Below are 227,647 nucleotides of genomic sequence, written 5' to 3' on the forward strand. Positions count from 1 at the left end.
GCCGCGGATGACGGCGCAGAAGTGCCGGATCTGGAGCTGGAGCGGGTCTTCCGGAACGAAGGGGATGCGCTCCCGCCGCAGCGGCTCCCACCAGCCGCGCTTATCGGAATGGCTCCACAGTTCCAGCTGCGGGATCGTCAGCGATCCATGGGTGCCGCCGATCTGGTAGCAGGACTGGTCCTGCCGCGGATAGGCCGGGTTCTCGCCGGTCGTCAGCTCCCAGCTCCAGGGTGAAACCACCGTATCGGAAGCGCTGACCGCCCCGAGCGCGCCATTGGCGAAGCGCAGCAGGGCCACGGCGGTTTCCTCGGCCGGATTGCCGCGCACGGCATTGGAACTCTGCGCCTGTACGCCGGTGATCTCGCCGCAGAGATAGCGGAAGAGGTCGATATCGTGGATCAGGTTGATCAGGATCGGCCCCGCGCCCTCCTGCCGGCGCCAGTCGACGTCGAAATAGTCGTCGGGCTTCACCAGCCAGAACTGTCCGGTCAGGGTCAGGATACGGCCGAGTCTTCCGGCATCGATCGCCTCGCGTGCCTTGCGGATCATCGGGTTGTGGCGCCGGTGGTGCCCGACGAGGAGCGGCACGCCCGCCGCTTCCGCCGCCATGACCAGCTTGCGTGCGCCGTCCACACTGTCCGCGATCGGCTTTTCGACCAGCATCGGAATGCCGGCGGCGGCCAATTCCAGCCCGTTGGCGACATGGAGCTGGTTCGGCGTCGCGACGATGACGCCATCGGGCCTCTCGGCGACAGGAAAGCCGTCGAAGGCCGGATACCACGCCACGCCGATTTCGTCGGCGAAGGCCCGGCCCGTCGGAGCCGGATCGATGATCGCGGACAGGGTCGCGCCGGGCTCAGCCATGACATGTGCGGCATGGCGCTTGCCGATAAGCCCCGCGCCCATCACCGCGATCTTCACCGGAGGCATCGGATTGATCCTCATGCAGCCTTGTCGTCGATGAGCTTGGCGACACGCCGGAGCGCGAGCTGGTAGCCCTGCGTACCGAAGCCGGCGATGACGCCATCGGAGCGCATCGAGACATAGGAATGGTGCCGGAAGGCCTCGCGCTTATGCACCTGCGAGATATGGCACTCGATCACAGGCCCCTCGAAGGTGTTGAGCGCATCGAGCAGCGCGACCGAAGTATGGGTGAAGGCGGCCGGGTTGATGACGATGCCGCCGGCTTCCTCGCGCGCCTCATGAATCCAGTCGATGAGCTCGTATTCGCGGTTCGACTGGTGCAAGCGCAGCGTCAGTCCGAGTTCCCCGGCGAGCGCGTGGCAGTCGCGCTCGACATCGGCCAGGGTCTCATGCCCGTAGATGTCAGGCTGGCGCTTGCCGAGCAGGTTGAGGTTCGGGCCGTTGAGGACATAGACGAGGCGTGACATCGATAGCGTTTCCGTTGGCACTCGGGCCGGTTCGGTTCAGTGCTTGTGCAGGATCTCGCCGAGAAACTTCCGCGTCCGCTCCTGGCGCGGATTGCGGAAGAACTCTTCCGGCGGGGCTTCCTCGACGATGGCGCCGCTGGCCATGAAGATGACGCGATTGGCCACCTGCCGGGCGAAGCCCATCTCGTGGGTGACGCAGATCATGGTCATGCCTTCGTCGGCCAGCGCGATCATGGTGTCGAGCACCTCCTTGACCATCTCGGGGTCGAGCGCCGAGGTCGGCTCGTCGAACAGCATCACCTTGGGCTTCATGCAGAGCGCACGCGCGATCGCGACGCGCTGCTGCTGGCCGCCCGAGAGCTGGGCCGGGTATTTGTCTGCCTGCTCGAGGATCTTGACCCGGCCGAGCAGCTTTCGCGCCGTGGCCTCTGCCTCCGCCTTGCTGGCACCGAGCGAGCGCATCGGCGCCAGCATGCAGTTCTGCAGCACCGTCATGTGCGGGAACAGGTTGAAGTGCTGGAAGACCATGCCGACCTCGCGGCGCACCGCGTCGATGGTCCTGGCATCGTCTCCGAGCTTCGTGCCGCCGACCCGGATCTCACCCTTCTGGTATGCCTCCAGACGATTGATGCACCGGATCAACGTCGATTTGCCGGAGCCCGACGGCCCGCACAGGACGATGCGCTCGCCCTTGCGGACCGTGAGGTTGATGTCGGCCAGGGCCTGGAAGTCGCCATACCATTTCTCGACATCCATCATGGCGATCATGGCATCCGCCGAAGCGGCGCTCTGGGGGGCAGGCTGGTTCATGGCCCTGGCTCCGGTCGTTTACGCGCTCAGCTCGCGGTGAAGGTGATGCCTTCCAGGCTGTCCGGGAACTTGTGCACCGGCACCTTCATCCACTTGTCGTAGACCTTCTGCAGCTCGCCATTGGCCTTGATCTTGTCGACGAAGGTGTTGATCGCGGCGTTGATCTCCTTCTCGCCGAGGCGGGTACAGGCGCCGTTGTAGAGGTTCTGGAATTCGAGCTTGTTCTCGAACTCGCCGGGCCGCCCCTGCTCGATGCGCTGCATGTAGAAGATGTTGCCGCCCAGCGCCTGGACCTGGCCGGAGACCAGCGCCTGGATCGAGGGGGCGTCGCCGTCATAGCGGCGGATCGTGGTGTTGGCCGGCGCGTTCTTGGTCACCTGCGTGTCCTGAGCGGCGCCCTTGGCGACGCCGATCGTGTAGCGCGCCATGTCCTCGTTGGTCTTGATCGAGTCCTTCTTGGGGCCGATCAGCACGATGGTGTTGGCGACGTAGGGCTTCGAGAACTGCACCGCCTTGGCGCGCTCCGGCAGCATGGCCATGGTGGCGAACAGCACGTCGACGCGCCCGGTCGTCAGCGCCGGAATGCGGTTGTTGACTTCGAGCGGCACGAACTCGACCTGCACGCCGAGCTCCTTGGCGAAGAGCGTCGCGATATCGGCGTCGAGACCGTCCTGCTTGCCGGCGCTGGTGACGAAGCCCCAGGGCGGGTTGTCGCCCTGGATGCCGACGACCAGCTTGCCCTTGGCCTTGATCTCGGCCGGGGTGATGGCGAGGGCAGGGGTGCCGAGCAAGGCCGGCAGGGCAAGAGCGGCGGCACCGGCGATCAGCAGGCTGCGGCGGGTGGACTTCATCTTCGTCATGTTTCTCTCCCTTTTTTGGTTGGTGGTTGGACTAGGTGGTGAACCGTTCGCTTATCGCGATGCGATGGCCAGGCGACGCTCCAGATGCGAGCCGTAAAGCGAGAGCGGCCAGCAGAGCAGGAAGTAGAGGATGCCGACGATCCCGAAGACGAGGAGCGGCTGGAAGATCTGGTTGGAGACGATGTTGCCGGCGCGCGTCAGCTCGGTGAAGCCGACGATGGCCGCGAGCGAGGTGCCCTTGATCAGCTGGACGAGGAAGCCGATCGTCGCCGGCAGCGAGATGCGGATCGCCTGCGGCAGGATCACGTCCCGCGTCCGCGATACGTAGCCGAGGCTCAGTGCCTTAGCGGCCTCGGTCTGCCCCTTCGGCACAGCCTCGATCGAACCGCGCCAGATCTCGCCGAGATAGGCGCTGGCATGCAGGGTGAAGCCGATCGCGACCGCGACCCAGGCGTCAAGTCTCAGCCCGACCAGCGCCAATCCATAATAGACGACGAAGAGCTGCATCAGCAGCGGCGTGCCCTGGAAGAGCGCGATGTAGCCGGCAGTTACGCGTTCCAGCGCGGAAATGCCGGAGGTGCGCGCCAGCGCGACGCCGAGGCCTGAGACCGAGCCGAAAACGAAGCCGATCGCAGACAGCGCGATGGTCCATTTCAGGCCGGTGAGAAGGAAGAGGAATTCGTTCCAGCCCATGGCGCCCTCACTTCACCGGATAGCTGAAGTAGCGGGCGGAGACCTGCGCGAAGAAGCGCATCATCACCCAGGAAATCACGAGGTAGAACAGCGTGATCGTGCCGTAGACCTCGAAGGAGCGGAAACTGTTGGACTCGATCCGCTGCGCCACCGAGGTCAGCTCATAGGCCGAGATCGCCGAGGCGACCGAGGTGGTCAGCGTCAGCAGCACGAACTGGCTGGTGAGCGAGGGAAAGATCGCGCGCAGCGCCGGCTTCAGCACGATCAGCCGGAAGACCTGCGCCCTGTGCAGGCCGAGCGCGAGGCCGGCCTCGATCTGCCCCTTGCTGATCGACTGCACGCCGCCGCGGATGATCTCGATGGCGTAGGCCCCGCCATTGATGCCGAGCGCGATGATCGCGGTCGGTGTCGGGTCGAGCCGCAGGCCCGCCAGCGGCAGCGCGAAATAGATGAAGAAGATCTGCACCAGGAAGGGTGTGTTGCGGATCACCTCGACGAAGGCCTTCACCAGCCAGCGTACCGGGGCGAAGCGCGAGTCGCGCAGGATCACGCCGCCGATGCCGATGACGATGGCGAGAGCCATGCCGCAGAGCGCGAGCAGGAAGGTGCCGAGGCAGCCCATCAGCAGATCGGGCAACCCCTCGATCACCGGGGCGAAGTCGAGCTTGTAGTTCATGGCGCTTCCCTGAGCGGCCGACCTTCTCGATGGGGTCGATCCGGGTCCCGTCTGTCGTCACGGCCCTTCTTGTCGAGGGCCTTGTCTGCAACGCACCAGCTTGCGCGGTGCCCACATCATGCTAAATGTACCAGTTAGTTCATTTGGTCAAGCGAAATTAACCGGCCTGTCCAATTGGGCATCGTCGCCGGCAAGTGGGGCCGCATGGGCTCTGGTGGAATATGAGCAAAGCAGCGACCACACCTCAGAAGCCGAGCCGCAAGGCGGCGTCCTGGACCCAGGACCCGGAAGGCGTGCGCCGAAGCATCCTCGAAGCGGCGCGAGTGGAGTTCGTCGAGAACGGGCTCAGCGGCGCGCGCGTCGACGAGATCGCGGCCAAGACCGCCACCAGCAAGCGGATGATCTACTACTATTTCGGCGACAAGGAGGGGCTCTATCGCGCCGTCCTCGAGGAGATGTACGAGCGCATTCGGCGCTTCGAACGCAGCCTCGACCTTGCCAATCTGGGGCCGGAGGAGGCGATCGCCCTGCTCACCGGCTTCACCTTCGACTACCACGCCGAGAACCCGGATTTCGTCCGGATGGTGATGATCGAGAACATCCATCACGCGCGGCACCTCGCCACCTCCGACCGGATCTCCACGCTCAACCTCTCGGCGATCGACATGATCCGCGAGGCTTACAAGCGTGGCGTATCGGACGGCACGTTCCGGGCCGGGATCGAGGCGATCGACATCCATCTGACGATCAGCGCGCTCGCCTTCTACAACGTCTCGAACCGGGCCAGCATCCAGCAGGTCTTTGGACACGACATGGGCGCGCCCGAGGCGCTGGCGCGCCGAAGGGCCGCGGCGATCGACACAGTGCTGCGCACGCTGCGCCGCTGAGAGCCGCCGCCCCATGCCGGCGATCCGGCTGTCGGCGGCTGATGTCATCATCAGCCTTCCACCATGCCGGCCATCGCCTGGATCGCGATCTCGTAGCCGGCGGCGCCGAGCCCGATGATGATCCCGGTCGCGGTCCGTGAGACCAGCGAGTTGTGGTAGATGCTCTCCCGCGCATGCACGTTCGAGATGTGCAGCTCGATCTTGGGGCGCTCGAACATCTTGAGCGCATCGAGCAGGGCAACCGAGGTGAAGCTGTAGCCGGCCGGGTTGATGATGATCCCGCAGGCCTCCTGGCGCGCCTGGTGCACGCTCTCGACCAGTTCGCCCTCGAAATTGGTCTGGCGAAAATCCACCGTGAAGCCGAGCGCCTTCGCCTTCGCTTCACAGCGCTCGCCGATCTGCGCCAGCGTAGTGGTGCCATAGACCGCCGGCTCGCGCTGCCCGAGCAGGTTCAGGTTCGGCCCGTTCAGGATGTAGATGCAGCCGCGCCCACGCTGTTCGCCAGCGTGTCCGGCCGGCTTCTCGCTTGCCGACATCGCGTCCTCCCGGGACTGATCTGGAACGGAACTCATGGCCCCGATCCACTTCTTATGCGGCCGATCTTATCGAGGCCCGATCGCAGATCAACTGATAATTTTTGAATCATCAGCTAATTCATGAAAGACCAGCTTTTCTTGTTGGTCGGCGCGGCAGGGCGGCCTATCTTCAACCAGACAAGGCGATGCGAGGCGGAATGACGGAAGCAGCACTCGATATCGGCGGCGATGACGTCGCCGCGCTCTCGACGGGCGAGCAGGCCTATGAGCGGATCCGGCAGGATATCGTGTTCGGCCGCCTGCAGCCGGGCCAGAGGCTGACGCTGGACAAGCTGCGCTCCGTCTATGGTGTCGGCATCAGCACCTTGCGCGAGATCTTGAACCGCCTGACTCCGGAGGGGCTCGTTATCGCCGAAGGGCAGCGTGGCTTTCAGGTCGCGCCATGCTCGGCCAGCGACCTCAAGGAGCTTGCCGATCTCCGCCTGCTGATCGAGAGCCATGCCCTCGCGCAATCCTTCGCGGCGGGCGACATGGAGTGGGAAGGGCGCGTCGTCGCCGCCCATCACAAGCTCGCCCGCATGGAGGAACGGCTGCTCGCGGGCGACGATTCCGGCACGCAGCAATGGAAGCGCTACGATTTCGAATTCCATCAGGCGCTGGTGTCCGCCTGCGGCTCGAAGGCGCTGCTCGATCTCCATGCCGGGATCTACGAGCGCTATCTGCGCTATCAGATGGTTTTCTTCATCTTCTGGGGGCCAGCCTCGATCGGCGAGCACCGCGCCTTGCTCGACTGCGCGTTGCGCCGCGACGCCACCGAGGGACAGCGGCTCCTGCACGGCCATATCCATGGCTGCATCGACGTCGCCTTCGAGCGAGGCCTTCTGGATTGACGGGCCGGCCAAGCGGTGCCCGAATGGAGACTTCTTCATCGAGCGAGTTGACCCGGGCCACATGGCTCCGTATGTGAGCGCCTCGGTGAGGGCGGGTAGCTCAGTGGTAGAGCACGTGACTTTTAATCATGTGGTCGAGGGTTCGATCCCCTCCCCGCTCACCACCAAATCCGACAATATTCCAATGACTTCGCCCAGTCCGAGGGTCGACGGCTTAGCGTCTGGGCAGGTTTCAGGCCCCAATTTGGCCCCATCGACGATTCGCGTCGCGCTGTTTGTGTCGGCCAGCGCACGATGTGGGGGACCCTGCCGGGCGGGCTCACACGAGCCACTGAACGGAGTTCTGCGGTTTTACCCGAGTCGCAAGAGACCGCGCGTGTCTTGACCGCATAAACGACGCAGGCCGCATCGATTTGTCTGGCCGACGTTTTCTTCCGCGTTCGGCGAGAGGGGCGTCGCGATACGTCCGCAGTGCTTACGCCTCTCACCGGAAGCATCGACGACCGCCGCTTTAGCATATCTCGATAGGCGCCCGTTCATCATGTTGGTTTGGGCGATCCGCAGCGGGGCCCCATCGGGCGGAAATGGCCACCCGGTACCCCACCCCGGCCGGCTCTGTTTGAGGGGTTTCCAGGTGTCGGCCCGGTTCCGGAATTAACGGACCATTCCGGAACCGAAACGATTGCGCTATACTCCTTGCATGGCCCGACCCTGCTCCGTCTGCACCCATCCGCAAACCGTCGCCATCAACACGGCGCTGGCCAACGGCGTACCCGCCAAAAGGGTCGCAGCGCAGTTCGGCCTGAGCAACACTTCGACGTTCCGGCATCGAACGAACTGCTTGAATGGCGTCGGGGCGAGCAGGGCCATCGTCCGCCAAGCCTCCCACGCGGCGGTTGCTCTGGCGAGCTTGCCCAGTGCCGACGAAGTCGGCCAAGCCTATTCCAGCATCGGGCGGCGGCTGGACGGGATCATCGCGAGGTGCGAGGCGGAGGGCAGCACAGCGACGGCGATCCTGGGTTTGAAGGAACTGCGCGGCGTCGTCACGGCACAGGCGCACCTCGCCGGCCACCTCGGCAACGGTGGCCCGACCGTGGCGATCCAGAACAACGTGAGCATCGATGTGGGCAGCGTCGTGCGGGAGCTGCTTGGCGCAATAGGCCCGATGGCATCCACGAAGACGCTGGCGCGCCTGGAGCGCCTCGTCGATGGTGAGTGACCTCGCCCGCACTGCCGCTAGGAGGGCGCTCTACACGCTGTCGCCGTCGACGTGGTCCCGCCGTGAACTTGGTCTCGATCTCGACCCGTGGCAGCGCGCGATGACGGACGCTCCTGCCGGCAGCCGCGTCATCGCGTTGACCCATCGCCAAGCGGGCAAGACTTCTGCCGCGTCGGTCGGCGTTGCCCACACCATGATTTGGCGGGGTCCGGGTACCACGAACCTCATTCTCGCGCCGACGCAGCGGCAAAGCGCGGAACTGATCAGGCGTTTGCGCGGTCGCCTCATCGACAGCGGCGAGAAGCTGGACGTCGACAATGCGTTCTCGGTGGAGTTGCAGAACGGGTCTCGCTGTCTCGGTCTCCCTGGCGCGGACGATGCAGCAATCCGTGGGTTGAGCATCGACGGCGACCTTGTCATCGACGAAGCCGCCCGCGTCTCAGACGCGCTCTATGATGCCGCTCGTCCGATGATGATCCGGCACTCGGCAGTAGCCCGCCTCATCCTGCTGTCCACGGCATGGGCGAAAATGGGCTTCTTCTACCGTGTCTGGACGGAAGGAGACCCGCACGACTGGCTGAAGATCGAGGCGAGGGTTGCAGACTGCCGCCACATCAGCGCCGCGGACCTCGAGAAGGAACGCCGCGCCATGTCGGCGAGCACGTTCGCCCGCGAATACCAGAACCACTTCGACAGCATGGAGAGCCGGTTTTTCGATGCGGACGCCATCGCAGCCGCGTTCAGCGGCGGCTTCGGGCCGACCCCGCAAATCGAAGAGGATCCGGTCGTCTCCGTCGGCAGTGTGTTTGGAAAGGTCTTCCCGTGAGCTACAGCGAAGCAAACCCCGCGACCTGGTCGCGCTCGGCGGCATCGACGATGTGGATTGCCGTGGATGTCGGGCTGATGCAGGACCATTCCGCCTTCGTCGTCGCTGGCGTGTGGCCACAAGCTGGTTCGGCGATCGGTGTCATCGATATCAAACAGTTCCCGCTTGGGTATCCGCTCGAGGACGTTGCCGAGGAGGTCGCGGCGGCCGCGCGACTGCACCAGGCGAAGGTGATCGTCGATGCCACCAACAACAGCGCATTCGTCGGAATGCTGGCGCAGCGGCTACCCGCACCTGCGGCGAACCACCTCGTCGGCGCTGCCATAACGTCCGCGATCGGCCACGCCGCCCAGCCGGCGCCGATGGCGATTTCGCTCGGCGGGCTCAGAAGCGCCGTGCCGCGCTGGTCGCTGTCCAAAAGCGAACTCGTGCAGAACGTGAAAGCTGAACTGACGAACAAAAGCCTACGCCTGGCTAAGGTCGGCGACTGGGAGGCGCTGCAGGCCGAGCTGTTGGGAATGGAGCAGACTGTCCGCGCCAGTGGCACGTCCGCTTACGCCGCTCCGTCCGGTCAGCACGACGACCTCGCGATGGCATTGGCGCTGGCGGTGTTCGCGTGCCGATCGGTCGGTGGTGTCGTGCGGCACCGTTTGACACCACACCGGGGCGCGCGAGTTTCGTCGGCAGCTTGGACCTGATCAGAGCTGTCCCGATGGCGCGCGCGAACGACCGCTCGTGGTTGAGGACCCTTACCTCAAGCGACGGCCAAGATTCACTCGCTATCGGGCAGACGCTTGCTAGATTCGAGCGTCCAACGCTCCCGGGCCCGCCAACGTGTACGCCCCTCGCGCCACGAAAAAGGGTGCGCGTCCCTTCCGGGGTGCCAATATAACCCATTGAAATCGTTCGAATATCCTTCTGAGGCCAACGCCCCCGGCGATGGCGAGGCCGACACTTGGACAGGATTCGGACAGCATTGATCGCGGGATTGAGTCGTTTGCGTCTGCTGGCGTCGGCTTCGACCGCGCCGCGGAAGTCCGATACCCTGTACGACATGCCATGACGATGAAGGCATGAAGCAACAAAGGCGATACCGATTCCAAAACGATGAACGTCGCTGTGGTTGGGTGACTACGCCCGCCCCACGACATGCTTTTTCGGAGCCAGGACGTGCATCCCCGCCGATGACGGCCAGTAGACCGTGAACCGCTGGTCCGGGATGCCGTCGCCGCGGCAGACCAGTTCAACGACCTTGTCCCGGGTGAGCTTAATGCCGTTTGCCTTCGCCTGATCCATCAGGAACGCGGCCAGTTCCGGAGGCGCCTCCGACATCGCGAGCTCCGCGAGCGGATAGACTTCCTCCCTGAAGGGATAGGACCCGGCTGGCAGCGTTGGGACTGTGGTCATCGATATTCGCCGGCGGCTCGGGAGGGCTACGATACACGACCTGCGCGAATGAGCGAAGGGGGTTCGCGCGGCGCGTCGACCGGAACCGATGGTTAACGGTGTGCTGCTACCTTCGCGCGAATCGCGGGGGATCTGAGATGCCGCTTAAGGACAAGCCGACCGTCATCGAGCATCTTTTCAAGGCGCGGTACGATGAGGCGACTAAGACATTCTCCGACGAAGTCGTCGACGCTGATGCTCTCAAGGCCGCTATGGAGTACTGCAATCAGAACCTCGGCACTGGTCTAAGCACCAACAATCCTGCGAATTTTCTGAAGGACTATCTGCGTTCCCCGCGTCGGAACGCCGATTGGCCTCCTCTACTTCACAGCCATAGAGTCACTGCCCGGCAGAAATATCGGAACAAGCGGGTTTTCGCCTTTGCGCCTTATGAAACAGGCGTGAACGAGCCGTTCCCCGACGAGTTCGTGATTGCCACCGAGGAGGAGCCGCACACGATCGAAGCGGTCTCGTTGCCGTCGGATGCTCGCGCACTCGGAAGGAAAGACGAGGCTTGGCTCATCCAGGTTTGCGTGCACCAACGCATCCTACAGACGCACTTCGCGCTCTACTCGAAGCTGAAGGTCGTGGACATATTTCACCTCCAGAACAGCCTCAAGGCTACCCCGGAGATAGATGCTGTCTTCCTCATGACGCTCCAGGATGGCGGTAAGCGAGTCAAGGCGTTGGTGACCATGGAGGCAAAACGCGAAGACCCTATCCTGAAGGATCAGGTGCGCTCGCAGGTCGCGTACATGGCCAGCCAATGCCAGAAGAAAGCGGAGCTCAACGACATCAAGTTCATCATCCCGGTCGCCGCTCGGAGCGGGAGACGGGGTACCGAGCGGGTTGTCAACGTCTTTGAGATGTCGAAGATCGCGGTCGATGTAGGTGCTGCCAGCTTCGATGCCGAGGAGGAACATCTCATCGCGCTGAAGACGGAGAGCAGCGTTTCCTATCGCTTCAAGCCAACCATCATCGGCATCTAGCCTAGCTGGGGCTCCAGGGCGGCGAGGCGAGCCGCCTCGGTCTCTGTCTGGGTCCGCTTCTTCGCGCCGCTCTTCATGTCGCGCTTGCCGCTCGGTGCTTCGACGCCGAAGTGCCGGGCAGCCGACTTCATCTCCATATACAGCAACGCCTCGTCGCCGAGCTTCATGACGCCGGCAGGCCGGGTCGGGGTGTAGCCCAGTGCCGAGATGACCTGCGCGGCGACGGCGCGGCCGAGCGGCGGCGGGACGGCGTTCCCGATCTGCCGGGCGCCATGCCACTTGGTCGAGTGCATCCGGAACCAATCCGGGAAGCCATGCAGGCGGGCCATTTCGCGGACGGTGACGCATCGCGCCAGCTCATAGTGGATCGGGCGCGGGCTGGTGAACGCCCCGCGTGCGCCATCCGTGCCGGCGCGCAGCGTGTTCGAAAGGCCTTCAGGATTGAGCCGATAGAATCGGGAGATCGGCTCGGTCGTGCCGGGCAAGGTCGCGGCGAAGCGGCGACGCGATATCTCCGTGTGCTCGGTCTGCCAGGACGACGTCAGGATGCTGGGGTCCCACTCGCGGACGTGCCCGAAGTGCCAGCTGTCGTTGGTCTGGCAGCGCATTTCGGTGGCATAGGCGCTGGGCTTGCGATGCTTCGCGCCGCGAACCTTGTCGGTGTTCGCGAGGAGCGTGAACTTGTCCGCGTCCGGCAGGTCTCCAAGGGCCTCGCGGGCGGTCGGTCCCATCGGCAGGCCCGTAACGTTCCGCTTCGCATCCGCTGGCGTCGTGATCGGGGTCGGATAGACCGGCAGCTTGGAACCCTTCTTCACGCCCACGAGGATCAGGCGCTGACGATGCTGAGGGACACCGAAGTCGGCGGCGTCGACGACGCGCCATGGTAGGCGCACGTCATAGCCGGCCTTGTCGAAGGCCTCGACGAGTTCCTCAAGAAAGGCGCGATGGCGGCCAACAGTCAGGCCTTTCACGTTTTCGAAAACGAACGAGCGGGCGTCCAGTTCCGAGACGATGCGGACGAATTCGAGCACGAGCTTGTTGCGGGGGTCATCGAGCACTCGGTGCCCGATCATCGAAAAACCCTGGCAAGGAGGGCCGCCAAACACACAATCTACGGCCTTGTTGCCAATGCCCGCCGCTTGTCTGATCTCCAACGCACTTACGACGGCGACAGAGCGCGGGATGATAGCGCAGTCGGGGAAATTGAACTTGTGGACAGCGCAGTGGATCGGATCGATTTCGACGGCGGCGCGCACGTCGAAGCCCGCCTGCTCGAAGCCCAGGCTCAGGCCGCCAGCTCCGGAGAACAATTCGATTCCGATGGGGCGCGTCATACCTAAACTTTCACGATTCTTCGTTAACCAACGGCGAACTGCCTTTACCGAGCGGTCCGAGAAACGTCATAAGCCTGCTTGCCAAATCAGCGCCAGAGTGAATCTGGCACTGCCACAGTGTCAACGCCTCCCAGCCGTTGTCTGCTAAAGCTTTTTCTGCCGAGGCATCGCGGGCGCGGTTCGCCTCGATTTTCGGCCCCCAATACTCCAGCCGGCTTTTTGGCAGCCCACCCTTTTTACAGTCATGGCCATGCCAGAAGCACCCGTGCACGAAAATGACCTTCTTCCTCCCTGGGAAAACGAGATCAGGAGATCCCGGCATATTTCTCAAATGCAACCGATAGCGGTAGCCCAGCGAATGAGCCATGCGGCGAACCGTCATCTCAGGCCCAGTGTGCTTCTGGCCGACACTTTGCATGATGCGTCGGCGTTGCTCTGGTGATCGGGGGTCTGTCATCGGCGGTACGTTACGTCCTGCGAGACACTCAGATTTGATCCAACAGACGTTGGACCTGAACAGCCGACGATTTCCCGTCCCCAATGGCCTTGATGTCTCTAGAGCTCAATGCGACTGCGATGTCTCGCAGCGATGTGCCGCCACCGCTTTCGATCTCGGCAATTATTGGATGAAGATCGACCGCCTTGCGGGCTGCCCTCTCCCGACGCGCTTTGAGGCTGGCCGCACACGCCTTTGAAGGCACCGCAGGCAGGTTGCCCCTACTGCCGCCCAACTTGACGCAGCGAGCCTTAGCGGCCGCCAGCGCCTTCCCTGTTCGTTCAGAGATTGGTCCGGCATCCAACTCAGTAACCGCTAGCAACTGCCGCATCATGAACGTTCCAGCCGGACCTTCGTTTTGCGGGAGGTCACAAAACCGCCAGCTTCGTCATAAAGTTAGGATTTCGGGTAAGACGGCTGACGTTCGCGACGACGAGTTCGCTCCCATTACGCGGCATCGGACTAGGGCCTTTTCGAGTTCGGGCCGGTTGTCGTCCTTGGCCCTTCCGCTATCGACCTCGACAAACTGGCCGACGATCTGGGTCCATTGGCCGAGCTTGGTCAAGCGCCCTTCAGCTTGTCGCCGCCGTACCCACCATCGGCGAAGACATGACGCAGCCAGGGATAGCGGTGGCGGATCGAGGCCAGGACACCGACGGCCCCGTCTCGATCCTGAATATCAGCGCCGTGGACGACGAGCCCGACCAGATGGCCAAATGTGTCGGTGCCGATGTGGCGCTTGCGACCCTTGATCCTCTTGCCGGCGTCGAAGCCGCGAACACCGCCGCTTTCGGTGGTCTTGACGCTAGGCTGTCGATGACGCCGGCCGTCGGGCTCGCCTCCCGGCCTTCGACTTCACGCGCCGCCGTGACCAGGTGGCTGATCGTCTTCAGAACCCCCCGGTCGCGCCAATCGTAAAAGTAGCGCTGGACGGTCGTGAAGGGCGGGAAATCCCTGGGCAGCAGCGACCACGCGCAGCCGCTCGACGCCAGATACAAGAGCGCGTTCACGACCTCGCGAAGGTCCGTCGTCCGGGGACGACCAAGGGCCCTCGGCTCGGGCAGGAAGGGCGAAATCAGCGCCCACTCCCGATCGGTCAGATCGCTTGAATAGCGCAGCCCTCGGCGTGCATGATCACGCCGAGCGGTTTCGGTCCAGGACATCGTGGCCTCCATCACGTCGCAACCTGACGGAATCACAACCTGCTGAAACCGCTCAACTCTTTTCGGGTTGGGGTTGTAAGGAGGCGGCGTTGGAATCTAACCTTCAGCAACTCGCAGAAGCAGTTCTCGCTAAATTTCGAAATGGTGAACTCGCCTGGGGCGAATTCACTGGCTGTCGGTTCGCGCGGCGGAAAGGCGTGATTGAAGGTAATTTTGAGAGCTGGCTCGAAGAGTTAATTGATATTAATGGTGATGTTATAGCTGAAATTAAAGCTCTTAAGATGGGATGGAGTGACGAGAAGATTGCATTGATTGCCGCTGGAAAGATAAAGCCAAATGAGCAGGAGCTAGATGAGCGGGGGTTATTCTGCGGAGAAGATGAAGATGTAGAGGTAATCGTTTATGTTCCGCTCGAATGTGACGGAGTGATTATCGGTTGGGCTGGCATCGCAGAGTCTGGTCCTGCATTCCATCATAAATATCGGTTGGTAGCAGTATCTGAACAAGAGGAGGAAATAGATACGTATATAAATGCTAATTATTTACTGTGAATGTGATTTTCATCTATATATTGCAATTCGTCGGCGTGGATCCGATAATTGATAGGCCGCCGAGCCGGGCGTGGCGGATATATCAGCGCTCGCGCGATGTGCTCGATTGCGATATGGATCGCACTGACGGAAGCTTGGAGTGGCCTGCTGGGTCTCGACGCGGTACTTAAATTGGAGGATCGCCCAATGGGACATATCATTTGCCCTAAACCCGGCCTGTGGCATGAAATTCATAAGCGCCTTGTCGCCACGATGCGTGATGGCGATCACAGCTCACCGCCACCCATTCCCCTGATCCTTGCCGGATGGGCGCACAGCAGCGACCGCGAAAAGCGGTTACGATGGCAACAGACGATTGCGTGGGCAGAGAGCCATTCTTGCTCAGAACTCGTGCGGGATCTAGAGCCTGATTTGATGTACGTGGCTGCGAAAATCCCCGACTAGCGACTAGCGCTTTGCTAGCCGCCTAAGCAGTTGCAACGCCTCGGTACGTCGAGCGCCTCGGGCCGCAGCGGACCGTCGACCCACATCGCCAGCAACGCGTCAGGGGATGCGATCTCGCGAACTGGCAGCGCCTTGATCGCCCCAATGTCCATGACGCCGTAGTGCTGGCTCGGGCTCTTGCCCTGCCCCTTCAGGGGGGGGCGCACTCCACTTGGGCTTTACTGGCCGGACGTTGGACTGGATGCGTAGACATAGGCGACGTTCAGTGCAGCCGGCGCGCGGTTTCCGCGTCCTCGCAACAGTTCAGAAATCCCGATAACCACTCGATGTCGGCGTCGTCCAGGCGATGCCAGAGCAATTTCGCCTGCGCCGGCATCAACTGATGAAGCAGTTCGAACACCTTCTTGAGCACCGTCGGCACGCGCGCGTCGTGAAATGCCGCACTCAGCGCTGCCAGCTCCGCTATGGGATCACCTTCTACGCCCTCCACTGGCCCGCTCCACCTGAGAAGCTCAGCGGCCTCCGCACCCGCCTCGAAGGCGAGCTCGTGCAGTTCGCCTTCAGACACCTCATGCTTCTTCTGCGTAATCGAAGTCATCACTCTTTTACTCCCGTGTTTTGGGGGCTCGTGATTTTGAGCCTCTTCTTCCACACACCCCGGACACCCCGGACACCCCGGACACCCCGGACATCCAATGTTTTCCTGGCATTTCACCCCGGACAACCACCCCGGACCTCCCTAACGCCACCCCGGACAGTCCGGGGTCGATGTCCGGGGTGAAACTTGCGGCTACGCCTCGATGTCCGGGGTGTCCGGGGTGTCCGGGGTGTCGAAGAAGGGGACGTTTTTCGTCACGGATTACTCTCGAAGAACGCGGCGTTGATCCGGTAGACGTTCGCCATTCCGCCATCACCACGGCGGCGGAACGTCAACTCGCTGTGCTTGGACCGAACAAGCAGACCCTTTGCCGCGATAGCGCGGATGGCACGGCGGACTTGCGTGTCCGACCAGCCCAGCTTTTGGCGCAGCGCCGACGGCAGGCAGTCGACGTTCAGCAAGACCTCGTTGCCATCCCTGACTGCCCACCCCAACCGGTCTGGGATGGAGGTGGCGTGGTCTTTGTCGACACCGGCCCCACCGTAGGTGCTGGACTGAAACCGACCGGGGCTCATGTGAAAGAAACCGATCAGGTCCCGCAGCAACGCGGACTCTTCCGTGCTTGACGTGGCTCCATACTCCGTAATCCACGCGGCCAGGATTTCTGAGAAGGCCCAGAGCATGGCGCGGGCGGCGGGACCAGCCTTGGCTCCGCCATCGCTAAGGGAGGCATTCAGCGCGTCGTCCCCAGCACCCGCGCTCCACGGTACGCCCACCACATCGGCGGCAAGGGCGGCGCAGATGGCGATAGACCCGAGCCGGGATGCCACTCGGCCCGCCTGCGCCGCAGCCCCCGCGGGGAGCTTGGCGGCGCTCACCTGACCCCAGGCCAGGTGGAGCAGACGCAGCCGTTCGCGCGCTTCGTCGCCGTGCTCGGCCAGCCATGCCACGAAGGCGGGACCGGCATGTCCGTAGGAGCGCGTCGAGGCGTCGGCGAGTTGTTCTGAGAAGGACTTGGCATCGGGCGCGCCGTGGAGCTCGCGAAAGATATCCGCCGCGCCGATGTTGATGACGCGGACATCGACGCCGGCGTCCTGCACCTGGCGGTGCCGTGCCTGCCCCTCATCCGCAAGGTCAGCGAGCGTGCGCTCGCCCGACGACAAGGCGAACAGCTCCCAAACGACTTCCGGCCGCAGCATGCCGTCGGCGGTCATGCGAGCCTTTGCCCGACCGTTGGCGAAGTCGTAAGCGAAGGACGACGCCGCCTTTCTGTCGAACGACTTCAACTCATCGAAGGCGATGCCAACATGGTTGTGGGCGGCGAGCAGGTTCTCGGACGCGTTCGCCGTCGTGCGCCACGGATGAAGGAACGAGGTAGGTGCGCTCGTGGGCAGACCCGCGCCCCACACGCTGCCGCCTGCTCGCAAGCTCGTCGTCTTGCCGCCGGTGGACGGCCCGATGATGTGGATCATCGTGTTCACTTCGGCATGGCCGCCAAGGAATTCGATGGCAGGCCCCGCCAGCATCGTACCGACGGCAACCATCGGGATCGGGTTTCCGTCGCAAGGCGCGGCGACCTCGCTCATCCACTTTTCGAGGGTGCCCTCCATGCCAGCACGGCAGCGGTCTCCGACATCCGCGACGAGGACCTCTCCGTCGGGCATTTTCCCGATGATCCTGCCTGGCAAAGCGAAGACAGCGCCGCGCATCTGCCAGCCCGACGCCGCCGAAAAGCGGGCTAGCGGGACGGCTGCATCGGAGATAGCTCCCGCGACGACACGAGGGGGCACGAAAGTGCGGAGGCCGGCCTCGGACAGTTTCTGCACGACAGCGCGGGGGTCGGTCTGCAGCATCCCATTCGAAATGCGGACAGGGTGATCGTGCCCCCGTCTGTCCCGAACCGCGACGTCCGTCGCCCAGCCCAACCCGTTCATGTCGCTGACATGGTACAGCGCCCGCATGTGCGAGCAGACGGGGTAGGCGACAACCGTTCCGTCATCTTGCTCCCGCAAAACCTCAACGGCCCCGTCGGTGCTAAAGGCATACCCATTGGACAGCCCGGGGGCAGATTGCGAGAAACGCTCCGACGTATCTCCTGCCGGACCTGTTTTCCGCTTGTTCTTGCCAAGCGCTACGCCGATCAGCTTCTCCGTGAGGCCTTGGGCGTGCAGTTGCGCCTTGACGGCATCCAGATCCCAACCATCCGCCATGGCGGCCCTCACCGCGGCGCGGATGTCCTTGGCGGAACTGTTCTTACTGATGCCATCCAGATGTTCGACCAGCGAAATCCGGTTCTCGGTATCGACTTCGGGCGTTTCGGTGCTCACGCAGCAACTCCTTCGGCGACCTTTGTGATCGCCCATTTGGCAAGCATCTGTGCTTCGTCGTGCTGCTGCGCGCAGATGACGGCGGCGTCGGTGATCTCGGCTGCGCCCCAGCCGTCGCGGGCCAGCAGCCACGCCAGCGTGAAGACGAGCCGTCCCGCGATGAGCGGATCCAGCCCGGTTCTGACCCGCTTGCGAATGAAGTGGACGGCGTCCCCGCGACTGCGGTCGCGCTCGATGCGCTTGCCGTTGTCGTAGGCGGCGCGCAGTCCATCCTTCAGCTCGGCGAGTTCGGCTTCCTGCACGATGTTGAGGATCGGGTTCGGAACGAAAGTCGTCGCCGTCGCTCCTGCGGCAGGCGGCTTCCAGCCGTGATCCATCGCCAGCCTGAACACGGAGCCTGGACCGATGATGGCATCCCCGCGCTGATCCTTCCGCAACGTGCTGGCGCAGGCGTCCTTAAGACGCCGCAGGTTCGCTGCCGCATCGCGCCCGAGCACCAGAACGATTTCGTCATAGAGCGCCAGGACGGCGTCTGAGTGCCCGACCACCGTGATGATGTAGGCGCAGGCCATCACAAAAACCTTCCAGCCGTCATACCCGTCACCGCCGTCGGCGCTCAGCCCCCAGGGGGACGGTGCGAGCGCGGCAACGTGGCGCGATGCCCCGGCGAAGTCCTCCATGCAGAAATTCGCCGCAGCGATCCCACCCGACAACTCGGCGTTCTGCGAATTGGCACTGCCTCGGGAGGACACCGACGCCGTCACGACATAGGGCGCGAGTTTCGCCGCCAACCACTCCACCGGGTAATCGTTGCCGACGATGGCGCTGACCAGCAGGACGTCGCGGGGCGGGTCGTATTTGAAGTTCTTCGTGCCGGGCACGCGCAGGACGCGGGCGGCGTCGGTGGAAACGCCGGGGTCAATCACGAAGCCGTGGTGCTTCGCCGCCTGGGCAAGGGCCACCGCCAGAGGACGCCATTCGTCCACCCCCAACGCACGGTCAAGCACCCAATGAGCATGGAACCCACCCCCGCCACTGCCGACGAGGAGCGTCGGAGGGGGGAGCGTCGTGGCCCGCAGAAACGCCTTGAGCGCATCAGCCGCCTCCGCCGTCGTGGCATAGGCTCCGGGCTTCACATCGACGTCGATGAAGAGCGACTTCAGCGCAAAGGCGCCATAGGCGCTGCGATGGACGTCGTGGATGGTGAAACCGTCGGCGCCGACGATCTTCGCCGTGGCCTCACGCTGGCTGCTCATGCAAACGTAAATGTTGCGGGTGTTGGGCTGGCGAGTGAGCCGCGCCATCGTCCTATCGGCTTCGTCCAGCGTTCGCACACCGCACGAACGCCAGCGCTCCACGCCATCCCGACAGGCGACGGTGTAGGTGATGCAGACGAACGCTTCGCCCGCGATGGGCAAGGCCATCGTGCGAGCGAGAAAGGTGCGGGCAGCCGTTGGAGAAAAAGCCATCACTGGAACCCTTCGAGACAGGAGCCCGCTACGGGAGGAGGCGAGCGTCGCGCGCGGCGCGGCGGTCGGTGATCCACGTCTCGACTTCCGTCAGGCACCACGCGACGGACACGACGCCGTCGATCTTGATCGGCTGCGGAAACTGGCCTTCGGCGACGAGCCTGTAGATGGTCGACCGGCCCAAGCCGGTCAGCGCGATGACGCTGTCGATGCGCAGCAGCGCCTCACAGATGCGGTCGGCGAGGATAAGCTCGCCGGGCTTGGTCATGCCAAGCTGCCGAGCGACTTCGTCGGCGACGGTCATCCTGACTGCAGAAGTAATGTCCACGTCGGACCTCCTTTGGGGATTAGGTCCGATCTCATGCCATCCGCGCCGGGGGCAGGTAATGTCGGCAGCTAGCTCACTGCATGGATTTCGGCACGCCACGCTGTCTGTTTATCGCAGCGATGTCCGCTCTCACCGTCCGCTCTCCCGCACCCAGGCCAGCGCACGCCAGCCGCTTCATAAGTGCCTCGACGGCTGCTGCGCCTGACGGCGTGCTGCGCAGCCGTTCCGGAATGTCGCTGGCCGGATCGAACAGCCAGAACTCAACCATGATCCGCCTGATCGCCTGCTGGGTTTGCCGCTCGCGTGCCCGTTTCTGCCCGCCCGCGCGCTGCCCTGCAGTTCCCCTGACTCCGGCTTCTGCCAGCCGTTCGGCCAAGCGCCGTTCGGCCCGCTCCTCGTCACTGATGTCCAGTGCGCGGCTCCGCCCGGCGATGGCGAGAAGGTCATCGTCCTTCATGCCGACCTCGCCATCGGGAGGATGTTGTCCAACTTGCCAGTGGCCAGCATGTCCAACCGGTCGGCGAGCCGCTGCAGTGCTTGGGCGTGCTCGGCCTTGTAGCGCGCCTTGTTGTATCCGGCGACCAGCGAGCCCCCGACCGCGCTGTGGCCCAGAATTACCTCAACGACGTGGGGTGGCTCGCCCAGCTCGCCAGCCAGCGTGGCGGCGGTTCTGCGCAGGGCATGAGGCGACAGGTTCCGCACTCCCGCCGTGGTCATCTTCGCACGGCACCAGCGCGGCCAGTTCTGCACCAGCGCGCCACCGTCGACACCAGCGACCACGAGTTGGTTAGGCTCGCCGCGGCTGATAATCCGCAGCACCTCGACCATCTGCCGGGGAAGCGCAATCACGAAGTCGGGCAAGACGCCGTGCCCGCGCGTGTTCTTCCGCCTCAGCCCCGGAATCGTCCAGATCCCGCGCTCGACGTCGACCTCCGACCAGGTCATGCCAGCAACTTCCCCGCGCCGACATGCTGTCCAGAGCATGATCCGAGCTGCGAGGCCATATCCTGTCCCGCCCGCGATCTTCAGGAACTTGCCGACGTCCTCCGGCGTCATCGTCTTCTGGAGCGGCGGTGAGCGGCGTTTCGGCGCGCGCAGTCCGTCCGTGCCCGCTTGCACCAGCCCAAGCGCGAGCGACCAGCGCATCACCGGACGCATGTAGGCGGCAGCGAGTTGCGCGCCACGGATGCTGCGAGCCGACCAGGCCACGACGGCGGCCTGCAGGTCGGTTGGCTTGACGTCGAACGCAGGCCGAATGAGCAGCCCAGCGAAGACGGTTTTCAGGTGTTCGATCTGCGCAGATTTCGACCGCAGTTCTCGTCCGTCACCGACTTCGAAATAGCCGTCGATTACCGTTTCCAGCGTGCCAGCTCCGGTTCGCGCGGCCTTGGCGCGGCCGACTTGCGCTTTCTTCTCAGCCATCGGGTCGACACCGGTCCGGATCTGCTGCCGCATCTCCCTGGCACGGTCTCGGGCCTTGGTGAGGGAGAGGTTCTCCCCGACCGCAAGTCGGCGCTGCACACCGTGCACTCGCACTGCGAGGGACCAGTAGACATCACCCGCCGTACCGCGCCGGGCACGAAGGCCTTGGACCTCGCCATCGATGATCTGACCACTACCGGTCCCCGACTTCCACACATCGAACTGTCGAGAGTTCAGCGCGGGTACCTTCTTTGCCATGTCGACATCTCCATTGGCCCCACTGAGGCCCCATCGTCTGTGAGATTTGCACGGACGAACGTTGATGGCTATGGGCAACAGATAGGCGAATTAACGCGATAATTCAACGTATTCCGGGATACGTGTGGACAAATACGAACATCTGCGGATGACCTGACAACCAGACTTTTAATCATGTGGTCGTGGGTTCGATCCCCACCCCGCTCACCAGTGCAGCAGGCGTCTCGCTTCGCGCCGCGCGTTAACCGGTCGGAAACCAAGCCTCCGTAGCGTGGTGCCATGGTTATCCGCCGCGGCCTCCGCTCCATCTTCGTGACATTGGCGCTCTATCTCGTGTCGGGAGCGGCCGTCGCCTATTTCATGTTCCATGCGCAGCATGGCGCTCGTGGTCTCGAGGCACGAGGCGCCGTCAGGGAATCGCTGCGCGACATGGAGGCCGAGCTCGCCGCGCTTGTGACCGAGCGCAAGTCCTGGGAGCATCGGCTCGCCCTCGTGCGGGACGAGGCCGTGGACCGCGACCTGCTGGAAGAGAACGCGCGCAGCACCCTCGGCCGCACTCATAAGAACGACGTAGTCATCATGGGCCGCTGAGCTCTAACGATACGGCACATAGTCCCAGACGTATCGATTAACTGAAAACAAGTTACGCATGGAGTTTCTCGTTTTTTCAACGAGTTAGATCATGCTGCATTGCGAGATAGCGTCCTCGCCAAGGTTTTTGCGATCCTCTACAACAAAGGTCGAACGATCTTGGAGGGCCGCCTGATGGCTGTTGCTGCGCGTAAGTCGAAAGCTCCCGCTCAACCGAAAGCCGCCGCGAAGCCGGCAAAGGCAAGAGCCGCCAAGGAAGGAGCGGGAAAGACCTCCGCCCTCAGCAACGCGCCGACCTTCACCAAGGAAGAAGACCTCCACGCCTATCGCGAGATGCTGCTGATCCGGCGCTTCGAGGAAAAAGCCGGCCAGATGTACGGCATGGGGCTGATCGGCGGCTTCTGCCATCTCTATATCGGCCAGGAAGCCGTCGTCATCGGCATGCAGATGGCCTCCAAGGACGGCGACCAGGTCATCACCGGCTATCGTGACCACGGCCACATGCTGGCCTGCGGCATGGAATCGCGCGGCGTGATGGCGGAGCTGACCGGCCGACGCGGCGGCTATTCGCGCGGCAAGGGCGGCTCCATGCACATGTTCTCGCGTGAGAAGAACTTCTACGGCGGCCACGGCATCGTCGGCGCGCAGGTCTCCCTCGGCACGGGCCTGGCCTTCGCCGACTGGTACCGTGGCGACAACACGGTATCGATGACCTATTTCGGCGACGGCGCCGCCAATCAGGGCCAGGTCTACGAGAGCTTCAACATGGCCCAGCTCTGGAAGCTGCCGGTCATCTTCATCATCGAGAACAACCGCTATGCCATGGGCACCGCGGTGAGCCGCGCCTCGGCCCAGACGGATTTCTCCCGCCGCGGCGTCTCCTTCGGCATCCCCGGCGAGCAGGTCGACGGCATGGACGTACGCGCCGTGCGCGAGGCAGGACAGCGTGCGATCGAGCACGCCCGCTCCGGCAAGGGGCCCTACATCCTGGAGATGCAGACCTATCGCTATCGCGGCCACTCGATGTCGGACCCGGCGAAATACCGCTCCAAGGACGAGGTCCAGCGCATGCGCGAGGAGCATGATCCGATCGAGCAGGTGAGGGCGCGCCTCGTCCGCGATTTCCAGATCGGCGAGGACGAGCTGAAGGCGGTGGATGCGAAGGTCCGCGAGATCGTCAACGACGCGGCCGAGTTCGCGACGCATGATCCCGAGCCCGATCCGTCGGAGCTCTACACCGACATCCTGCTGGAGCCGGCGCAGGGCTGAGCCCGCGCCCGCCTCGTCCTTTCCCCGCGTCTCAGAATCCGGGTGCGTTCATGCCGATCGACATTCTCATGCCTGCCCTTTCCCCCACCATGGAGGAAGGAAAACTGGCCAAGTGGCTGAAAAAAGAGGGCGATCAGGTCAAGTCCGGTGACATCATCGCCGAGATCGAGACCGACAAGGCGACCATGGAGGTCGAGGCGGTCGATGAGGGCATCCTCGCCAAGATCCTCGTCGCCGACGGCACCGAGAACGTCGCGGTCAACACGCCGATCGGCGTGATCGCGGCCGAGGGCGAAGATGTCAGCGCGGCTGCGAGCGGCGGCGGCAAGGCCGCGGCTCCCGAGAAGGCGCCGGAGCCCAAGGCGGAAGCCAAGCCCGAGGCGAAGACAGAGGATGTGCCGGCGGCCAGCAAGCCCGACACGGTGCCGGCCCAGGCCAAGGCCTATGATGCCTCTTCCGAATTCCCGGCAGGCGCCGAGATCGTCAGCCAGACGGTCCGAGAGGCGCTGCGCGACGCGATGGCCGAGGAGATGCGCCGTGACGGCGATGTCTTCGTGATGGGCGAGGAGGTCGCGGAATATCAGGGCGCCTACAAGGTAACCCAGGGCCTGCTGCAGGAGTTCGGGGCTAAGCGCGTCATCGATACGCCGATCACCGAGCATGGCTTCGCCGGCATCGGCGTCGGCGCCGCGTTGTCCGGTCTGAGGCCGATCGTCGAGTTCATGACCTTCAACTTCGCCATGCAGGCGATCGACCACATCATCAACTCCGCCGCCAAGACGCTCTACATGTCCGGCGGCCAGATGGGCGCACCGATCGTGTTCCGCGGACCGAACGGCGCGGCGGCACGCGTCGGCGCCCAGCACAGCCACGACTATGCCGCCTGGTATTCGAACGTACCCGGTCTCAAGGTCGTAGTGCCCTACAGCGCCTCCGACGCGAAGGGCCTGCTGAAGAGCGCGATCCGCGACCCCAACCCGGTGATCTTCCTCGAAAACGAGATCATGTACGGCAAGTCCTTCGACGTGCCGAAGGGCGACGACTTCCTGATCCCGATCGGCAAGGCCAAGGTGGTGCGCTCCGGCACGGACGTGACCATCGTCTCCTTCGGCATCGGCATGACCTATGCGCTCGGTGCCGCCGAGGCGCTGGCCAAGGAAGGCATCGAGGCCGAGGTCATCGATCTCCGCACCATCCGCCCGATGGATATCGAGACGGTCGTCGCATCCGTGCAGAAGACCAATCGCTGCGTCGCGGTGGAGGAGGGCTTCCCGCAGTCCGGCGTCACCGCCGAGATCGGCATGAAGATCATGGAGGCGGCCTTCGACTATCTCGACGCGCCCGTCATCCGCGTCACCGGCAAGGACGTGCCGATGCCTTACGCGGCGAACCTCGAGAAGCTCGCGCTTCCGAACATCGGCGAGGTCGTCGCGGCGGCCAAGGCCGTCTGCTATCGCTGAGAGAGGGCTGACCGATGCCGACGAACATCCTGATGCCCGCGCTCTCTCCCACGATGGAGAAGGGCAATCTCGCCAAGTGGCTGAAGAAGGAAGGCGACACGATCAAGTCCGGCGACATCATCGCCGAGATCGAGACCGACAAGGCCACCATGGAGGTCGAGGCGGTCGACGAGGGCATCCTCGCCAGGATCGTGGTGCCGGAGGGCACGGCCGATGTCGCCGTCAATGAGATCATCGGCGTGATCGCCGGCGAGGGCGAGGACGCCAAGAGCGTCTCGGCCCCCGCCAAGGGCGACGCTCCGAAGGCGGAGGCCCCCAAGGCCGAGCCTGCGAAGGCTGAAGCCCCCTCGGCCGCACCCGCTCCCGCCAAGGCGGCCGACGCGCCCACCGCATCCGCGCCGGCGAAATCCGACGGCAGCCGCTCCTTCGCCTCGCCGCTGGCACGCCGCATCGCCAAGGACGCAGGGCTCGACCTCGCCGCCATCGCCGGCTCCGGCCCGCATGGCCGCATCGTCGAGAAGGACGTCGAGGCTGCAAAGAAGGGCGGCGGAGCTAAGGCTGCAAGCACACCTGTCCCCCAGACAAGTGCGCCATCCGCCCAGAAGCCTGCTGCCGCGCCCCTTGCGGCCGGCCCCTCCGACGAGCAGGTCAAGAAGCTGTTCGCGCCGGGCTCCTATGAGGAGATCCCGCATGACGGCATGCGCAAGACCATCGCGCGCCGCCTGACCGAAGCCAAGCAGACCGTTCCGCATTTCTACGTCACGGTCGATTGCGAACTGGACGCGCTGCTGAAGCTGCGCGCCGAGCTCAACGCCGCCGCGCCGGAGAAGGACGGCAAGCCGGCCTACAAGCTCTCGGTCAACGACATGGTGATCAAGGCGCTGGCGCTGGCGCTCAAGGCCGTGCCGGACGCGAACGTGTCCTGGACCGACAACACCATGCTCAAGCACAAGCACGCCGATGTCGGCGTCGCGGTCTCGATCCCCGGCGGCCTGATCACGCCGATCATCCGCGACGCCTGCCACAAGACGCTGAGCCAGATCTCCAACGAGATGAAGGACATGGCGGCGCGGGCCAAAGCCCGCAAGCTGAAGCCCGAGGAGTATCAGGGCGGCACCACGGCGGTCTCGAACCTCGGCATGTTCGGCGTCAAGGACTTCGCCGCCATCGTCAATCCGCCGCATGCGACGATCCTCGCGGTCGGAGCCGGCGAGCAGCGCGTCGTCGTGAAGGGCGGCCAGCCCGCCGTCGCGACGGTGATGTCGGTGACGCTCTCGACCGATCACCGCGCGGTCGACGGCGCGCTCGGCGCGGAGCTTCTTGCGGCGTTCAAGGGCTATATCGAGAAGCCCATGGCGATGCTGGTCTGAGCGGCGGGAGACACACCATGTCCGACTACGACGTCATCATCATCGGCTCCGGCCCCGGCGGTTATATCGCCGCGATCCGCGCCGCGCAGCTCGGCTTCAGGACCGCGATCGTCGAGCGCGAGCATCTTGCCGGCATCTGCTCGAACTGGGGCTGCATCCCGACCAAAGCGCTGCTGCGCTCGGCCGAGATCCTGCACTACGGCCAGCACGCCAAGGATTACGGGCTCGTGCTGGAAGGCTCGTTCAAGGCCGATCTCGATGCCGTCGTGAAGCGCTCTCGCGGCATCGCCGTGCGGATGAACAACGGCGTCCAGTTCCTGATGAAGAAGAACAAGGTCGATGTGATCTGGGGCGAGGCCAAGTTGACCAAGCCCGGCACCATCGCCGTCGCCCCGACCAAGAAGCCGGCGATGCAGCCGCAAGGGCCGGTGCCGAAGGGCGCCAAGGGCGAGGGCACCTACACCGCCGACCACATCATCGTCGCGACCGGCGCCCGGCCGCGCGCGCTGCCCGGCCTCGAGCCGGACGGCAAGCTGATCTGGACCTATTTCGAGTCGATGGTCCCGGCCAAGATGCCGAAGTCGCTGCTGGTGATGGGCTCCGGCGCCATCGGCATCGAGTTCGCCTCCTTCTACCGGACGATGGGCGTCGAGGTGACGGTGGTCGAGGTGCTGCCGCAGGTCGTTCCCGTGGAGGATGCCGAGATCGGCGCCTTCGCACGAAAGGCCTTCGAGAAGCAGGGCATGAAAATCCTGACCGGCGCGAAGGTCACCAAGGTCGAGAAGGGTGCCGACTCCGTCACCGCCCATATCGAGGACGAGAAGGGCGGCAAGCAGACCATCACCGCCGATCGCATGATCTCGGCCGTCGGCGTCGTCGGCAATATCGAGAACATCGGTTTGGAAGCGCTCGGCGTGAAGACCGATCGCGGCTGCATCGTCATCGACGATGTCTGCCGGACAAACGTCAAGGGCATCTACGCCATCGGCGACGTCGCCGGCCCGCCGATGCTGGCCCACAAGGCCGAGCACGAGGCGGTGATCTGCGTCGAGGCGATCAAGGGTTTGCACCCGCACCCGATGGACAAGCTGATGATCCCGGGCTGCACCTATTGCCACCCGCAGATCGCCAGCGTCGGCCTGACCGAGGCGAAGGCCAAGGCCGCCGGTCACGAGATCAAGGTCGGTCGCTTCAACTTCGTCGCCAACGGCAAGGCCGTTGCGCTGGGCGAGGATTCAGGCCTGGCGAAGACGATCTTCGACGCCAAGACCGGCAAGCTCCTCGGCGCGCATCTGGTGGGCCCGGAAGTCACCGAGCTGATCCAGGGCTTCGTCGTCGCGATGAACCTCGAGACGACCGAGGAAGAGCTGATGCACACCATCTTCCCGCATCCGACCCTGTCGGAAGTGATGAAGGAAAGCGTGCTGGACGCCTACGGCAAGGTGCTGAACGCCTGAGGCTCTGCTCTCCCCGCGGCGCGGCTGTCGCCTTGGGCAATAGCGTGTCATGCTGGGGCTTGCCCCGAGGATCTCGTGACGAGATGGCGGCTGAGCCTCCTTCTGCAAGAGATTCTCGGGTCTGCGCTTCGCTCCGCCCGAGAATGACGGCCTATGTTCCAGTCGCTGGAGCTTGGCGGGCGGCTCGCCCGGTCTCATATTGCGCCCATGCCGCCACGCACCCGCAAATCGCCCAAGCCCGACCGTGTCGTCCGCGAGGAGGAGGTCGAGATTCTCCCGCCGCGTCGTGACCTCGCGCTCGACTGGCGCGTCATCGTCCCCACCGTCGCGTTCGGCACCGTCACCGGCTTCGTCGCCAGCCTGATCGTGGGCGGGGGCGGGCTGGTCCGGCATGCGGTCGTGGGCATCCTCGGCATGCTGGTGGGGCAGGGTATCGCACGGCTGACCGGCTGGCGGCTGAGAACCGGCTACGGCTTCCTCGACGATGCCGGCATGGCGGTGCTCGGCGCGATCCTCGTCATCCTGCTGGCCCGCTTCATCGCCTAGCCGGAACCTGCTGCAATCGTTACGGTATGAAGGCGCGCATCTGCGCATGGCCAGGGGGATGTCTTCTATGGAAAGCTTTGCCGCCACCATGGCCCAGCCGGGCTACGGCTTCTTCATGACGCTCTTCATCGCCTTCTCGCCGGCTGGATCGCCGAGCGCCTGACCTCATCCGACCACGGGCTTTTCACCAACATGCTCGTCGGCGTCGCCGGCTCCTTCGTGGGCGCCAAGGTGGCGGAACTCATGGAAATTCCGGTCTTCGGCTTCTGGCGCACGCTGACCGCCGCGGTGGCCGGCGCCATCATCGTCATCGTGATCTGGAATGCGGCCCGCCGCCGCGGTTGAGGCCGCCCTGCGCAGCCCGGCAGTTGCGGGAGCGCTCTTTGAAGATTAGCTAGGAGGGAGCCGGTTCTGCCGGCTCCTGCTGTCGAAGCCCGGACCCCGATATGGCGCTTGTACTCGATCTGCTGAACCGCGATCCCCGGCCCAACGCCGGCAATCCGAAGGCCGAGACACGCCAGCTTGCGGCCGAGGTGCGCCATCCGGAGAAGCAGAAGCGCCCGGAGAACCCGGTCCTGCGCAAGCCGGACTGGATTCGCGTGAAGGCTCCCGGCTCGCCCAAATGGGCCGAGACCAAGGCCATCGTGAAGGCCGAGAAGCTGGTAACGGTCTGCGAGGAGGCCGGCTGCCCCAATATCGGCGAGTGCTGGGAGAAGAAGCACGCCACCTTCATGATCATGGGCGACACCTGCACGCGCGCCTGTGCGTTCTGCAACGTCAAGACCGGCGTGCCGCAGCCGCTCGATCTGGAGGAGCCGCGCAAGGTCGCGGATGCCGTCGCCAAGCTCGGTCTCGAGCATGTCGTGATCACCTCGGTCGACCGCGACGACCTCAAGGACGGCGGCGCCGAGCATTTCGCCCAGGTGATCCGCGCTATCCGCAAGGCCTCGCCCGGCACGACCATCGAGATCCTGACGCCGGACTTCCTGCGCAAGCCGGGCGCTCTCGAAGTCGTCGTCGCGGCCAAGCCCGACGTCTTCAACCACAACCTCGAAACCGTGCCGGGCAAGTACCTGAAGGTGCGGCCGGGCGCGCGTTATTTCCATTCGCTGCGGCTGCTGCAGCGGGTGAAGGAGCTCGACCCCACCATCTTCACCAAGTCCGGCATCATGGTCGGCCTCGGCGAGGAGCGGAACGAGGTTCTCCAGCTGATGGACGACCTGCGCTCGGCAGAGGTCGACTTCATGACCATCGGCCAGTATCTGGCGCCGTCGCGCAAGCACCATGCGGTAATCCGCTTCGTCACGCCCGACGAGTTCAAGAGCTTCGAGACCATCGCGTTCGCGAAGGGCTTCCTGATGGTCTCCTCGACGCCGCTGACCCGCTCCTCGCACCATGCCGGCGAGGATTTCGCACGGCTGCGCGCGGCCCGCGCAGCGCGGCTGGGCCAGTAGCGGCCCCCGCTCAATGCCGATGTTCAACAGCACCCGCCGGGTGAGGCACTCGCCCGAGCAGATGTTCGCGCTCGTCGCCGATGTCGAAAAATACCCCCAGTTCCTGCCGCTCTGCGAAGGGCTGACCGTGCGGCGCCGTACGCCGCGCGAAGGCGGCGGCGAGGTGCTGCTGGCCGATATGAGCGTCGGCTACAAGGCGATCCGCGAGACCTTCACCAGCCGCGTCACGCTCGATCCGGCGAACCTCAAGATCCTCGTCGAATATGTCGATGGGCCGTTCCGCCATCTGGAGAACCGCTGGGCCTTCAAGCCGCATGACGCCGGCTGCGAGGTCGGCTTCTTCATTTCCTACGAGTTCGCCAGCCGCATGCTCGGCATCCTGATGGGCGCGATGTTCGACAAGGCCTTCCGCAAATTCTCGGAAGCCTTCGAGAAGCGCGCCGATCTCGTCTACGGCCGAACCGACGCAAAAGCGGTGACAGGGCTTTAGAGCCTGCTGCCTTGAGACGGAAGCGCGCTGTCATTCCGGGGCGGCCTGAAAGGCCGAGCCCGGAACCCAGAACCGATACCGTCCGTCATGAAGCGGTCTCTTCCCCGCAGTTTTCACGATCGAGCGCATCGGTTCTGGGTTCCGGGCTCATCGCTGACGCGATGCCCCGGAATGACAGCGTGTCACTACACGCCCCATGGCGTAGTGACGATGCCGACATCGTCAGCGCGATCTGGCGTCGGCTCTCCCGCTGAATGCGATCAAGCTGCGGCGTTTCGCAGCATTTCGAGCGCGACGACCACGGAAAGCCGCCGGATGTCGTCGCGCGACAGGTTGCCGAACCGCATCTCGCGATGCGCGGTGCCGGTTGCGGAGGCGCAAGCGAAATGGACGAGGCCGACCGGCTTGCGTGCTGTCCCGCCGCCCGGGCCCGCCACGCCGGTGATGGCCACCGCGAGATCGGCCGAGAGCCTGGCTCGCCCGCCTTCCGCCATTGCGCGTGCCACGGGTTCACTGACGGCGCCATGGGCGTCGATGAGTTCGGCCGCCACGTTGGCGAGTGCCGCCTTGGCCGCATTGGAATAGGTGACCAATCCGCCATTCACGACATCGGAAGAGCCGGGAATCGCGGTGAGCGCCCCCGCGACAAGACCTCCGGTGCAGGACTCGATGGTTCCGATCCTGAGCCGCGCTTCGCGGCACATTGCCAGCACGGCTTCCGACAGCGTGGTGATCTCGGCGTCGAACATCGCGCTACTCCGCTTCGGGCAATCGAATGGTCGCCGTCGCCAGCGCCGCAAGCCCCTCGCGCCGGCCGGTAAAGCCCATGCGCTCCGACGTCGTGGCCTTGATCGCGACCTTCTCCACCGGGATGCCGGCCGCAGTTGCGATCGCCACGCGGATGGCATCGCGGTGCGGCCCGACCTTGGGGGCCTCGCAAACGATCGTGAGGTCGAGATGGTCGATGCGCCCTCCGCGCTCGCGCACGCGGCTCGCCGCGAAGGCGAGGAACTGCGCGGACGCCGCGCCGCGCCATTGCGGATCGCTCGGCGGGAAATGCGTGCCGATATCGCCATCGGCGAGCGCGCCGAGCAAGGCGTCGGTCAAGGCATGAATCACCACGTCGCCATCGGAATGAGCGACGACACCCTGGTCATGGGCGATCCTGACGCCGCCCAGCCAGACATGGTCGCCGGGGCCGAAGGCATGAACGTCGTAGCCGGTGCCGACCCGGGTCACCAGAACCTCGCCCGGCCGGGCATTGGCGCGGCGGAAATCCTCGGCATGGGTCAGCTTGATGTTCGCCGGATCACCCGTGAAGGTCGCTACGGGGTGGCCGGCCCATTCCATCAGGGCCGCATCATCGGTGAAGCCATGCAGCGCGGCCGCCTCCGCCGCCTCATGCGCTTCCAGGAGAGGCTTGAAGCGAAAAGCCTGTGGCGTCTGGACGGTGACGAGCTGATCGCGCGGCGGGGTCTCGGCGACATGGCCGCTGTCGTCCGTGCGCTTGACCGTGTCCGTCACCGGCAGCGCCGGAATGGCGGCCATGCCCACGTCACCCAGCTTTCTAATCGCCGCGCCGATCAGCGCCAGAGATACGAAGGGGCGGGCGGCGTCATGGACCAGCACGATGCCGTCGAAGCCGTCGCGTGCGAGCGCGCGTAATCCGCGCCGAACCGAATCCTGCCGTGTCGTGCCGCCCGGGGTCGGCGCCGCGAGCCGGGCGTCGTCGATACCTGCGACGGCATCGGCATAGAGCACGTCGTCGCCTTCTCCGATCACCACCACCACGCGGCTGATCGCCGGCTCGGCCAGGAACGGGGCAAGGGCGCGGGCCAGGACAGGATGGCCATCGACGAGCCGATATTGCTTCGGCGCGCCTCTACCCGCGCGCAGCCCGCGTCCGGCCGCGACGAGCAAAGCGGCCACCGGAGCGGGCGAGTGAGCGGGCTCTGGCAAGGAGCGAGGTTCGGCGTAGTGGCTGTTCATGCGGCAGCCATAGCCAATTCCAGCGGCTGAGGGCAGGGGGTGTATTTTCGCTGCATTGCACCATTAAGCTGTAAGCACTTGCGCTCCTGCAGCATTGTCCAATAAATATGCATAATCTCGATTGCCTCAAAAGCAGGCTGAACAGTTTGAACATCGCTGGAATTCCCATTGAATCCCGCGCCTTCCTGGCGCCGATGTCCGGCGTGACCGACATCGTCATGCGCCGACTCGCCGCACGCCGCCATGCCGGGATCGTGGTTTCGGAAATGGTGGCGTCGGACGAATTCGTGCGCGGCAGCGAGGAAGCGCGCATCCGCGCCGAGGGCGCAGGCGTCTCGCCGCATGTCGTCCAGCTTGCCGGCTGCGATCCGCATTGGCTGGGCGAGGCGGCCCGGCTCGCCGAGGCCAATGGCGCTGATATCGTCGACATCAACATGGGCTGCCCGGCGAAGAAGGTGACGGGCGGCTGGGCCGGTTCGGCGCTGATGCGCGACCTCGATCACGCGGTGACGCTGGTCGAGGCCGCGGTCTCGGCCGTGAAGGTGCCGGTGACGGTGAAGATGCGGCTGGGCTGGGACGATGCGTCACGCAACGCGCCGGAACTCGCGCGCCGCGCCGTCGTTGCCGGCGCGCGGATGATCACGGTCCACGGCCGGACCCGCCAGCAGTTCTACAAGGGCAAGGCGGATTGGCGGGCGATTGCATCCGTGCGCGCTGCCAGAGATTTTCCGCTGGTGGCCAATGGCGATATTCACGACGCGGCCGATGCCAAAGCCTGCCTGGCGCAATCAGGTGCCGATTTCGTGATGATCGGGCGAGCGGCACTCGGCCGGCCCTGGCTGGTCGGCGAGATCGGCGCCGCACTCGATGATCGCACGCTCGCACCGCTCTCATTGGCGGAGAAGCTCGCCGTGGCATGCGAGCACTATGAGGGCCTGCTGGCCTTGATGGGACCGGCCCATGGCGTGCGCCATGCCCGCAAGCACCTCGCCGCCTATGCCGACGAGGCTATGGCAGAGGGCTGCGCGCCCGATCCCGAGCGGCGGCGCACGCTGCTCACCTCGGACGACCCCCGTCAGGTCCTCGGGGCGCTGACGGGGTTGTTTTCGACCGAACGCAGCCGCGAAGCGGCCTGAGATGGAAAGGAAGAGCCGATGACGGCGATGTTTGCCGACAAGGGGCTCGGGAGCATGAGCACCTACCTCCTCGATCCCATCGAGGTTCAGGCGCTGAATGTTCTGCCCATGCCGGTCCTGGTGATCGGCGAAGGCCATATCGTGATTTACGCGAACACGGCGGCCGAGGATTTCTTCCAGTCGAGCGCGGCCGTCCTGAAGCGACAACGCATCGACGATCTCATCGCCTTCGGCTCTCCCGTGCTGGGGCTGATCGAGGATGTGCAGCGCCGCGGCGCCAGCGTCAGCGAGTACCGCCTCGACCTCGGCTCGCCCCGCCTCGGTATTGATCGCATCGTCGATGTTTTTGCCTCTCCATTGCCCAGCCAGGGCGACGCGGTCGTACTGATGCTGCAAGAACGGACAATTGCTGAAAAAATGGACAGGCAATTGACGCATCGAGGAGCAGCCCGCTCGATCACGGCGCTCGGCGCCATGTTGGCCCATGAGATCAAGAACCCGCTCTCGGGCATTCGAGGGGCGGCGCAGCTGCTCGAAGGCTCGATCTCGGATTCGGACCGGATGCTGACCCAGCTCATCTGCGACGAGACCGATCGCATCGTAAAGCTGGTCGAACGCGTCGAGCTTTTCGGCGACGAGCGCCCCAGCGAGCGCGACCCTGTCAACGTCCACGACGTGCTCGATCACGTGAAGCGCCTGGCGCAATCGGGCTTCGCCCGGCACATCCGCTTCTCGGAGGTCTATGATCCGTCGCTGCCGCCGGTAGCCGGCAATCGCGACCAACTCGTCCAGGTTCTGCTCAATCTGGTGAAGAATGCCGCCGAAGCCATTGGCGAATATGCGATCGATGGCGAGATCACGCTGACGACCGCCTATCGCCCAGGCATTCGCATGCAGGTTCCGGGATCGACCGAACGGATCGCGCTGCCGCTCGAAATCGTCATCCGCGACAACGGTTCCGGCGTGCCGCCGGACCTCGTCCAGCACCTGTTCGATCCCTTCGTGACCACCAAGGCACAGGGAAGTGGCCTTGGACTTGCACTCGTTGCCAAGGTGATCGGCGATCACGGCGGAATCGTCGAATGCGAGTCCGTCCCTCGTCGTACGCAATTCAGGATCCTTCTGCCGCTGCACCAGCTGGGTCACGGCAGTCAACGCAAGGCCTAATCGAACACATGCCGACCGGGAACATCCTCGTCGCCGACGACGACGCCGCGATCCGCACCGTCCTGAATCAGGCGCTCGCCAGGGCCGGCTATGAAGTCCGCACAACCGGGCAGGCGGCGACATTGTGGACCTGGGCCGCCCAAGGGCTGGGCGACCTGATCATCACCGATGTCGTGATGCCGGACGGCAATGCCTTCGACTTGCTGCCGCGCATCAAGCGCGTGCGGCCCGAGCTGCCGATCATCGTCATGAGCGCGCAGAACACCTTCATGACCGCGATCAAGGCTTCCGAGCGCGGCGCCTACGAATATCTGCCGAAGCCTTTCGATCTGAAGGAGCTCGTCGCCATCGTCGGCCGCGCCTTGTCGCGTCCGCGCGGCGAGGCCGCCCGCAGCCACGCCGCCGAGCCCGAGGACATTCCGCTGATCGGCCGCTCGCCGGCGATGCAGGATGTCTATCGCGCGCTGGCCCGGCTGATGCCGATCGACCTGACCGTGATGATCAACGGCGAGTCGGGCACCGGCAAGGAGCTTGTGGCTCGGGCGCTCCACGATTACGGCAAGCGCAAGAACGGCCCCTTCGTCGCGATCAACATGGCCGCGATCCCGAAGGACCTGATTGAATCGGAACTCTTCGGCCATGAGAAGGGTGCCTTCACCGGCGCCCTGACGCGCTCTTCCGGCCGCTTCGAGCAGGCGGAGGGCGGTACGCTCTTCCTCGACGAGATCGGCGACATGCCGATGGAGGCACAGACCCGGCTGCTGCGTGTTCTGCAGCAGGGCGAGTACACGACCGTCGGTGGGCGCACGCCGATCAAGACCAATGTCCGCATCATCGCCGCGACCAACAAGGATCTGCGGATCTCGATCGCGCAGGGCCTGTTCCGCGAGGATCTGTTCTTCCGGCTCAACGTCGTGCCGATCCGCCTGCCGCCGCTGCGCGAGCGGGTAGAGGACATTCCGGATCTGGTTCGCCACTTCTTCTCGCTCGTCGAGAAGGAGGGGCTGCCGCGCAAGCAGGTCGATTCGGAAGCGATGGACGTGATGCGGCGCTATCGCTGGCCCGGCAACGTCCGCGAGCTGGAGAACCTGGTCCGCCGCCTGGCAGCGCTTTATCCCCAGGAGACGATCACTGCCCCGATCGTCGAGGCCGAGCTGCAGCCGGCCGCCTCCGGATCGGGCTACGCCGGCAGCCCGGCCGCTCCCGAGCGCGCCGAGACGCTGTCGGGCTCGGTCGAGCGCCATCTCGGCCAGTATTTCGGCGGGTTCGGTGACAATATCCCGCCGCCCGGCCTGTATCACCGCATTCTCCGCGAGATCGAGCCACCGCTGATCGCCGCCGCGCTGGCTGCGACCCGCGGCAATCAGATCAGGGCGGCCGAATTGCTGGGCCTCAACCGCAATACGCTCCGTAAGAAGATTCGGGAGCTCGACATGCAGGTGGTCCGCTCGCCGCGTTGAGCCGCGGCCCCGCCTTGCCCATGTCATATTTTGACAACACCGTTGCGGCGGCGCATCAGTTGCGCCCGTAGGCGCTGCCATGTTTCGGCGGCGCCGCATCGGAGTTGTCAGAACAAGTGTCCGCTTCCGTCACTGAAGCCAGAATGATGCCGCGCGGTGAGGAGAAATCCCGCCGCGTTTCCGGCTGGATCGGCGGGATCGTCGTCCTGCTGGCGCTGGTCTCGGCGTTGCTCACCTTCCTCGTCCTCTCGGGCGCCACGCCGATCGCGCCGGTCCACGAAGTCGTCATCGCGGTCTTCGTTCTCAATGCGCTGTTGATTCTGGCGTTGATGGTGATCGTCGCCTTCGAAGCGGCTGTCCTGATCCGCGCGCGAAAGGCAGGGGCCGCGGCCGCCGGGCTGCATGTGCGGATCGTCGGCCTGTTCAGCATCATCGCCGCGCTCCCGGCCGTCCTCGTCGCCATTATCGCGACCTTCACCATCGAGCGCGGCCTGGAGCCCTGGTTCTCGGACCGGATGCGCGACGCGATCTTCAAATCGGTCGAGGTCGCCGACGCCTACGCTGCCAGCCAGTGCCGCTCGCTGGGCCGCGAAATCCGCGTGCTCGCCGATGATCTGACGCGCGCCAAGCCAGCCTTCGATGTCGACCGCAAGTGGTTCGAGACGTTTCTGACGTCACGCGCCACCGCGCTCGGCGTCCCCGTCGCCGCGATCATGCAGCCGCCGGACAAGGTGATCGTACGCGCGAATATCGACGTGCTGCGCGACGCGCCCAAACCCGATCAGGCCGCCTTCGACGATGCCCAGTCGGCCCCCGAGCCGATCTGCGTGATACCTCGCGCCGGGCGGGTCTTCGGTGCGGTGATGAAGCTGCCGGCCTACGAGAACAGCTTCCTGCACATCGCGCGCGAGGTCGATCCGCTGGCCGTCGAGTTTCCGGCCGTCGCGCGCGGCGCGGCCGTCGAGTATCTCTCGATCGACGCCCGCCGAAAAGGTGTCCAGGTCGCATTCGCCTCGATGTACGGCCTGATCGCGCTGATCCTGCTGCTCTCGGCGATCTGGCTGGGCCTGAGCTTCGCCAACGGCCTCGTCGCTCCGATCCGGCGGATGATTCACGCGACCGATCAGGTCTCCAGTGGCAATTTCTACGTCCAGGTCCCGATCCGAAGATCCGAGGGCGATCTCGCCCATCTCGGCGAGACCTTCAATAAGATGACGGCGGAGCTCCGTCGCCAGCGCGACAGCCTGGTGACGGCGAGCGAGGTCATCGACAAGCGACGGCGCTTCACCGAGACGGTGCTGTCCGGCGTCTCGTCAGGCGTGCTCAGCCTCGACGGCGATGGCCATGTCACGACGATCAACCGCTCGGCCGAGACCTTGCTCGGCACCGGCGGCCGCCTGCTCGGCAAGCCGATCGCGGAGATCGCTCCGGAAGTGGCGTCCTTCGTTGCCGAGGCGCTGCAGGGTCGGCAGCGGCAGATTTCCGGGCAAGCCACGCTCACGCGCGGCGGCCAGGACCGCATGGTCAACATTCGCGCCGCCCGCGAAGGCGAGGGGAGCGGCGCGGGACTCGTCGTCACGCTCGACGACATCACCGACCTGGTCTCCGCGCAGCGCACGGCCGCCTGGGCCGACGTCGCCCGGCGCATCGCCCATGAGATCAAGAACCCGCTGACCCCGATCCAGCTCTCGGCCGAGCGCATCAAGCGCCGGTTCGGCCGCGTCATCACCGAGGGCAAGGACGTGTTCGACCAGTGCACCGACACGATCGTGCGCCAGGTCGAGGATATCCGGCGCATGGTCGACGAATTCTCCTCCTTCGCCCGCATGCCCAAACCCTCGTTGACGCGCGAAGACATCGTCGAAACCGTCAGGCAGATCGTCTTCCTCTGGCGGGTCGGCAATCCGGAAATGACGATCGAGGAAAGCCTGCCGGCAGAGGCGGTTCCGGCGCAGTTCGACCGCCGCCTGCTCTCGCAGGCGCTGACCAACGTCATCAAGAACGCGACGGAGGCGATCGAAGCCGTGCCGGCCGAGGAACGCGGCCGGGGGCATATCGATGTCCGGCTGGAACGGCGCGATGACGGGCGGATCGTCATCGAGGTCATCGACAACGGCAAGGGGCTGCCCGCCGACCAGCGTCAGAAGCTGCTGGAGCCCTACATGACGACGCGCGAGGGCGGGACCGGTCTCGGCCTCGCCATCGTCGGCAAGATTCTGGAGGACCATGGCGGCGGCATCGAACTGCTCGACCGTCCGGATGCCTCCAGCGGAACGAGGGGCGCCCGCATTCGCCTCTGGTTCCCTGAAACGGGCCCTTCCGAGGCCGATGGCGGCGATGAGGCCGCCCAGCCGGGCTCCGGCCCGGTCGCTCCTGATTCGAATGATGGGATACGCTTATGAGCGCTGACATCCTGGTAGTGGACGACGAAGTCGATATCCGCGATCTGGTCGCCGGCCTTCTCGAGGATGAAGGCTACCGCACCCGCAAGGCGGGCTCCGCCGACGAGGCGCTCGCCGCGATCGCGGCGCGCCGGCCGAATCTCGTCTTCCTGGACATCTGGCTGCAGGGCAGCCGCCTCGACGGCCTGCAAGTGCTGGAGTTGATCAAGGAGGGCCACCCGGACCTCGCCGTGGTGATGATCTCCGGCCACGGCAACATCGAGACCGCAGTCTCCGCGATCAAGAGCGGCGCCTATGACTTCATCGAAAAGCCGTTCAAGGCCGACCGGCTCGTTCTCGTCGCCGAGCGGGCACTCGAAGCATCGCGGCTGCGCCGCGAGGTGAGGGACCTCAAGACGCGCTCGGTCCAGGCCAACCGCATCGTCGGGCGCACGACGGTGGTGAACCAGCTTCGCCAGACCATCGAACGCGTCGCGCCGACCAATGCCCGCGTCCTCATCACCGGCGAGCCCGGCTGTGGCAAGGAACTGACGGCGCGGACGCTGCACGAGGCTTCGATGCGTACGAGCGGGCCCTTCGTCGTCATCAACGCGGCGACGATCACCCCCGAGACGATGGAGGAGGAGCTTTTCGGCGTCGAGGGCGGCGATGGCCGTTCGCGCCGGATCGGCGCGCTCGAGGAAGCGCATGGCGGCTCGCTCTATATCGACGAAATCGGCGACATGCCGCGCGAGACGCAGAACCGCATCTTGCGCGTGCTGGTCGACCAGAACTTCCAGCGTGTCGGCGGCGCGACGCGGGTCCATGTCGACGTCCGCATCATCTCCTCGTCGAGCCGTGACCTGGCGCAGCTCATCAGCGACGGGCATTTCCGCGAGGATCTCTATCATCGCCTCAGCGTCGTGCCGATCCGGGTGCCGCCGCTCTCGGAGCGACGCGAGGACGTGCCGGAGCTGATCGAGTTCTTCATGGACCAGATTTCCATCGCCAGCGGCCTGCCCAAGCGCCGGATCGGCTCGGACGCGATGGCGGTGCTGCAATCGCATGAATGGCCGGGCAACGTCCGTGAGCTGCGCAACAACGTCGAGCGGCTGATGATCCTGACCAAGGGCGACCCCAACTCGGAGGTGACGGTCGAGATGCTGCCGGCCGAGGTCGGCGCGATGGTGCCGACGACGCCTTCCGGCTCGGGCGGCGAGAGGCTGATGAGCCTGCCGCTGCGCGACGCGCGCGAGATCTTCGAACGCGAATACCTCATCGCGCAGATCGCCCGGTTCTCCGGCAACATCTCGCGGACGGCCGAGTTCATCGGCATGGAGCGCTCGGCGCTGCACCGGAAGCTCAAATCCCTCGGTGTCGGCTGAGCCATTCTCGTAGGGTGCATCTGCACACCACGCAGACGCACCTGCGAAAAAACGCGGCATTGCTGCACTTGCGTTGCAGGCGAACTCGACGATCTAATGGAGCATCGGTGTTCCGAGGTTGGTGGAATGCGCCGCCGGCACGAACGGAACGAACTGGATCGCGGGCGTAAACCGATCGACGATCCCAACAACAGGGACTACCCATGGCCGCAGAGCGGGCACAGAACCTTCAGGACACCTTCCTCAACCACGTGCGCAAGCAGAAGATTCCGCTGACGATTTTCCTCGTCAACGGCGTAAAGCTGCAGGGCGTTGTCACCTGGTTCGATAATTTCTGCGTGCTACTGCGGCGTGACGGTCATTCGCAGCTCGTCTACAAGCATGCGATCTCGACGATCATGCCCGGCCATCCGGTGCAACTGTTCGAGCCCGAGGAAACGGACAAGAACTGATTTGGCTGCAAGCCACGACCACGACAAGGAGCGGGCGGCCCCGAAGCCGCTCGACGAGATCGAACGCGACATCGCGGCGAATACGCGCGCCTATGTCGTGGGACCCTATTTGCAGAAGCGCGGCATCGCCACCGACGCCAACCAGCGCTCCTTCGCAGCGCGGCTGGACGAGGCGGTAGGGCTGGCAGCTGCGATCGACCTGACCGTCGTCGAGCCTGTGCAGGTGCTGCTGACCGCACTGAGGCCGGCGACCTATATCGGCAAGGGCAAGGTCGAGGAGCTGGCCGAACGCATCAAGATCGAGGAAATCGGCCTCGTCGTGATGGACTGCGCCCTGTCGCCGGTCCAGCAGCGCAATCTCGAAAAGGTCTTCGGCTGCAAGGTCATCGACCGCACCGGCCTCATTCTCGAGATCTTCGGGCGGCGTGCCCGCACCAAGGAAGGTGCGCTTCAGGTCGAGCTCGCCCATCTGAACTATCAGAAGAGCCGGCTCGTGCGGTCCTGGACCCACCTAGAGCGCCAGCGCGGCGGCTTCGGCTTCCTCGGCGGCCCCGGCGAGACCCAGATCGAGGCGGACCGCCGCATCATCCAGGAACGGATGACCAAGATCGAGCGCGATCTGGAGAGCGTAAAACGCACCCGATCATTGCATCGCGCCAGCCGGAAACGCGTGCCTTATCCGATCGTTGCGCTCGTCGGTTACACCAATGCCGGAAAATCCACGCTCTTCAACCGGCTGACCTCGGCCGAGGTGCTGGCGCAGGACATGCTCTTCGCCACGCTCGACCCGACGGCGCGCGCGATCAAGCTGCCCCATGGAGCGCGGATCATGCTGTCCGATACCGTCGGCTTCATTTCCGACCTGCCGACGCAGCTCGTCGCCGCCTTCCGCGCCACGCTGGAGGACGCGATCGAGGCAGATGTGCTGCTGCATGTCCGCGACGTCGCCCATGACGACACGCAAGCGCAGGCCGCCGACGTACAGGCGATCCTGCGCGATCTCGGCATCAACCCGGATGACGGCCAGCGCGTCATCGAGGTCTGGAACAAGGCCGATCTACTCGACCCGGCAGAACGCGAACGCCAGCTCGGCATCGCTTCGCTCCGGGCGTCGGAGGTACGGCCGGTCCTGGTATCGGCGCTGACCGGCGAGGGGATCGAGCGCCTGACGCAGGCCATCGAAACCCGCATCGCCCATAGCAGGCCGGTCTATGGGCTCAATCTCGCTCCCGGCGACGGCAAGTCGCTCGCCTGGCTTCACGCCAATGGTGAAATCCTCGAGCGCGATGATGCGGAGGATGGCGAGCTGAAGCTCATCGTCCGGCTGCCGCCCGAGCGGGAAGGGGCGTTCACCGCCCGGTTTCCGCAAGCCGAGCGGCGCCGATAGCGCAAGGCCCAGAAGCGGGTCGTCATGCTCGGGCTTGACCCGAGCATTTCTCGCCGGAAGAGGCTCCGGTCAGGCGCCCTCGTGTCCGAAGATTCTTGAGACTGCACTTCGCTCCGCCGGGAATGACGGCCTTGGCGCTCCCGTCAGCCGCCCGCGCTCTCAGCCCTCTTCACCGCCTGCCAGAGCGCCTCCAGCTCTTCGAGCGTCGCGTCCTTGGCGTTTCGCCCCTCAGCTTCGAGCGCCTCCTCGATACCCTTGAAGCGACGCTCGAACTTGGCGTTGGCGGCGTTGAGGCAGCCCTCCGGGTCGGCATCGACATGGCGCGCGAGGTTGGCGATGACGAAGAGCAGATCGCCGATCTCCTCCTGGATCGCGGCCTTGTCGCCACCGGCGAGCGCCTCGTCGATCTCCAGCGTCTCCTCGCGGATCTTGTCGAGCACGAGCCGCGCGTCGTTCCAGTCGAAGCCGACCGTCGAGGCCCGGGCCTGCAGCTTCCAGGCACGGGAGAGGGCCGGCAGGGTGTGCGGCACCCCGGCTAGGATGCTCTTGTCCTCCTCTTGCGGCGACAGGCCGGCGGCTTCGCGTGCCGCCGCCTTGGCCGCCTTCTCCTCGGCCTTGATCCGGTGCCAGAGCAGCTTCACCTCAGCCGGCGAGAGGTCACGCGCATCGCCGAAGACATGCGGGTGCCGGCGGATTAGCTTGCTGGTGATCGCCTCCACCACATCCGGAAAGGCGAAGGAACCTTCCTCCTCGGCCATGCGTGAATGGAAGACGACCTGAAGCAGCAAATCTCCGAGCTCGTCCTTGAGATCGAGCTTGTCGCCACGCTGGATCGCATCGGCGACCTCATAGGCTTCCTCGATGGTATAGGGCGCGATCGAGCTGAAATCCTGCTCCAGGTCCCAGGGGCAGCCGGTCCCGGGCGTGCGCAGCGCCGCCATGATCTCGATGAGCCGGGCAATGTCGCGAGAGGGCTTCAACGCTGCATGTCTCCGTGAATTGAAGGAGAGCGTCGAGCGAAAAGCGAAACCCTGCCTTTCGCTGCAGCCATGCTCTCGACTTTGAGAATCGATCACGTTTTTTTCGCATTCGGATGTTTCCATCCGAGTGCGCCGTGATCTAGCGTCCTCCCATGATTCAAGTCACCCCGTCCATTGCGATCGACGAGAGCGAGATCGAGGAAAGCTTCGTGCGCGCCTCGGGGCCGGGCGGCCAGCACGTCAACAAGGTCTCGAGCGCGGTGCAGATCCGCTTCGACGTGCGCCAGTCGCCCAATTTGCCCAACGATGTCGCGATCCGCTTGATGAAGCTCGCCGGCAGCCGGCTGACGCAGGACGGCGTCATCATCATCGTCGCGCAGGCGCAGCGCAGCCAGAAGCGCAATCGCGAAGAGGCAGTCGAGCGCCTGCTGGAGCTGATCCGCGCCGCCGCAGTTCGCCCGACCGTTAGGCGCGCGACGAAGCCCACCAAGGCCTCGAAGGAGCGCAGGCTCGCCTCCAAGGAGCGCCGCTCCGGTGTCAAGGCCGGCCGATCGAAGCCGATGTCCGACTAGCATGCCTGAAATCGCCGACAGGCCAGGGCAGGGGCCTCGCCCTGCCCGCATCCCACGGCGCATCACCGCCGATTATCTGCAGCGGGCGGCAATGCATTATCTCGAACGCTATGCCGCGCCCGCGGCGCAGCTGCGCCGGGTGCTGGCACGCAAGATCGCCATGAGCTGCCGCCACCATGGCGAGGACCCGGCGGCTCATGCGGAAGCGCTCGATACGGTGATCGCGCGCTGCGTTTCGACGGGTTTGATCGACGATCGCCGCTTCGCCGAGGCGAGGGCAGCCACCTTGCGGCGCAAGGGCCAGTCGAGCCGCGCTGTTGCAGCCCGGTTGACCGCGAAAGGAGTTGGCCGCGAGTTGGTGGGTGAACTCGCAGCCACGAATGCGGACGACGAGATCGCGGCCGCGCGCATCGCCGCGACACGCCGCCGGCTCGGTCCCTGGCGCAGGAGCGACCGCGCAGCGTTCCGGCAGAAGGACCTGGCCACGCTGGCGCGCCTCGGCTTCGGCTATGCCACCGCGCGCGCCGTCATCGACGGCGATGTGGAAGGCGAGGCCTAGGAGGCGGTTCGTCGCAAGCCGCAGCTCGGGCTCTTCTCACTCCAGCTTGACCTGCGCCTCCTTGACGACCTTGCCCCAGCGGTCGACCTCCGCCGATACGAAGCGCCCGAAAGCCTCGCCGCTCAGGGTCGGAATCGGCGAGCCGCTTTTCTTCCAGACCGCGTCGATGGTCGGCGTCTTCAAGGCCTTCTCGACCTCCGTCCGCATGCGGGTCACGATCTCGGCCGGCGTGCCTTTCGGTGCCCAGAGCGCATACCAGGTCGAGACCTCGTAACCGTCGAGGCCGGCCTCCTTGGCCGTCGGCACATCGGGCACGGCTTCGGAACGGGTGGGCGCTGCGACCGCAAGCGCGCGCAAGGCGCCGCTCTGGATCTGCGCGGCCGACGAGCCGAGACCGTCGAAGAGGATGTCGACCTGTCCCGCGACAGTGTCCTGCAGGGCCGGGCCGGCACCGCGATAGGGGACATGGGTCAGCTTCGTCCCGGTCGATATCTGGAAGAGCTCGCCAGCGAGATGATGCGTCGTGCCGTTGCCGGCCGAGGCATAGTTGAGCTTCTCCGGGTTCTTCTTGGCGTAGTCGACGAGCTCGGCCACGGTCTTTGCCTGGACCTTGCCGGGATGGACGACGATGACCTGCGGCGGCAGGGCGATGACGGCGATCGGAATGAAATCGGTCTGGATGTTGTAGTCGAGCTTGGGATAGAGCGCCGGCGCGATGGCATGGTGCGCGGCCCCGACGAAGAAGGTGTAGCCATCGGGCTTGGCCTTGGACGCAGCCGACGCGCCGACCGTGCCGCCCGCTCCGCCGCGATTCTCGATGACGATGCGCTGGCCCAGTTGCTGATCGAGCTGCGCGGCGAGCGGTCTCGCGAAGGTATCGGTGCCGCCACCCGCCGGGAAAGGCACGATGAAGGTGATCGGCCGCGCCGGCCAGGTTTCGGCCGAAGCAGGAGTCTGCAGTGCGACAACGGACGCGGCGACAGCCGCAGCGATGAGATATCGCTTCGAAATCATCAACTTCTCTCCCTGGAAAAGGCTCTTGCCGGCCTTCGATACGCATCTGATGAAGCGCACTTCTCGGTCGATTAGGCCATCGCATCGTTCGATTTGGCAAGCGCGCGCTGATGGGATCGTCGTTGGCATCGCGGCCCCGGCCGCTCATAGTGACGGACGACATTGGGTGCATGATCATGAGCCGGCTCGACAGCTTCATCCGTCGCCTTCAGGCTCAGCGCAGCATGCTGGACTGGGCAGCGGATCGCATCGAAGGGCAGGAAGGGCTGGTCCTGGAATTGGGGCTCGGCAACGGCCGCACCTACGATCATCTGCGCGAGCGGCTGCCCGGCCGCGAGATCCATGTGTTCGAGCGCAATCCCAGCCCCAACCCCCGATCGATGCCGCCCCGCCATCTTCTCGTCGTCGGGGAGATGGAGGAGACGCTGCCGGCCTTCGCCGCCCGGCACGCAGGGGCAGCCGCCCTGATCCATGTCGACGTCACGACCGGCGTGCCTGACCGGGACCACCTGGCCTTCGCGTGGCTGCCGGATCACGTCGCAGCGCTGGCCAAGCCGGGCGGCCTGGTCGTCACAGGCTGGCAGCTCGACCACCCGGCCTTCGAGGCGGTGCCACTTCCTGACGATGTGCCGGACGGCCGCTACTTCGCGTACCGGCGTCGCTAGCCGTCCCCAGAGAGAGTGCAACGATCCCGCGCCATGCCGATTGAATTTATAGCCGCAGAATATGCAGCTGAGGACAATCTCTGTTCCTGCCTTTGGCCCGTTGACCGCGATGAAGTCAGAACGAACAGCAATTCAAACGGAGTTGTTCTGCAGCCATTCGATCAAAAACGTATAGCTGACTCCGAGCAGGACCGGCCCTACGAACAAACCTAGAAGCCCATCGACAATCACGCCACCAAGAACACCAATAAGAATGATTGGCATGGGGACTTCGAGACCCCTTCCGAGGAACAACGGACGGAGAACATTGTCGCTGAGGCCGACAACGATATTCCAGATCAGAAAGATGATCGCGGGCTGCGTTGCCTCGGAATAAAAGACGTAGCCGACGACGGGCAGGGTCAGCAGAATCAACGGCACCTGCATGATACCCAGCAGCAGCGCCACGAGCATCAAGGGACCGGCCGCCGGGAGTCCGATGGCGAAGAAGCCGCAGCCCAACAGCAGTGACTGGATGAGCGCCACGCCGACCACGCCGAGCCCCACGCCGCGGATCGTGGCCGCGGTCAAGGTAACCAGGCGCACGGCGCGTTCCTCGCTGCCCGTGATGCGTTCGAGCGTGCGGCGAGCAAACTGGCCCGCAGCTGGACCATGGACAACGAGCACCGCGGCGATCGCGAATGAAGCGACGAACGACAATTCGCCGATGGCGAGGTCGCCGGCGGAGGAGGCGAGCCAAGCCAAGGGGCCGCTCACCAGATGACCGTATTTTGTCAGCGCTGCCGGCAGGTTGGAAGCGACGAGAGACCAGATCTCCGTCAGCTTCTTGCCGACAAGCGGAGTGCCATCGAGCCATAGCGGCGGCTGCGGCACCGTCAGACCCTGACTCTGCAAAGTCGAGATACCCGAATAGAGCGACGTCGCCAGCGACGTCACCAGCATCACCATCGGTCCGAGCATCAGCGCGACGCCGATCAGGCCGATCAGCAGCGCCGATCCCCGCTGGCCAAGCCGCGGCGCCAGACGCAAATGAAGCGGATACAAAATCACCGCCAGGATGGCCGACCAGATCAAAAGGAACGCGAAGGGCAGGACAATCCGGGCGCAGGCATAGACGAGCAGACCGATGAGCCCGATGCGAATCGCGCTGTCGATCAAGGTCGAATGCTCGATCGAGTCGTGGCGCTTTGGCGCCTTCCTATCCATCGTTCCGATCCTGACTCAAAATGTCGCGCAAGCTCGCGCGCCCGGGGCAGTCACCAGCCCAACCGCGGTAGGGCCGGCAATTCCAGGGGCGTCGGCGCAGCTCCGCCGGACAGAGCGGAACAGAGGCTTTCAGCGCCTGCCCGCCCGATTGACCGGGTCCCTCGATTCATCGGCGTTCCAGCCCGCACGCCCACGCCTGGTGCCCCGACACCCGGTGTCACCGCGGCACGCGCGACCGGCCTCGGCCGGAGCACGACGCCACATAGTTACCTCCATCAACCATTTTTCAGGGATAGGCACTACGAGTCGGCGGCATAGAGCGGGTAAGGGCGTCGGGATCGACCGTTTGACGGACACGCCCATGAAGGCTCGATCAGATTGTCATCAGCGCAATCAGGACGGGCCCCCAAGCCGTTAGCAGGATGTTGCCGATGGCATAGGGAACCGTATAGCCGAGAGCCGGTATGCTGCTTTGGGCCTCGTCCTGGATCGCCCTGAGCGCGGCGGTGATCGTACCGGCGCCAGCGCAGGCGCCCAGCACAATGAGCGGATCCATCCTCAGGACGTAACGCCCGAACAGAATCCCGATGGTGTGCGGGAGCAGGGACGAGACCAGCCCGACTGCAACGAGGCTGACGCCGGTCGCTTTCAGGCCGGCGACGAAACTCGGCCCGGCGCCCAGTCCGACGATGCCGATGAACATGCAAAGCCCGACCGTATCGAAAATCCAGATCGCCGGCTCCGGAATGCGGCCGAAGAACGGATAGGCGGAGCGCAGCCAGCCGAAAAGCAAGCCCATGAACAAGGCGCCACCGCTGGCGGTCAATGTCAGCGGCACACCCCAGACGGCGACCGACAGCAGGCCGAACAGGCCCCCCAGGAAGATTCCGAACCCCACGAAGACCATGTCGGTCGCGGGCGTCCGTCTGTCGGAATAGCCGATCACGGCCGCAGCGCGTTCGACCTCCGTCAGCGGCCCCACAAGGGAGAGGACGTCGCCGCGATTGAGACGCGTCGTCGGGATCACCGGCATGGCGATGCCCGAACGTGTCAGCTTGGCGAGAAACACCCCGCGCGCGAACTCACCCTCGGCCAGCTCGGCCAGTGATGTGTCGTCGAGCTTGCGGCTTGTCACGATCACGTCGAGCGCCTCGATCGGAATGTCCAGCAGATCGGGGTCGCTCACCTCCGGGCCGATGACATCGCCGCGCGCCGCGTGGACTTCGAAGCGCGCCATGACAGCGATGATGTCGCCGGCCCGGACGCGATGCTCAGAGGCATGATCGAACAGGGTATCGCCGCTGCGGCCACGCAGAACGAAGATGCGAGACTTCTTCGGCAGGGCTTCCAGCTCTGCAATCGTCTTGCCAAGCAACTGCGCATTCTCGACGCGATAGGCGCGCACATCGAACAGGCGGGCGGCCGATGTGATGCCATCGACCTCGCCGGCCGATCCCGACTTGTCCGAATGCAATGCTGCCGTGGCTGCGCGCGCGGCCTCGCGCAGGTCAATTCCCATCAGCTTGGGGCCAATCTTGGGCAGGAACCAGACGAGCGCGGTCGTCCCGACCAGATAGGTGACGGCGTAGGCGACCGGGATATTGTTCACGAGCGCCCGGCGCTCGGCCTCGGGAAGGTCGAGCCGCTGGATCGCTTCTCCGGCTGTTCCGATGACCGTCGATTCAGAGAAAGCGCCGGCCAGGAGGCCCGCCGCCGTGCCCATGTCGTAACCAAGCAGCTTCGCAAAGGTCAGCGCGATCAAAAGGCACGACACGCACAGGACGACCGTAAGCGCCATCTGCGGAAACGCATCTTTCTTCAGGGCCCGGAAGAATTGAGGGCCGACCTTGTAGCCGGTCGTGAAAAGGAAGAGGTCGAAGAAGACCGATTTGACCGTCGCCGGGATCTTGATGTCGAGCTGCCCGACGAGCACTCCCGCAAGCAGGCAGCCGACGACGACGCCGAGGCTGAAGCTCCCGAATTTCAGCCGGCCGATCAGAAAGCCGAGCGCGACCGTCAGGAAGATGGCGAGCTCGGGGTTGTTCCGTAGGGCTTCCACCACGAAACTCATGCCGGTCCTCTCTGCAAAAAGGCCTGGCAATCGACCGGCGCGACGACCGATCGACTGCCCGGCGATGCTGCTGCGTGCAGCGCAGCTTCAGCTTACTTCGCTTTGGCAGGCGCCGCGCCGCCGGGCGATTTCGTCTTGTTGAGGGCGAGATTGTAAGCGTCGAAGGCTTGCCGGTAGCCGCGGGCGACCGCGCGCGTGGCACGTCCGATCTGGCTGTAGACCTCGTCGTCGAGATTGGCGAAGGAGACGCGGACCGACCAGTCGGGCGCGTGGAAGCCGCCGCCGTTGAGCAGCACGATGCCGTGGTCCTCGGCGAGCCGGAACACGATGTCGAGCGGGTGAACGTGTTCCTTCATATAGGCCACGACCTCGGGACCGACATATTTGTTGGCCCAGAATTCGAAGTCGATCAGGCCGTAATAGCGATCATGCAGCAGGTTCTCGGGCACCTCGATGCCCAGCCCCTCGATCATCCGCTCGGCTCTCGCCCTGACGATCCCCATGCATGTCTTCTGGTAAAGCTTGTCCTCGTCCATCAACTCGGACAGCGAGAACATCGACATCATCACCTGCTGCGGCAAGGAGAGACCGGCAGTGTGATTGAGTGCGATGTCGCGGCTATCGGCGACGATACGGTCGATCAGCTTCATCTCGCGGGGCTTGAGCGTCAGCGGCCCGTAACGGGAATCGAGCGCCGCCGATATCTTCTCCGGGTGGGCGGCGATGGCCTTGTCGAAGATGTTCTCGCGGTGGATGGCGATGACGCCGAGCCGCCAGCCGGTACAGCCGAAGTACTTCGAATAGGAGTAGACGCCGATCGTGTTGCGGGGCAGGGCGCCGAGCAGGCCGCGGAAGCCCTTCACGAAGGTTCCGTAGACGTCGTCGGTCAGCAGCAGGAGATCGGGGCGCTTCGTCTCGACCAGCTTGACGATCTTGGCGATCGTCTCCTCGCTCAGGGCGACCGCATAGGGGTTGCCCGGATTGACGACGAAGAACGCCTTGACCTTGGGGTCCTCGAGCTTCTTCAGCTCCTCGTCGGTGAACTGGAAGCGGTTCTCCTGCGGGGCTGCCACCGTGACGATGTTGAGCCCGTAATCCTCGAGATGCGGCATTTCGAGGTAGGGCGTGAAGATCGGCGTCGCCAGGGCGATGGTATCGCCGGCATTCAGCAGCCTGTTGGCCTTCAGCGACTTGAAGATGTAGCACATCGCCGCCGTGCCACCCTCCACGGCGTAGAGGTCGAACTGACCGGAGGGACGCGGATCGCCGCACATCGCCCACATCAGGTATTCGTGCACGATCCGCTCGTTGTGGACGAGCATGCGATCTGGCACCGGGTAGTTGTCGCCGATGATCGAGTCGACGAGTTCATGGACGAAGGCGTCGGGCTTGAAGTCGAACTTCTTGACCGCGAACGCGACCATGTCCCGCAGGAAGGTGGCGCCGGGCGCGTCCTTGTGCTCCCCCAGCCAGTCCTCGAGGCGTTTCGCGATCCCGTCTGCCTTGGGCATGCCGCCGATCCCGGCCGGCTTGTTCATCACCCGCCGGCTCTCCGTGATCGCGAATTGCCCGAGCAGGAAGAAGCCCTCCCTCGGCGTCATCGCCACCCAGTTCGGGTTGCCACGGCCGGCATTGAGAAGCGCGATCGAGGATTCTTGCGAGGTCAGCTTGGCGAGACGGATCAGCTCGTCCTTGATCTCGAAGGGGCTGAGCTTCTCGAAGGTCCGCAGAGTGACAGGATCCATGACGTTCTCCCGGTAAGGCTGGAAATCGGGGCGGAGCCGCTCCGCTAGGTCAGCAGCATGATGATCACCATGCCCCAGATGGTCAGAAGCGTGTTTCCGACGGCATAGGTCACGGTGTAGCCGAGCGCCGGAACCTGGCTGCCTGCGGTTTCGCAGACCATGCCTAGCGCCGCCGTCGTGGTACGTGCGCCTGCGCACGCCCCGAGCAGGATGGCCGGATCGAAGCGGAAAATGTACTTGCCGGCGAACATCGCCAGGATCAGCGGAACCGTCGTCGCCAGGGCGCCCCAGAGGAACAGTCCGACGCCTTGGGTCTGCAATCCCTTGACGAAGCCCGGGCCTGCCGAGATTCCGACCACGGCGATGAAGATGTTGAGGCCGACGGAATTCATGAACCACACGGTCGAGCTCGGAATGCGGCCGAAGACGGGACGTACCGAACGCAGCCAACCGAAGACCAGGCCCGAAATCAGTGCGCCGCCTGCCGTGGAGAGCGTCAGCGGGACGCCCCCGACCTTAAAGACGATCGCGCCGATCAACGCACCAAGCGTGATGGCAGCACCGATGAAGGCGACATCGGCGACGTCGCTCGGGCGGTCGGCATGGCCGACGACCTTTGCGACCGCGGCGATGTCCTGTGTCCGGCCGACGACGGTGAGAATGTCGCCGCGATGGATCACCGTGTCACGCAGGACGGGGATGCTGACGGCGGTGGCACCGCGAACGATCTTTCGAAGGAAAACGCCGCGTGCCGCAGGCATCTGGGAGAGTTCGGCGAGCGTCTTGCCGTCGGCGTCCTTGCTGGTGACGTAGACATCGACGCCTTCGGCTTGCACATCGAGAAGTTCCGGGTCCTCGACCTCATCGGCGTTCTGGCCGATCAGGTTGACGAGCACATCCCGCGGCCCTGCGATGGCGATGATGTCGCCCTCCTGCAGGATCGTGTCGGTTGTGGCGTCCTCGATGATGCCATTGCGCCGCAGGCGCTCGACGAAGACGCGTGCATCCGGCACGAGCGCTTCGGCGTCCGCCGCGCGCATGCCGATGACCTTGGCGCCGCTTCGTACCCTAAAGGCGCGCAACTCGAAGCGCCGCCACACGGAACCAGGGCCGCCGAGTTCCTTGCCGCCGCCAAGCCTTGCCTCGTAATCCTTGCAGGCTTGGACGAGATCGATGCCGAGGAGTTTCGGTCCCAACATCGCCAGGACCATGGCGGAGCCGACGGTGCCGAAGATATAGGTCACCGCATAGGCCACCGGCATCGCGTCGAGATATTCCTTGGTCTGTTCAGGAGACAGCCCCAGGCGGTTGATCGCGTCGGTCGCCAGGCCCATCGAGGCCGAGATCGTCTGCGAGCCGGCATAGAGGCCGGCTGCATATCCCGGATGGTAACCGGCGAATTTTGCGATGATGACTGGGATCGCGAGGCAGAACACCGTGACCACGACCGCAAAGATCGCTTGGGGTGCGCCGTCCTTGGCGATGCCTCGTACAAACTGGGGTCCGACGCCGTAGCCGACCGCGAACAGGAACATCAGGAAGAACGTCGACTTCACATGAGGCGAGATCGTGATGCCGAGTTGCCCGATCACGACCGCGGCGATGAGCGTCGAGGTCACCGCGCCGAGGCTGAAGCCCTTATAGGCGAAGCCGCCGACATAATAGCCGATCGCCAGCGAAAGAAAGAGCGCGATCTCGGGGTAGCTGCGAAGCGTACTAGCGAACCAGTCGAACATTCCGATCCCCTGTTTCTGGAATTCGAAGCCCGCCGAATTTCCGGCCAGCCCTTCAGAATTCGGGCTTGCCCCGCATTCTCATTTCTTCTTGCTCATGAGGACGTCCGGCTTCAGCAATTTGAGGCCTTTTGCTTTCTCGTAGCCGTGGATCTCCTTCACATCGAGCTTTCGCATGAAGGTGATCGTCTCGTGCGTCACGACCTGGCCCGGCACGAGGATGGGGAAACCGGGCGGATAGGGGATGACGAAGTTGGCCGAGATCAGTGCCGGGCCTTTGTCGATGCGGCGGTCGCATTCCGGGCTGTCTATGCGCAGATACTCGCACTTCTCCTCCTTATAGGCAGAGAAGAAGGCGGTGCGGATATCACCTTCCGGGGTCGCTTTTCCGGCGTCCATGCGGAACGCATCGTGGAACCGGCTGAAATTCGGAAGGTCGGGCACCTCGTTCATCAGGCTGTGCACGCGAGCGTCAAAGGCCTTGCGCTCATCCTCGCCGCCCTGGCGCAGGCGCAGCTCGATCTCGTTGCTGATCTTGAGCAGGACCCCGATCAGGAGCGCGACGTCGCTGCGGGTGTTGTTGATGTTCGACTGCAGCAGCACCGAATTGCGCGAGGTCTTGTTGACCTGGATGTTGTATTGCGCGGCAAGCAGGCCCTTGAACGACGTGCCGTCGAAACCCGCCGTTCCGCAAACCAGCGTCATGCGGGTCGGATCGAGGCAGAACTCGTCTTCCCGCATGCTGCGCAACTGATCGTCCCAGCGCGTGTCCGGCGCAAGGAAATCGATGAATCCGCTGGTTCGGTACTCTTGCGGCACCATTCCGTCGGCACCGACGACCCTGAAGTATTTCGAGATGACCGGATGGACGGCGATCTCGCGCCTGATGTCGAGCGCGACCTCGATGGCGTTCATCACCAGCCCGTAACCCTCCAGCTCCATCTGCCGGCGCGCGACGTCGAGGCTGGCGATGAGCTGCTGGTTCGGGCTGGTCGAGGCATGGGTGAAGACGGCCTCGTGAAACTGCGCCTCGACCTTGTGGAAATCGACATCCTTGACCAGCACCATCGAGCCCTGGCGGATCGCCGACATCGATTTGTGCGTGGAATTGGTCTGGTAGACCCGCAGCCTGATGGCGTCCGGGTCGGGCACCAGGCGCGTATCGAGGAGCTTCTCGGCTGAAGGGTTAGCGCCGAGCGCTGTCCGCTGTTTCTTGTGCTGCGCGGCCGCGTCGGGATCCTGCATCCAGGCCTCGATGTCGGCCGCGGCGCCCATCGCGGTCCGTGGCCGCAGGAAGGGCGACCAATGCGCGAAGCCGAACCAGGCCTCGTCCCACAGAAAGATCAGGTCCGGCTTGATGGCGAGGCACTCCTCCATCACGCGCCGCGTGTTGTAGATGTGCCCGTCGAAGGTGCAGTTGGTCAGGTCGACCATCTTGACACGGTCGAGGCGTCCTTCGGCCTTGAGATCCAGCAGGGCCTTCTTGATGGTCCGCAGCGGCACCGCCCCGTACATCGAGAACTCCGGCATGGGGAAGGCTTCGACGTAGAAGGGCTGCGCGCCGCACAGCACCAAACCGTAATGGTGCGACTTGTGGCAGTTGCGGTCGAGGATGACGATGTCGCCGGGCCCGATCAGCGCCTGCAGCACCATTTTGTTGGAGGTGCTCGTCCCGTTGGTAACGAAAAAGACTTCGTCGGCGCCGAAGGCCCGCGCAGCCATCTCCTGCGCCCGCTTGATGTTGCCGGTCGGCTCGAGAAGGCTGTCGAGACCGCCGGTCGTGGCGCTGCTCTCCGCCAGGAAGAGGTTGATGCCGTAGAACTGCCCCATGTCGCGGATCCAGGGCGAGCGGAACACCGATTTGCCGCGTGCGATCGGGAGCGCGTGGAAGGTGCCGACAGGCCGCTGCGCATAGCGCTTGAGATTGTCGAAGAACGGCGTTTCGTAGCGCGCCGCGATGCCCTCCTGCACCGAAAGATGGAGTTCGAGCGGCTCCTCGATCTGGTACATGACGCGCCTGATTATGGCGGCCCGCGGATCGCCGGCGAGCTTCTCGACGCGCCGGTCCGACAACAGGTAGATGTCGAGCTCGGGCCTGATCGCTTTCAGGCCGGCCGCGAGTCGCAGCGCCAGATCGGCTTCGTCTGCCTTGTCGAGATAGGGCTGCTGCGCCGCGAGCACGCTGCGCAGCACCGGCGCGTCGTGCCGCGACTTCAACGCGAAGCCTTCATAGATGACGACGGCAGCGATGTTCGGGTTGAGCACGGCCGCACAGACTGCATCCTCCAGGCTGCCGACCAGGACCGTCTCGTAAACGAAGGCGTCCTCGGCGCGCCGCAGGCGGCGGAATTCGGCGGCCATATGCGGCCAGCGCGCCATCGGCGCCGGCGTCACGGCCAGCATCTCGAAATAGGGCCTATAGACCGGCGACTCTCCCAACGAGGACGGGAGCATGTCGGCGGGCTCCGCCAGCGACAGGTCGGCCGCCTGCCATTCCTTTGAGTCGTGCTTGTAATTGCCTGTGATGATCGCCACCGAGATCCGCTTGGCGAGCGAGAGGAAGCCGCTGGCGTCGTCGTTCTGGAGGAAGCCTCGGAGCACCGCGATAAGGTCGGCTCCCGGGAATGCGTGAAACTCCTCGATGACACCCAGCTCGTCGAGCGCGGCCTCGACCGCGCTGCGGCTCTTGCTGCCCGTCGACCAGGAACGCGCCACCGCGTGAAGGTCGCGCCAACGGTCGGTGCGACCGGACGGGGCGGAGAAAAAGTGATCGATGCTGCGCGATTCCTGAACGGGAGAAGCCATCCTGTTTCCTTCCCTCTCGCAGGTCGCACTGTATTGGGGCTGATGGTCAGCCAAGCTCAGCACATCCCGGGCTGATCGCGTATTGTCCCTAGGGACAGGTTTCCGCTCTTGCGGATGTGCTAATGATTGATCGAGCGACGGTTTCTGGTTGCTGAAATTGCAATCCAGTGTTGGCGCAGATTGAGCCGACCTTGAGCTTAAAGCTGCCAGAAACTTTTGCGCCCGACTGTGATTTGTTGTCGCGGAGCTAATCGGATGAACAAGATTTCATTGATCGGCGTGATCTCAGCGATATTCGCTGCCGCAGTATTCTCGTCCATCTGCCCGCGCCCGGCCGCTGCGTGCAATCGTATAAATGGATGCACGATGGATGTTCTGCTCGAAGGGCATGACATGATGCACGACGGCCGCATGAACGAAAACATGCGCGAGGGCCAGGAGAACATTCAGGCCTTCCGCCGCCAGCAAGCCGCGGATCAAGCTGCAGGTCGCACTGCTCCGCCGAGCAGATAAGCATCACTGCGGCAAGAGGCGCGCTGCCAGTGCGAGGTAGGACCATGCATCTGCGAATTGTGTTCGCCAGCGTCATCGTCAGCGGGCTCGCCTCTCAGGCATACGGGCAGGCGACCGCGCCACCTTCACAACCGCAGGCACCCGTGGCGCCCCAGGCAGGGCAGGGCGAAGAGGTTCTCTCCAGCGCCCAGCTCGATGCGCTCGTCGCGCCGATCGCGCTCTACCCCGACGCCTTGCTCGCACAGGTGCTGATGGCTTCGACCTATCCGCTGGAGGTGGTGCAGGCGGATCGATGGTTCGCAGCCAACAAGAAGCTGAAGGGCGACCCGCTGAAGGCAGCCGTCGACAAGCAAACCTGGGATGCGAGCGTGAAATCGCTCGTCGCGACTCCTTCGGTCCTGGAGATGATGAGCAAGAATCTCGACTGGACCCAGAAACTCGGCGATGCCGTCCTGGCCCAGCAGCCCGACGTCATGGACGGTGTCCAGAGGATGAGGGCGCGAGCCTACGACGCCAAGAAACTGTCTTCCGGCTCGCAGCAGAACGTCACGGTCCGGCAGGACAGCGGCAAGCAGATGATCCTGATCGAGCCGACCCGGCCGGATACGGTCTACGTGCCTTATTACGATCCGGGTGTGGTTTACGGCACCTGGCCCTATCCCGCCTATCCACCCTATTACTTCCCTGCACCGGGTTATGTCGCGGCCGGGGTTGTCGCGACGGGCATCGCATTCGGCGCCGGCTATGCGCTCGGGCGGTGGACGTCGGGCGGATACTGGGGCGGAAACGTCAACTGGGTTGGCGGGAACATCAATGTCAACCGCGATCGCGTGACGCATTGGGAGCACAACCCCCAGCACCGCCACGGCGTCCAATACCGCAACAACGCCGTCCAGCAGAAATTCGCGAACAACAACCTGCGTGCCGGCAGCGAAGGCAGGATGGATTTCCGTGGACGCAGCGGCGACGAGGTGCTTCGGCCGGGCGGCGACCGAGGCAATGCGGGGGCGGGTGCCCGTCCCGAGCAAAGGCCCGCCGACCGCGCGAATGCGGCCAATCGACCGGATCGCGGGCCTGGCGATCGGGCCGGAGCCGGCAACCGGCCGGATCGGCCCGGTGGAGATGGCGCGCGGCCTGGCGGGGAGGGCGGGCGCGGCGCGGGGGCGCCACGAGCCTCGACCCAACCGAGGCGCCCAGACGCGGGAGCAGGGCGTCCCGGGCCGACACGCGACAGCGCGTTCGGCGACATGCAGCCGGGCCGGGCCGCGAACCTCCAGTCACAGCGCGGGCATGCGAGCATGGCACGCGCGCCGGGCGGAGGCGGCCGTGCGATGCATGCCGGCGGTGGCGCCATGCGCGGCGGCGGTGCCCAGATGTCGCGCGGCGGAGGCGGAGGTCGAGGGGGCGGCGGTGGTGGCGGTGGCGGTGGGCGCCGATCCGACATCCAGCTCAAGAACCATGTGGTGCTGCTCGGGCACACGGACAGCGGGCTCGGCTTCTATCGTTTCGAGTATGGCGGCTCCAGGATGACCTATGTCGGCGTGATCGCGCAGGAAGTTCAGCGTGTGGCACCGTCAGCCGTATGGCGCGCCGCCGATGGCTATCTGCGGGTCGATTACCGGCAGATCGGCATCCCGTTCCAAACCCTCGGCCAGTGGAAAGCTTCGGGTTCGCGGATTCCCGCCGGGAAGAGCGGGGAGTGAAGCCCTCCGCGGCTTTCTCCAGGCGCATATAACAGGATGCAGTGCCATGATCAGAGGGCTGATAGCCTTGCATCTCCTCTCGCGGCTGCTTTGCGGGGGCGCGGCAGGACTCGTTGCAATCACTTCGCCTGCAAGGGCGCAGGAAGTTTTCGTGTCGCCAACCGAAGCCGCCGCGGCGCTGGTGACGGCGTTGCGTGAGAGCAAAGCGACGCGCTTGTATTCAATTCTTGGCCTGTATGGTCGGGATATCGTCACCTCCGGTGACCCGGTGCGCGATTCGAATGATCGTGAACGTTTCGTCGCAGCCTACGATGCCCGGCATTCGATCGTTGAGACCGGCCGGACGGCAACGCTTCTGGTCGGGCCGGACTCGTTTCCATTCCCGATCCCGATGGTCGAGACACGCGGCGGCTGGACGTTCCTGGTCGAAGCAGGGCGCCGTGAAATGGTTGCGCGGCGCATCGGTCAGAACGAGCTTGCCGCCATGCAGACCTCCCTTGCGGTTCTCGACGCCCAATATGAATACGCATCCCAAAGCCATGACGGCCAACCCGTCGGCACCTATGCGCAACGGATCGTCAGCCAACCGGAAACCCATGACGGCCTTTACTGGCCCACTGCATCGGGAGAGGCGCCGAGCCCGCTGGGCGAACTCGCCGGCCGGGCGGCAGCCGAAGGCTATGTAGCCGCGCAGACGCGGCAACCCTTCCATGGCTACTATTTCAAGATCTTGAAGAGCCAGGGCCCTGCCGCTCCCGGAGGAGCGGTCGACTACATTGCGGGAGGCAAGATGATCGGCGGGTTCGGCCTGCTGGCCTATCCGGCCGAGTATGCGCGCTCAGGGTTGACGAGCTTCATGATCAGCCACGCCGGAACGCTGTATCAGAAGGATCTCGGCCCCGACACGCGGAGCATTGCGGCCCGCATGCGGAGCTTCGACCCAGGCAAGGGCTGGGAGAAGGTGACGCCCGAAAAGCCGTAGGAACCCATGGCAGCCCCGCGCGACAAGCGCGAGAAGCCAACTGCGGCATGCCACGGGTCCTTGTCGAGCTTTCCCGCGCCGCTTGCGGACACCGGCCCGGAGAGATGCCGATGATTGACGGGCTCCCGGTTCCGAGCGGCCTGCGGGGATACAGCCTGCAATGGCTGCGCTTCGACATCACGGCGGGTCTTGCCGTGGCGGCTGTCGCCATTCCCAGTGCCGTCGCGTACCCCGCGATTGCCGGCCTCCCCGCGGAGACCGGCGTCTATGCGAGCATCCTGCCGCTGGTGGGCTATGCGCTGTTCGGGCCGTCTCGTAAGATAGTCGTAGGGCCAGACGCGCCGACCATGACGGTGCTGGCCGCCACACTTGCGAACCTCCCGCTGGACAACCCGACGGATCGCGTCGCCGCCGCGGCCGCGCTCGCACTGATGGTCGGCGTACTGTGCGTCCTCGGCAGCAAGCTCAGCCTCGGCCCCGTGGCGTCGTTCCTCTCACGCCCGATCCTGATCGGCTTCATCTGCGGCATCTCGGTCTCCATCCTCATCGGCCAGATCGGGCGATTGACCGGCGTACGCATCGAAGCCGACGGGCTCGTGCTCCCGCTGCTCGAGATCGTCAAGAAAGCGGGCCTGATCCATTGGCCGTCGGTTGTGTTCGCCGGTGCGATGTTCCTGTTGCTCGCGCTGTCGGCGCGCTTTCGTTCGCCAGTGCCTGGGCCTCTGCTCGTGGTCGTCGTTGCGGGGCTGATATCCGCGTTGTTCGATCTCGCGGGCCGCGGCATGAAGGTGATCGGAGCGCTGCCGAGCACGATGCCGGCGCTATCCCTTCCCGATGTGACCGGGCTGCCCGTCAAGGATCTCCTGCTTGGAGCCGGGGCGATCTGGCTGGTCGGGGTCAGCTCGGGTCTTGTCGCAGCGCGCAGTTTCGGGGCGAAGGACAAGTTCGAGGTCGATGCCGACCGGGAGCTGGCGGGGCTGGGTGCCGCCAACATCTTCTCCGGCCTGTTCAGCGGGTTTCCGATCACGGTGTCGGATTCGCGCACGGCAATAAATATCTCCGCCGGCGCCCGGTCGCAGCTTTCCGGGCTGGTGGCGGCCTTAGCTTTGACGGTACTGCTGCTCTACTTCAACGATGCGCTGCGCCTTCTGCCAAATCCCGCGCTGGGCGCGATCCTGGCCTTCGCCGCCCTGAACCTGATCGATGTCTCGGGTCTTCGGGAAATCTGGCGGGTCAGCCGCATGGAGTTCGCCTTCGCCCTCATCAGCATGTGGGGCGCCATCAGCCTGGGCGTGCTCAACGGCGTCGTCATCGCCATTGCCGGCACCCTGCTCCATGTCCTTCTCAAGGAGATGCGTCCGCGTGATGCATTGCTCGGCCGCATCCCTGGCCGGCCAGGGTTCTACAAACTTCATCGGACGGCGAATGCCGTGCCTCTACCCGGGCTCATGCTGTTCATGGTCCAGGGCAGCGTTCTGTTCTTCAATGCGGATCATGTCCGCTCCCGTTTCGAGAGCATCGCGGAGAATGCTCCGCCGGACACGAGGTGGCTGGTACTCGATGCGAGCGCGATCGCGCAGATCGACTCGACGGCTGCCGCCATGCTCGGGGGCCTGCGGCCGAGTCTGGCCGCGAAGGGCCTTAAGCTCGCTTTGGCGGAACTGCACAACGAGCCCCGGGAGATCCTGAGGCGCGCAGGTTTCTTTGAAGGGCCGGAGGGGACGCCAGTGTTCGAGGATCTCGAGGATGCGGTCCGCGCGCTCGCAGGGGAAAGATCCCGCCGTCCCAAGCCGGAGCAAATACTCTAGCCGAGTGTTTCACCCGTTCGCCCTTGTGGCGGAGCCGGCCGGAGACGCCCCGGTCTAGATACTACTGGGCTTGAGGAGGCCGAGCCGTTCGGCACAGGATACGAGTTCGACCACCGAGCGGAGCTGCATCTTCTCCATGAGGTTGTGACGGTGGGCTTTCACCGTTCGCTCGGTCGTGCCGAGCTCGAAGGCGACCTGCTTGTTCATCTTGGCGCGCACGACAAGGTCGAAGACCTGGCGCTCGCGCCGGGTCAACATCTTGAGCCGCGCCATCGCGTCCTGAAGCCAGCTGTCCTGCTCGTTGGTCAGACGATGCCGCGCGATCGCGCGAGCGATGGCTCCGATGAATTCCTCACACGGTACCGGCTTCGTGAAAAAATCCTCGGCGCCGGCCTTGATCGCCCGCACGCCGGCCCGAACGTCACTATGCTCGGCGAGGAAAATGACGGGCAGGTTCGATCCAGCCTTGCTCAGGCGGTCGAAGAGATCGGGCGCCGCGTTGTCGCGACGCTGCACGTCGATGACGATGCAGCCTGCGCTGTCCCGCTCCGGCATCTGCTCGAGAATCTCGTCCGTGCTGCCATAGGCCTTTGTCCGATAGCCGCAGGCCCGGAGCAGGTCGTCGATCCCGCTGTGAGATTCCGTGTCACCGTCCACGACATAGATGAGATCTGACATTGGTATTCCCCCGAATTCCATGCCGGCGCCCGCAATCGGCGGAGCCGCCGGAGAGTGGTTGCGATTCTAGGGCGATTTCAAAGCGTCCCGATTGCAAAGGCGGTATCTCGACGTGATGCCGCCATCCACGGCGTTGAAACGATAAAGGCCGCCATCGTTAGAGGGAGCGAGTATGACGCGGGCAGAGTCTGTTGCGATCGAAGTCGTGCAGCTGAGCCGAACGATCTTTCGCTCTCCGCTCGGGATGACGCCGACGACCCGGCAGTTCGCCAGGGGAGTCGAGAGACGCCGAGGCGCGATGATGAAAGCCGGTGCGAAGGCGCTTGCAGGCCGCTTGAAGTCAACCGCATTCTTGGTAGGCACGAAAACGCTGGCACAGGGCGTCCCTTCCTCGATCCAGGCTCCCTGGATGCCGCTCGTTTGCGACCGCGCAATCTGCAACGGAGCTGCCGCCATGATCAGGGCGAACAGGCAAAGGCGACGGTTCACTACGATCATAAAGGCCTCCGCATCTTGCGTGAGCTCGGCTTGGCAGTCGGTGCGTTCCGTTCCGAACGCCCTTGTCGAGACGACCAGAACCGGTAGGCCGTGAGCCGCGCTGGCTCAGGCGTTCTCGTCGATGAGGGGGGCATGTCTGGCTACCCGCGCAGTTCCCTTGGGGGATCAATCAATGCCGCAAACGGCCTCGCGGGTAGTAAGTTACAGTTGGCTACGTGCGCAGCGCGCTGGTTGCCACTGCCGGTAGCGGCAGATTTCGACCGCTACTTGGTTTCTGCGACGAGGCTCGATCGCACCGGAAAGCCGGCCTGAATTGCGCCGCGCCGCAGGATGGCGCGATCGCGCGCATTGAAGTTGCGCGCATCGAGTTCCGCGTCGAAATCTTTGAAGAAATCCGGCCGCTGCTTCAGGAATTCGGCCCGGTATTGGCCGGTCTCCGCCTGGAGTCCCAGGCGCGAGAAGATGAGGGCAGCGACGAAATGATAGATCGAGAACTGGCGCAGGTTGGCGCGCCGGATCAGATCGGCGGCTCGTATATCGTCTCCTTCCATATAGGCGGCCAGAGCCAGGAGCCCGGTATAATAGCCGGAATGACCGGGGTTCTTTGACAACGCCTCCTCGATGAGAGCCGCGCCACGCGGCCAGTCCCCGGCCTGTGCCACCCGGCTGCCGAACTCCGCGAGCAGTTCCGTGTCGTTGGGATTGAGCTGCAGCGCCCGGGTGCCGATCCGGAGAGCCTCGGCCGGCTGCTTGCTGAAGTAGAGGACGGCCATCAAGGCCTGTAGCGCCCGGACATTCTCCGGATCGATGCGCACGGCGCGCTCCGCGGCCTCTCGCGCCCGTTCGGTGGGGCTTGGCGGACCCGGCCGCCGGTTCAGCTGGAAGCGATCCTCGTCGAGATAGATATAGGACAACATGGCCCAGCTGGTTGCGTGCTCGGGATAGCGCGCCGTGATCTGCTCGAGGCAGTCGCGCGTCTGAGCATGCGCGCTCGGATCGAGCACGGTGCGATAAAGATAGAAGCGGTATAAACACTGATATGTTTCAAGGCTTTGCACACCTCGTAGCTGCGTCGGTCGTGGCGGTGTGCTGAAGATGATGCCGTAGGGTTGTGCGACCGCCGTAGCGACTTTCGAGGCTATCATCGCTTCGATGTCGACGAGGTTATTGGCCTGTGGATCGGCATCGTAAGAACCAGACCAGACGATGGCGGACGTCTCGCCGTCGAGAACGCGGCTGGTCACCCTGAGCTTGCCCTCGAACAAGCGGACGCCGCCTTCCAGGACAAAGCGGCTGCCGAACCGTTGCCAGATCTCTGCCGCCGAGGCCGTCGGCGAGATCGTGTCCGCGGTCTCCCGCCCGAACACCGTCAGTTCCTTGAAGCGCGCAAGCTGGGACAACAGCTCCTCACCAAGCCCTGCCACGTAAAAATCGAGTTCGGGATTTCTCGACAGGTTGGCGAAGGGCCTGACGACCAGGGACGGTCCCTCGGGCTGGGCAGCCCGTGTCCCGGAAAGCTCGGGCGTCGAGGATGTCGGCATGCGGATCAGCAAGACGGCGACGATCGCTGCCATTGCAGCCACGCAACCTGCCAACCACGAACGGTTCAGCCACGCGACCATGGACGGGCTGGATTCGCTCTGTCCGGGAGGTGGGCGTTGCGGCTCATGTTCCTGGTTTTCCAGCGGCTTCGGTCGCCAATGGAAGTGGGGCACATAGCCACCCTTCGGAATTTCGATCACGACCGGGTCGGCGCTTCCGCTGAGGAGGTAATGACGCTCCAGGGCCCGTCGTAACCGGCCGGCCTCAATGCGAACGACCGGATCGTTCCGAATATCGAAGTTTTCGCTGCGGCCGAAGACTTCCACGGCGATCGAATACGCTTTGATGCGATCCCCACGTCCTTGGAGCGTCTCGTTGGTCACATAGATCAGGAATTGCCGTACCCGCTCCGGTACGCTGAACTGAGCGCTGGCTAAAATTCGCTCCAATTCTGCGCGGACGTCGATTTCGCTTGGCTCCAGCGCGTTTTGAACGCGCGAGCCATCAATATCCGGGCAGATGGACGGTGGCAGTTCCATGGAATTGGCCCCCCTGACCAAGAATCCACGCTCGAACCAAGTCGCAAACAGCAGCCATATCTGTGTAATCTCCCGTTAGTTACTCCCATTCCGCGGTGGCGACCAGCTAATTGTGGGCATTCGCAGGGGGAGCTCGCCCCAATGGACCCAGGCGTTCAGGCAGCTATCCGACGGTTGCCGAGGCACAAGAAGGCCATCGAGGAATTGGTGCTGTTCAGCGAAAGCTTCCGCGGTTTGTGCGGAGATCTCGCCGAGGCGGAGGCCACTCTACGGCTTTGGCAAGAGTCAGAAGAGTCCGGGGCCGCCGCTCGCTGTCTCGAATACACGCATATCATCGACGGGCTGGAAGCGGAACTTCGGCAAGTGCTTCACGAGCGCGAGGCCCCGTCGAGAGAACCCCGCCAAAACTGAACGCGCCTGGCTTTTGAAACGTGGAGAATTCCAATGTCCAAGCACATGAACTGGATCTTCGCCGTCTCGCTGGCGGCAGTGGTCGCGGGGTGCGCCACCTATCCCACGGTGACCAGCCAAACCGTGATCGTTGCCGGCGTCGGGCCGGTCGAGGTCGAACAGCTCAATGTGGAGGTCGTCGACGTCATGCCGGCCGAACGCATGGTGGTTGTCCGGCAGGGCAGCCGCAGCTGGGCTGTGCTGGTGCCGGAACTCTTCGGCGACCTGCAGAACATCCGTGCCGGTGACCGGGTCGAAATCCGACGCGTCGAAGGCGTGGTCCTTAGCGCGAGACGCGCCAGGAAGGGGGCCAAGCCAGGCATAGTCTATACCGAAGCGGTCAGCGGCCCGCCCTTCCAGAACCTGCCCGACAAATATGTCGTCCGCTCGCTGACGCTCACTGCGCGCTTCGAGAGTTTCGATCCGGCAACCGGGATCGTGAACTATGTCGGCCCGGCGGGGCCGCGGACCCATCAGGTCGTCGACCCCGATATCAAAATGGATCTCAGGCGCCTGAAGCGCGGCGACATGGTCGAGCTGACCTTCGCCGAAGGCTTCCATTTCCAGAAAAACTGAGCCCGTCGGCTCTGCCGCGCGCGAAGCACGAGGCGGTCGACCTCAGGCAAGAGCAGCGATCAGGAGAGGAGTTCTCAGCGATGTCGATCGCACACGAAAACCTGAAGGCCGACACGCTGGCCGACGAGAGCTTCATGTCCGCCGATGATCTGCGGGCCTACATGACCGACCTCGAAATGGCCAAGGCCTCCAAGATGGTCGGCGCCATGGACAAGGCCGAGGAGGCGCGCCGGAAGCTGGTCGCCACCTTGCAGAAGGAGATCGCCGTAACGCCCGAGAAGATCGCCGAGGTCAAGCAGAGCCTGGCGAACAAGACCCGCATGGCAGCCGGGCGAGGGGAGACGGAGGTTCTCGTCATGCGCTTTCCGAGCGCGCTCTGCACGGATAAGGGCCGGTCGATCAACAATGCCGAACCCGATTGGCCGACGACGCTGACGGGAAGGCCGCGGCAAGCCTATGAGTTCTGGAAGGAACATTTGCAGCCTGCCAATTACAAGCTTCGCGCGATCATCATCGACTGGCCGGGCGGCTTGCCCGGCGATGTCGCTTTCTATCTCAGTTGGTCCTAGCGCAGACGGAGGCCGGCCATGAAAGCCGATGCTGGCGAGCCCCTGAAAAGAAAGCCTTATGAACGCAGGCTGCGTGACCTGCACGAGGAGTTGGTCAAGCTCCAGGAATGGGCGCAGCATGCCGGCGGCAAGGTCTGCATCGTCTTCGAGGGGCGCGATGGTGCCGGCAAGGGTGGTGTGATCAAGGCCATCACGGAGCGGGTCAGCCCACGGGTCTTCCGGGTCGTCGCCCTGCCGCCCCCGACCGAGCGTGAGCGCTCGCAAATGTATGTCCAGCGATACCTGCCCTATCTGCCGGCAGCGGGCGAAATCGTGATCTTCGATCGCAGCTGGTACAACCGTGCGGGCGTCGAGCGGGTTATGGGCTTCTGTACGGAAGACCAGGCCAAGGGGTTTCTTCAGAGCGTATCCGGCGTCGAGAAGGCCATCGTCGATTCCGGCACGATTCTTCTGAAGTACTGGCTCGAAGTCGGTCAGGATGAGCAGACGCGCCGCATGCAGGAGCGCATCAATGACCCCAGGAAGATATGGAAGCTTTCTCCGATGGACCTGAAGTCATACTCGCGCTGGTCTGATTACTCGCGCGCGCGCGACGAGATGTTCCGCGCCAGCGATACGTCGTGGGCGCCGTGGTACGCCGTCCACTCCGACGACAAGCGCCAGGCGCGGCTCAATGTCATCTCTCATATTCTCGGCTCCATTCCGTATGAGGCGCCGCGCCGACACAAGGTAAAACTCCCGAAACGGCAGAAATCGAACGGCCCCGAGGAGCTCGATTTCGCACGGAACTGGATCGGTTAGAGTTAGAATTCTGTTGTTTTGCGATCGCGTAGAATTGCAGAATGGTTTCGGCGAAACCTTTTGCGAAGATCGCCGTCGTACGACGTTTTGCCTGCATTGGGGATTTCGCATGGCAGCTGGCCTCCACCCTTTGGCGCCGCACCATCTGCCGGCTTTCATCACCGCGCCGGGCGAGACCGACACGCTGATGATCGTCACAGGAGTGTTTCTGCTCTTGGCGGTGCTAGGCGTGGGCCTGCTTTTCCTGCGCTTGCACACCCTTCCCGAGCGGATGGCGCATAAATCCCAGAAGCTGCAGTTCGAGATCGTGGCCGTGCTAGGCCTGCTCGCCCTCTTCACCCACGTGCATCTGTTCTGGGTGGCGGGCTTGTTGCTCGCCTTGATCGAAATCCCGGATTTTTCGGGGCTGTTCGGCAGAATGGCGCACGCGCTCGAACGTATCGCCGGGGTGGCGCCGCGTTCGACGGGAGGGGACGATGCTGCCGCCCAAGCGCAGCCTGACCCCAGACCCATCGAGAAGGTGGGCTCCACCGCCCATGAAGGAGGGCAGGGGCATGCTTGAACTTCTGGTCTGCTCGCTGCTGACGATCGTCCCCGATTACCTCTACCGGCGGTATGGGCAGGGTAAGCGCCTCGGCAAGGAAATCACCTTCTATTCGGTCTGGTTCGAACTGCGATGGGGCATCACAGCCTGCCTGATGCTCACGATCGGCCTGATCACGGTGATCTTCTACAACCACCCGTCCACGACCAACGCCACCCTGTTCTTCCGGACCGTCCCCATCGTTCCTGAGACGAACGGACGCGTCGCGGAGATCAATGTCGGCATCACCGGCACCGTCGCAAAGGGAGATCCGATCTTCCGGCTCGACAGCAGCAGGCAGCAGGCGGCCCTCGAGGTGGCGCGGCGCAAGATTGTGGAGACCGAGGCAGCGATCACTGTCGCCAAGGCCGAGATTCTGGCTGACGAGAGCAAGATCCTCGAGGCCAGGAGCGCCTACAAGCAGGCGCTCGATGAACTTGAGACCAAGCAGGAACTCCGGCGTCGCAACGATGACATCGTCGCCAGGCGCGAGATCGAACGGCTCGAGAATCTGACGGCCGGCCGCGAGGCTGCCCTCGCGGCCGTCGTCGCGGCAAAGGAGACGGCGCAAGCCCGGATCACGACCCTGCTGCCGGCCGAGAAGGCGAGCGCCGAAGCCGCTCTCGCACAGGCGCAGACGGATCTCGACAGGACGATCGTCAGGGCCGGGGTGAACGGACGCATCGAGCAGTTCACGCTGCGCGTCGGCGACGTCGTCAATCCCCTGTTGCGGCCAGCTGGCGTGCTGATCCCCGAGGAGGCCGGACGCGTCGCCTTGCAGGCCGGCTTCTCGCAGATCGAGGCACAGGTCATGAAGGTCGGCATGGTCGCCGAAGTGACCTGTATGTCAAAGCCCTGGGTCGTCATCCCGATGGTGGTGACGCATGTGCAGGATTTCATTGCCGCGGGCCAGTTGCGCGCTGGCGAGCAACTGGTCGACGCGCAGCAGATCTCGAAGCCAGGCACCCTGCTGGCCTTCCTTGAGCCACTTTATGCCGATGGGCTGGATGGCGTCACGCCGGGCAGCACCTGCATAGCCAACGCCTATTCCAGCAACCACGAATTGATCGTTTCCGGAAAGCTCTCGACGACGCGAAAGATCGTGCTCCACGCCGTCGACGCAGTGGGCCTTGTTCACGCGCTTCTGCTGCGCATTCAAGCGCTCATACTGCCGATCCAGTCGCTGGTGTTTGGCGGCCATTAAATCGACCGGCGCGAATCCTGGGTTTAATTGTGTCTGGCAGATGGCCGGTCGGATCATCCATTCCTATCCGGTCGCGAGGGCGATCCGCGAAGGGGGCGCGAAGCGCCTCAAGGCAGTCGTCCTCAAGCCTCGCACACTGCGCTGCCCCGCTCAGTCGGTATCAGACGCGCAGCGATGTGACATGCGCCTCGTGGACCACGATCAGGCGAGGGGTCGATCGATTCGGCGCGACCGCCGGCTTTTGCAGACGCTGTGAACTTGGCTGGCCGGCGGAGACCGATCCAGGCTCCGCCGGCCGGCCCCAAAGACGGCGTCAAATGTGCTCGGCTTCATCGTTAGGCCATTCGAGAATGTCCGCGCTGTTGTGCCACGCGCTCTCGCCGAACAGGACCTGCAAGGCGGCCGGATAATTCGGAAATAGTAGAGTCCGTGCCGCGTCACGAGGCGCCCAGGCATCTCATCTCCGCCCCGGTGTAGCGCCCCGGTGCTGTAGCTTCGGGCTTTTCTCTGAGATTTTCTACACTTACAGAAAAACCCACGCCATGGCGGAAGGGGTGTCCGCCATACCTGTGTCCACACAGCACCATCTTCGTCGCAATCGGCGTTGAAAAACAACAATAATTTGGACGCTGTCTCCGTATCAGTCCTATGCTCTCCTATGCAATCGCCGCGCATTGTTGGGGTAGAAGTTAGGGTAGAGAGATGGCGGGTAGGCAGATAAACCGGTTGTCGGCGCGCAAGGTCGAGACCATCGAGAAGCCCGGAAGGCATGCCGACGGCGGTGGCCTCTATCTTGTCGTCGACAAGTCGGGCGCTCGGCGCTGGGTGTTCCTGTTTCGACAGGCGGGCAGGTTGCGGGAGATGGGCCTGGGCTCGTGCCGGGGCGTATCCCTGGCGCGCGCCCGAGAACTCGCAGCGAAGGCCCGCGCGGCGCAGGCCGCGGGCGAGGACCCACTTGAGAAGCGCTCCGTCGAGCGCGCCGTTCCGAACTTCGGCGCGATGGCCGACGACGTCGTCACCGCCATGTCGCCAGCCTGGAAGAATGCCAAGCATCGCGCCCAGTGGGTGATGACGCTCACCACCTATGCAGCAGCTATCCGCGCGACGCTCGTCGACAGGGTAGACACGGCAGCCGTGCTAAAGGTGCTGCAGCCGATCTGGGTCCTGAAGCCCGAGACCGCGAGCCGCCTGCGGGGGCGCATCGAGAAGGTTCTCGACGCGGCGAAGGCCAAGGGCTTTCGGTCCGGCGAAAACCCGGCACGCTGGCGCGGCCACCTCGACCACCTCCTGCCAAAGCGGCAGGTTCTGAGCCGTGGTCATCATGCCGCGATGTCGATCGATGAGACGCCATCGTTCCTCGCCGAGGTGCGCAAGCGCGACACGGTTGCGGCCTGGGCACTTGAGTTCTGCATTCTGACAGCCGCCCGATCGGGTGAGGTCCTTGGTGCGACCTGGGACGAGATCGATATCCCCGGGCGGATGTGGATCGTGCCACGGGAACGCATGAAGGCCAGCCGGGAGCATCGGGTTCCGCTGTCCGGGAGCGCACTCGCCCTCCTTGAGCGGGCGGCCGCGCTGCGAAGCCATCTGAGCCCATACGTGTTTCCGGGCCGGAAGACTGGCCGACCGCTCAGCGTCATGGCGATGGAGATGCTTTTGCGGCGGATGAACCGTGAAGACGTGACGGTGCACGGTTTCCGATCGACATTCCGTGACTGGGCATCGGAGCGCACCGGCTTTTCTCACGAAGTCTGCGAGATGGCACTGGCGCATGTAGTCTCGAACAAGGTCGAGGCGGCTTACCGGCGAGGCGACCTGCTCGAGCGGCGCCGGGAGTTGATGGAAGCCTGGGCAACGTTCTTGCGGGGCTGAGGGCTGGAGACGCCAATGCGGTGCTCAGATCGAACTGACTTACCTATCCCGAGCGGCCACATTGGGCTCAGAGACGCATTCGACCAAACCCTCGCGGCGTTGGAGAACGTCAAGCAGCTCGCAAAGGACCTTGCTGCCGAAGCGTGGACCACTATCGAGCGATCTGCCTTTCACCGGGAGAGCTAGATCCTGACGTTCACCAATTCGAACGAGTGACGGTCCGAGACCGGGCAAGAGGGATCGCGGTCGTTCGTCGAAGTGGCGAACTGAAGACCGGAGACGGGAGAGCCACCACTCTAAGAAGGGCTAGCTGGGAAGCGCTTGAGAGAGATGAGGATGCGAGACGTCGCGTTGACCAGGTTATGCGAAAGGCTTTGATGGACGGGCTTCTCCGAGCCTTCGCTTATCACCCAGACGGGTCGCATTTTGGTGAGATCGCCGACCGGAACTCCTGGCTGACTTCGGGTTGGTTCCCCGGCCTCGAAACTTTTGTCGATCCTGACTCCAGCCCTGGCCCCTCAGTCGGTGGAAGCCCGATCTTCCTGGAAAAGAAGGCTTTTAGGGGGTGGCTGTTAGCAGAAGCCTCCCGTCAAAGGGACGTCCGCTTGCGAACGGGTAAAAGAGGCCGCCCGACGGCGATCCCTCTCATCCTCGAAGAACATCAGCGGCGAAAATTCGAAGGAAACGCAAAAGCAAGTGTGCCGGAGGAAGCCGTCGCACTTCGCGCATGGTTCGAGGCCTGCCATCCGACAGCACCGGCACCGGCACTCAAGACCATACGGGACAATTTGCGCCGCCGATTTTAAAGCTGTTTTTCGGACTGTCGCGAGACGCCAGCATGCACAGCAGTCCACGAGAGTGCATGCCAATGTCCATCGCAGCCAGCTTGCAGACCAAGCCTCGAGCCCCGGTTCAGTGCAGCCTCTGGCCCGCCACGGGCTTCGTGACTGCCAATCAGATACTCGGCCGAAATGGCGGCCCGATCCCCGTCAGCGCGAGCCGGTGGTGGGCCGGCGTTCGAGCCGGCGAGTTCCCCAAGCCCGTCAAGCTGGGCGGGCGGACCGTCTGGCGCGTCAGCGACATCGACGCGCTTATCGAGGCAGCCGGCGAAGGGGCCGTCGCCCGACAACAGCCCGGGCACAGGACCAGATAGTCCGCAACCGCTGCGCCCCCTTTTGGGCCTCGCAGCGGACCACACCCTTGGTGCAACCACCCGCCTGAGCGCGGCTTTCCTCAGGAGAGCCCCATGGACGAACTTTGGGACCAGGAGCGCGCCAAGCTCCTGAAGGTCTGCTCGCGCCTTGAGAGCCCCTACGAGGGCGAGGTCATGGCAGCGGTGAGAGTGCTCCGCCAGGCCGCGGCAAAGCGAAGCTGGTCAATCAACGAATTGTTATTCGGCATCATTGGAATAGAGCCGCAAGGCAGCTCACCTGGCACGACGTCTTCGGCTCGGCGCCAAGGCAATTCCCGAGGCTCGTCAGCCAAGCCCTCCGGTTTACCCAATGACTGGCGACGACTGCTAGGTCGCGCGATCCACGAAGAGCCCTTTTGGCGAATGCTGTCTTCGCATGAGATGGGCTTCGTAGCGCGTATCCTGACCGAGGAAACCAAGGTCCTCAGCCCAAAGCAGGTCGACCAGGTCAAGCGTATTCTCGCCCGGGTGGGATTGTGGCCGGCATGAGCGCCGAGATCACATTTCTTCAAGGCACTGACCAGCGACCCCGGTCAAAGACCTACCTGTGGACCGACGGAGTGTTTGTTCAGACGGGCGACTTGAGGCCGGGCCGCATGTTCACCATGCGGACGCAACCGGTCGACGGGCTTCGATCGCTCGGAGAGGCGCTCAGGGACGCCGCACCGAACGAGTTTGCCATCCTGGGCGAGCCGATCGATCAAACACCCGGAATACCGCAACGTCGGTTGTCGAGCGCGGCCCACGGGTCCCGGAGGACGATCCGTGATGTCCCCCGTCCCATGATCATCCTCGACCGTGACACACTACCGTCTCTGGGACCGATCGATGCGGCTCAATTTCCGGTCGAGGACCTGCATCGGCATGCCACAGCCGATTTGCCCGAAGTCTTTCGCAAAGCCGACTGCCTGATGTTTCTCTCGGCGAGTTTTGCGACGGCACCCGGGAAAGTCAGGGTGCATCTCTGGTTCTGGCTCGACAGCGAAATCGGCGCCGCGCATCGCACAGATTGGATCAAATCCCTGTCAGCGGAAGCCGGCCGGACCATCGTTGACCCGAGCGTCGCCCAGATAGCCCAGCCGATCTACATTGCCGCGCCGATGTTTATCGGCGCACCAGATCCCGTCGCGAAGCAAGGCGTCGGACGATGGCATTTCATCCGGGGGGCGTGGCGGTCGATAGCGGTCCCGTCCCATGCCTCCCTCAATCCCGGGAGCGGGCGCTGGCGGCAGGGCGATCGGGCGGGCGGCAGCAGCAAAGCGCCCTCGGCCTGGCGAGACTGCCTCGAAAGAATGGGCGGCGCCGCGGGCTATTTTCTCCTGACGAAGAGCGCAGTTGGACACTACGTCCACCAGAACGGACCGGATTGCGACCCGGCACCGTTCTTCAGCGAATACGATCGGCTGATCGACGAGCGCGCCGAGATCGAGCGAGGCCAGCAATACGCAGAGCTTCGCAAGAGTGACGCACGGACGCTGTTCGCCTGGGTAGTCCGGGAGGAGCGGCGCAAGACGCGACCCGAGAATGGCGTCAGCGCGAGGGAACGACGCAAAAAACCGACCCTTGCCGCAGCCGAAGCTATGCTCACGCGCGAACTCGAGGCCATCGTCGACGTAGCGATAGCACGGGCTTTCGATCAAAGTATCCTGCGGGCGGCCAACGCGGCCAGCGCCGACCCGAAAGTCGATCCCCGCTTCCTCGCCGGCCTGAGAATACCGACAGAGACCAATGTCGCTGAGGCCGGCGCTACGGCTTTGCCCATTGGGCTGGCGGTCGGCAAGACGGAACAGGCCCTGAGGCAGATTGCGAGAGGGGTCGCGAGTGGTTTGAGGGTGGCCTACTTCGCGCCTACTCATCGACTTCTGGCCGGTGTGAAAGACCGGTTGGCCGTGATCGCGCCCGACGGCAAATGCGAGATCTGGTACGGCGAAGCTGCGTCAGTGCCAGCGGACGCGGCGGCCGGGCGCCCCGTGGGACCGGCCTGTCCCCGCCATCTTGAGCGGGCCAAATTACGTCTGGCCGGCATCGGCAGCGGCGATATCCTCTGTGGCGGACCGAGGCGAGGCTATTGTCCTTGGCACGAAAAGGGAAACGGCCCCGTTCGGTGCCGGTATCGGGCGCAGCGGAGAGACGTGTCGCAGGCCGATGTGGTGCTTTTCTCAGGTGGTTCCCTGCTGGGAAGAGCCGTGCCCAGGCACGCGCGCGGCAGGCGAAGGGCGCACATTCCCTTGCTTGACCCGGAAACCGGAGAACTGACGGGCCTTGTCGTCGCTGGCGGGAGTGAAAAGGGTTCTATGGGTCTGCCGCCCTTCGACCTCGTCATCATCGACGAACCCGCCTGGCTGTCTCTTGTCCATGGGCTCGAGGAACCACTGACCGAGGTAAGCGAAGGAGACGTGCAGTGGCTCGGCAAGCAGCTTGCGTCGCGGACCCTGCCCAAGGCTGGCACTCCGTTGAGTGACTCCGAGGAATTCAGACGCCGTCATTCCGCCAAAGACTTTCTAGCTTTTGCGAGAGCCCTCATAGGCCTCCCCCTGGGGCTGGTCCGCTACGGTGATCTCGAAACAGTGCTCGAAAAGGTCAGAGCCAGGTTGGCGTCGAAGCCGATGTTTGCCCATCTGGCGATCCACACGCCCGCGTCTTTGAAGAAGGCAGCGTGGCAACTCGTCATCCGCGTCACCATCGATCCGGGTGAGGAGCAACTTGAGGTCATCGACCGCCCCGAGCTTCGCGACATCGTGCGATGGAACCGCATGATGATCGCACTGGCGAGGGCGGCCGGGGGGATAGAAGCCGCCCTGCGGCGCGGCGCTGACGCGCCTCCAGAGCGGCAAAGCGGGTATCTGAAGGTGGTTCTCACGGACGCCACGGAAGAAGCGGTAGAGGACGCGACGGCCTGTCGTAGACGCGTGCAAATTCGTTGGATCGCAGAACTGGATCCCTCGTGGCGGGGAGCCCCCATCGTTGTCCTTGACGCGACACATCGTCAGCGCGTTGCCGTGCATTTTCTGCCCAAGCTCGCGGCCAGGCGCCGCATCGACCCGGGTCCCGCGCCCGGATCCTGCCAGGTGAGGCAAGTCTGGGACCGATCATTTTCCTATCACTACCTGAAGCGGGCACTGGACGATGGCGGTGGCGAGCGGCTGCTCCGTCGCCTGGCACGGTGGGCCGAAATTGGCCTTGCATTGACGCGGAAGGACGGGAAAACGCCCAAGGGGCTGCTTGTCGGGCCAAAATTCCTTGTAGAGCGACTGGAAAACTGGTGGGCGGCGCATGGGGGACGGCCCGACGGCCTCGAGCTGATCCATTTCAATGCCCTTCGCGGCATTGATACGTGGAAGGACGTTAGCTGGCTTGGCACCGTCAGCCGGCCCCTGCCGGGGGCGGCCCCGTTGCGGGAACTCGCCATGATCATCGACGGCCAGCCGCCCCCTGGAGACGCGAACTACGTCTTGCTCGAGGCCGAGTGGCTGGATGCCAGCAATCCAGCACGGTCATGGACGATGAAGGAGGCCGTGCCCGGCCGCACCGATCCGCTGGAGCAGGACCTGCTCGGCATGATCACAGATGACGAGCTGGTTCAAGCTGTCGGGAGGGCCCGGCTCGCACGACGGCCTGGGGCCGGGGTGAGGGTCGATGTGCTGACGTCGTATCCCATACCCGGGCTTGAAGTCGATGAACTGCTAACGCTTGAGGCCATCGAGAGCGGTCTCGACGCTTTTGCCCAGGCCGCCGCGCGGGGCGTCGCCGTCGACCCAGGCTGCAAGGGTGCGTGGACGGTTCTCGAACACGTCACGGGCGAGAGCGCCGCCGCGTTGAAGAAAGCCGCCGCGCGGCGCTCCTCAAACAACGCCGGGGAGGGGGATAAATCGGCGTCAACGAAGACATCTCCTTATGAGGGCTCCCCCTTCTCTTCTTTAGGAGATGTCCCGGTTGAGCCGTCTTTTTCTGAGCCCCCGCCCGGCGACCCCGAAATGGCGCGGGGGCAGCGCGCTCCTGGCGAGCCCAGTTTGTACGAACGTCTTCTGGCGGTCGGTGCCTGGACAGCCTACCGGCTCAAGTTACCAGGCGAGCGCTACGCCGTGCGAATATGGCTGCGGGCGTCCACTCCGATGGAAGCTGAGAACATTGCGCTCAGATACTTCCCCGCCGGCTTCCAGTTGAAGCGCGAGACCCCAGCCCGCCGCAGAGGTCGTCCCCGGAAATGCGGGACAGCTGTCGTGGTCTGGCACGGGAACTCGGGGTGTATGGTGGATGGCGCGCGCCAAACGAGTTAAACTTCGTCCCTCGCGCGCGTCGCGCGCAGGCGCGGGAGAGAGCCGCCATGCAGCGAAGGAACCTGCTCAACGCCCGGGATCGCCTCGGCGCCTCGATCATCGAACTCGTCGCCGCCGACGTCGCGGAGCACGGCCCCGAGGTGATTGCGAAACTGCGGCAACAAAACGTACCCGCCTATGCCCGCCTTATCAGCGACCTGGTGCATTTCAGGAAGCTGACGACGGAGCGGAACACGCAGACCCGACGCAAACCGCGCGCGCTGCGGATGAAGGATGTCCTCAAGGCGATGGACGACAAGCCGATCGACGTGAACAACCCGCTTCTGCCGCCGAAACATCAAGAGCGCTGGCGGAAAGGCATCGCGGCGCTCGAGCCGAGACGGCCCGACGAACTGACGCCTGCCGAACTCGCCGAGGTTTGGGGAGCCGATCTGGCGGCCTGGTACGAGCGGAACATCGGACGGCTGACTAGCATTCCGTCGTTCGGACGACGACGCTGTTGGCGCTGGGAAACCCCGCACCCGACGCTGCGCGCACCGGCCGGATCGGTGCGAGGCTCACCGGCGTTCAAGCGAGATGAAGATCGGCGGGTTCATGGGCTCGACAAGCCCCGATAATGCGATCAGGGTTCTGGATGCCGGAGCCGAGGGCGATGTCCTGAGAAGGCAGTGCCGGCTTAAGAACCTTCGGGCCCCGCAGCATGGCGATATCTATGTCACGCCCGGCTTCGCGACGAAGGTGATCGGTGCCATCCATACTGGCCTTCTCTTGCGACCTCGTCCCTGAAACCATCGAGGCTGATCACTTGAAACCCGGGAACGTGATCGACTTTGCCCAGGCCCGTACAGTCCGAGCTGATCCTCAGGCGTATGGCCGCAGGCTCGGCCGAATCTGGCGGCCCCAGGTTTCGGTCCGGGATATCACCTCGATCAGGGCACTCATGCGAGAACCAGCGGGCCGGGCTGCGGCTGTAGAGGCCACCAGCGAACTCATCCTCGCCCATCTCACGTGCGGCGTCGGCGGTGTACCCGCGCTGCCCGATGATGCAACGGGCGAAGACTTGTACCTGATACTCGAAGGCGTGATGTTGGCGCTTGTAGAGCCGGCTCCCGTGGGAGCGAGCGCATGAGCCATGGGCGGCAAGAGCCCCCATGCAACCAAAGCTGGAGTGCTCGGCGGTTCCGGGGAAGAACAGTAGACCGCGCGCTATAGTCCCCACTTTGCCAGCACTGCCTCTGCCTCCGCGGGATCATCCTTCATCCGGTAGATCGCCTGCCGGGACAGACCGGTCGTCCTGGCGATGACGCTGACACCTGCATCCTGCGCCAGCAGGTCCCGAACGGTTTCCATTTGCGCTCGGGTAAAGCTCGGCTTGCGGCCCCTGTAGGCGCTGCCATTGCTCGCCTTCGCGTGCTCGATGCCAGCCGCCTGTGCCGCCTTTGTAGCTTCCGCCTGCGCCTGCGCCGAGGCTGCCATGAAGGCAATAAGGGCATCCCTGACGGCTTGCTGCATCGGGTCTGCCGTGGCCCCGTCGAAGGTCATGCGGTTGATGATGGTCTTGATGACCACACCCCGTCGCATGAACTCCCGGATCGTTTCGGTGACGTCGGCGTAGTTGCGCCCGAGCCGGTCGACCCAGCGCACGACCAACACGTCCCCGGCCCGGAGCAGGTCGAACAGGCGCTGGCCCTCTGGCCGCTCGGCAAGCCGGGTACTGACGCCGGAGACGCCATTATCGGCGACCACGCGGTCAATCGCGAAGCCGGCGTCCCGCGCCTGCCGCTCTTGATGGGCAATGGTTTGATCGGCGGTTGAGACGCGAGCATAGAACACGATCTGCATGGGCGCATTTTCCGTCCGTAGAGATATTGTCCGCAGAAATGCATGTCCGTAGGATCGCGTCAAGCCTTACGGACACCGTTTTGCGCCACCTGTGATGTGTCCGCTACGGTATACCCTATCAGACACGACGCCAAAGGAGAGCCGATTGTAAATGGGCGCTTACCTCATCGAGCCAATCATTTGCGATTAGCGGACAATAGGTGAGGCTCGGCGGCACCCGCTGCCAGGGCGCCTCTGCCTCGGCGAGACCGTAGTGGAGCAGTTTCTCGGCTTCCCGAACCGCATCCGATTGGGACACAATCCGCTTGCAAACCGTGCCTGAGTAAATAGCCGCTGCTGTGAGCCGCACTTGGTCCTGTGTGAACCCTGTCGTGGCGCGGAGCGCCTAGTTCAACCTGTGGTTCTCGGAAAATACTATCGCGGCCGACGCTGTCGTTAGGATTAGGCTGCTGGCCAAGACAATTGTGATCATCCAGGTGCCCCTGTTTTTTAGGTCTCGTCTGGTCTGCTTCCACTGGCACATCGGGCCGCCACCCAGATCGCGCTCCCGTATACTCTGCAGCTCCGACAGCCGCTTGCTATCCTCGGACAAAATGTTGCGCGCTCCCGCACATCTGGCATGTTGGACCACCTTAGACCTGAGCAAGGCCGTCGGACCTTTGCCATGGCATCTGAGGTGCTGACAATCGAATATCTCGCCTCAACAGCTCGCTAGGCGACGCTTTGCAATCGGGCAAACATTGCGCGACCTTTACCGCCTCGCTTCGCAGCATAAAGGGCCTCGTCCACCGCTCGGCAAAGCGTCTCGGAGTAATACCTGTCACCGGCGGCAACGGTTTTAATTCCGACCGAGGTGGCAGCCAGTGCCGTAGATCCTAGAACGATATAAGGCAGGCTGGCCCTTGCCACGATACGCTCGGCCAGGCTCCTGGCGGCGCCCGCGTCGGCGCCATACGCGATGATGGCGAACTCGTCGCCACCCACTCGGGCGATCAGGTCTCCAGCCCGGGAGATCGTGCCCAGCCTGCCGGCGAACTGGCGCAAGAGGTCGTCGCCGGCGGCATGCCCCAGCCGATCGTTGACCGCCTTGAACCCGTCGAGGTCGAGCAGAAGAAGTGAGAAACACTTGCCCGAAGTCGCCGCCCCCGCCAGGGCCTCATCGAAAGCGCGGCGGTTCGCAACGCCGGTTAGAGCGTCTTTCCGCGCGGCGAAGTCGAGTTCGCGCTCGCGGATCAGCGCGGCCTCGATCCGGCCGACGTTTCGCGCCGCCGCCTCCAATATGCTGAAAAGGTAAAGGCCGAGCAGGAATGCCATAGACTGGACTAGGGCGTCGCCGGTGAAGGCCATGGCCGCGATTAAGACGCCGACTGCAAGTGTGGAAATCGCGCAGCAGATCCAGAACCTCACGACCTGTGAGCTGACCCCGGAGCTGATGCCCATCGTCAACCCGATGGTGAGGATGTAGCCATCCTTATACTCGGTCTGGAATATGCGCAGCGTCAACGCCACGATGACTATCGTGAACGCCAGTGCGGCCGCCGCATAAAGGTTCTCCCAGTGTCGTGCCTGGAGGAGGGTGAGTTCCTTGCTTGAGCGGCGTTTGAAGGCCAAGACGCCGAGAACGCGCAGCCCCGCCGTCACCACCGCGGCGGCGACGATCCCACACAGCACCGGATCGCCGGTACGGATGGCCATGATCGACGCCCCTAGAATCAGGCAGGCACCGATGCAAAGGAACTGCGTTACCGACTCGCAGAGACGGCTGATGAGTTCGATCTCGATAGATGGCGGCAGGCCGTCAGTACAGTTTCTGCGTATGAGCATAGTGACCTCCAAGGAGGCACACGACTTATGTTTCGGTTCCTCGAATACGACGAACGCAGTCGAAGCGGCTTGTCAGGGAAGGCCTGGTAATGGGCGGGCATCCGAAAGCTGCCGGTGTCTCAAGCCATTAAATACGTTGTTCCCGCATCTACCGCTTGTTATTCGACGCCAAGAGCTTGTTCACGCGAGCCAGGCGTGAGGGGGCCTCGTAGATACACGGAGTTGCCGGCCTTGCGTCGAGACAGGGTTCCGTTGCCGACAACCCGCGCGGGCATCACTCGCCTTACGATCGCGCGCCTTGTCAGGGCTGGGGTGGGTTGCGCCCATCTTAAGCGGTGTTGGCTTGAACGAAGAGATGGTCGCGGAGAGCGGACATAGCGTGCCGGCTCGGCGGCAGGTCGCTCTCCTGGATCGAGCCGCGACTGCATTGGGGGATGACTGCCTGGGCTTCACCCTTGCCCAGGACTTCGATCCCCGGGAACTCGGGCTGCTGTTCTACGTGATGGCGTCGTCGCGAACGCTCGGCGACGCGATCCAGCGAATTGCCCGTTACAGCGCGATCACTAACGATTCGCTGGTCTTCAGCGTTCCCGAGAGCGGAGCGATGGCACTGCGCCTGACCTACGTCGGCGTTCCCCGCCATTCCGATCGGCATCAAGCTGAGTTTTGCATCTTTGGCGCAATTCGCCTCTGTCGCCTCCTGACCGGAGCGACGCTCGTCCCACAGCGCGTCTCGATCGCGCATCATCGCTCGGGCGATATCTCGGCGATGTCACGCTTTGCTGGGACCACCGTCGAGTTCGGCGCGCATAGCGACGAACTGGTCCTGCCAGCCGAGGCGCGCGAGCGCCCAGTCGTCAATGCCGACCCTTACCTGAACGATCTCATGCTGAGCTACTGCGAGGCGGCATTGTCGTCCCGCGCAAGCAATGCGAGCCCGCTTCGTGTGATCGTCGAGAATGCCATCGCTCCGCTGCTGCCGCCCTGTGCACTGGCGCGGCCCGGCGGTGTCCCGTGGCCCTGCGCTGGCTAGCGGCTGTGCGGGCCGCTGCCGCGCCTCGCCGGTGTGTCGCGGTGACGATAGTCCGACGAGCCCGTCTATTTAGAGAGAGCGTCGAACCACGCTTTCCATTGCGGCGCAGCGCTGGCGAAGGTGCCTCGATGTGTCGTCTGGCCCGTGGAGATGGCCTCGACCTTGTCGTTTCCACTGCCCACCGCGCGTTGGTAGTGCATCGGCAGCTTCGCAAGGCCGGTGCTGACGACCTCATCCGCCTCGCCATAGTAGTTGCGCAACGGCGTCTTGAAGACCCAGTGATATGCGTTCGTGCTTGCCACGAGGCGGCCATAGGTCGAGTTGGCAAAGAACAGCGGATCAAAATACTCGGCCCGAACGAGCTTGTGCAGGTCCCCGGGGATTTCAGCCGGGTCAAGCGGCTCCCGTTCGTAGGCCTTGCGCGCAAGCTCATAGGCCTCGTCGGTAATCACCGAGCGAGCCAGTCCCGGCACGCCGTAGTAGTTCTCGAACGAGAACGCCGTCAGGATGAAGAGTATGGCGAGCCAAGGTGCGTCGATCTTTCGTGGGAACTGTAATGCGCCCCTCATCATGGCAACGCCATCTGCCGGAGCGCTTGCCGTGGCGGCCGCGACAACCGGTACTCCCAAACCCTCAAGCTTTTCGAGAAAGGCCATGGTCACGAAGCCACCCTCAGACCAACCGGTCAGAAACAGCTTGTTGGTCTCGATCTTCATCTGATCTAGCACGGCTCGGCTCGCGGCCGTGCTGGTACGAGATCACAGGAAAGGACGTACCCGAAATGTCGGGGATCGCCAGCAGGCCAGTGGCCACAATCGGTTTGTTGTCGCGTTCCGGGATCACGGAAGGATAGGTCACACGGTAAAGGCGCACAGCGTTGGTGGCCGGGCTGTAGGTGACCGGAATGCCAGCGAACGTCGGCGTATCGACCTTGAGGATGTGGTTTAGGCGGTCGACGTCCCACCGGTCGATGAGCTGATACTGCACCCCGGATGTCACAGGAACCAGTTGACTTTCCTGCGCCGTCGAAGCCGTCGGGGCAGCAACCGATCCGCACAGTAATGCAATTCCAGCAAGCAACCGAACGAGGGTCAACATTATCTGCTCCCTTTCCATGCCAGAGTTCTGACAGGCTGAAGACCTGCCGTGGGTAGCGGGGTCAAGACCCACGGCGACATTGTAGCCGCTTCGGTGGCCCGAGCTAACGCGACTGGAAGAAATCTGGGCTATGTCCAGCGCTTAGTATTTGGCGCGATGGAAGTCGAAAAACTGGTCAAAGGAAAATCCCCCTATATCTCGACCCACGACGACACGGAATTGGAGCAGCTGAAAGCAACAACGAAGCACTCTTTATCGCGCAGCCGGAGGATGTTTCGCCCGCCGCAACTTCCTACCACGGTCAACGGTGATCGACGTGGAGCAAGCCACCTCACGTGCAACGGGCGACCGTTGATCCGTGAGGTGGTGGACCCTCAGGGGCGCACGAGGCATCGGACAGCAGCGCCGCCTGGCGGCCAGCCCGATCCCGGCGCGGTGCCGGTGTGGACCCGACCGTCTCGGCCACGGCCCGGACCTCAACACCCGACGCGCACACATCAACGCAAGTCCACCACCCGGCAGCGACAGCCGCCCTACTGCGAATTTAGGTTCTGTTCGTGGACGTCGTCGGCCTCGTCGGCAACGGGATCATGCTCGACGACTTCGAACTTGTGGTGAAAATCTGACGCTTGGTACCCCCGCGAATGGCAAGAGACGACCCTAGGCCGAAGTTGAACGCCGCGCCGATGGGTACCCGTGACACAACTCAGACATATTGAGGGTAAACTTTGATTGGCCGAAACTTCCCGTTACGTCAGACTGGCCACGGCTCACCGGGGCGGCCTGTCGACCTGTTGCTCCTGGTGCAATTTTACGCGGCCAGTCCGCCGCTTGATCGGCTGAGTAAGATTGTCTGCAAACTCGAGAAAGTAACGCGTCATCAGGCGATAACTGGGAGGACGACTACATGAACAGGAACGTGGTTGCGGTATCCCTGAGCCTTATTCTAGGCCCAGCACTGACCCAAGGGGCGATTGCTCAAGGCGCCCAACCCGCGCTGACTGAAGCGGAGGCCCAAGCCATCGGCGTTGATGCCTACATCTACTTCTACCCAATGATCTCGATGGACATAACGCGGAAGCAATCGACGAACATCGAAGCTGGGAAAGAGTTCGGCAAAGGCCCGATGAACACGTTCGTGAATGTCCCAGCATTTCCACCCGCCGATTTGAAGATAGTCGTGCGGGTCAACTTCGATACGCTCTATTCTATTGCGTGGCTCGATCTCACCAAGGAACCGCTGGTTGTCTCCGCACCAGAAACCAGCGGGCGCTACTATCTCCTGCCAATGCTCGACATGTGGACAGACGTTTTTGCCTCCCCCGGATGGCGCACGACCGGGACGCAGCCCGGCAATTTTCTGGTCACGCCTCCGGGATGGAGCGGTACCGTTCCCGAGGAGATGACGCGCATCAGCGCGCCGACGCCGTATGTCTGGACTATCGGCCGGACCAAGACGGACGGGCCGCCCGACTATGACGCGGTTCACAAAATCCAGGCTGGCTACAAGGTCACGGCGCTATCGGACTGGGGCAAGACGCCGATACCGGTCGAGGTCAAGATCGATCCGAGCGTCGACATGAAGACCGCGCCGAAGGTTCAATCCGATACCATGCCGGCGGCCAAGTACTTCGCCTACGCGGCCGAGCTGATGAAGCTCCATCCACCTCACCTCACAGACGAGCCGATCGTCGCGCAGATGAAGCGCATCGGCATTGTGCCGGGACAGAGCTTCGACTTCGAGAAGCTCCCGCCAGCCGTGCAGAAGGCCCTCGAAGCTGCGCCGGAAGTCGGGCAGAAGCTGATGGAATGGAAGCTCCCGACGCTCGCTCGGGTCGCCAACCATTGGTCGATGAACACCGACACCATGGGCGTCTATGGGAATTACTATCTGAAGCGCGCCATCGTTACGCAGCAGGGCCTCGGCGCGAACCTGCCCGAGGATGCGATCTACCCGCTTAATCTCGGTGACGACGCCGGCAGGCCGCTCGATGGCGCCAATAGGTATACGCTGCATTTCGAAAAGGGGGCCACGCCGCCGGTGAATGCCTTCTGGTCGATTACGCTCTATGACCCTGAGGGTTTCCAGGTTGGGAACAGTCTCAATCGCTTCGCGGTGAGCAGCTGGATGCCCTTCAAATACAATTCCGACGGATCGCTCGACCTCTATTTCCAGAACGAGAACCCGGGCAAGAACAAGGAGGCCAACTGGCTACCGGCGCCAAAAGGCGGCTTCAACTTGACGATGCGGCTTTACGGCCCGAAGTCCGAAGCGCTCACGGGTAGATGGACCCCGCCGCCTGTCACGAAAGTACAGGGGCTTCCGCTCGTGGTCGGGCAGTAATCTTTCAAAGAAAGCGCCGGCGCGGATCAGCGTCGGCGCATCGACCGACCGCATCGCGGTCGCGGATGGGCGTTCATGGCACAACCTCGCTTCGGCACGGTGTGCGTTAAGATGACCGCTTTCCACCCGTAGCGGCTGCTGCCGGCGGGTACCAAGCGTCAGATTTTCACGCCGGTGGCGCAGCGCCCATAAGACAGGCGCTGCAGACTGTCTCAACTCTCCTCGCTCCGGTCTTCAAGCGCGCCAGTGAGCCCGAGCCTCTCAAGTTCGGCTTCGACCTGCTCAAGTGTTATGCGCTCGACTGGCACAAGCACGGTGTCGGCTTCGATCGACTGCCGCGGCAGGCCCCAGCCCCGGTTGAGCAAGGCGGTTGGCCGCCGCGCCTTTCACGGCGTCGGGCAAACCGTTCCGCATCAGTTCCGCCAGCGTCAGGATCGCCTCCTCGGTGTGCTCCCGCGCCAGCGCCTCCACCGGCCCCTTGATCGAGGGCCGCCCCTTCGGATTACCGCTCTGGCCCGGTTGCCAGAGACCCTTTCCGTTCCGCATCTGATATGCCCGTGTTAGCAGACCACTGGCCCAACAAGGTAGGACGGCAATGCGGCTGCTTTTGGGACCAGCCGACCGGACCGGCGACTGGATGTTCGACGTGCTACCGTTGAAATTCAGGCTCCTGGGTCGCGAAGACTTTAGCTTCCGCTTCCAATGAAGCTATGATTTCTCGGTATTCTGTAATCATCGCGCCGCTTTTTGGTGCGTCCGACCTGATCCAGTGTTCAAGCGCAACATTCGCCAACTCGTACGCCTCGCAGAGATCGAGAAAGAATTCGCCTGAGCCCAGATCAAAACGGGCCCTGCAATCAGGAAACCGCAGTTTTAGGCGTGCGCGACCGCGCTCTTCGATCCTGGTCATGTTGCGACTTCGGTATGTGAGGGCGTTCCATTTGCTCCTCACCCTCGTCGATCATGGGCTTGGCGCAGTGATCCATCAATTGACCCTAAGGACATCTGAGGCCCCTCTAAATAGATTGGCGATGCGATCGCCGCTTGTTATTCTCGGCCAAGTTGTTGCTCGTCCCCGACATGAGCAATGGAGTTCGATGGCTTTGCCTCTCGACCTGAATGCGTTACCGACGACCCGAGCGGGTATCACGCGTCTGGCCGTCGCGCGCCTTGCCCGCGCCGGCGTGGCGGCTGCGCCGCTCCTGAAAGCCGTTGGCTTGAGCGAAGAGATGCTCGCCGATCATGATCAGAGAGTGCCTGCTCGGCGTCAGGTCGCATTGTTGGACCGGGCCGCGACGGCACTGGGGGATGACTGGCTTGGCTTCAACCTTTCGCAGGAATTCGACCCGCGCGCTCTCGGCCTGCTGTTCTACGTTATGGCGTCGTCGCAAACGCTCGGCGAGGCACTGCAACGCATTGCCCGGTACAGTTCGATCACCAATGAAGCGCTGGTCTTCCGTGTTGCCGACGGAGGCGAGGTCACCGTCAAGCTGAACTATGCCGGGCTCCCCCGCCATTCCGACAGGCATCAGGCTGAGTTCTGCATTTTTGGAGCAATCCGGCTCTGCCGCCTCCTGACGGGATCGAACCTCGTTCCGCAACGCGTCTCCTTCGCGCACCACCGATCGGGCGATACCGGTGCGATGTCACGGTTTGCCGGAACCCAAGTGGAGTTCGGCGCAGATATCGATGCTTTCGTTCTGCGGGCTGACACGCGTGAACGCGCACTCGTGAATGCCGATCCCTACCTTAATGAGCTTATGCTGACTGATTGCGAGGCGGCATTGTCGTCCCGGGCGAGCAATGCGAGCCCGCTTCGGGTCAGTGTCGAGAATGCGATCGCTCCGCTGCTGCCGCACGGCAAAGTTCGCGCCGAAGTCATCGCCCGCCAGCTTGGCATGAGTGAACGGACGCTTTGCCGAAAGCTCGCCGACGAGGGCCTGAATTTCTCGGAAATCCTTCAGCAGCTCCGGCGCGACCTGGCTATGCGCTACCTCAGTGATGGCGGTCACCATGTCTCCAAGATTGCCTGGCTATTGGGGTTCCATGAGGTCAGCGCGTTCTCGCACGCCTTCAAGCAATGGACCGGGCTGGCGCCGAGCCAGGTACGGTTGGCCGGCGTCGTAGCTGATTGAAGTCGGTTTGCCAGTCCGACTAATGCACACTCAGGGGGGGGCGCGAATCTGCGTTGACCGTCCCCCTCGGGACAAGAAGGCGCACGGTTCCGGGGCCTGTTGGCAGCGCGCCCGGCGGGCGCGGATCCAGCGCGGGCGTCCGCCCCTGAAATGCAACGTCTGCGGGACGTACTTCTCCCCAGGCGTCGCGCAGACGCGAATTACTGCTCCAATCTCTGTCGTCAACTCGCCTACTGGGTGCAGCTCAAGTGACGCCCTGCGCTTGGCAGGGGCACGCAAACCTTTGGCGGAGAATGACAAGCGGCGGACGCAGCGGCTCTGTATTTTTAGGACGTCCCATCCGGGGACGTCGAGGCCGATCTGCGATGACTGTAAAACCTTCACCTGGCTGCTGCGCTTACCCTTTGTTGCTGCGTGCACGGGCAACGAAGCTGCGCTGGACAGGCCGTCTCCACGCGCTTTTCGTGCTCCTTCGGCTTCAATTTCGACGGGGCCGGCATCGCTAAATAGTAAGAGCGCTGTTCCGACAGCACCTTTTCGCAGCGCGTTGAGCGCCCACTCTGACGATCCTGATTTGGAGGATCGTTTTGTGTCTAGGCTTGACCATCGACTTGAGCCTGAGGGCGAGGTGCGCCGCTTCGAGGTGATCACCGGCGCGATAGGCCGGCGGCGCTGGAGTGCCGACGACCGTGCGCGGATTCTTGAAGAGACGCTGTTTCCCGGAGCGGTCGTCTCCGACTATCCTACCGTGGCAGGCTCAGATCGCACCATTCCCGTGACAGTGCCTCTCAGCCTGCATCTACGGCCACAACCCCTGGGAATTCGGCGGCGAGATAATCTACGAGCGCTCGGACTGCCGGTAAGAGACCATGCCGATAAGGCATGAGAGCAGTGATTCTTGAGTCCGATGCGATCCACCCAGGAAGCACATGCACCAAGTCTCCTGTCAGCACTTCGGGCCAGCATACGTATCCGGGCAGGGCCACGATTCCCAAGCCTGTGGAAGCCGCTTGCTTGAGAGCCACCATATCGTTGCTCACAAACCGTGGCTCTATCGGGATCGTTACACCCTTGGCCCGGGCCCGTTGAAGCTGCCAATTCGCCGCACTGGCGTACCCTAGGGCGATTGCATCGTGCCCGATCAAGTCGTCGGGCCTCGCCGGTGTACCTGCGCGGTCGACATAATTACGTCCCGCGAAAAGAAGCCACGGGACATCCGCAATCTTTCTTTGAACAAGCGTCGAATTCGGCAATGGACCCGAATGTCCCCGAAGAGCCAAGTCGAAGCCCTCTGCCAAAATATCAATCTGGATATCGGTCGCATATTGAATCACGCGAACCTTTGGGTACCGGGCCAAGAAAACCGGCAACAGGTCACGCAAGGCGAATTGCGCAATTGCAACCGGTGTGGTGAGCCGAACAACTCCACTGGGCTCGATCAGTCGTTGACGCATGGAATCCTCGGCGATTTCCGCTTTCTGCAGCGTCGCCACAGCATGGTCGTAGAATACGCGACCTGACTCGGTCACTTCGAACCTCCTGGATGTTCGATTGACGAGGCGAACACCGAGCGAAGACTCAAGCTGTTGTACGCGATGGCTCAACGTTGACTTCGGAATGCGTAAGCCCCGCCCTGCGGCGGTAAACCCGCCTCGGTCGACGACTTGTACGAAATAAAGCAAGTCCTTCAGATCCAGCATTCCCAGCTTCCGAATTTTTCAGACGATAAGTCCGAAAAATAAGGACTTCTGCGACGACAGTCGAGCGCCTAGCCTAGTTCTATGCAGAACGCCGCAGGATATTCACATGGTGAAGCGTGCCCTTAGCAGCGGACAGCCACACGAACCTCGCGAGCCAGAGTTCGCCCTGTGCACCGCCGTGCTCTGCGTGTCGCCGTGCGGTTGTACTGATCTCTCCATCTGATCGAGATGGTGCGTGGTCAGTTGGCCGGAGTGATTGATGATGCCGACGAGTTCCAGCAGTGGCTCAGTTTCGTGCGTTGTTCCTGGGATCTCTGAAGACGATATTCGTGCCCAACTGGGTCGCATTTTAGCAAGTGACGACTTTAAGGTGCCCGGGCGGGTGCGCCGGTTTCTTTCCTACGTGGTTGAAGAAGCGCTCGCTGGCCGGGCAGACCGCATCAAGGCCTATGCGATCGCAGTCGAAGTCTTCGGCCGGCGTCCAGATTTCGACGTCATGAACGACCCCGTCGTTCGCATCGAGGCGGGGCGGCTCAGGCGCGGATTGGAGCGGTATTACCTGCTCGAAGGCAGTACCGACCCGCTTGTGATCGAGATTGCCAAGGGGGGCTATGTGCCCAGCTTCCGCTGGCAATTGAACGATCAGATCGACCCTGCGCCGCTTTCACCATCCGATCCCGCGCCCGACGAACCACCCCGCCCGCAAATGGGCGCGCGGTTGAGGCGCCCTTGGCTCGTCGGCGCCACTTCAGCGCTCGCGATCAGCTCGTTGGTGGCCTTCGTGACGATGGCGAACCGACCGGTCCCGGCTGCGCCAGTGAGCCCGGCACGGCTGTCACTCGTCGTGAAGCCATTCGTCAACCTCACTGAGAAAGCCGAATTCGAGGTTTTCGCGGCAGGACTTGCCGACGATGTCATCTCGCAGCTCGTTCCGAACGAAGAGCTAACGATCTTTCGCAGTCAGACTTCAGCTGCCTTGGGATCTTCCGCGTCCGCCGCACAAATCGATCGCCAGGTTGGCCGGCGGCATATCCTGGAGGGCGTCATCCGTGCAGGCGACGGCAAGCTCAGGATCACAAGCCGCCTGCTGGATGGGCAAACGACCGCGATCATCTGGTCGGGCATCTATGAAGCGGACCAAAATGCTGGCAGCGGCTTCGATCTCGAGACAAACATAGCGGCCAAGATCGCCGCATCCGTGAGCCTGCGCTTACGACCGCCGGCGAAGATGCAGTAGGCGCATTTGCGGATTTCCCATGGGTCGGTCAATGCCCGGCTCACACTAAAGCCTTTGAAAACACGGAGCAGCACAGCATCAGTGAAAGCGGTCTCCGTACGGTATCGACGCAATCGGGTGCCCAAATTGAGGGTTTCCCTAGGTGATCAAAATGTCACTGAAAGATGTTTTTCGCCTGAAAATGACGATCATTCGCTTCTCGGCAATGAATTCACGTGCAACCGTTGACGCCCTGACTGTGCATGGAGGAGGATCACATGCGTCTAAGCCTTGTATCCACTGCTGCCCTAGCAGCGTGCCTGACAACTTCGACCTTCGCGGCTGATTTGCCGAGCCGCGCACCTCCGGTCGCCCCGATCATCTATGCACCGGTATTCACGTGGGCCGGATTGTATGTCGGTCTCAACGCCGGCGTGGGCTGGGCTGACTCGGGCGAGATCGTCGTCAACGGACCGACGGCCGCCTCTTCCGGCGTCCTGAGCGGTGTCGGCGGTGGTGACGGCAGGTTCGTCGGCGGCGCCCAGATCGGCTACAACTGGCAGTCCGGCGCGATCGTCTACGGCCTCGAGACCGACATCCAGTATGTCGATGCAGGCGGTAGCGTGGCCTGGGGCCGCTATTCCTGGTGGGATGGCCGCGGGGGCGGTGACGGCGCCTATTTCGGCACTGTGCGTGCTCGCATCGGCTATGCCTTCGACCGAACCCTGGTCTACGTCACCGGCGGCCTGGCCTATGGCGGCCTGAACACCAACCCGCTGACCGGCAACACGACGAGCAATGCCGGCTGGACGGTCGGCGGCGGTGTCGAATACGCCTTCACCAACAACTGGACGGCCAAGATCGAAGGCCTCTACGTCGATACCGGCGAGGGCCGGCGCGCCCGATCCTTCGACAATGCGGCGGGCGGCGTGCTCCCGGCCGGAACCTATACCGCAGTCAGCAATGGCGGCGGCGGTGCCGGGCTCCTGCGCGTCGGCGTGAACTACAAGTTCTGAAGCGACAGCTTTTGACCTGCGAGCAGCCCGGCGCCTTGCGCCGGGCTGTTTTTGTTAGCCCAACAGTGTTGGCTCGCTGGTTTGCCGGTCACCGGACCGGAGGCGGGGCGCCAGGGATCGTGTGAACCGTCTCAGGCCTGCCTCCTCGGAGACTGGCTTCATCCTCCCGCGTAGCGATCCTGAGCGGATGCAGGCGGGCCCCGCTTCACCAAGAGGGAGGTGTCGGCGGCACTGGCTGTCGAAACTCCGAGGATGATGTGGGCGCTGAGTCCGGCCCAGGCGCCTTGGCGATGGCGCCCGGATCCGGCACGGCCTTCGACATTGCGATGGCGTCGCGCTCGATCGCGGCCGCCAGCAGGCGATAATCGTCCAAGCGAAACATCGCGCAGTGTTCTCCTGCGACCAGCTGCTGATCACCTCCCAGACGAGGTCGTACTCCTCGCAGACGCCGCCAAACCTTCCGCCCCCCAGTCGCGCGAAGCCCTGGCGGAACTCGCCCGGATGGAGGAGGAGGACTGCCAGGGCGAACGTGCCTTCTATCTGGAGGCGTATAACGGCGATGGCTCGTTCACCTTCGAACATCCTGTTGCTATTGTGGCGGTCCTGAATCGGAGGGTGGCGTGCTGCTCGCCATCGGCATCGCGCCCGAACAGGTCTGGCTGCACGACGGCTGCTGGTCCGCGGGCACGCTGACCGCATAACACAGGCCGAAGCCTTCCTCTCAACCACATCAACAGGAGGGCGCAGTCATGAACCGCAAGCAATGCCGCACCCAGCAGGCCACGCCTACATCATCATATCGAGCGAACTAGCGATCAACTGGGCAGGTGAGATGCGCCTGATCTGTATGGATAACGCTTCGCGATAATCGGCCCAGGTGCCGACACTCGCCCCGCAGCGGAGGCAGAAGACACGCGCCCCATCGTGGACGTCCGCCATCACCCCGACAGCGGGCGAGCCACACGCACTGCAACTAAAACGGCTCTCCGGCGGACATTGTGCGGTCACGGGGATTTTGTCATAAGCACAGGCGTCGCAACCAGGGCGGCCACCAGCAGCACCGACCCGATTCTCAACCACACGCCAAGAGACTGCTGACTGAAAAACAACATCACGCCACCTTGTTACGAAAGGTGAGCTAGCTCTCCGCTCTCCATACAGAGCGCCGGCTCGATCTTGAAGGAGTGGGCTCGGGCACTCCCCGGGATTGGTAATCGAACATCGGAAATTACTCTGGGTCAACCAGCCTCGCTCCGGGTGGCATTTTCCTGTCTGGAGCATTGTCATTGTGGCCTTCAAGGACGCTTGGAAGCGCCTTGACGATGCCGACTTGCCTCGCGTTGGCTCATGGGGCGCGAGATGCGCTACCGGGAGCAGATGATGGCCGAGGCGCAGGCCATGCTGGACGATTTCTCCCCACGAACGCGATCAGGCCGAGCCAAAGAGATTGTCGCGGCGCGTTCTGCAGTGAGGACACGTCGGCCAATGCGGCGATCCGATCGATATGCAGGTCACATTAGCCTCGACGGCGGACCTCCTTGGCGATTGAGCACCACGAAGAATACAATAACAACAAAGCTCTCTTTGTTCAGCGAGAGGCCCCAAAGCGCGCGCTTACCAGCGGCAAGGCGGGCAGGCATGGCATGCGCGGATTGGGAACGCTCGGCAGGACGGAGACCCGATGAACCGATTTATAGCGATCACGTTGAGCGCAGTAGCTTTCAGTCTGGCCGCCTCTGCAGCGAAGGCTCAGCCCGATATTGCGACCGACAATGAGCTTCTTGCCGCGTACTGCTTGGGAGCGGCAAACGTTGAAGTCCGGGAAGGCGGCCTCGGGGAAATCGACAGCGCCGTCGAGCAAAGCCGCCAGGAAAGAAAAATCCGGACTCACGCCTACTTAGCCGCCAAAGGCTACCTTCCTAGTAACATCCGATCATCGGCGGCGACACAAGGCATCACGCTTCATGTCAAGCGCGGCGAAACCGACGAAAAACAGTGCAAAGCTAATATTGACGCTTGCTTAATAGGCTGCAAGGGCGGAACCGATACCGAAACGATTTACGAATGCCTGGGAAAGTGTTGGAAACTCGATCCCTGCCCAAGCCTTCTTCACTGTGCCCCTGAAAAACTGCCCTTTTGATCCGAACCGAGCAAGGTGGGTAACGGCTACGTCGCCCATGTTTGTGGCATCTGGACACGCCGACTGGTCCATCGTCGTTCTTCTGGCGCTAATCCTCGTCGCGATCCTGTTCAAGAACCAGCGCGCCTCGACCTCCGCCCGGCACCGGCAGGCGCGTCGAGATCGCAGCACGGCGCATCGGTGCACAAGCCTCGCATCGACCCGAAACCAAGGTGCTCAAGCCAAACACCAGAAGCCGCCCCGTGGGGTTCGAACGCCAAGCCCGTGCGGATGAATTCGTATCCTGCGGTACGATCCACCGCGCCTACGCCTTGACCGGCGTGAGGTCGGGTAAAGCAGGACCAGTTCGTCGCGCAGTCGCGCCTGCGCCACCGGAAGCAGCATCGGGGCGTCGGTGAAGCATTCCTACGCGTCGTGCACGGCGCTGAAGTCCGGTAATGGCTGATCATGGCCGCCCTCTGGCGCTATCAATGCGTTGATCTGGCGGATGCGTACCTCGTCTGGGAGCACAGCCCACGCGTTGTCACGCGCGGCGTGGTATCCAAAGGCGCGGCGGGCCTGCTCGACATCTCCGGTATTATTGCAGAGCGACGGCCAGAGCAGGGTAATATCGTTCTGGCGCTGGCGGACCTGCCAGCACCCCATCATCAAGGTCTTCACGTCTTGGCTTCCTTGGGCAGGCTGATCTTGCGGCCGGCGTTCATGACCCTGGTGAAGGGCGGATGAGCACGTAGTCGTTCGTGCGCCACCACCCCGCTGAACGCCGTTCCATACTGTCCGAATGCCCACCTGCGCAAGCTGGGGAGCTTACCGCCGTCAGCGACGGTAAGTTGATCAGTGATCTGGAGCAGCAGTTCCCCTGCGCGACGTTTGGCGCGGCTTCGCCTTCTCCTTCGATCTTTCGTCGTGCGCCTTGGCGTTGGGGGCGAGTTCCGGCAGCCTTGTCTGCCCCACAATGACAATTAGGCAAATGTTAACCACGCCGGGCGCCTACTGGCATGGTCCATCGGGGTCTTGGGGGGCTCGAGGGGGGACCGTGGCCATGCACGACTTGCACTTGGATCACGCTGCCGTGGAGCAGCTTGTCGGCCTGACTTTCGCCGAAGTCGAACGCGATCTAATCCTGGCGACGCTGCACGAGACCGGCGGCAACCGCACCCATGCCGCGAACATGCTTGGCATCTCCATCCGCACCCTGCGCAACAAGATCAGCGCCTATCGCGGAAAAGGGAACGATGTGCCTCAGTCGGCGGCGCAGTAGGCACGGCCATGCCAATGCAAGCGCCCGACGCAGTGACGGCCAGCAATCTGGTGTCATCAGTGACCATGGCCGGCCTGTTGCGCTGCCTGGTGCAGAAAGGCGTGCTAGCTCCGGGCGATATTCGCGAGATCTATGAGACGGCCCTCATGCTGCTTGAGCTGCAACAGGCCAGCGTGCCTGCGAGGCAGGAGGCCTTTGTTGCCGCTCGGGCGGCTCTCGAGAACAGCCTTCAATCGCGCAATCGAAATGCCAATTAAAGGCCAGCGGATTGTCCCGGTGACAAGTCATCGCAGCTGGCTAACCCTGACGCTGAAGTGATTCGACGCGGCGTCGGGTGACCGATCCAATCTTCAGCGCGCATCGCGCGCACTTATCGGGCGGGTTGGACTCCCGCCGCCGCACCAACCACCTTCGATCCAACGCCAAGGCAAGCCCCCCGGCGATCGAGATTACGCTCCCGGTTTTCTCTCGACGGGTCGCGTTGAAAAAAGCACGACGTTCGAAGGCCGCGCATCCCGTTCAGTGCGCGCCACCGCCTCGAGCAGAAGCACGATGGCGCGGCACAGCCGCTCGTCTTCGATACTATCGCTATCAAGTGTGAGGAACGCCTCCATCAAAAAGGCGCGGCATTTACGATAATTGCCCATGGCGAGCATGCTGATGCCAACAGGTGAACGCTCGACAAAATAATTGAGAGCAATTCGACCCACCGACGGCTCACTCTTACTCCACCATGTCGGCCGTCTCTCGCATGCTCCGCACGAGCGGCGCCTCGCGCCGTTAGCGGGTTTCTGGTTCACGGCAGAACAGCTCCTGCCATCCAGCTTCCGTCATCGGGCTCTGGCCTGCCGCCTCGTCGAACTCGAAAGCCACTCCATCCTTGATGGCCTCCCTTTCCGCATCGCTCAGCGGGTGGGCGCTTATATCGTGGCGCACGCTATTGCTGGCGCGTGTCTCCAGTTTCGCGATGCGCTGTGACAATCGCGTCATGGCGCCGGCCTCGCTGCGCTCGCGATGAAGGCGGCACTCAACGCGGCGTCGGACATCAGCCGCACAGCGCGGCTGCCCCGCGTTTGATCGAGCCGATCACAAGGCTCGGCACCTGACACGAGCGCCGCCAGTTCCGTGTCGGAAAGCCCCGGCACATCGCTCCACCGCGCTTCCGGCAACTCAGCAGGCCCGGGCATCGCGCCCATGATGATCGGATCGCCCCGCCTTACGGCTCCAGCCGCGAGTGCGTGCTCGTAGGCTTGCTGGAGGGCTTCCGGCAGCATCACCCTCATTTCTCCCCGCTTGTTCCGTCCGCCGAACTGGCCGCGATGGGATGTTCGGCAGTCGCAATCGCCCGCGTCCCCGCTTCCGGCCAGATCTTCGCGCTAGCGCTTCCGACCCTGCCCCTTCCCTCGGGCGGCTGCAATGACGGCCGGCTCCGCTGTCAGCGCCGCCCGGCGTTCGGCCTTCTCAGTCTTCGTGGCACGGGTGTCAGCGAGCACACCACCGAGGGAGGCGCGCCAATGAGCGAGCAGCCCGATCCTGTCTTCGCCGCGATCGAGCGCTGGCTGCCGCTATGGGCATTCCTTACCGCCGCTGGCGATATCGAGGTCTTCACGGTTCGCTTGAAAAGTCAGGATTGCTGCCAGCTTGTCCCGCTTGCGGCTGGTCGCGTTTATCGTCATTGCGAACCCAGTCCGGGTTGTTCGGGCGACCAAACCCTCGATGCGGCCGACTTCGTCGATGTAGGCAACAATGCGCTCACCCGGACGAACTTGGACGGACGTTTCAAGGCTAAGGCCGCCTGGGCTCATATCGACTGCGCGGCAGGTTGCCTCCTGGCGCGTGGTCAGCATCAGGCGGCCAGCCAAGCTCACAGGCACGCGACCATGGCGGCGCTTATCTGGGGATCTGTCGCTCGGCCTCATTGCTGAACGGTGCCAACCGCGAGTTACCGTTAGGTAAACTCGCCTTCGCTACCCGCTCGCGCTGGGGCCTTCTTGCCCGTGAAAGTGCGTTAACCCGACCATTCCCGTGTTGAGGGAGTGCCTATAGCGGATTAGGCTCCGGGACTTCGTCTCGGGCGAAGGTCGCGCCCATCGCGGCATGGGATCGCCGGTCAAGCTGGCCCGGGCTCGCTTCGGCGGGCAGGGCCTTTTTTCGGGTCGGTCTTGCGCGGGAGATGCAGGTCAGCGACGACGGGAGAACCAGGTGGGCGCCAGCACCCCCGCCGTCGCTTCCGACGAACCCGCCTTGCAGGGCGGTCTCGCCGCCGTGAGAACCGCGCCCGTGCGACCTCACCCTTACACTTTGCACGGGAGTCTCCCGGAGGACTATTCAATTCTTGACGGGCGGGAACTCCGCTGAGGCTACCTCGTTGTGGCAGCGCAGCCGTTGTGTGTCCAAGCGACGGGGGTGATGGTTCTCTGCCAAGATGACCACCGAAGGGAGCCGGCATACACCCCCCGCTGGCTCCCTTCTTTCTACCGCCGATCAGGAAGCGAGCCGCGGATGTACTGGCAGCGCCCGATCGGCCGGTAGCCATCGAATTCAGAAGCGGCCGTTCGCCCGCGCGCGACGACGGTCACAGGCCCGGCACTCCGAAAGGAGGCCGGGTCTTTTTCGTTTAAGTTCCGCCTCAATGCGGTTGAGCGCTCGATCTCGGCGCGCAATCGAACGACCGCAGCGTCGCCCCGAATGCTCTTCATGTGAGTCTTCAGTCTATGAACTGGAAAGCCCAGGGGGCGACAGAGCGATGGTGCCGCATTCGCCTGCATTCTTCAGTTCCGAAGACTTAGCCTGATCGCGGTTCTCTATCGAAGGAACGATTCTTCGGAGCTGCGGTTCTCGACTCCGTTGAGTTGGAGTTGCGTCATGTGTGCCCAGCGAATGTTTCGAGCTGGCCTATCCTCGGACACCGTCAGCAGCCGGCCAATGCCGCGGGATGACGAGCGCCAGGGTGTTCTCGATCTCCGCGTTCTCCCAACCTATCGCGCCTACAGCGCGACCCGAGGCTGGGTCGACAAGGTCGATGAAGTCGCGATGCTCGCCAGCGCGTTTGCGGATCGGCTCGAGGATGTGAAGAGCATCCGAAACACCGGTGAACTGGACCAGGCAGACGCGGCCAGCGTCAACGCGAACATCGCTTCCGTCGCGAACGCTGCCGACGACCTCATCACGGCTCTGATCGAGAATGCCGAAGCTCGCGGTCTCCAAGCGACCGGCCGCTGGATCGATATCCCGCTGGTCGAGTGCCGAGAGTTCGAGATCAAGGAGCGCGATCCCGTCGAGGAACAGGCAGACGACGCGTACGACAGGATGAAGATGTAGCTGGCGCCTGCCGCCGGAGTGGAGTTGCGTTCATGTGTGCTCGTCGGGTTCTCAGAGCCGGGCTCGGCGTCGATACGGTCAAAGGGCCGGTCACGCGGCGACAGAAGATCGAGCGCAACTTATTCAGCGATCCAATGCCGGAGCGCGTCGAGCCCTGCCTCGCTCTTCTGCAAAGCAGACCACCGACCGGCGACGATTGGGCTTTCGAGGTGAAGTGGGACGGCTATCGGCTCGCCGTCCATATCGGCCCCGGCAAAAAGGTTCGGGTCATCACCCGCGGCGGCCACGATTGGACCAGCCGGTTCCCAACGATAGCCCACGACGCGCTTGAATTCGGCATAGACAGCGCAATCCTCGATGGCGAGGCCGTCGTGCTCGATGAGCGTGGGGCTTCCGACTTCGGCGCCCTGCAGAAGGCGCTTGGCGGGCGAGGCGGCAAGCGATCGGCTGCGAGCGCGATGCTCTACGCGTTCGATCTGCTCTTTCTCAACGGCCAGGATCTGCGCGGGCTGCCCCTGACGGAACGGCGGGAGATGCTAGAGGATGTGCTCGCCCGCCAGCCGCATGGGTCAATTCGGTTGAGCGATGAGATCAATTCGGAAGGCGCGCCATTCCTGAAGCTCGCCTGCGAGCTGGGCCTCGAGGGCATCATCGCCAAACGCCGATCGGCCCCGTATCGATCGGGGCGGGGCGGCGACTGGCTCAAGATCAAGTGCGTCCAGTCCGAAGGTTTTGTCATCATCGGGTATGAGCCGCCGACTGCGGCGCTCGGCGGGATTGGCCGGCTGGTACTGGCCGCTCGCAAAGCCGGCAAGCTGGTCTATGCCGGCAGCGTCGGTTCCGGCTTCAGTCACGCCAGTGCGACCGCGCTGCGCAAGCAGATGGACGAACTCGTTATCCTAAAGCCGGCGGTCAGCCTGAGTGGGCGCCGGCAGGCCTATCGCTGGTTAAAGCCGGCCCTGGTCGCTGAGGTCGAGTACCGAGCATGGACCGACGACCGCAAGCTGCGGCATGCGTCATTCAAGGGGCTGCGTGAGGAAGCCGACGAGGCCTCAGTCTACGAGTTACCATCCGCGGAAGAGTGATCGGCCGCGACCCCCTTCACCATAGCGAGCGTATCCTCAAAGACCGCCCGCTGAGCCGGTGCCGATCGACAGCGGTTGGACGAGGCGTGAGGGACGGTAGACTCAGATCTGGCCGCCATTCTCAACGCACCGGTCGATGGCCTTTCGGGACACCTTGGCGTCCTTGCCTTGCCCCGTGCTCTTCTGGATAGCTTCGCGGCAGATCCGGCGAGGGTCATTGGCATCGCGCTTTGCGGCCAGGGCGACGTTCGTGGCGCCGAATAGGATCGCGACAGACAAGGCAGAGGCCAGCATTTGCATGAAACGATCCTAGCGATTGGCATGTCTGACGATAGGGAAGCAGGGATTCGAACGATGTGCAATCTCTACAGCCTGACCAAGGGCCCGGCCGCGATCGTGGAGATGGCGCGGGCCATGCGCGACACGACCGGAAACCTCCCCCTTCCCGGACTATCCCGCACCGATCGTGCGCAACGACCGGCCGCGACAATGCAGAGGAGCGGGCGAGGATCGCCGCCCTGCGGGCATGGCGCCGGGCGTTGACCGCTCACGGCCGAGGCGCACTGTCAGCCGCAGCGTGGATCGCCGCAGCTGCTATCGTCCTAAGGACGCTCAGAGCCATCTAAGCGGGCTCTCCTGACACAGAGGCCCGGCGCAATTGCTGCCTGGCCGCACGCCCTCCACCGGCATCAAGATGATTTGGCATAATCAGATGGTTTTCCTGCCATTCGATCGCGAGCAATACTTCAGCCATATATCGTTCGTCATCGAACTGGCTGAGGTTATTTTTGCGCTGGAGTCATAATATTTAACTCTCTTGCTGGTGCAATAAAGCGTCGGCGGAGCGCTGGCAGTTTCGGGGGGCGATAATCCGCCAAGTGCGGGAAAGAATCCGGCGATAAGCACTGCAAATTCCAACATGACTGAAACTCCAGTTGCGTCAACGGAACGTTAACCGGGAATTTCCGTAAGGTCGCTGGAAATCTTGGGTATATAACAGCTTAGGGACGGCCTTGAGGTGAAGGCATCCCACTCCACGCAATGACACCGTGATGGAGAGCTGGCGCAGGCGTCCTTGTCAGACGGAACCCTTCCCGGCGAGGCGCGTAGTCGCCACATGCCGCTGCATTGGTTCACCCCTCCGGTCTATGTCGTGTCGACTAAAGTTGGCGAGCGCTACGCCGTGAGCAGCGTAGAGCGTGCGGCTGAGTTCCTGCTGTCCTGGCGGGAGCAATCTGGCTCAGAAACGTGGCGTTTTGCGATCGCAACATGCATGGCGGCGCTCAAAGGCGAAGTGCCGGCAGTGCACGCGAGGAAAGCGTTTGAGGTCGCCGCGCGCGATTGCGGCAAGCTCGTTTGACGAACCAAGCTTCGCCTGGCGTATTTCTGCTGGACGTGGGGCCTGAAGATCGGTTGGGCTTTGGCGAGTCTCTGGGATCGACCTGGCCGGACTTCAGGTGACGCTCTGTGTCGGCATGGTAGAGGTCGAAGAAGTAGAATATTGCCACGATGATAGAGGCGATAATCGCCGCAGCGCCGAAGCCTATCATCGCTCAAGTCTATTAGCGTACGGTCCCGCCGATAGGCAGGCCCAACCGCAAGCGACGCGATCATCGCAAGGCGATTCGTCCCGGAGGGCCAAACCCGAGTTTTGAGGTGCATCAAAACGCGGCATGTTACGACGTGCCAAACCGTCGCAATTCATTAGGGTAAATATCGGGGTAGAGCGAATCGGACTCTAATAAATTCAGATTTTTCAGACACTTATATGGGAATAGTGGCGGAAGGGGTGGGATTCGAACCCACGGTGGGCTTGCACCCACGGCGGTTTTCAAGACCGCTGCCTTAAACCACTCGGCCACCCTTCCGGTGAGCGTTCAATGCCGCCCCGACATTCGATTTGCAAGAGGGCTTGCGTTTCCCGCTGCATTTTGCGGGCGAAAGGGCGCCAAGGACGCCGTCAAGCGGCTGGAAACACATGTTGGCGGACCGTGGCCTCCAAGCCACTCGCGGTGGAAAAATGGCGAAGTTCTGTTCATCGGGTTGACAGGGGCCGCTTTTCGAACACCTTTGTGCCCGCTCAAGGCAGGGACGTCCTGTTCGGCGAGGCCTCGAACGCAGGTCATTCGCTATTTAACGGTCCCTTAAAGGAATTGGCCGAAAACTCGGTCAAGCCGTGCATGCGGCTTGGGCGAAGCCGTGGTTTTTGGCGCAGAAAGCGGAACGAGCAGAATGATGCGAGACGCCAGCTCTTCGTCCAAGGCGATTTCCAGCTCAGCCGGGCCGAATGCAGCGTCTCCTCCTGTCCCTTCCATTGCGCGTTTGGGCTGCGTCGTCCTGGCCGGGCTATTCGTCGCGAACTGCGCCGGCAATCAGGTCGCCGGTCGCCGGTCGAAGGAGATCGGCGCTTTCCCGCAATCGAAATACGGTCCCGCCAGCCCGCGCGTCATCGCTGAGGGCGAAGACGTGCCGAAGGGCGGCGGCCGCCAACTCGTCGGCAAAGCCTATTCCGTCGCCGGAAAGCGCTACGTGCCCTATGAGAAGCCAACGGGCTTTACGGCCGTCGGCACCGCGTCCTGGTACGGCGAGGCCTTCCATGGCCGGCGCACCGCCAATGGCGAGGTCTACGACCGCAACAGCATCTCGGCGGCGCACCCGACAATGCCGCTGCCTGCCTATGCGCGCGTCACGAACCTGATGAACAACCGCTCGATCATCGTGCGGGTCAACGATCGCGGCCCCTATCACGGCGGCCGTCTGATGGACGTCTCCCAGAAGACCGCCGATGCGCTGGCCTTCCGCCATCTGGGCACGGCGCGCATCAAGATGGAATATCTCGGCCAGGCCTCGCTCGCCGGCTCCGACGACAACCTCCTGATCGCGACGTTGCGGACCGATGGCAGCCCGGCCCCGATCCCAGGCACCAGCGCACGGACCATGGTCGCCAGCGCGGAACCCGTGGCCACGGCCCGTTCGCGCAGCGCCGATCTCGATACCCAGGCCCCGTCCGAGCCCGAGCCGCTTCCCGTCGCGAGCCAGCCTGTCGCTCAGGCCTATGCGCCTCCGGTGACGCGTACCATCGCGCCTTCGGCGCCTATGATGGCCACGCTGGCTTCGACAAGCTCCACGCCCGTGGAGGCCACGCCTGTCCGTGCCGCGCCGCTCCCGCCGAGCCGGCCTTTCGATCTGGACACCATCGCTAACGCCGGGAAGCCGGTCGCGGTTCCCGCGACGCTTCGATCGACCTTGCCGCCGCAGCGCGGGACTTCCGCGAGCCTGCTGAACACGCCCGGGAACGGCCTCGCCAAGGGCCAGTCGGTCAACAGGCTTGCTTTCCAGGCCGTCCTGCCGCCGACGCGGAACTGACGCCAATTCCCTTGACCTGATACCGGGCGCTCTGCTTCACATCGAGGCATGAGCGCCTTGTGTTATGCGAAGCTGTCTGCTGCGGCTCTGTCGCCGGGTCGGCGGCTGGGCAACGGCTTGCTCGTCCTGCTCGTCTGGCTGGGTCTCTCAGTCGCCGCACACGCACAGAGCTTCCAGTCGCAGGCTCCGTTCGCTGTCCTGCTCGATTCGGATACCGGCGCCGTCCTCTACGAAAAGGCGGCCGACGAGCTGATGGTCCCGGCCAGCATGGCCAAGCTGGCGACGGTGCTCGTCGCCTTCCAGGATATCGGCGCCGGGCGCCTGTCGCTGGATGGCGAAATCGGCATTTCCGAAAACGCCTGGCGCAAGGGCGGTGCTCCCTCGGGCGGCTCGGCGATGTTCGCAATCGTCAACAGCCGGATCAAGCTTTCCGACATTCTGCAGGGCATCATCGTGCAGTCCGGCAACGATGCCTCGATCGCCCTGGCCGAAGCCATCGCCGGCGACGAGCCGACCTTCGGGCGCATCATGACTGAACGGGTGAGGGCGCTCGGCCTGACGAAGTCGGTGTTCCGCAACGCGACCGGCATGGCCGACCCGCAGCAGCGGGTCACGGCGCGCGAGCTCGCGCTCCTCGCGGAGCACATCATCAAGACCTATCCCGAGTTCTACAAGATCTTCGGCCAGCGCGAATTCACCTGGAACAAGATCCGGCAGCAGAATCGCAACCCGCTGCTGGCGATGGATATCGGCGCTGACGGGCTGAAGACCGGAAATATCGATGAGTCCGGCTTCGGTCTTGTCGGCTCGGCCGTGCAGAACGGGCAGCGCCTGATCGTCGTGGTGAATGGCCTGAAGACGGGGCGGGACCGCGCGAGCGAAGCCCGCAAGCTGCTCGAATGGGGCTTTCGCGCCTTCGAGCGCCGTCAACTCTTCGCGGATGGCGAGACCGTCGGCGAGGCCAGCGTCTACGGTGGCGAGAAAGGCCGCGTCGCCCTGCGAAGCAAGGGAGCCGTCAGCCTGCTGATGCCGCGGGGCAGCACGGAACGCCTGGCGGCGCGCATCGTCTATCGCGGCCCCTTGACGGTCCCGGTTCAGGAAGGCGCAGAGGTGGCGCGTCTCCTGGTCACGCGCGGGGACACCAAGACATTGGATGTTCCGCTGTACGCGGCCGAGACGGTGAAGGCCGGATCGCTGCAGAGCCGCGCGCTCGACGCTCTGTTCGAGGCGACGACGGGCTGGGTCCGCAAAGCGTTCGGCCGGAGCTGAGCGGATCACATGAGCAGAGGATATTTCATCACGCTCGAAGGCGGGGAGGGCGCCGGCAAGTCGACGCTGGCGCGCGCGCTTGCCACGCGCCTCGGCGAGGCCGGCTTCACCGCCAGGACGACGCGCGAACCCGGCGGCTCGCCGAAGGCGGAAGCCATTCGCGAGCTGATCCTCGCCGGGCAGGTCAAGGACTACGGCACCTTCGCCGAGGCGCTGATGTTCTCGGCAGCCCGGATCGACCATATCGACAGCCTGATCCGCCCGACGCTGGATCGCGGCGAATGGGTGATCTGCGACCGCTTCATCGATTCGACCCGCGTCTATCAGGGCGCGCTCGGCAAGATCGATCCGACGCTGCTGGCCGAGCTGGAAGCGGTGACCATCGCCGGGTTGATGCCCGATCTCACCCTGATCCTGGACCTCGACCCCGAAATCGGCCTTGCGCGAGCCGCCAGGCGTCGCCGGCCGGGAGAGGCGGTCGATCGCTTCGAAGGCGAGGCGCTCGCCTTCCATCGCAATCTCCGGCAAGCCTATCTCGACATTGCAGACAGGGAGCCGCAGCGCTGCGTCGTGCTGGATGCGACGCTCCCGGCCGAAGAGCTTGCCGAAACCGCCTGGGAAGCCGTAGGTCGGCACCTGCCCATCGAAGCGGAAACGTGATGCGAGAGACCAGCGACGAACCCGACCGGCTGCCGATTGCGCCGCATCCGCGCGAGACGCTGGGCCTGATCGGCCACGAGGCTCAGGAACGGGCTTTCCTCGATGCCGTCACATCGGGCCGCATGCATCATGCCTGGCTGCTGGGCGGGCCGGAGGGCATCGGCAAGGCGAGCTTCGCCTATCGCGCCGCCCGCTTCATGCTCGCGGCCGGCGATCCTCCCGCGCGCGCCGCGGGCAAGACCGATCTCGCCATGCCGGAAACCGATCCGGCGACGCGGCGCATCATGGCGCGATCGCATCCCGATCTGCATGTGCTGCGGCGCATCCCGAAGCCCGACGGCAAGAGCTATACGAGCAACATCCCCGTCGATGCGGTGCGGCGGGTGATCGATCGGTTTGGGGCGAGTGCCGCCGAGGGCGGCTGGCGCGTCTGCATCGTCGATTCCGCCGAAGACATGGACCGCTCGGCCGCCAATGCGCTGCTAAAGCTGCTGGAGGAGCCGCCGCCGCGGGCGCTGTTCCTGATCGTCGCGCATGCGCCGGGGCGGATGCTGCCGACGATCCGCTCGCGCTGCCGGCTGCTGAGCTTCGCTCCGCTGGGAGAGGCGGGCGTGATCGAGGCCGGCCGTCTTGCGCTCGAGCGGATGGAGTCGCCCTTCGACGATTCGGCGCTGCTGCGCGCGGCGAAGCTCGCCGAAGGCTCGGTCAGGCGGGCGCTGACCTATGTCGATCCCGAGACGCTGGCGCTGGTCGAGGCGGTGAGGGCGAGGCTCGATGCGCTGCCGCAGGTCGACATTCCGGCCCTGCTGGCTCTGGCCGAGGATGTCGCCGGCAAGGCCGGCGAACGCGACTTCGCCGTGATGATCGAGACGGTGCAGGGCTGGATCTCGGACCACCTCCACGCGCATGCTGCAGCGCAACCGGCGCGCCTTGCACCGCTGGCGGAGGTATGGGACAAGTTGGGCCAGGCGGCGCGCGAGGTCGAGACCTATAATCTCGACCGCCGGCCGCTGGTGATGACCCTGTTTCATGATCTGTCGGCTGCGGTTTCCCGTTCGCGCGCAGCGTGAAGCGAAGCTCTCGGACAGATGATGGCCACGGCCCCGAAATTCTACCTGACGACCGCGATCCACTACACCAACGGGCCGCCGCATATCGGCCACGCCTATGAGATGGTGGCGTCGGATGCGATCGCGCGTTTCAAGCGGCTCGATGGCTACGACGTCTTCGCCATGACCGGCACCGACGAGCACGGCCAGAAGGTGCAGCGCACGGCGGCGCAGAACGGCCTTTCGCCGAAGGAATTCGTCGACAAGATCGCGGCGCGCTTCCAGGAGATGGAGCAGGCTCTCGGCTGCTCCTTCGACCGCTTCATCAGGACCACGGACCCCGACCACAAGGTCTCGACCGACGAGCTCTGGCGGCGGATGGAGGCCAATGGCGACATCTATCTCGCCAAGTATTCCGGTTGGTACTCTGTGCGCGACGAGGCCTTCTACGGCGAGGAGGAAACGACGCTCCAGCCCGACGGTACGCGGCTGGGCGGGCAGGGCACTCCGGTTGAGTGGGTCGAGGAGGAAAGCTATTTCTTCCGCCTCGCCTCCTATCAGGACCGGCTGCTGAAGCTCTACGAGGACGTCCCGGACTTCATCTCGCCGGAGACGCGCAAGAACGAGATCGTCTCCTTCGTGAAGGGCGGGCTCGAGGATCTCTCGATCAGCCGCACGACCTTCGACTGGGGCCTGGCCGTGCCGGGCAATCCCAAGCACGTGATGTATGTCTGGGTCGATGCGCTCAACAACTACCTGACCGGGACGGGCTTCCCCGATCCGGAAAGCCCGCGCGCGCATTACTGGCCGGCCGACGTACACATCATCGGCAAGGACATCGTGCGCTTCCACACGGTGTACTGGCCGGCCTTCCTGATGTCGGCGGGGCTGCCGCTGCCGAAGCGCGTCTTCGGCCACGGCTTCCTGCTCAACAAGGGCACGAAGATGTCGAAGTCGCTCGGCAACGTCGTCGATCCCTTCGACCTTGCCGCGACCTATGGCGTCGACCAATTGCGCTATTTCTTCCTGCGCGAGGTCTCCTTCGGCCAGGACGGCAACTATAGCCACGACGCGATCATCGGCCGGATCAATGCCGATCTCGCCAACGACCTCGGCAACCTCGCGCAGCGCTCGCTTTCGATGATCGCGAAGAACTGCGAGGGCAGGGTGCCGCCATGCGGAACGCTGACGGAGGCCGACGAAGCCATGCTCGCCATGGCCGATGGCGCGCTCGCGAAGGCGCGCGAGGCCATGACGGACTTCGCTCTTCATAGCCTGCTGGCCGATCTCTGGGCCGTGGTGGCGGAAGCGAACCGCTATTTCGCCGCCAACGAACCCTGGCGCCTGACCAAGACCGATCCGGCGCGGCGCGACACCGTGCTCTACGTCACGATCGAGGTGCTGCGCGAGGTCGCGATCCTGGTGCAGCCGGTGATGCCGGAGGCGGCGGGCAAGCTGCTCGACCTGCTCGGCGTCGCGGCCGATGCACGCAGCTTCGCGTCGATCGGAGCCGGACACCGCCTTGCCAGCGGCACGCCGCTGCCGGCGCCGAGCGCGATCTTCCCGCGCTATGTCGAGCCCGAGGACGGGCAGGCAGCCAAGAGCCTCTAACAAAACCCGGCGGGGTCTCGATGAGCTTTGGAGGAGTCGCATGCCAGGAGGAGCGCGCAGCCGATACCCGTCGGTATCGGCAAGTCGTTCCGACGCCGCAGGCGGCCCTCCAAAGCTCACCTTCGGCGCCGGGAATTCGGCCGCCCGCCGTGTCGCGGCGCTTGCCGATACCAATGGTATCGGCTTCACCCCGCTCCTGGCGGAGCGGTCGAATTGCCGGCGTCGAGACCCCGCCGGATTTTGTTAGAGGCTCTCGATGCTGATCGACACGCATTGCCATCTCGACTTCCCGGACTTCGCCGAGGAACTGCCGGCCTATGTCGGCCGGGCGGAAGCCGCGGGCGTCGGGCGGATGGTGACGATCTCGACACGCGTGGTGCGCTTCGCCGACTATGCCGCCATCGCCGAACGGTTCGCGTCGGTCTGGTTCTCGGTCGGCACGCATCCCCACAACGCCCATGAGGAGCTCGACGTCACGGCCGAGCGCCTCGCGGAGCTGTCGCGCCATCCGCGCTGTGTCGCCATCGGCGAAGCCGGACTCGACTACCACTACGATTCGAGCCCGCGCGAGGCGCAGGCGCAAGGCCTTCGCACTCACATCGCGGCTGCACGGATGACGCAGTTGCCGCTCGTCATCCATTCGCGCGAGGCCGATGACGACATGATCGCGATCCTGCGGGAGGAGACGGGGAAGGGCGCCTTCCCTGCGATTCTGCATTGCTTCACGGCCGGCGAGGCCCTCGCCATGGCAGGTGTCGAGCTCGGGCTCTACGTCTCCTTCTCGGGAATACTCACCTTCAAGACCTCGGAAAATCTGCGCCGTATCGCCCGGATGGTGCCGCGCGAGCGCCTGCTGGTCGAAACGGATGCGCCCTATCTGGCCCCTGTCCCGTTCAGAGGCAAACGCAACCAGCCGTCCTATGTGGTTGAAACAGCGAAGGTTCTCGCGGAAACCATCGGGGTTTCCTTCGACGAGATCGCCCGGATCACCAGCGAAAATGCCCGCCGCTGCTACTGGAAGATGGATCATGCCGCGCCCGTCGTGCAGGTCGCCTGATCGCACGCCATGACGCTGACGGTGACGATCCTCGGTTGCGGTTCTTCGGGTGGCGTGCCGCGGCCGGGTTCCGGCTGGGGCGCCTGCGACCCGGCCGATCCGAAGAACCGCCGGCGCCGCTGTTCGATCCTGGTAACGCGCTCAGGACCGGACGGCACGACGCGGGTCCTCGTCGACACATCGCCGGATCTGCGCGAGCAGCTTCTCTCGGCCGATGTGCCGGCGCTCGACGGCGTGCTGATGACGCATGACCATGCCGACCACACCCACGGCATCGACGACCTGCGCGGCCTTGTCCTGCATACGCGTCAGCGCATCCGAATCTACGCGGACACGACGACGGAAGCCTCGCTGCGTTCGCGCTTCGGCTATCTCTTCGAGACGCCGGCCGGCAGCTATTATCCGCCGATCCTCGATCTCGACCAGATCACGGCCGGACGAAGCCAGATCATCGACGGTGCCGGCGGGCCGATCACGGCATTGCCGTTCCGGGTCGAGCACGGGCCCAATTACGAGGCGCTCGGCTTCCGCTTCGGCGACCTGGCTTATCTGCCGGATGTCAGCCTCATCCCGCCGGCCGCGATGGGAGCCATGGCTGGCCTCAACGTCCTCATTATCGACTGCCTGCGCGAGACGCCGCATCCGAGCCATTTCCACCTGGAGCAGTCACTCGAGGCGATCGCGACACTGAAACCGCGACGCGCGATCCTGACCAACCTCCACATCGATCTGGATTATGCGAGCCTGTCCAGTCGCTTGGCGGACAATATCGATATGGCGTTTGATGGAATGACGGTGGCGGCCGCCGCATAGGCCAAGGGAACCAGCCGCCTCTCCGGGCAGCAAGATAGTTCCATAATATGTCTTATGCGAATCCAGGCTACCCCCTGCGCTGACCAGTCCGGTACCGGGTCATAACTACCGGCAAGCCCCGTCAGCCGCCTTTCGGGCCGCTGACGGAGATTGTCTTCAAGCTGGAGAACTCCAGCTCCTGCCCTCACTCCCAGCTGAGCGCGCCGCCGTTCTGATATTCGATGACGCGGGTCTCGAAGAAGTTCTTCTCCTTCTTGAGGTCCATCGCCTCGGACATCCACGGAAAGCCGCGCGGCATCGTGTCCCGGCCATAGGCCGCTTCAAGCTCGGCCGCATCGCGGATCATGCCACGCACCTCCTTCTGGAAGGCCCTGGTCCAGAGATGCGGGTTCTCGATCTTGATCTGGTTGATCACGTCGATACCGAAGTTCAAATGGATCGACTCGTCGCGCAGGATGTACTGGTACTGCTCGGCGATGCCGACCATCTTGTTGCGCCGGCCGAGCGAGAGGATCTGCGCGAAGCCGGTGTAGAACCACATACCCTCGAAGATCGCGTAGAAGGTGATCAGGTCGCGCAGCAGCGCCTGGTCGTTCTCGGGTGTCCCCGTGCTGAAATCGGGGTCCTCGATGCTCTGCGTATGCTTCAGCGCCCAGGCCGCCTTGTCGGTGATCGAAGGCACCTCGCGATACATGTTGAACAGCTCGCCCTCGTCGAGGCCGAGACTCTCGACGATGTACTGGAAGGTGTGCGTGTGGATCGCCTCCTCGAAGGCCTGACGCAGCAGATATTGCTGGCATTCGGGATTGGTCAGGTGGCGATAGATCGCGAGCACGATGTTGTTTGCGACGAGGCTCTCCGAGGCGGCGAAGAAGCCGAGATTGCGCTTGAGCATGCGCCGCTCGTCCTCGGTCAGCCCATCCCTCGACTTCCACAGCGCGATGTCGGCCTGCATCGAGACCTCGGTCGGCATCCAGTGGTTGTTGCAGCCGGCGAGATACTTCTCCCAAGCCCATTTGTACTTGAGCGGCAGAAGCTGATTCACGTCGGCGCGGCAGTTGATCATCCGCTTCTCGTCGACGCTGACGCGCCCGCCGGAGCGATCGATCTCGCCCAGCCCGGTGGCGTCGGCCGTGGGAACCGGGTTGGTCAGGATGGCGGGGTTGGCTGGGGTCGCGGGCTTGGTTTCGGACCAGTCGAGCATGGAAAAATTCCGTTCGTGAAATGAAGGGCGTCATGCTCGGGCATGACCCGAGCATCTCCGGCCGAAGGAGGGGTCCAGCGCCCTCTTCCGATCGAGATTCTCGGGTCTGCGCTTCGCTTCGCCCGAGAATGACGCGCGAGGTGGGATGACGGCGGCCGTTACTGGCAGGCCTCGCAGGTCGGATCGTCGATCGAGCAGGCGTTGGGCACCGCCATGCCGTTATCGAGCGGGATATCGACGAGGATCGGCGCGGCCGCGAGAGCTGCCTTAGCCGCGACTGGCACAGTTGCGGAGACCGCGTTGAGCTTGCCGTCCGTCCCCTTCAGCGTCGATTTCTCGACGTGGGTCGCCGAGAGCGCGCGCAGGTAATAGATCGTCTTCAGGCCCAGCCGCCACGCCAGCCGATAGGCCTCGTCGAGCTTCCGGCCCGAGGGCTGCGCCATATAGAGGTTGAGCGACTGGCCCTGGTCGATCCATTTCTGCCGGCGCGCCGCGGCGCGGATGAGCCAGCTCGTCTCGATCTCGAAGGAGGTCGCGTAGAGCGCCTTGAAGTCCTCCGGAACGCGGTCGATCCCGCTGACCTTGCCGTCATAGTATTTCAGGTCGGAGACCATCACCTCGTCCCAAAGCCCCCTCGCCTTCAGGTCGTGCACGAGCCCGGCATTCACCACCGTGAAGTCGCCGGACATGTTGGCCTTGACGTAGAGCTGGCTGTAGGACGGCTCGATCGACTGCGAGACGCCGACGATGTTGGAGATCGTCGCGGTCGGCGCGATCGCCATCGTATTGGAATTGCGCATGCCGATGGTCTTCACTCGCTCGCGCAGCGGCTCCCAATCCAGCGTCGCCGAGCGGTCGAGCTCGACATCGCCGTCGCGGGCTTCCGAGAGGATATCGAGCGAGTCGATCGGCAGGATGCCCTTCGACCAAAGCGAGCCCTCGAAGCTCGGATAGCGGCCGCGCTCGGCGGCTAGATCGACCGAGGCCGAAATCGCATGGAAGCTGATAGCCTCCATGGAGCTGTCGGCGAAGGCGACCGCGCCTTCCGAAGCCGCCGGCAGGCGCAGGGTCTGCAGCGCCGAGGCCCACCGGGCGATGGCGCAGGTTGGAACGGCGCGCCTCCGGGATCGTGTAGAAATTGATGTCGACGACATTGTCGAGCATCCGCATGGCGGTCTTCACCGTCTTCGCCAACCGGGCCTGGTCGAGCCCCTCCGCCGTCACATGGGCAAAGAGGTTGACCGAGCCGAGATTGCAGACCGCGACCTCATCGGCCGAGGTGTTGAGCGTGATCTCGGTGCAGAGATTGGACGAATGCACGACGCCGGCATGCTGCTGAGGCGAGCGCAGATTGCAGGCATCCTTGAAGGTGATCCAGGGATGGCCGGTCTCGAACAGCATGGTCAGCATCTTGCGCCAGAGATCGAGCGCTGCCACGCGCTTGGACACCTTGAGCTCGCCGCGGTCGGCCTTGGCCTCATAGGCTTCATAGGCCGCCTTGAACGGCTTGCCGTAGAGGCCGTGCAGGTCCGGCGTCTCGTCGGGCGAGAACAGCGTCCACTGGCCGCCGGCCGCGACGCGCTGCATGAACAGGTCGGGAATCCAGTTCGCCGTGTTCATGTCATGGGTGCGGCGGCGGTCGTCGCCGGTGTTCTTGCGCAGATCGAGGAACTCCTCGATGTCGACATGCCAGGTCTCGAGATAGGCGCAGACCGCGCCCTTTCGCTTGCCGCCCTGGTTGACCGCGATCGCCGTGTCGTTGGCGACCTTCAGGAACGGCACGATGCCCTGGCTCTCGCCATTGGTGCCCTTGATATGGGCGCCCAATCCGCGCACCGGCGTCCAGTCGTTGCCGAGGCCGCCGGAATACTTGGCGAGCAGCGCATTGTCCTTCACCGCCTTGAAGATGCCGTCGAGATCGTCGGCAACGGTGGTCAGGAAGCAGGAGGACAGCTGCGGGCGGAGCGTGCCCGAATTGAACAGCGTCGGCGTCGAGGCCATGAAATCGAAGGACGACAGCAGGTCAAGCACATAGGCGCGTGCGACCTTGTGATGCTCGGAGCGCATCAGGGCGAGTTCGACCTGGTCCTGCACGTCCTCGATATGGAAGGTGCGGCCGGCATCGGCGCGGCGCGTCAGGCCCGCGACGATCTGCGTGGTGAGGTCGGCGACGATGTCGTGGATGCGGCGCGAGGCGGCGGCGCTCGAACCCTCGACCGCCAGGAACGCCTTGGTCAGGGCCACTGCGATCTTGGAGGCATCGAAGGGCGTGACCGCGCCGTTGCGGCGGATCACCTGGAAGCCCGGTTCGCTCGCGACGGCGCGCGGCTGCGAGACGGTTTCGGCACTGTACGGCGCCGGCGCAGGCCGTTCGGCTTCAACGGAAAGAGACATCGGCTCCAAACCCCAAGATCAAGATGTTGGGGGCGAAGGCCAAGGCGGACGCGTGGAAAGGGCGCGCGACGACGAGAGGCCGCGACCTGCCAGCGCACCACCGGGACACCCCGCCCGAGGACGTTAACTAGGGTCGCGGCAGGTCTCCTGGCTCGCGGGTCGTCGTTCTCGCCCGTCTTCCCAAGGCCTTGCGGCCTCAGTGACTTAATGCTGGATGAGAACTCACCGCTAACAGTTGCGGGGGCAGCGCCGGCTTCGCACCGGCTTCCCTCTTAGCTCTCGATCTTGCGATTCGAGAGACCGTGACCACTACATTTAGCGGTCTTTTCCATTCATCCGTCAATTGCTCGTATGTGCTGGATACAAACCGTCGTGGAAAGCGAGGATGAACGGCCTGGCAGCTGCCATCGAATGCCCGCCGTAAGCGCCGGCATCCACGCTGAAACACGGCCCGGTCGGTCGCTCCATCTGAGCCAACTCAGGCGAACTGAACGTCGATCTCAGGGCCAGCCTTGCGCACCACATGCACGAAACGCGAGAAATTATCGGCCTCGATCGCGAGCTTGAAACGGCCGGGCACGCCGGCCGAATCGATTACGGCAAGGCTGGCGCCCTCGTCGGAAAGCCGTTTGACGGTGCAGTCGATCACCGAGCGGCCGCCGTTGAACACGATGCTGCCGGCCTTGAGCACGCGCCGACCGAAGGGCGAGTTGCTCGCAGCGCCTGCATGGGCCGCGATGCAGCGATTGCGACCCGCGGTCTTGGCGGCATAGAGCGCCTCGTCAGCCTGCTGAAGCACGGCTTCGAGATCCGATGCGGCGGTTGAAAGCGCCGCGATGCCGAAGCTCGCGGTCACGGCGAACGGTCCGCCGACGCCTTCGAAGCGCTGGGCGGCGATGCTTTCCCGTAGCTTCTGCGCGACGCTGAGAGCGGCCTGCAGCCCCGTATGCGGCAGCAGAATCGCGAACTCCTCGCCCCCGAGGCGCCCGATCAGGTCGCTCTGGCGCAGCAGGTCGCGGCAGGCGGCCACGGTGCCGGTCAGCACGGTGTCCCCGCCGGCATGGCCCTGCGTATCGTTGACGGTTTTGAAGTGGTCGAGGTCGAAGGCGATACAGCTCGTCTCATGGCGATGGCGCAACGCGAGTGCGATCGCCTTGCCGGCTTCATTGCGGAAGGCGCGGCGCGAGAGTGCCCCGGTCAGGACATCGGTGGACACGAGCAGACGCAACCTGAGCTCGTCCATCACGATCGCGGCGAGATCGGCGAGGATCGCAACGTCCTCTCCATCGAAGGCGCGGGGCGCGGTGTCCATGGCGCAGAGCGTGCCGATATTGTGACCGCCCTCGCCTCGCAGCGGTATGCCGGCATAGAAGCGCAGATGCGGCGCGCCGGTGACGAGCGGATTGTCGGTGAAGCGCGGATCGGCACGGGTATCGGGCACGATCAACGGCTCGCCGCGGCGGATCGTGACGTCGCAGAGCGCGCTACGCCGATCTCCTTCGCAGTCGGACAAGCCCTCGCGCGACTTGAACCACTGCCGGTGGCCATCGAGGAAAGTCACGGTCGCCATCGGCACCTTCAATGTGCGGCGAACGAGGCGCGTGATCCGGTCGAAGGATTCCTCACCCGGCGTATCGAGGATGTCATACTGCGCCAGCTCGTCCAGGCGGGCCTGCTCGCTCGCGGCGGCGGGGACGGACATGGTTGCTCCCGATTCGATCTTATGCTTATGGCGCGAAGCTCAACGCGTCGGCGTAAAAGAGACGTAAACGGCAGCGTCGTCAGATGCTCTTGCCGTCAGGCCGCCGGAGTTAGAGGCCCTTAATATGTCAGCGCCTACGATGTCGACAGCCAGCCCGGCTCCCCGGAGCAAGGTCGTCCAGTCCAACGCGAAGCGGCCATGAGCGAGAGCGTCCAGGGCTCGATCACCAACCAGCCGGCACGATCAGGCTCAACCGCGCGCATTGCCGGCACGGGCTCGCTCGGCAACGTTCTCGCCGGCTTCGGCCTGTTCGTGCTGATGATGTCGCTCCAGCCCTTCGCCGGGCCGCCCGAGGCGACTGCGCCAGGCGAATCCACCGGTAATATCGTCAACCAGATCGGCTATTTCGTCCTTGGCCTCGCATTTTTGGTCGCGATGCTGAGCTTGACGCAGCGAGCAGTTCTGGCTCGGCTCGGCAGCGGCAGCTGGGCGATCATCTTCGGCATCGCAGCGCTTTCAGCCGCCCAGTCGCTCGATCCGACCGCGTCTTTGCGCGGACTTCTGCTCGCGGCGATCGTGATGACCATCATTGCCGGCGTGCTTGTCCTGCCGCGCGACGAACGAAGCTTCGCGACCGCCGCAGCCAATGCCTGCCTCTTGCTGCTGGCGCTGGTCTACGGGGCGCTACTGCTCGCGCCGCATCTCGCCGTCCACAGCTCGGAAGGCGCCGAAGGGGTCCATGCCGGCGACTGGCGCGGCCACCTCAGCCACAAGAACTTCGCGGCACCGGTCTTCTCGATCATGGCGATGTTCGGCATCTACGCCTGGCGCAGCGGGTTACGCTGGCGCGGCGGCCTGATCGTGGCGCTCGGCGTGCTCTTCGTGCTCAACAGCGGCTCCAAGACGACACTGGGCTTCCTGCCGCTGACGATCGGCCTCGTATTCCTGAGCCGCATCACCGGACGGCCCGGCCTGACGATCCTGCTGCACCTCGTCCTGGTCGCGACCATCGCCGCCCTGACCGTCGGCTCCGTCATCTGGCCGCAGCTCCACGCGCTCAGCGCGGCGCTGATCTCCGATCCGACCTTCACTGGCCGCGACGAGATCTGGAAATTCGCGCTCCGGCACATCGCCGAGCGGCCCTGGCTCGGCTACGGCTACGCCAGCTTCTGGCAGACGCCGATCGTCACCGGCCTCGAGGAGAACTTCGAGGCAAGCTGGGATGTGCGCGGCATCGGTTCCGGCCACAACAGCTATCTTGACGCGGCGCTGGCCTTCGGCGTCCCGGGTGCGGCGGTGATGATCTATCTGCTGATGGGCAAGCCGCTGCTGAACTATCTCGCGAGTTGGCGTGCGCCGGCCAATCGCAGGCTGGCGGATCTCTTCGTCATGATCGTGATCTTCATGACCTATGTCGGCATGCTGGAAGCGTTCCTGCTCAATCGCGCCGACCCGCTCTGGGTGCTGTTCGCGCTGGCGGTGATGGGGCTTTCGCTGACGGCTCGGATGCGGACCGTCGCGACACCGACTTGATCCGGCAGCTAAAGCGGCTTCCGTCCGACCATCGCGGCATGCCATGCAGGGCGCGGCAATTCCATCAACCGCCTGCTCGAGACCTCACATGCCCCAGACCTCAATCTCCTTCGGCCTGATCGGCGCCGGTATCATGGGCGAGCGCATGCTGCGCGCAGCGCTCGACCAGCCGGCCGCGGCCCTGCAGGTCTCCGGCATCTGGGACCCCTCCTCCGCGGCCATGGAACGGATCGCGACCGCCCTGCCCGCGGTCCCGCACCAGCCCGACGCCGCTGCCCTGATCGCCGCCAGCGACTGCGTCTACATCGCCTCCCCGCCCACCTCCCATCTCGCCCATGCCCGGGCGGCGCTTGCCGCCGGCAAGGCCGTGTTCTGCGAGAAGCCGCTGGCGGTCGATCTCGCCGATGCACGCGCCTTCGTCTCCGAAGCGAAGGAGCGCGGCGCCGTGAACTTCCCCTTCGCCTCCTCCCCGGCCGTCGTACGGCTGCAGGAATGGATCGCCTCGGGCGTCGTCGGCACGCCCCGGCGCATCTCGATCGAGGTCGCCTTCGCGACCTGGCCGCGCTCCTGGCAGGCCGATGCGGCCGGCTGGCTCGACGGGCCGGTGCAGGGCGGTTTCACCCGCGAGGTCGTCTCGCATTTCCTGTTCCTGACACGTCGTATCGCGGGGCCTTTCGCCGGCCTCGCTGGCAAGGCTGTCTATCCCGAGCCCGGCAAGAGCGAGCGCCGCATCGAGGCGACGCTGACGGCAGGCGCCCTGCCTGCCACCCTCACCGGCAGCGTCGGCACCACCGCGAAGGACGACCACAACGTCTGGACGCTCGAAGGCGACAAGGGCGCGGTACGCCTCTGCGACTGGTCGCAGGCCGAGCGGCGTCTGGCTGACGGCTCCTGGGAGCGCGATCCGGAGGCTCTCTCGCAGAACGAAGCGCGCCCCCTGGCCCTGCGCCGCCAGCTCGAAGGTGTCGCAAAGCTGACGCGTGGCGAGCCACATCATCTCGCGACGTTGAGCGAGGCGCTGGACGTCCAGGAGATCGTCGAGGCGATCCTCAAGAGCGCCTGACGACGGTCGAACCGAGGCGGCGTCCTCTCTCCGTGCCGGACGCTGCCGAGATGGCAAAATTTTGCGACGGATCGGCCCAAAACTCCTTCTTCAGGATAATTCTACTCTACAGAGTCGATAATACGAAAAAACCGACTACCTGATGTGAATTGAGCCATACCCCGCCTGTAGCGTAAAATCCTGTTCGGAAGACCGAACGGGGATGGGCGTTATCGTGGCAATTCTGAACGTCGTCGATCGACAGGGCCGGAGTCATGCACTGGAAGCCGTAGAAGGCTGGCGGGTCATGGCGCGCGACGGGCTGACGCTGACCTTGGCGGGGGCCGCATAATGGCCGCTGTGACGAAACGCGTGCCGCTGCCGGCGATCCTGCTCGCCAATGACTTGCTCGACGGCGACGTGGTGTTCGCGAGCAATGACGGCGCCGACGCTCTGGCCTGGACGCGCGATCCGGCGCTGGCTTTGGTCGCTGCAGACGACCCGGCAGCCGACCGGCTCGAAGCCTTCGCCGCCGCCGAGCTTCGCGGAAACAGGGTCGTCGACGCCTATCTCGTCGATGTGGCGGTCGAAACCGGCCGCCCGATTCCACGCCATTTTCGCGAGCGCTTCAAGACGCTCGGCCCCAGCAACCGACCCGATCTCGGCAAGCAGGCCGGTGAAGGCATCGCCTCCGGGCCGAAGGGCTGATCCATGTATCGTTATGACGAATTCGACGAGCGTTTCGTGCGGGAGCGGGTGGCACAGTTCACCGATCAGGTCTCGCGCCGGCTCGACGGCTCGCTGACCGAGGACGAGTTCAAGCCGCTCCGGCTGAAGAATGGCGTCTATCTCCAGCTTCACGCCTATATGCTGCGGATCGCCGTCCCCTATGGCACGCTGAACTCCCGGCAGTTGCGGCAGCTCGCGCTGATCGGCGAGCGCTATGACCGCGGCTACGGCCATTTCACCACGCGCCAGAACCTGCAGTTCAACTGGCCGAAGCTGCGCGATATTCCGGAAATCCTCGGGCTGCTCGCCGATGTCGAGATGCATTGCATCCAGACCTCGGGGAATTGCATCCGCAACGTCACGGCCGATCATTTCGCCGGTGTCGCGCAGGACGAGATCGAGGACCCCCGCCCCACCGCCGAATTGATCCGGCAATGGTCCTCGGCCCATCCCGAGTTCAGCTACCTGCCGCGCAAGTTCAAGATCGCGGTGACCGGTGCCGAGCACGACCGCGCCGTGACCAGGGCGCACGACATCGGCCTGCGCCTGCGGCGCCATCCTGACACGCATGAGGTCTGCTACGAGGTCAGCGTCGGAGGCGGGCTCGGCCGCACGCCGATGATCGGCAAGGTCGTGCGCGACTACCTGCCGAACAATGACCTGCTCGCCTATCTCGAGGCGATCATGCGCGTCTACAATCTCGAAGGCCGGCGCGACAACAAGTACAAGGCGCGCGTCAAGATCCTGGTCCACGAGACCGGCGCCGAGGAGTTCACCCGCCGCGTCGAGGCCGAGTTCGCGCAGCTCGACGGCCCGTCGATCAATGCCGATCCCGAAGAGGTGGCGCGCATCGCCGCCTATTTCGCGCCGCCGGCTTACGAGACGCTGCCGGCCGTGAGCAACACGCTGGAAGCGGCCAAGGCGACCAATCCGGCCTTCGCCCGCTGGGTCGAGGTCAATACGACGCCGCACAAATTGGCGGGCTACACCGCGCTGACGATCTCGCTGAAGCCGCTCGGCCAGGCGCCGGGCGACGCGACCAGCGAGCAGATGCGCCTCGTCGCCGATCTGGCCGAGCGCTATTCCTTCGACGAGTTGCGCGTCACCCATGCGCAGAACCTCGTGCTGCCGCATGTGCGCCAGCGCGATCTCCTGGCAATCTGGCAGAAGCTCGGCGAGGCCGGGTTAGCCGCCGCCAATATCGGCCTCGTCACCGACATCATCGCCTGCCCCGGCCTGGATTACTGCGCGCTGGCGACGGCCCGCTCGATCCCGATCGCTCAGGCGATCCAGCAGCGTTTCGCCGACGATGCCCGCCAACGCGAGATCGGGCCACTCGGCATCAAGATCTCCGGCTGCATCAACGCCTGCGGCCACCACCATGTCGGCCATATCGGCATTCTCGGCCTGGAAAAGCGCGGCATCGAATCCTACCAGATCACGCTTGGGGGCGACGCCACCGAGAACGCCGCGATCGGCGAGATCCTAGGGCCGGGTCTGGCGGCAGAGGATGTGCCGGATGCGATCGAACGGATCGTCTCCGTCTATCTGGCGGAGCGCACCGACGGCGAGAGCTTCATCGACAACGTCCGTCGCATCGGCCTCGGGCCATTCAAGACAGCATTCCAGGAGACCGCCCGTGCCGCTGCTTGATCGCAATGGAAGCCGGGACGATCGCTGGACCCGCAGCGATGGTGCCGCGATCGGCAACATCCCGGCGGCGCTCGTGCCCTGGGAGGCTTTGACGGAAGCGCTTGCGGCACAAACTCCGGATCAGGAGATCGGTGTGATCCTGCCGAACTCCGTCCCGTTCGCCGAACTCGCGCCCTTCCTGGCGCGGCTCGCGCTCGTCGCCATCGCCTTCCCGGCCTATTCGGACGGGCGCGGTTTCAGCCTCGCCCGGCAGGTCCGCCGGGCCGGCTTCCAGGGCGAGGTTCGCGCCAATGGCCCGCTGATCGCCGACCAGTTCGCCTATGCCCTGTCCAGCGGTTTCGACACGATCGAGCTGCCGGAGGCGAGCGCGGCGCGCCAGCCGGTTCCGCAATGGCTGCACGCGCGCGAATCCTTCAGCGCCACTTATCAGCGCGGCTATGACGGCGCCGAGCGCAATATTCTCGACCGTCGCAAGGCGGCGCGGGCCGCATCCGGGATCGCGGCCGAATGAGCACGGCATCGACCACAAGCAGGCGCGGCGACACAGGCCGGGCGAGCCCCATCAATATCGCGGAGGACAGCATGCACGCGGAGATCGAGGCGCTGCTTCCGGCACGGCCGGCGACCGAGGCGCGCGGGCGCTGGTTCGATCTTTGCTTTCGCCTTATCATCCTGGCACTGGCCGCGCTGTGGCTGCTGACGCCACCCGCGGGCGGCGAGCCCGGCGCGACGAACGAGAAGGCCGTGGCGACGACGCGATGACCGAAAGACAGCCGACGACGACCCCGGGGCGAATCGAGCCGCTGGCCACGCTGCCGCTCTTCCACAAGCTGGACGGGCGTAAGGTCGTTCTGGCCGGCGCGACCGAAGGCGCGGTGTGGAAGGCCGAGTTGCTCGCTGCCACGGGCGCCGAGCTGCATGTCTTCGCCGAAAGCGAGACTGCGCTGTTCGCCGATCTGTCGAATGGCGAAATCAATAACCGCGTGCATGTCCACGGCCGGGGCTGGCAAGCCAGCGATCTCGATGGCGCGGCGCTCGCCGTTGCCGATCTCGATGATTCCGACGCGATCCGCGCCTTCGTCGCCGCCGCGCGGCAGGCCGGCGTGCCGGTCAATATCGTCGACAAGCCGGACTACTGCGATTTCGCCTTCGGTGCGCTGGTCAACCGCTCGCCGCTGATCGTCGCCGTCTCGACGGACGGTGCCGCCCCGGTCTTCGGCCAGGCGATCCGCACCAAGATCGAGGCGCTGCTCCCGGCCGGCCTCAAGAACTGGGCACAGGCTGCGGCCGATTGGCGCCCGGCGGTCCAGGCCCGCGAACTACCCTTCACGCTCCGCCGCGCCTTCTGGGAGCTCTTCGCCGCCAGGGCGATGGCCGAGCCCGAGCGCAAGCCCGGCCCGCAGGACGAAGCGGAGCTTTTCGCACGGCTCGCGCAGATCGAGGCGGTGCATGACGGCAAGGGCCGCGTCACGCTGGTCGGCGCCGGCCCCGGCGATCCGGAACTGCTGACGCTGAAGGCGATCCGCGCGCTCCAGAGCGCCGACATCATCCTCTATGACGACCTCGTCTCGCCCGGCGTGCTCGAACTGGCGCGGCGCGAGGCCAAGCGCATGCTCGTCGGCAAGACCGGCTACGGCCCCTCGGTGAAACAGGGCGACATCAACGCGCTGATCGTCTCGCTCGCCGCCTCAGGCAAGCATGTGGTGCGGCTGAAAGGCGGCGACCCCGGCATCTTCGGCCGCGCCGGCGAGGAGATCGATGCGTGCCATGCCGCCGGCATCCCGGTCGCGATCGTGCCCGGCATCTCGGCTGCGCAGGGCGCGGCCGCCTCGCTCGGGCTGTCGCTGACCCATCGCGACCATGCAAGGCGCCTGCAATTCGTCACCGGTCATTCGCGCAAGGGCGAGCTGCCTGAGGATCTGGACTGGCGCTCGATGGCCGACCCGGCCGCCTCCACGGTGATCTACATGGCACGGGCCACCCTGCCCGGCTTCCGCGAGCGCGCGATTGCTGCCGGGCTCGATCCGCTCACTCCGGCCGTCGCCGTGCTGTCGGCGACGCGGCCCGACGAGGCGCGTGTCGCCGCGACCATCGCGACCCTGCCGGAAAAGCTCTCGGAACTGCCGGCGAGCGGGCCGGTGCTCGTCCTGCTCGGCCATGCCTTCGGTTCGCTTCTGGCCGTGGCGAATCCAGCCGAGGATCGCCGCCGGGCCTGAGAGCCGCCGATGGTTTGGGCGACGGCGGGAACGCCATCGCGGTAGATGCGTTTTCTCTTCCAGCGCTGCAATTTGGAAGGGCCATACTGCCCTAAATCATTGAGAATAGGCCGTAAATTCAGTACGTTTCGTTTGTTATTCAGAACGGATAGAAGATCGCCCTTGCGACTTCGTCGTGCACACAACGGAGCCCTGACATGACGCGACCCGTATTTCGCCGCCTTCTTAGGGCCGGGCTGGTTCTGGGAGCGTTCACGCTCTGCTTCGGCGTCGTCGCCGGCGCGCGCGCCCAGACCGAACTCCTGAACGTGTCCTACGATCCGACCCGCGAGCTCTATCGCGACCTCAACGCGGCTTTCCTCGAAGAATGGAACGCCAAGAATCCCGATAAAAAGATCAGCACGATCCGCCAGTCGCATGGCGGCTCGGGCGCCCAGGCCCGCACCGTCATCGATGGCCTCAACGCCGACGTGGTGACGCTGGCGCTGGCCGGCGACATCGACGCCATAGCCGAGCGCTCGAAGAAGCTGCCGCTCGACTGGCAAAAGCGCCTGCCGCACAACTCCTCGCCCTATACTTCGACGATCGTCTTCCTCGTCCGCAAGGGCAATCCGAAGGCGATCAAGGACTGGGGCGACCTCGTGAAGCCGGGCGTGCAGATCATCACGCCGAACCCGAAGACCTCGGGCGGGGCGCGCTGGAACTACCTTGCCGCCTGGGCCTATGCCGAGAAGGCGTTCAACAAGGACGACGCGAAGGTGCGCGATTACATCGGCAAGCTCCTCGCCAATGTTCCCGTGCTCGACACCGGCGCGCGCGGCGCCACCACCACCTTCACCCAGCGCGGCATCGGAGACGTCTTCCTGTCCTGGGAGAACGAGGCCTTCCTGGCGCTGAAGGAATTCGGCGCCGACAAGTTCGACATCGTCGTCCCCAGCCTGTCGATCCTCGCGGAGCCGCCGGTTTCGCTCGTCGACGCCAATGTCGACGCCAAGAAGACCCGCGAGCCGGCGCAGGCCTATCTCGATTTCCTCTACACGCCGAAGGCGCAGGCGATCATCGCCCGGAACTTCTATCGCCCGCGCAACCCCGAAGCAGCCGACGCGAAGGACGTCGCCAATTTCCCGAAGGTCGAACTCGTGACGATCGATGGGGCCTTCGGCGGATGGGCAAAGGCGCAGCCGACCCATTTCGGCGATGGCGGCACCTTCGACCAACTCTACAAGCCGGCTCGTTGACCCCATGACGGCGGCGACGACGACCTTCCGCTGGCGCGAGCCCAGCATCCTGCCCGGCTTCGGGCTGGCGCTCGGCATCACGGTGACGGCGCTGTCGCTGATCGTTCTGATACCGCTGGCGGCTCTGTTCCTGAAGGCGGCCAGCGCCGGCCCCGCCGACATCTGGGCGGTGGCCACCTCGCCGCGCACGCTGGCCGCGCTCAGGCTCTCCTTCACCGGAGCGCTGTTCGCCGCGCTGGTCAACGCCGTGTTCGGGCTGATCCTGGCCTGGGTGCTGGTGCGTTACGAGTTTCCCGGCCGGCGCTTGATCGATGCGGCGGTGGACCTGCCCTTCGCTCTGCCGACGGCGGTGGCCGGCATCTCGCTCGCGGCGATCTACGCGCCGAACGGTTGGGTCGGCTCGCTGCTGGCGCCGCTCGCCTTCCGCCTCACCATCCCCTTCACCGATCTTTCCTTCGGCTTCGACGGCAAGGTCGCCTATACGCCCCTCGGCGTGATGGTGGCGCTGATCTTCATCGGCCTGCCCTTCGTGGTACGCACCGTGCAGCCTGTGCTGGAAGAGCTGCAAAGCGATGTCGAGGAAGCCGCCGCACTGCTCGGCGCCAGCCGCGTCCGGACGATCTTCCGGGTCATCCTGCCGCCGGTCCTGCCGGCGCTTATGACCGGTTTCGTGCTCGCCTTCGCGCGGGCCGTCGGCGAATACGGCTCGGTGATCTTCATCGCCGGCAACGTCCCGATGGTCTCGGAGATCGCTCCGCTGCTGATCGTGATCCGGCTTGAGCAGTTCGACTATGCCGGCGCGGCCGTGGTGGCGACGATGATGCTGCTGATCTCGTTCGCGCTGATCCTTGCGGGCAACCTGATCCAGGCACGCGCCCGCCGGAGGTTCGGCGATGTCTGACGCGACGCTGCCCTCGGCCGCCAGGCCAGCCACCCGCAGGGCGCACGGCGAAAGCTTGGGTGTGCAGATCGCCCTGATCGCGATCTCGCTCGCCTTCCTGCTGCTGTTCCTGCTGCTGCCGCTCGTCACCGTCTTCGTCGAGGCCGGTGCCAAGGGCTGGGCGGCCTATCGCGCCGCGATCATCGAGCCCGACGCATTGGCGGCGATCCGGCTGACGCTGCTCGTCGCGGCGATCGCTGTCCCGTTCAATATCGTCGTCGGCATCGCGGCAGCCTGGGCGGTCGCCAAGTTCGAGTTCCGCGGCAAGAATCTGCTGATCAGCCTGATCGACCTGCCCTTCTCGGTCTCGCCGGTGATCTCCGGCCTCGTCTTCGTGCTGCTCTTCGGGGCGCAAGGTTATTTCGGACCGTGGCTGCAAGCCAACAACCTCAAGATCGTCTTCGCGTTGCCGGGGCTGATCCTGGCGACGGTCTTCGTCACCTTCCCCTTCGTGGCTCGCGAACTGATCCCGCATATGCAGTCGCTCGGCTCGTCCGACGAGGAGGCGGCGCTGACGCTTGGCGCCTCGCCCTGGCGCGTCTTCTTCTCGGTGACGCTGCCGAACGTGAAGTGGAGCCTGTTCTACGGCGTTCTGCTCTGCAACGCCCGCGCGATGGGCGAATTCGGCGCCGTCGCCGTCGTCTCCGGCAAGATCCGCGGCCTGACCAACACCATGCCGCTGCACATCGAGATCCTCTACAACGAGTACATGGGCGCGGCGGCCTTCGCGGTTGCCTCGCTGCTGGCGGGGCTCGCCCTCGTCACCCTCGTGCTCAAGACCCTGCTGGAATGGCACTACGGCGACGTGATCGCCGCCAGCCGCCGTCACTGACCCACAGACGAAGGATTTCTCGCCATGTCGGTCGCCGTCACCATCGAAACCATCGAGAAACGCTTCGATACCTTCCCGGCGCTGCGGGGGGTCTCGCTCGATATCCAGCCGGGAGAGCTCGTTGCGCTGCTCGGCCCATCGGGGTCGGGCAAGACCACGCTGCTGCGCCTGATCGCCGGGCTGGAAGAGGCCGATCGCGGCCGCGTGCTGTTCGGGGAGACCGATACGCGCGATCTCTCGCTGCGCGATCGCCGCATCGGCTTCGTCTTCCAGCAATATGCGCTGTTCAAGACGATGAACGTCGCCGAGAACATCGCCTTCGGGCTGAAGTCCCGGCCCCGCCACGAGCGCCCCGACTCCGCGGAAATCCGCAAGCGCGTCGGCGACCTGCTTGAACTCGTTCAGTTGCCCGGCCTCGAAAAGCGCTATCCGAGCCAGCTCTCAGGCGGCCAGCGGCAGCGCGTCGCGCTCGCCCGCGCGCTTGCGATCGAGCCGCGCGTGCTGCTGCTCGACGAGCCTTTCGGCGCGCTCGACGCCAAGGTGCGCAAGGATCTGCGAGCCTGGCTGCGCGAACTGCACGGGCGTACCGGCCACACCACCGTCTTCGTCACCCATGACCAGGAAGAGGCGCTGGAACTCGCCGACCGCGTCGCGATCCTGAACGAGGGGCGCATCGAGCAGGTCGGCTCGGCCGACGACGTCTACGACCATCCGGCGACGCCGTTCATCTGCGAGTTCCTCGGCGAGGTGAATAAGCTCCCCGTGAAGGTCGTCGGCAGCCAGGCCTTCTTCGGCGACCGGCCGGTGCTGGGCGGCATCACGCAGAACCAGGGCGGTTCGGCCTCGCTCTATGTCCGCCCGCAGCATCTGCGCATCGTCGACGAGACGCCGCTGGCCCTGCCCGGCGTAGTCGAGCATCTGCGTCGCAACGGCCCGCTGCGCCGGGCGGAGGTGGCGATCGACGGGCTCAAGAAACGGCTCGAGGTCGATCTCGCCAGCCAGGTCGCTCCGGCGATCGGTGAGCGCATCCGGCTGCGCATCACCCATGGCAACCTGTTCGCTGCCGCTTGATCGACCCGATTGTTCGGCATCGGTGATCTGGAAAAGCGGATTCCCCTTTTCGGCTCGATGCCCTAGCCTCCGCTGCGAATCCAGCCGGCCACCGCGCCGGCCGGGCCACGATCCGGATGGGAGATCGCGATGAAAGCACGCGCGAAATGGGTGGAAGGCATGGCCTTCATGGGCGAGTCCGGCAGCGGACACGCCATGATCATGGACGGCGCGCCTGAATATGGCGGGCGCAATCTGGGTATCCGGCCGATGGAGATGCTGCTGATCGGGCTCGCCGGCTGCACGGCTTTCGATGTGGTCGGCATGCTCAAGAAGGGCCGTGAATCGGTCACCGGCTGCGATGTCGAGGTCGAGGCCGAACGCGCCACCACCGATCCCAAGGTCTTCACCAAGATCCACCTCGTCTACCGCATCACCGGCAAGGGCCTTTCGCAGGCCAAGGCGGAACGCGCCGTCACATTGTCGAAGGAAAAATACTGTTCGGCTTCGATCATGCTCGGGGCGACGGCCGAGATGACCTACAGCCTCGAAGTGATCGACGAACTGCACAAGGAGGCCGCTGCATGAGCCAGGTTGAGTTCGCAGGACTGATCTCGCCGGAGGCGCTCGCCGCCCGGCTTGGCGACGAGAAACTCGTCGTCATCGACATTCGCACCGCCGCCGATGGTGGCAAGGACGCCTTCGGGTCCGGGCATATTCCCGGCGCTGTTCATTCCGACTATGCGGCCGATGGCTGGCGCGCCAAGATCGGCAATGCGCCGGGCCTGCTGCCCCCGCTCGACCATGTCGCCGCGCTGGTCGGACGGCTCGGCATCAAGCCGCATGACGATGTCGTCATCGTCCCGGCAGGCACGGCCGCGACTGATTTCGCTGCGGCGGCGCGGGTCTACTGGACGTTGAAATTCATCGGTCACGGCCAGCAGGCAGTGCTCGACGGCGGCTTCAAGGCTTGGGCTGCCGATCCGAAGCGACCCGTCGAGACCGGCGCATCGGCACCGAAGGGGGCGGATCCCTATCCCATCATTGCCCAGCAACGCCTGCGCAGCACGACGGACGCCACACTCGTCGCCTCGCGCAGCAAGCAGGCGAGCCTCGTCGACGCGCGCGGGCCGAGCTATTTCGACGGGCGCGAGAAGGCGGCGGAGGCAACGCGCGCTGGCCATATCCCTGGCGCCATCCCTCGCGACTACGCCGAGGCCTTCGAGCCCGGTAGCGGCAAGCTCAAGGCGCCCGGAGAGCTGGAAAAGCTCTACGCAACGGTGCCGAACGGCCCGGTCGTGTCCTATTGCAACACCGGTCATTCGGCCGCCGCGAACTGGTTCGTGCTTTCCGAAGTGCTCGGCCGCGACGAGATCGCGCTCTACGACGGCTCGATGACCGACTGGACGCAGGATCCGGAGCGGCCGGTCGCGACCGGCAAGGCGGCCTGACGCGCTTTCGATTGCAAAACAGGTTGAAAAGGTTCAAAGGAAGCGCCGATCGCGTGCCGTGACGCGCGGCGCTTCCTGACATTTTGACCGAGCCAGCAGCCGATGAACGCCGTCGCGCCGAAAATCTCCTTCGTTTCGCTGGGCTGCCCCAAGGCGCTCGTCGATTCCGAGCGGATCATCACCTCCTTGCGCTCGGAGGGCTATGAGCTCTCGAAGAGCCATGCGGGCGCCGACCTCGTCATCGTCAACACCTGCGGCTTCCTCGATTCGGCCAAGGCGGAGTCGCTGGAGGCGATCGGCTCGGCCATGGCCGAGAACGGCAAGGTCATCGTCACCGGCTGCATGGGCGCCGAGCCCGAGCAGATCCGCGACGTCTTCCCGAACGTGCTCGCGATCACCGGGCCGCAGGCCTATGAGAGCGTGGTCTCGGCCGTGCATCAGGCGGTGCCGCCCCGGCATGACCCCTTCGTCGACCTCGTGCCCGATCAGGGCATCAAGCTGACACCGCGGCACTACGCCTATCTGAAGATTTCAGAGGGTTGCAACAACCGCTGCACCTTCTGCATCATCCCGAAGCTGCGTGGCGACCTCGTCTCGCGACCGATCGGCGACGTGCTGCGCGAGGCCGAGAAGCTGGCCAAGGCGGGCGTTAGGGAACTGCTGGTGATCTCGCAGGATACCAGCGCCTACGGCCTCGACATCAAATACGCGCCGTCGATGTGGAAGGACCGCGAGGTTCGCACGCGTTTCTTCGAGCTTGCCCGCGAACTCGGGCAGATGGGGATGTGGGTGCGCCTGCACTACGTCTACCCCTACCCGCATGTCGACGAGGTCATCCCGCTGATGCAGGAAGGGCTGGTGCTGCCCTATCTCGACATCCCCTTCCAGCACGCCTCGCCCTCCGTCCTGAAGGCGATGAAGCGCCCGGCCCATCAGGACCGCACGCTCGACCGCATCCGAAAATGGCGCGACATCTGCCCAGACCTCGCCATCCGCTCGACCTTCATCGTCGGCTTCCCCGGCGAGACGGAGGAGGATGTGCAGTTCCTGCTCGATTGGCTGAAGGAAGCGAAACTGGAGCGCGTCGGCTGCTTCAAATACGAGCCGGTGAAGGGCGCCCCCGCCAACGACCTCGGACTTACCCTCGTTCCCGAGGAGGAGAAGGAGGCGCGCTGGCATCGCTTCATGAAGGCGCAGGCCGAGATCTCCACCCGCATCGTCAAGGCCCGAGTCGGCAAGCGCATCCCGGTGATCATCGACGAAGCCGGCCCGACCGTCGCCAAGGGCCGCTCGAAATGGGACGCGCCGGAGATCGACGGCAATGTCTATGTGGCAAGCCGGCGTCCCTTGCGTCCCGGCGACATCGTCACCGTCAAGATCGAGCGTGCCGACGCCTACGATCTGCACGGCGTCGCCGTTTGAGCGCAACCACGATCAGTTGGTGAACTCGCAGACCCGGCGGACGGCGCGTCCGTTGCGGTCCCGCGCGATCCTGAGATCGCCGCCGCAATTGTCGACGAGATGCACGACCGGCTCGCCCCGCTTCGGCGGCTCGTTGCAGGCATGGGTGATGCAGTTCGCACCGGCAACCTCGGTGCTCGTACGGACCGGGCGGGGAACCCGCAAGCGCTCCTGATCCTTCAGCCGGACCGCAATGACCGAGGTGTCGCCGCCGCCGGCATCGCCACCCGCGCCGCCACCCGCTCCGCCGCCCTGCTGGGCCATCGCCACGCCGGAAAGGGTCAAGGTCGCGAAAAGGAAGCCGGTGATCTGAAGCTTGCTGGGCATCGTCCTGGTCCCGAATGGCTGTCAGCGTGTCCCGCTGATGCCGATTTGTCGCGGCGCCGGCCCTTCGGGTTCATGGATGCCAAAACAAAAATGCGCCCGGCTGGCGGGCGCCGATTTTACACGCGAATCCGCCGTCATTCCGGGGCTTCGCGTCAGCGAAGAGCCCGGAACCCATGAACACAGGGTCGGACGAGAAGGCTTGTCGGGATCGGCGCGCTTTTGGATGGGCCGTGGTGTTCATGGGTTCCGGGCTCGGGCCTGCGGCCCGCCCCGGAATGACGGCGCGGTTCGGTCAAACCGGCGAGCGGAAGCACGGGATTGCGGTGGTGCGGCATTCTCGCGCGGAGGCGAGAGCAGACCCGAGAAAACCGGGTCGTCCTTCAATGCCCGGGGTTCCTTCCGGCCCGAGATGCCCGGGTCAAGCCCGGGCATGACGTTGCCGGATCAGGGGATCAGGACCGTCGAGCCCGTGGTGCCCCGCGACTCCAGCAGGCGGTGGGCGTCGGCCGCATCCTTCAGCGGGAAGGTCGCGTTGACCGGCACCTTGACCTTGCCGCTCGTCACCGCCTCGAACAGGTTCTTCGCCATCGCGATCATGGTCTCGCGCTTGGCGGTGTGGGTGTTCAGCGTCGGGCGCGTGACATAGAGCGAGCCCTTCGCGGAGAGGATGCCGAGGTTGAAGGCCTCGACGGCGCCAGACGCGTTGCCGAAGGACGCCATCAGGCCGAAGGGCTTCAGCGTGTCGAGCGACTTCATGAAGGTGTCCTTACCGACGCCGTCATAGACCACGTCGCAGAGCTTCCCGCCGGTGATCTCCTTCACGCGCGCCGCGAAATCCTCTTCGCGATAGTTGATGACGTGGTCGGCGCCATGCGCCTTGGCGAGCTCCGCCTTCTCCTTCGAGCCGACGGTGCCGATTACAGTCGCGCCCAGCGCCTTGCCCCATTGGCAGAGGATGAGGCCGGTGGCCCCGGCCGCCGCATGGACGAGGATGGTGTCGCCCGGCTTCACCTTGTAGGTCCGGTGCAGCAGGTATTCGGCCGTCAGCCCCTTCAGCATCATGCTGGCGGCGGCCTCATAGGAAATGCCGTCCGGCAGCGGGACGACGGAGGCTGCGGGCACGATGCGCTCCTCGGCATAGGCGCCGAGGGTCGAAACCACCGAGACGCGATCGCCGACCTTGAATTCCGTGACGTTCGCCCCGACGGCCAGAACATCGCCGGCGCTCTCGTTGCCGAGGACGAAGGGCAGCTGCGGCGCCGGATAGAGGCCCGAACGGAAATAGGTGTCGATGAAGTTGAGGCCGATCGCCCGGTTCCGCATCAGAACCTCGCCGGGTCCCGGCTGCGGCAACGTGATGTCTTCGAGCTGGAGGACTTCCGGCCCACCGGTTTTGTGCGCGCGAATGGCTTTGACCATGAAAGGCGTCTCCCTTGGGTTTGATGCCCGACCTTAGTGGATCATGCGCGAAAGCAGCAGCTTGCAGAACGCAGAACGCACCTTGCGACTTTGCGGCCCGTGGCCAAAACGCGGTTCATCGGATAGCCAGTTATCATGAGCACGCACACCGCCGATCCGGTCGATATCGCCATCGTGGGCGCCGGCGCCGTCGGCCTCGCGGCCGCGCTGGCGCTCAGCCGCGAAGGCAGCAGTGTCGCCCTGCTCGGCCCGGTCGCGACACCGCGCGACGGACGCACCGTCGCTCTGCTCGACGGCTCCTGGCGACTTCTGGCCGATCTCGACGTGCAGGGCGCCCTGCTCGACAAGGCCGCGCCGCTCACCGTCATGCGCCTCGTCGACGACAGTGGCAGCCTGTTTCGCCAGCCGCCCGTCGAGTTCCGCGCATCCGAGATCGGTCTCGAGGCCTTCGGCTGGAACATCGAGAATGCCGATCTGACGGCGATCCTGGCGGAGAAGGCCGGCGCGGTACCCGGCCTGCGGATGATACCGGGCCTGGTCCGTGCCATCGAGCCGCAAGCCGATAGCATCCGGCTGTCCGGCGAGGGCTTCGCGCCGATGAGCGCCCGGCTGGTGGTCGGTGCCGACGGCCGCAACTCGCAGATTCGCAGCGCTGCGGGAATCGAGAGCCGCGACTGGCGTTATCCGCAGGTGGCGCTGACCGCGATCTTCGAGCACCGCCGCGATCATCGCGAGATCTCGACCGAGTTCCATACGCGACAGGGACCCTGCACCCTGGTGCCTTTGCCCGGACGACGCTCCTCGCTGGTCTGGCTGCTCGATCCGCAGGAAGCGGAAGCCGTCGCGGCGCTCGACGATGCCGCCTTCGCACTGCGCGCCGAGAGGCAGGTGCAGTCGCTGGTCGGCGCGATGACGGTGGTAGGCCCGCGCGGGAAGGTGCCGATGAGCGGGCTTTCGGTCGAGCGCTTTGGCGCCGGCCGTATGGCGCTGATCGGCGAGGCCGCGCATGTCTTCCCGCCGATCGGCGCGCAGGGGCTCAATCTCGGCCTGCGCGATGTCGCGGCACTGCGCGATGCGCTCGCAGGCGCCTCGGACACAGGCAGCGAGACGGTGATCGCGGCTTACGACGCCGCTCGCCGGACCGATGTCCGGCTGCGGACCGGCGCGGTCGATGCGCTCAACCGCACGCTGCTGACCGACCTGCTGCCGGCCGATCTCCTGCGCGGCGCGGCACTGCTCGCCCTGTCGCGGATCGGCCCGCTGCGCCGCTTCGTGATGCGGCAGGGGCTCGCGGGCGGGGCGGCTTCCTGACGGACGGTCGTCATGCTCGGGCCTGACCCGAGCATCTCATGCCGAAGCGGGCTCATGTGTTTCTTCCGGCAAGAGATTCTCGGGTCTGCACGGAGTTTATCCTTGGGCCGAGAAGGCTCCGCCCGAGAACGACGGCGGAGTCAGGTCAGGCTTCGCCCAATGTCTTCCGCGTATCGGCGCCGCTCGCCGCGACGCGCCGGAGCCCCTCCGCCTGCTCTCGGAATACGGGTGCCAATGGCAGCGGCGTCGAGACAAGCCGCCGGCCGCCGGGTTCCTCGACCTGCGTATCGAGCAGGCCGCGCGCGGTCATCTGCGGATCGGAGACCGCCTCTTCCAGCGTCCGCACCACAGTGCAGCAGCAATCCAGCGGCTCGATCACCGCGCGCCAGTGGCTGGCGCTTTCGCCTGCGATGATGCGCGCGATCTCGATGCGGGTCGCCTCGGGATCGCGGCGGTCGTCGCGCAGCTTGGTGTCAAGGCCGATGCCGTCGCAGAAGCCCTGCCAGAACTTGGGCTCTAGCGCTCCGACCGCGAGGAACCAGCCATCGGCGGTGGCATAGAGGCCATAGCGCGGGCTCGCCCCGGTCAGCATGCCTTCGCCGCCATCGGGAAAGGAGCCCGTCACCTGGCCTTGCGCCAGCCCGTACCAGGCGAAGGTCGGCATCGCATCGGCCATGGCGATATCGAGATGGCAACCCTGCCCGCTGCGGTCGCGCTGGCGCAGCGCCAGCAGGATGTTGAGGACGGCCGGCATCGTGCCGCCGGCGATGTCTGCGACGAGCGGCGGTGGCAGGGGCGGCGCGTCGCCGCGCTTGAGCGACTGCCCGAGCAGCCCGCCCAGCGCCTGATAGTTGATGTCGTGTCCGGCCTCCTGCGCGCGCGGCCCATGCTGGCCGTAGCCGCTGATCGAGCAGTAGATCAGCCGTGGATTGAGCGCCTTCAGCGCCTCGTAGCCGAAGCCGAGCCGCCCCATCACGCCCGGCCGGAACTGCTCGATCAGGATATCGGCCTTCGCGATCAGGGGGCTGAGCCGCGCCAGCGCATCCGGCGCCTTGAGGTCGACCTCGACGCTCTCCTTGCCGCGGTTGAGCACGGCGAAAGGCGCTGACGTCTCGCCGAAACGGGGCGGAAAGCCGCGCATGTCCTCGCCACCCGGCCGCTCGATCTTGACGACGCGCGCGCCGGCCTCGCTCAGGAAGAGGCTCGCCAGCGGCCCGGGCAGGAGCGTCGAGAAATCGAGGACCAGCAGGTCGTCCAGCGGCAGCATCGGCGTCCTTAGATTCTTTGCTTCATCGCATTTTCTTCACGCGAACCGGCGTCCACTTCGCTCGGAAATGCTCTAGTGAAAGAGATCGGCCGTTATCCTGCCCGTCTTCACCAGCCACAGGAAGCCCGGCAGCGTGACCATCGACACGATCGTGCCGACGAGGATGCAGGCGGAGGCGCGCTCGACGCCGACACGATACTGGGTCGAGATCACGAAGATGTTCAGGGCCGGCGGCAGGGCCGCCATGATGATCGCGGCATAGATCCAGTGGGTCGGGATACCGCCGAGCGCCGAGAGCAGAACCCAGACCAGCAGCGGATGCAGCAGGAGCTTGATCACGACCAGCGCCGGAACCTCGCCGGGCATCGTCTTCATCGGCCTGAGCGCAACGGTGACGCCGAGCAGGAAGAGCGCGCAGGGCGCGGCGGCCTGCGACAGCCAGAGCACCATCCGGTCGAGCGCCACCGGCAGTTCGAACTTCAGATAGCTCGCCAGCACGCCGGCAAGCGTCGCGACGTTGAACGGATGCGTCAGAACCCGCCAGACCACCTCGCGCGCCGTGGCGAGCACGCTTTTCTTCTCGACGCCCGCCACGGCCATGAGCAGGGGAACGAGCGAGAACAGCAGGACGCTGTCGAAGACGAAGATGAGCACGACCGGCGCACTGGCCTCCGGCCCCAGCGCGGCCAGGATCAACGGCGGCCCCATATAGCCGATGTTGGAATAGGCCCCGGCGACGCCCTGCATCACCGCCTGCGGCATGTCGCCCTTGGCGTGTCTCAGCCCGATCGCGAAAGACAGGCAGAAGGCGCAGAACGTCGCCGTGGTCGTGCCGGCGATGAACTTCCAGTTTGCGAGCTCGCTCAGCGGCTTGTCGGCGATCAGCCTGTAGAACAGCGGCGGCAGCGCCACATAGATCAGGAAGAACTGCAGCCAGGCGAGCCCGGCCTCCGGCAGCTGCTTGTAACGGCCGATGGCAAAGCCGAGCAGGATCAGCCCAAAGAACGGCGCGACCAGATTGAAGATATTGAGAAGGTCGGCCATCGGTGCGTCAGTCCTGCGGTCAAGGCGCCCGCTCCGGGCCCGAACCCCATCGCGGCCATCTGCATCTAGCGCATGACGCAGGCCCGGCAAGGCCATTCGGACCATGGCGCCCTGCCATCAACGCAACGGATGGACTCTAAACCTAGGCTTAAATGCCCATGCAATCCGACAGGAAAATAAACCCAGGTATATAGGCCTACTACTTTGTCGAAAGGCCGATGGACGCGTGCCGCCGGCTCATCCACATTCGCTGCGTTGCAGCACGGAGCGCCCGATGACGACCAAGACGCCGCGCCAGTTCTTTCGTCCGCTCGCGATCGGCGCGCCGGAGCCCTATCGCGAGCTGCCGCTGCGGCTCGAGCGCATGATCCATTTCGTGCCGCCGCATCTGGAGAAGGTGCGGGCGAAGGTCGGAGAGCTCGCGCCCCAGGTCGACATCGTGCTCGGCAACCTCGAGGACGCGATCCCGGTCGAAGCCAAGCAGGCCGCTCGCGACGGCTTCATCGCCATGGGCAAGGCGGTGGATTTCGGCAAGACCGGGCTGTGGACCCGCGTCAATGCGCTGAACTCGCCCTGGTTCCTCGACGATATCAGCGCGATCACCGCGGAGATCGGCGGCAAGCTCGACGTGGTGATGGTCCCGAAGGTCGAAGGTCCCTGGGACATCCATTACGTCGACCAGCTCCTCGCCCAGTTTGAGGCACGCCATGCCCTGCCGAAGCCGATCCTGATCCACGCCATCCTCGAGACGGCCGAGGGTGTGAAGAACGTCGATGCGATCGCCACGGCTTCCCCGCGCATGCACGGCATGAGCCTCGGCCCCGCCGACCTCGCCGCTTCGCGTGCGATGAAGACCACGCGCGTCGGCGGCGGCCATCCCGAGTACAAGGTGATCGCGGACCCCTCCCCCGATGGCGGGCCCCGTGCCATCGCACAGCAGGATCTCTGGCACTATACGCTGGCCAAGATGGTCGATGCCTGTGCGGCCGCGGGGATCAAGCCATTCTATGGCCCCTTCGGCGATTTCGCCGATACGGACGCCTGCGAGGCGCAGTTCCGCAACGCCTTCCTGCTCGGCTGCGCCGGCGCCTGGACGCTGCATCCCTCGCAGATCGGGATCGCCAAGCGGGTCTTCAGCCCCGACCCGGCCGAGGTCGCCTTCGCCAAGCGCATCATCGAGGCGATGCCGGACGGCTCCGGCGCCGTGATGATCGACGGCAAGATGCAGGACGACGCCACCTGGAAGCAGGCGAAGGTGATCGTCGACCTTGCTCGCCAGGTCGCGGCACGCGACCCCGATCTCGCGGAACGCTACGGAATGTGATGGGACAAACGGCCTAATCCATTGATCTCGACGCATTTAGGACGCATTGCTCTCGCAAGGGCGGCGAGGACGTAAGCCGGCGGCGGATCGGCCGGTTCAGTATGGATCAACTATGGAAGCGCGTTCGGCCAAATTCCGGATCGGGCAAGTGGTCAAGCACCGCGTCTACCCGTTCCGTGGCGTGATCTTCGACGTCGACCCGGTTTTCTCCAACACCGAGGAATGGTGGATGGCGATTCCGGAGAACATGCGCCCGTCGAAGGACCAGCCCTTTTACCACCTCTTCGCGGAGAACGAGGAGACGGAATACGTCGCCTATGTCTCGGAGCAGAATCTCGTCAGCGACGATTCCGGAGAACCGGTCCGCCATCCGCGCGCCAAGGAATTCTTCCGGCGAGACCGCAAGGGCCGGTATCGGATCGACCGGACCGAATTGAACTGAAGAAAGCGCCTTCAGCCAAGCAAGTTGAGCATTTCGGTATACGGAAAACAAAAAGGCCGGCTCTTGGAGCCGGCCTTTTCTATTCTTGGCTTCCGCCGGCCGATCAGGGCTTGGGCGGGGTGGCCGGGGCAGCGCCCGGAACCGGAAGAGCGCCCGGCGCGGGAGCGGCACCCGGAGCCGCGTTGGCGCCGCCGGCGCCGAGACGCTGGCGCAGCTCTTCCTGGCGCTTCGCCAGCTCGTCCTGAAGCTGCTTCTGCTGGTCCTCGAGGACCTTGGGATCGATCGGCGCGCCGTCGAAGCCCTTGGCGAAATCGGCCAGCGGAATCGCGAAGGTCACCTCACGGGCGCCCTGGTTCTGGACGCTGATGTTCAGGGTGGTGCCCTTCTTCATCGCATTGATGAAGTCGTCCTTGACCTGCGCCTCGGCGAAGCAGCCGTTCGGGAAGCAGATCGCGTAGCGGCCGCCGACCGGCTGGGCGTTGTCGACGCCGAAGCGGATGCCGGGCTGCAGCAGCAGGCCGAGCGGCATCAGGAAGCGGACGATCTTGTTCGGGTCGCCCTTGACGTCATAGATCGCGGCCGCGAGCACCGGCTGGCCCTGATCCGAAACGAAGTCGCGGGTCGTGTAGCAGATTTCCTTGTTGGCGCCCTGATCCTTGCCGCAGACCTTGGTCCAGCTGGTCTGCGAAGGCTCCGGCTTGACCTGGACGACGGTCGGGCCGGTCGCCGCGGCGCCCGGCTGCTGGGCCGGGGCGGCGGGCTGCTGAGCCGGGGCTGCCGGCCGCGCCGGGGTCGCCGGCCGCGGGGCCTGCGCGAAAGCGGCGACGGGCGAGAAGGCGACCGCCGCGCTGAGGGCGAGCCCTAGGGCAGACGATGACAGGCGAAACGAAGCGGACATTCCTTGGCTTTCCTTATCAGGCGAATTCGGGGATCACGACTTCGCAAGCCGCGCGCGTCACCGCCGACGGCTCAATCGCATGGCGGCGCCAGCCTTTTCAAGCCGTGCACATCAAGGGCGATTGAGGCGTTTGAATGACACCCTGTCCCGCCTTTAGCGAGTTCGCGCGCCAGATTCCAGCCCGAATAGCTGCGTGACGACCTGCAGCCCATGCTATTCTGACGTAGGGAATCAGGTCGGACGATGGATTTTATGCGATTGCCCTCGGTGGCGAGCCGCCGCAGGGTCAACTTGATGCTTGCCTTGAGCCCGTTCGCCCTGCTGGCGCGCGGCAGATCGGCATTGGCCGATTCGGTATCGGTGCAGCACGCCATCGCGATGCACGGCCGGCCGGCGCTCCCTCCCGGCTTCGCTCACCTGCCCTATGCCGACCCCAAGGCTCCGCGTGGCGGGCGTATCGTATTCGGCATCCAGGGCACGTTCGACAGCCTCAATCCGCTGGTCGTGCTCGGCGTCGCGCCCGACGCCGTGCCGAAATACGTCCAGCAGAGCCTGCTCTTCCGTTCGGCGGACGAGCCTTTCACCGCTTATGGCCTGCTCGCCTTGCGCGTGGAGCTCGACGCAGACCGCAGGAAACTCGCCTTCGATCTCGATCCGCGCGCGACGTTCTCCGACGGCACCCCGGTGACAGCCGACGACGTGCTCTTCACCGTCGAGATGCTGAAGACGAAGGGCAAGCCGTTCCACCGTTCCAGCCTGGCGCGGATCACGAAGGCCACGGCCCCCTCGCAGCGCCGGGTGGAGTTCGAGCTGGGCGACGGCTCCAACCGCGAATTGCCGCTGGTGATCGGGTCCCTGCCGATCTTCGCAAGGCACGCGACGAATGCGGAGAGCTTCGGCGAGACCAGCTTCAAGCCTGCCCTCGGCTCCGGTCCCTATGCGGTCAGCGAGGTCAGGCCGGGCGAAGCGCTGACGATGAAGCGGCGCAAGGATTTCTGGGCCGAGGATCACCCGCTGACGCAGGGTCTCTTCAACGCGGACGAGATTCGCTACGATTTCTACCGGGACTCGAACGCGTTGTTCGAGGCGTTCAAGGCCGGGCTCTACGATGTCCGCCTGGAGGGCGACCCGACCCGCTGGATGACGGGCTACGACGTGCCGGCGGTGCATGACGGCCGCATCGTCAGGCAGACGCTGCATTTCGACACGCCAAAGGGCATGACCGGGCTGGTCTTCAACACGCGCCGGCCGGTGTTCTCCGACATCCGCGTGCGTGAGGCGCTCGGGCTGCTGTTCGACTTCGAATGGGTCAACCGCAACCTGTTCCACGGCGTCTATCGGCGCGCCGGCAGCTTCTTCTCCGATTCGGAACTATCCGCCCTCGGCGTGCCCGCCGACACGCGCGAGAAGGCGCTGCTCGCAGCCTTTCCCGGTGCCGCGCGCGACGACATCCTGGCCGGGGCCTGGAAACCGTCCGAGACCGACGGCTCCGGCCGCGACCGCGAGCAGGCGCGCAAGGCGCTCGACCTGCTCAAGGCCGCCGGCTACGCGCTGCAGGACGGCGTGCTGCGCAACGGCAAGGGCGAGCCCTTCGCCTTCGAGATCACCGTCACCAGCCGCCCGCAGGAACGGCTCGCGCTGAACTACGCGCAGTCGATCGGGCGTCTCGGCATCGCGGCCAGCGTCCGCCTGATCGACGACGTGCAGTACTGGCGGCGTCTCTCGGCCTTCGACTTCGACATGATCCAATGGACCTGGCCTGCCTCGGCCTCGCCCGGCAACGAGCAGATCGGCCGCTGGGGTGCCGCGAATGCCGAGCGCAAGGGCTCGCTCAACTATGCCGGGGTGAAATCGCCCGCCATCGACGCCGTGCTCCAGGCCCTGCTTGGCGCCCGCGAGCGCGAGGATTTCGTCGCGGCGGTGCGCACGCTCGACCGGCTGCTGCTGTCCGGCTTCTACGTCGTGCCGCTCTATTACCTGCCCGACACCTGGCTCGCTTTGGCGCGCAACGTCGTGATGGCGGGGCGCCAACCGGGCTATTTCCTTTCCAACGAAATGCTGGCGCGCCTCCCGGCCGCGCCGGCGCCGGCGAACTGAAGGGCCGTCGATGCGGGCTGAACAGGACGAAGCTTCCGCCCTGCTCGACGGGCTCGATATCGACACGCTGCTCAAGGCGCTGATCCGCGGACGCGGCTATGAGGCGGCCTTGCGCGACCCGCCGGGGCGACGCGGCTGGAGCGACGTCAGCCCGGCCTCGATCAATTTTCTCCAGCTCGACCAGCGCATCGACCGGCTGGCGCGGCTCCTGACCGTCAACAAGGGACAGCCGGGGGCAAGCGTGGCGATCCTGGCGCCGCTCGGGCCGGAGGCGATTGTCTCCGTGCTGGCCTGCCTGCGCGCCGGCCTCTCGCCGCTGATGCTGCCGCTGCACGGCAATGAGCTCGAGATGTTGCGCCTTATCGAGGCTTCGGGCGCCGTCATGGCGCTCGGCGTCAGCAGGGTCGGACCGTTGCGGCCGCTGCTGATGCTGCGCAACCTCGCGATGCGCGCCTTCGGCACCCGGTTCGTCGGCGGCTTCGGCCCCGATGTGCCGGATGGCGTCGCCCCGCTCGACGCGCTGATGGCCAATGCGAGCCTGCATCCCCTCCCCGGCCTTGTGGAGCGGCCCTGGCTGCAGGTCGCCGATGCCATCTCGTTCGAAGGACCACAGCGGATCTCCGAACGGGAGCTTCTGGGCAAGGCGCTCGAGATCTCGCGAGCCCTCAAGCCGATGACCTCGTCGCGGATCGTCACCACCCTGGTCGGCGGCGACCTCGCCTCGCTCGCTAGCGGGCCGGGCATGGCGATGCTGACGGGTGTCGAGCTATTGCCGCTCGGCCTGTTCAACCTCGGAGACCTGCAGGCCTGCGTCGAGGGCGGGCGCAGCGTCCATCTCGTCCTGCCGGGCGAGATGGAGCCAGCATTGGCGCATTCGCGGCTGGCGGGGCATCCGGCTCTGGCCAGCCTCGTCTTCGCGCAAAGGATGTCTGGCAAACCGTCCTATCCGGCAATTGATCGCCCCGATCTCGCCATCGTCGATATCGCGGTGCATACTGCGTCCGATATCACCGTGACCCGGCGCCAGTCGCCCGTCGGTTGATCGGCGCGGGAACGGTGTCGGGGCGCATTCCGCGGAGTGTCCACCATGCTTGCCTTCGGCGTTGTTCTGCTTTCCCTCTCAGCCAGCCCGGTCACTCTCGTTGCCGACGGGGTGCCGCGTTTCGATATCGCCGCCTCCTGCGAAGCCGCAGGGAAATCCTCCACAGGGATCGGCCGCCCTGTCGCCGCCTGCCGCGACGATGAGGAAAAGGCCCGCGGCGCCCTCGAGATGCGCTGGTCGGAATTCCCAGTGCAGGCCCGTACGACCTGTACCGAAGGTGCGAGCCTCGGCGGACCGCCGAGCTACGTCCAGCTCATCACCTGTCTGGAAATGACGAAGCAGTGATGCTCGCCCTGCCCGCCGGCAGCACCGCGGCGCGCAGCAGCGTGTAGAGCACCACCGCGTTCAGCAGGTGCCAGAGCCAATGGGTGCCCAGCGACAGGGCTCCGCAAAGCGGCCCGTCGATACTGCGCATCGTCAGCGAAACGGCGAACGCCGCGCTGGCCAGAGCCAGTAGGTTTCTTTGGCGATGCAAGGCCGGCCTGCCCAATAGGGCGAGCGCCATGCCGCCAAACCCGAGCAGGAACGCCGCATAACCCGCCGAGCCTGCCATCGTCGGCGGCAGGAGCGCCCGCCCCGCCCAGGACAGCGCGAGGGCCAGGCAGAAGAATGCGAGCGTCCCCGCGGCCGTGACCAGCCTCGACGCGCCGAAGAATCGCCGAAGCGCAAAGGCGAAATAGCCGAAGGCGAAGAGCTGGATCGGCAGGACATCGGCCGCCACCGTCCAGCGATTCGGCATGGTGTGGAACAGGAAGGACCCGACCCCGATCGCGAAGACCATGAGGATCAGCGCGAGCACGCTCCGGTCACGGACGCCCTGCCGGCGCCAAAGCCAGAAAGCCGCCAGCGCCGCGGCAAGAAACGCCGCATTGGTCGCCGCGTTGAAAGGCTCGGCCCAGAAGCTGCCGTCCAGTCTTTCGCAATAGCCGAACCGCATCCGATCGCCCATTTCCAACCCGACACGGTCCAGCCAAGCCCGCGTGTTGCGACATTATCGTGTCGCGGCCGAGGCTTGTCTCGGCGGCTGCGCTCCGCGAAGTTCGCTCCCTGACCATCAGGAACGACCATCATGCGCAGCCTTCGCCTTTCGCTCTCCGGAGTCTTCCTGCTCGCCGTGGGAGCTGCGAGCCCTGCTTCGGCCGACCCGGCAACGTGCGCCGGCCTCTGGACGGCCCGCAACGAGATATACAAGGCGCAGGGCTACTGCTTCCGCACGCAGCGCGCGATCGCGGCCTTCGGCAATGCCGGCTGCCAGTACGACGATATCGAGGACGTGCCGCTCTCCGCCAACGACCGGCGCGCCGTTGCCGACATCGTCAGGCAGGAGCGGGCGCTGCGCTGCTCGCGCTGACGGCGATTGCCTGTGGAATGCATCGCAGCCCTGCGCCCCGCGAGGGCGAGCCCGTGCTAGAAGCGCCGGCCGTGCCTCTGCGCGCGACCAATCAAGGCGATTCACGACCCGCATGACGACAGCGATCGAGATGGGAACGACACGGACCGGCGAGCCCGGTCTCATCGATCTCGCCGAATTGCTGGCGACGCGGCTGCTCGTGCAGGGCAATTCCGGCTCGGGCAAGTCGCATCTGCTGCGCCGCCTGCTGGAGCAGAGCGCGCCGCTCGTCCAGCAGGCGATCATCGATCCGGAGGGCGATTTCGTCTCGCTCGCCGACCAGTTCGGCCATGTCGTGGTCGATGCCGAATGCGGCGAGGCCGAATTGCAGCGCGTCGCGCTGCGCGTGCGCCAGCACCGCGTCTCGGTCGTGCTCAATCTCGAGAACCTCGAGGCCGACGAGCAGTTGCGCGCCACGGCCGCCTTCCTCGGCGGGCTCTTCGACGTCGACCGCTCGCTCTGGTTCCCGATGCTGATCGTGGTCGACGAAGCCCAGCTCTTCGCGCCGGTGATGGCGGGCGAGGCTTCAGACGAGGCCCGCCGGCTCTCGCTGGGTGCCATGACCAATCTGATGTGCCGCGGCCGCAAGCGCGGCCTTGCCGGGGTGATCGCGACCCAGCGCCTCGCCAAGCTCGCCAAGAATGTCGCGGCCGAGGCCTCCAACTTCCTGATGGGCCGCACCTTCCTCGACATCGACATGGCCCGCGCCGCCGATCTGCTCGGCATGGACCGCAGGCAGGCCGAGATGTTCCGCGACCTCGAACGCGGGCAGTTCGTCGCGCTCGGCCCCGCCTTGTCCAAGCGGCCGCTGCCGATCCGGATCGGCACGGTCTCCTCGGTCGACCGCGGCAGCGCGCCGGGGCTGATGCCCTTACCGGAACAGGCCCCCGAAGACGCCGGCAAGCTGATCTTCACGCCGGGCGAGGACGAGCCGCCGCCGATGGCGCGCCCGGTCCGACCCGCGCCCCGGCCGCGCCCGGCCGCCAGCGACGTGCTGAGGCAGATCGAGAACTACCGCCCTGCCCCGCAGGCCGAGCCCGAGCCCGAGATCGAGCTGGAACCGGGCGAGCGCGAGGCGATCATGGTCGAGATCCTGCGCGAGCTGATGGCCGATCCGGAGGCGCGCTCGCGACAGGTCGCGGTGCTCTATCAGGATTTCACCGTGCGCTGCCGGATGCGCCGGCTAGGCCGCACGCATCTGAGCCTGGAGGAGTTCCGCCGCAGGCTCGCCGTCGCGCGGGCCGGCGTCAGCGACAGCATCGCGACCAGCGATGGCTGGCGGACGGCGGTCGAAGCCTCGGGCAGCTTGCCGGAGGATCTGCAGGGGCTCTTCCTGTTCATTGCCCGAACCGCGATCGAGGGCGCGCCCTGCCCGAGCGATGCCGAGCTGGCACGGGTCTATGGCAGCCATTCGCCGAGCCGGGCGCGGCGGCTCCTCGGCTATATCGAGGAGCGCGGCCTCATCGTCTGCCATGTCGATTTTCGCGGGCTACGGACGCTGGCGCTCCCGACGCTCGGCGTCGAGACCGCGCCGGGGCTGGCGCAGCCGCGTACCGCGGGCATGCCGCGCAGCGCGCGAGGCTAGCGGCCCTCGCGGGCTCGATGACTTGAACTCACCAATGCTGTTCCGGTGAGCGGGCTAATCGCGCCGGCTTGGTAACCCCACGTTCCGGCCTCCACAGGAGATCTGGATCATGGAATATCGGCGTTTGGGTCATTCGGGACTGATGGTCCCTGCCCTGAGCTTCGGCGCGGGCACCTTCGGCGGAACCGGGCCGCTCTTCAGCGCATGGGGCACGACCGATGCCCGGGAGGCGCGCCGCCTGGTCGATATCTGCCTCGAAGCCGGGCTGAACCTGTTCGACACCGCCGATGTCTATTCGAACGGTGCTTCCGAGGAGGTGCTCGGCGAAGCGATCAAGGTACGCCGCGACAAGCTGCTGATCTCGACCAAGACGACCCTGCCGATGGGCGACGGCCCCAATGATGCCGGCTCCTCGCGCAGCCGCTTGATCAAGGCGACCGAGGACGCCCTGCGGCGGCTCGGCACCGATTATATCGACCTGCTGCAATTGCATGCCTTCGACGCCGGCACGCCGGTCGAGGAGGTGCTCTCGACGCTCGACACGCTCGTCCGCGCCGGAAAGCTGCGCCATGTCGGCGTTTCCAACTTCGCCGGCTGGGAACTGATGAAGTCCCTCGCCGCAGCCGAACGCCACGGCTGGCCGCGCTATGTCGCGCATCAGGTCTATTACTCGTTGGTCGGGCGCGACTACGAATGGGAGCTGATGCCGCTCGGCCGCGACCAGGGCGTCGGCGCGCTGGTCTGGAGCCCGCTCGGCTGGGGCCGCCTCACCGGCAAGATCCGGCGCGGCCAGCCGGTGCCTGCCGGAAGCCGCCTGCATGAGACCGCTGAGTTCGGCCCGCCGGTCGAGGACGAACAACTCTATGCCATCGTCGATGTGCTCGATGCCATCGCCGAGGAGACCGGCAGGAGCGTGCCGCAGGTCGCGATCAACTGGCTGCTGCAGCGCCCGACGGTCTCCTCCGTCATCATCGGCGCCCGCAACGAGCAGCAATTGCGCGACAATCTCGGAGCGGTCGGCTGGAACCTGACCGCCGAGCAGGTCGCGCGCCTCGATGCTGCAAGCGTGCGGACCGCGCCCTACCCGTATTTCCCCTATCGGCGGCAGGCCGGTTTCGCGCAGCTGAATCCGCCGGTGGTGTAACTCGCGCACCCCGCGCGAAACTTGACCAGCCGGCCCCCGAACGTGCATGACCTCAAGCCGAATTAACAGGTCATGCCATGCGCGTTCTGCTGATCGACAACTACGACAGCTTCACCTGGAACCTGGTCCACCTCATTGGCGGGCTGGGGGCGCAGGTCGACGTCTGGCGCAACGATGCGCTGTCGGTCGAGGATGCACTCAGTGGCGAGCATGACGCGATCGTGCTCTCGCCCGGCCCCTGCACGCCGAACGAGGCCGGCATCTGCCTCGACCTCGTCCGCGAAGGCGCGGGCGTGAAGCCGATCTTCGGCGTCTGCCTCGGCCTGCAGGCGATGGGCCAGGCCTTCGGTGGTGAGGTCGTGCGGGCGCCCCTGCCGATGCATGGCAAGGTCTCTCCGATCCGGCACAAGGCGCGCGGCCTGTTCCGAGGCATCAACGGGCCGCTGCAGGCGACGCGCTATCACTCTCTGGTCGTCGACCGTTCGACCTGCCCGCCGGTGTTCGACATCGAGGCCGAGACCGATGACGGCCTGATCATGGCGCTCTCTCATCGCGAGCTGCCAGTGCATGGCGTCCAGTTCCATCCGGAGAGCATCGCCTCCGAGCATGGCGCGACGATTCTACGGAATTTCCTCGACCTCGCTCAGCGATGGCGCAGCGAACATGACGCCGCCGCCCTGATCCCAACAGCCTGATTCCGCAGAGTTTCCATGGACGATTTCAAACCCTTCATCGCCAAGGTCGCGACCGGCGCGACGCTCTCGCGCGAGGAAGCGCGCGACGCCTTCGACACCATCCTCTCCGGCGAGGTCACCAACGCGCAGTCGGCCGCCTTCCTGATGGCGCTGCGTGTGCGCGGCGAGACCATCGACGAGATCGCCGGCGCAGTCGGTGCGATGCGCGGCAAGATGCTGCCGGTGAAGGCGCCGCCCGAGGCGATCGACATCGTCGGCACCGGCGGCGATTCCTCCGGCTCCTACAACGTCTCGACCCTGGCCTCGATCATCACCGCCGCCTGCGGCGTGCCCGTCGCCAAGCACGGCAACCGGGCGGCATCCTCGCGCTCCGGCGCGGCGGATGTGCTGACCGCGCTCGGTGTCAAGGTCGGGCTCGATCCGGCCGGCACCGAACGATGCATCCGCGAAGCCGGCGTCGGCTTCATGTTCGCGCCGACGCACCATGCCTCGATGCGCCATGTCGCGCCGGTGCGCACCGAGCTCGGCACGCGCACGATCTTCAACCTGCTCGGCCCGCTCTCCAACCCGGCCGGGGCGAAGCGCCAGCTGATTGGTGCTTTCTCCGAGACCTGGCTGGAGCCGATGGTCAAGGTGCTGGCCTCGTTCGGCTCGACCCGCGTCTGGGCCGTGCATGGCTCGGATGGGCTCGACGAGATCACCACCACCGGCCCGACCCGCGTCGTCTCGCTCGAGAACGGCAAGATCGAGAGCTTCCTGATCAATCCCGCGGATGTCGGTCTCGCGCCGGCCAAGCCGGAAGAGCTGCGCGGCGGCACGCCGGAGCAGAACGCCGCAGCGCTGAACGCCGTGCTCGCTGGCGAAAAGACCGGTTTCCGCGATATCGCCGCCTTCAACGCTGCTGCCGCGCTGCTCGTCGCAGGCAAGGCCACGGATCTGAAGGACGGCTTCGCCCAGGCGACGGCCGCGCTCGATTCCGGCAAGGCCAGGGCGACGCTCGCCGCCCTCGTCAAAATCTCGAACGCGTGAGGGCGGCATGACCGACATCCTCGCCAGGATCGAAGCCTATAAGCGCCAGGAGATCGCGGCGGCGAAGGCCGCCATGCCCCTCGCCGAGATCGAGCGGCACGCCCGCGCTGCCGGCAAGCCGCGCGGCTTCGCCGAGGCGCTGGCAGTGAAGGTCGCGGGCGGCACCCCTGCACTCATCGCCGAGATCAAGAAGGCCAGCCCGTCCAAGGGGCTGATCCGCGCCGATTTCGACCCGCCTTCGCTCGCCCGCGCTTATGCGGCCGGCGGCGCGGCCTGCCTCTCCGTGCTGACCGACGCACCCTCCTTCCATGGCCGGCCGGAATTCCTGACGCAGGCGCGCGAGGCCTCTGGCCTGCCGGCACTGCGCAAGGATTTCCTCTACGACACCTATCAGGTCTATGAGGCGCGGGCCTGGGGTGCCGACTGCATCCTGATCATCATGGCCGGCGTCGACGACGCCACCGCCAGGGCCTTGAACGAGACCGCGCGTGAGCTGAGCATGGACGTGCTCGTCGAAGTCCATGACGACGCCGAACTCGATCGTGCACTGAAGCTCGAAAGCCGGCTGCTCGGCATCAACAACCGCGACCTGCGCAGCTTCAACGTCGATCTCGCCGTGACCGAGCGGCTGGCGCCGCGCGTGCCCGCCGACCGTATCGTCATCAGCGAGAGTGGCATCTTCACCCATGCCGACGTCGCCCGGCTCAACACGATCGGCGTCAGCAGCTTCCTCGTCGGCGAAAGCCTGATGCGGCAGGCCGACGTCACGGCGGCAACGCGGGCGCTGCTGACCGGGCAGGCGCAAGAGAACGCGGCGTGAGCCGGCTCAGCCATCTCGACGCCCAGGGCCAGGCGCATATGGTCGATGTCGGCGGCAAGGCCGAGACGGCCCGCACGGCAATAGCCGAGGGCAGCATCGTGATGGCACCGGAGACGGTGGCGATCGTGCGCGATGGCAACGCCAAGAAGGGCGACGTGCTCGGCACGGCGCGGCTCGCCGGCATCATGGCGGCCAAGCGCACGCATGATCTGATCCCGCTCTGCCATCCGCTGCTGCTGAGCAAGATCGCGGTCGATCTCGATCTCGACGAGGCGCTTCCGGGTGTGCGCGTGCGCGCCGAGGTCAAGATGACCGGCCAGACCGGCGTCGAGATGGAGGCGCTGACCGCCGTCTCGGTCGCCTGCCTCACCGTCTACGACATGGTCAAGGCGGTCGACCGGGCGATGCGGATCGAGAATATCCGGCTCGTGCACAAATCCGGCGGCCAGTCCGGCGACTACGACGCGAAGGCTGGTTAGAGGAGTGAGCATGATGTCGCCCGAAAACCGGTTCCCACTTTTCGGCATTATGCTCTGATGGCGCTCACCCCGGTCCCCGTCGCGCGCAAGGCGTTGCTCGACAGCATTCCGGGGCCGACCGGAACCGAGACCCTGCCGCTCGCCCAATGCGCCTGGCGCGTGCTCGGCGGCGACGTGAGGGCGCTGCGCACCCAGCCCCCCTTCGCCAACTCGGCGATGGACGGCTACGCCGTACGCGGCGACGACATGGCGGAAGGCGTCAGCCTCGCCGTGATCGGCGAATCCGCCGCCGGCCGGGCTTTCGAGGGCGGCGTCGGGCCGGGCCAGGCGGTGCGGATATTCACTGGCGCACCGATGCCGGCCGGCGCCGACACCATCCTGATCCAGGAAGATGCCGACGGCGTCGACAGCCCCGCGATCCGGGTGCGCGTGCCGCCGACCAAGGGCAAGTTCCTGCGCGCCGCCGGGCTCGATTTCCATGAGGGCGATGTCCTGCTTGCAACCGGGCGCGTGCTCGACAGCGCCGCGCTCGGGCTCGCGGCGGCGATGGGGCATCCGGCGCTGCCGGTCCGGCGCAAGCCCCGCGTCGCGATCCTCGCCACCGGCGACGAATTGGTCGCTCCCGGCGAGCCCGTCGGGCGCGACCAGATCGTCGCCTCGAACTCGTTTTCACTGGCCGCGCTGGTCGAGAAGGCCGGCGGCGCTCCCCTCGATCTCGGTATCGCCCGCGACGATCATGCCGATCTCGCCGCCAAGATTGGACAGGCGAGCGCGGCCGATGCCGATGTGCTGATCACGCTCGGCGGCGCCTCCGTCGGCGCCCATGACCTCGTGCAGGAGGCTCTGACGCGGGCGGGCATGGAGCTCGGCTTCTGGAAGATCGCGATGCGGCCCGGCAAGCCGATGATGACCGGCCGGCTCGGCCGCATGGTCGTGGTCGGCCTGCCCGGCAATCCGGTCTCCTCGATCGTCTGCGGCCACCTTTTCGTGCTGCCGCTGATCGAGGCTTTGCTCGGCATGGCCGATGCGGATCGGGACCGGAGCATCCCGGCCGTCCTGGGACGCGACATGCCGGGGAATGACGAGCGCGAGGATTATCTGCGTTCCGAGCTGGCGTTGACCCCGGAGGGATGGGTGGCGACGCCTTTCGGCCGGCAGGATTCCTCGATGCTCGGCACGCTGGCGCGAGCCCAGGCGCTGACGATCCGCCCCGCCTTCGCCGACGCGGCCAAAACGGGCGATCCCTGCCGGATCCTACCGCTGCGGTAGGCCGCTTGCGGAACACAAGCAGAACGCGTATGGTGTTCGTGCTTTGTTTCGAATCTGCGCTTTGAAGGGCTGGCGGCAACCATGCTGACACGCAAGCAACACGAACTCCTGCGCTTCATCCAGGAACGCTTGCGCGAGAGCGGGGTGCCGCCCTCCTTCGACGAGATGAAGGACGCGCTCGATTTGCGCTCGAAATCCGGCATCCACCGGTTGATCATGGCGTTGGAGGAGCGCGGCTTCATCCGCCGCCTGCCCAACCGGGCGCGCGCGCTCGAAGTCATCAAGATGCCCGATGGTCTCGGCGCTCCGCAGCAGCGCCCCCGCTTCAGCCCGGCCATCGTCCAGGGCGGTCTCGGATCGCAGCCCAGCCTCGGCAAGCCACGCCCGGGTTCCGGAGCCGATGAGGACAGCCGTTCCTCCATCGCGATTCCGGTCATGGGGCGCATCGCCGCCGGCACGCCCATCTCGGCGATCCAGAGCCGCAGCCACACCGTCTCGCTGCCGCCCGACATGCTCGGCTCCGGCGAGCATTACGCGCTCGAAGTGCGTGGCGATTCGATGGTCGAGGCCGGCATTCTCGACGGCGACACGGTCGTCATCCGCAGGCAGGACACGGCCAATACCGGCGATATCGTGGTGGCGCTGATCGACGACGAGGAGGCCACCCTCAAGCGGCTGCGCAAGCGCGGCTCCTCGATCGCGCTCGAAGCGGCGAACCCGGCCTACGAGACCCGCGTGCTCGGGCCGGATCGGGTCAAGATCCAGGGCCGTCTCGTCAATCTGATGCGGCGCTACTGAAGCCGTTCGATGTCGGCGTCGCTGTCGACGGACACCGATGCCGGGTTGGTGGGCGGCTGATTGTTGGCCCGCGGCGCGGGTGGCGTCGCCTGCGGCTGCTCGCGGCGGCGGCTCCAGGGACGGTCTGCGGCGCCCTGCTCCGAGACATGGCTGCTCCAGCCTGTCGCTGTTCGATAGAGCGAGGTCGCCCCGTCGCGGCTCAGCGCGCCACGGCTGATCAACCTCGCCTTGCAGGCGCCGCTCCAGGAAATCGCGGTGACGACGAGGTCGGCGCGGAGGCAGTCCTCGATGATTGCGAGCCGATCGCGCGTGTAAGACACGGTGCGCTGATCGGCCGTGCGGCCGATGCAGCCCAGGCTGTCGCAAACGATGCCGGCCCGCAGCGTCGGATCATCCGGCGAGCGGCTGTCACCATCGGACGAGAGCCATTGTTGCAGGACAAAGCGGCTGGGCCTTCCGGCGATGGCGAGCCGGCCATCGGCTCCGCGCAGCGCTAGACCCGAGCCGTCGCGTTCGATCAGGATCTCCGGCCGCTCGGGCTTGCCGGCGACGGCGACGCCGAACATGAGCGGGATGGCCGCCAGCCAGCGCCAGGCCGTTGTCCAGAGCGTCAGCCAGAGCAATGTCAGCACGAAGCAGACGAGCACGGCGGGACCGAAGGCCGCGATCATCACCGTTGAATGGTCGATGGCCGCGACCCAGTGCGCCACCTTCAGCACGACATCCGAGGCGAGCCCCATCAGCGCCCAGGCCGGCCAATCCAGCCCGAAGGGATAGGCCAAAACGCCGAAGACCGCCGCCGGCATGACGAAGAGCGAGACGAAGGGCAGCGCCATGGCATTGCCGAGCAGCCCCAAAGGATTGAAGGTCTGGAAGTGATAGGCGCCGAAGGGTGCGGTCGCCGCCGTGGCGAGCAAGGTGGTGACGACGATGCCGAGCGCTGCGGTCCAGAGCGGGCCGACAGGCCAAGGCAGAACTGGCGGAGGCCGGGCGCGGTCCCGCCGCTCCCAACGTTCGGCGAACGCGATCAGTGCCGCGACCGCGCCGAAGGACATCTGGAAGCTCGGCCCGAGCAGGGCCTCGGGCTCGCGCAGCTGCACGATCATCGCAGCGAGCGCGAGGTTGCGCATGCTCAACGCCGCGCGGTCGACCAGGATGGCACCCAGCATCACCAGCGTCATGATCAGCGAACGCTCGGTCGCGACGTCGCTGCCCGAGAAGATGCAGTAGGCGGTTGCACCGAGCATGGCGGCCACGGCGGCGAGCTTCTTGACCGGCCAACGCAATGCGATCGTCTGCGAGATCGCCAGCAGGGCTCGCACCAGCCAGAAGATCGTGCCGGCAGCGAGCACCATGTGGAGCCCCGAGATCGAGACGATATGGTAGATACCGGCGGCGCGCAGGTCGTTGTTGGTCGCCTCGGTGATCAGCCCGCGCTTGCCCGTGACGAGCGCGGCCGCCACCGCGCCGCCCTGCCCGCCGCCGGCCTCGGCGATGCGCCGGGTCAGGGCGTTGCGGGCCTTGTCGATCGCCACATCGATCGCCAGACGCGTCGGCATCGGATAGGGCGGCGGCGCCAAAGCGAGCTTGCCGGATATGCTGCCGACAGCTCCGATTCCCTTGAAGAAGGCATCGCGGCCGAAATCATAGCCGCCCGCCCGCGCCGGCCCCGGCGGAGGCAGCAGCCGGGCGGTCGCGACGATATGGTCCCCGGGCGCGACGGAGCCGGCGCGGATGTTGACGCGCACCCGCTTCGGGCGCTCGCCCTCCGGCACCCCCGCGAGATCGGTCACCAGCACGACGATGCGGGCACCGTTGTCCCTTGCCTCCACCGTTTCGACATAGCCTGTCAGCTTGCCGATCCGCGGCCGCTCCAGCATCGGTGCTGATATGTCGGCGGTACGCCAGACCCCCGCCGCAAAGCCGGCAAAAGCGGCGGCCGCAGCCAGGCAAGCCATCGATGGAAGGCGATGGAAGCGCAAGGCAAAGGCAAGTCCAATGCTCAGGACGAGGCCAAGCAACGGCGCCCACAAAGCCGGCTCACGATCTGCCGCGAAATAAAACACGATGCCGGCGCCCATCGCCACGGGCAGCCACAGGAACGGGCGGCGGCGCTCGGCCTCCAGCGCGAGGGCACGGCCCAAGCGCGCCTGCCAGCCCTGCAACCATGCATCGAGCCACACCGGCGCCGGCCAGGATGGCCGCAAACGCAGAGGCACGGCGCCAACGCGGGCGCCGCGCCGTTCCCCCTGCCCTGACGGCCCCGGCTGCATCGCCTGCCCCATCCCCATCGGCATTGCGATTTGACCGCTTAACCTTTCCGGCCAAGCCATGTTACAGGGCGCGCGCCGGTTGTCATGTCATGACCTGCGCCATTTCCCACGTTTACCCCGGACGGTTTTCCCCGCCCGGCCGGAGTCGCCTCCCATGAGCAACGCCGTCGTCACGCGCTTTGCGCCCTCGCCCACCGGTTTCCTGCATATCGGCGGGGGGCGGACGGCGCTGTTCAACTGGCTCTACGCCCGCCGGCACGGCGGCAAGATGCTGCTGCGCATCGAGGACACGGACAGGGAACGTTCGACCGACGCCGCCATCACGGCGATCCTCGACGGGCTGGAGTGGCTCGGCCTCGATTGGGACGGCCAGACCGTCTACCAGTTCCAGCGCGCGGCGCGCCATCGCGAGGTCGCCGAGCAGATGCTCGCCGCCGGCAAGGCCTATCATTGCTACGCCACCCCGGCCGAGCTCGACGAGATGCGCGAGAAGGCCCGCGCCGAGGGCAAGCCGCTGCGCTATGACGGGCGCTGGCGCGACCGCGACCCGGCGACTGCGCCGGCCGGCGTCAAGCCGGTCATCCGCCTGAAGGCGCCGCAGACCGGCGAGACGGTGGTGAACGACGAGGTCCAGGGCCGCGTCGTCTGGCAGAACGAGAATCTCGACGATCTCGTGCTGCTGCGCTCGGACGGCAACCCGACCTATATGCTCGCCGTCGTCGTCGACGACCATGACATGGGCGTCACCCACGTCATCCGCGGCGACGACCATCTGACCAACGCCGCCCGCCAGACCCAGATCTACGATGCGCTCGGCTGGGACGTGCCGAGCATGTCGCATATCCCGCTGATTCATGGGCCGGACGGCGCCAAGCTCTCGAAGCGCCACGGTGCGCTCGGCATCGATGCCTATCGCTCGATGGGCTATCTGCCGGCAGCACTGCGCAACTATCTCGTGCGGCTGGGCTGGAGCCATGGCGACCAGGAGGTCTTCTCGACACAGGAGATGATCGACGCCTTCAATCTCTCCTCGATCGGCCGCTCGCCCGCGCGCTTCGACTACGCCAAGCTCGAGAACCTCAACGGGCTCTACATGCGCCAGTCGAGCGACCAGGAACTGCTCGATGCGCTCAAGGTCATCCTGCCGGAGATCGGGCCGGCACGCGGGGTCGCGCCGACGCTGTCGCCCGAGCTCGAGGCGAAGTTCCTTGCCGCCATGCCGGGGCTCAAGGAGCGCGCCAAGACGCTGGTGGAGCTGCTCGACAGCGCGTTCTATCTCTATGCCCCGCGCCCGCTGAAGCTCGACGAGAAGGCCGCCGGGCTTCTCGACGACGCAGCGCGCCAGCGTCTCTCGCAGATCGCCGAGAAACTCGCTGCCGTCGCCGACTGGATGCCCGCGCCTCTCGAAGCTGCCGTGAGGGCCTATGCCGAGGAGAACGGCCTGAAGCTCGGCCAGGCGGCACAGCCGCTGCGCGCCGCGCTGACGGGACGGGCGATGTCTCCGGGGCTGTTCGACGTGATGGCCGTGCTCGGCCGCGAGGAGACATTGGCGCGGCTCGCAGACCAGGCGTGAGCCGCTCAGGAGCACAGCCGGGCCGATGGATCGCCGTGCTTGCGGCTCCCGCTGCAACGATTGCAAGGGGATGGAAGAGCACCGGCGCCTTGCTCGCGGAGATATGAGCGAGGCGCGGTTCGAACCGCCTTTTGGCTCGGTTGAATGCGCTGGGCAAATGGTCTAGTGACGCGCAAGTGCGTTGCGCTGCAGCACCGTGGCGGGGCACGAATATTGCTTGTATATCAGCTACATGGATCGCCTTCTAACTCCTCCGACGACATGTTCCCGTCATATCGCGGCCTTCGGATGGGGGAAGCCCGGCGCGAAAGCTCCGGCCACCAGGCGAAACAGGGGCTGAACAGCAGCGAGCCTTGAAAGGATCGGTATCGATGAGCGGAAACACGAGCCAGCTCCAGGTCGGCGACAAGACCGTCGACATGGCGATCAAGACGGGATCGGTCGGTCCCTCCGTCATCGACATCGCCAAGCTCTACGCCCAAACGGGCATGTTCACCTACGACCCCGGCTTCACCTCGACGGCGAGCTGCGAGTCGCAGATCACTTATATCGACGGCGATGCCGGCATCCTGCTCTATCGCGGCTATCCGATCGACCAGCTCGCCGAGCACGGCGATTTCCTCGAGACCTGCTATCTGCTGCTTTACGGCGAGCTGCCGACCGCCGCCCAGAAGGCGGATTTCGACTATCGCATCACGCGCCACACCATGGTGCACGAGCAGATGGCCCGCTTCTTCCAGGGCTTCCGCCGCGATGCGCATCCGATGGCCGTCATGGTCGGCTCGATCGGCGCAATGTCGGCCTTCTATCACGACTCGACCGACATCTCGGACCCGCAGCAGCGCATGATCGCCTCGATGCGGATGATCGCGAAGGTGCCGACGCTCGCCGCGATGGCCTATAAATACACCGTCGGCCAACCTTTCGTGTATCCGCTGAACTCGCTGGACTACACGTCGAACTTCCTGCGCATGTGCTTCGCGGTGCCTGCCGAGGAGTACAAGGTCAATCCGGTGCTGTCGCGCGCGCTCGACCGCATCTTCATCCTGCACGCCGACCACGAACAGAACGCCTCGACCTCGACGGTGCGTCTTGCGGGCTCGTCGGGCGCCAACCCCTTCGCCTGTATCGCGGCCGGTACGGCCTGCCTGTGGGGGCCCGCCCATGGCGGCGCCAACGAGGCGGCACTCAAGATGCTCGAGGAGATCGGCTCGGTCGACAACATCCCGAAGTATATCGCCAAGGCGAAGGACAAGAACGACCCGTTCCGCCTGATGGGCTTCGGCCACCGGGTCTACAAGAACTACGATCCGCGCGCCAAGATCATGCAGAAGACCACGCATGAGGTGCTGAACGAGCTCGGCATCAAGGACGACCCGCTGCTCGACGTCGCGATCGAGCTGGAGCGCATCGCGCTCAGCGACGAATACTTCATCGAGAAGAAGCTCTATCCGAACATCGATTTCTATTCGGGCATCACGTTGAAGGCGATGGGCTTCCCGACCTCGATGTTCACCGTGCTCTTCGCCGTGGCCCGCACCGTCGGCTGGATCGCGCAGTGGAAGGAGATGATCGAGGACCCGTCCCAGAAGATCGGCCGTCCGCGTCAGCTCTATACCGGCTCGCCGCAGCGCGACTATTCGCCGATCGGCCGCCGCTGAACTCAACGCCAGGAACGATGACGACAAGGGCGCGGTGGTCTCCACCGCGCCCTTATTGTTTCAGATGATTGATGAAAGTCGCGCGGGTGATCCGCTGGCGCGGGCAGCTAAAGTCGGGTCTTCCAACGGAGATCCGTTCATGACCGACAACCGCTTTCTCGACCGCCGCTCCTTCCTCATAGCGGCAGGAGCCGCCGGGCTCGTCGGCACGCAAGCCCGGGCGCAGGCCGCGTTCCCGACCCGGCCGATCACGCTCATCGTGCCCTTCGCTGCCGGCGGCTCGACCGATATCGTCGCCCGTCTCGTCGGCCAGAAGATGGGCGAGCTCATCGGCCAGAATATCGTGATCGAGAACCGGGCCGGTGCGGGCGGCAACATCGGGTCCACCGCCGTCGCGCGCGCGGCGCCGGACGGCTACACACTGCTGCTCGGTACGATCTCGACGCATGCCCTCAATCCCGCGATCCTGAAGACAGTGACCTTCGACGCCGTGAAGGACTTCACCCCCATCTCGCTGCTCGCGATAGTTCCCAACGTGATGGTGGTGCACCCCGACTTCCCGGCCAAGACGGTCAAGGAGGTGCTGCAGGTGCTGAAGGACAATCCGGGCAAGTACTCCTATGCCTCGTCCGGCGTCGGCACGCCGCTGCATCTCTCCGGGGAGCTCTTCAAATCGCTCGGCGGCGTCCAGATGAACCATGTGCCCTATCGCGGCGCCGGGCCGGCGCTGAACGACGTCGTCTCCGGCGCGGTGCCGATCATGTTCGACAACCTGCCCTCCTCCGCCGGTTTCATTCGCAACGGCCAGTTGCGGGCGATCGGCGTCACCACCAAGGAGCGCGTCTCGTCCTTCCCCGATCTTCCGACCATCGCCGAGGGCGGCTTGGCCGGGTACGAGACCTATACCTGGAACGCGCTGTTCGGCCCGGCGAACATGCCCCGGCCGATCGTCGACAAGCTCAACCAGGTCGCCAACCAGGCGCTCAAGGACGAGAACGTGAAGAAGAGGCTCAACGACGTCAGTGCCGACATCGTCGGCTCGACACCGGAGCAACTCGGCGAGCACGTCAAGGTCGAGCTGGCGAAATGGGCGCCGATCGCCAAGGCCTCCGGCGCGGTCGTCGAGTAGGCCGCCCTTATAAGTTCAAGCCTCGCGGTCAGCCTGCGAGGCAACCAAGGCCAGCGCCGCTTCGACGGCGTTGGCGGCAGGGCTCGGCCCGGCCGAGCGCATGATTGTCTCGACCTCGGCGAAGCCATCGAGCTGCGCCTGCCGTTCAGTGCCTTCAGCTAGCGCTATGAGCAGCTTTCGGCTCAAGGAGTCCGCCGTCGCGTCATCCTGGATGAATTCGGGGACGACGCTCCGGCCGACGATCAGGTTGGGCAGGATCACGCTCGGCACCTTGATAAGCCGCCGGGCCAGCACCGCCTCCCAGCCTGCCCCGCGATAGGCCGCAACCGTCGGAACGCCGGCCAGCGCCAGTTCGAGCGTCACGGTGCCGGAAGCGGCCAGGGCTGCGCGGGCTCCCCGAAAAGCCGCGAGCTTCCCCGCCTCGCCGCTGATGATCTCCGGTGCGACCGGCCAGCGCGCCACCGCCTCCGCTATCATCGGCTGCAGCCGGGCAACGGCCGGCAGAACGAAGCGCGCGCCGGGAACAGCAGCGGCCACCCGTGCGACCGCCTCACCGAAAACCGGCATCAGATGGTGGATCTCGGAGCGCCGGCTGCCGGGCAGGACCAGCACCTGCGGCTGCGCAGAATCATCGCGCATGCCCTGCTCGGCAGAGTTCGGCCTGAATTCGGCGAGGCGCTCCATCAGCGGATGGCCGACATAGATCGTCTCGGGACCGTGAAGCCGCGCCAGCGCGGCGGGCTCGAACGGCAGCAGCGCCAGGATGCGGTCGACATGCGGCGCCATGCGGCGCGCGCGGCCGGAGCGCCAGGCCCAGACGCTCGGGCAAACCCAGTGCACGATCGGGATATGAGGCGCGCGCGCGCGAACCTTCTTCGCCACACGCAGGCAGAAATCCGGGCTGTCGATCGTCAGCAGCAGATCGGGCTGGAAATCGGCGATACCGCGGGCGGCATCCTCCATCCGCCTCAGGAGAAGTGGGAGGCGTGCGATCACCGGACCGAAGCCCATCACCGCGATATCGGCCTGCGGAAAGAACGGCACCAGCCCTGCTTGCGGCAGGCCGTGATCGCCGACGCCGCGCAATTCGATGGGGCGATCGCCCAATCGTTCGCGCAGGGCCGCAAGGAAGCGTAGTGCGAGCGCATCGCCGGAGGCTTCGCCCGCTATGATGGCGAGCTTGAAGGGGCGCATCAGGCGACGCCTTCGATGAAGAGCCCGAGCTGATCCGCCTGTCGCCCAAGCGCTTCGCGGTCACCGACCAGCACCTCGCCCGCCCTCAGCCCGATGCCCGACAAACCGGCTTCGGCGATGTTGCGCAGGGTGTCCGGCCCGATGGCTGGCATATCGACGCGAAGATCCTGCCCCGTTTTAGGAGCCTTCACGAGCACGCCGTCGCCCTTGCCGATCTTGAGGCGCCCGCGCGCGACGAGATCCGCGACGCGCCTGATCATCGCGTCCGTACCCTCGGCGGCCTCGATCGCGATGACCCGATGGTCGGCTAGGATCGCCGTCTGGCCGACATCGAACGGCGACAGCGCCGCCAGCAGCGAGAAGCCATGCCCGAGCATGGCCTGCTGCTCTGCCGTCGCCTGCCTGCGGCCGAGCGGCCCCCGGGGCGCGGTCAGTTCCGGCGCAATGTCCGCCGGGCCGTGGACGCGGAAGCCTTGCTCCTCGAAGAAGCGGACGACACCACGCAGCAGATGGTCGTCGCCGCCCTGGAACGCGCGCGCGAAGTGAGGCAGATATTTCAAGGTCGAGGCTTCCGGCCGCAGCGCCCCGAAGCTGGGCCGCGGCAGGCTTCCCAGCATGACGATGTCGCCAATGCTGCGCCGGCGCAACTCGCTCAGCAGGCTGCCGAGCTGGCCGAGACGGTAGCTCCGCACATCAGCATCGCCGAAAGCCGCGGGGTCGGCCGCGCCTTCCAGCGCCGCAATGAAGGGCCGCTCACCATGCCCGGCGAGAATCTGGGCCAATCGGACCGGATACTGGCCTGCGCCCGCGATCATCACGAGCGGGCCGTGCACGGTTCTCTCGGAGCTCACCTCTCCACGGCGGAGACGTCATGCGGCATGCACAGCGCCTTGTCGCCGCCTTCCCTGATGAAATCCAGGATCTCGTGGACCAGCGGATGCGAGGCGAACTCGGCCGCGACGTCCTCGACACGCTCGGTCAAGGTTCCTTCATCGGCGAAGAGCAGGCGGTAGGCGCGGCGCAGCTCATGGATCTGCTCGCGCGTGAAGCCGCGGCGCTTGAGGCCGATGAGATTCAACCCGACGAGATGGGCTGGATTGTCGCGGATCGTGCCGAAAGGAATGACGTCGCTCAACACCCCGGCTCCGCCGCCGATGAAGGCGTGATCGCCGATACGGATGAATTGCTGCAGGCCAGCGCCGCCACCGACGATGACGAAATTGCCGATCGTGACATGACCGGCGCACATCACGTTGTTCGAGAAGATGACGCTGCTGCCGAGACGGCTGTCATGGCCGACATGCGAGTTGGCCAGGAAGAAGCAGCGGTCGCCGACGCTCGTGACCATGCCCCCGCCCTCGGTGCCGGGGTTCATGGTGACCCCCTCGCGGATCTGGCATTCCTCGCCGATCGTCAGCGTCGACGGCTCGCCGCGATATTTCACGTCCTGGGGAGGATGCCCGATCGAGGCGAAGGGATAGATCCGCGTGCGCGCTCCGACCGTGGTGCGGCCGGCGACGACCACGTGGCTGAGGAGCTCGACGCCCTCACCAAGTACGACATCGGGACCAACGGTGCAGAATGGTCCGATCCGGACCCCCGCGCCGAGTTGCGCCTTGGGGTCGACAACCGACATGGGATGAATGGAAGGGCTCATCGGGAGCTGATCCTGATCTCGCAACGCCGCTGCCTCAAACGACCATGGCCGAGATTTCGGCCTCGGCCACGAGCACGCCTTCCACCCGCGCCTCGCCGCGGTAGAACCAGATATTGCGCTTGCGGGCCAGCTTGGTCATGTGGAAGCGCAGCGTGTCGCCGGGGATGACAGGCTTACGGAACTTGGCCTTGTCGATCGTCGTGAACAGGACCGTCTTGACCTCCTGCTCCCCCGCAGCGCGTGCGTTGACGACCAGCACGCCGGCTGTCTGCGCCATGGCCTCGATCATGAGCACGCCCGGGAAGACGGGCCGCTCCGGGAAGTGGCCGGTGAACTGCGGCTCGTTGACGGTGACGTTCTTGATGCCCACGCCGGACTGGTCCCCATCGATCTCGACGACCCGGTCGACTAGCAGAAAGGGATAGCGGTGGGGAATGCTGGCCATGATCTTCTGGATGTCGATCACACCCAGTGCCGTCGTCGCCTCGCTCATTGTCTGTCTTCTCCCGCGCGCCGTCCCGGGGCGACGCTTCGCATTCTCTTGAACAGGACGATTGCGAAAACCGCTTCCGCAATCGGCAACAATTCCAAAGCCTTCCGCCCCGTTTGCCGGAAACAGGGGGGCTTCGGCAACATAAATCTCTCTGCTTCTTCACGAGAAGGAGCGCAGGCCTCCCGCCCAAATCCGGTCGGGAGCTAGTCAGTCCTGAGGTGTGTCGGGTTTCCGGCCACGCTTGGCGACCAGAAGCTTGAGCAGGGCGATTTCGCGCGCCCACGCCAAAGCCGGCTGTGCCGGAGAGCCGCCATAGCGGGAGCCGCGCGGGACATCCCCGGCTACGCCGCTCTGCGCGGCGATCTGGGCACCCGCGCCGACCGTCATATGGCCGGCGAGGCCGACCTGGCCGCCGAGGACGACGAAGTCCTCCAATGTCGACGAGCCGGCGAGGCCCGTCTGGGCGCAGATCACGCAATGGCGGCCGATCACGCAATTATGCCCGATCTGGACGAGGTTATCGATCTTCGTGCCTTCGCCGATCACCGTATCGCGGCTGGCGCCGCGATCGATGGTGGTGTTGGCGCCGATCTCGACATCGTCCTGGATGATGACCCTGCCGATCTGCGGCACCTTCATGTGCCCTTTCGGGCTCATGGCGAAGCCGAAGCCATCCTGCCCGATGCGGGCGCCGGGATGGATGATCACGCGGTTGCCGATCAGTGCGGACTGGATCGTGCTGCCCGCACCGATCGAGCAATTGCGACCGATCCGGACCTGCGGGCCGATCACCGCATGAGAGGCAACGACGGTTCCTGCCCCGATCTCGGCACCGGGGCCGATGACGGCACCCGGATCGACCGTCACGCCGGGCTCAAGCACGGCGGTGGCGTGGACGACGGCGCCCGGAGCCACGCCCTGCGAGGCAAAAACGGATTCGGGCCGCAACGCCGCAGGGAAGAACCGCGCCAGTATCTTGGCGAAGGCGTGATACGGCGCGGGGCATACCAACGCGACCGTGCCGGCAGGGACGCGATCGGCAAAGCGCGACGAAACCAGACACAGCCCCGCCTTCGTCGCCGCCAGCGCCTCTGCGTATTTGGGGTTGTCCATATAGGCGAGATCGGACGGGCCGGCCGTTTCGAGGGCTGCAGCCCCTTCCACGCGACGTGCAGAATCGACACCCGCGGGCAGCGAAGCGCCGGAAATGCCTGCGACCTCGCCGAAGTCGAGCGAGGTCGCAAGCTGAAAGAAGATGGGCTCTGCCATGATCAGGTCCGGAGCGGGGTACGAGACCCCGCCTCGTCAGAAGCGGGTGCCGCCCGAGAAGCGGAACGCCTGGAGGCGGTCGCCGCCGTACTTGCCAGCGATGCCCGTGGCGGGGTTGAGACCCCACTGACCATCGTCCTTGGTCAGGGCATAGGCATAGTCGAAGCGGATCGGACCCAGCGGCGACTGCCAGAGCAAGCTCACGCCAACCGAGGAGCGCAGGATGTTCTTGTCGCGCACGCAGGCGATGTTGGTCTGGGCACCGCCGGTCACAACATTGAACTGCCGCGCCTCCGAGCCCGCCGGGCAGCCCGCAAAAGCGGAAGAGCTGCCGCCGTCGTAGTTGAACAGCGTACCGGCGTCGGCGAAGAGCGCTCCACGCAGACCCAGATCGCGGGGCAGGCCCCAGATCGGGAACTGCACCTCGACCGAGCCGCCGAAGTAGCTCGTGCCACCCACGGCGTTCGCGGTCGGATCGTTCAGCACGTCGCGCGGGCCGATGCCGGAAGGCGCGAAGCCGCGGACCAGCGTCGGTCCGAGGAAGTAGTGATCGACCATGCGCAGGTTTCCGCTGGTCGCCTGGACGTGACCGCCCTGGACGCGCAGGAAGCCGACGACATCGTCGAAGATCTCGCGGTAGTAGCGCGCGTCCGCCGCGATGCGCAGGAACTTGGAATCGCCCCCGACGCCCGCGAATTCCGGCTTCAGTTCGGCGATGAAGCCGTTGCGCGGGCTCTGCACGCTGTCGAGCGAGTTGTAGTTGAAGTTCAGGCCGACCAGCGAGGTCAGGGTCGTGCCCTGCGCCTCCTTGACCGCCACCGTCGCTTCGCCGTTGGTCACGCAGTTATAGATAGTGTTGGCGCCGCCGGTCGGCGTGATGCCGGGGATCGGGAAGCTACAGTCGTTGTAAGGCCGGTCGGTCGTGTTCGGAATCTCGATCTCGGTCGTGTAGATCGAGTAGCGCGGCGTGATCGAGAACTCTTCCGTGATCGGGAAGGTGAAGCGCACCTGACCACCGGTCACGCGGCTCTCGAAACGGCCGGTGTTATAGTTGTCGTTGAACTTCGAGAACAGGTCGATACCGGCCGCCACGCGGTAGCCCAGGAAATAGGGCTCCGTGAACGAGAAATCGATGCCCTGCGCGCGCTGGCCGAGCGTGCCCGCGATTCGAACGAACTGGCCGCGGCCGAGGAAGTTCGACTCCGACAGCGAGACTTCGCCGATGGCGCCGTCCGAGGTCGAATAGCCGCCGGCGATGGAGAACGAGCCGGTCGCCTTGTCCTCGACATCGATGTTGACCACGACACGATCCGGGGCCGAGCCGGGCTCGTTGGTGATGCGGACCTTGTTGAAGAAGCCGAGGTTGTTGAGACGGCGCTCGGCGCGGTCGATCATCACCTTGTTGTAGGCGTCGCCCTCGCCCATATCGAGTTCGCGGCGAACCACATAGTCGCGGGTACGAGTGTTGCCGCGCACGTTGATGCGCTCGACATAGACCCGGGGCCCCTCGTCCACGACGTAGGTGATGCCGATCGTCTGGCCGGAAGCATCGCGGTCACCGCGCGGGCGGACCTGAGCGAAGGCATGACCGCGACGGGCGACCTCGGTCGTCAGCGCGACCAGCGACTTCTCGACCGCCTCGGCGTTGTAGGTGTCGCCAGCGGACGTCGCGACATAGCGCTGGAGCGCAGCGGAATCGATATCGCGCAGAGCGGAGTCGACGCCGACATTGCCGACCTTGTACTGCGGGCCTTCCTCGACCTGGATATCGACGACCCAGCCGCCGGCAGCCTCGTCGAAGCGGGCCGAATTGCCGGCAACCTGGAAGTCGGCATAGCCGTTCTTCAGATAGAAGCGCCGGACCAGGTCGAGATCGGAGCTGATCCGCTCGGGATCATAAACGTCGGAGGTCTTGATCCAGCTCAGGAAATTCGATTCGGTCGAGCTCATCAGGCCACGCAGCCGGCTCGACGAGTAAGCCTGGTTGCCGCTGAAATTGATCGACTTGATGCCGGTCTTGCCGCTCTCGTTGATCGTGAAGACGATATCCTGGCGGCCATTCGGCAGCGGCGCGATGCGCCCGCTCACCGACGACAGACCATAACCGGCCCGGCGATAAGCCTCGCGCAGACGCTCCACGTCGGAATCGATCAACGACTGGCTGAGCGGGCCGCCGGCGCGCGACTGGACCAGCGGCGAGAGCTGGTCGCTTTTCAGACGACGGTTGCCTTCGAAGGCAACGCGGTTGACCGTGCCGTTCTGCTCCTGGACCGTCACGACGGTCTGCGAACCACGGCGGCTGACCTGGACATTGCTGAACAGGCCGGTTGCGAGAAGGCTCTCGCGAATCTCCTGGGGGTTCTCCCGCCCGACGGTGTAGGAGCGGATCGTCTCCGCATCCACGCGCCGATTGCCGTGGACCACCACAGCCTGCGCGAACGCCACGCCACCACTCACGGCCAGCATCAAAGCCGAAAGTCCGATCGATCGAGAGAGCCGCAGCTTGGTCGTCCGGCTCTTTAGGGTCGACGTCATCGGGTCGCCTATTCCATATCTCTGGTCACCACCCCAAACGGGGACCGCCATCAGGCGACGGCAGCACGGGGACATTGCGGTTCAATCGCTTCTACAAAGTTTCCAGCAGGGTGCAAACCGCGATCATCGTTAACAAAGGATTTTTAACGATCTCGTTGCCGGCAGGCCACGCAGCCTGCCGCGATTCCGCCGCAAAGCGCAGCAGTACCCCTTATTTTTCAGAGCATTCCGCGCACATGGACGATGTCGTTCCAGGTCACGAACAACATCAGCATGAGCACCAGCGCGAGGCCGACCCGGAAGCCGATCTCCTGGGCGCGCGGGCTCAACGGCCGGCCGCGCAGTGCCTCGTAAAGATAGAACATCAGGTGGCCGCCATCGAGCATCGGAACGGGCAGGAGATTCATCAATCCGATCGAGACCGACAGGATGGCGGCGAGATTGATCAGCCCGAGAAACCCGCCGCTCGAGGCGACAAGGCCTGAAACCTGCGCGATCCGGATCGGCCCCGAGAGTTGGTCGGTGGATTCGCGTCCGTTCAGCAGCTTCGCGATGTAGTCATAGGTCCGGGTCACCACGAACCAGGTTTCGGAAACGCCCGACCGCAGGGAATCGACCACGCCGAATCGTTGCGTCGTCCAATCCTCCGCTTTCGGCGAGGCCCTAACCCCGATCACGCCGATACGCTGTATTCCGAGCGGCGTCTTGAGTTCGGACAGAGCCGGCGTAACCGGCAGATCCACCATGCTGCCGCTGCGATCGACCGTGACGGTCAGGCGCTCTTCGGGCCGGGTGGAAATGAGACGCTGCATTTCGGTAAAGCTGTCGACCTTCCTCCCGTCGATCGCGACGACGATGTCCCCGGCCTTGAGCCCGGCGCTCTCCGCCACGCTGCCGGCCACCACGCTGTCGACGCGCGGAATCAGCATTTGCTTGCCGAAGAAGAAGGCCGTGCCGGCGAAGATCAGGATCGCCAGCAGGAAATTCGCGATCGGGCCGGCAGCGACGATGGCCGCGCGTTCGCCGATCGATTGGGCCGGCAGGGAGCGGGAGCGCTCTTCCGGGCTCATCCGCCGGACTGCGGTATCGTCGGGAGAGCTGGCGGCATCCGCATCGCCCGAAAATTTGACGTAGCCGCCGAGCGGGATCAGCGCGAAGCGCCAGCGCGTCCCGTGCCGGTCGTTGAAACCGAACAGCTCCCGGCCGAAGCCGATCGAGAAGGTCTGGACATCGACGCCGCACCAGCGACCAACAAGAAAATGGCCGAGTTCGTGAACGAAGACGACGAGGGTGAGAACGAACAGGAACGGCAGCAGATAGCTGAGCGCAAAATACCCGGCATTCCAGAGTGACGCCGCAAATTCCATCGAACTCTCCCGATCCTCGTCCTTAGGTGACAGTGAACGGCGCTTGCGACAAGAGCGAGGCGGCCCGTCGTCTGGAATCGTGGTCAACGGCGAGAGCAGATGCAATGTCTTGCGGCGCCTGTCCTCCGTCGGGAGCCGCAGTACACACCGCCTCCACGAGCGCAGGGATGCCCGCGAAGCGAAGGCGGCCGGCGAGGAAAGCCGCCACGGCCACTTCATTGGCGGCGTTGAGGATGGCGGGCATCGCGCCACCCTCGCGCAGTGCCGCCATCGCCAGACCGAGTGCCGGGAAGCGCTCGAGGTCTGGATGCTCGAAGCTCAGCGGCGCCGAAGCCGCGAGATCGAGGAAACGGGCAGGCGGCGCATCGAGCCGGCCATCGATGCCGAGGCAATGAGCCGCCGCCACCCGCATGTCCGGCACCGCCATGCCGGCGCTGACCGAGCCGTCGCGGAAGGTGACCAGCCCGTGGACGATCTGCTGTGGATGGACGAGGACGCCGAGCTGATCGGCCTGCAGCCCGAAGAGGAAACGGGCCTCGATCAGCTCGAGCCCCTTGTTCATCATGCTGGCGGAATCGACGCTGATCTTGGCGCCCATCGCATAGTTCGGGTGCTTCAGCGCCTGCTCCGGGACGGCTGCGGCAATGCGCTCGGCACTCCAGGTCCGGAACGGACCACCGGAAGCCGTCAGGGTCATGCTGCGGATCGCCGAGAGCGGCTCGGCGCCCAGGACCTGGAACAGCGCGTTGTGCTCGGAATCGAGCGGCAGCAGGCGCGCTCCGACTTCGGCGGCCCGGGCCATGACGGCCGCGCCGGCGCAGACCAGGCTTTCCTTGTTGGCGAGCGCGATCGTCCGCCCCGGAGAGAGCGCGGCAAAGGTCGCCTCCAGCCCCGCTGCCCCGGAGATCGCGCTGACGACGATATCGGCGGGGCAAGCCACCGCCTCCAACACGGCCGAGCGCCCTGCCCCGCTGCCGATGCCGGTACCAGCCAGCGCCTCCCGCAAAGCCGGGCCGCCGGCCTCGTCCGCCAGAGCAGCGAAGGACGCCCCCGTTTCGATCGCGACCCGTGCCAGTGCCAATGCGTCCCGGCCGCCGACGACAGTCCGGATGGCCAGCCGTTCCGGATTCTCGGAGACGATGTCGCGGACCGAGCGTCCGACGGAGCCGGTCGCTCCCAGAAGAGTGACAATGCGAAGCGGCATCGGATCAGATGTCGAGATGGATCGCGAAAAGGACAAGCCCGGACAGAACGAGAATGGCCCAGTAGCCGTCGAGACGGTCGAGGAAGCCGCCATGCCCAGGAATGAGCTTGCTCGAATCCTTGGTGTCGAAGCGGCGCTTCAGGGCGGATTCGAACAGATCGCCGGCCTGGCTGACGATCGAGCCGGCAAGCGATGCGGCGATGACCGGTCCAACCGTGGTCAGCCCGTGGAGGGCAGGCACGAACCGCCAGACAAGATAGCCGCCGATCACTCCAGCCACAGTGCCGCCGATCGCGCCGGACCAGGTCTTCTTGGGGCTGACGCTCGGCATCAGCTTCGGACCGCCGAGCCTGCGGCCGCTGAAATAAGCGGCGATGTCCGTGAGCCAGACCACCGCGAAGCTCCAGAGGATCAGTCCCAGGCCGATAGCCGGCAAGTCGCGCAAGGCGGGCGTGACGAGCGCGAAGGCTAGCGCATAGGCGACGCCGCAGAGCTCCAGCGCGAGGCGCGAGCGCACGAAGGGCGTTGCCACAGCGCCGAGCAGCGCCGCCGCAGCCGCCGCGCCGGCGAGCGCGGCGGGGCTCGCGGGAGAGAAGGCGAGCGCAAGGCCTGCGACGACCACGCCGATGCCGGCCGGGATCGCGTTGGAGCGGCTGACGATGGCGAGCCATTCATAGGCGACGAGGCCGGCAACCAGGATCCAGACCAGCCGGAACGGCCAGCCGCCCCAGATCGTCGCGAGCAGGACCAGCGCGGCCAGGACGAGCGCCGAGATGACCCGGAGCTTCAGTTCGCCCGGGCCCGGTCGCGGCGCAGTTGGCTCAGGCTCATTCACGCGACGCCCACGCTGCGGTCGGCGGAAGCGGTCACGCCGCCGAAGCGGCGCTCGCGCCGCCGGTATTGCGCCAGCGCATCCTCGAAGGCGGCGCGGTCGAAATCCGGCCACATCACCGGCGCGAAGACGAATTCGGCATAGGCAGCCTGCCAGAGCAGGAAATTGGAGATGCGCGTTTCGCCGGACGTACGGATGACCAGCTCCGGATCGGGCAGATCATGCGTGTCGAGGCTGCGCGTGATCAGGGCCTCGTCGATCTCAGCCGGATCGATGCGTCCAGCCACAGCATCGGCGGCGAGCCGGCGCGCCGCCCGCACGATCTCGTCGCGCGAGCCGTAGTTGAAGGCGATCACCAGCACGAGCCCGGTATTGGCGCGGGTGCTGGTCTCGGCATGCTCGACCAGGCGACGCAGATCGGCGGCAAGGTCCTCGCGGTTGCCGATGATCCGGACCCGAACATTGGCGGCGGAGAGCTCGGCCAGGTCCTTCTCGACGAAATGCTTGAGCAGCCCCATCAGGAAGGTGACTTCCGCATAGGGGCGGCGCCAGTTCTCGGTCGAGAAGCTGTAGAGCGTCAGGACGGAAAGGCCGAGATCGCTCGCATTGCGGACCGTGCGCCGCAGCGCCTCGAGGCCGCGGCGATGGCCCTCCTGCCGCGGCAGGCCGCGCATCTGCGCCCAGCGCCCGTTGCCGTCCATGATGATGGCGACATGGGACGGGTTGGGCACATCTGCCTCGCGCTGGCCGGATGACATGGGTAGGAGCCTCGCTCGGCTAGGCCGGAAGGATTGCGCGGGACGATCCCGCGCAATGGATCAGACGTGCAGGATTTCCTTTTCCTTCGTCGCGAGCGCCTGGTCGATCTCGGCGATGTGCTGGTCGGTCGCCTTCTGGACCAGATCGGAATTGCGGGCGGCGTCGTCCTTGGTCATGTCGCCGTCCTTCTCGAGCTTCTTGACGACGTCGATCCCGTCGCGGCGGACATGGCGCACGGAGACCTTGGCCTCCTCGGCATATTTATGCGCGACCTTGACCATCTCCTTGCGGCGCTGCTCGTTCAGCTCGGGGATGCGGATGCGCAGCACCTGGCCTTCGGTCTGGGGATTGAGGCCGAGGTCGGATTCGCGGACCGCCTTGTCGACGGCCTGAACCATCGAGCGATCCCAGACCTGGACGCTCAGAAGGCGCGGCTCGGGCACGGAGACCGTGGCGAGCTGGCTGAGCGGCGTGCGGGCGCCATAGGCTTCGACATGGATCGGGTCGAGCATGTTGGCGGAGGCGCGACCGGAACGCAGCGAGGCGAGATCACCCTTAAAGGACTGCACCGCGCCGGCCATGCGGCGCTTCAGGTCGGCGAGGTCGAACGTCGTCTGGGCCATTTCAATCAGGACCTTGCAGATAATCCAAAATCGGCGCGACCATGGCGGCGGGGCCGCGCAGGGTCAAGAATTACATGCTCGAACAGCATGTTCCCCCGGATTGGGCAAGGGGAAAGCAGCCGATGCGAGCCGTTGATCGGCGAAAGCGGCAGGGCACACTGGTCCACCGCATCCGGATACCTACGTCAGTCTAGAGGCTTGCACGGCTGCAAACCAGCGCAGCCGGACAGAGAACCACGGAGAAATGACGTGCCCCGCCTGAACCGCATCATCGAGACCGCGCTCTATGTCGACGACCTCGAACGCGCCCGCGATTTCTACGAAGGCAAGCTCGGCCTCGATCCCGTGCTCAAGACCGGGACGCTCTTCGCCTATGATGTCGGCGGCGCGAGCATCCTGCTGCTGTTCCAGCGCGGCGCGTCCCTGCACACCCAGAGCGCCGCCAATGGCAGCATCCCGCCGCATGACGGCCAGGGGCCGCTGCACATCGCCTTCGCCATCGCTGCCGAGGAATTCGACGCCTGGGAGGCGAAGCTGGAGGCGCTCGGCATCACCGTCGAGGGGCGCATGGAGTGGGATCGCGGCGGCAAGAGCCTCTATTTCCGCGATCCGGACGGGCATCTTCTCGAATTGATGACGCCCGGTATCTGGAAGACCTACTGAGGCGGCGCCTCAGGGCGTCACATAGGTCGCCCTGCCCTCGCCGCGCAGGACGGCGGCGAGCGCACCGGCTTCGGCGATCGAGAAGACGACGATGGTGAGGCCGGCATCCCGCGCCAGCGCGAAAGCGGCGGTGTCCATCACCTTGAGGTCGCGCCGGATCGCGTCCTCATGGGTCAGCGTGTCGTAGCGGGTCGCGCTCGGATCCTTCTTCGGATCGGCGCTGTAGACGCCGTCGACCTGCGTCGCCTTGAGCAGATGGCTGCAGCCGAGTTCGGCCGCGCGCAGGGCCGCACCTGTATCGGTGGTGAAGTAGGGATTGCCGGTGCCGCCGCCGAGGATCACGACCTTGCCGTTGCTGAGATGGTCGAGCGCGCGCTTGCGGGCATAGCTCTCGCAAAGCGAGGGCATCGGCACCGCCGACATGGCGCGGGCCGGCGCGCCGGCCGCCTCGATCGAATGCTCCAGCGCGAGCGCGTTCATCACCGTGCCGAGCATGCCGATCGAATCGGCCGTCGTCCGGTCGAGACCCTTGTTGAGCCCCTGCACGCCGCGGAAGAAATTGCCGCCGCCGACGACGATGCCGATCTCGACGCCCTCGCGCGAGGCATGGGCGATGTCGGTGGCAAGCGCCGTCAGCGTGCCGCCGTCGAGGCCGGAACCCTGAGGTCCCGCAAGGGCTTCGCCGGAGAGCTTCACGAGAACGCGTTGGGGTCTCATCGATGTCTCTCCGTCCGTGCTGCGGTCCGCCTCGAATCGAAACGGGCCTGTCTTCCTACAAAAAAGGCCGCGCGATGCGCGGCCTTTCTGTCATTCACAAGCGGACTTGTCAGCCCGTGGTGCCGCCGGCGGCAGCGACCTCGGCCGCGAAATCCTGCTCTTCCTTCTCGATGCCCTCGCCGAGAGCGAAGCGGGCGAAGCCGGTGAGCTTGACCGGGGCGCCGACCTTGCCCTCGATCTCCTTGAGGACCTGCGAGACCGACTTCGAGCCGTCATGGATATAGGCCTGCTCCAGCAGGCAGTATTCCTTGGCGTAGCTCTTCAGGCCGCTCTCGGTGATCTTCTCGAGCACGTGGGCAGGCTTGCCGGCGTTCTTCTCGGCCAGGATCGCCTTTTCGCGCTCCAGAACCTCCGGAGCGACCGAGGCGAGGTCGAGCGCCACGGGGTTCGTCGCCGCGACATGCATGGCGAGCTGACGGCCGAGGGCGGCGAGCTCGTCGCCCTTGCCGGTCGTCTCGAGCGCGACGATGACGCCGATCTTGCCGAGACCGTCGGCGATCGCGCCATGGACATAGGAGCCGATCACGCCCGAGGAGACCTTGAGCGAGGCGGTGCGGCGCAGCGTCATGTTCTCGCCGATGGTGGCGATGGCGTTGGCGATGGCATCCTGGACGGTGCCGCCGCCCGGATAGTGATGGCCGAGCAGCGCCTCGACATCGCCGCCACGCTCGAGCGCGACATCGGCGATGCTCTTGGCGAGCGCCTGGAATTCGGGGTTGCGCGCGACGAAATCGGTCTCGGAGTTCACCTCGACCACGACGCCCTCATGGCCCTGCACGGAGACGGCGACGAGGCCCTCGGCGGCAACGCGGCCGGCCTTCTTGGCGGCCTTGGCCAGGCCCTTGGCGCGCAGCCAGTCGATGGCGGCCTCGAGGTTGCCGTCGTTGGCGGAAAGCGCGGTCTTGCAATCCATCATGCCCGCGCCGGTCTTGTCGCGGAGTTCCTTCACGAGCGCGGCGGTGATCGCTGCCATCTGTCTTGTCCTTGCTGTCGGTGCGGCGCATGCCCGAGGGGGCCGGCCGCGGATCGGAATATCCGGACGCCTTATGGGGAAACGCCGACGCTCCGTTTCCGGTCGTCGGCGCGTCCTCTTAACTTCTTAGAGCCGGCGTCAAATCGAGAGGCTGATTGCGACGCGCCGATGACGCGTCGCAATCGTATGGCCTCATTACGCGTCGGCGAATTCGCGAGCCTGGGCGACCCAGCCCTCGCGCTCGAGCTTGCCGCCGAGCTTCAGGTCATGGTCGATCTTGGTCACGTCGGCCGGCGACATCGCGGCGATCTGCCAGAAGTGGTAGATGCCACCGTCATTCAGCTTCTGCACCGCGTCGGGGCCCATGCCCGAGAGCTTGGTCAGATCGTCCGGCGCGCCGCGCGGAGCGGTCAGCGTCTCGAAGACCTGGCCTTCGGGGGCAGCGGCGACCGGCTCGAGAACCTCTTCGACCACCGGGGCCTCGGCAGCGCCGACATCGATGCCCTGGTCGCCCGAGGCACGGCCGATGCCGTCGATCGCCGAACGAGCGATCAGGTCGCAGTAGAACTGGATGGCGCGGCCGGCGTCGTCATTGGCCGGGACCGGGAAGGTGATGCCGTCCGGATCCGAGTTCGAGTCGACGATGGCGGCGACCGGGATGCCGAGGCGCTGGGCCTCCTTGATCGCGAGCGCTTCCTTGTTGGTGTCGATCACGAAGATCATGTCCGGCGTGCCGCCCATGTCCTTGATGCCGCCGAGCGCCTTCTCGAGCTTGTCGCGCTCACGCGACAGCATCAGGCGCTCCTTCTTGGTCAGGCCGGAGCCGCCGCCGTTCAGCAGCTCGTCGACCTTGCGCAGGCGCTGGATCGAGGCCGAGATGGTCTTCCAGTTGGTCAGCATGCCGCCGAGCCAGCGGGAGTTGACATAGTACTGGGCCGAACGCTTGGCGGCATCGGCGATGGCGTCCTGCGCCTGGCGCTTGGTGCCGACGAAGAGCACGCGGCCGCCCTTGGCGACGGTGTCCGACACGGCCTGCAGAGCGCGATGCAGCATCGGCACCGACTGCGACAGGTCGAGGATGTGGATGTTGTTGCGCACGCCGAAGATGTAGGGCGACATCTTCGGGTTCCAGCGATGGGACTGGTGGCCGAAATGGGCACCGGCCTCGAGGAGCTGGCGCATGGAGAAATCTGGCAGAGCCATGGTGTTCTAGTCCTTCCGGTTGAGCCTCTGGAGCGCGAATGAACAAGGCATGAGCTGCCGCGTCACCGGAACGCCTCGGAAATGAGGCGGTACGCTCCATGTGGGATGGGGTGCGCCTTACAGGGGATGGCGCCGCATTGCAAGCCGGCACGGCGCAGAAAAGCCGGGCGGACCCGCGAAAAACCCGCGCGGAGCGCCGCGCGGGTCGTCGTCTCGGCCCCCTGCGGGAGCCAGGCAGCAGGCCGCCTTTTACTGCGGCAGCTTGGCACCCATCTGCTTCACGAGATCGCCGATCTGCTTGCAGTAAGCAGCCGGCGTACCGTTCTGCGCCTTGGCGATCACCTCGATGTTCTGTTCCATGCCCATGGCCGAAATCGTGCCCTTGCGACCGGCAGCTTCCGCGGCATCGCCGCCGCTGACGTCGGCCGGGGTCGGGATGAGGCCCATCATCTTTTTCTGCACATCCACGGCGGAGGCATCGATATGCCCCTTGTCGGCGCAATAGCCGAGAATGCCGAGCTGATTGCGGGCTGCCTGATAGGCGACCTTGAGCTGGTCGGCCTGCGTCTGTGCCAGGGACGGGGCGGCGGACGCCAAAACAGCGACGGCCGAAGCGGCGATCAACGACTTATAAAAGATCATACTGGATATCCTTAGGCTATTATGTTCCCAAGCATGCCACCATGCTCGCCTCCCACCCCGTCCTGACTAGCTGCTGCGGCCGCCTACCTCAACCTGAGACAATGCAGACCGGACAGGACATCGGCAGCGACTATGGGGCGCGACAGGCTCTCCCCCCAACCGCGTTGCGCCTGCCTGTCGGAGAGTGAATCACAGGAATTCAGGACGCACGGCCGGGGCGAACCGGCATGGGCCTGACCCTCGACCTCAGGACCATCTTCGTCACCGGTGCGCTGACCTGCTTCATCATCGGCGTGATGCAGCTCATGACCTTCGCGACCGGCCGCTTCACCCGCAGCCCGGTCTGGTGGGGCACCAGCAGCCTGTGCATCGGGGTCGGCCTGCTCGGCGCTGCCTTTCGCGACACGATTCCGGACCTGCTCTCGATCGAGTTCGCCAACACGGCGATGCTGGCCGGCTGCCTGCTGCTGCTCTTCGGCATCCGCCATTTCGGCGGGCGCGAACTGAACTGGTTCGGCTTCGGAATCGTCCTGCTCGCAGTCTGGATCCTGCTCTCGCTTTCGCCGGGCGAGCAGGGATACGCGGTACGGGTCATGATCGTCGCGATCGTGATGGCCTTCTGCGATGCCGCCATCGTGCGGGAAGCCGTCCGCCTGGGGCGAGAGGAAAAGCTGCGCTCGGCCTGGCTGCTCGCCGCCCTCTTTGCGCCGACGGTCGTGATCTATACCGGGCGGATCGTGCTGGCCGCCTTCGACCAGGTAGGCACCACGCTGTTTCCGAAGGATGCGGGGACGAATGCCTGGCTCGCGGCTGTTGGCGTGACCTTCATCATCCTGCGCGGCCAGGCGCTGCTGCTGCTCGCCGCCGAACGCTCCAACCGGATGCTGGCGACGCTCGCCCGGCGCGATCCGTTGACCGGTGCGATGAATCGGTCAGGCGTCGAGCAATGGGTGGATCAGCAGATCCGGGGGCTAAAGCACGGTGAGGTGCGGGTATCCGTTCTCCTCGTCGACATCGACCACTTCAAGGCCCTCAACGACACGCACGGCCATGCAGCCGGTGACGAGATCCTGCGCGTCTTCGCCAACGCCGTGCGGGGGCAGCTGCGCAGCGGCGACCTCCTCGCCCGGCAAGGCGGCGACGAGTTCGCGATCATCCTCCCCAATGTCGGCGTGCGCGAGGCCGTGCGGGTGGCCGAGCGGATTCGCGGCGTGTTCAAGGATGCGCTCGCCGAATTCGGCAACCTGCCGGGTCCGCCCACGCTCAGCATCGGCGTTGCCGAAAACGATCTGCGTGGGCGCAGCCTCGACCAGTTGCTCGCAGAGGCGGACGAGGCTCTCTACCGCGCCAAGCGGCTCGGCCGCGACCGCGTCCAGGCGCAGCTCAGGCCGATCGAGGCCTGAACCGCCGGCAGCAGCGTCGCCCTCAGCCCTCTTCGGGAAGAGGATGAAACACGCGCAGCCTGTGTCCGTCCGGATCGCGCGCCGTGAAGGTGCGGCCGAAATCCAGGTCGGTCGGTTCCTGCAGAATGGCGATGCCGCGCTTGCGCCAATCGGCGCAAGCTGCGTCGACGGCCTGCGAGTTCGGTACCATCATCGCCATCTCGGTCGCGCCGCCGATCGCAGTCGCGGCCGGCTCGACGGTGTGGCGAGACCACAGTCCGAGCCTCACACCGGACGGGAGCGCGAACATCGCGAAGGTCGGCGACTGCTCGATCGGCTCGCCGCCGAGCAGATCCGCATAGAAGCGCGCGCTCGCGGCGGGGCTGTCGACATGGAGCAGGATGAAATGCGCATCGAACATGAAGGGCCTCCCAAGGGCTTCGAGATGGCGGGAGAATAGAATCAGATACTGCCAGTTTCCGGCAGCGTTGATCACGCCGGCGCCGCGATCCCTTGCTTCTCGCGCCATGCCTTGAGCAGAACCTGCCGCCGCTGCGGATAGCGGGTATCCAGCATCTCGAACTGCGTGAGCCTGTCGGTTCGGAAATGGCGGAAATCCTGCCTTAGCTCGCACCAGGCGACGAGCACGCGGACATGGTCGAAGAAGGACAGCGCCACCGGCCAGACCACGCGCGCGCTGGCGCGGCCCTCGCCGTCGCCATCGCCGATCGCGGCCTTGCGCCCGGCCCGAATGGCCCGGCGGATGGCCGCAAGATCGATCTCGGGAGAATCGACGGCCCTTTGCCCCGGGCCGAGGATCAGCGCAGTGTCCTCGACACGATCTGTCAGGTCCGGCGGCAGGACGGCGACGATCTTGGCCATGGCATCGCGCGCCGCCAGCGCCAGGGCGCCATCGGCACGGTCCGCCACCCATCGGGAGCCCAGCACCAGCGCCTCGATCTCCTCCTCGCTGAACATCAGCGGAGGCAGCATGAATCCGGGTTTCAGCACATAGCCGAGCCCCGGCTCGCCTTCGATCGGCGCGCCCTGCCCCTGCAAGGTGACAATGTCACGATAGAGCGTGCGGATGCTGACGCCGGTCTCGGCCGCAAGCTTGCGCCCCGAAACCGGGCGGCGATGCCGGCGCAGCACCTGGACGAGGTCGAGCAGGCGCTGCGAACGCGACAAGAGCTTGCGCCTCAGCCAGGCAGATCGCTTACCTTGATCCGCGACACGTCGTTCTCGGCCATCTCGGCCCAGGCCCTCGCAAGCGAGCCGTCGAGATCGATGGCGCGGCAGGCCTCCTCCACGACGAAGGTCTCGAAGCCGGCCTTCGCCGCATCCTGCGCCGTCCAACTGACGCAGAAATCTGTCGCCAGGCCGACGACGACCGCCCGCAGGATGCCGCGCTCGCGGAGATAGCCGGTCAGCCCCGTCGGGGTCCTGCGGTCGGCCTCGACGAAACCGGAATAGCTGTCGATATCGCGACGGTAGCCTTTGCGGATGATGGTCTGTGCCTGCGGCAGATCGAGATCGGCCCGGAACTCCGCGCCCTTCGTGCCCTGCACGCAATGATCCGGCCAGAGCACCTGCGGACCATACGGCATCTGGACGGTCTCGAAGGGCTTCTTGCCAGGATGGCTCGAAGCGAAGGAGGCGTGGCCGGAGGTGTGCCAGTCCTGCGTCAGCAAGATGTTGGAGAAGCGCTTGCCCAGCGCGTTGATGACCGGCACGACCTCGTCACCCTTCGTGACGGCGAGGCTGCCGCCCGGGCAGAAATCATTCTGGACATCGACGACGATGAGAACGGTGCGCTCGTCGATCACGGGCTTCTCCTGTGCCTTGCCGGCCTGCGAAGCAGCCGTTGCAGCAAGGATCGTCGCTCCTGCGATCAATCCGCGCCTGTCGATCTCGAACCGCCCTGCCATGGCCCGCCTCCCACCGGCTCTACCGTGCTTCAGCAACGCGCATCCTGCAAGGCAACATCCATGCCCGCTGCGAAGCCTGACGCCTACCGCATCTCGACACTGACGACGCCGGGCGCTGCCCGCACCGCGTTGGCGATCTGCTGGTTGACCGGGAACTTGCCCGGCAACTCGATCTCGACCTCCTGCGCCCCGTCGTCGAGAATCATCACGATCGAGACCTTGCCCTCGGCGCGCATGGCCTCGCGCGGGCGAATGCGCTCGGCAATCGAAGGCACCGCCTTCTCGTCGCGCAGATAGATCAGCAGGTCCTGCTTCTGGCGGGAGGCGAGATCGTCGAGAACCTCGACATCCTCAATGCGCGGGCGCACCTCCTCGCCGTCGAGCACGGCGGACAGGCGCAGCACCAGCGCCCTGCCCGGCTCGAGCAGGTCGCGATGGCGCTGCAGGCCTTCCGAGAACAGCACGGCCTCGAACTGACCGCTCGGGTCGGACAGGTTGACGATGCCCATCTTGGAGCCGGACTTGGTCCGCCGTTCCGACTTGTCGATGACGGAGACCGCGACCTTGCCGACGCCCGTGCCGTTGGCGCGGACAGTCTGAGCGAAATCAGCGTAACGCTGCACGCGCAGGCGCTTCAGAACATGCTCGTAATCGTCGAGCGGATGGCCGGAGAGGAAGAAGCCGACGGCCTCATGCTCGCGCTTGAGCTTCTCCGCCGGCGCCCAGGGCTCGACCGCCGGGATGCGGAAGGCTTCCTGGATCAGGCCGCCGCCCAGCAGATCGAACTGGCCGGCTGTCGCCTCGTCGCGGGTGCGGTTGGAGAGGGCCAGCATGCCGTCGATCGCCGCGATGGCGCGCGCGCGTTCGCCTTCGAGCTCATCGAGCGCGCCGGCCGCGATCAGGGCTTCGAGCGTGCGGCGATTGACCAGCCTGGTGTCGATGCGGCGGGCGAGATCGGCCAGATCTCGGAACGGGCCGGCCGACTGCCGGGCCGAAACCAGTGTTTCCACCGCCGCGCGGCCGACGCCCTTGATCGCGCCCAGCGCGTAGAAGATCTTGCCCTCGGCGACGTCGAACTCGACGCCGGAATGATTGATCGCCGGCCGCTCTACCTTGATGCCGAGACGCTCGGCATCGCGGCGGAATTCCGAGAGCTTGTCGGTGTTGCCCATGTCGAGCGTCATCGACGCGGCGAGGAACTCGACCGGGTAATTCGCCTTGAGATAGGCGGTCTGGAAGGCGACGACGGCATAGGCGGCGGCGTGGCTCTTGTTGAAGCCGTAATCGGCGAACTTCGCCAGCAGATCGAAGATTTCGGAGGCCGTATCCTTCTTGATACCGCCGTCGATGGCGCCCTTCACAAAGCGGTCGCGCTGGGCGTCCATCTCCGCCTTGATCTTCTTGCCCATGGCGCGGCGCAGCAGGTCCGCCTCGCCGAGCGAATAGCCCGACAGCGCCTGCGCCACCTGCATCACCTGTTCCTGATAAACGATGATGCCATGCGTCTCCGCCAGGAAGGGCTCCATCTGCGGATGGAGATACGTCGGATCCTCCAGCCCGAGCTTTCGGCGGCAATAGGTCGGGATGTTGTCCATCGGGCCCGGCCGATAGAGTGCGACGAGCGCGATCAGATCCTCGATCCGGTCCGCCTTCATCTCGACCAGCGCCTTGCGCATGCCGACCGATTCCACCTGGAACACGCCGACCGTCTCGCCGCGCGCCAGCATGGCGTAGGTCGGCGGATCGTCGAAGGGCAGTTGCGCGAGGTCGATCTGGATATCGCGCTGGCCGATCAGCTTCACCGCCGTGGTCAGCGTGGTCAGCGTCTTCAGGCCGAGGAAGTCGAACTTCACAAGCCCGGCCTGCTCGACCCATTTCATGTTGAACTGGGTGACGCGCATGCCGGTGCGCGGATCGACCGAGAGCGCGACGAGCTGTTCGAGCGGCCGGTCGCCGATCACCACGCCTGCGGCGTGAGTCGAAGCATGGCGGTGAAGCCCTTCCAGCTTCTGGCCAATTTCGAGCAGGCGCGCGACGATCGGCTCCTCCTCGGCGGCCTGCTGCAGCTTCGGCTCACCCTCGATCGCGTCCTTCAGCGAAATCGGCTTGGCCGGATTCTGCGGCACGAGCTTAGTCAGTTTGTCGACCTGGCCGTAGGGCATCTCCAGCACGCGGCCGACGTCGCGCAGCACGCCGCGCGCCAGCAACGTGCCGAAGGTGATGATCTGGGCGACGCGCTCCTGGCCGTAATGGCGCTTGACGTAGTCGATCACCTCTTCACGCCGGTTCTGGCAGAAGTCGATGTCGAAGTCCGGCATCGAGACGCGATCGGGATTGAGGAAGCGCTCGAAAAGCAGGCCGAAGCGTAGCGGATCGACGTCGGTGATCGTCAGTGCATAGGCGACGAGCGAGCCGGCACCTGAACCGCGCCCCGGCCCGACAGGGATGTCCTGGTTCTTCGCCCATTTGATGAAGTCCGAGACGATCAGGAAGTAGCCCGGGAACTTCATCCGGGTGATGATCGAGAGCTCGAAATCGAGCCGCTTCTCGTAATCCTCGACGGTGAAGCCCTCGGCCGGGCCGTGCTTGGCGAGACGCGCCGCGAGGCCGGTGCGGGCCTGGTTCTGCAGCTCCTCGGCCTCGTCGCGCCCCTCCTCGCCGAAGCGCGGCAGGATCGGCTTGCGCGTCGAGACGCGCCAATGGCAGCGCATCGCGATCTCGACCGTGCTCGCCAGTGCCTCCGGCAGGTCGGCGAAGCGCTTCTTCATCTCGGCGCGCGAAGCGAAATAATGCTCCGGCGTAACGCGCCGACGCTCGCCGTCCGAGACGAGCCGCCCTTCCGCTACCGCCAGCAGCGCATCATGGGCGTCGAAATCGGCCGGCTTGGCGAAGAAGGGTTCGTTGGTCGCGACAACCGGCAGGTCGGAATCGTAGGCCAGCCGCAGGAGATGCGCCTCGGCCGCCTCCTCGCCGTCCCGGCCATTGCGCTGGATCTCGACATAAAGCCGGTCGCCATAGATGTCGGCCAGGGTCGCGAGGCGGGCGGCGGCCACAGGAAGCTGGCCATTGCGCAAGGCGGTGTCGACCGGTCCGCCATGGCCGCCGGTCAGGGCGATCAGCCCGGTGTTGTAGGCCGAGAGCCGCTCGATCGTGGTGATCGGCTGGCCGGCTCCGCCGCTCGCCAGGGCGGCCTCGCTGACGAGTTTCATCAGGTTGCCGTAGCCGGCCTCGTCCATGGCGAGCAGGACGATATGCGGCAGACGCTGCTGCTGCACGGGCCTGCGCCCGCCTTCGCTTTCATCGGCGAAATCGATCGAGAGCTGCACGCCGGCGATCGGCTGCAGGCCCGAGCCCGCCAGCTTCTCGGAAAACTCGAGCCCGCCGAACAGGTTGTCCGTATCGGTCAGGGCGAGTGCCGGCTGCCCGTCGGCGGCCGCCATCTTGGCCAGCGTCGCGACGGTCATCGCGCCTTCGAGCAGCGAATAGCTCGAATGGACATGGAGATGAACGAAGCCGATGTCCGGGAGGACGCGCGCCTCGCCAGATTCCCGCCCCATGCCGTTCTCCTATCGCCGCCGCCGCGCGACTCGCCGATCCGCCCTTCCCCTTATGAAACCTCGGCGCGGCCGGCGTCGAGGATTCCTTCGCGGTGCTGTGGATGGCTCCTGCCGCGATCAGACATGCGGGCCGGAGAAGATCGCAGCCCAGAGCCAGATCATGCCGAGGAAGACGCCGAGCGAGGCGATTTCGGCCAGGCCGGCGGCGAACTTACGCGCTGCAGTCATGAGAACCTCCGTCGTTCTTGGTAGGTTCAGATTAGTTCATGTTTTGTTCTCGTCAATGCCGATACGGAAATTGCGCCGGCTGCATGCCTGGAACAGTTAACGAAATGCTACCTTCATAGAAGCGCTGGTCATCCCGGACGCAGCGAAGCGGAGATCCGGGCCCCATGCCTGAACCTCGTTCGGACAGGCTCTGGCATTGATCCCGGGTCAAGCCGGGATGACCAGCGTGGTCCGCGAAAAATCAGCATGCTCCAGTGGCCGCAGCTATGGAGTGCACGCCTGCCAGCCCGGAGCGATCTCCAGCAGAAGCCGGTCGGTGCGCGAAGATGCAGACGAACCTGTCGTGCTTTCGGGGCGAAGCAGTCAGCCATCGTGCGAGCCTCTCCGGATCGCTCCGCCGAGTCCGGCGATGACGCCGCGGCCGGCGTAGGTCAGCCTCAAAGACCGCAGCTCAGCCCAGCCCGACGACGAGCCCGTCGCGGATCGTCACTTGCCGATCCATCTGGCGGGCCAGTTCGAGGTTGTGCGTCGCGATCAGCGCAGCGAGCCCCGATGCCCGCGCCAACGCCATCAGCGTGCCGAAGACGAGCTGCGCTGTCTGCGGGTCGAGATTGCCCGTCGGCTCGTCGGCCAGCAGCAGGCGTGGCCCGTTGGCGACGGCGCGGCCGATGGCGACGCGCTGCTGCTCGCCGCCCGAGAGCTCGCCAGGCAGATGATCCAGCCGCTCGCCGAGACCGAGGAAGGTCAGGAGCTCGGAGGCCCTCTCCTCCGCGACCGGGCGCGACAACCCGCGGATGCGCTGCGGCAGGACGACGTTCTCCAGCGCCGTGAACTCGGGCAGGAGGTGGTGGAACTGGTAGACGAAGCCGATCTCGGTACGGCGCAGGCGGGTGCGCCCGGAATCGTCGAGCTTGGTCGTGGCGAGCCCGCCGACGAAGACTTCGCCGGCATCGGGCTTCTCCAGCAGGCCGGCGACATGCAGCAGCGTCGACTTGCCGGTGCCGCTCGGAGCGACGAGGGCGACGACCTCTCCCGGCCAGAGCGCGAAATCGGCCTTGCGCAGCACTTCGAGCGGCGCATCGGTCTGCGGATAGAAGCGTTCGACCTGCGACAGGAAGAGCGCGGGCATCTCCTGTGCCATCAGCCCATCCTCAGCGCTTCGACGGGGTCGAGCCGTGCCGCCTTCCAGGCCGGGTAGAGCGTCGCCAGCAATGAGAGCGTCAGCGCCATCAGCACCACGCTCGTGACCTCCCGCCAGTCGATGACGGAGGGGATGTCGCTGAGGAAGCGCACGGTCGGGTCCCAGAGATTGGCGCCGGTGATCCAGTTCAGCGCCGCCATGATCGACTTGATGTTGTTGGCGAAGACGACGCCGAGCGCGAGCCCCGCCAGCGTGCCGATGACGCCGATCGCGGCCCCGGTGATCAGGAAGACGCGCAGCACGGTGCCGCGCGTGCAGCCCATGGTGCGCATGATCGCGATGTCGGCCGTCTTGTCCTTCACCAGCATGATCAGGCCGGAGACGATGTTCAGCGCCGCGACCAGCACGATCAGGGTCAGGATGATGAACATCACGTTGCGCTCGACTTCCAGCGCGTTGAAGAAGCTGCGATTGCGTTGGCGCCAGTCCGAGAGCACGAGCGGGCGCGGCGCATCGGCCTCGATCGCGTCGCGCACGGTCTGCGTGCGATCGGGGTTGTCGACGAAGATCTCGATGACGTTCACGTCGCCGTCGCGGTTGAAATAGGCTTGCGCCTCGGCGAGCGGCATATAGACGAAGGTGCCGTCGAACTCGGTCATGCCGATCTCGAAGATCGCCTTGACCGGATAGGCCTTGATGCGCGGCGCCGTGCCGAAGGGCGTCGAGGCGCCCTGCGGCGAGACCAGGGTCATGTTGTCGCCGGCCTGGATGCCCAGCGCATTGGCGAGGCGCCGGCCGATGGCGACGCCGGGCGTCGTGTCGAAGCCGTCGAGCGTGCCGGATTTGATGTTGCCGCCTATGAAGGGGATCGCCTTGATGTCGGCTTCGCGGACGCCGCGGACGAGCACGCCGTTGTTGCCGGTCTGCGAGGAGGCCAGCGCCTGCCCCTCGACCAGCGGAATGGCGAGCTTGACGCCCGGGATCTTGCTCAGCCGCGCCGCGACGCTGTCATAGTCGTCGAGCGGGCGGTCGATGGGCGTCGCGAAGATATGGCCGTTCACGCCGACGATCTTCTCCAGCAGCTCCTTCCGGAAGCCGTTCATCACCGACATCACGATGATCAGCGTCGCGACGCCGAGCAGGATGCCGAGGAAGGAGAAGCCGGCGATGACAGAGACGAAGCCCTCGCGCCGCCGGGTGCGCAGATAGCGGCCGGCGAGCAGCCATTCGAAGCTGGCGAAGGGTTTCGTGCCGGTCGGAACGGCAGCGTTGTCTGCAACGGCACTCATGTGCTGGCTCTGGCCATTGGAAGAGATGGGGCGGTGCGTTCCGTCACGCCGCCCTGCCCTTGAAGCGGTCGAGCGCGGCCTCCAGCGAGACCAGCTCGCGCTCGCCACCGGCACGGCGCTTGATCTCGACCTTGCCCTCGGCCAGCCCCTTCGGGCCGACAATGATCTGCCAGGGCACACCAATCAGGTCGGCGGTGGCGAACTTGGCGCCGGGCCGGTCATCCGTGTCGTCGAGCACGGCGTCGTAGCCCTTGGCGAGCAGGTCCTTGTAGATGCGCTCGGCCGCGCCATCGGTCGCGGCGTCGCCGGCCTTGAGGTTGATGACCGCGATATCGAAGGGCGCGATCTCGTCGGGCCAGACGATGCCTGCATCGTCATGCCCGGCCTCGATCAGCGCGGCGACCAGGCGGCTCGGGCCGATACCGTAGGAGCCGCCATGCAGCAGCACCGGCTGGCCGTCCGGCCCGGCCACCGCGGCGCCCATCGGCTCGGAATACTTGGTGCCGAAATAGAAGATATGGCCGACCTCGATGCCGCGCGCCGAGACGCGCTTGTCGTCCGGAACCGCCTCGAAAGCGGCCTTGTCGTGCATCTCTTCCGTCGCGGCGTAGAGGCTCGTCCACTTGTCGACGACGCCCTGGAGGCCGGCGACGCTGTCGAAATCGGTATCGGCAGCCGGCGTCTCGAAATTCAGATAGTCGCTGTGGCAGAAGACCTCGCTCTCGCCGGTCGAGGCCAGCACGATGAACTCGTGGCTGAGATCGCCGCCGATCGGGCCGGTATCGGCCTTCATCGGGATCGCCTTCAGGCCGAGCCGCGCGAAGGTGCGGAGATAGGCCGTGAACATGCGGTTATAGGCGTGGCGCGCCGTGTCCTTGTCGAGGTCGAACGAATAGGCGTCCTTCATCAGGAACTCGCGGCCGCGCATCACGCCGAAGCGCGGACGCACCTCGTCGCGGAACTTCCACTGGATGTGATAGAGATTGAGCGGCAGGTCCTTGTAGGATTTGACGTAGGCCCGGACGATCTCGGTGACCATCTCCTCATTGGTCGGGCCGTAGAGCATGTCGCGGTCGTGCCGGTCCTTGATGCGCAGCATCTCCTTGCCATAGGCATCGTAGCGCCCGCTTTCGCGCCAGAGATCGGCCGACTGGATGGTCGGCATCAGGATCTCGATCGCGCCGGACCGGTTTTGCTCCTCGCGCACGACCTTGCAGATCTTGTCGAGCACGCGCAGGCCAAGCGGCAGCCAGGCGTAGATGCCGGCCGATTCCTGGCGGATCATGCCGGCACGCAGCATCAGCCGGTGCGAGACGATCTCCGCCTCCTTCGGCGTGTCGCGCAGGAGGGGCAGGAAGTAGCGGGAAAGGCGCATCGGGAAACCTGTCGGAGGGCGCCGCGCGGGAGATCGCACGACGAGTCGCTTCACCTGAGAGACACCATCGCTCTCGGCAAAATGCAAACCAAAATCAGCAGAAAGCGGCGGAAGATGGCGAAGTTGTGCCTTTCGTCCCTTGGCCTCGCAAAGGCCGGGATGGCCCTTCGCCTCAACTCTTCGCGAAGCGCTCCTTGAGCGCCCTAAGCACGGGTGCCGGCACGAAAGGCGAGACATCCCCGCCCATCGCGGCGATCTGGCGCACCAGCGTCGCAGTGATGTAGCGCACGCCCGGCGAGGCCGGCAGGAAGACGGTCTGGATGTCCGGCGCCATCGTGCCGTTCATGCCGGCCATCTGCATCTCGTAGTCGAGATCGCTGCCGTCGCGCAGGCCGCGGATGATGATCGAAGCACCTGCCCGGCGCGCCGCGTCGACGGCAAGATCGTCGAAGGTCACGACCTCCAGCGAAGCGCCTTTCGCAGCCAGAAGCGGCGTCGCGACCGCGCGCAGCAACTCGGCGCGCTGCTCGACGGAAACAAGCGGCGTCTTGCCGGGATGGACGCCGATAGCCAGGACGAGCCTGTCGCAGAGGCTGGCGGCGGCTGCGATCACGTCGGCGTGGCCATTGGTCACGGGGTCGAACGAGCCGGTGTAGAAAGCGGTGCGTGCCATGACGCCAGCGTTAGCTGCTGACCCGGCAGACGACAAGCGGCATCAAGGCCTTGCGGCCCTACGCTGCGGCGCCCATCGGGGGCCTGCCCCAAGGCAAGAGATGCAACGTCAGGAGAACGGCACGATCGTGGCGAGGGCAGCAGCACTGCCGATGATGATCGAGGAGAAGACCAGCAGGGAAGCCATGAAAGATACACGGCGAGGATGGGCATAGGACAGGCGGACATACATGGAAACGACCTTCAGCGAATCGCGACATATCCGGTTTCCTTTGGGTGATGGCCGGTGCGGGCCGTCCCAAGGCGAGATCGTGACCAAACAGTGACGCGTGGCCGGTTGTTCCGGCTTTGCATTGCCTTTTGCTGCGTCTCGCGCCTAAACGACCCGGCCATGCTGACGATCAACGACATCACCTACCGCCTCGGCGAGCGCCTGCTGCTCGACCATGCCAGCGCCGCGATCCCCGACGGAGCGCGCGTCGGGCTCGTCGGCCGCAACGGCACCGGCAAGACGACGCTGTTCCGCATCATCACAGGCGAGCTCGGCACCGAGGGTGGCTCGGTCAGCCTGCCGAAGGGCCGCCGCATCGGCGGCGTGGCGCAGGAAGCGCCGGGCGGACCGGAATCGCTGATCGAGGTCGTGCTCGCCGCCGATACCGAGCGCATGACGCTGATGAAGGAAAGCGAGACCGCGACCGATCCGCACCGCATCGCCGAGATCGAGACGCGGCTCGCCGATATCGGCGCGCATTCCGCACCGGCCCGCGCCGCGATGGTGCTGCACGGCCTCGGCTTCAACGAGGAGGCGCAGCAGCGCCCCTGCTCGGACTTCTCGGGCGGCTGGCGCATGCGCGTCGCGCTGGCGGCCGTGCTGTTCTCCGAGCCCGACCTGCTGCTGCTCGACGAGCCGACCAACTATCTCGACCTCGAAGGCACGCTCTGGCTCTACGATTATCTCGAGCGCTACCCGCACACCGTGCTGGTGGTCAGCCACGACCGCGAACTGCTCGACACCAGCGTCGACCACATCCTGCATCTCGACCAGGGCAAGCTGACGCTCTATCGCGGCGGCTACTCCTCCTTCGAGAAACAGCGCGCCGAAAAGCAGATGCAGCTCGTCCGTGCGAAGGAGAAGCAGGACGCCGAGCGCAAGCACCTGCAGGCCTTCGTCGACCGCTTCAAGGCCAAGGCCACCAAGGCGCGCCAGGCGCAATCACGCGTCAAGCGGCTGGAGAAGATGGAGACGATCGCGGCGATCATCGACCGCGATGTCCAGCCCTTCGTCTTCCCCGGACCGGAGAAGCCGCTCTCGCCGCCGATGATCGTGCTGGAGGATGCCGCCGCCGGCTATGGCGAGCGCAAGGTGCTCTCCCGGCTCAACCTCTCGCTGGCGCCAGACGACCGGATCGCCCTGCTCGGCTCCAACGGCAACGGCAAGTCGACCTTCTGCAAGCTGATCGGCGGCAGGCTCGATCCGCTCTCCGGCGAGATGAAGAAGTCGAGCAAGCTGGAGACGGCCTATTTCGCCCAGCACCAGCTCGATGAACTGCGCCCCGAAGATACGCCGGTCGGGCATGTGCGCGACCTGATGCCGGATGCGCCGGAAGCCCGGGTGCGCTCCAAGGCGGCCCAGATCGGCTTCCCCGCCTCCAAGGCCGATACGCCGGTCAAGCTGCTCTCTGGCGGCGAGAAGGCGCGGCTGATGCTGGGGCTCGCCACCTTCCACGGCCCGCATCTCCTGATCCTCGACGAGCCGACCAACCATCTCGACATCGACAGCCGCACGGCGCTGGTCAACGCGATCAACGACTATCCCGGTGCGGTCATCCTCGTCAGCCACGACCGCTTCCTGATCGAATCCTGCGCCGACAGGCTCTGGCTGGTGGCGGGCGGCACGGTGAAGAACTTCGACGGCGACATGGAGGACTACCGCTCCTTCGTGCTCGACAGCGCCAAGGCCGAGCGACGCGGCAAGCCCGCGCCCGAGTCAGGCGCGGCCAAGCCCAAGGTCGACGAGCGCAAGGAAGCTGCGACGAAGCGTGCGGCGCAGGGGCCGCTGCGCCAGAAACTCAACCTGGCCGAGGCGCGCATCGCCAAGCTGACCGGGCTGATCGAGAAGGTCGACGCCGCGCTCGCCAACGGCGCCTTCTCCCGCGAGCCCGACAAGGCTCTTCAGCTTTCGCGCCAGCGGGCGGAGCTGGCGGAGGCCCTGACGGCTGCCGAGGAGGAGTGGCTGATGCTCGGCGAGGAGCTGGAGAGCGCCTGAGGCATCAGGGCTGCCGGGCGGCCCGATACGGGATGTGGCACCGCCGCGACCGGCGGCCCTACTGGCGCGGGACGCAAGCGCCGAGCCTCAGCATGGTGCCGGCCGGACAGGCATTGGCGCCGGTGGGCTGTGAGATGGACCGGACGGATTCGCAGCAGGAACCGCGGACGACATAGCCGCTCGGGCAGCCGCCGGAGAGTTCCATCCGGTCCTTGCCGTCTCGCGTCGGACGACACGAACCGGCCGCGAGGGCGTCATGGGCGATGCCCAGCGCGGCAGCCGCAAACAGCGCAGCAAAGGTAGCGCATCTGACCATGGGCGATGATCTCCGATGGCGGCGGAGGGATTCCGACCGCTTCTCCCAGCTTATCCCGTCCCCGGCGCGGGGATGCGAGTCGGGCGATTGCCGGTAAATGGCGTCTGCGACCGGAGCGCGTTGCGTCGTTCTAGCTGGCTGGATCGTACATGAATTCGCGGAGCTCCTGCGAACAACGGCAGGCCTGCGCGAGCTTCGCCGCCCACTTCACCGCCTCTTCGCGCGTCGGCAATTCCAGCACCGTGAATCCGCCATTGAGGCGGCTGCCCGGATAGGTCCCGTCGGATGCCGACCCATCCTCGGAGACAAGCACAGGGCCGACCTGTTCGGCGATCCCTCCTCCGAAGACATAGACGCCCGCCGCCTTGGCCTCCTCGATCACCGCACGAGAGTCGACAGCGGCGGCGGCCAGCTGCTCGTCCGTGAGCACCATGGCCTCGCTCGGAAAGGAAATGAGGTATTTGGTCATGACGCGATGATGCGTGACGGTTTCGGCAGAAACAAGCGGGCAGGCTGCTTGGCGGCTCTACTTGCGGGAATGTCCGCAACGGGTGGTGGTCTCAATCGGTAATCGCAACACGCTACTTTTCCTTTGGAGATGGAGCGTGGGTGATGATGCAGCGGCGGCGGATCTACTATTCGGCGGCCCAGCGGGCTGAGATCTGGGATCGCTGGAAGGCCGGCGAGTCGATGAGTTCGATTGGGCGGCGGTTCGATCGGGAGTCCTCTTCGGTGTTCTCGGTGCTTTCGCCGACGGGCGGCATTCGGCCTCCAGACCGGCGGCGGGCGCCGCGGGCGCTCACTCTCAGCGAGCGGGAGGAAATCTCCCGAGGGCTCAGCACCCGCCGGTCGCTGCGCGTGATCGCTCGGCAATTGGGCCGATCACCGTCCACGGTCAGTCGCGAGGTTCAGCGCAACGGCGGGCCGGATCGCTACCGCGCGGCGCGCTCCGATCAGGCGGCCTGGGACCGGGCCTTGCGTCCCAAGCCGTGCAAGCTGGCTTGCCGACCCGGTCTGGCCCGGACAGTATCCGGCAAGCTGCAGCGGAACTGGTCGCCCGAGCAGATCGCCGGCTGGCTCAAGCGCACCTGCCCCCGGGAGCCACACAATCAAGTGTCGCACGAGACGATCTACCGCAGCCTGTTCATCCAGACCCGTGGGGTGCTGAAGAAGGAACTGCTGGACCACCTGAGGGCCCGGCGAACGATCCGCCGCTCCCGGCACGCCAGCCTGAAGCGGAACGGCCTGGGCCAGATCAGGGACGCCGTCTCCATCAGCGAAAGGCCGGCCTCCGTCGAGGATCGTGCGGTCCCTGGTCACTGGGAAGGCGACCTGATCGGCGGCTCCCGGAACAGCTACGTCGCCACGCTGGTCGAGCGGCATTCGCGCTACGTGATGCTGGTCAAGGTCGCCAACAAAGACACCGGGAGCGTCATCACCGCCCTGATCAAACAGTCGAAGAAACTGCCCGGCGAACTCTATCAGTCCCTGACCTGGGACCGAGGCAAGGAGTTGGCCGACCACAAGCGGCTGGCCCTCGCTTCGAACGTCGAGGTCTACTTCTGCGATCCCAGGTCACCCTGGCAACGTGGCTCGAACGAGAACACCAACCGGCTCCTGCGCCAGTATCTTCCCCACGGAACCGACCTGTCCCTGCAAAGCCAGGCCCAGCTCAGCGCCATCGCCCGTCAGCTCAACGAACGGCCCAGAAAGACCTTGCTCTATCAAACCCCAGCCGAGAGGTTCGCCGAGTGTGTTGCGGCGATCAGTTGAGCCCGCCGTCGAAAGCAGACATCGCCAATTCCAAGAGAGCGCATCGCCCCTTCGCCTCACCCCTGCCCCGGCTTGACGATCCGGCTCAGGCGGTTGTCGGTGAACATGTAAATCTCGCGCCCGCCAGGCTCGGAATAGAGCACCTGGACCTCGCGCTGGCCCTTGCCGCTCTCGCCGACCAGCACGTCGGTCGGGCGCGTGCCCTTGAGCTTGACCAGCTCGCATTCGGTGATGCCGGGCGCGATCTCCTTCGGCAACGGGCGCGTCGAGGGGTCGAGCGAAGCGCCGACGCTGCATTCGCCTTCCGGAGTCAGAACGGGCTCCTGCGTCGAGATGCCGGCGCTGGCGCTGCTGGTCGTCGTGGTGGTGACGCCACCCTTGGTTTCAGACTGGAAGGCGAAACCGCCCATATCGACCGAGCAGCCCGCGAGCGTCGCGGCGCAGACAAACAGAACAGGCAGTCTCACGCTTTCTTCTCCCAGCGGCCGGCGTCGTCCTGCTGCCAGTAGCTGGCGGCATGGCCCGAGGCTTTGGCCTTCTTCCAATCCTCGCGGGCAGCGGTGAGCGCCTCGGGATCGTCTCCGTCGAATATCAGAACGACGCGCTCGTATTCCTGCATTGCGTCGGGAATGCGAACGCCATCGGCGCAAACCCGCACCTGCGCGGCGTTGGGGTTATGCGGCTGCGTGGTGACGACCACCGGATTCTGCGCCGCATCCGCTTCCATCGCCGTGACATGCGGCAGGAAGCTGTCATCCGCATAGCTCCACAGGTGATCGTCGACCACGCTCAGCCGCTCCTGGCTGGAGACCTCGACGACGACCTTCTGCCCGCGCGACAACGCCCGGTCGAGAATCGTCGGCAGGACCTGCTCAAGCGGGCGGGACTGCAGATGGAAGAACAGGATTTCAGCCATCGAAACCGTTCTCCATCAACACCAGAGACGGTCCTCCGTGGAATGCTCTGCCCTTATGTGAAACCCTCGCCGTCATCCCGGGCTTGCCCCGGGATCCATCGTAGGACTCCGGAGCCCGTCGATGGATCCCGGATCTCCGCTTCGCTCCGTCCGAGATGCCGGCAGCGGTTCGATCGGACAACGACGAGGCAACCACGTCAGCCTTCGTAGTGGTCGGCGACCAGCCGGTCGAGCAAGCGCACGCCCCAGCCCGGCCCCCAGGACCGGTTGATCTCGCTGTCCTTCGCGGCCATCCCGGTGCCGGCGATGTCGAGATGCGCCCAGGGCGTATCGTTGACATGGCGCTGCAGGAACTGCGCCGCGGTGATCGAGCCCGCATAGCGCCCGGCCGAGTTCTTCATGTCGGCGAACTTCGAATCGATCATCTTGTCGTAGGCCTTGCCGAGCGGCATGCGCCAGACCGTCTCGCCAGTGGCGTGGCCGGCGGCCGTGAGGCGCCCTGCCAGCTCATCGCTGTTGGTGAAGAGGCCGGCATTCTCCTGCGCAAGCGCCACCAGGATCGCGCCCGTCAGCGTCGCGAGGTTGATCATGAAGCGCGGCTTGAAACGCTCCTGCGTGTACCAGAGCACGTCGGCGAGGACGAGCCGGCCCTCGGCGTCGGTATTGATGATCTCGATGGTCTGGCCCGAGAGCGAGGTGACGATGTCGCCCGGGCGCTGGGCGTTACCATCAGGCATGTTCTCGACGAGGCCGATCACGCCGATCGCGTTGACCTTGGCCTTTCGGGCGGCGAGCGCATGCATGAGGCCGACGACGCAGGCCGCGCCGGCCATGTCGCCCTTCATATCCTCCATGCCGGCACCAGGCTTCAGCGAGATGCCGCCGGTGTCGAAGGTCACGCCCTTGCCGACGAAGGCGACCGGCTTCTCGTCCTTGCCGGCGCCGTTCCAGCGCATGATGGCGACGCGGCTCTCGCGCCGCGAACCCTGCCCGACGCCAAGCAGCGCGCGCATGCCGATCTTCTTCAGATCCTTCTCGTCGAGGATATCGACCTCGACATCGAGCTTCTTTAGCTTGGCAGCCCGGTCCGCGAATTCCTCGGGATAGAGCACGTTCGGCGGCTCGTTCACGAGATCGCGTGCCAGCACGACGCCGCCGGCGATGGCGTCTGCCGCCTTCACCGTCTTTTTGAGCGCAGCCGGATCGGCGGCGCGCAGCGTCACCGCAGTCGGCTCGGCCTCGTCCTTGTCCTTGCTCTTCGTCTTGTAGCGATCGAACGCATACGCCCGCAGCTTCAGGCCAAGCGCCAACTCGGCACCCTGCTGCGCCTCGATCGCGCCGGCAGGCAACGCCAGGACGATCTCCGCCGTGCGGCCCGCACCGAGCCGGCCGGCGATGGCGCCGCCGAGCCTGACGAAATCCAGCTCGCCCTGGTCGTCCTCGCTGCCGACGCCGACGACGATCAGTCGCTCGTAGGCGGACCCTTCCGGAGCGGGCAAGGTCAGGCCGGCATAGGCCTTCCCCTTGAAGCGCTCGGCCCGCGCGGCTCGCGTCAGCAGCGCCTGCGCTGCCTCGCCCGCAGCGGTTTCGGCCGCACGCGGCAAGGCGAGCCGATCCGAGACCAGGATCACGAGATCCTGCCCTTCAACGGCGGCGGGGGCTTTGATCTCGAGCTTCAGGCGTTGCGACATGATCCGCTCACAATCTTGCGACAAGTGCGTGGGAAGGACACCGGTAAGGCCGACCCCAAACGATTCCCGTTTGCGCCGGGGACGCGGCTATACCATAGGGAGTGTCCGACGAACCACCTCGGGAAGTCTCTAAAACTCCCCGCCTGCCGGAAGCGACGCGTGCTGCTCAACCGCCTCGACCGATACATCCTGAAGACTGCGGCGGGGGCGGCGATCGTGCTGCTGCTCGGTCTCACCGGTGTCATCTGGGTCACGCAGGCTCTTCGGGAGGTCGATCTGATCACCGGCAAGGGCCAGACGGTGCTGATCTTCCTGACGGTCACGCTGCTGTCCTTGCCGGCCCTGATCGCCGGCATCGCGCCTGTCGCGCTGTTCATGTCGACGCTCTATACGCTCAACAAGCTCAACGGCGATTCCGAGCTGATCGTGATGAACGCCGCCGGCGTGGCGCCGCACCGGATCACCCGGCCGTTCCTCGCCTTGACCGCGATCACCGCGATCGTCGTCGCCTGGATGAGCATTTCCGTGATGCCGACGAGTTTTCGCATGCTGCGCGACCTGATCACGCTGATCCGGGCCGACTTCGTCGCCAACGTCGTGAAGGAGGGACAGTTCGTCTCGCTCGATTCCGGCGTGACCTTCCACTATCGCGAAAAGGCCGGCGACTCGCTGGTCGGCATCTTCATGCAGGACCGTCGCGACCCGGCGCAGCCCTCGATCTATCTTGCCGAGCGCGGGCGGACGGTGGAGGCGGAAGGACAGAGCTTCCTGATGCTGGAGAAAGGCACCATCCAGCGTGAAACCAAGAACACCACCACGACCTCGATCATCTCGTTCGAGCGCTATGCGCTGAACCTCTCGGCGCTGACCGGCGATCCGAGCGGCGGCCCCGGCGAAGCCGACGGCGACAAGGTGATCTACAAGCCGCGTGAACGCTCGACCTGGCAGCTCCTGAACCAGGATCCGAACGAAAACTATTACAAGATCCAGGAAGGCCGGTTCCGGGCCGAGCTGCATAACCGCCTGTCGGCGCCGCTCTATCCGTTTGCCTTCATGCTGATTGCTTTCGCGGCGATCGGCGAAGCGCGCACCACGCGCCAAGGACGGGCGCTGGCGATCCAGGCCGCGATCATGATCGTCGGCGCGACACGCATCGCCGCCTACGCCGCCTGGACCGCAAGCGTACGCTCGCCCTTCGCAGCGGCCCTGCTCTATATCCTGCCGATTGCCGCCATCGTTCTGGCGACGGCTTTCATTCTCTACGGCGAGCGGCTGCGGCCCTTCCTGGCGCGCCTCGCTGCCCCTCTGACCTTGCCACTCGCCGGTCTTGCGGCTCGTTTCCGGCGCGCGTGATGCTGCTCTTCTCGACCTTCGGCCGCTATCTGACGAAGCGCTTCGCCCGCGCGATCCTCAGCGTCTTCGGCACCTTCTTCTTCCTGATCGGCACGCTCGATTTCGTCGAGCTGATGCGCCGCGCCGGCGATTCGCCGATCGCCACCACGCCACGGATCGTTCAGCTCGCGCTGTTTCGCGCCCCGGCGGTCGCCGAGCAGATCTTCCCCTTCGCCGCATTGTTCGGCGGGATGTTCGCGCTGCTCACGTTGAGCCGCAAGCTCGAGCTGGTGGTCGCTCGCTCGGTCGGCGTCTCGGCCTGGCAGTTCCTGCAGCCCGCCGCCGCCGTCGCAGGCGTGGTCGGCCTGATTTCGATCATGATCTACAACCCCCTCGCCGCGGACCTGAAGCGCAAGGCGACGGCCCTCGAGACACGCCTGTTCGTCCGTGCGAGCGGCAAGACCGGGGCGGCCCAGGATATCTGGCTGCGGCAGCGCAGCGTCGATGGCCAGGCCATCATCCGCGCCGCCGGCGCCCTGCCCGACGAGGACGGCCTTTCGCAGGTGACGTTCTTCATCTTCAACCCGGATGGCTCCTTCAAGGAGCGGATCGATGCACGGCAGGCCGTGCTGCGCCCCGGAAACTGGGAACTCAGCGACGCGCGCACGACGTCGGCCTCGGAACAGCCACAGAATTTCGCGAGCTACATGGTTGCGACGACCCTGGAGCCGGAACAGATGCGCCAGAGCTTCACGCCACCCGATGCGGTGGGCTTCTGGTCGATGCCTGCGGTCATCGACCGCACGCAGCGCGCCGGCCTCGACACAACCCCATACGAACTGCGGTATCAGGCGCTTATGGCGCGTCCGCTGCTGCTGATCGCGATGGTCCTGGTGGCCGCATCCGTTTCCTTAAGATTTTTCCGGTTTGGTGGCGTCACCAAGTTGGTGATAGGTGGCGTCGCGGCCGGGTTCGTGCTCTATGTTGCGACACAACTGTCGGAGGAACTCGGATCGTCGGGAATCGTCAATCCGATCGTCGCGGCGTGGCTACCAGCTGCATTGGGGACAATGCTGGGAGCCCTCGCCCTCCTCCATCAGGAAGACGGGTGAATCGTACTGTGCCTATGGTTAATTTTGGGTTTAACGGATGGTTTTGGCGGTGAATCGCGTGGCACGCTTTGCTGCGGCGACCGCTCTCGCCTCCAGCCTTGCCTATCTGCTGGCCGGGCCGGCCTATGCCCAGAATCGGGCTGCCGGCTCGCAGCCCGCGCCTGCGGCCGCCGCCAAGCCGCAGGCCCGGATGGTCGTCGACGCGCGCGAGCTCGTATACGACAACGACAAAAAGACGGTCGCAGCCGTCGGCGATGTGCAGATCCTGTATCAGGGCCGCACGATCGAGGCCGACCGCGTTGTCTATGACCAGGCCAGCAAGCGCGTCATCGCCGTCGGCAACGCCCGCATCACCGAAACCAACGGCACGGTCATCACCGGCGACAAGTTCAACCTGACCGACGATTTCCGCGACGGCTTCATCGATTCCCTGCGAGTCGTGAACCCCGATCGGACCCGTTTCTCGGCGCCGCGCGCCGAGCGCACCGACGGCGAGACCTTCGTCTTCGAGAAGGGCATTTACACCGCCTGCGAGCCCTGCAAGGACAACCCGGAGCGTCCGCCGCTCTGGCAGGTTCGCGCCGCCCGGATCATCCACAAGAAGTCCGAGCAGACGATCTACTACGAAGACGCACGGCTGGAATTCGCCGGCATCCCGATGGCCTATCTGCCCTATATGTCGGGCCCGGATTCGACGGTGAAGCGGAAGTCCGGCTTCCTGTCGCCCAAGTTCATCAACACCTCGGCGCTCGGATTCGGCGTCGGACTGCCCTATTTCCTCAATCTCGCGCCGAACTACGATCTGACGCTGACGCCGACTTTCCTGACCCGTCAGGGCGTGCTCGGCCAGGCGGAATGGCGCCATCGCCTGGTGAGTGGCTCCTATGCGATCCGCGCCTCCGGGATCTTCCAGCAAGACAAGGATGCGTTCCTGGCTAGCCCGCTGGGCCCGCGCGACAAGGAGTTCCGCGGCTCGGTCGAGACGAACGGCAAGTTCTTCATCAATCAGAGCTGGACGTTCGGCTGGAACGCCTCGATGTCGACGGATCGCTGGTTCTACAAGAACTATCGCATCCGCAACGAGAGCTTGAGCAGCACCACCTATCTACAGGAATCGATCTCGACGGCCTATCTGAACGGCCAGAGCGCGACCGCGTGGTTTGACCTGCGCGGCTATTATTTCCAGCCCCTCAACTATCAGGACTGGCAGAAGCAGCAGCCCGTCGTGCTGCCGGTGCTGGACTACGACAAGCGCATCCACAAGCCGTCCTTTCTCGGCGGCGAGCTCGACTTCAGCGTCAACGTCACGAGCCTGACTCGAAACACGGCAGCCTTCTCGGAATTGCCGCAGCAGAAGACCTATCTGATCACGACGCCGAGCTATTCGCTCTATGACGGCTGCGCCGTCTATCAGAAAAACACCTGCCTGGTCCGCGGCCTCGCCGGCAATGTTTCGCGCGCGACGGCACAGGTGGCCTGGCGGCGCAATTTCATCGACCCACTCGGGCAAATATGGACGCCCTACGCCTCGCTGCGGGCCGACATCTTCTCGATCAATCCCGATACCAGCGGCGTCATCAATTCGCGCGTCGCGACGATCGCGGATACCTCCGACGAGGTTTTCGGGCGCGCCATGCCGGCCATCGGCCTGATGTATCGCTACCCCTTCGTCGCCAAGACGGGCTGGGGCACGCATATCATCGAGCCCGTCGCCCAGATCGTGGCGCGGCCGAACGAAACCAACAGCCTGCGCATCGCCAACGAAGATGCCCAGAGCCTCGTCTTCGACGCGACGAACCTGTTCGAGTGGAGCAGCAAGTTCTCCGGTTACGATCGTGTCGAGGGCGGCAGCCGCGCCAATGTCGGCGCGCTCTATACTGGGCGGTTCGGCAAGGACGCATTCGCCAATTTCCTGGTGGGCCAGTCCTTCCAGCTCGGCGGCCGCAATTCCTTCCCGATCAGCGACCTCCTCAATACCGGTCTCAATTCCGGCCTCGATACGGACAGCTCGGACATCGTCACCCGCGCTCAGATTTCCCCGTTCCAGGGCTTCTTCCTGACCGGCGCCGCCCGTCTGAATGCGACAACATTCGAGGCGCAGCGGATCGATGCCGCAGCGACCTATTCGAACAGCATCATCTCGGCCTCGGTCGGCTATGGCCGCTACGAGCCGCAGCCGGATCTCGGCATCTCCCGCCGGCGCGAGGGCCTATCTCTCAATGGTTCGCTCCGCGTCGCCGAAAACTGGCGCCTGCGGGCCGGCGTGCTGTTCGATCTGGACAAATATAAATACGACCGCGAGCGCTATCGCGATGCCTATGCCTCCTATCTGGCGGCACCGGCCGTGGCGGCGATGCCGGTCTATCCCAACACCGGTCCGCTCCAGACCGCCTCGACCTCGCTCGGGATCAACTACACCGACGAGTGCACCATCTTCGACATCAGCTATTCGCAGAGCTATGCCGACCGGCAGGCGGGGGCGACCAAGGACACCCGCACCGTCATGTTCCGTCTCGAGCTGCGCACGCTGGGCGAACTGAGCTACCAGCAGAACCTCGGCGGCACCTCCACCACGGGCGACGGCGTCGGCCAGTAATACTCCGGGCCCCCACGGCGGCCCGAGTTCCCCTTCCGACGCGCGGAGTTTGCCCTTGCCGTCCTTGCCCCTCGCGCTGACACAGGGCGATCCGGCCGGCATCGGACCGGAACTCGCCTTGCGGGCCTGGCTCGAACGCCGGGAGCGCAACCTGCCGCCCTTCGCCTGCATCGCCAGCCCCGGCCATCTTGCCCAGACCGCCGATGGCCTGGGATGGCAGGTCCCGCTGCGGATCTGCGACTGGCATGAAGTCAACGAGACGTTTGCGGATGCGCTTCCGGTCATCGCCCTCGACAGCGGTATTGCCGTCACGCCCGGCACGCCTGATCCGGCCACCGCACCGGCCACGATCGCTTCGATCGACCACGCCGTCGCTGCGGTCAGGACGGGAAAGGCCGGCGCCGTCGTGACCAATCCGATCGCCAAATCGGTGCTCTACCAGGCCGGCTTCCGGCATCCCGGCCATACGGAATATCTCGCTCATCTCGCGGCGGATGGCGGTGTCGAGCCGCGGCCGGTGATGATGCTCTGGTGCGATGAACTCGCGGTCGTGCCGGTCACGATCCACGAGGCGCTGCGCCGCGTGCCGGAATTGCTGACGACCCAGCTCATCGTCGAGACGGCGCGGATCGTCGCGGCCGAGCTGACAGCCCGCTTCGGCATCGCCACGCCGCGTCTCGCCTTCAGTGGCCTCAATCCCCATGCCGGCGAGAACGGCGCGATGGGCGACGAGGACATGAAGATCATCGCTCCGGCCATCGCCGAGCTGCGGGCAGAGGGAATCGATGCGCGCGGCCCGTATCCGGCCGATACGATGTTCCACGCCCGCGCACGGGCCGGTTACGATGCGGCGCTGGCAATGTATCACGATCAGGCGCTGATCCCGATCAAGACGATCGCCTTCGACGAAGGCGTGAATGTCACGCTCGGCCTGCCCTTCATCCGAACGTCGCCGGACCATGGCACGGCCTTCGACATCGCCGGAAAGGGCATCGCACGTCCCGACAGCCTCTGTGCGGCCCTTAAGCTCGCAGCGCGCATGGCAGAGACCCAAACACCGGCGGAAGCGGCATGAGCCAGATTGACGACCTGCCGCCACTGCGCGAGGTGGTGGAGCGCCACGGCCTGATGGCGCAGAAGGCGCTCGGGCAGAACTTTCTCTTCGATCTCAACCTGACGAGCCGGATCGCCCGGGCGGCCGGGCCGCTCGAAGGCGAGACCATCGTGGAGATCGGACCCGGCCCCGGCGGGCTGACTCGGGCGCTGCTCGCGAACGGGGCTGGACGGGTGATCGCGATCGAGCGCGACCGGCGCTGCATGCCGGCGCTAGCCGAGATCGCCGCCTATTATCCGGGGCGGCTCGACATCATCGACGGCGATGCTCTCGCGGTCGACCTGTCGCCGCACCTCCGAGGTCAGAAAGCGAAGATCGTCGCCAACCTGCCCTACAACATCGGCACGCCGCTGCTGGTCGGTTGGCTCAGCCTCGAGCCCTGGCCGTCCTGGTGGCGTTCGCTCACGCTGATGTTCCAGCGCGAGGTCGCGGAGCGGATCGTGGCTTCGCCAGAGGAGCGCGCGGATTACGGCCGCCTTGCCGTGCTGTCGAACTGGCGCTGCGAAACGAAGATCCTGTTCGACGTGCCGCGCAGCGCCTTCGTACCGCAGCCCAAGATCACCTCGTCGATCGTCCAGCTCATCCCGCGCGAGCACCCTGAGCCCTGCGACCGGCGCCTGCTCGAACGCGTCACGCTCGCGGCCTTCGGCCAACGGCGCAAGATGCTGCGGCAGAGCCTGAAGGCGGTCCTGTCGGATCCGGCCCCGATCATCGCCGCCGCCGGCCTCGACGAGACGGCGCGGGCCGAGGAGATTCCGGTCTCCGGCTTCGTGCGGCTGGCGAACGCCTTGGCTGCGATCTAGAGCCTGCTGCGTTTTGGTGGAAAGACTTGTCATCCCGGACGGCGCGAAGCGCAGATCCAGGATCCATGCCCGACGATCCGCCGGATAGGCTCCGGGATGGATCCCGGGTCAAGCCCGGGATGACGGCGTGGTTCCGTGCAAAATCAGCACGCTCCAGCGCTGGCCAGGGCGCCGTTCAGAGCTGCTCGGTCAGCAGTCCCTCGACGAAGGCTGCCAATCCCGTGGCACGGCTGCGCTTGAGGCGCTCGGAAGCCAGGATCGAACGAACCGCCTCATAGGCCTTTTCGAGGTCGTCATTGACGATGACGTAGTCGTAGACCGTCCAGCGCGCGATCTCCTCGCGCGCATTGGCGAGGCGCTTGGCGATGACCTCTGGCGCATCCTCCGCCCGCCTGACGAGGCGGGAGCGCAGCTCGGCCATCGAGGGCGGCAGGATGAAGATCGACACGACGTCCTCTCGCGCCTTCTCGAGGATCTGCTGCGTACCCTGCCAGTCGATGTCGAAGAGCACGTCGCGGCCGGCTTTCAGCGAGTTCTCGACCGGCTTGCGCGGGGTTCCGTAGCCATTGCCGTGCACCTCGGCCCATTCCAGCAGCTCGTCGCGCTGGCGCATCTCGTCGAAGGTCTCGCGATCGATGAAGTGGTAGTGCACGCCGTCGATCTCGGAAGGACGCTTCGGGCGCGTCGTCACCGAGATAGACAGGTCGAGATTCGTCTCGTTCGGGGATTTCGAGAGCGTGCGGGTCAGCGTCGACTTCCCCGCGCCTGACGGCGACGACATGATCATGATCAGGCCGCGCCGGGCCGGACGGACGGTTTCAGCCATCGAGGCTCACTCCACGTTCTGAACTTGCTCGCGCATCTGGTCCACGACCGTGCGCAATTCGAGGCCTATGCGCGACAGGCCGGGATCATTGGCCTTGGCGCAGAGCGTCGAGGCCTCGCGGCCGAATTCCTGGGCCAGGAAATCGAGCTTGCGGCCGATCGGGCCGCCCTTGGCCAACAGCTCACGCAGCGCCGCGACATGTGCGTGCAGCCGGTCGATCTCCTCGCGGATATCGGCGCGGACCGCGATCAGCGCTGCCTCCTGATGCAGGCGCTGGGGATCGAAGCCATTGTTGGCCCCCATCAACGCCTCGACCTGCGTGGCGATGCGCGCCCGGATCGCGTCGCCGCTGCGGGCCGGATGCCGCTCGGCCTCGCCTGCCAGCCGGGCGATGGTTTCGAGATGGCCAAGGACGATCGCTTCGAGCGCGCGGCCCTCGGAAGCTCGCGCTTCCTTCAGGGCAAGGGATACCGCCTCCAACCCTGCCAGCGCCGGGGCTTCGACGGAGCCCAGAGCGTCCTGCGCCTCATCAGCGAATTCGACGACTCCGCGAATGCCGAGCAGGCCGTCATAGGAGGGCGGATTGATACCGGCGGCCGGCGGCAACCGCTCGATCGCCTGTAGAAGGGCGGCGAGAACAGCTTCGTTGACACGCGGGCGCGCCGGCCCCGCATCGCTCGTCACAGCCAGATTGACGTGGAGGGTGCCGCGGGAGAAGGCGCCGGCCAGCCGCTTGCGCGCCGCCTCGGCCAGGATTTCGAAGCCGGGCGGGACCCGAACGCGCAGATCGAGCCCACGCCCGTTGACGCTGCGGATTTCCCAGGCCCAGCCATGGATGCCGGCGGTGCCGGCGGCGCGGGCAAAACCCGTCATGCTTTCGATGGCCATGGCCTGTCGCCGCTCCCTTGTGATGCGGCGGGACCGTAGTGGCGCGTTCCAAAGGGGGCAAGCGCCGCCATGGCGGAAAATGGGTATGGCGCCTGCGATCAGGGCCGCGGCTCAAGGCTTGAGCTGCGGCACCTGCTTGGGCGAGTTCAGATCGAAGCTCTTGTTGAGCAGCGGATCGCGCGCCGTGCCCTCCGAGGCGTCGAAAGCGCGTGCGCGGGTCCCGGCCAGGGCACCGGCTGGCTGAGCTACGGGAACGCCGGCGCCATCGGCGGCCGGCTGCGTCGTCGCCGGCGCCTCGGTGCGGTTGTCCGGAGACGGGGGCGGCTCGACCTTGTCGACGGATTCGGTTGACGGCTTGCCGCCCTGCTGCTGGCCGCGCGTGGTCTCGATCTGGCGCCAGCGGCCGACATTGCGGTTGTGCTGGTCCAGCGACTCGGCGAAGGCGTGGCCGCCGCTGCCATCGGCGACGAAGTAGAGGTCCTTCGTCCGCGAGTGGTTGACCACCGCCTCCATCGCGGCGCGGCCGGGATTGGCGATCGGCCCCGGCGGCAGGCCGCTGATGACATAGGTGTTGTAGGGCGTCGCCTGCGTGATCTCGTTGCGCTGGATCGGGCGGCCGAGCGTGCCCTTGCCGCCGACGAGGCCGTATACGATCGTCGGGTCGGATTGCAGCTTCATCTTCTGGTTCAGGCGGTTGATGAAGACGCCCGCGACACGCGGACGCTCATCGGCGCGGCCGGTCTCCTTCTCGACGATCGAGGCGAGAACCACGAGCTCCGCCGGGGTCTTGATCGGCAGATCGGCGGGGCGCCGCTCCCAGATCCGGCCGAGGACCACGCGCTGGTCGCGCGCCATGCGATCGATGATCGCCTGCCGCGAAAAGCCGCGCGGGAAACGGTAGGTGTCAGGCAGGATCGAGCCTTCCTTGGGCACCTGGGCGACCTCGCCGGTCAGCAATTCATTGTCGCGCAGGCGGGCCACGATCTGCTCGCTCGTCAGCCCTTCGGGAACGGTGATCGAATGCTCGACCACCTTGCCGCTGGAGATGATATCGAGGATCTCCTGCGGGCTGACGCGGGCCTTGAACAGGTATTCGCCGGCCTGGAGCTTGTGCCAGTCGCCGCCCATGATCGCGGAAACGCGGAAGCTCAGCGGGTGCTCGATCAGACCCTCGCGCTGCAGCAACTCAGCGATCTCGGTCAGCCCGCTTTCCTTGGGGATGATGAGGACACGGTCGCCGGCGAGCGGGCCGGGTGCCTTGCTTTGATTGGAGACGATCGCGATGCCCGCGCCGACGACGCCCGCGCCGACCAGGGCAACCGTGAACAGGCCGCTCAGCATCGACAGGAAGGGGCTTCGACGGCGGCGACGCACCTTGGGCGGCGGCGCCGGCGGCGCTACGGGCTTGAGGGCCTCGCTCGGACTCTTCGGGGCGACGCGGGGCGTATCATTCACGATCAAGACGCTCGCAGCATAAGGTAGAATATCTCGACACGACCGGGCGCCCGGACAACCGTGGAACCGAGCGCATCAGATTTGAAACCGCTGCATTAGAACCGGTTTCCTCGTGGCTGTGAACGCGGAATCACGCATTCGCCCACGCAGGCGCCCCACTCTACCCAACATTATGGCAAAACGGCGCTATTCCCTGCCGATCAGCCGTCGGACTGGTAGCGCCGCATGACGAGCGAGGCGTTGGTGCCGCCGAAGCCGAAGGAATTCGACAGGGCGTAATCGATCTCGCGCTTGCGCGCGACATGCGGCACGAGGTCGATGTCGGTCTCGACCGAAGGGTTGTCGAGATTGATCGTCGGCGGCGCGATCTGGTCGCGGATCGCCAGCATCGTGAAGATCGCCTCGATCGCGCCGGCCGCGCCGAGCAGATGCCCGGTTGCCGATTTGGTCGAGGACATCGAGGGGCGCTTGGGCGCATTGGACAGCAGGCGCTCCACCGCACGCAGCTCGATCTCGTCGCCGAGCGGCGTCGAGGTGCCGTGGGCGTTGATGTAGTCGAGATCCCCCGCCGTGATGCCGGCCCGGTCCAGTGCCGCCTGCATGCAGCGATAAGCGCCGTCGCCATCCTCGGAAGGCGAGGTGATGTGGTAGGCGTCACCCGACATGCCGTAGCCGACCACCTCGGCATAGATCTTCGCGCCGCGGGCCAGTGCGTGCTCGAGTTCCTCGAGCACGACGACGCCGGCGCCCTCGCCCATCACGAAGCCGTCGCGGTCCTTGTCATAGGGACGCGAAGCCTTCTCGGGCGTGTCGTTGAAGCCGGTGGACAGCGCCCGGCAGGCGCAGAAGCCTGCGATGCCGATGCGGTTGATCGCCGATTCGGTGCCGCCTGCGACCATCACCTCGGCATCGCCGAGCGCGATCATGCGCGAGGCGTCGCCAATGGCATGGGCGCCGGTCGAACAGGCCGTGACCACGGCGTGGTTCGGCCCCTTGAGGCCGTGCTCGATCGAGACATAGCCGGCGGCCAGATTGCTCAGGCGGCCGGGGATGAAGAACGGCGACAGGCGGCGCGGGCCGCGCTCCTTGAGCAGGAGCGAAGCCTCATAGATGCCGCCGAGCCCGCCGATGCCGGAGCCGATGGCGACGCCGGTCCTGATCTGGTCCTCGTAGCTTTCCGGCTTCCAGCCGGCATCGCTCAGCGCCTGCGTGGCGGCCGCCATCGCAAAGACGATGAAATCGTCGACCTTGCGCTGCTCCTTCGGCTCCATCCACTGGTCGGGATCGAAGGTCCCGTCGCTGCCGTCACCCCGCGGGATGTTGCAGGCGATCCGCGCCGGCAGGTCGCTGGCGTCGAAGCTGGTGATGGGGCCGGCGCCGCTGGCGCCGGCGAGCAGACGTGCCCAGCTCGGCTCGACGCCGCAGGCGAGCGGCGTCACCATGCCGAGTCCGGTCACGACAACGCGTCGCATCGGAAAACTGCGAGAAGCCATGATGCTTTCTGCGTCGATCAGCCCTTGGGGCCGATCAGGCGCTCTTCGACGAGAGGAACTTCACGGCATCGCCGACCGTCACGATCGTCTCGGCCGCATCATCCGGAATCTCGACGCCGAACTCTTCCTCGAAGGCCATCACGAGCTCGACGGTGTCGAGGCTGTCCGCGCCCAGGTCTTCGATGAAGTTGGCGCCGTCGACGACCTTCTCGGGCTCGACGCCGAGGTGCTCGACCACGATCTTCTTCACGCGCTCGGCGACATCGCTCATGAGTCTCTTCCTTAGAAACTGAAAACGCATCGCAGGGACGCGACGCGTATTATGGACCTCATTCCCAGCCACCGCGCCATCGTGACGATGCCCGCGATCCGGAAAGCTCGAAGCCTGCACAAACGCAACAACCAAGGTTTCGTCAAGTCCCCTCGGCTTACCGGACGGCAGCGCGACGGCGCTAGTTAACATACCCTTTCGAGGCTGGCGAGAGCGCCGTAGACTTATCAGAACCAATCCAGAATCGGCTCTAACACGCTTATATCATTGCCATTCCGCCGTTGACGTGCAGCGTCTGCCCGGTCACGTAGCCGGCTTCCGCGCTGGCGAGATAGGCGACGGCGGCGGCGATATCCGTACCGGCACCCAGCCGCCCCATCGGCACGTCCGAAAGAATGCCCTCGCGCTGCTTGTCGTTCAGCGCCTGCGTCATCGGCGACTCGATGAAGCCCGGCGAGACCACGTTGACGGTGATGTTGCGGCTTGCGACCTCGGCCGCGAGCGCCTTCGACATGCCGATCAGGCCGGCCTTGGCGGCTGCGTAATTGCCCTGGCCCGGATTGCCCATCGTGCCGACCACCGAGCCGATCGAGACGATTCGGCCGTAGCGCCTGCGCATCATCGATTTCACGGCGGCGCGCGACAGGCGGAAGGCCGCCGTGAGATTGACCGCGATAACGCTGTCCCAGTCCTCGTCCTTCAGGCGCAGGAACAGGTTGTCGCGCGTGATGCCGGCATTGTTGACGAGGATGTCGAGCCCACCGAGCTTCTCCTCGGCCGTCGGCACCAGCGCCTCGACCGAATCCTTGTCGGAGAGATCGCAGGGCGCCACGACAACGCGCTCGCCGAGCTCGGCCGCCAGAGCCTCCAGCACTTCCGCGCGCGTGCCGGAGATCGCGATGCTCGCGCCCTGCGCATGAAGGGTTCGCGCAATGGCTCCGCCAAGGCCACCGGTAGCGCCGGTGACCAGGGCCTTGCGGCCGGTCAGATCAAACATGTTCGCTCCCTTTTTCCGGCGTCCTGCCGTTATTGCCCGTTCTGGGCCCTCGCCCTCAGGCGTTGCGGGCCTTGTAAGCCGCGATGTCCTCCGCCGTGCCGATCGAGAGCAGCGCCGAGCCTGCGACGATACGCTTGACCAGGCCGGCGAGCACCTTGCCGCTGCCGAGTTCGACGAAATCGGTGACGCCCGCAGCCGCCATCGCCTGGACGCATTCGCGCCAGCGCACCGTACCTGTGACCTGCGCGACGAGCGAAGCCCGGATCGCCTCCGGATCGCTCAGGGGCGCCGCGCCGACATTGGCCACGACCGGCACCACCGGAGCCTGCATCGCGACCTTTGCAAGGGCCTCTCGCATCGCATCGGCGGCCGGCTGCATCAGGGCGCAATGGAACGGAGCGGAAACCGGCAGCAGCATGGCGCGCTTGACGCCGCGCTCGCCAGCCAGAGCAATCGCCCGCTCGACCGCGGCCTTGGCGCCGGACAGCACGACCTGGCCCCCGCCATTGTCGTTCGCGGCCTCGCAGACTTCGCCCTGCGCGGCATCGGAAGCGATCGAACGCGCCAGATCGAGTTCCGCACCAAGAAGGGCCGCCATCGCGCCCTGCCCGGCCGGAACCGCCTTCTGCATGGCGTCGCCGCGGATGCGCAGCAGCCGGGCAGCGTCCGTGATGGAGAAGGTGCCGGCGGCGGCTAGCGCAGAATACTCACCGAGCGAGTGGCCGGCGACGAAGGCGGCGTCGCGCTTCAGGTCGAGCCCTGCCTCGCTCTCAAGCACGCGCACGACCGCGAGGCTGACGGCCATCAGTGCCGGCTGGGCATTGGCCGTCAGCGTCAGTTCGTCCAACGGACCATCCCACATCACGGCCGAGAGCTTCTGCGAGAGCGCCGCATCGACCTCGTCGAACACGGCCTTCGCCGCCGGGAAGGCTTCGGCCAGGCTCTTGCCCATGCCGACGGCCTGCGAGCCCTGGCCGGGAAAGATGAACGCTGTCGTCATGTGGGGCGCCTCGTCCTTAACAACTTCTCTATATTATGACGGGCGCTGTCACATCGGTTTTGCCGCCAAGTCAAGCACGGAGCCCGAGTTTTCCGCTCCGCGACCCGCCTTTCCCGGCAGATTCCGGTTGCCATGGCGCACCGGACACTGTAACCACCGCCTCCTGCTTGTTCGGCCGGAGGCTGAACGGATGGCGCATGTCCGCATGGACGCGCGCAGGCTTGTTTCTCAAGCCGGCATCCCGTGTCTCCGCCTTCGAAGAAATCCTGTCGGGCCTTATCCAGGGCTCGGAGGGCTCCGCGCCGGGCGAAGCAGGGTGAAACAAGGAAGGCCACATATGGCATTGTACGAGCATGTTCTGCTCGCGCGGCAGGATGTCAGCGCGCAGCAGGTTGAAGCTCTTGTCGAGCAGTTCAAGGGCGTCATCGAAGCGAATGGCGGCGCCATTCGCAAGGTCGAGTACTGGGGCGTCAAGTCCCTCGGCTACCGCATCAAGAAGAACCGCAAGGCGCACTACACGCTGCTGAACATCGAAGCTCCCTCCGCCGCCGTGCTGGAGATGGAGCGCCAGATGCGCATCAACGAGGACATCCTGCGCTTCCTGACCGTTCGCGTCGAGGAGCTCGAGGAAGGCCAGTCGGCCATGCTTCAGAAGCGTGATCGTGACGAGCGCGGCGAGCGCGGCGGCGACCGTTTCGAGCGCGGCCCGCGCCGTGATCGTCCGCGTCGCGATGACGAAGTGACCGAAACCGCCGAAGCGGAGGCTTGATCCATGTCGACTGCATCCGCTGGCGCCCGTCGCCCCTTCTTCCGTCGCCGCAAGTCCTGCCCCTTCTCGGGCGAAGGCGCTCCGAAGATCGACTACAAGGACGTCCGTCTGCTCTCGCGCTACATCTCCGAGCGCGGCAAGATCGTTCCGTCCCGCATCACGGCGGTTTCCGCCAAGAAGCAGCGCGAGCTCGCCCAGGCGATCAAGCGCGCCCGCTTCCTCGGCCTGCTGCCCTACGTCATCCGCTGAGCGGGTGAAGTTCTTTCCGGAGGCGCCCGGCGCCTCCGGATCTCGTTTTCAAGTTCAATCAGTCGCCCGGCGGTGAGACTCCACCGGGTTCGTTGAGGCCAGGAGCCTCTCACCCTGCCGGGCCAAGGCATCGGGCCGAAAAGTGGAAACCACTTTTCGGAAGAACCGGATGCCGAAAGATGGCCAGCGAGCAGCGGGACAGCAGGACGGACGGATGATTCCGATTGTCGGCATCGGCGCGGGCCTCGTTTCGGCCCTGCTCTTCTCAGTGGTGATCACCGGATCGCCGCTGGCCGCATTGCTGTATTCAGCTGCCCCCCTCCCGATCTTCATCGCATCCCTCGGCTGGAACCACCGCTCGGGGCTGTTCGCCACGGCCGCGGGCGCGCTCGCCGTCGCCGTTGCGCTCGCCCCGACGGGCGGCATCGCCTTCGCCCTCATCATCGGGCTTCCGGCCTGGTGGATCGCCTATCTCGCTTTGCTCGCCCGCGGCGATAGCCAGGGCAGGGTCGAGTGGTATCCGCTCGGCAACCTTCTGCTCTGGATCGCAGCGACCGCTGCGCTCGCCACCGTCGGCAGCGCGCTGGTGATGACCACCGACTACGACACCTACAGCAAGGTGATCGCGCGCATGATCGAGAACCTGCTGAACGAGATGGTGCGCGGCCAGCTGATCACGCTGCCCGCCGACATCAAGGTGCCGGAGCTCGCGCAGAGCCTGGCTCCGGCCGTGCCGCTCGGCATCGGCGCCTCCTTCGTCACCACCATCACCGCCAATCTCTGGCTGGCGGCGCGCACCGTGAAGATGTCGGACCGGTTGCCGCGCCCCTGGCCCTTTATCCCGTCGGCCTCCCTGCCGCGGCAGGCGCTGCTGCTCCTGATCGCGGCGGCCGTCGCCGCCGCGGCCGGCGGCTTCATCGGCGTGGCCGCGACGGCTCTCGTCGGCGCGCTGCTCGCCGCCTTCATGTTCAGCGGGCTTTGCCTTCTGCACGACATTTCTCGCGGCCGCCCCTGGCGGCTGCCGATGCTGATCTCGGTCTACGTCGCGCTCGTCGTGATGCAGGCCGTGCTGACGCCGCTGCTCGCGGTCGCCGGTCTGATCGATACGCTTCTCGGCCTGCGCAAGCGGGTCGTGCTGCCGCCTCCGCCTACCCAATCCTGAAACCTGACTAAAAGACCTGAAGGAGAAGACCCATGGAAGTGATCCTGCTCGAACGCGTCGCCAAGCTCGGCCAGATGGGCGAAGTCGTGCGCGTGCGCGACGGCTTCGGCCGCAACTACCTGCTCGCCCGCGGCAAGGCCCTGCGCGCCACCGAGGAGAACAAGAAGCGCTTCGAGAGCCAGAAGCTCGAGCTCGAGACCCGCAACCTCGAGCTGAAGTCCGAGGCCGACGCGGTCGCCGAGCGCCTGAACGGCCAGAGCGTCATCATCCTGCGCCAGTCCGGCGAGTCCGGCGTGCTCTACGGCTCGGTCTCGACCCGCGACATCGCCGAGGCGCTGACCAAGGACGGCTTCCACGTCGCGCGCGGCCAGGTGACGCTCAACACCCCGATCAAGACGCTCGGCCTGCACACCGTTCCGGTCGTGCTGCATCCGGAAGTCTCGGTCACCGTCACCGTCAACGTCGCCCGCTCGGCTGAGGAAGCTCACCGTCAGGCCGCCGGCGAGAACGTCACCGCTCGTGAGGAGTTCGACCTCGACGATCTCGGCCTCGAGGTCGGCGCGGCGCTGGCCGAGGCCGGCGACGACGATCGCTGAGCCTTGCAGCTCCCCAAATGAGTCAAGGGCGCCGTGGCAACACGGCGCCTTTCTTTTTGAGCAGCTGTGAACTGCGGGGAACACTGCTGGCGCAAATTGGCAGAGTAGTGGACTACTGCCTCCTCGACATGGCCGCGGGTGCGTTCTGGTGCGGCGGGTTGTCGACTTGAATTTTCAATCAGCATTGATTTATCGGGACGGTCATGGCCCCCGCTACAGCCCTCGTCGCACGCCTCGAAAATCGTGAGGCGGACTATCGCGTCCAGCCTCACAACATCGAGGCCGAGCAGGCGCTGCTGGGCGCGATCCTGGTCAACAACGACGCCTTCTATCGCGTCTCCGACTTCCTGCTGCCGGACCATTTCTTCGAGCCGATCCACCAGCGCGTCTTCGAGCTGAGCTCCAGCATGGTTCGCGCGGGCAAGCTCGCGACGCCGATCACGCTCAAGACCTTCGTCAACGACCTCGACCTCGGCGACATCACGCCGAGCCAGTATCTCGCCCGCCTCGCCGCCGAGGCGACGACCGTCATCAACGCCGGCGATTACGGACGCACGATCTACGACCTCGCGGTGCGCCGCCTGCTCATCGGCGTCGGCGAGGACCTCGTCAACGTCGCCTATGACGCTCCGGTCGAGATGGCGCCGCGCGAACAGATCGAGGATGCCGAGCGCAAGCTTTACGAGCTGGCGGAAAAGGGCCGCTACGAGGGCGGTTTCCAGAAATTCGACGGAGCGCTCCGGCTCGCCATCGACATGGCGGCCAGCGCCTATCAGCGCGCCGGCGGCCTCTCCGGCATCTCGTCGGGCCTGCGCGACCTCGACCAGCGCATGGGCGGCCTGCAGCCCTCAGACCTCATCGTGCTGGCCGGCCGTCCGGCCATGGGCAAGACCTCTCTCGCCACCAACATCGCCTTCAACATCGCCAAGGCCTGGCGCGGCGAACGCCAGACCGACGGAACGATCAAGACGGTCGACGGCGGCGTCGTGGCCTTCTTCTCGCTCGAAATGTCGTCGGACCAGCTCGCGACCCGTATCGTCGCCGAGCAGTCCGGCATCTCCTCCTACAAGATCAGGCAGGGCCGCATCACCGAGGCCGATTTTGCCCGACTGACCGACGTCGCGGCGCAGATCGAGCGTATCCCGCTCTATATCGACCAGACCGGCGGCATCTCGATCGCGCAGCTCGTCGCCCGCGCCCGGCGGCTCAAGCGGCAGAAGGGGCTGGATGTCCTCTTCATCGACTATCTCCAGCTGCTCTCCGGCTCCTCCAAGAACAGCCAGAACCGCGTGCAGGAGCTGACCGAGATCACGACCAGCCTCAAGGCGCTGGCGAAGGAGCTCTCGGTTCCGATCATCGCGCTCTCCCAGCTCTCGCGTCAGGTCGAGAGCCGCGACGACAAGCGCCCGCAACTCTCGGACCTGCGCGAATCCGGCTCGATCGAGCAGGACGCCGACGTGGTGATGTTCGTCTACCGCGAGGAATACTACCTCAAGGGCAAGGAGCCGCGCCCCGGCACCGAAGACCACAACAAGTGGCAGATCGAGATGGAGGCGGCACATGGCGTCGCCGAGCTGATCATCGGCAAGCAGCGCCACGGTCCGACCGGAACGATCGCCCTCCAGTTCGACGCCGATGTCACGCGCTTCTCCGACCGCGCCGACGAACTCCGCATCCCGGACCGCGAATAATGCCTTTCGACACGCCTGCTTCCGGCGCCTATGGCGCGACCCTGACCATCGACCTCGCCGCACTGGTTTCGAACTGGCGTCTCCTCGGCGAGCGTGCCGGCACGGAGGCAGGCGCGGTGGTCAAGGCCGACGCCTACGGCATCGGCATCGAGCCTGCCGTGACCGCGCTCGCCAGGGCGGGGTGCCGCAGCTTCTTCGTCGCGCATGTCTCGGAGGGCATCCGTGCCCGCAGCGTCGCGCCGGACGCCACGATCTATGTGTTGAACGGGCTGCTGCCGGGCAATTGCGACGTCTATGCGCAGCACGGCCTGTCGCCGGTGCTCGGCTCGCATGAGGAACTGCTCGAGTGGGCCTCCTTCCGCCAGACCGGCGCCAAGGTCCGGCCGGCGGCGCTGCATGTCGACACGGCGATGAACCGGCTCGGGCTCTGGGCCGGGGAAGGGCTCAATCTCGCCCGCGAGAAATCCGGCGCGATCGCGGCGGCCGATATCGGCCTGGTGATGAGCCATTTCGCGTCGTCGGAAGTCGAGACAGATCCGGCCAATGCCCGCCAGATCGCAGCCTTCGCCGAGATCGCGGCTGCACTTCCGGGCATTCCGGCCTCGCTGAAGAACTCCTCGGGCCATTTCCTCGAAGGTTGCCCGTCCTACCAGCTCACCCGGCCTGGTTATGCCCTCTATGGCGGCAACCCCACGCCCGGGCAGCCGAACCCGATGCAGCCGGTGATCGGGCTGCAGGCGCGCATCATCCAGATCCGCAAGGTCGAGGGTGGCACGCAGGTCGGCTATAACGGCCGCTGGACAGCCAAGGGGAAGCGCAAGCTCGCGACCATCTGCCTCGGCTATGCCGACGGCTACCCGCGCAACGGCAGCTGGACAGACAGCGTTGCCGGCGGATCGGCGCTCCTCGATGGCGTCGTCTGCCCCTTCGTCGGCTCCGTCTCGATGGACCTTATCATCATCGACGTCAGCGACGCGCCGGCCTCTGCCGCGCAGCGCGGGGCGAGCGTGACACTGATCGGCGGCGCGCTCGACCTCGAAGCTGTTGGCGCTGGCGCCAAGACGATCGGCTACGAGATACTGACCAGCCTCGGCCGCCGTTATGCGCGGCGGTATGTGGGGCTTTGAGCGCGTGACCGCCACCGCCGTCATTCCGGGGCGCGCCGCAGGCGCGAGCCCGGAACCCAGAACCGATGCGGTTTCAAGACGAGCGGCAATGGCGATGCCAAGACGAATGCGGGCATCGGTTCTGGGTTCCGGGCTCATCGCTGCGCGATGCCTCGGAATGACGACGGAGCCTCACTGATGGCCAAGCGCGCTCCGACCTATCACTGCCAAGCCTGCGGCGCGGTCTATCACCGCTGGCAGGGCAAATGCGACGCATGCGGGACATGGTCCTCGCTGGTCGAGGAGGCGCAGGCGGCGCCAGTTCCCGGCGGCGGCCGCCCCTCCAGCGGGCGGGCGCGCGGACGTGTGTTCGCGCTGGAGACGCTGAAGGGCGAGACGCAGGACGCACCGCGCATCGTCTCCGGCATCGGCGAGCTCGACCGGGTCACCGGCGGCGGCTTCGTGCCGGGCTCTGTGCTGCTGATCGGCGGCGACCCCGGCATCGGCAAATCGACGCTGCTGATGCAGGCCTGCGCGGCGCTCGCACTGGGCGGAAGCCGCGTCGTCTATGTCTCCGGCGAAGAATCGACCGGCCAGGTGCGCCTCAGGGCCGAGCGGATGGGCCTGGCCGACGCGCCGGTCGATCTGGCAGCCGAGACCAATGTCGAGGACATCGTCGCGACGCTCGGGCAGGGCCAGCGCCCTGCCCTCGTCGTCATCGATTCGATCCAGACCATGTGGTCGGGCGAAGTCGAGAGCGCGCCGGGCACCGTGACGCAGGTGCGCGGCTCGGCCCAGGCGCTGATCCGCTACGCCAAGACCAGCGGCGCCTGCCTGATCCTCGTCGGCCATGTCACCAAGGACGGCCAGATCGCCGGCCCCCGCGTGGTCGAGCATATGGTCGACGCCGTGCTGTCGTTCGAAGGAGAAGGAGCGCATTCCTTCCGGATCCTGCGCGGCCAGAAGAATCGCTTCGGCGCCACCGACGAGATCGGCGTCTTCGAGATGACCGGCAAGGGGTTGTCGGAGGTGACGAATCCCTCGGCGCTCTTCCTCGCAGGCCGGGATCAGCCGGCGCCGGGCGCGGCCGTCTTCGCCGGCATCGAGGGCACGCGGCCCGTGCTGGTCGAGATCCAGGCGCTGGTGGCGCCGACCGCGCTCGGCACGCCGCGACGCGCCGTGGTCGGCTGGGAGAACAGCCGCCTCGCCATGGTGCTCGCCGTGCTGGAAACGCATGGCGGCCTCAGGCTCGGCCAGCACGATGTCTACCTCAACGTCGCGGGCGGCCTGCGCGTCAACGAGCCGGCCGCCGATGTCGCGGTGGCGGCTGCGCTCGTCTCCTCGCTGACGGGAGCCATCCTGCCGCAGGAATCCGTCTATTTCGGCGAGATCGCCCTCTCGGGCGCGATCCGGCCCGTCTCGGTCGCAGCGGCGCGACTCAGGGAGGCGGCGAAGCTCGGCTTCGAGGCGGCGCTGATGCCGTCCGGCGGCGCGGAGCATGGCGACGGCAACGGCCTGAGCTTGCGCCGTTTCGGCCATGTCACGGAACTCGTTGCCGATATCGCGGCGCGCGCACCTCGCAGAGATGTGAAATGACTTCGCCGAAAGGGTGACGCAGAGGCCTGGAACGCGTATAGCAAAGCCGAAACGGCCACCTTATCTCTGGCAGGCCGGCACCAGACCACAGCAAAGCGGCCCTTCCATGCCTGTAACCATTCTCGATCTCGTCGTCATCGGCGTGGTTCTGATCTCGGCTTTGCTCGCGGCCGTGCGCGGCTTCACGCGCGAAGTGCTTGCGATCGCCTCCTGGGTTGCTGCCGCGGCAGTCGCCTGGGTCTTCCACCCGCAGCTCGTGCCTTTCGTGAAGCAGTATATTCCAGCGAGTTCGGCGCAGGACACGATCGCGCTCGTCGCCTCGATAGCCGCGCTATTCCTCGCCACGCTGATCGTCGTTTCGCTGGTCACGGCGCGGGTTTCCGACTTCGTGCTCGACTCGCGTATAGGCGCGCTCGATCGCACGCTCGGCTTCGTCTTCGGCGCGGCGCGCGGCCTGCTGCTGGCGGTGATCGGCTACCTCTTCTTCGCGGCGCTGGTCGGCAGCGAGAAGATGCCGGTCTGGGCGAAGGACGCCAAGGCCAAGCCCATGCTGGAGGAAACCGGCCGCTCGCTGATCGGGATGCTGCCGCAGGACGTCAACGCCGATTTCATCAAGAACCTGCTGAAAAAGCAGAAGGCGGAGGAAGCCACCGACGCCCCGGCAGAGGAACCGCGTACCCCGGCGACGGCGGCACCGGTTGCGCCCGCCCCAACCCGTCCCTAATTGACGCGTAGAGAGTCCGTCCCAGCGCGTGGAGCTCGCCATGATCTCGCAGACCGAGACTGATACCGCCTTCGATCCCAATGCCGACCGGCTGCGGGAGGAATGCGGCGTCTTCGGCATTTACGGCCATGCCGACGCAGCTGCGCTCACGGCGCTCGGCCTGCACGCGCTCCAGCACCGCGGCCAGGAGGCGGCGGGTATCGTCTCCTTCGACGGCAAGCGCTTCCATTCGGAGCGCCGGCTCGGACTTGTCGGCGACGCCTTCTCGGAAGCGAGCGTCATCGACAAGCTCCAGGGCAAGCAGGCGATCGGCCATGTCCGCTATTCGACGACGGGCGAAACGATCCTGCGCAACGTCCAGCCGCTCTTCGCCGAGCTGCATGGCGGCGGCTTCGCCGTGGCGCATAACGGCAATCTCACCAACGGGCTCACGTTGCGCCGCAACCTCGTCCGCGACGGCGCGATCTATCAGTCGACCTCCGACACCGAGGTGCTGCTGCATCTCGTCGCGCGCAGCCGCAAGCAGCATTTCGTCGAGCGCTTCGTCGAGGCGATCCGCCAGATCGAGGGCGCCTATGCCTTCGTCGGCATGACCAACAAGAAGCTGATCGGCGCGCGCGACCCGCTCGGCATCCGCCCGCTGGTGCTGGGCGATCTCGACGGCTGCCCGATCCTGACCTCCGAGACCTGCGCGCTCGACATCATCGGCGCGAAGTTCGTCCGCGAGGTCGAGAACGGCGAGGTCGTGATCATCTCCGACAGCGGCATCGAGAGCCACAAGCCCTTCCCGCCCGTCGCCGAGCGGCCCTGCATCTTCGAGTACATCTATTTCGCCCGCCCCGACTCCGTCGTGAAGGGCCGCAGCATCTATGAGCACCGCAAGGCGATGGGCGCGGTGTTGGCGCAGGAATCCCCGGCCAATGCCGACGTCGTCGTGCCGGTGCCGGATTCCGGCGTGCCGGCCGCGCTCGGCTATGCGCAGGCGAGCGGCATTCCCTTCGAACTCGGCATCATCCGCAACCACTATGTCGGCCGCACCTTCATCGAGCCGACGCAGAAGGTCCGCGAGCTCGGCGTCAAGCTGAAGCACTCGGCCAACCGCTCGGTCGTCGAGGGCAAGAGCATCGTGCTGGTCGACGATTCGATCGTGCGCGGCACGACCTCGTTCAAGATCGTGAAGATGATGCGCGAGGCCGGCGCCCGCGAGGTGCATTTCCGCATCTCGTCGCCGCCGATCACCCATCCCGACTATTACGGCATCGACACGCCGGACCGCGAGAAGCTGCTCGCCGCGACGCACTCCCTCGAAGAGATGCGCCAGTTCGTCGGAGCCGATTCGCTGGCCTTCATCTCCGTCGACGGGCTCTATCGTGCGATGGGCCATGAGCGGCGCGATCCGGCCCGGCCGCAATTCACCGACCATTGCTTCACCGGCGACTATCCGACCTCGCTGACCGACGTGATCGGCGAGAGCGCCAAGCAGCAGATCTCCCTGCTGGCCGAAGCCGGCTGAACCAGCGGACCATCCCATGACCAAGGCTCTCGAGGGGCGCATCGCGCTCGTCACCGGCGCGTCGCGCGGAATCGGGCGCGCCGCGGCCCTGGCCTTCGCCCAGGCTGGCGCGCATATCGTCGCGCTCGCCCGCACCTCAGGGGCGCTCGAGGAGCTCGACGACGCGATCCGGGCGATCGGTGGCAGCGCCACGCTGGTGCCGCTCGATCTCTCGGATGCCGGCGGGCTGGAGAAGCTCGGCCCTGCTCTGCTGGAGCGCTGGGGCAAGCTCGACATCCTGCTGGCGAATGCCGGCATCCTCGGTTCCCTCACCCCGCTCGGCCATGCGACGGAGAAGGACTGGGCGAAGGTGCTCGACATCAACGTCACTGCGAACTGGCGGCTGATCAAATCGCTCGATCCGGCGTTGCGCGCCTCGGATGCGGGCCGCGTGCTGCTGATGTCGTCGGGCGCCGCCCATAAGTGCTCGGCGTATTGGGGGCCGTATTCGATTTCCAAGGCCGCCGTGGAGGCTCTGGGGCGCACCTACGCGGCCGAGACGGCGACCACGCCGGTCAAGGTCATGCTGGTCAATCCGGGGCCGCTGCGCACCAAGATGCGGGCCGAGGCGATGCCGGGCGAAGACCCGGAAACGCTGAGGACACCGGAGGATTTGGCGCCGCATCTCGTCGCGCTCGCCTCGCCGGGCTGGGCGGAGAGCGGCAAGATCTTCGACTTTCCGCAGGGCAAGGTGCTCACGCCGCAGCTGCCGGCCTGATCCGCTCTCTGCCTCAGCGCAGGGATGCCCGCGCAAGCCCGATCAGATCCGGGATGGTGAGGTTCGGCAGCGCCGCCATCTCATCGAGGCTGAACCAGCGGATCTCGTCGTGCTCGTCGACGAGATTGATGGCTTCGCCGCCATCCCAGGTACTGACGACATAGATGTGGTGGAGAGCTGCGCCGTTGCGTTCCGGAAAGCGCTCGGCCTCCGACAGCACCAGCTCGTAGCGCGTCGGCGTCAGCCCCACCTCCTCGCGGCATTCGCGGATCAGCGCCTGTTCGAGAGCCTCGCCCAGCTCGACACGCCCGCCGATCGCGTCCCAATGGCCGGGCCAGGCCTGCTTCCAGACGGCGCGCAGGCCGAGCAGCACCTTCCGGTCCCGGTCGACGAAGAGCGCGCTCACGGTTTCGAGCATGCGCGCCCCGCTCTCGTCACTCGGCCCGCAGCCAGCGCAGCAACCCGGCCTGATCGCCGTTCTCCACCGCCGCCGCGACACGCCGGCCGACCGCCGCGCCGAACTTGTAGCCATGGCCCGAGCAGGCCGAAACCGCGGTGACGCGGCCGATTTCGCGCGACAGGAACTTGCGGTCAGCCGTGAAGGTGTAGGCGCAGCTCGCCACGCGCTTGACCCGGTACTCGTCGATGCGCGCGAAGGGCGGCGAGAAATAATCGCGGATCTGCTCGCCCTCGCCCGGCCGGGGCTCGCGATCCTCGTCGGGCTGGCGCTGGCGCTTGTGGACACCGGCACCCACCTTCAACTCGGTACCGTCGACCGGTGGCAGGACATAGCCGTCGACCGTGCCGCCGACATCGACGATGGCCGGCGCCGCCTCCCAGGCGGCCTTGAGATCCTCAGGCGGATCGAGATAGGCGATTGCCGTGCGATAGGTCGTCAAGGCATCGGCGAGCTCCGGCAGGAGCTTCAGCACCCAGGCGCCGGCAGAAACGACGATGCGATCGAAGCTCGCGGCCTTGCCATCGGCCAGGGTCAGCTTGCCCGCCTCGGGCTCGATCGCCGTCACGGCCACGCCTTCGCGGATCGAGACGCCCCGCTCGCGCAGCAATCTCACCATGTCGGCGGCGATACGGGCGGGAAACAGCGCCCCGCCTTCCGGGCTGAGATAGGCGTAGCGGATCGTCGCCGGATCGAGGAACGGATAGCGCCTGGCGGCCTCGGCCGGATCATAGAGCTCATAGGGCGAGCCCATGCGGTCCAGGCCCTGGCGATAGTCCTCGCCCTCGTCGCCCTCGGTCTGGGAAATGCCGAGCACGCCGCAGGCTGCGTAATGACGCACGCCCAGATCGGCCCAGAGCTCCTCCCAGGCTTCGAAGGCCTCGCTGATGGTGCGGGCGTAGCCATCGGCGCCGCCATAAGCGCGGCGGATGATACGGTGCTGGTCGCCCGAAGCGGCATAGGGATTGGGAATCCCCGCCGCCTGCTCGAACAGGGTGACCTCATGCCCGCGCTTGTTCAGCGACCAGGCGGTGGAAAGCCCGGCGATACCGGCGCCGACGACCGCGACCCTCATCAGCCCTTGCGCTCCTTGTCATAGGGATTTTCGCCGCCGCGCCTGTGCAGGCGGATCGGCGTGCCCGGCAGTTCGAAGGCTTCGCGCAGGTTGTTGACCAGATAGCGGGTGTAGGACACCGGCAGATGGTCGAGCTGATTGCCAAACAGCGCGAAGGTCGGCGGGCGCGCCTTGGCCTGAGTCATGTAGCGGATCTTGATGCGCCGTCCCGCCACCGCCGGCGGCGGATGGGCCGATAGCACGCCTTCCAGCCAGCGGTTGATGCGCGCGGTCGAGACGCGGCGGTTCCAGACGTCATAGGCGGAGAACACCGCCTGCATCAGCCGGTCGATGCCCTCGCCGGCCAGCCCGGACAGCGGAATGATCGGCACACCGCGCACCTGCGCCAGCAGGTAGTTGGCCTTTTCCTTCAGCTCGGCGAGCAGGCCCTGCTTGTCGGCGACGAGGTCCCATTTGTTCAGGCCGATGACGACGGCCCTGCCCTCGCGCTCGGTCAGGTCGACCAGCGTCAGGTCCTGCTTCTCGAAGGGGATGGTGGCGTCGAGCAGCACGACGACGACCTCGGCGAAGCGGATCGCGCGCAGCGAATCCGCCACCGACAGCTTCTCCAGTTTCTCCTCGATGCGGGCGCGCTTGCGCATGCCGGCGGTGTCGAAGAGCTTGACCTTTCGGCTGCGCCATTCCCAGTCGACCGAGATGGTGTCGCGGGTGATGCCGGCTTCCGGACCGGTCAGCAGCCGCTCCTCGCCGATCATGCGGTTGACCAGCGTCGACTTGCCGGCATTCGGGCGGCCGATGATGGTGACGCGCAGCGGCCGGTCGGGATTGGCATCCTCCTCCGCGTCCTCCGCCGGTACATCCGCCCAGGCGTCTTCCTCTTCTTCCTCGGGCTCGTCCGGGATGAAGGGCACCAGCGCCTCGAGCAGATCGGCCGTGCCCTCGCCATGCTCGGCCGAGAACGGCACGGGATCGCCGAGGCCGAGCGAGTAGGAATCGATGATGCCCTCTGTGCCCTTCTTTCCCTCGGCCTTGTTGGCGAGAAGGATGACGGGCTTGCCGGAACGGCGCACCAGATCGGCAAAGGGCTGATCCATCGGCGTCAGGCCGAGGCGGGCGTCGATCATGAAGACGACGACATCGGCCTGGGCGATCGCGGTCTCGGTCTGGGCCCGCATGCGGCCGAGGAGCGAATCCTTGTCGGCCTCCTCCAGACCGGCGGTGTCGATGACCTTGAAACGGAGATGGCCGAGCGTGGCATCGCCCTCGCGGCGATCGCGCGTGACACCCGGCCGGTCATCGACCAGCGCGAGCTTCTTGCCGACGAGCCGGTTGAACAGCGTCGACTTGCCGACATTGGGCCGGCCGATGAGGGCGACGATGGCTGTCATCAGACTTCACATTCCATCGTCACCCCGGCCAGGCGACATTGCCGGAGCGGGGCGACGGAAGCGTTGGGAGCGGAGCTCCGGTTCAGTTCTTTACCGTAACGGGGCCGCCGCGGACCAGAGCGAGATAGAGCTCGACGCGCTGGCGCAGAGCCTGTGGCGCCTGCGGATCGGTGATCGCGGCGTCGAACCAGCGGCCGGCGTCGTCGAACTGGTTGGCCTTGAGCGCGGAGATGCCGAGGAATTCGCGCGCCGAGTGGCGCCAGACGCCCTGCGGAACGGCCAGCGGCTCCAGCATCGTCTTGACCTCCGCGTAGGGCGAGAGATCGACGCGCAGGATGCCGGCGCGCAGCCTGGCGAGATCGCGATAGGTCGCGTCCAGCGCCGCATCATTGGCAAGCGCGTCGAAGGCGGCGACACCCGCAGCGGCATCACGCTTGGCGGTCTCGCCGGCAAGGCGGAAACGCGCGATCTGGCGATAGCCGGCAGGCGCGCTGTCGGCCAGTTCCTTGAGGATCGTCTCGGCCTGCGTGCTGTCGCCGTCGCGGGAGGATTTCAGCGCCGCTTCGAGGCGGGCGCCGACGGCCTGTGAGGCCTGATTCTCGCGATGCAGCCAGAACTGCCAGCCCGCAACGGCGAGAACCGCCAGCACGGCAAGGCCGGTGACGATCCAGCCATATTTCCTCCAGAGCTCCGCCGCCTTGTCGCGGCGGACTTCCTCTTCGATCTCGCGAAAAATATCGGCCATTGATTATCAAATTCCCTGTTGGGAAGCCCGGTAGCATTTTCAGGCCGGGAATGCGAGCCGGATCGGCTTCTCAATCCCGCGGCGCGTCTGCCCGGAACAGCAGGCTGCCGTCGCCATAGGAGTAGAAGCGGTATTCCGCTGCGATCGCATGGGAATAGGCAAGTTTCATCATGTCGAGCCCGCAGAAGGCGGAGACGAGCATGAACAGCGTCGAGCGCGGCAGGTGGAAGTTCGTCATCAGGAGGTCGACGGCGCGGAAGCGATAGCCCGGCGTGATGAAGATCGCCGTGTCGCCAGAGAAGGGCCGGATGGTGCCGTCCTCCCCCGCCGCGCTCTCGATCAGCCGCAGCGACGTCGTGCCGACGCAGACGATCCGCCCGCCCTTCGCCTTCACCGCGTTCAGCGCGTCAGCCGTCTCGGCCGAGACCGTGCCCCATTCGGCATGCATGCGGTGCTCGTCGGTGTCCTCCGCCTTCACCGGCAGGAAGGTGCCGGCGCCGACATGCAGCGTGACGAAATGGCTGCTGACGCCGCGCTCATCGAGCGCCGCGAGCAGCTCCGGCGTGAAGTGCAGCCCGGCGGTCGGCGCCGCGACGGCACCATCCTTCCGGGCAAAATTCGTCTGGTAGTCGGTGGTATCGGCGCCATCGGTCGGGCGCTTGCCGGCGATATAGGGCGGCAGCGGCAACTCGCCGAGCCGCGCGATCGCCTCGTCGAGATAGGCGCCGGTCAGGCTGAATTGCAGCTCGACCTCGCCGCCCTCGCTCTTGGCGGTGACCTCGGCACGCAGGCGGCCGAGCTCGCAGGCATTGCTGGCGCCCTCCGAATCGAAGACCACCGTCTCGCCCAGCGCCAGCTTCTTGGCCGGCCGCGCGAAGGCCAGCCAGCGATCCTCGCTCTCGCGCTTGTGGAGCATGATCTCGACGCGGGCCGAATCCGCGCCGCGAAAGCGCCGCCCGCGCAGGCGCGAGGGAATGACGCGCGTATCGTTCAGGACGAGCGCGTCCCCGGGCTCGAGCAGCGAGACGAGATCGCGGATGCCGCGATCCTGCAACGGCTCGGGCGCATCCGGGCGCACGACGAGCAGGCGCGCCGCATCGCGCGGGCTTGCCGGCCTCAGCGCGATACGGTCTTCCGGCAGGTCGAAATCGAAGAGGCCGACATCCATCGGGCTAAGGCTTGTTGCTCTTCATATGATTGCTCGGTCATCCCGGCCGGAGCGAAGCGGAGGGCCGGAATCCATGCCTGACCTTGCGCGGAAGCGCTCTGGCATGGATCCCGGGTCAAGCCCGGGATGACGCGCGTCATTCTCGGGCGGAGCTTAGCGCAGACCCGAGAATCTTTGCAGGAGATGCTCGGGGCAAGCCCGAGCATGAGGATGGGAAGGCCGCCAGCCTCAGGCCGCGTCGGCCATGACCTTCATCGAGACGATCGAGTCGGGATCGCGCACCGGCTCGCCGCGCTTGATCTTGTCGACGTTGTCCATGCCTTCGACGACTTCGCCCCAGACGGTGTACTGCTTGTCGAGGAAGCGGGCATCGTCGAAGACGATGAAGAACTGGCTATTGGCCGAGTTCGGGTTCTGGGAGCGGGCCATCGAGCAGATGCCGCGGACATGCGGCTCGGCGTTGAACTCCTGCTTCAGGTCCGGATAGCTCGAGCCGCCGGTGCCGGTGCCGTGCGGGCAGCCGACCTGGGCCATGAAGCCGTCGATGACGCGATGGAAGACGATGCCGTCATAGAAGCCCTCGCGGGCCAGCAGCTTGATGCGCTCGACATGGCCGGGAGCGAGGTCGGGACGCAGCTTGATGACGACGGGGCCCTTGGTCGTCTCCATGACGATGGTGTTCTCGGGATCGTGGGACATCAGCTTTGCCTTTCGTTGGACGGCGTGCGGCCGTGGAAGCGTATGGTGAAGGGTCGCCCCGCGATACTCGCTCCGAGGCCCTTCGACAACCTCATCGGCGTGCAGGAGCGGATGGCGGCAACCGCGGATTCGGTGAAGCGCTTCTGGAATGCGGCGTCGCCGCGGCGCGTCTCCCAGGTCACGCGCGGCTGGCCGAAGAGGCTGCCATCGCGGCGCAGGCTGAAGCGGACGGAGGCCATCGCGCCGGTCAGGTCACCCGGAAGCGGCGGCGGGCTCCAGCAGCGCCGCAAGGCCGGCGCGATATCGGAGAGCTTGTCGACGGTCTCGCCGCCCTCCTGCTGCGTCTCGGGCGAGAGCGAACCGACGAGGCCGATCTCGCCGCCGCGGCGCATCAGGTTCTGCGTCTGCGGGCCGACACGGCGCTGCTGCATGCCCGGAATGTCATTGTCGCCGCTGAACGGCCCGCCGATGCCGGGATTGTAGCGCTGGCCGCTCTGTGGCGGCAGGATCGGGTTCTGGAAGCCCGAGGGCGGCGGCAGGACCGGGTTCTGCGAGCCGGACGCCGGCGGCAACCCGAGATCGCGCGTGTCCTGCGCGACCGCCGCGCCTGCGCTGAAGACGAGCGCTGCGAGAATGCCGATGAGGGCCGTTTGCTGCATGGTCCCGGCCCTCCCCGGCTTCATGTCACTTGGCGTCGGATGCCATCCTCATGCGGATGATCTTGTCGGGGCCGGTCACCTGGCCGCTGCCTTGTGCACCCTTCTTGATCTTGCGCACTGCGTCCATGCCCGAGACGACCTCGCCGAACAGCGTGTACTGGCCGGTCAGCGGGCTGCAGCCCTCGTAGCAGATGAAGAACTGGGAATTCGCCGAATCCGGGGACTGCGAGCGCGCCATGCCGACGGAACCGACCTTGTAGGGCGTCGGAGTGAACTCGGCCGGCAGGTTCGGCATATCGGACTTGCCGGTGCCGGTGCCGGTCGGGTCGCCGGTCTGGGCCATGAAGCCGTCGATCACGCGGTGGAAGACGATGCCGTCATAGAAGCCGCGCTTCACCAGCGCCTTGATCTGCGCGACATGCTTGGGCGCGAGGTCAGGCCGCAGGCGGATCGTGACCGGGCCGTCCTTGGTCTCGAGCACGACGGTGTTTTCCGGATCGGGCTTCGGGCTCTGGGCCTGGGCGAAACCGAGGGAAGCGACGACGGCAAGGGCGGCGAGCGAGCTGCGCAGCATGAACATCTCCATGGCCGCCAGCGAGCCCGGCGGATGGCCGGTCGATAGCTGCATCCTTTGGCCGGAACAAGGCATATCCAATGCCGTCGAATCGCTCATGCTGCACTGCACAAGTGCAGTGGAGACTAATCTTGCAAAAATTCGAGGCTATGACTGCCTAAACTGATGACAGGGCCGTCACAATCGGCTAATCCTTCTGGCGCTGGGAGCGCTCTGCGAGCAGAGCGCTGCGGACCAGGTCTCGGGAGGAACAAACGCCCGCCTTGCATATGAGTCGCACCTTTGAATGTGCGCCGATGCAGCGGTAAAAAGCAGACTACCCAAGGCAAGGCATCCGCCTTGCCTTTTTCTTTTGGGCATACCGAAGTCGGTCGTTTCGCCTCGATTTGCTCGTTGAAGTCTTGCTGCTCGCAGAAGTCTTGCGTCAGATGTCGTAAGTCACCCAGACATACCAGACGCCGGCGAAGATCACCGCCGCGATCACCGAAGTGATTGCCGCCTTTTTGAGCAAGCACGGCAGGATGGGCGCGCCTGGTTCCGTTCCCTCGACGACATCGCCCGCCTCTTGCTGGCTGCGGATGCCGAAAGGCAGCACGGCAAAGAGCGTGATCCACCAAATCACGAAGTAAAGGGCGAGCCCGCCGACGACGTTCATGCGCCCCTCCCGGCCAGGGCGATGCAGGAGAACGCGACGCGCGCCTGCGTCGGCACGCCGAAGCGCGCAGTGTGACGCGCCGGCAGGCCGTTCGGGAAATGCTTCACATACTCGGCGTTGCAGGCGGCGTAATCGGCAGGATCGGTGATCAGCATCGTCATCTGGACGACTCGGTCGAGCGCGCTGCCGGCCTCGGCCAGGATCTCGATGATCCGGCCCAGCGCATTGCGCACCTCGTCGGCCGGGGTCTCGCCGCGGTGAATGCCGCGCGCGGGATCATGCGGGGCCGAATGGCCGGAGACGAAGATCAGCCCGCCGGCGACGGTGGCGGCACTGAACGGGCGCGGCGAGCCGGGCTCCGGCTCGCCGAAGAAAGTGATATCGCTCATCGGATTCAGGCCTGCTCGAGCTCGACAAGCGTGCCGAGGAAATCCTTGGGGTGCAGGAACAGCACCGGCTTGCCATGGGCGCCGATGCGCGGCTCGCCTGAGCCGAGCACGCGCGCGCCCTGCGCCTTCAGGCGGTCTCGCGCGGCCAGGATGTCATCGACCTCGTAGCAGATGTGATGAATGCCGCCGTCCGGATTGCGCTCGAGGAATTTGGCGATCGGCGAGTCGGCGCCCATCGGCTCGAGCAGCTCGATCTTGGTGTTCGGCAGCTCGACGAAGACGACGGTGACGCCGTGCTCCGGCTGGGGCAGCGGCTGCGAGACGCGCGCGCCAAGCGTATCGCGATAGAGTGTCGTCGAGGCCGCGAGGTCCTTCACGGCGATGGCGACATGATTGAGGCGTCCGATCATCTGCGTCTTCTCCGGCGGGGCGCTGCGCCCCGTACTACACCTCGATCACCAGCGCATGCACCAGCGGCTTCTTGCCCCACTCCTCGTTGACGGCGCTACGCACGCCGCGCTCCAGCGCGTTGCGTAGGGCCTCGGGATCGCGGCGGCGGGCCTTCGGAATGCCTTCGAGCAACTCGGCGACCGTATCGGCGACGTATTCGTCGAAATCGGTGCCGTCGCGGGTCCGCGGCGGCAGGCCGAGCACGGCGATCTCCGGCTCACCGGAAATGCCACCCTTCTCGTCGATGGCGACCGCGATCGAGACGACCCCGGCGAAGGACAGGCGGCGACGCTCAGAAATCGTCTTCTCCAGCGCGTTCACCAGCAGTGAGCCGTCCTGGTAGAGCCGGCCATGCGGAGCCTCGTCGACCTTGCGCGCGCCCTCCGCCGTGATCGCGACGACATCGCCGTTGCCGGCGCGCAGCACATGCTTGACGCCGAGGCTGCGGGCGAAGGTTTCATGCTCGGCGAGGTGCAGGTCCTCGCCATGTGCGGGGATCGCGATCTGCGGCTTCAGCCAGCCGTACAGCCGGGCCATCTCCTCACGGCGGGGGTGGCCGGAGACATGGACGAGATGGGTGCGGTCGGTGATGATCTCGATCCGGTCGCGCGCCAGCGCATTCAGGATGTTGCCGACCGCCTTCTCGTTGCCCGGGATGGTGCGCGATGAGAAGATGACCCGATCGCCCGGCGACAGCGCGATCTCGGGATGATCGTCCGAAGCGATGCGCGAGAGCGCGGCACGCGGCTCGCCCTGGCTGCCGGTCACCAGCGCCACGACCTTGTCGCGCGGCAGGTAGCCATAGGCGTCGACCGGGCGGAAGCCGGGGATGCCGTCGAGATAACCGCATTCGCGTGCGACATCGATGACCCTGTCCATGGCCCGGCCGACGACGACGACCTCGCGGTCATTCGCTATCGCGGCCTCGGCGACGGCACGCAGGCGCGCGACATTGGAGGCGAAGGTGGTGACGGCGACGCGGCCCGGCGCCGAGGCCACCAGTTCCTTGAGCTTGGCTGCGACATCCGCCTCGCTCGGGCTGGTGCCGTCGCGCATGACGTTCGTCGAATCGCAGACCAGCGCCAGCACCCCCTCTTCGCCGAGCTCGCGCAGGCGCTTCTCGTTGGTCGGCAGGCCGACGCGCGGCGTCGGATCGATCTTCCAGTCGCCGGTATGGACGACGAGCCCTGCCGGCGTGCGGATGGCGAGTGCGTTCGATTCGGGGATGGAATGCGCGACCGGCACGAACTCGATGTCGAACGGGCCGAGCGTGACGAACCCGCCCTGCGGCACGACATTGATCTCGACCTTGGGCGCGCCCGGCTCCGACAGGCGGCGCGTTGCGAGCAGGCCAGCGGCGAAGGGCGTGCAGTAGACCGGTGCGCGCAGGGAGGGCCAGAGTGCCGCGAGCGCGCCGATATGGTCCTCATGCGCATGGGTGATGACGATGCCCAGCAGGTTCGCCCGTTCCTCGATGATGTAGCGCAGATCGGGCAGGACGATATCGACGCCCGGTGCCTCCGGCCCGGCGAAAGACAGGCCGCAATCGACCAGAATCCATTTGCGCCGCCCCTCCGGCCCGAAGCCGTAAAGGGCGGCGTTCATCCCGATCTCGCCGAGGCCGCCGAGGGGAACGAAGACGAGCTGGTCGCTGGAACGGGTCACGGATGATCCTGCAGGCACGGAGAACCGCCCGCAGCATGCCTCATCGCATGCCGGTCGCGGCTTCCTGGAATCTGTTTCGGAAAACGCGGGTCATCCCGGACGAAGCGAAGCGAAGATCCGGGATCCATGCCGGAACCTTTCCGGTCGGCATTCCGGCATGGATCCCGGGTCGTCCTTCGGCCGCCCGGGATGACCACGTTGAACCGGGAATTTCCTTTAGCACGGTGGCGGCGCGGCAGGCCAGCGTCGCCACCTGCCACCTCAAGGCGCCCCGAAGAACAGATCGCCCGCATCGATGATGCGGCGGCCGGTCTCGGTTTCGAGTTCGAGGCGTCCGGAGGCGTCGAGGCTGTTGAAGCGGCCTGCGAGAGGGCCTTCCGGCAGGCGGATGGTGATGGTCTCGCCGAGGAAGGCGGCGCGTTCGAGCCAGGCGGCGCGGATCGGGCCGAAGCCGCCCGGCTGGGACCAGACGGCAAAGCGCTGGGCGAAAGCGTCACTGAGGCCCGTCAGCACGGTCTCGACACTGGCCTGTGGCGCCAACGCCTTGAGGAAGGTCGCCGGATAGGGCGTCTCCGACGGGCAGGAGGCGATATTGACGCCGCAGCCGACGATGACGTTGAGCCGCCCTGCCCGGCTCTCGCCCTCCAGCAGCAGGCCTGACGTCTTGGCGCGGTCGAGCAGCAGGTCGTTCGGCCATTTGAGCTTCAATCCGGAGGCGGCCGGGCCGAGCAGCTTCGCGGCGGCATCGTGCAGGGCCAAGCCCACCACGAAGCCGAGTTGCGGCGCCAGCGCCGGCTCGCAGGGGTCGGTCAGCAGAAGGCTGGCGTAGAGATTGCCGGGCGGTGATCCCCATTGCCGGCCATGACGGCCCCTACCCGCATTCTGGCTGCGGGCGACGATCCAGAGCTTGCCCGGCTCGCCCTGATCGAGCGCGCGACGGGCCTCCTCCATGGTGGAGCCGACCTCGTCGCGGATGATCAGCCGGTAGCCGGCAGCGCGAGCCGCTTCACCGAGCATGGACCCATCCGGCAAGGACGAGACCGTCATTCTCGGGCGAATCGAAGCGCAGACCCGAGAATCTCTGGCAGGAGATGCTCGGATCAAGCCCGAGCATGACGAGCCTGTCGCTCAAAACAGCGACTTCGCCGCCGCAGCCGCCGTATCGAAGAGCGGCGCCGGCAGGAACGAGAGCGCCAGCACGAAGACGGCCGAGACCAGCAGCACGGTGCGCACGCCGAGATCCGCCTTCTCGAAGGCCGGCTTCGGATCGTCGAAATACATCACCTTCACCAGGCGCAGGTAATAGTAGGCACCGACGACGCTGGTGAGCACGCCGACGACGGCGAGCACATAGAGCTTGGCATTGATCGCGGCCAAGAAGACGTACCACTTCGCCCAGAAGCCGGCGAGCGGCGGGATACCGGCGAGCGAAAACATCATCATCGACATCGCAAACGCCATCCAGCCATTGGTGCGGGACAGGCCGGCGAGTTCCGAGATGTCCTCGACCAGCTTGCCGTCGCGGCGCATCATCAGCACGCAGGCGAAGGCGGCGAGCGTCGTGGCGAGATAGATCGCCATATAGGTCATCACGCCCTGCACGCCCTCGGCCGTGCCGGCGGCGAGCCCGACCAGCGCATAGCCCATGTTGGCGATCGAGGAGTAGGCGAGCAGGCGCTTGATGTTGCGCTGGCCGATCGCGGCGAAGGCGCCGAGAGCCATCGAGGCGATCGAGATGAAGACGATGATCTGGCGCCAATCGTTGATCGCGCCCGGGAAAGCGCCGATGAAGACGCGGATCACCATCGCCATGGCGGCCATCTTGGGCGCCGAGGCGAAGAAGGCGGCGACCGGGGTCGGCGCGCCCTCATAGACGTCCGGCGTCCACATGTGGAACGGCACGGCCGAGATCTTGAAGGCAAGGCCGGCGGCGATGAAGACGATTCCGAAGATCAGGCCGATGCCGGCATGGCCGCCCTGGGTCGCGGCCGCGATGCCCGGGAAGGTGACGGTGCCGGTGAAGCCGTAGACCAGCGAGCCGCCATAGAGCAGCATGCCGGAGGACAGCGCCCCGAGCACGAAATACTTCAGGCCGGCCTCGGTGGACTTCGCGTTGTCGCGGTCGAAGGCGGCGACCACATAGAGCGCCAGAGACTGCAGCTCGAGGCCGACATAGAGGCTGATGAGATCGTTCGCCGAGATCATCATCATCATGCCGATGGTCGAGAGCACGACGAGGATCGGGAATTCGAAGCGCATCGTGCCTTGGCGCCGCAGCGTATCGGCCGAGAGCAGGATGGCGGCGCCGGCGCCGAGCAGCGTCAGCACCTTCATGAAGCGGCCGAAGCCGTCGGCGATGAAGCCGTCGTTGAAGGTCAGCATCTTGCCGGTGCCTGAGACGACCAGCGCCAGCGCGACCGCCAGCAGCAGCAGCGCGAGGCCCTCCAGCAGGCGCGTGGAGCGCTCGCCCTGGATCGCGCCGACCAGCACCATTACGATGGCGCCGATGGCGAGGATGATTTCCGGCAGGGCCGGGCCGAGAGCGGGCAGAGCCATGACGAAACCTTACTGCACGGCCGCCACCGCCGTCTTCGCGGCGGTGAGCGCGGCCTGATAGTTCTTGATGAGCGCTTCGGTCGGCGCCGCGAAGGCGTCGAGGATCGTGTGCGGCTGCACGCCATACCAGATCGTCAGCAGGACGAGCGGCACCAGGATCGCGATCTCGCGGCCGTTCAGGTCCTTGATGTCCTTGAGCTCGGGCTTCACCAGCTCGCCGAACACAACGCGGCGATAGAGCCATAGCGCATAGCCAGCCGAGAGGATGACGCCGGAGGTCGCGAAGAAGGCGACCCAGGGATTGGCGCGGAAGGCGCCGACCAGCGTCAGGAACTCGCCGACGAAGCCGGCCGTGCCGGGCAGGCCGACATTCGCCATGGTGAAGACCATGAAGACCACGGCATAGATCGGCATCCGGTTCACCAGACCGCCATAGGCGGCGATCTCGCGGGTGTGCATGCGGTCGTAGATCACGCCGACGCAGAGGAAGAGCGCGCCGGAGACCAGCCCGTGGCTCATCATCTGGAACATCGCGCCCTGGATGCCCTGCGGCGTCAGGGTGAACAGCCCCATGGTGACGAAGCCCATATGCGCCACCGAGGAGTAGGCGATCAGCTTCTTGATGTCCTCCTGCATCAGCGCCACCAGCGAGGTGTAGACGATGGCGATGACCGACAGCGCGAAGACCAGCGGCGCGAACATCGCCGACGCTTCGGGGAACATCGGGATCGAGAAGCGGATGAAGCCGTAGCCGCCCATCTTCAAGAGGATCGCCGCCAGGATGACGGAGCCCGCCGTCGGCGCCTCGACATGTGCGTCGGGCAGCCACGTATGGACCGGCCACATCGGCATCTTCACCGCGAAGGAGGCGAAGAAGGCAAGCCACAGCCAGGGCTGCATCTGCGACGGGAACTTGTGCGCCAGCAGCGTCGGGATGTCGGTTGTGCCGGCGTTCCAGTACATCGCCATCAGCGCCAGCAGCATCAGCACCGAGCCGAGCAGCGTGTAGAGGAAGAACTTGTAGGAGGCGTAAACGCGCCGCTTGCCGCCCCAAATGCCGATGATCAGGAACATCGGGATCAGGCCGGCCTCGAAGAAGACGTAGAACAGCACGAGATCGAGCGCCGCGAAGACGCCGATCATCAGCGTCTCCAGGATCAGGAACGCGACCATATATTCGCGCACCCGCTTCTCGACCGAGGTCCAGGAGGCCAGGATGCAGAACGGCATCAGGAAGGCCGTCAGCACGATGAAGGGGAAGGAGAAGCCGTCGACGCCGAGCTTGAACCTGATGGCGTCCGAAACCCAGCCATGGGTCTCGACCATCTGGAAGCCCGGATTGGCGGGGTCGAAGCGGCCCCAGGCAACACAGGCCAGCACGAAGGTCAGCACCGTCGTGACCAGCGCGGCCCAGCGGGCATTGGAGTCGACCGAGGCCTGATCGCCGCGCTGCGCCAGAATGAAGGCGGCGCCGATCAGCGGCAGGACCAGAAGACCGGTGAGAATACCGAAACCCAACATCATCTCACCCGCGCGTCACAAGATACCAGGTCACGAAGCCCGCGACGCCGATCAGCATGGCGAAGGCATAGTGATAGAGATAGCCGGTCTGCAGCCGGACCACCCGGTTGGTCACGTCGACCACGCGGGCCGAGATGCCGTCCGGCCCGAGGCCGTCGATGACCAGGCCATCGCCCTTCTTCCACAGGAAGCGGCCGAGCCACTTCGCGGGCCTGACGAACAGGAAGTCGTAGAGCTCGTCGAAGTACCACTTGTTGAGCAGGAACTGGTACAGTGCCGGGTTCGCCGCAGCGAGCTTGCCCGGCACGTCCGGCCGGCGGACATACATGTAGTAGGCAAGCGCAAAGCCGATCACCATCGCCACGAAGGGCGACCAGACGACCCACTTCGGAACCTCGTGCATGGCGTGCAGGATGTGGTTGTCCTTGCCCATGAACAGCGCCGACTTCCAGAAATGCTCGAAGTCGTGGCCGATGAAGTACTCCTTGAACGCGTAACCCGCGAAGACCGCGCCGACCGAGAGCACGGCGAGCGGGATCAGCATCACCCAGGGGCTCTCATGCGGCGTGTGGTCATGGCCGTGGCCGTGATCGTCCTGCGCGTGCGACGCATGAGCATGGTCGTCATGGCCATGGGCGGCATGCGCGTGGTCGTCGTGGCCATGGCCGTGCGCATCGTGACCGTGAGCATCATGGCCCCAGCGCGGCTTGCCCTCGAAGGTCATGAAGTAGAGGCGCCAGGAGTAGAACGAGGTCATGCAGGCCGCGACGACCAGCAGGACGTAAGCGTAGGAGCTGGCGAAGCCGCCATGCGCCACCGAGGCATAGGCGCTCTCGATGATGGCATCCTTCGAGAAGTAGCCGGCGAAGCCCGGGAAGCCGGTCAGGGCAAGCGTGCCGATCGTCATCGCCGCCGCGGTCAGCGGGATGTGCTTCCGCAGGCCACCCATGTGGCGCATGTCCTGCTCGTGATGCATCGCGTGGATGACCGAGCCGGCGCCCAAAAAGAGCAGCGCCTTGAAGAAGGCGTGGGTGAAGAGGTGGAAGATGCCGGCGCCGTAATTGCCAACGCCGAGCGCGACGAACATGTAGCCGAGCTGCGAGCAGGTCGAATAGGCGATGACGCGCTTGATGTCGTTCTGCACGAGGCCGACCGTCGCCGCGAAGAAGGCGGTGGTAGCGCCGATGACGACGACGACGGTGAGCGCGACCGGCGCGTATTCGAACACCGGCGACAGGCGCGCCAGCATGAAGACGCCGGCGGTGACCATGGTCGCGGCATGGATGAGGGCCGAGACCGGGGTCGGGCCTTCCATCGCGTCCGGCAGCCAGGTGTGCAGCAGGAACTGCGCGGACTTGCCCATGGCGCCCATGAAGAGCAGCAGGCAGGTCAGGGTCAGCGCATTCCAGTCATAGCCGAGGAAGCGGAAGCTCTGGCCGACCAGTTCGCCGGCGCGCGGGAAGATCGCGTCGAAGCCGACCGAGCCGAACAGCACGAAGACGAGGAAGATGCCGAGCGAGAACCCGAAATCGCCGACGCGGTTGACGATGAAGGCCTTCATCGCGGCGGCGTTGGCCGAGGGCTTCTGGTACCAGAAGCCGATCAGCAGATAGGACGCCAGGCCCACGCCTTCCCAGCCGAAGAACATCTGGACGAGGTTGTCCGACGTGATCAGCATCAGCATCGCGAAGGTGAACAGCGAGAGATAGGCGAAGAAGCGCGGCCGGTGCGGATCCTCGTGCATGTACCCGATCGAGTAGAGGTGC

General features: G+C 65.4%; 212 protein-coding genes, 2 tRNA genes, 2 pseudogenes and 1 riboswitch (2 of these 217 cut by a window edge). Of the genes and pseudogenes, 111 read left to right on the plus strand and 105 right to left on the minus strand.

Annotated features, from left to right (window positions below):
• The 6 genes from NWE53_RS05805 to NWE53_RS05830 all read right to left on the minus strand — a co-directional run.
• A protein-coding gene (locus NWE53_RS05805; protein WP_265053415.1) for a Gfo/Idh/MocA family protein crosses the window boundary here: on the minus strand, positions 1-930 show its 5' portion. 135 nt of this gene lie to the left of the window's left edge; the window shows 930 of its 1,065 coding nt (coding positions 1-930); the start codon lies at positions 928-930; its stop codon lies off the left edge, out of view.
• A gap of 11 nt (positions 931-941) precedes the next feature.
• Positions 942-1,391 carry a type II 3-dehydroquinate dehydratase gene (gene aroQ, locus NWE53_RS05810; RefSeq protein WP_265053416.1) on the minus strand — a complete coding sequence of 150 codons (450 nt, stop codon included), beginning with the start codon at positions 1,389-1,391 and terminating at the stop codon, positions 942-944.
• A 36-nt stretch (positions 1,392-1,427) separates the two neighbouring features.
• The gene (locus NWE53_RS05815) at positions 1,428-2,159 is read right to left on the minus strand and encodes an amino acid ABC transporter ATP-binding protein (RefSeq protein WP_265054828.1); all 732 of its coding nucleotides are present in this window, start codon (positions 2,157-2,159) and stop codon (positions 1,428-1,430) included.
• A gap of 68 nt (positions 2,160-2,227) precedes the next feature.
• A complete protein-coding gene (locus NWE53_RS05820; RefSeq protein WP_265053417.1) occupies positions 2,228-3,061 on the minus strand; it encodes a transporter substrate-binding domain-containing protein in 834 nt (277 codons plus the stop codon).
• A 51-nt stretch (positions 3,062-3,112) separates the two neighbouring features.
• The gene (locus NWE53_RS05825; RefSeq protein ID WP_265053418.1) at positions 3,113-3,754 is read right to left on the minus strand and encodes an amino acid ABC transporter permease; all 642 of its coding nucleotides are present in this window, start codon (positions 3,752-3,754) and stop codon (positions 3,113-3,115) included.
• A 7-nt stretch (positions 3,755-3,761) separates the two neighbouring features.
• Positions 3,762-4,430, minus strand: a complete 669-nt coding sequence (locus tag NWE53_RS05830) for an amino acid ABC transporter permease (protein WP_265053419.1) — start codon at positions 4,428-4,430, stop codon at positions 3,762-3,764.
• A gap of 221 nt (positions 4,431-4,651) precedes the next feature.
• Here NWE53_RS05830 and NWE53_RS05835 point away from each other — a divergent pair, with 221 nt between their 5' ends.
• Positions 4,652-5,317, plus strand: a complete 666-nt coding sequence (locus NWE53_RS05835) for a TetR/AcrR family transcriptional regulator (RefSeq protein ID WP_265053420.1) — start codon at positions 4,652-4,654, stop codon at positions 5,315-5,317.
• 50 nt (positions 5,318-5,367) lie between these two features.
• On the opposite strand, the gene aroQ (NWE53_RS05840) is transcribed toward NWE53_RS05835, so the two are convergent.
• On the minus strand, positions 5,368-5,853 hold the full coding sequence (gene aroQ / locus NWE53_RS05840) for a type II 3-dehydroquinate dehydratase (protein WP_265053421.1): 486 nt from the start codon (positions 5,851-5,853) through the stop codon (positions 5,368-5,370).
• Between the two features lie 197 nt (positions 5,854-6,050).
• Between aroQ (NWE53_RS05840) and NWE53_RS05845 the strand changes: the two genes are divergently transcribed.
• The 5 genes from NWE53_RS05845 (at position 6,051) to NWE53_RS05865 (ending at position 9,486) form a co-directional block, all read left to right on the plus strand.
• A complete protein-coding gene (locus NWE53_RS05845; protein ID WP_265053422.1) occupies positions 6,051-6,743 on the plus strand; it encodes a GntR family transcriptional regulator in 693 nt (230 codons plus the stop codon).
• Positions 6,744-6,832: 89 nt separating this feature from the next.
• A tRNA-Lys gene (locus NWE53_RS05850) sits at positions 6,833-6,907 on the plus strand.
• A gap of 536 nt (positions 6,908-7,443) precedes the next feature.
• Positions 7,444-7,962 (plus strand): hypothetical protein, encoded by a 519-nt coding sequence (locus tag NWE53_RS05855; RefSeq protein ID WP_265053423.1) that lies wholly within the window; start codon positions 7,444-7,446, stop codon positions 7,960-7,962.
• Entirely contained in the window at positions 7,952-8,788 is an 837-nt protein-coding gene (locus NWE53_RS05860) for a hypothetical protein (RefSeq protein WP_265053424.1), read from the plus strand. Before NWE53_RS05855 ends, NWE53_RS05860 begins: the two co-directional genes overlap by 11 nt.
• Positions 8,785-9,486, plus strand: a complete 702-nt coding sequence (locus tag NWE53_RS05865; protein WP_265053425.1) for a hypothetical protein — start codon at positions 8,785-8,787, stop codon at positions 9,484-9,486. The genes NWE53_RS05860 and NWE53_RS05865 overlap by 4 nt, the downstream gene beginning before the upstream one ends.
• A 433-nt stretch (positions 9,487-9,919) precedes the next feature.
• Here NWE53_RS05865 and NWE53_RS05870 read toward each other — a convergent pair whose 3' ends face one another.
• Positions 9,920-10,195: a hypothetical protein gene (locus NWE53_RS05870; RefSeq protein ID WP_265053426.1), complete on the minus strand. Its 276-nt coding sequence runs from the start codon at positions 10,193-10,195 to the stop codon at positions 9,920-9,922.
• Positions 10,196-10,332: 137 nt separating this feature from the next.
• On the opposite strand from NWE53_RS05870, the gene NWE53_RS05875 reads away from it, so the two are divergent.
• Positions 10,333-11,223 (plus strand): hypothetical protein, encoded by an 891-nt coding sequence (locus NWE53_RS05875; RefSeq protein WP_265053427.1) that lies wholly within the window; start codon positions 10,333-10,335, stop codon positions 11,221-11,223.
• Here the strand turns inward: NWE53_RS05875 and NWE53_RS05880 are convergent.
• From NWE53_RS05880 to NWE53_RS05895, 4 genes and pseudogenes are all read right to left on the minus strand, one after another.
• Positions 11,220-12,557 carry a DNA cytosine methyltransferase gene (locus NWE53_RS05880; RefSeq protein WP_265053428.1) on the minus strand — a complete coding sequence of 446 codons (1,338 nt, stop codon included), beginning with the start codon at positions 12,555-12,557 and terminating at the stop codon, positions 11,220-11,222. The genes NWE53_RS05875 and NWE53_RS05880 overlap by 4 nt on opposite strands.
• A 10-nt stretch (positions 12,558-12,567) precedes the next feature.
• Positions 12,568-13,014, minus strand: a complete 447-nt coding sequence (locus tag NWE53_RS05885; RefSeq protein ID WP_265053429.1) for a very short patch repair endonuclease — start codon at positions 13,012-13,014, stop codon at positions 12,568-12,570.
• A gap of 28 nt (positions 13,015-13,042) precedes the next feature.
• The gene (locus NWE53_RS05890; protein ID WP_265053430.1) at positions 13,043-13,387 is read right to left on the minus strand and encodes a hypothetical protein; all 345 of its coding nucleotides are present in this window, start codon (positions 13,385-13,387) and stop codon (positions 13,043-13,045) included.
• Positions 13,388-13,594: 207 nt separating this feature from the next.
• Positions 13,595-14,216, minus strand: a pseudogene (locus tag NWE53_RS05895) (IS5 family transposase); the annotation flags it as partial.
• Positions 14,217-14,305: 89 nt separating this feature from the next.
• Here NWE53_RS05895 and NWE53_RS05900 point away from each other — a divergent pair.
• Positions 14,306-14,767 (plus strand): hypothetical protein, encoded by a 462-nt coding sequence (locus NWE53_RS05900; RefSeq protein ID WP_265053431.1) that lies wholly within the window; start codon positions 14,306-14,308, stop codon positions 14,765-14,767.
• A gap of 458 nt (positions 14,768-15,225) precedes the next feature.
• On the opposite strand, the gene NWE53_RS05905 is transcribed toward NWE53_RS05900, so the two are convergent.
• The 7 genes from NWE53_RS05905 to NWE53_RS05935 all read right to left on the minus strand — a co-directional run bounded on the left by NWE53_RS05905 (position 15,226) and on the right by NWE53_RS05935 (position 21,613).
• A complete protein-coding gene (locus NWE53_RS05905) occupies positions 15,226-15,417 on the minus strand; it encodes an S-adenosylmethionine-binding domain-containing protein (protein ID WP_265053432.1) in 192 nt (63 codons plus the stop codon).
• Between the two features lie 56 nt (positions 15,418-15,473).
• Positions 15,474-15,809 (minus strand): hypothetical protein, encoded by a 336-nt coding sequence (locus NWE53_RS05910; protein ID WP_265053433.1) that lies wholly within the window; start codon positions 15,807-15,809, stop codon positions 15,474-15,476.
• A 254-nt stretch (positions 15,810-16,063) separates the two neighbouring features.
• Complete coding sequence (locus NWE53_RS05915) at positions 16,064-18,136, minus strand: DUF927 domain-containing protein (RefSeq protein ID WP_265053434.1); 2,073 nt, start codon at positions 18,134-18,136, stop codon at positions 16,064-16,066.
• A complete protein-coding gene (locus tag NWE53_RS05920; RefSeq protein ID WP_265053435.1) occupies positions 18,133-19,605 on the minus strand; it encodes a hypothetical protein in 1,473 nt (490 codons plus the stop codon). Before NWE53_RS05920 ends, NWE53_RS05915 begins: the two co-directional genes overlap by 4 nt.
• A gap of 28 nt (positions 19,606-19,633) precedes the next feature.
• Positions 19,634-19,909 (minus strand): helix-turn-helix transcriptional regulator, encoded by a 276-nt coding sequence (locus tag NWE53_RS05925; protein WP_265053436.1) that lies wholly within the window; start codon positions 19,907-19,909, stop codon positions 19,634-19,636.
• 97 nt (positions 19,910-20,006) lie between these two features.
• Positions 20,007-20,390 (minus strand): hypothetical protein, encoded by a 384-nt coding sequence (locus NWE53_RS05930; RefSeq protein WP_265053437.1) that lies wholly within the window; start codon positions 20,388-20,390, stop codon positions 20,007-20,009.
• On the minus strand, positions 20,387-21,613 hold the full coding sequence (locus tag NWE53_RS05935; RefSeq protein ID WP_265053438.1) for a tyrosine-type recombinase/integrase: 1,227 nt from the start codon (positions 21,611-21,613) through the stop codon (positions 20,387-20,389). Before NWE53_RS05935 ends, NWE53_RS05930 begins: the two co-directional genes overlap by 4 nt.
• A 279-nt stretch (positions 21,614-21,892) precedes the next feature.
• Between NWE53_RS05935 and NWE53_RS05940 the strand changes: the two genes are divergently transcribed.
• The 9 genes from NWE53_RS05940 to NWE53_RS05980 all read left to right on the plus strand — a co-directional run bounded on the left by NWE53_RS05940 (position 21,893) and on the right by NWE53_RS05980 (position 30,250).
• Complete coding sequence (locus tag NWE53_RS05940) at positions 21,893-22,204, plus strand: FtsB family cell division protein (protein ID WP_265053439.1); 312 nt, start codon at positions 21,893-21,895, stop codon at positions 22,202-22,204.
• Between the two features lie 174 nt (positions 22,205-22,378).
• Positions 22,379-23,473 carry a pyruvate dehydrogenase (acetyl-transferring) E1 component subunit alpha gene (gene pdhA / locus NWE53_RS05945; protein ID WP_265053440.1) on the plus strand — a complete coding sequence of 365 codons (1,095 nt, stop codon included), beginning with the start codon at positions 22,379-22,381 and terminating at the stop codon, positions 23,471-23,473.
• 50 nt (positions 23,474-23,523) lie between these two features.
• Entirely contained in the window at positions 23,524-24,933 is a 1,410-nt protein-coding gene (locus tag NWE53_RS05950) for a pyruvate dehydrogenase complex E1 component subunit beta (protein WP_265053441.1), read from the plus strand.
• A 14-nt stretch (positions 24,934-24,947) separates the two neighbouring features.
• Positions 24,948-26,303, plus strand: coding sequence for a pyruvate dehydrogenase complex dihydrolipoamide acetyltransferase (locus NWE53_RS05955; protein ID WP_265053442.1), 1,356 nt, complete (start codon positions 24,948-24,950; stop codon positions 26,301-26,303).
• 17 nt (positions 26,304-26,320) lie between these two features.
• A complete protein-coding gene (lpdA, locus tag NWE53_RS05960; RefSeq protein ID WP_265053443.1) occupies positions 26,321-27,760 on the plus strand; it encodes a dihydrolipoyl dehydrogenase in 1,440 nt (479 codons plus the stop codon).
• A 153-nt stretch (positions 27,761-27,913) separates the two neighbouring features.
• Complete coding sequence (locus NWE53_RS05965) at positions 27,914-28,306, plus strand: GlsB/YeaQ/YmgE family stress response membrane protein (protein WP_265053444.1); 393 nt, start codon at positions 27,914-27,916, stop codon at positions 28,304-28,306.
• Positions 28,307-28,498: 192 nt separating this feature from the next.
• Positions 28,499-28,651, plus strand: coding sequence for a GlsB/YeaQ/YmgE family stress response membrane protein (locus NWE53_RS29830; RefSeq protein WP_320109554.1), 153 nt, complete (start codon positions 28,499-28,501; stop codon positions 28,649-28,651).
• Positions 28,652-28,752: 101 nt separating this feature from the next.
• Entirely contained in the window at positions 28,753-29,760 is a 1,008-nt protein-coding gene (gene lipA, locus NWE53_RS05975; RefSeq protein WP_265053445.1) for a lipoyl synthase, read from the plus strand.
• A 13-nt stretch (positions 29,761-29,773) separates the two neighbouring features.
• Positions 29,774-30,250 (plus strand): type II toxin-antitoxin system RatA family toxin, encoded by a 477-nt coding sequence (locus NWE53_RS05980; RefSeq protein WP_265053446.1) that lies wholly within the window; start codon positions 29,774-29,776, stop codon positions 30,248-30,250.
• Between the two features lie 260 nt (positions 30,251-30,510).
• Here NWE53_RS05980 and NWE53_RS05985 read toward each other — a convergent pair whose 3' ends face one another.
• Positions 30,511-30,999, minus strand: a complete 489-nt coding sequence (locus NWE53_RS05985) for a CinA family protein (protein ID WP_265053447.1) — start codon at positions 30,997-30,999, stop codon at positions 30,511-30,513.
• Positions 31,000-31,003: 4 nt separating this feature from the next.
• Complete coding sequence (locus tag NWE53_RS05990) at positions 31,004-32,239, minus strand: bifunctional 2-C-methyl-D-erythritol 4-phosphate cytidylyltransferase/2-C-methyl-D-erythritol 2,4-cyclodiphosphate synthase (RefSeq protein ID WP_265053448.1); 1,236 nt, start codon at positions 32,237-32,239, stop codon at positions 31,004-31,006.
• 107 nt (positions 32,240-32,346) lie between these two features.
• On the opposite strand from NWE53_RS05990, the gene dusB reads away from it, so the two are divergent.
• From dusB to hflX, 7 genes are all read left to right on the plus strand, one after another.
• Positions 32,347-33,375, plus strand: a complete 1,029-nt coding sequence (dusB, locus tag NWE53_RS05995) for a tRNA dihydrouridine synthase DusB (protein WP_265053449.1) — start codon at positions 32,347-32,349, stop codon at positions 33,373-33,375.
• 54 nt (positions 33,376-33,429) lie between these two features.
• Positions 33,430-34,542 (plus strand): two-component system sensor histidine kinase NtrB, encoded by a 1,113-nt coding sequence (locus NWE53_RS06000; RefSeq protein WP_265054829.1) that lies wholly within the window; start codon positions 33,430-33,432, stop codon positions 34,540-34,542.
• An 8-nt stretch (positions 34,543-34,550) separates the two neighbouring features.
• Entirely contained in the window at positions 34,551-36,002 is a 1,452-nt protein-coding gene (gene ntrC, locus NWE53_RS06005) for a nitrogen regulation protein NR(I) (RefSeq protein WP_265053450.1), read from the plus strand.
• 143 nt (positions 36,003-36,145) lie between these two features.
• A complete protein-coding gene (locus NWE53_RS06010) occupies positions 36,146-38,404 on the plus strand; it encodes a sensor histidine kinase NtrY-like (protein WP_265053451.1) in 2,259 nt (752 codons plus the stop codon).
• Complete coding sequence (gene ntrX / locus NWE53_RS06015; protein ID WP_265053452.1) at positions 38,401-39,768, plus strand: nitrogen assimilation response regulator NtrX; 1,368 nt, start codon at positions 38,401-38,403, stop codon at positions 39,766-39,768. Before NWE53_RS06010 ends, ntrX begins: the two co-directional genes overlap by 4 nt.
• 203 nt (positions 39,769-39,971) lie before the next feature.
• The gene (gene hfq / locus NWE53_RS06020) at positions 39,972-40,220 is read left to right on the plus strand and encodes an RNA chaperone Hfq (protein WP_038365847.1); all 249 of its coding nucleotides are present in this window, start codon (positions 39,972-39,974) and stop codon (positions 40,218-40,220) included.
• 1 nt (position 40,221) lies between these two features.
• Positions 40,222-41,607, plus strand: coding sequence for a GTPase HflX (gene hflX / locus NWE53_RS06025; RefSeq protein ID WP_265053453.1), 1,386 nt, complete (start codon positions 40,222-40,224; stop codon positions 41,605-41,607).
• Between the two features lie 143 nt (positions 41,608-41,750).
• Here the strand turns inward: hflX and mazG are convergent, their stop codons facing one another.
• Positions 41,751-42,587, minus strand: coding sequence for a nucleoside triphosphate pyrophosphohydrolase (gene mazG, locus NWE53_RS06030; protein ID WP_265053454.1), 837 nt, complete (start codon positions 42,585-42,587; stop codon positions 41,751-41,753).
• Positions 42,588-42,739: 152 nt separating this feature from the next.
• On the opposite strand from mazG, the gene arfB reads away from it, so the two are divergent.
• Both arfB and NWE53_RS06040 read left to right on the plus strand, forming a co-directional pair.
• A complete protein-coding gene (gene arfB / locus NWE53_RS06035; protein ID WP_265053455.1) occupies positions 42,740-43,159 on the plus strand; it encodes an alternative ribosome rescue aminoacyl-tRNA hydrolase ArfB in 420 nt (139 codons plus the stop codon).
• Position 43,160: 1 nt separating this feature from the next.
• A complete protein-coding gene (locus NWE53_RS06040) occupies positions 43,161-43,718 on the plus strand; it encodes a regulatory protein RecX (RefSeq protein WP_265053456.1) in 558 nt (185 codons plus the stop codon).
• A 36-nt stretch (positions 43,719-43,754) separates the two neighbouring features.
• On the opposite strand, the gene NWE53_RS06045 is transcribed toward NWE53_RS06040, so the two are convergent.
• Complete coding sequence (locus NWE53_RS06045) at positions 43,755-44,732, minus strand: Bug family tripartite tricarboxylate transporter substrate binding protein (protein ID WP_265053457.1); 978 nt, start codon at positions 44,730-44,732, stop codon at positions 43,755-43,757.
• Positions 44,733-44,908: 176 nt separating this feature from the next.
• Between NWE53_RS06045 and NWE53_RS06050 the strand changes: the two genes are divergently transcribed.
• Positions 44,909-45,397 carry a class I SAM-dependent methyltransferase gene (locus tag NWE53_RS06050; protein ID WP_265053458.1) on the plus strand — a complete coding sequence of 163 codons (489 nt, stop codon included), beginning with the start codon at positions 44,909-44,911 and terminating at the stop codon, positions 45,395-45,397.
• Between the two features lie 132 nt (positions 45,398-45,529).
• Here NWE53_RS06050 and NWE53_RS06055 read toward each other — a convergent pair whose 3' ends face one another.
• The 5 genes from NWE53_RS06055 to NWE53_RS06075 all read right to left on the minus strand — a co-directional run bounded on the left by NWE53_RS06055 (position 45,530) and on the right by NWE53_RS06075 (position 54,957).
• Positions 45,530-46,603 carry an AI-2E family transporter gene (locus NWE53_RS06055; RefSeq protein ID WP_265053459.1) on the minus strand — a complete coding sequence of 358 codons (1,074 nt, stop codon included), beginning with the start codon at positions 46,601-46,603 and terminating at the stop codon, positions 45,530-45,532.
• A 373-nt stretch (positions 46,604-46,976) separates the two neighbouring features.
• Positions 46,977-48,674 (minus strand): aspartate-alanine antiporter, encoded by a 1,698-nt coding sequence (aspT, locus tag NWE53_RS06060; RefSeq protein ID WP_265053460.1) that lies wholly within the window; start codon positions 48,672-48,674, stop codon positions 46,977-46,979.
• 92 nt (positions 48,675-48,766) lie between these two features.
• The gene (locus NWE53_RS06065; protein WP_265053461.1) at positions 48,767-50,419 is read right to left on the minus strand and encodes a bifunctional aspartate transaminase/aspartate 4-decarboxylase; all 1,653 of its coding nucleotides are present in this window, start codon (positions 50,417-50,419) and stop codon (positions 48,767-48,769) included.
• Between the two features lie 44 nt (positions 50,420-50,463).
• Positions 50,464-52,155, minus strand: a complete 1,692-nt coding sequence (aspT, locus tag NWE53_RS06070; protein ID WP_265053462.1) for an aspartate-alanine antiporter — start codon at positions 52,153-52,155, stop codon at positions 50,464-50,466.
• A 78-nt stretch (positions 52,156-52,233) separates the two neighbouring features.
• Positions 52,234-54,957, minus strand: a complete 2,724-nt coding sequence (locus NWE53_RS06075; RefSeq protein WP_265053463.1) for an aminotransferase class I/II-fold pyridoxal phosphate-dependent enzyme — start codon at positions 54,955-54,957, stop codon at positions 52,234-52,236.
• A 255-nt stretch (positions 54,958-55,212) separates the two neighbouring features.
• Here NWE53_RS06075 and NWE53_RS06080 point away from each other — a divergent pair, with 255 nt between their 5' ends.
• From NWE53_RS06080 to NWE53_RS06095, 4 genes are all read left to right on the plus strand, one after another.
• Positions 55,213-55,470 carry a hypothetical protein gene (locus NWE53_RS06080; protein ID WP_265053464.1) on the plus strand — a complete coding sequence of 86 codons (258 nt, stop codon included), beginning with the start codon at positions 55,213-55,215 and terminating at the stop codon, positions 55,468-55,470.
• Between the two features lie 44 nt (positions 55,471-55,514).
• Positions 55,515-57,173 (plus strand): DUF3300 domain-containing protein, encoded by a 1,659-nt coding sequence (locus tag NWE53_RS06085; RefSeq protein WP_265053465.1) that lies wholly within the window; start codon positions 55,515-55,517, stop codon positions 57,171-57,173.
• A gap of 46 nt (positions 57,174-57,219) precedes the next feature.
• Positions 57,220-58,155 (plus strand): DUF2950 domain-containing protein, encoded by a 936-nt coding sequence (locus tag NWE53_RS06090; RefSeq protein WP_265053466.1) that lies wholly within the window; start codon positions 57,220-57,222, stop codon positions 58,153-58,155.
• A 104-nt stretch (positions 58,156-58,259) separates the two neighbouring features.
• On the plus strand, positions 58,260-59,963 hold the full coding sequence (locus NWE53_RS06095) for a SulP family inorganic anion transporter (RefSeq protein ID WP_265053467.1): 1,704 nt from the start codon (positions 58,260-58,262) through the stop codon (positions 59,961-59,963).
• Positions 59,964-60,017: 54 nt separating this feature from the next.
• Here the strand turns inward: NWE53_RS06095 and NWE53_RS06100 are convergent, their stop codons facing one another.
• From NWE53_RS06100 to NWE53_RS06110, 3 genes are all read right to left on the minus strand, one after another.
• A complete protein-coding gene (locus NWE53_RS06100) occupies positions 60,018-60,641 on the minus strand; it encodes a response regulator transcription factor (RefSeq protein ID WP_265053468.1) in 624 nt (207 codons plus the stop codon).
• 66 nt (positions 60,642-60,707) lie between these two features.
• On the minus strand, positions 60,708-61,139 hold the full coding sequence (locus NWE53_RS06105) for a hypothetical protein (RefSeq protein ID WP_265053469.1): 432 nt from the start codon (positions 61,137-61,139) through the stop codon (positions 60,708-60,710).
• Positions 61,140-61,402: 263 nt separating this feature from the next.
• A complete protein-coding gene (locus tag NWE53_RS06110; protein ID WP_265053470.1) occupies positions 61,403-63,220 on the minus strand; it encodes an adenylate cyclase in 1,818 nt (605 codons plus the stop codon).
• A gap of 444 nt (positions 63,221-63,664) precedes the next feature.
• Here NWE53_RS06110 and NWE53_RS06115 point away from each other — a divergent pair, with 444 nt between their 5' ends.
• From NWE53_RS06115 to NWE53_RS06160, 10 genes are all read left to right on the plus strand, one after another.
• Positions 63,665-64,246: a hypothetical protein gene (locus NWE53_RS06115; protein ID WP_265053471.1), complete on the plus strand. Its 582-nt coding sequence runs from the start codon at positions 63,665-63,667 to the stop codon at positions 64,244-64,246.
• A gap of 80 nt (positions 64,247-64,326) precedes the next feature.
• Positions 64,327-64,815: a hypothetical protein gene (locus NWE53_RS06120; RefSeq protein ID WP_265053472.1), complete on the plus strand. Its 489-nt coding sequence runs from the start codon at positions 64,327-64,329 to the stop codon at positions 64,813-64,815.
• Between the two features lie 18 nt (positions 64,816-64,833).
• Positions 64,834-65,616: a polyphosphate kinase 2 gene (ppk2, locus tag NWE53_RS06125; protein ID WP_265053473.1), complete on the plus strand. Its 783-nt coding sequence runs from the start codon at positions 64,834-64,836 to the stop codon at positions 65,614-65,616.
• Between the two features lie 109 nt (positions 65,617-65,725).
• Positions 65,726-66,178, plus strand: a complete 453-nt coding sequence (locus tag NWE53_RS06130; protein WP_265053474.1) for a hypothetical protein — start codon at positions 65,726-65,728, stop codon at positions 66,176-66,178.
• The gene (locus NWE53_RS06135) at positions 66,171-67,403 is read left to right on the plus strand and encodes an HlyD family secretion protein (protein ID WP_265053475.1); all 1,233 of its coding nucleotides are present in this window, start codon (positions 66,171-66,173) and stop codon (positions 67,401-67,403) included. Before NWE53_RS06130 ends, NWE53_RS06135 begins: the two co-directional genes overlap by 8 nt.
• Before the next feature lie 726 nt (positions 67,404-68,129).
• Positions 68,130-69,275, plus strand: a complete 1,146-nt coding sequence (locus NWE53_RS06140) for a tyrosine-type recombinase/integrase (protein ID WP_320109555.1) — start codon at positions 68,130-68,132, stop codon at positions 69,273-69,275.
• Positions 69,276-69,652: 377 nt separating this feature from the next.
• Positions 69,653-70,081, plus strand: a complete 429-nt coding sequence (locus NWE53_RS06145; RefSeq protein WP_265053477.1) for a hypothetical protein — start codon at positions 69,653-69,655, stop codon at positions 70,079-70,081.
• A gap of 440 nt (positions 70,082-70,521) precedes the next feature.
• On the plus strand, positions 70,522-70,956 hold the full coding sequence (locus NWE53_RS06150) for a hypothetical protein (protein WP_265053478.1): 435 nt from the start codon (positions 70,522-70,524) through the stop codon (positions 70,954-70,956).
• Positions 70,953-74,744 carry a hypothetical protein gene (locus NWE53_RS06155; RefSeq protein ID WP_265053479.1) on the plus strand — a complete coding sequence of 1,264 codons (3,792 nt, stop codon included), beginning with the start codon at positions 70,953-70,955 and terminating at the stop codon, positions 74,742-74,744. Before NWE53_RS06150 ends, NWE53_RS06155 begins: the two co-directional genes overlap by 4 nt.
• Before the next feature lie 47 nt (positions 74,745-74,791).
• Complete coding sequence (locus NWE53_RS06160; RefSeq protein ID WP_265053480.1) at positions 74,792-75,361, plus strand: hypothetical protein; 570 nt, start codon at positions 74,792-74,794, stop codon at positions 75,359-75,361.
• 589 nt (positions 75,362-75,950) lie between these two features.
• On the opposite strand, the gene NWE53_RS06165 is transcribed toward NWE53_RS06160, so the two are convergent.
• Together NWE53_RS06165 and NWE53_RS06170 are read right to left on the minus strand one after the other, a co-directional pair.
• Complete coding sequence (locus NWE53_RS06165; protein WP_265053481.1) at positions 75,951-76,586, minus strand: recombinase family protein; 636 nt, start codon at positions 76,584-76,586, stop codon at positions 75,951-75,953.
• A 711-nt stretch (positions 76,587-77,297) separates the two neighbouring features.
• Complete coding sequence (locus NWE53_RS06170) at positions 77,298-78,410, minus strand: GGDEF domain-containing protein (RefSeq protein WP_265053482.1); 1,113 nt, start codon at positions 78,408-78,410, stop codon at positions 77,298-77,300.
• A gap of 298 nt (positions 78,411-78,708) precedes the next feature.
• Here NWE53_RS06170 and NWE53_RS06175 point away from each other — a divergent pair, with 298 nt between their 5' ends.
• On the plus strand, positions 78,709-79,443 hold the full coding sequence (locus NWE53_RS06175) for an AraC family transcriptional regulator (RefSeq protein WP_265053483.1): 735 nt from the start codon (positions 78,709-78,711) through the stop codon (positions 79,441-79,443).
• Between the two features lie 65 nt (positions 79,444-79,508).
• On the opposite strand, the gene NWE53_RS29975 is transcribed toward NWE53_RS06175, so the two are convergent.
• Positions 79,509-80,159, minus strand: coding sequence for a hypothetical protein (locus tag NWE53_RS29975; RefSeq protein ID WP_442864976.1), 651 nt, complete (start codon positions 80,157-80,159; stop codon positions 79,509-79,511).
• A complete protein-coding gene (locus NWE53_RS29980) occupies positions 80,116-80,541 on the minus strand; it encodes a hypothetical protein (protein WP_442864977.1) in 426 nt (141 codons plus the stop codon). The genes NWE53_RS29975 and NWE53_RS29980 overlap by 44 nt, the downstream gene beginning before the upstream one ends.
• A 907-nt stretch (positions 80,542-81,448) precedes the next feature.
• On the opposite strand from NWE53_RS29980, the gene NWE53_RS06185 reads away from it, so the two are divergent.
• Complete coding sequence (locus tag NWE53_RS06185; protein WP_265053484.1) at positions 81,449-82,885, plus strand: DUF1254 domain-containing protein; 1,437 nt, start codon at positions 81,449-81,451, stop codon at positions 82,883-82,885.
• A gap of 649 nt (positions 82,886-83,534) precedes the next feature.
• Here NWE53_RS06185 and NWE53_RS06190 read toward each other — a convergent pair.
• Positions 83,535-83,795: a hypothetical protein gene (locus tag NWE53_RS06190; protein ID WP_265053485.1), complete on the minus strand. Its 261-nt coding sequence runs from the start codon at positions 83,793-83,795 to the stop codon at positions 83,535-83,537.
• Between the two features lie 187 nt (positions 83,796-83,982).
• Between NWE53_RS06190 and NWE53_RS06195 the strand changes: the two genes are divergently transcribed.
• Entirely contained in the window at positions 83,983-85,020 is a 1,038-nt protein-coding gene (locus NWE53_RS06195; protein ID WP_265053486.1) for an AraC family transcriptional regulator, read from the plus strand.
• Between the two features lie 788 nt (positions 85,021-85,808).
• Here the strand turns inward: NWE53_RS06195 and NWE53_RS06200 are convergent.
• Entirely contained in the window at positions 85,809-86,720 is a 912-nt protein-coding gene (locus NWE53_RS06200) for a LysR substrate-binding domain-containing protein (RefSeq protein WP_265053487.1), read from the minus strand.
• A 259-nt stretch (positions 86,721-86,979) separates the two neighbouring features.
• Here NWE53_RS06200 and NWE53_RS06205 point away from each other — a divergent pair, with 259 nt between their 5' ends.
• The 6 genes from NWE53_RS06205 (at position 86,980) to NWE53_RS06230 (ending at position 92,610) form a co-directional block, all read left to right on the plus strand.
• On the plus strand, positions 86,980-87,957 hold the full coding sequence (locus NWE53_RS06205) for a hypothetical protein (RefSeq protein WP_265053488.1): 978 nt from the start codon (positions 86,980-86,982) through the stop codon (positions 87,955-87,957).
• Between the two features lie 257 nt (positions 87,958-88,214).
• A complete protein-coding gene (locus NWE53_RS06210; protein WP_265053489.1) occupies positions 88,215-88,952 on the plus strand; it encodes an outer membrane protein in 738 nt (245 codons plus the stop codon).
• Between the two features lie 1,681 nt (positions 88,953-90,633).
• Positions 90,634-91,092 carry a hypothetical protein gene (locus NWE53_RS06215; RefSeq protein ID WP_265053490.1) on the plus strand — a complete coding sequence of 153 codons (459 nt, stop codon included), beginning with the start codon at positions 90,634-90,636 and terminating at the stop codon, positions 91,090-91,092.
• A gap of 447 nt (positions 91,093-91,539) precedes the next feature.
• Positions 91,540-91,818 carry a hypothetical protein gene (locus NWE53_RS06220; RefSeq protein WP_265053491.1) on the plus strand — a complete coding sequence of 93 codons (279 nt, stop codon included), beginning with the start codon at positions 91,540-91,542 and terminating at the stop codon, positions 91,816-91,818.
• Positions 91,819-92,134: 316 nt separating this feature from the next.
• On the plus strand, positions 92,135-92,353 hold the full coding sequence (locus NWE53_RS06225) for a helix-turn-helix domain-containing protein (RefSeq protein WP_442865018.1): 219 nt from the start codon (positions 92,135-92,137) through the stop codon (positions 92,351-92,353).
• Positions 92,354-92,367: 14 nt separating this feature from the next.
• Positions 92,368-92,610, plus strand: coding sequence for a hypothetical protein (locus tag NWE53_RS06230; RefSeq protein ID WP_265053492.1), 243 nt, complete (start codon positions 92,368-92,370; stop codon positions 92,608-92,610).
• A 192-nt stretch (positions 92,611-92,802) separates the two neighbouring features.
• On the opposite strand, the gene NWE53_RS06235 is transcribed toward NWE53_RS06230, so the two are convergent.
• The 4 genes from NWE53_RS06235 to NWE53_RS29985 all read right to left on the minus strand — a co-directional run bounded on the left by NWE53_RS06235 (position 92,803) and on the right by NWE53_RS29985 (position 94,272).
• A complete protein-coding gene (locus NWE53_RS06235) occupies positions 92,803-93,063 on the minus strand; it encodes a hypothetical protein (protein WP_265053493.1) in 261 nt (86 codons plus the stop codon).
• A gap of 70 nt (positions 93,064-93,133) precedes the next feature.
• Positions 93,134-93,343 carry a hypothetical protein gene (locus tag NWE53_RS06240; protein WP_265052376.1) on the minus strand — a complete coding sequence of 70 codons (210 nt, stop codon included), beginning with the start codon at positions 93,341-93,343 and terminating at the stop codon, positions 93,134-93,136.
• Entirely contained in the window at positions 93,340-93,627 is a 288-nt protein-coding gene (locus NWE53_RS06245) for a hypothetical protein (RefSeq protein ID WP_265053494.1), read from the minus strand. The genes NWE53_RS06240 and NWE53_RS06245 overlap by 4 nt, the downstream gene beginning before the upstream one ends.
• Before the next feature lie 291 nt (positions 93,628-93,918).
• Positions 93,919-94,272: a PilZ domain-containing protein gene (locus NWE53_RS29985; RefSeq protein WP_442864978.1), complete on the minus strand. Its 354-nt coding sequence runs from the start codon at positions 94,270-94,272 to the stop codon at positions 93,919-93,921.
• 1,114 nt (positions 94,273-95,386) lie between these two features.
• Here NWE53_RS29985 and NWE53_RS06255 point away from each other — a divergent pair.
• Both NWE53_RS06255 and ligD read left to right on the plus strand, forming a co-directional pair.
• Complete coding sequence (locus NWE53_RS06255; protein WP_265053496.1) at positions 95,387-95,674, plus strand: hypothetical protein; 288 nt, start codon at positions 95,387-95,389, stop codon at positions 95,672-95,674.
• Positions 95,675-95,808: 134 nt separating this feature from the next.
• The gene (gene ligD / locus NWE53_RS06260; protein WP_320109556.1) at positions 95,809-96,759 is read left to right on the plus strand and encodes a non-homologous end-joining DNA ligase; all 951 of its coding nucleotides are present in this window, start codon (positions 95,809-95,811) and stop codon (positions 96,757-96,759) included.
• Positions 96,760-96,861: 102 nt separating this feature from the next.
• On the opposite strand, the gene NWE53_RS06265 is transcribed toward ligD, so the two are convergent.
• Positions 96,862-97,059 (minus strand): hypothetical protein, encoded by a 198-nt coding sequence (locus NWE53_RS06265; RefSeq protein WP_265053497.1) that lies wholly within the window; start codon positions 97,057-97,059, stop codon positions 96,862-96,864.
• Between the two features lie 817 nt (positions 97,060-97,876).
• On the opposite strand from NWE53_RS06265, the gene NWE53_RS06270 reads away from it, so the two are divergent.
• A complete protein-coding gene (locus tag NWE53_RS06270; protein WP_265053498.1) occupies positions 97,877-98,119 on the plus strand; it encodes a DUF982 domain-containing protein in 243 nt (80 codons plus the stop codon).
• A gap of 418 nt (positions 98,120-98,537) precedes the next feature.
• On the opposite strand, the gene NWE53_RS06275 is transcribed toward NWE53_RS06270, so the two are convergent.
• Positions 98,538-98,627 (minus strand) — tRNA-Ser (locus tag NWE53_RS06275).
• Between the two features lie 454 nt (positions 98,628-99,081).
• On the opposite strand from NWE53_RS06275, the gene NWE53_RS06280 reads away from it, so the two are divergent.
• The 7 genes from NWE53_RS06280 (at position 99,082) to NWE53_RS06310 (ending at position 106,584) form a co-directional block, all read left to right on the plus strand.
• Positions 99,082-100,125: a septal ring lytic transglycosylase RlpA family protein gene (locus tag NWE53_RS06280; protein WP_265053499.1), complete on the plus strand. Its 1,044-nt coding sequence runs from the start codon at positions 99,082-99,084 to the stop codon at positions 100,123-100,125.
• A 48-nt stretch (positions 100,126-100,173) separates the two neighbouring features.
• A complete protein-coding gene (locus tag NWE53_RS06285; protein WP_265053500.1) occupies positions 100,174-101,394 on the plus strand; it encodes a D-alanyl-D-alanine carboxypeptidase family protein in 1,221 nt (406 codons plus the stop codon).
• Between the two features lie 9 nt (positions 101,395-101,403).
• Positions 101,404-102,054 carry a dTMP kinase gene (gene tmk, locus NWE53_RS06290; RefSeq protein WP_265053501.1) on the plus strand — a complete coding sequence of 217 codons (651 nt, stop codon included), beginning with the start codon at positions 101,404-101,406 and terminating at the stop codon, positions 102,052-102,054.
• A complete protein-coding gene (locus tag NWE53_RS06295; protein WP_265053502.1) occupies positions 102,054-103,124 on the plus strand; it encodes a DNA polymerase III subunit delta' in 1,071 nt (356 codons plus the stop codon). Before tmk ends, NWE53_RS06295 begins: the two co-directional genes overlap by 1 nt.
• A 21-nt stretch (positions 103,125-103,145) precedes the next feature.
• Positions 103,146-104,714 carry a methionine--tRNA ligase gene (gene metG / locus NWE53_RS06300; protein ID WP_265054830.1) on the plus strand — a complete coding sequence of 523 codons (1,569 nt, stop codon included), beginning with the start codon at positions 103,146-103,148 and terminating at the stop codon, positions 104,712-104,714.
• Between the two features lie 256 nt (positions 104,715-104,970).
• Complete coding sequence (locus tag NWE53_RS06305) at positions 104,971-105,771, plus strand: TatD family hydrolase (protein WP_265053503.1); 801 nt, start codon at positions 104,971-104,973, stop codon at positions 105,769-105,771.
• Between the two features lie 9 nt (positions 105,772-105,780).
• Positions 105,781-106,584, plus strand: a complete 804-nt coding sequence (locus tag NWE53_RS06310) for an MBL fold metallo-hydrolase (RefSeq protein WP_265053504.1) — start codon at positions 105,781-105,783, stop codon at positions 106,582-106,584.
• A gap of 184 nt (positions 106,585-106,768) precedes the next feature.
• Here the strand turns inward: NWE53_RS06310 and NWE53_RS06315 are convergent, their stop codons facing one another.
• From NWE53_RS06315 to NWE53_RS06325, 3 genes and pseudogenes are all read right to left on the minus strand, one after another.
• Positions 106,769-107,788, minus strand: coding sequence for a ribonucleotide-diphosphate reductase subunit beta (locus NWE53_RS06315; RefSeq protein WP_265053505.1), 1,020 nt, complete (start codon positions 107,786-107,788; stop codon positions 106,769-106,771).
• 158 nt (positions 107,789-107,946) lie between these two features.
• Positions 107,947-110,182: pseudogene (locus NWE53_RS06320) on the minus strand (ribonucleoside-diphosphate reductase subunit alpha).
• Positions 110,183-110,302: 120 nt separating this feature from the next.
• Positions 110,303-110,502: riboswitch (cobalamin riboswitch) on the minus strand.
• Between the two features lie 158 nt (positions 110,503-110,660).
• The gene (locus NWE53_RS06325) at positions 110,661-111,884 is read right to left on the minus strand and encodes a sensor domain-containing diguanylate cyclase (RefSeq protein ID WP_265053506.1); all 1,224 of its coding nucleotides are present in this window, start codon (positions 111,882-111,884) and stop codon (positions 110,661-110,663) included.
• Between the two features lie 198 nt (positions 111,885-112,082).
• Between NWE53_RS06325 and NWE53_RS06330 the strand changes: the two genes are divergently transcribed.
• The 14 genes from NWE53_RS06330 (at position 112,083) to rimO (ending at position 125,990) form a co-directional block, all read left to right on the plus strand.
• Complete coding sequence (locus NWE53_RS06330) at positions 112,083-113,417, plus strand: O-antigen ligase family protein (protein ID WP_265053507.1); 1,335 nt, start codon at positions 112,083-112,085, stop codon at positions 113,415-113,417.
• Positions 113,418-113,505: 88 nt separating this feature from the next.
• Entirely contained in the window at positions 113,506-114,480 is a 975-nt protein-coding gene (locus NWE53_RS06335) for a Gfo/Idh/MocA family protein (protein ID WP_265053508.1), read from the plus strand.
• Between the two features lie 330 nt (positions 114,481-114,810).
• Positions 114,811-115,167: a DUF2849 domain-containing protein gene (locus NWE53_RS06340; RefSeq protein ID WP_265053509.1), complete on the plus strand. Its 357-nt coding sequence runs from the start codon at positions 114,811-114,813 to the stop codon at positions 115,165-115,167.
• 3 nt (positions 115,168-115,170) lie between these two features.
• Entirely contained in the window at positions 115,171-116,841 is a 1,671-nt protein-coding gene (locus NWE53_RS06345; RefSeq protein WP_265053510.1) for a nitrite/sulfite reductase, read from the plus strand.
• Positions 116,828-117,352, plus strand: coding sequence for a DUF934 domain-containing protein (locus NWE53_RS06350; RefSeq protein WP_265053511.1), 525 nt, complete (start codon positions 116,828-116,830; stop codon positions 117,350-117,352). Before NWE53_RS06345 ends, NWE53_RS06350 begins: the two co-directional genes overlap by 14 nt.
• Positions 117,353-117,423: 71 nt before the next feature.
• Positions 117,424-117,603 carry a hypothetical protein gene (locus tag NWE53_RS06355; RefSeq protein WP_265053512.1) on the plus strand — a complete coding sequence of 60 codons (180 nt, stop codon included), beginning with the start codon at positions 117,424-117,426 and terminating at the stop codon, positions 117,601-117,603.
• Positions 117,600-119,057 (plus strand): siroheme synthase CysG, encoded by a 1,458-nt coding sequence (gene cysG, locus NWE53_RS06360; protein ID WP_265053513.1) that lies wholly within the window; start codon positions 117,600-117,602, stop codon positions 119,055-119,057. Before NWE53_RS06355 ends, cysG begins: the two co-directional genes overlap by 4 nt.
• 197 nt (positions 119,058-119,254) lie before the next feature.
• Positions 119,255-120,295 (plus strand): sulfate ABC transporter substrate-binding protein, encoded by a 1,041-nt coding sequence (locus NWE53_RS06365; protein ID WP_265053514.1) that lies wholly within the window; start codon positions 119,255-119,257, stop codon positions 120,293-120,295.
• 4 nt (positions 120,296-120,299) lie between these two features.
• Positions 120,300-121,196: a sulfate ABC transporter permease subunit CysT gene (gene cysT, locus NWE53_RS06370; protein ID WP_265053515.1), complete on the plus strand. Its 897-nt coding sequence runs from the start codon at positions 120,300-120,302 to the stop codon at positions 121,194-121,196.
• Complete coding sequence (gene cysW / locus NWE53_RS06375) at positions 121,189-122,067, plus strand: sulfate ABC transporter permease subunit CysW (protein ID WP_265053516.1); 879 nt, start codon at positions 121,189-121,191, stop codon at positions 122,065-122,067. The genes cysT and cysW overlap by 8 nt, the downstream gene beginning before the upstream one ends.
• A 24-nt stretch (positions 122,068-122,091) precedes the next feature.
• Positions 122,092-123,138, plus strand: a complete 1,047-nt coding sequence (locus tag NWE53_RS06380) for a sulfate/molybdate ABC transporter ATP-binding protein (RefSeq protein WP_265053517.1) — start codon at positions 122,092-122,094, stop codon at positions 123,136-123,138.
• Between the two features lie 129 nt (positions 123,139-123,267).
• Positions 123,268-123,705, plus strand: a complete 438-nt coding sequence (locus tag NWE53_RS06385; RefSeq protein WP_265053518.1) for an OsmC family protein — start codon at positions 123,268-123,270, stop codon at positions 123,703-123,705.
• The gene (locus tag NWE53_RS06390) at positions 123,702-124,568 is read left to right on the plus strand and encodes a sulfurtransferase (protein ID WP_265053519.1); all 867 of its coding nucleotides are present in this window, start codon (positions 123,702-123,704) and stop codon (positions 124,566-124,568) included. The genes NWE53_RS06385 and NWE53_RS06390 overlap by 4 nt, the downstream gene beginning before the upstream one ends.
• Positions 124,569-124,670: 102 nt before the next feature.
• Positions 124,671-125,990: a 30S ribosomal protein S12 methylthiotransferase RimO gene (gene rimO, locus NWE53_RS06395; RefSeq protein ID WP_265053520.1), complete on the plus strand. Its 1,320-nt coding sequence runs from the start codon at positions 124,671-124,673 to the stop codon at positions 125,988-125,990.
• 12 nt (positions 125,991-126,002) lie between these two features.
• Here the strand turns inward: rimO and NWE53_RS06400 are convergent, their stop codons facing one another.
• Both NWE53_RS06400 and NWE53_RS06405 read right to left on the minus strand, forming a co-directional pair.
• Complete coding sequence (locus NWE53_RS06400) at positions 126,003-126,356, minus strand: hypothetical protein (RefSeq protein ID WP_265053521.1); 354 nt, start codon at positions 126,354-126,356, stop codon at positions 126,003-126,005.
• Between the two features lie 444 nt (positions 126,357-126,800).
• Complete coding sequence (locus NWE53_RS06405) at positions 126,801-127,775, minus strand: quinone oxidoreductase family protein (protein WP_265053522.1); 975 nt, start codon at positions 127,773-127,775, stop codon at positions 126,801-126,803.
• Positions 127,776-127,910: 135 nt separating this feature from the next.
• Here NWE53_RS06405 and NWE53_RS06410 point away from each other — a divergent pair, with 135 nt between their 5' ends.
• Positions 127,911-129,086, plus strand: a complete 1,176-nt coding sequence (locus NWE53_RS06410) for a UbiH/UbiF family hydroxylase (RefSeq protein ID WP_265053523.1) — start codon at positions 127,911-127,913, stop codon at positions 129,084-129,086.
• Between the two features lie 145 nt (positions 129,087-129,231).
• On the opposite strand, the gene NWE53_RS06415 is transcribed toward NWE53_RS06410, so the two are convergent.
• On the minus strand, positions 129,232-130,353 hold the full coding sequence (locus NWE53_RS06415; RefSeq protein WP_265053524.1) for a CaiB/BaiF CoA transferase family protein: 1,122 nt from the start codon (positions 130,351-130,353) through the stop codon (positions 129,232-129,234).
• A gap of 72 nt (positions 130,354-130,425) precedes the next feature.
• Positions 130,426-131,397: an AEC family transporter gene (locus NWE53_RS06420; RefSeq protein WP_265053525.1), complete on the minus strand. Its 972-nt coding sequence runs from the start codon at positions 131,395-131,397 to the stop codon at positions 130,426-130,428.
• A 274-nt stretch (positions 131,398-131,671) separates the two neighbouring features.
• Between NWE53_RS06420 and NWE53_RS06425 the strand changes: the two genes are divergently transcribed.
• Together NWE53_RS06425 and hspQ are read left to right on the plus strand one after the other, a co-directional pair.
• The gene (locus NWE53_RS06425; RefSeq protein ID WP_265053526.1) at positions 131,672-132,721 is read left to right on the plus strand and encodes an HpcH/HpaI aldolase/citrate lyase family protein; all 1,050 of its coding nucleotides are present in this window, start codon (positions 131,672-131,674) and stop codon (positions 132,719-132,721) included.
• Positions 132,722-132,833: 112 nt separating this feature from the next.
• The gene (gene hspQ, locus NWE53_RS06430; protein ID WP_265053527.1) at positions 132,834-133,163 is read left to right on the plus strand and encodes a heat shock protein HspQ; all 330 of its coding nucleotides are present in this window, start codon (positions 132,834-132,836) and stop codon (positions 133,161-133,163) included.
• 103 nt (positions 133,164-133,266) lie between these two features.
• Here the strand turns inward: hspQ and NWE53_RS06435 are convergent, their stop codons facing one another.
• A complete protein-coding gene (locus NWE53_RS06435; RefSeq protein WP_265053528.1) occupies positions 133,267-134,061 on the minus strand; it encodes an invasion associated locus B family protein in 795 nt (264 codons plus the stop codon).
• Between the two features lie 294 nt (positions 134,062-134,355).
• On the opposite strand from NWE53_RS06435, the gene NWE53_RS06440 reads away from it, so the two are divergent.
• From NWE53_RS06440 to NWE53_RS06450, 3 genes are read left to right on the plus strand one after another with little or no spacing between them, the layout of a single operon-like run.
• Positions 134,356-136,158, plus strand: a complete 1,803-nt coding sequence (locus tag NWE53_RS06440; protein WP_442864980.1) for an extracellular solute-binding protein — start codon at positions 134,356-134,358, stop codon at positions 136,156-136,158.
• Positions 136,159-136,168: 10 nt separating this feature from the next.
• Positions 136,169-137,200, plus strand: coding sequence for an AMP-binding protein (locus tag NWE53_RS06445; RefSeq protein WP_265053530.1), 1,032 nt, complete (start codon positions 136,169-136,171; stop codon positions 137,198-137,200).
• 45 nt (positions 137,201-137,245) lie between these two features.
• Positions 137,246-137,545, plus strand: a complete 300-nt coding sequence (locus NWE53_RS06450; protein ID WP_265053531.1) for a hypothetical protein — start codon at positions 137,246-137,248, stop codon at positions 137,543-137,545.
• Here NWE53_RS06450 and NWE53_RS06455 read toward each other — a convergent pair.
• The gene (locus tag NWE53_RS06455) at positions 137,517-138,197 is read right to left on the minus strand and encodes a ceramidase domain-containing protein (protein WP_265053532.1); all 681 of its coding nucleotides are present in this window, start codon (positions 138,195-138,197) and stop codon (positions 137,517-137,519) included. The two genes, NWE53_RS06450 and NWE53_RS06455, sit on opposite strands and share 29 nt — an antisense overlap.
• A gap of 132 nt (positions 138,198-138,329) precedes the next feature.
• Between NWE53_RS06455 and NWE53_RS06460 the strand changes: the two genes are divergently transcribed.
• The 9 genes from NWE53_RS06460 to lexA all read left to right on the plus strand — a co-directional run bounded on the left by NWE53_RS06460 (position 138,330) and on the right by lexA (position 146,469).
• Positions 138,330-138,611, plus strand: a complete 282-nt coding sequence (locus NWE53_RS06460) for a YARHG domain-containing protein (protein WP_265053533.1) — start codon at positions 138,330-138,332, stop codon at positions 138,609-138,611.
• Positions 138,612-138,723: 112 nt separating this feature from the next.
• The gene (locus tag NWE53_RS06465; RefSeq protein ID WP_265053534.1) at positions 138,724-140,235 is read left to right on the plus strand and encodes a helicase HerA domain-containing protein; all 1,512 of its coding nucleotides are present in this window, start codon (positions 138,724-138,726) and stop codon (positions 140,233-140,235) included.
• Between the two features lie 109 nt (positions 140,236-140,344).
• The gene (locus NWE53_RS06470; RefSeq protein ID WP_265053535.1) at positions 140,345-141,379 is read left to right on the plus strand and encodes an aldo/keto reductase; all 1,035 of its coding nucleotides are present in this window, start codon (positions 140,345-140,347) and stop codon (positions 141,377-141,379) included.
• Positions 141,380-141,456: 77 nt separating this feature from the next.
• Entirely contained in the window at positions 141,457-142,074 is a 618-nt protein-coding gene (locus tag NWE53_RS06475) for an anthranilate synthase component II (protein WP_265053536.1), read from the plus strand.
• Between the two features lie 15 nt (positions 142,075-142,089).
• On the plus strand, positions 142,090-143,103 hold the full coding sequence (gene trpD / locus NWE53_RS06480) for an anthranilate phosphoribosyltransferase (protein WP_442864981.1): 1,014 nt from the start codon (positions 142,090-142,092) through the stop codon (positions 143,101-143,103).
• A 7-nt stretch (positions 143,104-143,110) separates the two neighbouring features.
• Entirely contained in the window at positions 143,111-143,923 is an 813-nt protein-coding gene (trpC, locus tag NWE53_RS06485; RefSeq protein WP_265053537.1) for an indole-3-glycerol phosphate synthase TrpC, read from the plus strand.
• On the plus strand, positions 143,920-144,402 hold the full coding sequence (moaC, locus tag NWE53_RS06490) for a cyclic pyranopterin monophosphate synthase MoaC (RefSeq protein WP_265053538.1): 483 nt from the start codon (positions 143,920-143,922) through the stop codon (positions 144,400-144,402). The genes trpC and moaC overlap by 4 nt, the downstream gene beginning before the upstream one ends.
• Positions 144,403-144,459: 57 nt before the next feature.
• The gene (locus NWE53_RS06495; protein WP_265053539.1) at positions 144,460-145,671 is read left to right on the plus strand and encodes a molybdopterin molybdotransferase MoeA; all 1,212 of its coding nucleotides are present in this window, start codon (positions 144,460-144,462) and stop codon (positions 145,669-145,671) included.
• An 81-nt stretch (positions 145,672-145,752) separates the two neighbouring features.
• Positions 145,753-146,469, plus strand: a complete 717-nt coding sequence (gene lexA / locus NWE53_RS06500; protein ID WP_265053540.1) for a transcriptional repressor LexA — start codon at positions 145,753-145,755, stop codon at positions 146,467-146,469.
• Here the strand turns inward: lexA and NWE53_RS06505 are convergent.
• Positions 146,463-148,613: a ComEC/Rec2 family competence protein gene (locus tag NWE53_RS06505; RefSeq protein WP_265053541.1), complete on the minus strand. Its 2,151-nt coding sequence runs from the start codon at positions 148,611-148,613 to the stop codon at positions 146,463-146,465. The two genes, lexA and NWE53_RS06505, sit on opposite strands and share 7 nt — an antisense overlap.
• A 283-nt stretch (positions 148,614-148,896) precedes the next feature.
• Between NWE53_RS06505 and gltX the strand changes: the two genes are divergently transcribed.
• The 3 genes from gltX to NWE53_RS06520 all read left to right on the plus strand — a co-directional run bounded on the left by gltX (position 148,897) and on the right by NWE53_RS06520 (position 153,105).
• Positions 148,897-150,315, plus strand: coding sequence for a glutamate--tRNA ligase (gene gltX / locus NWE53_RS06510; RefSeq protein ID WP_265053542.1), 1,419 nt, complete (start codon positions 148,897-148,899; stop codon positions 150,313-150,315).
• Positions 150,316-150,686: 371 nt separating this feature from the next.
• Complete coding sequence (gltA, locus tag NWE53_RS06515) at positions 150,687-151,976, plus strand: citrate synthase (RefSeq protein ID WP_265053543.1); 1,290 nt, start codon at positions 150,687-150,689, stop codon at positions 151,974-151,976.
• 139 nt (positions 151,977-152,115) lie between these two features.
• Complete coding sequence (locus tag NWE53_RS06520) at positions 152,116-153,105, plus strand: Bug family tripartite tricarboxylate transporter substrate binding protein (RefSeq protein ID WP_265053544.1); 990 nt, start codon at positions 152,116-152,118, stop codon at positions 153,103-153,105.
• A 15-nt stretch (positions 153,106-153,120) separates the two neighbouring features.
• Here NWE53_RS06520 and lpxB read toward each other — a convergent pair whose 3' ends face one another.
• From lpxB to frr, 11 genes are all read right to left on the minus strand, one after another.
• A complete protein-coding gene (gene lpxB, locus NWE53_RS06525; RefSeq protein WP_265053545.1) occupies positions 153,121-154,299 on the minus strand; it encodes a lipid-A-disaccharide synthase in 1,179 nt (392 codons plus the stop codon).
• Complete coding sequence (locus NWE53_RS06530; protein WP_265053546.1) at positions 154,299-155,132, minus strand: LpxI family protein; 834 nt, start codon at positions 155,130-155,132, stop codon at positions 154,299-154,301. Before NWE53_RS06530 ends, lpxB begins: the two co-directional genes overlap by 1 nt.
• Positions 155,133-155,146: 14 nt before the next feature.
• Positions 155,147-155,956, minus strand: a complete 810-nt coding sequence (lpxA, locus tag NWE53_RS06535; RefSeq protein WP_265053547.1) for an acyl-ACP--UDP-N-acetylglucosamine O-acyltransferase — start codon at positions 155,954-155,956, stop codon at positions 155,147-155,149.
• Between the two features lie 34 nt (positions 155,957-155,990).
• On the minus strand, positions 155,991-156,449 hold the full coding sequence (gene fabZ, locus NWE53_RS06540) for a 3-hydroxyacyl-ACP dehydratase FabZ (RefSeq protein WP_265053548.1): 459 nt from the start codon (positions 156,447-156,449) through the stop codon (positions 155,991-155,993).
• 207 nt (positions 156,450-156,656) lie between these two features.
• Positions 156,657-157,718 carry a UDP-3-O-(3-hydroxymyristoyl)glucosamine N-acyltransferase gene (lpxD, locus tag NWE53_RS06545; RefSeq protein ID WP_265053549.1) on the minus strand — a complete coding sequence of 354 codons (1,062 nt, stop codon included), beginning with the start codon at positions 157,716-157,718 and terminating at the stop codon, positions 156,657-156,659.
• 36 nt (positions 157,719-157,754) lie between these two features.
• The gene (gene bamA / locus NWE53_RS06550) at positions 157,755-160,253 is read right to left on the minus strand and encodes an outer membrane protein assembly factor BamA (RefSeq protein WP_442864982.1); all 2,499 of its coding nucleotides are present in this window, start codon (positions 160,251-160,253) and stop codon (positions 157,755-157,757) included.
• Positions 160,254-160,471: 218 nt separating this feature from the next.
• Positions 160,472-161,620 (minus strand): RIP metalloprotease RseP, encoded by a 1,149-nt coding sequence (gene rseP, locus NWE53_RS06555; RefSeq protein WP_265053550.1) that lies wholly within the window; start codon positions 161,618-161,620, stop codon positions 160,472-160,474.
• Between the two features lie 22 nt (positions 161,621-161,642).
• Positions 161,643-162,824 carry a 1-deoxy-D-xylulose-5-phosphate reductoisomerase gene (gene dxr / locus NWE53_RS06560; protein ID WP_265053551.1) on the minus strand — a complete coding sequence of 394 codons (1,182 nt, stop codon included), beginning with the start codon at positions 162,822-162,824 and terminating at the stop codon, positions 161,643-161,645.
• Between the two features lie 4 nt (positions 162,825-162,828).
• Positions 162,829-163,659 (minus strand): phosphatidate cytidylyltransferase, encoded by an 831-nt coding sequence (locus NWE53_RS06565; RefSeq protein ID WP_265053552.1) that lies wholly within the window; start codon positions 163,657-163,659, stop codon positions 162,829-162,831.
• Positions 163,656-164,414, minus strand: coding sequence for an isoprenyl transferase (locus NWE53_RS06570; RefSeq protein WP_265053553.1), 759 nt, complete (start codon positions 164,412-164,414; stop codon positions 163,656-163,658). The genes NWE53_RS06565 and NWE53_RS06570 overlap by 4 nt, the downstream gene beginning before the upstream one ends.
• Positions 164,415-164,474: 60 nt before the next feature.
• Positions 164,475-165,038, minus strand: coding sequence for a ribosome recycling factor (frr, locus tag NWE53_RS06575; RefSeq protein ID WP_265053554.1), 564 nt, complete (start codon positions 165,036-165,038; stop codon positions 164,475-164,477).
• Between the two features lie 249 nt (positions 165,039-165,287).
• Between frr and NWE53_RS06580 the strand changes: the two genes are divergently transcribed.
• On the plus strand, positions 165,288-165,701 hold the full coding sequence (locus tag NWE53_RS06580; RefSeq protein WP_265053555.1) for a VOC family protein: 414 nt from the start codon (positions 165,288-165,290) through the stop codon (positions 165,699-165,701).
• Between the two features lie 9 nt (positions 165,702-165,710).
• On the opposite strand, the gene pyrH is transcribed toward NWE53_RS06580, so the two are convergent.
• The 4 genes from pyrH to NWE53_RS06600 form a co-directional block, all read right to left on the minus strand.
• Positions 165,711-166,418, minus strand: a complete 708-nt coding sequence (gene pyrH, locus NWE53_RS06585) for a UMP kinase (protein ID WP_265053556.1) — start codon at positions 166,416-166,418, stop codon at positions 165,711-165,713.
• A 109-nt stretch (positions 166,419-166,527) separates the two neighbouring features.
• Positions 166,528-167,451 carry a translation elongation factor Ts gene (gene tsf, locus NWE53_RS06590; protein WP_265053557.1) on the minus strand — a complete coding sequence of 308 codons (924 nt, stop codon included), beginning with the start codon at positions 167,449-167,451 and terminating at the stop codon, positions 166,528-166,530.
• A 195-nt stretch (positions 167,452-167,646) separates the two neighbouring features.
• The gene (locus NWE53_RS06595; protein ID WP_265053558.1) at positions 167,647-168,654 is read right to left on the minus strand and encodes a 30S ribosomal protein S2; all 1,008 of its coding nucleotides are present in this window, start codon (positions 168,652-168,654) and stop codon (positions 167,647-167,649) included.
• Between the two features lie 249 nt (positions 168,655-168,903).
• Positions 168,904-169,296, minus strand: a complete 393-nt coding sequence (locus NWE53_RS06600) for a pore-forming ESAT-6 family protein (protein WP_265053559.1) — start codon at positions 169,294-169,296, stop codon at positions 168,904-168,906.
• Positions 169,297-169,523: 227 nt separating this feature from the next.
• Here NWE53_RS06600 and NWE53_RS06605 point away from each other — a divergent pair, with 227 nt between their 5' ends.
• Positions 169,524-170,699: a GGDEF domain-containing protein gene (locus NWE53_RS06605; RefSeq protein WP_265053560.1), complete on the plus strand. Its 1,176-nt coding sequence runs from the start codon at positions 169,524-169,526 to the stop codon at positions 170,697-170,699.
• A 22-nt stretch (positions 170,700-170,721) separates the two neighbouring features.
• Here the strand turns inward: NWE53_RS06605 and NWE53_RS06610 are convergent, their stop codons facing one another.
• The 9 genes from NWE53_RS06610 to NWE53_RS06650 form a co-directional block, all read right to left on the minus strand.
• Positions 170,722-171,099: a VOC family protein gene (locus NWE53_RS06610; protein ID WP_265053561.1), complete on the minus strand. Its 378-nt coding sequence runs from the start codon at positions 171,097-171,099 to the stop codon at positions 170,722-170,724.
• Between the two features lie 71 nt (positions 171,100-171,170).
• Positions 171,171-171,866, minus strand: a complete 696-nt coding sequence (locus tag NWE53_RS06615) for a helix-turn-helix transcriptional regulator (protein WP_265053562.1) — start codon at positions 171,864-171,866, stop codon at positions 171,171-171,173.
• Between the two features lie 11 nt (positions 171,867-171,877).
• Positions 171,878-172,606: a bifunctional nicotinamidase/pyrazinamidase gene (pncA, locus tag NWE53_RS06620; protein WP_265053563.1), complete on the minus strand. Its 729-nt coding sequence runs from the start codon at positions 172,604-172,606 to the stop codon at positions 171,878-171,880.
• Positions 172,607-172,689: 83 nt separating this feature from the next.
• A complete protein-coding gene (gene dnaE / locus NWE53_RS06625) occupies positions 172,690-176,163 on the minus strand; it encodes a DNA polymerase III subunit alpha (RefSeq protein ID WP_265053564.1) in 3,474 nt (1,157 codons plus the stop codon).
• A 679-nt stretch (positions 176,164-176,842) separates the two neighbouring features.
• Complete coding sequence (locus NWE53_RS06630; protein WP_265053565.1) at positions 176,843-177,532, minus strand: ABC transporter ATP-binding protein; 690 nt, start codon at positions 177,530-177,532, stop codon at positions 176,843-176,845.
• On the minus strand, positions 177,532-178,821 hold the full coding sequence (locus NWE53_RS06635) for a lipoprotein-releasing ABC transporter permease subunit (protein WP_265053566.1): 1,290 nt from the start codon (positions 178,819-178,821) through the stop codon (positions 177,532-177,534). Before NWE53_RS06635 ends, NWE53_RS06630 begins: the two co-directional genes overlap by 1 nt.
• 43 nt (positions 178,822-178,864) lie before the next feature.
• On the minus strand, positions 178,865-180,196 hold the full coding sequence (gene proS, locus NWE53_RS06640; protein WP_265053567.1) for a proline--tRNA ligase: 1,332 nt from the start codon (positions 180,194-180,196) through the stop codon (positions 178,865-178,867).
• A gap of 172 nt (positions 180,197-180,368) precedes the next feature.
• The gene (gene coaD, locus NWE53_RS06645) at positions 180,369-180,869 is read right to left on the minus strand and encodes a pantetheine-phosphate adenylyltransferase (protein ID WP_265053568.1); all 501 of its coding nucleotides are present in this window, start codon (positions 180,867-180,869) and stop codon (positions 180,369-180,371) included.
• 108 nt (positions 180,870-180,977) lie between these two features.
• The gene (locus NWE53_RS06650; RefSeq protein ID WP_265053569.1) at positions 180,978-181,100 is read right to left on the minus strand and encodes a hypothetical protein; all 123 of its coding nucleotides are present in this window, start codon (positions 181,098-181,100) and stop codon (positions 180,978-180,980) included.
• Between the two features lie 159 nt (positions 181,101-181,259).
• Between NWE53_RS06650 and NWE53_RS06655 the strand changes: the two genes are divergently transcribed.
• Complete coding sequence (locus NWE53_RS06655) at positions 181,260-183,134, plus strand: ABC-F family ATP-binding cassette domain-containing protein (protein WP_265053570.1); 1,875 nt, start codon at positions 181,260-181,262, stop codon at positions 183,132-183,134.
• A gap of 58 nt (positions 183,135-183,192) precedes the next feature.
• On the opposite strand, the gene NWE53_RS06660 is transcribed toward NWE53_RS06655, so the two are convergent.
• Entirely contained in the window at positions 183,193-183,450 is a 258-nt protein-coding gene (locus NWE53_RS06660) for a hypothetical protein (protein ID WP_265053571.1), read from the minus strand.
• Positions 183,451-183,580: 130 nt separating this feature from the next.
• Positions 183,581-183,883 (minus strand): YciI family protein, encoded by a 303-nt coding sequence (locus NWE53_RS06665; protein ID WP_265053572.1) that lies wholly within the window; start codon positions 183,881-183,883, stop codon positions 183,581-183,583.
• Positions 183,884-184,062: 179 nt separating this feature from the next.
• Between NWE53_RS06665 and NWE53_RS06670 the strand changes: the two genes are divergently transcribed.
• Positions 184,063-185,223: an IS30 family transposase gene (locus NWE53_RS06670; protein WP_265053267.1), complete on the plus strand. Its 1,161-nt coding sequence runs from the start codon at positions 184,063-184,065 to the stop codon at positions 185,221-185,223.
• 56 nt (positions 185,224-185,279) lie between these two features.
• Here NWE53_RS06670 and NWE53_RS06675 read toward each other — a convergent pair whose 3' ends face one another.
• From NWE53_RS06675 to NWE53_RS06685, 3 genes are all read right to left on the minus strand, one after another.
• The gene (locus NWE53_RS06675) at positions 185,280-185,690 is read right to left on the minus strand and encodes a hypothetical protein (protein ID WP_265053573.1); all 411 of its coding nucleotides are present in this window, start codon (positions 185,688-185,690) and stop codon (positions 185,280-185,282) included.
• A complete protein-coding gene (locus NWE53_RS06680; protein ID WP_265053574.1) occupies positions 185,687-186,139 on the minus strand; it encodes a DNA polymerase III subunit chi in 453 nt (150 codons plus the stop codon). Before NWE53_RS06680 ends, NWE53_RS06675 begins: the two co-directional genes overlap by 4 nt.
• A gap of 197 nt (positions 186,140-186,336) precedes the next feature.
• Positions 186,337-187,830: a leucyl aminopeptidase gene (locus NWE53_RS06685; protein ID WP_265053575.1), complete on the minus strand. Its 1,494-nt coding sequence runs from the start codon at positions 187,828-187,830 to the stop codon at positions 186,337-186,339.
• A 159-nt stretch (positions 187,831-187,989) separates the two neighbouring features.
• Between NWE53_RS06685 and lptF the strand changes: the two genes are divergently transcribed.
• Genes lptF through rsmA form a run of 5 tightly spaced genes read left to right on the plus strand, consistent with a single transcriptional unit; the run spans position 187,990 to position 194,787 of the window.
• On the plus strand, positions 187,990-189,183 hold the full coding sequence (lptF, locus tag NWE53_RS06690; protein ID WP_265053576.1) for an LPS export ABC transporter permease LptF: 1,194 nt from the start codon (positions 187,990-187,992) through the stop codon (positions 189,181-189,183).
• Complete coding sequence (gene lptG / locus NWE53_RS06695) at positions 189,183-190,274, plus strand: LPS export ABC transporter permease LptG (protein ID WP_265053577.1); 1,092 nt, start codon at positions 189,183-189,185, stop codon at positions 190,272-190,274. Before lptF ends, lptG begins: the two co-directional genes overlap by 1 nt.
• A 58-nt stretch (positions 190,275-190,332) precedes the next feature.
• Entirely contained in the window at positions 190,333-192,870 is a 2,538-nt protein-coding gene (locus NWE53_RS06700; protein ID WP_265053578.1) for an LPS-assembly protein LptD, read from the plus strand.
• Positions 192,871-192,919: 49 nt separating this feature from the next.
• Complete coding sequence (gene pdxA / locus NWE53_RS06705; RefSeq protein WP_265053579.1) at positions 192,920-193,945, plus strand: 4-hydroxythreonine-4-phosphate dehydrogenase PdxA; 1,026 nt, start codon at positions 192,920-192,922, stop codon at positions 193,943-193,945.
• Complete coding sequence (gene rsmA, locus NWE53_RS06710) at positions 193,942-194,787, plus strand: 16S rRNA (adenine(1518)-N(6)/adenine(1519)-N(6))-dimethyltransferase RsmA (RefSeq protein ID WP_265053580.1); 846 nt, start codon at positions 193,942-193,944, stop codon at positions 194,785-194,787. Before pdxA ends, rsmA begins: the two co-directional genes overlap by 4 nt.
• Positions 194,788-194,962: 175 nt before the next feature.
• Here the strand turns inward: rsmA and gmk are convergent, their stop codons facing one another.
• The 7 genes from gmk to fabD all read right to left on the minus strand — a co-directional run bounded on the left by gmk (position 194,963) and on the right by fabD (position 201,717).
• A complete protein-coding gene (gmk, locus tag NWE53_RS06715; RefSeq protein WP_265053581.1) occupies positions 194,963-195,613 on the minus strand; it encodes a guanylate kinase in 651 nt (216 codons plus the stop codon).
• Between the two features lie 6 nt (positions 195,614-195,619).
• Positions 195,620-196,501, minus strand: a complete 882-nt coding sequence (locus NWE53_RS06720) for a YicC/YloC family endoribonuclease (protein ID WP_265053582.1) — start codon at positions 196,499-196,501, stop codon at positions 195,620-195,622.
• Positions 196,502-196,612: 111 nt separating this feature from the next.
• Positions 196,613-197,956: an endolytic transglycosylase MltG gene (gene mltG / locus NWE53_RS06725; RefSeq protein ID WP_265053583.1), complete on the minus strand. Its 1,344-nt coding sequence runs from the start codon at positions 197,954-197,956 to the stop codon at positions 196,613-196,615.
• Positions 197,957-198,156: 200 nt separating this feature from the next.
• A complete protein-coding gene (fabF, locus tag NWE53_RS06730) occupies positions 198,157-199,428 on the minus strand; it encodes a beta-ketoacyl-ACP synthase II (protein WP_265053584.1) in 1,272 nt (423 codons plus the stop codon).
• Between the two features lie 55 nt (positions 199,429-199,483).
• On the minus strand, positions 199,484-199,720 hold the full coding sequence (locus NWE53_RS06735) for an acyl carrier protein (RefSeq protein ID WP_055727516.1): 237 nt from the start codon (positions 199,718-199,720) through the stop codon (positions 199,484-199,486).
• A 259-nt stretch (positions 199,721-199,979) separates the two neighbouring features.
• On the minus strand, positions 199,980-200,717 hold the full coding sequence (gene fabG / locus NWE53_RS06740) for a 3-oxoacyl-[acyl-carrier-protein] reductase (RefSeq protein WP_265053585.1): 738 nt from the start codon (positions 200,715-200,717) through the stop codon (positions 199,980-199,982).
• 55 nt (positions 200,718-200,772) lie between these two features.
• On the minus strand, positions 200,773-201,717 hold the full coding sequence (gene fabD, locus NWE53_RS06745; protein ID WP_265053586.1) for an ACP S-malonyltransferase: 945 nt from the start codon (positions 201,715-201,717) through the stop codon (positions 200,773-200,775).
• Positions 201,718-202,054: 337 nt separating this feature from the next.
• On the opposite strand from fabD, the gene rpsF reads away from it, so the two are divergent.
• The 10 genes from rpsF to NWE53_RS06795 all read left to right on the plus strand — a co-directional run bounded on the left by rpsF (position 202,055) and on the right by NWE53_RS06795 (position 211,880).
• A complete protein-coding gene (gene rpsF / locus NWE53_RS06750; protein ID WP_265053587.1) occupies positions 202,055-202,486 on the plus strand; it encodes a 30S ribosomal protein S6 in 432 nt (143 codons plus the stop codon).
• Positions 202,487-202,489: 3 nt separating this feature from the next.
• Positions 202,490-202,735, plus strand: a complete 246-nt coding sequence (gene rpsR / locus NWE53_RS06755) for a 30S ribosomal protein S18 (RefSeq protein WP_038367644.1) — start codon at positions 202,490-202,492, stop codon at positions 202,733-202,735.
• Between the two features lie 214 nt (positions 202,736-202,949).
• A complete protein-coding gene (locus NWE53_RS06760; protein WP_265053588.1) occupies positions 202,950-203,897 on the plus strand; it encodes a DUF2232 domain-containing protein in 948 nt (315 codons plus the stop codon).
• Positions 203,898-203,929: 32 nt separating this feature from the next.
• Positions 203,930-204,493 (plus strand): 50S ribosomal protein L9, encoded by a 564-nt coding sequence (gene rplI / locus NWE53_RS06765; RefSeq protein ID WP_265053589.1) that lies wholly within the window; start codon positions 203,930-203,932, stop codon positions 204,491-204,493.
• A 203-nt stretch (positions 204,494-204,696) separates the two neighbouring features.
• Positions 204,697-206,184 (plus strand): replicative DNA helicase, encoded by a 1,488-nt coding sequence (locus NWE53_RS06770; RefSeq protein ID WP_265053590.1) that lies wholly within the window; start codon positions 204,697-204,699, stop codon positions 206,182-206,184.
• On the plus strand, positions 206,184-207,311 hold the full coding sequence (gene alr / locus NWE53_RS06775; protein ID WP_265053591.1) for an alanine racemase: 1,128 nt from the start codon (positions 206,184-206,186) through the stop codon (positions 207,309-207,311). Before NWE53_RS06770 ends, alr begins: the two co-directional genes overlap by 1 nt.
• A gap of 177 nt (positions 207,312-207,488) precedes the next feature.
• Entirely contained in the window at positions 207,489-208,886 is a 1,398-nt protein-coding gene (gene radA / locus NWE53_RS06780) for a DNA repair protein RadA (protein WP_265053592.1), read from the plus strand.
• 106 nt (positions 208,887-208,992) lie between these two features.
• The gene (locus NWE53_RS06785; protein WP_265053593.1) at positions 208,993-209,610 is read left to right on the plus strand and encodes a CvpA family protein; all 618 of its coding nucleotides are present in this window, start codon (positions 208,993-208,995) and stop codon (positions 209,608-209,610) included.
• Positions 209,611-209,650: 40 nt separating this feature from the next.
• Positions 209,651-211,123, plus strand: coding sequence for an amidophosphoribosyltransferase (gene purF, locus NWE53_RS06790; RefSeq protein ID WP_265053594.1), 1,473 nt, complete (start codon positions 209,651-209,653; stop codon positions 211,121-211,123).
• Positions 211,124-211,139: 16 nt separating this feature from the next.
• A complete protein-coding gene (locus tag NWE53_RS06795) occupies positions 211,140-211,880 on the plus strand; it encodes an SDR family NAD(P)-dependent oxidoreductase (protein ID WP_265053595.1) in 741 nt (246 codons plus the stop codon).
• A gap of 13 nt (positions 211,881-211,893) precedes the next feature.
• Here the strand turns inward: NWE53_RS06795 and NWE53_RS06800 are convergent, their stop codons facing one another.
• The 16 genes from NWE53_RS06800 to nuoL all read right to left on the minus strand — a co-directional run.
• Positions 211,894-212,298: an NUDIX hydrolase gene (locus NWE53_RS06800; protein WP_265053596.1), complete on the minus strand. Its 405-nt coding sequence runs from the start codon at positions 212,296-212,298 to the stop codon at positions 211,894-211,896.
• Between the two features lie 16 nt (positions 212,299-212,314).
• The gene (locus tag NWE53_RS06805; protein WP_265053597.1) at positions 212,315-213,412 is read right to left on the minus strand and encodes an NAD(P)/FAD-dependent oxidoreductase; all 1,098 of its coding nucleotides are present in this window, start codon (positions 213,410-213,412) and stop codon (positions 212,315-212,317) included.
• Positions 213,412-214,800 carry a ribosome biogenesis GTPase Der gene (der, locus tag NWE53_RS06810; RefSeq protein ID WP_265053598.1) on the minus strand — a complete coding sequence of 463 codons (1,389 nt, stop codon included), beginning with the start codon at positions 214,798-214,800 and terminating at the stop codon, positions 213,412-213,414. The genes NWE53_RS06805 and der overlap by 1 nt, the downstream gene beginning before the upstream one ends.
• A gap of 82 nt (positions 214,801-214,882) precedes the next feature.
• Positions 214,883-215,545, minus strand: coding sequence for a tetratricopeptide repeat protein (locus tag NWE53_RS06815; protein WP_265053599.1), 663 nt, complete (start codon positions 215,543-215,545; stop codon positions 214,883-214,885).
• 70 nt (positions 215,546-215,615) lie between these two features.
• On the minus strand, positions 215,616-216,713 hold the full coding sequence (gene queA, locus NWE53_RS06820) for a tRNA preQ1(34) S-adenosylmethionine ribosyltransferase-isomerase QueA (RefSeq protein ID WP_265053600.1): 1,098 nt from the start codon (positions 216,711-216,713) through the stop codon (positions 215,616-215,618).
• A gap of 228 nt (positions 216,714-216,941) precedes the next feature.
• Complete coding sequence (locus NWE53_RS06825) at positions 216,942-217,412, minus strand: peptidylprolyl isomerase (protein WP_265053601.1); 471 nt, start codon at positions 217,410-217,412, stop codon at positions 216,942-216,944.
• On the minus strand, positions 217,412-218,071 hold the full coding sequence (locus NWE53_RS06830; protein WP_265053602.1) for a hypothetical protein: 660 nt from the start codon (positions 218,069-218,071) through the stop codon (positions 217,412-217,414). Before NWE53_RS06830 ends, NWE53_RS06825 begins: the two co-directional genes overlap by 1 nt.
• A gap of 25 nt (positions 218,072-218,096) precedes the next feature.
• Positions 218,097-218,645 (minus strand): peptidylprolyl isomerase, encoded by a 549-nt coding sequence (locus tag NWE53_RS06835; RefSeq protein WP_265054832.1) that lies wholly within the window; start codon positions 218,643-218,645, stop codon positions 218,097-218,099.
• 424 nt (positions 218,646-219,069) lie between these two features.
• Entirely contained in the window at positions 219,070-219,300 is a 231-nt protein-coding gene (locus NWE53_RS06840; protein ID WP_265053603.1) for a DUF1467 family protein, read from the minus strand.
• A complete protein-coding gene (locus NWE53_RS06845) occupies positions 219,297-219,689 on the minus strand; it encodes a RidA family protein (RefSeq protein ID WP_265053604.1) in 393 nt (130 codons plus the stop codon). Before NWE53_RS06845 ends, NWE53_RS06840 begins: the two co-directional genes overlap by 4 nt.
• A gap of 5 nt (positions 219,690-219,694) precedes the next feature.
• Positions 219,695-220,099 carry a methylmalonyl-CoA epimerase gene (gene mce, locus NWE53_RS06850; RefSeq protein ID WP_265053605.1) on the minus strand — a complete coding sequence of 135 codons (405 nt, stop codon included), beginning with the start codon at positions 220,097-220,099 and terminating at the stop codon, positions 219,695-219,697.
• A 34-nt stretch (positions 220,100-220,133) separates the two neighbouring features.
• Positions 220,134-221,804 carry a ribonuclease J gene (locus tag NWE53_RS06855; RefSeq protein WP_265053606.1) on the minus strand — a complete coding sequence of 557 codons (1,671 nt, stop codon included), beginning with the start codon at positions 221,802-221,804 and terminating at the stop codon, positions 220,134-220,136.
• A gap of 261 nt (positions 221,805-222,065) precedes the next feature.
• Positions 222,066-222,821: a biotin--[acetyl-CoA-carboxylase] ligase gene (locus NWE53_RS06860; RefSeq protein WP_265053607.1), complete on the minus strand. Its 756-nt coding sequence runs from the start codon at positions 222,819-222,821 to the stop codon at positions 222,066-222,068.
• A 111-nt stretch (positions 222,822-222,932) separates the two neighbouring features.
• A complete protein-coding gene (nuoN, locus tag NWE53_RS06865) occupies positions 222,933-224,360 on the minus strand; it encodes an NADH-quinone oxidoreductase subunit NuoN (protein WP_265053608.1) in 1,428 nt (475 codons plus the stop codon).
• A 9-nt stretch (positions 224,361-224,369) separates the two neighbouring features.
• The gene (locus tag NWE53_RS06870; protein WP_265054833.1) at positions 224,370-225,881 is read right to left on the minus strand and encodes an NADH-quinone oxidoreductase subunit M; all 1,512 of its coding nucleotides are present in this window, start codon (positions 225,879-225,881) and stop codon (positions 224,370-224,372) included.
• Between the two features lie 4 nt (positions 225,882-225,885).
• On the minus strand, positions 225,886-227,647 hold the 3' portion of the coding sequence (gene nuoL, locus NWE53_RS06875; protein WP_265053609.1) for an NADH-quinone oxidoreductase subunit L. It continues 287 nt past the right edge of the window; only the last 1,762 of its 2,049 coding nucleotides appear in the window; its start codon lies beyond the right edge, outside the window — the gene reads right to left on this strand; its stop codon occupies positions 225,886-225,888.

The organism is Bosea sp. NBC_00550, from assembly GCF_026020075.1.
Classification (GTDB): Bacteria; Pseudomonadota; Alphaproteobacteria; order Rhizobiales; family Beijerinckiaceae; genus Allobosea.

Coding starts and splice junctions, on each gene's coding strand:
- NWE53_RS06120 (WP_265053472.1), top strand. CDS start 64,327: ATGTCGATCGCACACGAAAACCTGAAGGCCGACACGCTGGCCGACGAG.
- ntrX (WP_265053452.1), top strand. CDS start 38,401: ATGAGCGCTGACATCCTGGTAGTGGACGACGAAGTCGATATCCGCGAT.
- NWE53_RS06245 (WP_265053494.1), bottom strand. CDS start 93,627: ATGCTGCCGGAAGCCCTCCAGCAAGCCTACGAGCACGCACTCGCGGCT.
- NWE53_RS06150 (WP_265053478.1), top strand. CDS start 70,522: ATGGACGAACTTTGGGACCAGGAGCGCGCCAAGCTCCTGAAGGTCTGC.
- NWE53_RS06220 (WP_265053491.1), top strand. CDS start 91,540: ATGGCCGCCCTCTGGCGCTATCAATGCGTTGATCTGGCGGATGCGTAC.
- NWE53_RS06210 (WP_265053489.1), top strand. CDS start 88,215: ATGCGTCTAAGCCTTGTATCCACTGCTGCCCTAGCAGCGTGCCTGACA.
- NWE53_RS06420 (WP_265053525.1), bottom strand. CDS start 131,397: ATGGCCGACCTTCTCAATATCTTCAATCTGGTCGCGCCGTTCTTTGGG.
- NWE53_RS05920 (WP_265053435.1), bottom strand. CDS start 19,605: ATGGCTTTTTCTCCAACGGCTGCCCGCACCTTTCTCGCTCGCACGATG.
- NWE53_RS06305 (WP_265053503.1), top strand. CDS start 104,971: ATGCTGATCGACACGCATTGCCATCTCGACTTCCCGGACTTCGCCGAG.
- proS (WP_265053567.1), bottom strand. CDS start 180,196: ATGCGCCTTTCCCGCTACTTCCTGCCCCTCCTGCGCGACACGCCGAAG.
- hfq (WP_038365847.1), top strand. CDS start 39,972: ATGGCCGCAGAGCGGGCACAGAACCTTCAGGACACCTTCCTCAACCAC.
- NWE53_RS06115 (WP_265053471.1), top strand. CDS start 63,665: ATGTCCAAGCACATGAACTGGATCTTCGCCGTCTCGCTGGCGGCAGTG.
- NWE53_RS06595 (WP_265053558.1), bottom strand. CDS start 168,654: ATGGCTCTGCCAGATTTCTCCATGCGCCAGCTCCTCGAGGCCGGTGCC.
- NWE53_RS06845 (WP_265053604.1), bottom strand. CDS start 219,689: ATGAGCGATATCACTTTCTTCGGCGAGCCGGAGCCCGGCTCGCCGCGC.
- lexA (WP_265053540.1), top strand. CDS start 145,753: ATGCTGACACGCAAGCAACACGAACTCCTGCGCTTCATCCAGGAACGC.
- NWE53_RS06665 (WP_265053572.1), bottom strand. CDS start 183,883: ATGGTGCTCACGGACGAGCAGCTGGCCGCCGCCGCTGTCGACTCTCGT.
- NWE53_RS06415 (WP_265053524.1), bottom strand. CDS start 130,353: ATGCTGCCGCTGGACGACCTGCTGGTCCTCGATTTCTCGACGCTCCTG.
- NWE53_RS06465 (WP_265053534.1), top strand. CDS start 138,724: ATGACGACAGCGATCGAGATGGGAACGACACGGACCGGCGAGCCCGGT.
- bamA (WP_442864982.1), bottom strand. CDS start 160,253: ATGACGTCGACCCTAAAGAGCCGGACGACCAAGCTGCGGCTCTCTCGA.
- NWE53_RS06090 (WP_265053466.1), top strand. CDS start 57,220: ATGATCAGAGGGCTGATAGCCTTGCATCTCCTCTCGCGGCTGCTTTGC.
- NWE53_RS06205 (WP_265053488.1), top strand. CDS start 86,980: ATGATGCCGACGAGTTCCAGCAGTGGCTCAGTTTCGTGCGTTGTTCCT.
- NWE53_RS06010 (WP_265053451.1), top strand. CDS start 36,146: ATGATGCCGCGCGGTGAGGAGAAATCCCGCCGCGTTTCCGGCTGGATC.
- NWE53_RS06185 (WP_265053484.1), top strand. CDS start 81,449: ATGAACAGGAACGTGGTTGCGGTATCCCTGAGCCTTATTCTAGGCCCA.
- NWE53_RS06410 (WP_265053523.1), top strand. CDS start 127,911: ATGAGCACGCACACCGCCGATCCGGTCGATATCGCCATCGTGGGCGCC.
- NWE53_RS06770 (WP_265053590.1), top strand. CDS start 204,697: ATGGCCCCCGCTACAGCCCTCGTCGCACGCCTCGAAAATCGTGAGGCG.
- metG (WP_265054830.1), top strand. CDS start 103,146: ATGGCCACGGCCCCGAAATTCTACCTGACGACCGCGATCCACTACACC.
- NWE53_RS06860 (WP_265053607.1), bottom strand. CDS start 222,821: ATGCTCGGTGAAGCGGCTCGCGCTGCCGGCTACCGGCTGATCATCCGC.
- NWE53_RS06830 (WP_265053602.1), bottom strand. CDS start 218,071: ATGCAGCAAACGGCCCTCATCGGCATTCTCGCAGCGCTCGTCTTCAGC.
- NWE53_RS06800 (WP_265053596.1), bottom strand. CDS start 212,298: ATGCTCGAAACCGTGAGCGCGCTCTTCGTCGACCGGGACCGGAAGGTG.
- NWE53_RS05885 (WP_265053429.1), bottom strand. CDS start 13,014: ATGACAGACCCCCGATCACCAGAGCAACGCCGACGCATCATGCAAAGT.
- NWE53_RS06215 (WP_265053490.1), top strand. CDS start 90,634: ATGAACCGATTTATAGCGATCACGTTGAGCGCAGTAGCTTTCAGTCTG.
- nuoN (WP_265053608.1), bottom strand. CDS start 224,360: ATGGCTCTGCCCGCTCTCGGCCCGGCCCTGCCGGAAATCATCCTCGCC.
- NWE53_RS05980 (WP_265053446.1), top strand. CDS start 29,774: ATGCCGATGTTCAACAGCACCCGCCGGGTGAGGCACTCGCCCGAGCAG.
- ppk2 (WP_265053473.1), top strand. CDS start 64,834: ATGAAAGCCGATGCTGGCGAGCCCCTGAAAAGAAAGCCTTATGAACGC.
- NWE53_RS05830 (WP_265053419.1), bottom strand. CDS start 4,430: ATGAACTACAAGCTCGACTTCGCCCCGGTGATCGAGGGGTTGCCCGAT.
- NWE53_RS06055 (WP_265053459.1), bottom strand. CDS start 46,603: ATGGATAGGAAGGCGCCAAAGCGCCACGACTCGATCGAGCATTCGACC.
- NWE53_RS06670 (WP_265053267.1), top strand. CDS start 184,063: ATGATGCAGCGGCGGCGGATCTACTATTCGGCGGCCCAGCGGGCTGAG.
- der (WP_265053598.1), bottom strand. CDS start 214,800: ATGACAGCCATCGTCGCCCTCATCGGCCGGCCCAATGTCGGCAAGTCG.
- aroQ (WP_265053421.1), bottom strand. CDS start 5,853: ATGTCGGCAAGCGAGAAGCCGGCCGGACACGCTGGCGAACAGCGTGGG.
- NWE53_RS05845 (WP_265053422.1), top strand. CDS start 6,051: ATGACGGAAGCAGCACTCGATATCGGCGGCGATGACGTCGCCGCGCTC.
- NWE53_RS06335 (WP_265053508.1), top strand. CDS start 113,506: ATGCCCCAGACCTCAATCTCCTTCGGCCTGATCGGCGCCGGTATCATG.
- NWE53_RS05815 (WP_265054828.1), bottom strand. CDS start 2,159: ATGATCGCCATGATGGATGTCGAGAAATGGTATGGCGACTTCCAGGCC.
- NWE53_RS06080 (WP_265053464.1), top strand. CDS start 55,213: ATGAACAAGATTTCATTGATCGGCGTGATCTCAGCGATATTCGCTGCC.
- arfB (WP_265053455.1), top strand. CDS start 42,740: ATGATTCAAGTCACCCCGTCCATTGCGATCGACGAGAGCGAGATCGAG.
- lpxB (WP_265053545.1), bottom strand. CDS start 154,299: ATGCGCCCCTTCAAGCTCGCCATCATAGCGGGCGAAGCCTCCGGCGAT.
- NWE53_RS06040 (WP_265053456.1), top strand. CDS start 43,161: ATGCCTGAAATCGCCGACAGGCCAGGGCAGGGGCCTCGCCCTGCCCGC.
- NWE53_RS06000 (WP_265054829.1), top strand. CDS start 33,430: ATGAGCACCTACCTCCTCGATCCCATCGAGGTTCAGGCGCTGAATGTT.
- NWE53_RS06835 (WP_265054832.1), bottom strand. CDS start 218,645: ATGCTGCGCAGCTCGCTCGCCGCCCTTGCCGTCGTCGCTTCCCTCGGT.
- cysW (WP_265053516.1), top strand. CDS start 121,189: ATGTCTGACGCGACGCTGCCCTCGGCCGCCAGGCCAGCCACCCGCAGG.
- NWE53_RS05880 (WP_265053428.1), bottom strand. CDS start 12,557: ATGACGCGCCCCATCGGAATCGAATTGTTCTCCGGAGCTGGCGGCCTG.
- NWE53_RS06795 (WP_265053595.1), top strand. CDS start 211,140: ATGACCAAGGCTCTCGAGGGGCGCATCGCGCTCGTCACCGGCGCGTCG.
- pncA (WP_265053563.1), bottom strand. CDS start 172,606: ATGGCAGGGCGGTTCGAGATCGACAGGCGCGGATTGATCGCAGGAGCG.
- dxr (WP_265053551.1), bottom strand. CDS start 162,824: ATGCCGCTTCGCATTGTCACTCTTCTGGGAGCGACCGGCTCCGTCGGA.
- NWE53_RS05890 (WP_265053430.1), bottom strand. CDS start 13,387: ATGATGCGGCAGTTGCTAGCGGTTACTGAGTTGGATGCCGGACCAATC.
- tmk (WP_265053501.1), top strand. CDS start 101,404: ATGAGCAGAGGATATTTCATCACGCTCGAAGGCGGGGAGGGCGCCGGC.
- dnaE (WP_265053564.1), bottom strand. CDS start 176,163: ATGGGGCGGGAATCTGGCGAGGCGCGCGTCCTCCCGGACATCGGCTTC.
- NWE53_RS06815 (WP_265053599.1), bottom strand. CDS start 215,545: ATGGCCGATATTTTTCGCGAGATCGAAGAGGAAGTCCGCCGCGACAAG.
- NWE53_RS06735 (WP_055727516.1), bottom strand. CDS start 199,720: ATGAGCGATGTCGCCGAGCGCGTGAAGAAGATCGTGGTCGAGCACCTC.
- NWE53_RS06190 (WP_265053485.1), bottom strand. CDS start 83,795: ATGACCAGGATCGAAGAGCGCGGTCGCGCACGCCTAAAACTGCGGTTT.
- NWE53_RS06195 (WP_265053486.1), top strand. CDS start 83,983: ATGGCTTTGCCTCTCGACCTGAATGCGTTACCGACGACCCGAGCGGGT.
- NWE53_RS06075 (WP_265053463.1), bottom strand. CDS start 54,957: ATGGCTTCTCCCGTTCAGGAATCGCGCAGCATCGATCACTTTTTCTCC.
- NWE53_RS06785 (WP_265053593.1), top strand. CDS start 208,993: ATGCCTGTAACCATTCTCGATCTCGTCGTCATCGGCGTGGTTCTGATC.
- NWE53_RS05940 (WP_265053439.1), top strand. CDS start 21,893: ATGGTTATCCGCCGCGGCCTCCGCTCCATCTTCGTGACATTGGCGCTC.
- NWE53_RS06145 (WP_265053477.1), top strand. CDS start 69,653: ATGGACGGGCTTCTCCGAGCCTTCGCTTATCACCCAGACGGGTCGCAT.
- NWE53_RS06440 (WP_442864980.1), top strand. CDS start 134,356: ATGCTTGCCTTGAGCCCGTTCGCCCTGCTGGCGCGCGGCAGATCGGCA.
- NWE53_RS05825 (WP_265053418.1), bottom strand. CDS start 3,754: ATGGGCTGGAACGAATTCCTCTTCCTTCTCACCGGCCTGAAATGGACC.
- NWE53_RS06520 (WP_265053544.1), top strand. CDS start 152,116: ATGACCGACAACCGCTTTCTCGACCGCCGCTCCTTCCTCATAGCGGCA.
- NWE53_RS06355 (WP_265053512.1), top strand. CDS start 117,424: ATGCACGCGGAGATCGAGGCGCTGCTTCCGGCACGGCCGGCGACCGAG.
- hspQ (WP_265053527.1), top strand. CDS start 132,834: ATGGAAGCGCGTTCGGCCAAATTCCGGATCGGGCAAGTGGTCAAGCAC.
- lpxA (WP_265053547.1), bottom strand. CDS start 155,956: ATGAGCCCTTCCATTCATCCCATGTCGGTTGTCGACCCCAAGGCGCAA.
- NWE53_RS05860 (WP_265053424.1), top strand. CDS start 7,952: ATGGTGAGTGACCTCGCCCGCACTGCCGCTAGGAGGGCGCTCTACACG.
- NWE53_RS06230 (WP_265053492.1), top strand. CDS start 92,368: ATGCAAGCGCCCGACGCAGTGACGGCCAGCAATCTGGTGTCATCAGTG.
- purF (WP_265053594.1), top strand. CDS start 209,651: ATGATCTCGCAGACCGAGACTGATACCGCCTTCGATCCCAATGCCGAC.
- NWE53_RS06435 (WP_265053528.1), bottom strand. CDS start 134,061: ATGTCCGCTTCGTTTCGCCTGTCATCGTCTGCCCTAGGGCTCGCCCTC.
- NWE53_RS05855 (WP_265053423.1), top strand. CDS start 7,444: ATGGCCCGACCCTGCTCCGTCTGCACCCATCCGCAAACCGTCGCCATC.
- rimO (WP_265053520.1), top strand. CDS start 124,671: ATGAACGCCGTCGCGCCGAAAATCTCCTTCGTTTCGCTGGGCTGCCCC.
- NWE53_RS06720 (WP_265053582.1), bottom strand. CDS start 196,501: ATGGCCATCGAAAGCATGACGGGTTTTGCCCGCGCCGCCGGCACCGCC.
- NWE53_RS06655 (WP_265053570.1), top strand. CDS start 181,260: ATGCTGACGATCAACGACATCACCTACCGCCTCGGCGAGCGCCTGCTG.
- NWE53_RS06325 (WP_265053506.1), bottom strand. CDS start 111,884: ATGTCCGTCCCCGCCGCCGCGAGCGAGCAGGCCCGCCTGGACGAGCTG.
- NWE53_RS06160 (WP_265053480.1), top strand. CDS start 74,792: ATGCAGCGAAGGAACCTGCTCAACGCCCGGGATCGCCTCGGCGCCTCG.
- NWE53_RS06200 (WP_265053487.1), bottom strand. CDS start 86,720: ATGCTGGATCTGAAGGACTTGCTTTATTTCGTACAAGTCGTCGACCGA.
- queA (WP_265053600.1), bottom strand. CDS start 216,713: ATGGATGTCGGCCTCTTCGATTTCGACCTGCCGGAAGACCGTATCGCG.
- alr (WP_265053591.1), top strand. CDS start 206,184: ATGCCTTTCGACACGCCTGCTTCCGGCGCCTATGGCGCGACCCTGACC.
- NWE53_RS06385 (WP_265053518.1), top strand. CDS start 123,268: ATGAAAGCACGCGCGAAATGGGTGGAAGGCATGGCCTTCATGGGCGAG.
- NWE53_RS06265 (WP_265053497.1), bottom strand. CDS start 97,059: ATGCAAATGCTGGCCTCTGCCTTGTCTGTCGCGATCCTATTCGGCGCC.
- NWE53_RS05910 (WP_265053433.1), bottom strand. CDS start 15,809: ATGACTTCGATTACGCAGAAGAAGCATGAGGTGTCTGAAGGCGAACTG.
- NWE53_RS06155 (WP_265053479.1), top strand. CDS start 70,953: ATGAGCGCCGAGATCACATTTCTTCAAGGCACTGACCAGCGACCCCGG.
- NWE53_RS06650 (WP_265053569.1), bottom strand. CDS start 181,100: ATGTATGTCCGCCTGTCCTATGCCCATCCTCGCCGTGTATCTTTCATG.
- NWE53_RS06165 (WP_265053481.1), bottom strand. CDS start 76,586: ATGCAGATCGTGTTCTATGCTCGCGTCTCAACCGCCGATCAAACCATT.
- aspT (WP_265053460.1), bottom strand. CDS start 48,674: ATGAGTTTCGTGGTGGAAGCCCTACGGAACAACCCCGAGCTCGCCATC.
- NWE53_RS05965 (WP_265053444.1), top strand. CDS start 27,914: ATGTTCCAGTCGCTGGAGCTTGGCGGGCGGCTCGCCCGGTCTCATATT.
- NWE53_RS05950 (WP_265053441.1), top strand. CDS start 23,524: ATGCCGATCGACATTCTCATGCCTGCCCTTTCCCCCACCATGGAGGAA.
- NWE53_RS06170 (WP_265053482.1), bottom strand. CDS start 78,410: ATGCTCATACGCAGAAACTGTACTGACGGCCTGCCGCCATCTATCGAG.
- NWE53_RS06225 (WP_442865018.1), top strand. CDS start 92,135: ATGCACGACTTGCACTTGGATCACGCTGCCGTGGAGCAGCTTGTCGGC.
- lptG (WP_265053577.1), top strand. CDS start 189,183: ATGCTGCTCTTCTCGACCTTCGGCCGCTATCTGACGAAGCGCTTCGCC.
- NWE53_RS06450 (WP_265053531.1), top strand. CDS start 137,246: ATGCTTGCCTTCGGCGTTGTTCTGCTTTCCCTCTCAGCCAGCCCGGTC.
- NWE53_RS05820 (WP_265053417.1), bottom strand. CDS start 3,061: ATGACGAAGATGAAGTCCACCCGCCGCAGCCTGCTGATCGCCGGTGCC.
- rsmA (WP_265053580.1), top strand. CDS start 193,942: ATGAGCCAGATTGACGACCTGCCGCCACTGCGCGAGGTGGTGGAGCGC.
- NWE53_RS06240 (WP_265052376.1), bottom strand. CDS start 93,343: ATGACGCGATTGTCACAGCGCATCGCGAAACTGGAGACACGCGCCAGC.
- NWE53_RS06255 (WP_265053496.1), top strand. CDS start 95,387: ATGCTCGCCAGCGCGTTTGCGGATCGGCTCGAGGATGTGAAGAGCATC.
- NWE53_RS06455 (WP_265053532.1), bottom strand. CDS start 138,197: ATGCGGTTCGGCTATTGCGAAAGACTGGACGGCAGCTTCTGGGCCGAG.
- NWE53_RS06100 (WP_265053468.1), bottom strand. CDS start 60,641: ATGTCAGATCTCATCTATGTCGTGGACGGTGACACGGAATCTCACAGC.
- NWE53_RS05990 (WP_265053448.1), bottom strand. CDS start 32,239: ATGAACAGCCACTACGCCGAACCTCGCTCCTTGCCAGAGCCCGCTCAC.
- NWE53_RS06475 (WP_265053536.1), top strand. CDS start 141,457: ATGCGCGTTCTGCTGATCGACAACTACGACAGCTTCACCTGGAACCTG.
- NWE53_RS06660 (WP_265053571.1), bottom strand. CDS start 183,450: ATGGTCAGATGCGCTACCTTTGCTGCGCTGTTTGCGGCTGCCGCGCTG.
- fabF (WP_265053584.1), bottom strand. CDS start 199,428: ATGCGACGCGTTGTCGTGACCGGACTCGGCATGGTGACGCCGCTCGCC.
- NWE53_RS06365 (WP_265053514.1), top strand. CDS start 119,255: ATGACGCGACCCGTATTTCGCCGCCTTCTTAGGGCCGGGCTGGTTCTG.
- dusB (WP_265053449.1), top strand. CDS start 32,347: ATGCATAATCTCGATTGCCTCAAAAGCAGGCTGAACAGTTTGAACATC.
- NWE53_RS06760 (WP_265053588.1), top strand. CDS start 202,950: ATGATTCCGATTGTCGGCATCGGCGCGGGCCTCGTTTCGGCCCTGCTC.
- NWE53_RS06405 (WP_265053522.1), bottom strand. CDS start 127,775: ATGGTCAAAGCCATTCGCGCGCACAAAACCGGTGGGCCGGAAGTCCTC.
- NWE53_RS05985 (WP_265053447.1), bottom strand. CDS start 30,999: ATGTTCGACGCCGAGATCACCACGCTGTCGGAAGCCGTGCTGGCAATG.
- NWE53_RS06680 (WP_265053574.1), bottom strand. CDS start 186,139: ATGGCTGAAATCCTGTTCTTCCATCTGCAGTCCCGCCCGCTTGAGCAG.
- NWE53_RS06495 (WP_265053539.1), top strand. CDS start 144,460: ATGGCGCTCACCCCGGTCCCCGTCGCGCGCAAGGCGTTGCTCGACAGC.
- NWE53_RS29975 (WP_442864976.1), bottom strand. CDS start 80,159: ATGAAGATCGAGACCAACAAGCTGTTTCTGACCGGTTGGTCTGAGGGT.
- gmk (WP_265053581.1), bottom strand. CDS start 195,613: ATGGCTGAAACCGTCCGTCCGGCCCGGCGCGGCCTGATCATGATCATG.
- lpdA (WP_265053443.1), top strand. CDS start 26,321: ATGTCCGACTACGACGTCATCATCATCGGCTCCGGCCCCGGCGGTTAT.
- NWE53_RS06065 (WP_265053461.1), bottom strand. CDS start 50,419: ATGGATCCTGTCACTCTGCGGACCTTCGAGAAGCTCAGCCCCTTCGAG.
- coaD (WP_265053568.1), bottom strand. CDS start 180,869: ATGGCACGCACCGCTTTCTACACCGGCTCGTTCGACCCCGTGACCAAT.
- fabG (WP_265053585.1), bottom strand. CDS start 200,717: ATGTTTGATCTGACCGGCCGCAAGGCCCTGGTCACCGGCGCTACCGGT.
- NWE53_RS06470 (WP_265053535.1), top strand. CDS start 140,345: ATGGAATATCGGCGTTTGGGTCATTCGGGACTGATGGTCCCTGCCCTG.
- NWE53_RS06570 (WP_265053553.1), bottom strand. CDS start 164,414: ATGTCATCCGGCCAGCGCGAGGCAGATGTGCCCAACCCGTCCCATGTC.
- NWE53_RS06340 (WP_265053509.1), top strand. CDS start 114,811: ATGGCCGCTGTGACGAAACGCGTGCCGCTGCCGGCGATCCTGCTCGCC.
- NWE53_RS05875 (WP_265053427.1), top strand. CDS start 10,333: ATGCCGCTTAAGGACAAGCCGACCGTCATCGAGCATCTTTTCAAGGCG.
- NWE53_RS05870 (WP_265053426.1), bottom strand. CDS start 10,195: ATGACCACAGTCCCAACGCTGCCAGCCGGGTCCTATCCCTTCAGGGAG.
- NWE53_RS06840 (WP_265053603.1), bottom strand. CDS start 219,300: ATGAACGTCGTCGGCGGGCTCGCCCTTTACTTCGTGATTTGGTGGATC.
- pdhA (WP_265053440.1), top strand. CDS start 22,379: ATGGCTGTTGCTGCGCGTAAGTCGAAAGCTCCCGCTCAACCGAAAGCC.
- cysG (WP_265053513.1), top strand. CDS start 117,600: ATGACCGAAAGACAGCCGACGACGACCCCGGGGCGAATCGAGCCGCTG.
- NWE53_RS06870 (WP_265054833.1), bottom strand. CDS start 225,881: ATGTTGGGTTTCGGTATTCTCACCGGTCTTCTGGTCCTGCCGCTGATC.
- NWE53_RS06135 (WP_265053475.1), top strand. CDS start 66,171: ATGCTTGAACTTCTGGTCTGCTCGCTGCTGACGATCGTCCCCGATTAC.
- NWE53_RS06605 (WP_265053560.1), top strand. CDS start 169,524: ATGGGCCTGACCCTCGACCTCAGGACCATCTTCGTCACCGGTGCGCTG.
- NWE53_RS06050 (WP_265053458.1), top strand. CDS start 44,909: ATGAGCCGGCTCGACAGCTTCATCCGTCGCCTTCAGGCTCAGCGCAGC.
- NWE53_RS06330 (WP_265053507.1), top strand. CDS start 112,083: ATGAGCGAGAGCGTCCAGGGCTCGATCACCAACCAGCCGGCACGATCA.
- NWE53_RS06460 (WP_265053533.1), top strand. CDS start 138,330: ATGCGCAGCCTTCGCCTTTCGCTCTCCGGAGTCTTCCTGCTCGCCGTG.
- trpD (WP_442864981.1), top strand. CDS start 142,090: ATGGACGATTTCAAACCCTTCATCGCCAAGGTCGCGACCGGCGCGACG.
- NWE53_RS06390 (WP_265053519.1), top strand. CDS start 123,702: ATGAGCCAGGTTGAGTTCGCAGGACTGATCTCGCCGGAGGCGCTCGCC.
- trpC (WP_265053537.1), top strand. CDS start 143,111: ATGACCGACATCCTCGCCAGGATCGAAGCCTATAAGCGCCAGGAGATC.
- cysT (WP_265053515.1), top strand. CDS start 120,300: ATGACGGCGGCGACGACGACCTTCCGCTGGCGCGAGCCCAGCATCCTG.
- NWE53_RS06630 (WP_265053565.1), bottom strand. CDS start 177,532: ATGGCACAGGAGATGCCCGCGCTCTTCCTGTCGCAGGTCGAACGCTTC.
- NWE53_RS06600 (WP_265053559.1), bottom strand. CDS start 169,296: ATGATCTTTTATAAGTCGTTGATCGCCGCTTCGGCCGTCGCTGTTTTG.
- lpxD (WP_265053549.1), bottom strand. CDS start 157,718: ATGGCAGAGCCCATCTTCTTTCAGCTTGCGACCTCGCTCGACTTCGGC.
- aroQ (WP_265053416.1), bottom strand. CDS start 1,391: ATGTCACGCCTCGTCTATGTCCTCAACGGCCCGAACCTCAACCTGCTC.
- tsf (WP_265053557.1), bottom strand. CDS start 167,451: ATGGCAGCGATCACCGCCGCGCTCGTGAAGGAACTCCGCGACAAGACC.
- rplI (WP_265053589.1), top strand. CDS start 203,930: ATGGAAGTGATCCTGCTCGAACGCGTCGCCAAGCTCGGCCAGATGGGC.
- aspT (WP_265053462.1), bottom strand. CDS start 52,155: ATGTTCGACTGGTTCGCTAGTACGCTTCGCAGCTACCCCGAGATCGCG.
- gltA (WP_265053543.1), top strand. CDS start 150,687: ATGAGCGGAAACACGAGCCAGCTCCAGGTCGGCGACAAGACCGTCGAC.
- NWE53_RS29985 (WP_442864978.1), bottom strand. CDS start 94,272: ATGAGGCCGAGCGACAGATCCCCAGATAAGCGCCGCCATGGTCGCGTG.
- NWE53_RS06310 (WP_265053504.1), top strand. CDS start 105,781: ATGACGCTGACGGTGACGATCCTCGGTTGCGGTTCTTCGGGTGGCGTG.
- ligD (WP_320109556.1), top strand. CDS start 95,809: ATGCCGGAGCGCGTCGAGCCCTGCCTCGCTCTTCTGCAAAGCAGACCA.
- NWE53_RS06610 (WP_265053561.1), bottom strand. CDS start 171,099: ATGTTCGATGCGCATTTCATCCTGCTCCATGTCGACAGCCCCGCCGCG.
- frr (WP_265053554.1), bottom strand. CDS start 165,038: ATGGCCCAGACGACGTTCGACCTCGCCGACCTGAAGCGCCGCATGGCC.
- rseP (WP_265053550.1), bottom strand. CDS start 161,620: ATGGAATTTGCGGCGTCACTCTGGAATGCCGGGTATTTTGCGCTCAGC.
- NWE53_RS06270 (WP_265053498.1), top strand. CDS start 97,877: ATGCCGCTGCATTGGTTCACCCCTCCGGTCTATGTCGTGTCGACTAAA.
- pyrH (WP_265053556.1), bottom strand. CDS start 166,418: ATGAGACCCCAACGCGTTCTCGTGAAGCTCTCCGGCGAAGCCCTTGCG.
- NWE53_RS05930 (WP_265053437.1), bottom strand. CDS start 20,390: ATGAAGGACGATGACCTTCTCGCCATCGCCGGGCGGAGCCGCGCACTG.
- NWE53_RS06295 (WP_265053502.1), top strand. CDS start 102,054: ATGCGAGAGACCAGCGACGAACCCGACCGGCTGCCGATTGCGCCGCAT.
- gltX (WP_265053542.1), top strand. CDS start 148,897: ATGAGCAACGCCGTCGTCACGCGCTTTGCGCCCTCGCCCACCGGTTTC.
- NWE53_RS05925 (WP_265053436.1), bottom strand. CDS start 19,909: ATGACCGTCGCCGACGAAGTCGCTCGGCAGCTTGGCATGACCAAGCCC.
- NWE53_RS06045 (WP_265053457.1), bottom strand. CDS start 44,732: ATGATTTCGAAGCGATATCTCATCGCTGCGGCTGTCGCCGCGTCCGTT.
- NWE53_RS06685 (WP_265053575.1), bottom strand. CDS start 187,830: ATGTCGCAACGCCTGAAGCTCGAGATCAAAGCCCCCGCCGCCGTTGAA.
- NWE53_RS05935 (WP_265053438.1), bottom strand. CDS start 21,613: ATGGCAAAGAAGGTACCCGCGCTGAACTCTCGACAGTTCGATGTGTGG.
- NWE53_RS29980 (WP_442864977.1), bottom strand. CDS start 80,541: ATGTTGACCCTCGTTCGGTTGCTTGCTGGAATTGCATTACTGTGCGGA.
- NWE53_RS05835 (WP_265053420.1), top strand. CDS start 4,652: ATGAGCAAAGCAGCGACCACACCTCAGAAGCCGAGCCGCAAGGCGGCG.
- NWE53_RS05955 (WP_265053442.1), top strand. CDS start 24,948: ATGCCGACGAACATCCTGATGCCCGCGCTCTCTCCCACGATGGAGAAG.
- mce (WP_265053605.1), bottom strand. CDS start 220,099: ATGATCGGACGCCTCAATCATGTCGCCATCGCCGTGAAGGACCTCGCG.
- NWE53_RS06095 (WP_265053467.1), top strand. CDS start 58,260: ATGCCGATGATTGACGGGCTCCCGGTTCCGAGCGGCCTGCGGGGATAC.
- NWE53_RS06825 (WP_265053601.1), bottom strand. CDS start 217,412: ATGTCCCACGATCCCGAGAACACCATCGTCATGGAGACGACCAAGGGC.
- rpsR (WP_038367644.1), top strand. CDS start 202,490: ATGTCGACTGCATCCGCTGGCGCCCGTCGCCCCTTCTTCCGTCGCCGC.
- rpsF (WP_265053587.1), top strand. CDS start 202,055: ATGGCATTGTACGAGCATGTTCTGCTCGCGCGGCAGGATGTCAGCGCG.
- NWE53_RS06345 (WP_265053510.1), top strand. CDS start 115,171: ATGTATCGTTATGACGAATTCGACGAGCGTTTCGTGCGGGAGCGGGTG.
- NWE53_RS06085 (WP_265053465.1), top strand. CDS start 55,515: ATGCATCTGCGAATTGTGTTCGCCAGCGTCATCGTCAGCGGGCTCGCC.
- NWE53_RS06130 (WP_265053474.1), top strand. CDS start 65,726: ATGGCAGCTGGCCTCCACCCTTTGGCGCCGCACCATCTGCCGGCTTTC.
- NWE53_RS06445 (WP_265053530.1), top strand. CDS start 136,169: ATGCGGGCTGAACAGGACGAAGCTTCCGCCCTGCTCGACGGGCTCGAT.
- NWE53_RS06635 (WP_265053566.1), bottom strand. CDS start 178,821: ATGAGTGCCGTTGCAGACAACGCTGCCGTTCCGACCGGCACGAAACCC.
- NWE53_RS06425 (WP_265053526.1), top strand. CDS start 131,672: ATGACGACCAAGACGCCGCGCCAGTTCTTTCGTCCGCTCGCGATCGGC.
- NWE53_RS06805 (WP_265053597.1), bottom strand. CDS start 213,412: ATGAGGGTCGCGGTCGTCGGCGCCGGTATCGCCGGGCTTTCCACCGCC.
- NWE53_RS06285 (WP_265053500.1), top strand. CDS start 100,174: ATGAGCGCCTTGTGTTATGCGAAGCTGTCTGCTGCGGCTCTGTCGCCG.
- radA (WP_265053592.1), top strand. CDS start 207,489: ATGGCCAAGCGCGCTCCGACCTATCACTGCCAAGCCTGCGGCGCGGTC.
- lipA (WP_265053445.1), top strand. CDS start 28,753: ATGGCGCTTGTACTCGATCTGCTGAACCGCGATCCCCGGCCCAACGCC.
- fabZ (WP_265053548.1), bottom strand. CDS start 156,449: ATGAGCGAGGCGACGACGGCACTGGGTGTGATCGACATCCAGAAGATC.
- NWE53_RS06110 (WP_265053470.1), bottom strand. CDS start 63,220: ATGGAACTGCCACCGTCCATCTGCCCGGATATTGATGGCTCGCGCGTT.
- ntrC (WP_265053450.1), top strand. CDS start 34,551: ATGCCGACCGGGAACATCCTCGTCGCCGACGACGACGCCGCGATCCGC.
- NWE53_RS29830 (WP_320109554.1), top strand. CDS start 28,499: ATGCTCGTCGGCGTCGCCGGCTCCTTCGTGGGCGCCAAGGTGGCGGAA.
- fabD (WP_265053586.1), bottom strand. CDS start 201,717: ATGACGACAGCGTTCATCTTTCCCGGCCAGGGCTCGCAGGCCGTCGGC.
- NWE53_RS06400 (WP_265053521.1), bottom strand. CDS start 126,356: ATGCCCAGCAAGCTTCAGATCACCGGCTTCCTTTTCGCGACCTTGACC.
- NWE53_RS06315 (WP_265053505.1), bottom strand. CDS start 107,788: ATGCTCGACTGGTCCGAAACCAAGCCCGCGACCCCAGCCAACCCCGCC.
- NWE53_RS06105 (WP_265053469.1), bottom strand. CDS start 61,139: ATGATCGTAGTGAACCGTCGCCTTTGCCTGTTCGCCCTGATCATGGCG.
- NWE53_RS06380 (WP_265053517.1), top strand. CDS start 122,092: ATGTCGGTCGCCGTCACCATCGAAACCATCGAGAAACGCTTCGATACC.